This is a genomic window from Aestuariibaculum scopimerae, from assembly GCF_059428085.1.
In genome coordinates, this window is the sequence record NZ_CM182089.1 from 2,566,227 (window position 1) to 2,796,912 (window position 230,686).

Genomic DNA, 230,686 nt, shown 5'->3' on the forward strand with positions numbered 1-230,686 from the left:
AGCACCAATAATGGCATGCGCCGAATTGGAAATATCAAAACCATAAGTAGCGGAACAATCGGCTCGTAAATAATCATCTAAATTAGAGCTATTTGCAGCCTCATAGGTTATTACATCGTCATCGGGGTCGTCATTGGCGCTACGTAGGGTCGTAGGTTTTCCAGAATGCCAATTAAGCCCCAAAGCAAATTTTATTTTATTAAAAGTATAAGTACCCGCAAAAGTAACGGCATGTGTTATATCGGCATTATTAGGAAATGGGTTGCCGTTATTTAAAGTATTAAATGTATAATTATTAGTGCTATAGGAATACGAAACCCAGGTACTAACAATATTACTGAATTGTTTATTAAGCAAGAGGTCCAGTCCCTTAATTTCATAACTTCCAATAGCGTTTGTAAATTGGTATTGGTTTTGAAATCCTTGGCTTCGTGTGGTAATACCATTTACCTTTTTGATATAGGTTTCGGCACTGATTAAAAGTCTGTTTTTGTTGTAATGAACACCTGCCGATAATTGTTTGCTTTTTAAAATGGGCACTGGGTAAATGTTTTTATTGTTATTTACAATAACTTCGGTATTATTATTAGTTAGTACCCATCGGCGCTTTTCTATACCTAAAAAATCATTTTGTAAATCGATAATCTGCGAAGCGGTCTGGCTTTTAAATTCGCCCAGGATTTCAAACCTGAAATTATTAAGAAACCGCTGACTAAAGCTTAGCCTGGGTTCGGCAAACAGCATGTTAAACTTTTTAATATAGTTTAAGCGGGTGCCAAACTTTAAATGGGTTTTGGCAGCGTAAGATAACAGGTCGGTTTCGGCATAAATGGCATGGCTTCTAATAACTTCCTTAATATAACTCCTAAAATTAGGATTGTTAACGTCCTCTAAATTACTAATGCCCACTTCGGTAAACTGATAGCCACCGTTTATTTTAAACTGATTGTTGGGGGCGTAATTGATATCCATTTTAGCAGAGCCATCGTATACTTCATTTTCTTGAATTAAACGTTGGTCATTAAATATATCGTAGTTGGTGGCATCTAAATCGTAATTTGAAATATAAATTTGCGAGGTGGTTGATAGGTTTTTGCTCCAAGCTCTGGTATAGGTAATGCCTGTTGCTAGGTTTTGTTGCAGTAGCTTGCTGTTTAAAGCTTCACTTCTATCATTGCTGGTAGATTTTTCGTCGTAGTTCAAACTGTTGTTAACATTTAAAAAATGAAATCGCACCTTGTCTTTTTTAGTGATATCGTAGAGGAACTTTAGAGTGAAATCATAAAAGTAAAACTGTTCGTTTTGCGAAATAGAATAGGTATTGTCTTTGTTATTGGATAAATCGGAATCCTGAAAAATACGTTTAAAGTATTGGTCGTATGTTGGGGTTAGTATTAAATCGGTTACCGATCGGCGCGTAGATAACTGCAGTTCGGTTTTCTTAGAGAGAGGTATTTTGGCATAGCCATCGGCATTGATGAGGTTAAAACCTAAGCCAGCCTTAAATTCATTGTCAATTTCATTGGGCAATTGCATGTCAATTACACTAGAAATACCATCGCCGTACTTAGCACTGGTACCATTTTTATAAATATTGATACGCTTAGTGGTATAGGGGTTAAATGCAGAAATTAAACCAAAAAAATGTCCAGATTGGTACATTTTAATACCATCCCATAGCAATAGGTTTTGGTCGTGTGTACCACCACGTACGTTAATGTTGGATACCGTTTCATCGGTGCTTAAAACCCCCGGAAGTGCTTGTATGGTTTGCAATACATCAGGTTCTATAAGTCCCGGTAAAATACCAAAGGTTTCCGGTTTTAAGGTTACGGTTCCATCATTAAACTTGGTAATACCCGTGGTTAGGTAGTTGCTTACAATTACTTCGTCTAAATGTTGGGTGGTAACAATGGTTTTATTGGTTTTAACAACATCCTTGATTACGACAAAGCGGTCGTTTAATACCTCAAAATCCAGCTCAGTTTCCAATTTTAAAAAGGCAATGGCTTCCGTTAGGCTTAAATCTGGGCTGGGCACATAGGCTTCTTTTTCTTTTATGGTAGCATCTACATACGAAAAACTAACTTGGTAACGTTCCTCTAGCAGCTTTAAAATGGACAAAAGTGGTTGCTTGTCTCTTTGAATGGTTTGTGCATATAGATTTGTAACATTCAAAAAAAACAATAAAAATAAAATAACAAGCGTGCCTTTTCTATTCACGTTTTAAAGTTATAGTATTATTTGTTTTACTATATGTTACATGCAAAGGTAGGGTAATAGATTTTAAAGCAACCTCTATATTGTTATGTGCAAAACTACCTGTAAACAATTGGTTGGAGTCTATATTTATTAAGGTAAAATCTACCCCATATTGCCTTTCAAATTCTGCAATAACTTCTTTATATGGCAAGCTTTTAAAAGAGCTTTCGTTATTTAGCCACGAAGGTGTTGTACTGTTTTCTTTTTCTTTAGCAATAATTTCCCCATCTATCATTAAAAAACTGTCGCCAGGTTTTAATTTGGTTTCTTGGGAATTGAAAGTAACGCCAACCAACCCTTCGTAGCATATAACTTCAAAATAACGATCTCTTTGTTTTACATTAAACTGTGTACCATAAACTGTTACCGTTCCAGCTTTTGTTTTTACTTGAAAAGAAGACCCTTTGGCAACTTTAAAAAAGGCTTCGCCTACTAGTTCTACTTCGCGGTCTTGCTTCCAATCCCGTTTGTTAAATGCCAAAAACGACTTGGCGTTTAAGCTTACACTAGAGTTATCGGGCAACTCTACAAATGTTTTTTGGGCAACATCTGTGATTATGGTAGTATCTATAGTTGTTGTATAATAGTATAGACCAAAACAAATGGCAAGAATGGCCGCAACACGCATTAAAGGTTTAAACCAATGCATAGCAGGTTTGTTGGTGCTTTTTATGGTTTTTAAAACACTTTCCAATTCGGTATCAGTATTGTACTCACTAGCCTTAAAGGACTGTAAACCATTGTTTAGCTTAACCAAATCATCATAGTCTTCAAGCTTTTTAAAGGCCTCAAGTTCTTGATCATTTAGATTGTTATCTAACCATTTCGATATTAAAGTTTCTCTTTTCATGATTTCTTATACAACTATATAACAGGTTACTTTTATTTTTTCCTACCCTTACAATTATTTTTTTCTTTTTTTATAACTGCGTAGCGGCCTAATCTATAATCAAAGCCCCTCAATATCCTTCCGCAACTTCTCCAATGCTCCATAAATACGTTTCTCCACCGCTTTGGTAGATATGTCTAAAAGCGCAGCAATTTCCTTAAAGCGTTTGCCCTCTACACGGTTCATCATAAACGCTTCACGCTGGGCATCGGTTAAATTGCTAAGGGCCTTTTGTATTTTATCATGGTATTCGGTTTCCTGCATAATAAACTCAGGATTCTCGTTGGTGTACATTTTGGGTTTGGTTTGCTGGTGTTTTAAAACCACTTTTTGGTGGGCGGCTTCATTCAGCATTAAATTATTGGCTGTGGTAAACACAAAACTTTTGGCTTTATCTGGGCTAATCTTTGCACAATTTTCCCATAGCTTAATAAAGGCTTCCTGTACTTTATCTTTTGGGTTAAGCAGTTCGCCAAACTTATAATATAAAAAGTTGTGTAAATCTTTTGAGTATTTATTGAATATAGAAGAAAATAAACGCTCTTCACAAATATTTTCTTGTAGTTGTTTCTCCATATATACAGGTAGTTGGTAGCACTAAAATAAAAAAAAAGGAAACACAGGGTAGGAATTTTTAAAGTTATCCTGTTTTATAACCAAAAAGCTATGTTGAACCCAAATTTTAAAATCATGAAAACTAAAATGAGAACATTATTACTATTACCTTTTTTTGCTCTTTTATTATTGACGTCTTGTCAAGATGAAGTCCTAGACATTACACCACCAGAAGAAGCCGAAGCCCTTACTGCAAGTTCTGAGCTTACCGCTTTAATGGGCGCCACTTCTACCATGGATGGATCTGCCGATAATATTATAGACCAAGCCAATTGCTTATCTGTAGAATTACCGGTAGTTGTAGTGGTTAATGGTTTGGAAGTTACTGTAGATTCTAAAGAAGATTTTCAAGTAATTGAAGCCATTTTTAAAGAATTTGATGATGATGAAGACCATCTGGAAATTGTTTTTCCTATTACTATTATTCTGACAGACTACACCGAGATTGTTATTAACAACCGTGAAGAGTTAACGGTATTAATACAAGATTGTAAAGGTGAGAATGAAGCAGATGACGATATAGAATGTATCGATTTTCAATATCCAATATCATTTTCTGTGTACAGTACAGATTTTCAAGTAATTGATGTGGTTACCATTGAAAACGACAGACAATTGTACCATTTTATACACCGTGTTAAAGAAGGTGATGTGTTTGCTAGTATTAACTTCCCTATAACTATGGTGTTAGCCGATGGATCTACTGTTGTGGTAAATAACAATTCAGAACTACAAAACACCATTAAAGAAGCTAAAGATGCTTGTGATGAAGATGATGATAATGATTATGGTGATGATGATTTTACTAAGGAACGTTTAGACGAACTGTTAAAAACCTGTCCATGGGTAGTGTACGAGTTTGAAAGGAATGATGATAATTTAATTGAACAATATAGAGAATACGTTATCGTTTTTAAAGCAGATAATGTTGTAAAAGTTAGAAAGCGTGGAGGCGATATGCTTACTGGAACTTGGACAACCCGAGTAACAGATAACGGTGCGTTAATAAAATTAGAATTTGATACGCTGGTAGACTTTACCTTAGAATGGTTTGTTTATGATCTAGAACCTGGTAAAATAAAACTATATCAAGCTGGTGGAAATCGAATTATCTTAAAGAAAAACTGTGATATTGTTATAGATTATACCAAAGAAAGAATTGAAAACTATTTGCAAGAATGTTATTGGAGAATAACGCGTTTAAGCATTGATGGTAGCGATAATGAAAAAGATTATATAGGTACACCATTAAAATTCTTTGCCAATAATGTTGTGAAAATTAGAGTTAATGGTGAGTTTGTTACGGGCACTTATAATATCCTTCCTTATAATACAGGCTTTGTGTTGCAAATACAATTAGAAGGCCGTCCAAATTTACAGTTAGAGTGGTTAATTACCTTCTTAGAGCCTGGCTTAATTAAGTTAGAATCGCTTGGAAATAGAGATAACAAAATGGTGTTAGAAAGACATTGTTTTGAGGTTGATGACGATTTAGTTTACATAGATACTTTAATAGCCAATGGTACTTGGGAAATAGCTTTATACCAAGAAGGTGATGTAAATAAAACCGAGCATTATGCTATGTACACACTGGATTTCTTTTTAACAGGCCGTGTACAGGTTACCGATCCTAATAATGGTACTATTAATGGCTCGTGGTTAGCTTACAGAAAAGATGCTTTGTTTCTTGGCATGCGTTTTGAAGATGTAGAACCGTTTGTAGTACTAAACCATAGATGGCGTATTAAAGAAGTAACTACAACCAGAATAGAGTTGAAAGATTATAGTGCCACTGGTACAATAGAACGCATTTTAGTGTTGGAAAAGAAAGGTTAATTTGTTATGGTTAAAAGTGAAACTTATCTTTTTGATTGGTTAGGTTAGTTATTAAGTTTCCTTTTATAAGGGCTGTTAAATGAAACATTTTAGCAGCCCTTTTTTTGTTTTTACTTTTTGTATGGCTATACTTCTATAATACACATCAAATCACTAAATTTGCAGTTCTTAAAATTTTAATAACAATTATGTTTAATAATTTAAGCGATAAGCTAGATAAAGCCTTACATGTTCTTAAAGGACACGGAAGTATTTCTGAAGTTAATGTGGCCGAAACTTTAAAAGAAGTTAGACGTGCCTTATTGGATGCCGATGTTAACTTTAAAATAGCTAAAGAATTTACCAACAAAGTTAAAGAGAAAGCCCTAGGGCAAAATGTATTGACCACTTTACAACCAGGCCAGTTAATGGTTAAGATTGTAAAAGATGAGTTAACAGAACTTATGGGGGGCGATGCTGAAGGGATTAACCTGTCGGGTACCCCAAGCGTTATTTTAATGTCTGGTTTACAAGGTTCTGGTAAAACTACATTTTCTGGTAAGCTTGCTAATTATCTTAAAAATAAAAAATCTAAAAAACCACTATTGGTAGCCTGTGATGTGTACCGCCCTGCTGCGATTGACCAATTGCATGTTGTTGGCGACCAAATAGGTGTTGAAGTTTTTAGCGATAGAGGTAACACCGATCCTGTGGCAATATCTAAAGCAGGTATAGCCCATGCAAAAGCCCATGGTTATAATGTGGTTATTATAGATACCGCAGGACGTTTGGCAGTAGATGAGGTGATGATGAATGAGATATCTAACATCCATAAAGCCATCCAGCCACAAGAAACCTTATTTGTGGTCGATTCCATGACCGGACAAGATGCCGTTAATACGGCGAAGACCTTTAATGATGTCTTAAATTTTGATGGGGTTATCTTAACCAAATTAGATGGTGATACACGAGGTGGTGCTGCCATTTCCATTAAATCGGTCGTTAATAAACCTATTAAGTTTATTGGTACTGGTGAGAAAATGGAAGCCATAGACGTGTTCTACCCGTCTCGTATGGCCGACCGAATTCTTGGTATGGGAGACGTAGTGTCTTTAGTAGAACGTGCCCAAGAACAATTTGATGAAGCCGAAGCACGCAAGCTGCAAAAGAAAATCGCTAAAAATCAATTTGGGTTTGACGATTTCTTGAACCAAATTCAACAAATCAAGAAAATGGGAAACATGAAAGACCTTATGGGCATGATTCCCGGTGCTGGAAAAATGTTAAAGGATGTCGATATTGATGATGATGCCTTTAAGGGTATAGAAGCCATAATTCATTCTATGACCCCAAAAGAACGAAGCAATCCATCGATTATCAATGCCAGTAGAAAGCAACGTATTGGTAAAGGCTCTGGTACATCGGTACAACAAGTTAACCAACTGCTAAAACAATTTAACCAAATGAGCAAAATGATGAAGATGATGCAAGGCGGTGGCGGAAAGAAGATGATGCAGATGATGAAGAATATGAGGTGATTTAGTCTCGGTCGCGCTTTTCGGTCGCAGACCCAGTCCTAGCTTAACCAATGCTTATTTTTTTATGGATTTTAAAGATCTTTTAGCATACAAAAAAGCATTTGATTTGTCAATGGAAGTTTTTATGATAACAAAAACATTTCCAAAAGAGGAAACATATTCGTTGATTGATCAAATAAGAAGGAGTTCTAGGTCTGTCTGTGCTAATGTGGCTGAAGCTTATAGAAAAAGAAATTATTTAAAGCATTATGCAAGTAAGCTTACAGATGCTGATGCTGAAAATTCAGAAACAAGTACATGGTTAGATTTTGCCTTAGCTTGTGATTACATAAACAAAGAGCAGCACCCAAAATTAATAAAAGAAGGACAAGCAATTGGCAAACTGATAAATTATATGATTAACAATCCATATAAATTTGGAGTAAAAGAAAATATTATACAAAAACACTAGATCGCAAGAGCAACAGAGAAAAACTGAGACTAATACCAATGCCACGTCTGAGTAAAAACTGAGACAGTGACTGCGACTGAGACTAAAACTAAAACCAACAATATGACCATTTTAGACGGAAAGAAGATAAGCAGTGATATTAAAGATGAAATTGCTGCTGAGGTAAAAAAGATGCGAGATAAAGGCGAAAAGGTGCCACACTTGGCTGCGATTATCGTGGGGAACGATGGGGCTAGTTTAACCTATGTAGGTAGTAAAGTAAAGGCTTGTGAGCGTGTTGGTTTCGAATCAACCTTAGTTAAAATGTCTAATACAACAAGTGAAATAGAATTGTTGGATAAAATAAAAGAGCTAAATGAAAACCCCGAAATAGATGGGTTTATTGTACAGCTACCTTTGCCACCTCAAATTAACGAACAAAAAGTTTTATTGGCTGTTAACCCCGATAAAGATGTTGATGGATTTCATCCTACCAATTTTGGAAAAATGGCTTTGGATATGTCTACGTTTATTCCAGCAACGCCGTTTGGTATTTTAGAATTGTTAGATCGTTATAATGTTGAAACTAAAGGAAAACATACGGTTGTAATTGGGCGTTCGCACATAGTTGGCAGACCCATGAGTATCTTAATGGGACGCAAAGGATTTCCTGGAAATTCTACAGTAACCCTAACACACAGTCACACCAAAAACATTACGCAAATTACATCTCAGGCAGATATTATAATATCCGCTTTGGGTGTTCCTAACTTCCTCAAGGCTGAAATGGTAAAGGACGATGCTGTTATTATTGATGTGGGTATTACACGAGTTGCTGATGAATCTTTGCCTAAAGGATATAAAATTGTTGGTGATGTAGATTTTGATAATGTTTCAAAAAAAGCAAGTTATATAACGCCAGTTCCAGGAGGAGTTGGGCCTATGACAATTGCTATGTTGCTTAAAAACACCTTGTTAGCAAGAGAACAACATAAAACGTCTTAGTGCTCTTATCTGGTGCAGGAAATTTTCCAGGTTGGATATACAATGCTTTCGTCTTTGTTTACCCATTCGCCAACCCATTTATAACCAGAATCACTAATATCATAAAACGTTAAACGATAAAAACCATCCATGCCATTGGGTGCTTTTTGGTCCCGATATAAAACAATATCGTTTCCTTTCTTGCCGCCCTCCCAAGCGGGTAATGTTGGTGAAGCTTTTTTAGTAGTATAATAATGAACATACCACTTACTGCTGTCAGCGTCAAACAGTCTAATACTGCCTGAATGTACGCCATCAGCTTTTAAAGTTTCATCCTGTACAGCCATACCGTTCATAATATATTTAAAGCGCCAAGTCATATCTATAGCATTTGCCCAACTACCATCCTGATTTCTGGTAGTGGATTTACAATCACATTCCCCTATCATTGGTCCAAAATCCTTGATCTGTTCAGGAGCCTTTGGGTTTACCTTTCCATAAGGCCTTGCATTAGAAGGTTCATATTCATACTGTGCTAATGCAGTTTGGGTTATAAAAAAGCTTATAAAAATAAAGTGTCCGATAAAAATAATATTTGTTTTTTTCATAATGCTGATTTTTGTTTTACCAAATCAATGAAAAAATGTGTCACAAAATTTTTAATTGCAGAGAGTGGAAGGCTATTTGCAGTAAGCTTTGTTAATAATATTGTAATATACTTTAAGAAATGAAGTCTTTTACACTTTTAAGATTGCTTTTAGAAATAGGAATTTCAATACCATTACCAAGAATAAGTTTTGGTGAACTGGATAGGTTTAATTCTTTTACCAAGTCCATGTTGGCAATAGCGGTTCTATGAACCCTTAAAAAGTTATTGCTTAATTTATTTTCAAGCGCTTTTAATGAACTTCGCATGGTGTACGATTGGTTGTTGATGGTATGAACTTTTACACAATAATCATCAGACTCAATCCAACAGATATCTTTAACAGGGATGATTTTTCTTTTATTGCCAATCTTGATGTTAAGTATGGAGGCTTTATCATCAAAGTTCTTGCTAAGTTTTTTGTAAAGGGCTGTATTGGTTTTTTTTAACTCCGAAAGGGCTTCAATTTTAATGTGCAACTGTAAGTTTGTAAAATAAAAGTGTGTAATGATGGCTACGGCAATATACCCTAGGGTGTATATGGGGGCTTTTTGAAAGGTAAAGAACGTGATGTATTCATTAAACAAAAGGTGAAACGAAAAAGAGTCGTTATTGATTAAAAGCTGGATACCCGAAATAATGATAACACATAAAAACACTAAGCTGAAAATAATAAATGCATATTTTATGTAATTAATGGCAAATAGCTTTTTGTAAGATTGTTTTTTTGTATACCAGATTAAAATTATTGATAAAAATACCCAAACAAGCCATTTATAAAGTTGTGTTTTTAGCAATTCAATAAACCGTACATTGTCGGTTAGGTTAAATCGTTTTACATAATATAATTGTTGTGATGTCTCAAATAATACAGCCATGATAAAAACACACAAAATAATAACGATGTGTTTTTTTGATAACGTTATTTTATTCAGGATTTCAAGCACGTTATTTAGTTCTTTTTCTTTTAATAGTTGGCGGCTTATACGTTTTGGTTGAAGTGCTAATTAATCTATTGAGTTCTTTAAACTCTGCGTTGGTCAATTCTCTATAGCTTCCAACAGGCATGTCCAGTTCAATGTTCATAATTCTAACACGCTTAAGGGTTTCAACATCATAGTTTAAGTATTCGCACATGCGACGAATTTGCCGATTGAGTCCTTGGGTTAAAATGATTTTAAACTCGTATGTATTTAATTTTTCAACATAGCACTTATTGGTTACTTTGTTTAATTCGGCTAATGGAACACCACCCGCCATACGCTCTATAAATGTTTGGGAAATGGGTTTATTAACTTTAACAATATATTCTTTTTCATGATTATTACTGGCACGGAGAATTTTGTTTACAATATCGCCATCATCCGTTAAAAGAATTAAGCCTTCACTGGGTTTGTCTAACCTTCCAATTGGAAAAATGCGTTTAGGGTAGTTTATATAATCAATAATGTTATCCTTTTCAACGCTGGTATCAGTCGTGCAAACAATGCCCACAGGCTTATTAAAGGCCAAGTACACAAAATGGTCTTTGGTGTTTTTTATTTCTTTACCATCTACATGTACCACATCATTTGGTGCTATTTTAGTCCCCATGTCTGGTACAGCACCGTTTATTGTAACACGCCCCGCTTCAATAAGTTTGTCTGCTTCCCTACGCGAGCAGTAGCCCACTTCGCTTAAATACTTGTTAATCCGTTTTAACTCTTGTTCCATGGCTTAAAAGTACGACAAATCTAGGCGTTTAAAAAGTCGGTAATATGTGTATATACTTTTTCAGATTTAAGTCCGTGGCCCAATCCCTTAGTCTTAATAAGTTTGGCAGACTTATAATGCTTAACAATATCCAATGCATCTCTAAAGCTAATAATTCTATCCTTTTTGTCATGAATAATAAGGCCTTCGGCATTAATGTTATTGGAAAAATTTTCAACAGAATAATATTCGGGTAAATTACCAAAGTGTTTAAGGTAATAACGGTTCATAGCTTTAACCACCCTTTTGTTATATCCCATTATAGTAATATAATTATTAACCAAACTTAAAAAGTTTGAAGGAGCACCCAAAGCTACCAATTTCTCAACGGAGCTGTGCTTGTATTTGTTTAAAGCGATTACGGAAGCCGTTGCCCCAATAGAATGTCCAATGATGATGTTGACATTAAATTGCTTAACTACTTTGTCTATGCATTCTGAATATAACAAGGCGTTAAAAATTTTGCTGCCAGAGTTTCCGTGTGCTGGGGCATCCAATGCGATAACATGATAGTCTAGGGGGATTAAGATTTCAATCAAATCTTTCCAACGGCAAGCATTACTTTCCCAGCCATGTACCAGTAGGATGGTTTCTTTGTTTCCAGGCCAAGAATAGGTTGCTATGGCAATGTCTCTATGTAAAACTTGCTCTTGATTGGCAGATTCTAAATAATTCACATCAACCATGTTTAGTTTTCCTTTTTTCGGACTTGAAAATATTTTAATGGCTAGCTTAGCTGCATAACCAGGGTAGAAGTACCCAACTAAATTGATGAGTTTTCCAAAGCTTTTAACAATAAACGTATGCATGCTTAATCCTCTCTGTTTGCTAGATCTATAGAAAAGGCAGGGGTGCAAATGGCAATGTATTCACAAACCTCGGTAAACGGATTGGAATATTGCACTCTGGTATTTTTTTCAATTTTAATAGACTGCCCAGCTTCTAGAACAACAGTTTCGTTTTCTATGATGAACTGTTTTTTACCTTTTATTATAAAGGTGTATTCATCAAATTTAGGAGTTTGAAATGGTTCGCTCCAACCTGCAGGTGCTTTCATGTGGGCTATACTAATAGTGGTGTTACCATCAGTTGCTTTGCCAAAATGTTCTTTAATTATTTTTCCATCTGTGGTAGGAACTACAAATGGTGCGTTTTGTAAAATGTATTTTTTCATTTCAAGGGTTTTCGTTTTATCATGCCACCTTTTAAATCTTTCACAATACCCATTATAATAAAAGCATGCCTATCAATCTTATCAATTTCGGTTTGTAATTTTGCCAGTTCAAGTCGTGTTACTACTGTATAAATGATATCCTTGTCATAATGCTCGTTAGAATTAAATCCACCCTTACCGGCATAAATGGTACAGGCTCTTCTTAACTTTTCAGTAATCATAATGCGCAGTTCTTCGTGTTTGTTTGAAACGATGGTAACACCAACATATTCCTCTACACCATCCACAACAAAATCTACAGTTTTAGCTGCTGCTAAATAGGTTAATATGGCATATAGAGCAGTTTCAATAGATAAAATATAAGCTCCAACAGAAAATATGATAATATTAATTAATAATAAGACATCTCCAATGGTTAATGATAGTTTTCTACTTAAAAATATGGCCAAAACTTCGGTGCCATCTATAACACTACCACCACGCATAGACATGCCAATACCCAAGCCTAAAAAGAAACCTCCAAATACAGATATCAATAATTTATCGTCTGTAACTGTTGGGTAATCTACAAAATGGACCACAAAGGCCAAAAATGATATGGCAACAATACTGCGAATGGCAAATTTTAAGTTAATGGTTCTAGAGGCCAAGATTAAAAAAGGTAGGTTTACTAAAACTAAAAAAATACTTAAGTCTACTGAGGTAACATTCTTAAGTAGTAATGAAATACCTGTTGCACCACCATCTATAAAGTTGTTGGGAAGCAAGAAGCCTTTCAGTCCAAAACCAGCAGAAAACACACCTACTATAATAAAAATGTACTCTTTAATGGCATGAGATAATTCTACCTGTAGATTCCTTACTAAGGGAACAATTTGTCTTTTGCTTACAGGCTTATTAGCTTGTTTAGATTCAAGCTTTTTTCTAGCAACGTCAACTAATAGTTTAGATAAGAATGGGTTCATTAATTATTCCAATTTATAAAGAAGTATTTCAATTTGGCACCATCAGGGATGTGTGTTGCTTCAAGTTTAACATTCATATTAAACCTAAGATTTGCTGGGAGTTCTTTTTTGTCTATGGTAAAACTGGCATTGATTTCATTAACAGTCACAACCACCGAGTTTATTAAGTTGTCAATCCTTGAAATCTTATAATTATTAGCTATATCATTAAAAGTACTAAGTGTTGAAATGTTTTTGTTGGTTTTGTAGCGTGGATCAATAATTTGGACACTTTCAATTGTCGATGTAGAGTCTAACTCATGTTCAGGCGTTAGGGTTAATAGTTTGGCACCATTTTTATCAAATACTTCAATGTTGTTTTTACTTTCGGCAAATTCATCACCACTAATAAATTTAGTAATAGAATCATTAATAAAAATAGTTTTTAGGTCTTTAACCTGTGTGGAATCGGTTAATAAACCAATGTGTTGTTTTGATATTTCGAACGGATCTTGCTCTTTTTTACAATTTGTAAAAAGGATGCAGACTATTATAAGGCTTAGGTATATATATTTCATATTTTTATTGTTTTAGAGGTCATACCTGCCTTGCAGGCAGGCAGGTGGAACACCTAGATAATCATACTCGTGTGTGTGAATATAATTCTCATGGGTGTTTCATCTGTTTGTTTTTATTTTTTCATCACCTTTGTTAAAATGCCAAATACACTACGAATAAAAGTAGCACTGGTTAGCACTTTTACAATGGGGTTCATAGCTGTACTTCGCCGTCTTGAACTTACAGTACGTTTTTTTGACGCTGCTTTTTTAAGAGCTTCTTGTTCTTTCTTGGCTTTTTCTTTGGCTTCTTCAGCTTCGGCTTGTTCTATTTTTTCATTTAAAAGTTCGTAGGCACTCTCTCTATCTATAGTTTCATTGTATTTTTTTACCAGTTTGGATGTTGCCAATAATGCACTTAATTCATTTTCGGTAAGTACATCCATTCTGCTCATTGGAGCACGCATCATGGTTGCAGCCAATGGGGTAGGGCGTCCTTTTTCGTCTAAGGCAGAAACCAAAGCCTCTCCAATGCCCAATGAAGTTAATACTTCAACTGTATCATAATACTCAGAATTTGGATAGTTTTGCGCGGTTAATTTTATAGCTTTTCTGTCGTTTGCAGTAAACGCTCTAAGGGCATGTTGGATTTTTAATCCCAATTGTCCTAAGACTTCTTCAGGAACATCAGTTGGGTTTTGGGTAACAAAATAGAGGCCAACCCCTTTACTGCGGATTAATTTTACAATACTTTCAATTTGATTGAGTAAGGCCTTTGATGCTTCGTTGAAAATTAAATGGGCTTCATCAATAAACAGTACCAATTCTGGGCGATCACTATCTCCTTGCTCAGGGAATGTGGAATATATTTCGGCCAACAAACTAAGCATAAATGTTGAAAATAGTTTGGGTCTGTCTTGAATATCGGTAAGCCTTATAATATTGATATACCCCCTTCCGTCATCGTCAATCCTAAGTAAATCTTGAACATCAAATGATGTTTCACCAAAAAACAAATCGGCACCTTGTTGCTCCAGCTCAATAATTTTGCGTAAAATGGCACCTGTAGAGGCCGTTGAGATACGCCCGTAAGCTTGGGTAAACTCATCTTTACCTTCCTGGGTAGCATATTGTAATATTTTTTTAAAGTCTTTTAAATCCAGAATAGGAAGCTTATGGTCATCACAATATTGAAATATAACGGCAACAATACCAGATTGTACATCAGACAAATCTAAGATTCTAGAAAGTAAAACTGGTCCAAATTCACTAACGGTTGCTCTAAGGCGAACACCATCTTGCTCTGAAAGTGTTAATATTTCAACGGGAAATTTCTTGGCTTGAAAAGGTAGGCCTATTTTAGCATGGCGTTCATCAATCTTAGGATGTCCAGGACTTGGTTGTGCCAACCCACTTAAATCACCTTTAATATCCATTAACAAGACTGGGATGCCTCGATCACTTAAATTTTCAGCCAATACTTGTAAAGACTTTGTTTTTCCTGTACCAGTAGCACCAGCAATGAGTCCGTGGCGATTTAAGGTTTTTAAAGGAATTTTTACATGTGCCCCCGTTACCGTTTCGCCATCTAGCATGGCGGCACCAACAGGAATGAAATCACCTTTAGTTGCATTTCCTTCCGTTATATAGTTTATAAAAGCTTCCTTTCTATCCATAGAAAATAATTTCGTATAAAAATACACGAAACTAGCGGAAGAAAAAAATGGTTTTGGGAACGCTGTAAACATAGCATATCATATTAACGGATAGATTGCCCCTAGGAATTAATAGCTTTAGAGCTAAGGGCTGTTTATGAATTATTGTTCTATAGATGTAAAAAGGTACGTAGCTGCACCTAAAAGGTTGGCGGGCCTAGTTAATAACTACGCTGGCCGACCTTTTAGGTAGGCTAACGTACTTCAGAACTAATTAAGCGTAGTAAAAAGGTAAGCCAGCCTACCAAAAAGGTTCGCCAATGTACCTTAGAGGTAGGACGACGTAGTAAAAAGGTACGTCAACGTACCTTTAAGGTAAGGCGGGGCACTTTAGAAGTAGGTAGGGGAGCTTCGCAAGCACCCCTAGTGATATATCCTGTAATAGAAAATCAAAACACATTAAAATAATCAAACGAATACGTATCTTTGCAAACTATGAATAAGCAGGTACAAGAATTAGTAGATAAAGGCGAAATGTTACCTTTAATGGAGGAGTTTTACACCATACAGGGCGAAGGCTACCACAAAGGTACTGCAGCGTATTTTATAAGGATTGGGGGTTGTGATGTTGGCTGCCATTGGTGTGATGTTAAGGAGAGTTGGAACGCTAAGTTACATCCGCCAACAGAAACATCTAAAATTGTAGCGAATGCTAAGGCGTATAGCGATACGATTGTTGTAACTGGAGGTGAACCTTTAACTTGGGACATGACGCTACTTACCTCAAGGCTTAAAGCAGAAGGGTTGCAAATACATATTGAAACCTCAGGGGCTTATAAACTAACGGGTATTTGGGATTGGATTTGTTTATCGCCCAAGAAAATGAAATTGCCAACCCATGAGGTTTATGAAAAAGCCAATGAGCTTAAAATGATTATTTATAATAAAGACGATTTTCGTTTTGCAGAGGAACAAGCAGCTAAGGTAAACAAAAACTGTATTTTATATTTACAGCCCGAATGGAGTAAGCGAGATAAGATGATTCCTGAAATTGTGGATTATGTTATGAAAAACCCCAAGTGGAAAGTGTCATTGCAAACCCATAAATATTTAAATATACCCTAAAAAAACGTCTTGAGCTAACCGTGCATCAAGACGTTTTAATAATGAACAATAAATAATAAAAAATATTACGAGCCAATAGGTACTGCAACTCTAACAGTGTCCCAAGCAAGATGCATGGCACCATCGGCAAAAGCAATTGAAAAGGCCTCAACGGCTTCGCCAGAACTAACAGGTGCTTTAATTCTTAGTGCATCATTACTTTCATTATAACTATATGCACCCCAAACATCGGTGTCTTTACTTAAGATAATGGTCCATTCAGAATCGCCAGGAATGGTAAACATAGAATAAGTGCCAGCCTTAACCATTTTGCCACCAAAATTAGTATCTTGATAGAACCTGATTTCTGTGGCTTCATTAGCGCCAGTTCTCCAAACTTTATCGTTGGGCGCTAGTTTGCTTAAGGACCTTCCTTTAAGTTGCGGACGGCTATAAATAACCTTTACCATGGGAGTTGCATTCCTACTTGTTCTGTAATAAGCAATGTCTAGTGGACTTTTATCTAAACCAGAAAATTTTTGTGCATTTATGTTTACAGATACTAGCATCATTAAAGCGAAAGCAACGGTTGTTAGAAATGTCGATTTTTTCATAGAAAATAGTTTTAATTGAATTAGTTAATAATTAAGGTGTTTAAAGATACCTTAAAAAGGTCTTAAAATTTTTGTAAAATATCTCTAAGGATGTTAAAGTTTAAACGCAATTATCCTATTTCTTAATGAATCTTAAGGATTCACGACCTGTATTGTTATGGAAATTGATAAAATAGATGCCCGAAGAAAGGGATTCAACTGAAAAGGTATAATTTTTAGTGGTTTTTTCTTTAATAGAATCTAAAGCCAGTTGTTTTAGGAATTTCCCGCTGGAATCGTACAGTTCTATAAGTAAGTTGTCATCTGTATTAAAAGCAACACTGAATTTTAAAACAGCACCTACAGGATTATTTTGGAACCTGATATTTAAAGGTGTTCTACCACTTATTACACGAGACCCAACTCCTAGGGTCTCCTCAGTGAATTTATAAATTGTTGTGCCACTGGCATAGGCCAATGTTGGACTTAAGATAAAAATTCTGTTTAATACACCGCCGGTATTTATATCTGTCCAGGTTTGTCCGCCATCAGTAGTTTCATGAAAGCCTGTTGTATCGCCACCCATCCAGCCTTGGTTTTCATTTATAAACCCTACAGCTTGAATGTCAGTTTCAGGAGCGTCAAGGCTATTCCATGTTAAACCACCATCAACAGATTTAACCAACTTACCAATATTAGGTGTTACTGCAGTAATGGATCCAAAAATAATATTGGGATTACTTTCCAAAATTTGCATTTTCCAGAAATATTCGCCTGTAAGGTTTGTGTTGTAAAGTTCTGTCCATGTTGTACCGCCATCGGTAGTTTTTAAAATGGTTGCGCCATTATCATTTCTTCCAGAAACAAAGCCAACGGTTTCTGTTAAAAAGAAGATTTCTACAAGGGCATTGGCGTAAGCAGACATGTCAATGTATTGCCATGTTGCTCCGCTATCAACAGATTTAATAATGTAAGCGGGTGTAAAATAAGCGCCACAACCATATATGGTTGAAGTACCAACGGCATCTAGACCACAGATTGCTGACGGGTTGGGTGACAGGTTTGTTACTTCTGTCCATGTATCGCCTCCATCTGTGGTTTTAAAAAAAGCGCCATTTAAAGTGCCAAGAAAACCAACACTTTCATTTAAGAATTCTATGTTTCTAAAATAAAAGCTACTGCCAAGCATGGCTTCATTTAATTTTAAGGACCAATTTTTTCCACCATCGGTTGTTTTGTAAACGGCTGCATTGTATCCATTGGCAGCCCAGCCTATATCATCATTTATAAAAAACACGTCATCAAAACGTGTTCCATTGGTGTTGGCAGGAATATCAGATAGCGTTTGCCAAGTGGCTTGCGCTGGGAGATGCAAATAAAAGAGTGAACATAATAGTATTAAAACTCTCATAAATTCAGAATGTTATTAGCGACTGGTTATAGCATAAGCCTCTGTAAATATATTTATTTTTTAATAGCCTTCACGTTCATTTCTTCAATCTTTTTATCTGATAATAGGGAAGGAGCCCCAAACAATAAATCTTCACTGGTGCCAGTTTTTGGGAAAGCCATCACTTCTCTAATGGATGCTTTCTTCTCCAAAATCATCATCAAACGGTCTACACCCCAAGCAATACCACCATGTGGTGGAGCACCATAGTGGAACGATTTATACATGGTGCCAACACTTTTAAGCATGGCTTCTTTATCATACCCCATGTTTCTGTAGGTAGCTTCTAAAATTTCAGGTTTGTGGGCACGCACAGAGCCACCACCAATTTCGTAGCCATTTAGAATTAAATCATACTGTTGTGCAATAATGCTACCAATGGCATCATCATCTCCTTTCATGTGTTTGTCAATATCATAAACGGCAGGCATAGAGAATGGGTTGTGGGTAAAAGTCCAACGTCCTTCATCTGTCTTTTCAAACATAGGAAAATCGACTACCCAAGCTGGTCTTAACTCTTTTGGATTAATTAACTTTAACATACTGCCCAATTCTTGGCGCACCGCATCTAGAGCTTTGTTGGCCGTTGTGTAATCGGCAGCTGAGAAAAATACAATATCCCCCACTTGGGCATCGGTTGCTTTAATAATACCAGCGGCAATGTCTTCACCCAAAAATTTAATAATAGGGGATTGTAAGTCTTGTTCATTAACAATAATATAGGCCAATCCACCTAAACCATGCTGTTGTGCAATGGATGTTAATTTTTCTATTTGTCCTTTTGACAGACGTTTTTTGCCCTGTTCTTTAGCCGAAACTTTAATGCATTTAACAATGCCACCTTCATCAATCGGCTTACTAAATACTTGAAAAGTGGTGTCTTTTACTATGTCTGTAATATCTTGAAGTTGTAGGCCGAAACGCAAATCTGGGCGGTCACAACCGTATTTGTCCATAGCCTCTTTATAGGTAATGATTTCAAACGGACGTAATGTCCATTTGTTACCATATATCTTGGTAACAACCTCATTAAACATTTTGGTGTTTAAATCCATAATTTGCTGCATACTGGAATATGCCATTTCTAAATCCAGTTGCGTAAATTCTGGTTGTCGGTCGCCACGAGAATCTTCATCCCTAAAGCAACGTGCAATTTGAAAGTATTTTTCATAGCCACTTACCATAAGCATTTGCTTAAATTGCTGAGGTGCTTGTGGCAGCGTGTAAAAGAAACCGGCTTGTTTGCGTGTTGGTACAATAAATTCACGAGCACCTTCGTCGGTTCCAGCACTTAAAATAGGTGTTTCTATCTCTAGGAAGTTTTGCTCATCCAAAATATCGCGGATGAGTTTAATGACTTTATGTCTGTTTACAATCACACGACGCACATCATCATTTCTGTGGTCTAAGAATTTGTATTGAAATCGGGTGTTTTCATTTGTTTTTGTGGCACGCTTAATTTCGAAAGGCAAAGTTCTGGAGAGGTTTAAGATATCCAATGTTTTGGCTTCCAGCTCTATGGTACCAGTTCGTAAAGCAGCGTTGTAATCATCTTCTTTACGTTGTACTATGGTTCCAGTAACGGTGATAACCGATTCTGGTTTCAGTCTTACAAGCTCATCTAAGTTGGGGAAGGATTCTCTGCTTAAACGTACTTGGAATTTTTCGGCACTGGAATCGCGTAAATCAATAAAAATTAATTCGCCGTGGTCCCTTACACTAGCTACCCAACCTGCAAACGTAACATTTTCTGAAATGTTTTTTTCTGAAATATCGGTAATGACATGTGTTCTATAGGAATCTTTAATTACCAAAGGAATTTCAGGTAGTGCTTCTTCTTGTGCTTTGTTGGTTGTTGGTTTAGAGATAATGGAATCATTCTCCACTCTGAATTCTGAACCCTGCCTGCCGGTAGGCAGGTCCGAACTCGTAACTTGTTCAAGAATCCCTTCACGAATTACTTTGCCAGAAGCTCCTTTTCCAATAATAGCAATAACTTTTCCAACCAAAATACCAGATTTACCTTGGTTTCCAGCTTTTATGTCGTTAACTATCCCCTCATTTTCTGAAATGACTTTTTGTATGGCATCCTGAATTTGAGTATCTGAAATGGCATGTTCTTTAAAATAGGATTTGTAATCAAAATTGGGATTGGCCAATAACGATTTTATGGCATTTTGCGCCAGTACGGGCGTTACCTTTTCATCTTTAAACAAACTAAATATTTCAATGAAGTCTGAAATATTTTCAATGCTTATATAGTCTTCTGGTTTTATATTGTTTGTTAATGTTTTGGCAACGAATGAAGGCTCCTTAATAGCATCATTAATAGCAACAAATGTTTCAGAACGTAAGGAGTCGGCAGTAAAAAACTTGGCATCTTGGGGCAATACACCACCTTTAATTAAAATAGATTCTACTGCAAACGGTAGGGTGCTAATATCAACATCAATTGACGAAACGGCTTCTTTAATACTTACAAACGGTAAATCGGGTTCAGATATAAACCGATAATCAGCTTCAAACTCTTTTTTACGCATGGTTTTGGTCTGCTTTAAATCGGCATCCCATAATACGGTAGTTTGTTCGGGCCTAAATGCTTTGTGCTCTATGTAATAGTTAAATTGTTTTTCAACTTCTTCTTTCAAGGCATCGACCATAAACTTAAAGGAGTTCAAGTTTTTAATTTCGGTTCGTGGGTTTAAATTGTAACTGTGCTTTTTGCGTAGTGATACAGACACATCCGATTTAAACTCTCCTTTTTCTAAGTTAGCTTCCGATATTTTTAAGTTTTGAACGATACGCTGTATGTATTGTGCATATGTAGAGGCATCTTCAATATGTCGAATACAGGGTTCGGTAACAATTTCTATTAAAGGGACCCCAGCTTTGTTAAAGTCTACCAACGATATGTTTTTCTCGTGCATTAACTTAGCAGCGTCTTCTTCAATGTGTACTTGCGTTAAATTAACAGTGAATTGTGATCCATCATTACGAAAACACGATACTTGCCCATCTGGAATAATAGGGTTGTGAAATTGAGTGATTTGAATGTTCTTTGGGTTGTCTGGGTACTCGTAATGTTTTCTGTCCCAAGAAATCACATCATTCTCAAAGGTTGATTTTACTGCTTTTCCAAAGTAAATAGCCTTAAGAATGGCTTCTTTGTTTATAGCAGGTAAAACGCCCATTTGGCCTGTACATACCGAACAGATATTTTTGTTTGGGGTTTCTATTTCTTGGTTAGGACAAGAACAGAATAATTTGGTTTTTGTATTTAACCGAACATGTGTTTCAAGTCCGATAACCAATTCTAACTCATGGGCTTTTAAAGCAGCATCTAATTGTTCCAGTTCCATTATAGTATGTCTTTTAAGAAGTTAGCAAACTTCAAAACAAGTTCGTCATTTTTTTTAGCGGCTGTAACCTGTAAACCAGTTTCAGTCCCTTTAGGAATAGTTAGCGTAGGCAATTGTCCTAAGCTAAATCCAACGGTATAGGCATCCGATAGGTACATGGCTAGTGGGTCTTTTAAGCTATTGCCAATTTTGGGAGGTGTATTTGGTGTTACGGGCGATAGAATAATATCAACCTCCTTAAAATCGTCTTCAAAATTCTCTGAAATGGCATCACGTAAGGCTAAGCTTTTTAAATAAATTTCATCAGAAAAGCCTTGTGAAAGTACTTGGTTGCCACCAACAATCCTGCGCTTGGTCTCTTCAGAGAAATTTTCAGAGCGTGTAATGGCGTAAGATTCCTTAAGGTTTTTATCCTCAATTCTATTGCCGTAATTAGAGCCATCTAGGCGAGATAGGTTAGAGGCTGTTTCAGCCATAGCCAAGGTATAATAAGTTGAAACAAGAATATCAGATTTAAAGAAATCCAGTTCCTTGATAAGGATTCCTTTGGCCTTTATCTTTTCAATGGTATTTAAAAAATCTGTTTTAATTTTTGGGTCTATGGCATCGTTTTCAATAAAGTCCTTAAAATACCCAACACTTTTAATACCCGAACCATTCAAAATGCTTTCTGCTTTAATGGCTTCAGAAGTGTAAGTGGTTTGGTCTTTGGCATCTTTGCCACTCATGGTATTTAATACAATACGGATGTCTTCAACCGATTTAGCAATTGGGCCAACACAATCAGTAGATGATGCATATGCCATTAATCCGTAGCGAGAAATGCGTCCGTAAGTTGGTTTTAAGCCATATACATGGTTGTAACCGGCAGGTTGCCGTACAGAACCTCCTGTATCACCTCCAATAGAGAATACAGTATAATCTTTAGCAACATTCACGGCAGAACCACCACTAGATCCGCCCCCAACCAATTCTGGATTTAAGGCATTCTTAACGGCGCCGAAAATGGTATTTTCACTAGAGGAACCATGACCAAAGCTATCGCAGTTTTCTTTTACAATGGGGATTGCCCCGGCGTCTAATAATTTTTGAATAGCTGTGGCAGTATAAGCCGATTTGTAATTTTTCAACAAATTGGAACTGGCCGTTGTATAAGTACCTTGAAGCATAAATACATCTTTAATACCAAAAGGGATGCCTTCCAACAATCCAATAGGCTCACCCTGGGCTATTTTAGCATCTACTTTACTAGCTAACTCTAACGCAAAATCTTCCAAAAGGGAATTAACGGTACGGTTGGTGTTAGCTTTTAAAGCCTCTAATTTTTCTTGAATAAGCGATACACAAGAAATTTGTTTAGTTGCTAATTGTTGGTGTATGTTTTGTATCTGCGATTCCATAATTATTCTTCTATAATTTTAGAAACCACTAAAAAGCCTTTCTTTTCTTTAGGGAAGTTTTCAATAATGAGCTGTTTTTCTATGGCAGTACTTTCTATAACCACATCGTCCCTTAAGTCTTCCAAAGACACACAATTATTGTTAGTAGTATTAAAAGCGTTATTATTAGTTGCTTGTGCATTTTTTATCACATCAAATAACTTGTTCACAGCTTCGCTGGGCTGGGCTCCTTTAATACTCGACAAGATGTCGACTGTCATAATTTTACTCATGGCTTTACTATTATAGATTAAAAAAAGCCTTCCAAATTCGGAAGGCTTCATATAATTTTAAACAATAACCTTCCTATCCTAAAGCTTAGGATTATTGAAATTATTATTGTTATTAATTGTCATAAATTCTTTTTTCGACACCAAATATATACAGAATTAATGTATTAAGCATAATTTTTTGTAACATCCTCTACTGTATTATCAAATTAATAAAAAAATGAAAGTTAATTTATTACTTCTTCAAATTATTGGCACTATTACTTATTTTGGTTGCTTATAGCATTAAAATTTGTAGCTGTAAATTGAATTTTTATTCATAAAATTCAAAAGAAAAACACCCATAAGTAAGTTTTAAGCCATTTTGTATTTTTCCCAATTAAAATCTTAAATAAAAAACTCTAAAATCGATTTTAAGGCACTTTTTAGACGATTTAAGGCACTTTTAAGTAATTAACAATTGTTGATAATTATTATTCAAACTCGTTAAAAAGCTTTTTGAAAGCCTTATCATTTCGTATATTTGTTAGTGCTAAAAAATGATGCTTGCGCGTCATTTTTTTATGATATATAAAAACGAAACTAAATTTAATAGATAAAAAATAAATATGAGCGAAGCAAGGGAAGAATTTAACAAACACGGTTATTCGGCTGATAGTATTCAGGCCTTAGAAGGCATGGAGCATGTACGTATGCGTCCTTCTATGTATATAGGTGATGTTGGCGTACGTGGTTTACACCATTTGGTATATGAAGTTGTAGACAACTCTATTGACGAAGCATTGGCTGGGCATTGCAATAACATTACTGTTACTATTAATGAGGATAATTCCATTACAACGGAAGATGATGGACGTGGAATTCCTGTAGATTTACATAAAAAGGAAGGGGTGTCTGCCCTAGAAGTGGTAATGACCAAAATTGGTGCCGGCGGTAAGTTTGATAAAGATTCCTATAAGGTATCTGGTGGTTTGCATGGGGTTGGTGTAAGTTGTGTAAATGCCCTATCAGAGCACTTAAAAGCGACGGTTTATAGAAATGGACAAATTTGGGAACAAGAATATGAAAGAGGAAAGACATTATATCCTGTAAAGCAAATAGGAGAAACAGACAAGCGTGGTACGGTAGTAACGTTTAAGCCAGATTCAACCATTTTTACGCAAACTTTAGAATATAGTTATGACACGTTGGCAAGTAGGTTACGTGAGCTGGCATTCTTAAATAAGGGTATAACCATTCATATTGTAGATAAAAGAAACAAAAAAGAAGATGGTTCTTTTGAAGGGGAGACGTTTTATTCTGAAGAAGGACTTAAGGAGTTTATCCAGTATCTAGATGCTACCAGAGAGCCCTTAATGAACGATGTGATTGCTTTTGAAGGTGAAAAAAATGGCGTACCTGTTGAGGTGGCTATGGTTTATAACACATCATATGCTGAAAACCTACACTCTTATGTAAATAACATCAACACACATGAAGGGGGTACCCACCTATCTGGGTTTCGTCGTGGTTTAACACATACACTGAAAAAATATGCAGACGAATCTGGTTTGCTCAAAAATTTAAAGTTTGAAATTGCAGGAGACGATTTCCGTGAGGGATTAACTGCGATTATATCTGTAAAAGTGGCCGAGCCACAATTTGAAGGGCAAACAAAAACCAAATTAGGAAATAGGGAAGTTTCAGCCTCAGTAAGTCAGGCCGTTTCTGAGATGTTGACCGATTATCTTGAAGAGCATCCTGATGATGCTAAAATAATTGTTCAAAAAGTAATATTAGCGGCTCAAGCACGCCACGCTGCACAAAAAGCACGTGAAATGGTGCAGCGAAAAACGGTTATGAGCATTGGGGGGCTACCTGGTAAATTAAGTGATTGCTCAGAACAAGACCCTGCAAAATGTGAGGTGTTCTTAGTAGAGGGTGATTCTGCAGGTGGAACTGCAAAACAAGGGCGTGATAGAGCCTTTCAAGCTATTTTGCCATTACGCGGTAAAATATTGAATGTTGAAAAAGCCATGACCCATAAAGTTTTTGAAAATGAAGAGATAAAAAACATTTTTACAGCTTTAGGTGTTACCATTGGAACTGAAGAAGACAGCAAGGCATTGAATTTGTCGAAGTTGCGTTATCATAAAATTGTTATCATGTGTGATGCCGATATTGATGGCAGCCACATAGCGACATTAATTTTAACGTTCTTCTTCCGTTATATGAAAGAGCTTATTGAAGAAGGCCACGTTTATATTGCAACACCACCTTTATACTTAGTTAAAAAAGGAAACAAAAAGTCTTATGCTTGGTCAGATAAGGAACGTGATGCCATATCGGAAGAATTTGGAGGTAGTGTAAGTATTCAACGTTACAAAGGTCTTGGGGAAATGAATGCAGAACAACTTTGGGACACCACTATGAATCCTGAATTTAGAACCTTGCGCTTGGTACAAATAGATAATGGTACCGAAGCTGATAGAATATTCTCTATGCTAATGGGGGACGAAGTACCACCTCGTAGAGATTTTATTGAAAAAAATGCCGTTTATGCTAATATTGATGCGTAAATTTTAATAAAATTATACCATTCTTATAACCCTGATATAAAGCTGTCAGGGTTATTTTTTGTATTGTTTCATCGTTTAAATGCAAATTTTTACGATTAAATGTTGTTTGGTGTGGTTTTTTTCATATTTTTGTTCTAACCAAATTAAAAAAAATGAAAAGAATTGCCCTAGTAATGCTGTTGCTTGCAGCAACCATGACTTCAACAGCTCAAAATGACTTAGATGCGCTTTTAGCTGCGGGTGTTGAAGATGCCCAACGTTTTGCCAACGATTATTTAGCACCAGGTACCGATGGCCTCATCTATAGTATGAACGCCAACTGGTTTAATTCAGGTGATGCAAAATCCATTGGAGGTTTTGAGGTTTCTGTTATTATTAATGCAGCTACAGTAAAAGATAAAAACAAATCATTTTTAATGAATACAGACTTGTACAATAATGTACAGTTTGTTCAAGGATCCAGCTCACAAATGGTTGCAACTGCTTTAGGAGAAAACAATCCAGATGTGGTTGTAGAGGTTACTTATGACGATCCTATTTTTGGGAACCAAACCGAGCAAATAACCCTACCAACAGGTTTGGCTTCAGAAAACATCAATATATTGCCAACCGCTTTTATTCAAGGTGCCATTGGTCTTGTTAAGGGTACAGAATTAAAGGCACGCTTTGTTCCTAAAATTAAAACAGATGATGTAACATTTAATATGTATGGTGTGGCATTGCAGCACGAGTTTACCAAATGGTTACCTTCAAATAAATTGTTACCAGTTTCTATATCGGGCTTAGTAGCCTATACACATTTAGATGCTTCTTATGATTTGACAGATTCCTCTATTATTGATGGTGAGGACCAACGTATGGAAAATGCTACCAATACATGGTTAATACAATTAATTGCCTCTACCAAATTGCCAGTTATTAATTTTTATGGTGGTTTTGGATATATTAAAGGGAAGTCAGAATCTGATATGCTAGGTACCTATCGTGTTTCTAATGGTGTTATAACCTCAGAGGAAATTGTAGACCCTTTTTCAGTAAAAAGTAATGTATCTGGAGTAAGAGGAACCATTGGAACAAAATTAAAATTAGGGTTTTTTAGATTGAATGCTGAATACCACCTAGCAGAATTTGATGCTTTTTCTTTAGGTGTTAATTTTGGATTTAGATAATAAAAAGTTTAAAAAAATATAGTTGTTTAGTTTTAGTTAGTTTTTTAGTAATTAGTAATTAAAAAGTGTAAGATTTAATCTTGCACTTTTTTTATTTAGAGTATATAAATTTGTATTTTTGCGTGATTAAAATTATATAGTCCAATCATTTATACCATTTAAATGTAATTCCACTATATAAAACCAAAAAGTATATTTCATAAATACATTCATATAACCAATAAATTTATTAAAAACTAAGACATGAAAGTAACAGTAGTAGGTGCAGGAGCAGTAGGTGCAAGTTGTGCGGAGTATATTGCCATTAAGGATTTCGCTTCAGAAGTTGTTTTATTAGACATTAAGGAAGGCTATGCAGAAGGGAAAGCCATGGATTTAATGCAAACAGCGTCTTTAAATGGTTTTGATACTAAAATTACAGGTGTAACAAGTGATTATAGTAAGACAGCAGATAGTGATATTTGTGTAATTACTTCAGGAATTCCTCGTAAACCAGGAATGACCCGTGAAGAATTGATAGGTATTAATGCCGGTATTGTAAAATCAGTATCTTCCAGTTTAATTGAGCACTCTCCCAATACTATTATTATTGTAGTGAGTAATCCTATGGATACCATGACTTACTTAGTCCATAAATCTACAGATCTGCCTCAAAACAGAATTATAGGTATGGGTGGTGCTTTAGATTCAGCACGTTTTAAATACAGATTAGCAGAAGCTATTGGTGGTCCTATTAGCGATGTTGATGGTATGGTGATTGGAGGCCATAGCGATACAGGTATGATTCCTTTAACACGTCTAGCAACCAGAAATGGTGTGCCAGTTGCCGAATTTTTAAGTGAAGACCGCCTAAATCAAGTAAAAGAAGATACTAAAGTTGGTGGGGCTACGCTTACTAAATTGTTAGGTACTTCTGCTTGGTATGCACCAGGAGCTGCGGTAAGTGGTTTGGTTCAGGCAATTGCATGCGATCAAAAGAAAGTATATCCTTGTTCGGTGTTTTTAAATGGTGAATACGGTCTAAATGATATCTGCTTGGGCGTGCCAGTTATTTTAGGAAAAAACGGCATTGAGGAGATTATAGATATCCCACTAAACGATGCTGAAAAAGCCAACATGCAAGAAAGTGCAGCAGCTGTTAGAAAAGTTAACGAGATGCTATAAAGGCATAATCAACAATTTAAATTAGATATTTATTGTAAAGACTGTAGAAATACAGTCTTTATTTTTATATTTGGCGCATGAAAGCAAAATGGTACTTTGGTGCTTTATTAATTGTATTTACACTCTTAGGGTTATATCAGAATCAAATTTCTGTACCTAACCAAGAGATTGTATTAAAGTTCACAGATACTAGTATTAGTACTGATGAAGCTAAAAGCGCCATTGTAGTTGTTAAAAAACAATTGCAGGCCATTGGTGCTAACTCATTTCATGTAAAGGAACTACAGGACGGCCAATACAAAATCACCTATTACAGTACTACTGATGTTGAAAGCATAAAGGGCATACTTTCTAAGAAGAGAAACCTTGAAATAGGATATTCTGATAATGATACGCACGGAAACACTTCAAATGTCCCTGCTAATAAAAAGCCAAAAAACTATAAACTTGATGTTTTTGAAATCCATAAAGCCAATGACCTAGACTCAGGTTTTGGAGGGAAATGTGTTACCAACATCAAGCAGGATTACGACCGATTTTACAATCCCAATGTCTATTTTATAAATAATGGCATTGATACTAGGGAAACTAATAATATTGAAAAAGTTGCATTTAAACTTTTTAAGAATATTGCGTTTGCTATAAACAATACTTCACGAAGCATACCAGAGGTTAGGGCAGGGCCTATTGCCTAGGTTTTTGTCGTTTTGACCAAAAGGAAAAATCTCATTAGTTGTAATAGAGCAGTTAGTGAAATTTTAAAAGTACCGGGTTAAGCCCCCAGTATATTACAATGATTTAAATAACCAAAAAACAATACGTCAGACTGAAACAGTTCATACCTGTTGTCTAACAACATAAAAACAATAAACATGCAAAACAAAGGACTAGTAAGACTATTTGCTGTATTATTCGGATTAGTTAGTATTTATCAACTCTCTTTTACGTTTAAAGCAAATCAAATTGAGCGAAATGCCGAGGAGATGGCAATTAATAAAATCCCTGATACTGAAGACGATTATCGTGCTAAACGAAGTGCAGAAGAGACCAATTATTTAGAATCGATAGCTACCGATACCGTGTTTAATATCGGTATTGCAAAATTCACCTATAATGATGTGAAAGCCAAAGCCATGAATTTAGGTCTTGACCTAAAAGGTGGTATTAATGTAATTTTGCAGGTATCTGTAAAGGACATCTTAAAAGGCTTGGCCAACCACACAAAAAACCCTGTGTTCAACAAAGCATTGGATGATGCTTCTGAAATGCAGAAAAATAGCCAAAATACTTATTTAGAAGATTTCTTTATTGCTTTTGATGCTATTAAAGGAGATACTAAATTAGCATCTCCAGATATTTTCTACACCAAAGCATTGGATGGAGAAATTGATGGTAGCATGACAGATGATCAAGTTAAGAGCGTAATTGCAACAAAGATTGATGAATCTATTGTTTCTGCGTTCGAGGTATTGCGCAAGCGTATTGACGAATTTGGTGTTACTTCGCCAAACATACAGCGTTTAGGAACCTCTGGTCGTATTCTAGTAGAGTTACCAGGTGTTAAAGATGTAGAAAGAGCAACTACGTTGTTACAAAGTACAGCCCAGCTTGAGTTTTGGGATGCTTACAAAGGTGAGCAGTTTTTTAACTTTTTAGGTCAAGCCAATGAAGTTTTAAAGGATGTAGTAGATACTAAAGTTGATGAAACGACTGAACCTGAAAGTCAAGATGAAGAGGATGCAACAGACTCTCAAATTGATGATTTATTGGGAGATGCCACTACCGATTCTACAGCAGTTGAAACGGTAAACCCTATTTTTGATTTGATTCGTGGACAAGGCTATCAAGGAGGTCCTATTATCGCTAAGTTTGAAATTAAAGATAAAGAGAAGGTGCTTGAGTATTTAAACATGCCACAGGTAAGAGCTTTATTGCCGGCAGAAATGCGTTACACCAAATTTGCATTTGGTAAGCCCGAAAAAGATAGTGAGCTTGTTGATTTGTATGCATTAGTAGGTAATAGAGATAATACACCAGAGTTAAGTGGTGCGGTAGTAACCGATGCCCGTAATGCTTTTGGACCTACAGGTAAACCAACGGTATCTATGCAAATGAATGCCAAGGGCGCTAAGATTTGGGAACAAATGACAGGTAAGGCTTATTCGCAAGGAAGTCAAATAGCCATTGTTCTAGATGATATTGTGTATTCTGCACCGGGTGTAACAACAGGGCCTATCTCTGGAGGAAGTTCAGAAATTTCAGGAAACTTTACCTTAAATGAAGCAGTCGATTTAGCAAATGTTTTAAGAGCAGGTAAATTACCGGCATCGGCCGATATTATTGCCAGCGAGGTGGTAGGGCCATCTTTAGGTCAAGAAGCTATTGATAGTGGTACCATGTCTTTTATCATAGCATTGGTATTGGTATTGGTATGGATGGTTGTTTATTACGGAAAAGCTGGAGGCTTTGCCGATATTGCTATGGCATTCAACATTCTTTTAATATTTGGTATTTTATCAGGATTGGGAGCAGTGCTAACCTTACCGGGTATAGCAGGTATCGTTTTAACCATTGGTATGTCGGTGGATGCTAACGTACTTATTTTTGAACGTATTCGAGAAGAAATAACCAAGGGTAAAGGCCAAAAAGAAGCTATACAGGACGGTTTCAGTAATGCGTTGTCTTCTATTTTAGATGCCAATATTACAACCGGTTTAACCGCATTAATCTTATTTGTGTTTGGAACAGGGCCAATTAAAGGTTTTGCTACAACTTTACTTATAGGTATAGGAACTTCTTTATTTACGGCCATTTTTATTACCAGATTAACTGTAGATTGGTATATAAACAAGGGTGGTAAATTAGACTTTGCTACTGTTGCAACTAAGAACTTATTTAGAAACATTAATATTGAGTTTTTAAGAAAACGCAAAGTAGCCTATATTGTTTCTGGATTGGTTATAGTATTAGGTTTAGGATCTTTAGTTAGCGTTGGTTTAGACCAAGGTGTCGATTTTGTTGGAGGTAGAACCTACCAAGTACGATTTGCACAAGATGTAAGTGCTACCGAGATTACAGGTAAATTAGTAGATGCCTTTGGTAGTGCCGATGCTAAAACTGTAGGGGCCGATAACCAATTGAAAATCACAACTAAATATAAGGTGAACGAAGCAGGGGCTGAGGTTGATGAAGAAATCAGATCTATGCTATACAATGCCTTACAGCCTTACTTAACAGGGATTACCTACGAAGAGTTTATAGATAACTCTAATGTAAATAAACAGGTTGGTATTATGGAGCAGTTTAAGGTTAGCCCAACCATTGCCGATGATATTAAGCAAGCCTCTTTCTGGGCTATCTTAGGATCGTTAATTGTGGTATTCTTATACATCTTATTCCGCTTTAAAAAATGGCAATACTCCCTTGGTGCTGTTGCAGCGGTATTCCATGATGTATTGATTGTATTAGGGGTATTCTCTTTAACTTATAAGTTTATGCCGTTTAGTATGGAAATAGATCAGGCTTTTATTGCTGCTATTTTAACGGTAATAGGTTACTCGTTAAATGATACCGTGGTTGTGTTTGATAGAATTCGTGAGTATTTTAATGAGCATACATCATGGGAGTTTAATCGTGTTGTAAATGAATCTTTAAGCAGTACATTAAGTAGAACATTAAATACCTCGTTAACTACGTTGGTGGTGTTATTGGCCATCTTTATTTTTGGTGGTGATTCTATTAGAGGATTTATGTTTGCTCTTATTATTGGTGTAATTGTTGGTACGTATTCATCGTTGTTTATAGCAACACCTGTAATGTACGATAGTGTAAAACGATTAGAGGGTAATAAGAAAGAAAAAGAGCGCTAAATTTATTTCAGCTTCTCTAATAAAAAAAGGTGCCATATGGCACCTTTTTTTATTATCAACAGCTTGATACAACAAATCGTTTTATTATATACATTTGCCTAAAACAAAACCACACATGTTTTATAACTTAACCTTTATATTTTTCACTTGAAAACAAAACAGCAGGGGTACAAAAAATTCCTTTTTGTATCACGTTGGGGCGAATCATTGGATATTGTATACGCCATTAAACTAGAGGGACACCACGTTAAATTATTTATTGAAGACAAGGCTTCGAAAGAGATTGGTTATGGCTTTGTAGACAAGGTTAACCATTGGGAAAAGCACATTGACTGGGCCGATATTATTGTATTCGATTATACGGGGTATGGAGAAAAAGCTACTCAATTACGTAATGCGGGTAAATTGGTAATAGGTGGTACAGTATATACCGATAATCTGGAACTTGATAGAAATTTTGGTCAGGCCGAACTTCAAAAGCACAAAATAAAGGTATTGCCCTCTAAAGAGTTTACCTCTTTTAAAGAGGCTATAAACTATATAGAATTAAACCCCAATTCGTATGTGTTGAAGCCTTGTGGTGAGACCCAAGAACTAAAACAATTGCTGTTTGTTGGTAGTGATGACGAGGGACAGGATGTAATTAGAATCCTAAAAGCCTATGAAAAATCTTGGGGCGACGATTTTGGAAATTTTCAGTTGCAACGCAAGGTAAAGGGTGTAGAAATATCTGTTTCTGCTTTTTTTAATGGTCATGATTTTATTTATCCTATCAATATCACATTTGAGCATAAAAAGTTGTTTCCTAAGGAGTTGGGGGTTTCAACAGGTGAAATGGGGACGAGTATGTTTTGGACCAAGGATTCTCCCATTTTTGATGCAACACTGTTAAAGTTTAAGGATACCTTTGCCAAACATCAATTTGTTGGGCACATAGATATTAACTGTATTGTAAATGGCAATGGTATTTATCCTTTGGAGTTTACTTCCAGGTTTGGGTATCCGCAAGTATTCATCCAACGGGCCGGTATTAATGAGCCCTTGGGAGATTTATTCTATAAACTTGCATCTAAACAGAAGTTTAAGATACATGTTAAAAAAGGATTTCAAGTGGGAGCGTTTATTGTAGTGCCACCGTTTCCTTATGAGGATAAAAAAACATTTAATCTCTTTTCTAAGGATGCCGTGGTGGTATTTAAAAAAAATAACAAGGAAGGTGTGCACCCCATGCATTTAAAGCTGGTAAATGATGAGTGGCTTATTACTGGTAATACAGGTATTGCCGTTTTGGTTACGGGTATTGGTAATACCATGAAAGATGCCCAAAAAATGATGTATAACCGGATTGGTAATGTTATTATTAATAACGCTTATTATAGAACGGACATTGGTGATCGTTGGACTGAGGATTCTGATAAACTTTGGTCCTGGGGTTTGTTGTAACTAATTACAATGCAGCATGACTTTTAAGTGCACGACAGATTATCAATCATTTTTCAATATCCTGCCTAAAGATTGGCAAGAGAGTATTTTGCCTATATGGGAAATGTATAAGAAAACGACCTCATGCTATTTGCTTAAAGATGGCGAAGCCATTGTTGCAGGAGGCTTAATGTTTACCACTTGTCCGCCCGATATGCTATATGCAAAAGAGGAGTCCAATAGCTGGCTAAAGAAAGGCTATAAGTATTTGGGGTTTATATATGTTATTGAAACCCGCAGAAACCAAAACCTGGGTTCTATATGGCTAAACCATATAAAAGAAACCCTCCCAAATACAAAATTCTGGCTAACCATTGAAGATCCCCATTTGGACGCATTTTATGTAAAAAATGGATTTACCCGAATCAAATCATTGTATAATGAAGGGGTGGAAGAGGGGTTGTATATTTTTCCGTGTTAAATCTTACAACAAATGTTTATTTCCTATCAAAAGCTAACACGATCCCCAACAGATAACCCCCAAGCATCAGACATTCCAGCATTCACCTCTAAAACATATTTTGCTGGTGCATTGGATGGTAATGAACTTTCGTTAAATGGTTGGGCCTTTTTTTGAAAACTTACAATGTTTTTTTTATCATCAATATAAATGATGTCTAAGGGTATTCGGGTGTTTTTCATATAGAAGTAACGTTCTCTAGTATCATCAAAAACAAATAACATCCCCTGATTTTTTGCCATGGAATCGCGGTACATTAATCCTGTTTGAATATCAAAATCGGTGTCGGCAATTTCAATATCTATTATTACCGTAGTAGAATCAGATTTATGAATGGTTAAGGTGCCTTCCTTTTTAAATTCAACTTTGGTTTGTGTAACTACTTTTTTATCGTTTTTGCACGAGCTGCTACTTAGGGCTACAATAGCCATTAAGCCAAGGGTTGTTATCTTTAATTGCTTTAAAGACATGTTATTTAACGGGCGATTTGGGTTTATATACAAACATAAAATACAGACCGATTAAAATAAACGGGATACTAAGCCATTGCCCAGTATTAAGGCCAAACCAATTGATGTATTCTTCACCTTGTGGTTCTTTAACAAATTCTATGAAGAAGCGAATGGTCCATAACAGAATTAAAAACAAGCCAAATAAGAAACCTGTTTGGTCTTTTTTTATTGTTTTTGAATAGAAATACCAAAGTATTAAAAACACAAATATGTAGCAGAATGATTCGTATAATTGCGCAGGGTGCCTATAAGGTACGGCTTCCAATAGGTTTTGGAACTGCGGATTATTAGTTACTGCGTTGTAGGCTTCTTGAACATCTTTTATGCCCGTTAGCTGTACAATTTGATTTTTATAATATTCATCTTGAATAAACCGAACCCCTAGCGAGGAATCGGTTACTTTACCAACTATTTCTGAATTGATAAAGTTTCCTATTCTTATAAAAACAGCTCCAGAGGCTACCGAAATCACCACGCGGTCTAAAATCCATAGCAATGATTTGTACTTATATTTTCTTCTGTACAAGTACATACCTATAATGATGCCTATGGCTGCGCCATGACTGGCCAGTCCTTGAAAACCTGTAAACTGTATACCGCCTTTAAAACTAAAAGGTAAAAAGATGCTAAAAAAATCTTCTGAGATCAATTCAGATTGGTAAAATAGTACATGCCCCAAACGCGCCCCAATCATGGTTGCTAAAACCGTATAAATAAATAAGGGGTCTAAATACTCCAAAGACACTTTTTCTTTTGTAAAAATGCGTTTCATGATGTACCAGCCCAGAATAAATGCGATTACCCACATAAGGCTATAAAAATGCAATTTAAAGTCGCCAACGATGTTAATGCCAGATATTGGGTTCCAATCAAATTTTAATAGATGCATGGTTTTTAGTTGTTAGTGGTTAGTTGCTGGTTGTCGATTGTTTTCATATCTTATTCTTGAGTCTAATCTACAATAATTCAATAATTTCAATTTCAAATATCAAGTTGGTTTTTGGAGGTATATTTCTGTTGCCTGTTTCGCCATAAGCTAAATGGTAGGGCACAAATAGGGTAGCTTTATCACCTACATGCAATTGTTTTATACCTTCTTTAAGTCCTGAGATCATGCGTGCATTCGGACTAATATCTGCTTTAATGGGCTGGTATTGGTCGGTTGCTTTTCTACGCTCGTTGACCGCATCTTGGGCTTCGGCAATTTCCAATTTACTGGTTTCTAAAAAGGTACCGTTGTCATAATACACGGCATAGTGAACCAATACTTTTGAAATTTCGGTAAGCTTTTTACCGGTTCCTTTTGCTGTTACAGTATATTTTAAGCCCGAGGGCAATGTTAGGGTTTGGGCTTCCTGGCCATTAAATTTTTCTAGATTGGCTTTTCTAAGGGCCTCAGCTTTAGCCACTTTTTCTTTTTCTTTTCTTTCTACCTCGGCAAAATGCTTGCTAAATGTATCTGCCGCCTCAAAGGCATTGGCATCTTTACCTTTTCTTATAATATTCAATTCCTCTAAAACCACATCTTTTAAAGGTTTATCATTGCCATCGGTTTTTACATTTGAAATGCTGTCCAATACGTCTAAACCAATTACCAACTCACCAAATACAGTATGGCGCTGATCTAGATGGGGCGACGGGACTTCTACAATAAAAAATTGGCTTCCGTTAGTATTGGGGCCAGAGTTTGCCATAGATAAAATACCAGGTTTGTCATGCTTTAATCCAGGAACAAATTCATCTATAAATTTATAACCAGGGTTTCCCGAACCTACACCTGTTGGATCGCCTCCTTGAATCATAAAACTATCAATAACCCGATGAAAAATGGTGCCGTTATAGAATTTTTTATCTCTGTATATACTATCTACCATCTTGTTGGTGCCTTCGGCCAACGATGTAAAGTTGGCTACGGTTACAGGCGTTTTATCGTAGGCTAATTTGGCTACCATAACACCTTTAGAGGTAATAAATTCGGCATACAAACCATCTTCTAGGTCTGGATACTGTGCTTTGCAAGACGTTAATGCCAACAAAGCTACCGCAAAAAAGATTTTAAAGGAATTCATTAGTGAACACATCACAAAATTGGTTTAATCTATTTGACCTTGACTAATTGAATTTAAAGTTACTTTACAAATTAAAGGCGTATTGCTACCTATTTTATTTTCATCACCATAATAGCCATAAGCTTTTTGCGAAGGAAACAAAAATGTTACAGTTTCACCTGTTTTCATAAGTTTTAAACCTTCACGCAGCCCTGTAAACAATTCTTCTTTGTCTATGGTATAGGTTTGTGTTTTAATATCTTCTATCGAGTATATTAATTTACCGCTAAAGGTTTTTACATCGTAGTTGTAGGTAACAATATCACCAAAATTAGGGGTCTTTAAGGTGTCTATATCTGTTTTTATGTTATAATAGTACCAAAAACCACTTTCGGAGGCAATGTATTCATTATCTTTTTGTTGGGCCATGTACTTATCTATAAGTGCCTGTTCTTTAGCATTTAGCTTTTTATTGCGCTCTACAGAGGCATCTATAAACGAGCCGGTTTTTACAGATACAGGCCTGCGTGCTTCGGGAGATTTACACCCTAAAGCAAGAAGTAAAAGGGTTAATATGAGTAATCTATTCATCATTTAGGGCTTTTTTATAGCTAGGCAATATACTAATAAATTTTTCAACAGTGTCTTTTAAAGATAAATGACTTTTACCGCCTGCAGCATTTATATGGCCCCCGCCATCAAAATAGTTTCGCGATAGCTCGTTAACAGAGAAGGCACCTTTAGAGCGCAATGATATTTTAATAATCCCCTCCTGTTTGTCTTCTATAAAAATAGCTGCTAGTATAATATTTTCTATAGATAGCCCATAATTCACCACGCCTTCGGTATCGCCTTTTTTATAATCGTATTTGTTTAACTCTTCCTGGGTAAGTGTTATGTAGGCCGTTCTATATTCTGGGATAACTTTTAAATTGGTTAATGCACAGCCCAACAACTGTAAGCTTTGGTAGCTGTTTGTATCATAAATATTATTGTGTATTTGTGCATTATTGGCGCCTTTTTCTATCAGGGCGGCTATAATTTTATGGGTATTGCTGGTAGTGGAAGGGAATCTAAAGGACCCCGTATCAGTCATAATACCAGTATATAGGCATGTTGCTATATCGTCATCTATCAATTGGTTGTCGCCAAGCATGTTTATAAAGTGGTATACCATTTCACAGGTAGAACTCTTTGTTACATCACTATATGTATAATCGGCATAGCCATTGGGCTCTTGGTGGTGGTCTATCATAATCTTAACGGCCTTGCTCTCCGTTAGTATAGCTTCCATATTTCCCGTTCTGTGCAAGGCATTAAAATCTAATGTAAAAATAATTTCGGCAGCCTGTATAAGTGCTTGGCAGGTTTCGGTTTGCGCGTCGTATTTTAATATGTTTTTTTCACCTGGAATCCACTTTAAAAAAACAGGATAATCGTTGGGGGATATTACCTGTACATCATGGTTTAACTTTAAAAGATAAAGGTATAACCCTAGTGTGGAGCCTATGGCATCACCATCGGGATTTTTATGGGGCACTATAACTATCTTTTTTTTAGTTGATAACAGCTGTTTTATGCTATTCGTATCATGTTTGTTCATAGAAGACGAATATACAATTTTTTTAAAATTAGAAGGGCTTGTTTTTAATGATAAATACCTTACTTTTGCAGCGCAATTATAAGGAGGTTTGTTAATCTGTTTTTCCAACCATATGGTATTGGTTTTTTAAGAAAGCAAGTTTGCAAATCATTTAAACGATACATATTTAAAAAATATAGAATGGCAACAAATAGAACTTTTACAATGATAAAGCCAGATGCTGTAGAGAATGGGCACATTGGCGCAATACTAGAAAAAATTTCAGCTTCAGGGTTTAGAATTGTAGCAATGAAATTAACCCAAATGACCAAAACAGATGCTGAAACTTTTTATGCAATACATAATGAGCGACCATTTTTTGGTGAGTTGGTTGAATATATGACCCGTGGCCCCATTGTAGCTGCTATTTTAGAGAAAGAAAATGCGGTTGAAGATTTTAGAACCTTAATTGGTGCGACCAATCCTGCTGATGCTGCCGAAGGCACCATTAGAAAGCTGTATGCAATTTCCATTGGCGAAAATGCAGTACATGGTAGTGATAGTGATGACAATGCTGCTATTGAAGGCGCATTTCATTTTGCTGGTAGAGATATGTTTTAAGAGAGATTCTTCGCTTCCTGAATGACAAAGAACTGTTTTGAATGAAAAAATAAACCCCTGCCAATAGCAGGGGTTTTGTGTTTTAAAAAAATTAAATAGTATATATTAAATTACTTTTACATTTACTGCGTTTAATCCTTTTTTACCTTCTTTCAGTTCAAATTCAACGGTGTCGCCTTCACGAATTTCGTCAATTAATCCTGAAATGTGAACAAAATGTTCCTTTTGTGAACCTTCTTCAATAATAAAACCAAAGCCTTTGGCATCGTTGAAGAATTTTACTGTTCCTGTACTCATTTTACTTAAATTATTAATTATTAATACTATAAATGTAATGTAAAATATTTTTAAAAAACGAGTATTTATTGAAATATTTTTTAGAATTTTTTAAATAGTTTGAAATAATTATAAGGGCAAGTGGTTTTAGTGCTAAGAAAAAAAGACCGTCTAAAACTAGACGATCTTCTTTTTTTGTAATTGTTAAAGTATATGTATTAGATTACTTTTACGTTTACGGCGTTTAATCCTTTTCTACCTTCTTGTAGATCGAATTCCACGGCATCACCTTCACGAATTTCATCGATTAGTCCTGAAATGTGTACGAAATGTTCTTTGTTGTTGTCATCTTCAACTATGAATCCAAAACCTTTAGAATCGTTGAAGAATTTTACGGTACCTTTACTCATTGTATTTATTTATAAAAATTTAAGCAACAAATGTAATATAAATAATAATAGCTTGTTGCTTTTTATTGGTTTTTATTTTTTAAATTTTATTTTGTAATTATCTTAAAACCAGTTTTTTAATAATTTCTTTACCTAAAGATTCGTTAAGCATGTTAATTATTTTTTGTTTTCCATAGCTTAACTCTTCCCGCAATACACTAGAACTTAACTGCACATAAAGGGTGTCGCGCTCTAAATTTACCGAAGTTGTATAATTATTAACACCGTTGCCCATAAGACTTTTCCAAGCATCGGCAACATTAACCTTGTTTAAACCTTTTTCTAAATTATTGGTTTCTACAAATTCCTTGAGCGCATCTGCTATACTAATATGTTCGTTATTGCGTTTTGCCATGGGGGCTTTCATTCATTATAACAAAGGTAGGGTATTTTAAGTGCCTATGCTTGATAACTTTTTAACATATTGCCGCTATAACCTAAATATTTCATAAGATTGATGGGCTTGTTTTACGGCATTTTCGGTACGGTCTGCATGGGTATCACTTATAAATAGTTGTCCGAAATTCTCATCGTCGACCAATTTTATGATTTGAGCTACGCGGTTTTCATCCAGTTTATCAAAAATATCATCCAGTAATAAAATAGGGTTTACGCCGCTTTGGGCTTTTATAAAATCGAACTGTGCTAGTTTTAATGCTATTAAAAAGGATTTTTGTTGCCCTTGACTACCAAATTTTTTAATGGGATGGTTTTCAATATTAAATAATAGATCGTCTTTGTGTATGCCTACGCTGGTGTATTGCAGTGCCTTATCTCTATTGATGTTTTTTTGCAAGAGGGTGTTTAAACCGCCTTCAAATAAATCGCTATTATAAATTAGGTCTACAATTTCTTTACCATTGCTTATGGCTTGATAACGCTGCTTAAAAATGGGGATAAATGTTTTTAAAAAGGCTTCGCGCTTTTCAAAAATCAAAACCCCAAAATCATCTAACTGCTTATTGTACACTTCTAAGGTGTCTTTATTGAAGGTATGGTTTAGGGCAAAATATTTCAGTAAGGCATTGCGCTGTGCCAAAACTTTGTTGTAATTGATAAGGTGGTTTAAATAGGTTTTATCGCTTTGCGAAATAACACTATCTATAAACTTTCTACGGGTATCACTACCTTCTATGATGAGGTCTCTATCGGCTGGCGAAATAATCACTAAAGGTAAAAAACCAATGTGCTCGCTAAATTTATCATAAGCTTTACCGTTGCGCTTAATTACTTTTTTTTGCCCTCTTTTTAAACTAACAATAACTTTTTCATCTTTGTCATCCTTAACATAATTACCGTTAATAACAAAAAAATCGGTGTCGTGTTTAATGTTTTGGCTTGCAATGGGGTTAAAGTAGCTTTTGCCAAACGACAGGTGGTAAATGGCGTCCAGTACATTTGTTTTTCCAATACCGTTGTTGCCAACAATGCAGTTTATTTTTTTGTTGAACCTAAAGTCCCTGCTTTCGAAATTTTTGTAATTTAGTAATGAAAGTGATTTTAAAATCATAAAAAAAGTAACTTAATGTGTATTAAGAGGGTACAATCCCTTGTAAGGAAGTGCAAATTATTGAAAAATATCAAATAAATAACCCTTTAGTTATGAAGAAAAATTATATTTTTGCGGCGCATTAATTTTTAGACAAAATACATGGCAACTTATAATAAAAGAGGTTATAAACCAAAAACCAAAGTAGAGAAGGAGCAAGATTTAGAAACGGGATCAACAACTGCTGAAGTTTTTAATACATTGGATGAAACGGCATCTAAAACAGAGGCTTTTGTTGAAAAGAACCAAAAATATATTATAATTTTAATTACTGCGATTGTTGTGGTAGTTTTAGGATATTTGGGTTACAATGAATTTATAGCCAAGCCTAAGCAAGTAAATGCTATGAACGATATGTTCCAGGCCCAAAAGTATTTTAACCAGGCGGTTAATGGTGTTGAAAAAGATTCCTTGTTTAATTTAGCATTGCACGGTGGTGAGGGTAAATATGGTATGTTGGACATTATCTCTGAATACAGTGGTACACCTTCTGCCAATTTAGCAAATTATTATGCAGGTACAGCATACTTAAATTTAAAGGACTATAAAAATGCTGTAAAGTATTTAAGTGATTTTGAAAGTGATGATGAGATATTGGCGCCTTTGGCCAAAGGAAATATTGGAGATGCATTTGTTCAATTAAATCAGCCAGAAGATGCTTTAAGTTATTATGAGGAAGCTGCTGAGATGCGTGACAATGCTTATACAACACCTATGTATTTATATAAAGCAGGCGCTATTGCGTTAGATTTGGGGAATGCAGATAAAGCCCTTAAGTATTTTAACAGCATTAAGGAAAACTATCCTAATTCTACAGAGGCAAGTACTATAGATGTGTTTATAGGAAAAGCTCAAGTATTGGCAAATAAATAATATGGCTACGGCAAATAAAAACTTATCGGTTTATGATAAAGCAACAATCCCAAACGCGAGTAAATTTCGGTTTGGGATTGTTGTTTCTGAATGGAATGACACTATTACCGAAGGCTTGTTCCAAGGGGCGTATGATACGCTTATAGAAAATGGGGTATTGCCCAAAAATATTGTACGATGGAATGTTCCTGGAAGTTTTGAGCTTATTTATGGAAGCAAAAAAATGCAAGAACAAATGGTAAATGCCGTTATTGCCATTGGTAGTGTTATTAAGGGAGAAACCAAGCATTTTGATTTTGTTTGCGAGGGCGTAACCCAAGGTATAAAAGACTTAAATGTGTTACACGAAACGCCCGTAATTTTTTGTGTACTAACTGATGACACCATGCAGCAAGCCAAAGCACGTTCGGGCGGAAAACATGGCAACAAAGGCACAGAAGCTGCTATAGCTGCCATAAAAATGGCAGCACTTAGAGAAAATAGCTAGTACACTTTATTTTTTTAAGCTCTACTTCCCAGAATTTAGTATTTGTATTAAGGGTTTTGTTAACAATTTTTGGCATTTCAAAGCCCCGCCTTTGCCTATTTTTAAGTATTTTTGAGGTATAAGAAATTGTTAGATTTGTTTAATCAGCGCAAAAATAAAACCTTTAATTACCGCTCTAGATTTTCTAAAGAAGATCATGAAGAAATGCCTGATGAATCTTCAGAAACACATAATTTTATTTCTAAATGGCAGGCTGAAAGGAATAAAAACCGTAAAACTAGAGGCATCATATCTTTGCGAACCTTATTAATAATTTTGGTATTGTTATTGATTTGCATGTACCTATTGGATTCTAAATTCAAATTAACTTAAAGCTTGGATACTATGGGGATTTTAAAATTGCGGAAAAATAAAAAATTTAGCTATAAGCCACGTTATTATGATAATAAAGGGGATGAAGGCAGCCCATTTGAAATTAAACATAAGTTTGATGATTATAGGAAAACTGTAGGAAGTAATACGGGATTAAAAACAAAATTTAACAATGCTTTAGATGATTTTAAAAACAATAGAGATAAAGCAGCAAACAGACGAACTTTAATTATTGTCTTGATTCTTGTTTTACTATTTCTTTTCATCATCGATTTTGACTTATCTATATTCTTTAAATAATATATGGCAGACATTATACAGCTTTTACCCGATCATGTTGCAAACCAAATAGCGGCAGGCGAGGTAGTACAACGTCCTGCGTCGGTAGTAAAGGAGTTGCTGGAAAACGCCATTGATGCAGATGCAACTACTATAAAGCTTGTTATTAAGGATGCTGGAAAAACACTTGTGCAGGTAATAGACAATGGTAAAGGTATGAGTGCCACCGATGCACGATTGAGCTTTGAAAGACACGCGACCTCTAAAATACGTCATGCTGATGATTTATTTAAGTTGCATACCAAAGGGTTTCGTGGAGAGGCTTTAGCCAGTATTGCGGCCATTGCCCATGTAGAACTAAAAACCAAGCAAGCACATGACGATGTTGGTCATGCTATTGTTATTGAAGGCAGTGCGGTAACCTCCCAAGAGGTTGTGGTAACCCCAAACGGGACATCCGTTTCTGTAAAGAACTTATTTTTTAATATTCCTGCGCGCCGTAATTTTTTAAAATCGAATGCCGTGGAATTACGCCATGTTATTGATGAATTCCACCGTGTGGCATTGGCACATCCCAATATATGTTTTGCTATGTATAACAATGGTAGTGAAATATTTAACTTGCCTGTTAGTAATTACAGGCAACGCATTGTTAATATTTTTGGAAACAAAACTAATGAGAAATTAGTACCCGTTGAAGAAGATACCGAAGTGCTTACCATTTCTGGTTTTGTTGGAAAACCTGAGTTTGCCAAAAAAACAAGGGGCGAACAATACTTTTTTGTAAACAATCGTTTTATTAAAAGTGCTTATTTAAATCATGCCATTGTGTCTGCTTTTGATGGGTTATTGAAAAATGGGACCCACCCTAGTTATTTTTTAAACCTAACTGTAAACCCACAAACGATTGATATTAACATCCATCCTACTAAAACAGAGATTAAGTTTGATGACGAGCATACATTATATGCACTATTACGATCGGCGGTTAAGCACAGTCTTGGTCAGTTTAATATAGCACCTGTTTTGGATTTTGACCGAGATGCGAGCTTAGATACACCTTATAGTTTAAATAAAAAGGAAACCAATTCGCCAACCATAGAGGTAGATAGAAGTTTTAATCCGTTTATTGATGAGACATCTAAGCCTAAGTCCAATAAATCCAGTGGATATAAAAAAGAAGCTGCAACCGATTGGGAAAGCTTGTACGTTGGCTTGGAGTCTAAGAGCACCAAGACCCAACAAGAAGATTTTAGTGAGTTGCATTTTGAAAGTGAAGAAACAACCCTATCGGCCTTTAACGATACCCATAAGGTGACGCAGGCTCAAACCACCTATCAGCTTCATAACAAATACATTGTTAGTACTATAAAATCGGGCATGTTGATTATTGACCAACACCAAGCGCACCAACGTATTTTGTATGAGGATTATCTTCAAAATATGACTGTAAAAGAAGGTGTTAGTCAACAATTATTGTTTCCACTTCAATTGCATTTTTCCACTCAGGAAATTGAAATTATCAAGCAGTTAAAAGATGATTTGGAACATACTGGTTTTGTGTTTTCAAATGTTCTTAAAGATGCTATTGAGATTACCGGAGTACCTATTAATATTCCTGAAAGTGAAGTGTCTATTATTTTAGAACAGCTTATTAGTGATGTTGAAAATGAAGTGCCCGATAGTAATTTTAGTGCTACCGATTTACTGGCTAAATCTATGGCGAAAAGTTTAGCCATTAAAACAGGACAGGCCCTGTTAAAAGATGAACAGGACCATTTGGTAAATAAATTATTTGCCTGTAAAGAACCCAATATATCACCAACAAATAAAACGACGTTCGTTACTATGAGTGTTGATGAATTGGATAAAAAATTTATATAGATTATGTTAAGGATTTCTGATACTGTAAAACATATAATAATTATAAACGTGCTCATGTTTATAGGTACTGTAACCATAGGTAACGGTATTTTTTATGACTGGTTTGCATTGTATTTTCCAAAAAACAATGATTTTCAACCGTGGCAAATTATTACCCATATGTTTATGCATGGTGGTATTGCCCATATCTTTTTTAATATGTTTGCCCTATGGATGTTTGGTACTCCCGTTGAGCAGGTTTTAGGAAGAAATCGCTTTTTGTTTATTTATTTTTCTGCTGGATTAGGAGCCGTGGCGTTACAATTTGGTTATTATTATTATGAATTCATTCCTAATTTTAATGATTTGATTGCCTCTGGGTTATCGTCTGATCAAATTACCCAAATGCTTTCAGCAAACAAGGTTTTTGATGGTATATCCAATACACAATTATTGCAATTACAAAATATTTTTCCAGTGTTTAATGCCACTATGGTTGGAGCTTCGGGTTGTATTATGGGCATTTTAGTGGCCTTTGGTATGATGAATCCCAATGCAGAATTAATGATGCTGTTTTTGCCTATTCCTATTAAGGCTAAGTACTTTATTCCTGGTATAATTATTTTAGATTTAATATCTGGGATAACAGGACAATCCTTTTTTAGTCCAAGTAACACCGCGTATATGGCACATGTTGGTGGGGCTTTGGTTGGTTTTATTATTATGTGGTATTGGAAAAGAAATCAGTTTAACCAAAACAGGTGGTATTGATGGGTAGTTTGTGGGATGACATAAGGAATAAATTGAAGCACCTTAACGCTTTAGAAAAAATAATAATTGTAAATGTTATTATTTATGTTTTTAGTTTCTTGTTGAAACCTTACATGCATTGGTTGGAGTTGCCCAGTGGATTTTCTGAACTTATTTCTAAACCGTGGGCCATCATTACCTATGCTTTTTTGCATTACGACTTTTTGCACATTCTTTTTAATATGCTTTGGCTTTATATTATAGCCCAAATGTTCCTGAACTTGTTCAGTCCTAAAATGGCATTGAATATTTATTTTCTAGGCGCTATGAGTGGGGGCATGTTATTTATGCTGTGCTATTCATTGTTTCCAAGTGTTTTTAATGCTAATTCAACGTTAGTGGGGGCCTCGGCAGCTGTTCGTGCATTATTAATTTTTATATGTGCCTATTTACCCAATAAGGATGTGCGTTTTTTTACGTTTAATATAAGGCTTTGGTATATTGGTTTGGCAATAGTTATTTTTGATGTACTGGGTGTTTTTGCAGGAATAAATAATCCTGCAGGTAATGCTGGTGGTAATTTGGCGCATTTGGGAGGTGCTATACTAGGGTATTTTTATGCCAAGCAATTACTAAAGGGGCAGGATATTGGTAGAGGTTTTGAAATGATTGTTGATGCTGTAACGAACATGTTTAAATCTTTTAAAAGAACGCCTTTAAAGACGGTTCATAAAAACAAGGGTAAAGTAGGGGGGTATACTAAAGCTGATTTTAGTGAGTTTAATGACCAAAAGAAAATTGATATTATTTTGGATAAGATTAGTAAAAGTGGCTATGATAGCTTAACGGCTGAAGAAAAAGATTATTTATTTAGAGCAGGGAAGTAAGAACACGCTGATTGATAGATGAAACTCATGAAAAATTTAAGCACTATAAACAAAGTTATCTATGTTCTTAATGTATTGGTCGTGGTTGTGCTTTTGTTTTCGTATGCATTGCCTTTTTTTCCTCCTAAAACATTTTTAGTACTATCGGTACTTAATTTGGGTGTGCCGTTTTTGGTTTTAAGCAATGTCTTGTTTTTTTTATACTGGCTTATCAGGCTAAAAAAGTATATGATACTCTCATTGTTCGCTCTTTTTATAGGCTATGTTCTATTTGGGTCTATCTATAGATTTTCGTCTTCTAAAAAAGTAGAAAGCCCGAATAACATAAAGGTTATGAATTATAATGTTAGGTTGTTTAATCTTTATGAGTGGATTCCTGAAGACCATATTGAAACTAAAATCGTGGATTTTATTAAGAATGAAGATCCTGATATTTTAAGTATTCAAGAATACCACCCCACTCCAGAAGTTGATTTAACTGCATTTAAATATAAGTTTGAAAACATTTCGGGTAATAAAGTAAGGCATGGACAAGCTATTTTTTCGAAGTTCCCAATCATTAATTCGGGATCTGTAGAATTTCCAAATACTCCTAATAATGCTGTTTTTGTTGATGTTGTAAAGGGCAATGATACCGTAAGGGTTTACAATGTTCATTTAGAATCACTTCGTATTGATACTAAAATAGAAAGTTTAAGACATGAAGATTCTGAGCGGCTTTTTAATAGGGTGGGGTCTACATTTAAAATGCAACAACTGCAAACGGAATTGTTTTTAAAACACAAACAAACGTGTAAGTATAAAATGATTATTTGTGGCGATTTTAATAATACGGCCTTTTCTTATGTTTATAGAAAAATTAAGGGCGATTTGAATGACACCTTTAAAAAAGCGGGTAATGGTTTTGGGCGGACTTACGATTTCAAATTTTTTCCAGTTCGCATTGATTTTATTTTCTCAGATCAAGCATTTTCGGTAAATGGCTTTAAGGCTTACAATAAGCATTTTTCTGACCACTATCCTATAATGGCAACGATAGCATTAGATGAATAAATTACATTAGTGCGCAATCTACAGTATCTGCAATGATATGTATTACCAACCCTAAGGCTATTAATCGTATTTTTTTGGGGATTAAAAGCAAAATATAAAGTACGATGGCATAATAGGAATGCAGGGGGTGAAAATTGATACTGCACCTATTGGGGTTAAAAACTGGAGTGGCTAAAAGATGATCTAGGTCAATCCACATACCGGACAGCATGATTAGGAATGCTATCTTCCAATGTACTTTGTAAAAAACAAGAGCAATTACCAGAGGGATAAAAACATGACAACCATAATGGGCTACTGTTTGGAACATTATTGAATTGTTACGGTTTGATTTTCTAGGTAATTTATTGCATTAGGGCCTTCATTAAATAACAAATCCAGTATACTTAAGTTGGGGATAAAGCCATGCTTGTCATTAAATACTTGGGTATAACTATCAAATACCTGTGGTTGTTCTTTTTTAGCATGTACCAGGGGTCTATAATCGGCCATGATTTCAACTGTTTTTTGGTAGTGTGTGGTTTTTGATATTTTTAAGTTGTATTGCAAACAATTGCAAATAACTTCTAAGCACTTTAAATTGTAATCTAAAATATAATCTACTTTTATATTGAATAAAGGGGAAAGGTCATCTTCATAATATTCAAAAAAGGGAGATGTTCTATATGCTGAAAGCAACGATTTCCAATGGAGTGCTTGCCACTTTGTTTCATTAAAGACTTTAACGTCTCTGTATTTTTGCCTATTTTTCTGTGAATGAACCACAGGAATATTTAAAGCAAGTTTTCCATTGGCTCCATATATATATGCTCTATTCCTATAGGTCTGCTTTAAAAAATTATCCTCAGTTTCAAAAACAACATTTTCAGCTTGTACCATGGCAGCAAAGTGTGCTATGTTAGGAAAATATGTTGGATGCATTAAAACAGTCATTTGCAACAGGCTAAATAGTTTAACAATGTTACTTAGCTATTTTTTTTACGATGACGGTATTTGCTATAACCAATCCAACCTAATAATAAAACAAGGAATGGAATTAAGTATGATGTAGGTTGCCCACTACCACCTACTGTCGTAAAGAAACGTTCCCAACGTGGACTCTTGCCATCCCAGCTCATCCAAATAAAGACGGGTTTACCAACCACATGATCAAAAGGCACAAAGCCCCAAGCTCTGGCATCTACCGAGTTGTGACGGTTGTCACCCATCATCCAATAGTAATCTTGTTTAAATGTGTATGTGCTTGTTACTTTGCCATTTATTAAAATTTGATTGCCTTTTACCTGTAGAGTGTTGCCTTCATATTCGGTTATAATACGTTTGTAAAGTGGTAAGACTTCTAAATTGATATCTATGGTTTTTTCTGCTTCTGGAATGTACAGGGGACCAAAAAAATCTATGTTCCAGTTATAATTTGGATTGTGGGGGAAAATATTGGGGTCTCTAACTCCCTTTTCTTGTATATTACGTGTTGCACTAACTACATTGGGGTGGTTTTTAAATTTTGCTAGGGCTTCATCCGAAATAGCAGAGAAATAATAGGTGTTTTGTTGGTTTATAATACCAAATCCATCTGTTATATCATAGCGTTCTTTTAAATACTGTGGATTGAACTGATTTGCTTTGGGCTGTACATAGTAACTGAATTGCAAATGTGCCCTATCTGGCAATACGTTTTGTTTTCCGTTAATGTAAACATAGCCATTTCTAATTTCTAATGAATCACCTGGAATAGCTACACAGCGTTTTACTAAATTAGTTTTTTTGTCTATGGGTTTGTAGTAGTTTCTGTCTGGATGAAAATCATTCATATTCAATAGCGTATCTGCTGGTTGATTGAATACCACAATATCATTTCGTTCTATAGATTCAAACCCCGGAATTCTTAAATAGGGGAGTTGCAATTTATTTTTCCAAGAGTTACTACCCTTATGGTCATCAAATAAATATGATTTTGTTTTTAAAACTGGTATGGTGTCATGTACCATTGGCGCTGCTACTGTGGTCATAGGCACACGTGCTCCGTAGTGAAACTTACTAACAAAAAGAAAGTCACCAACTAATAAAGATTTCTCCAGAGATGATGAAGGAATTGTAAATGGTTGAATAAAATAGGTGTGAACTATGGTGGCTGCTACAATAGCAAATAAAATAGAACTGGTCCATTCGCCAGAACTTGATTTAGGATTAAGGTTTCTGTCTTTTACATATTTTACATTGGTAGCATAGTTTAAGTAATAATTATAAAACCCTAGTGTTATAACGGCTAAGAATGTGTCAGTTTTGGTGTTTTTACCAAAGCTTCTGGCGGTTTCAACCCAAACGACAATAAGCATAATAAGGTTTACTATGGGCAAAAACAATAAGATAACCCACCACCAGGGGCGGTTTATAATCTTCATTAGTACAATACCATTGTAAATAGGCACAAAGGCTTCCCATGCCTGTCTACCTGCTTTAATGTATAGTTTCCAGGTACCTAAACCATGAATTATTTGAATTATTAAAATAAATATAAACCATTGCATGAGTGTCATAACCGAAACGTTTTAAATTTTTAGTTTGATGCTAAATTTAGCAGCTTGTTACAGATTCTTTTATTATTAACCAATATTTAACACATCATTCATGGTAAAAACTCCTATTTTATTTGTGGCTATCCACTCTGCTGCTATTACAGCTCCCAAAGCAAAACCTTGTCTATTATGTGCTATGTGTTCTATAGTTATGGTATCTACTTCACTTTCGTAGGTAATGGTATGTGTGCCAGGAACATCTTCAATACGCTTAGCTACAATTGGAATGCTGTTATCACTAGTTTTGTCTAATTTCCAACTGTTATAACCGCTATGCTTTTCTATAATACCGTTTGCCAATGAAATTGCTGTACCACTTGGTGCATCTAGTTTTTGGGTATGGTGAATTTCTTCCATACTCACATGATACTGGTTGAGAGTGCTCATCATTTTTGCTAGTGTTTTGTTAAGTTCAAAAAAGATGTTAACACCCAAGCTATAATTTGAGGCATAAATAAAAGCACCTTTTTTTTCTTCACATAGTGCCACGGCCTTGTCATAATCTTCCAGCCATCCCGTTGTTCCCGAAATTACAGGAACACCATTATTTAGGCAATTGGATATGTTACTAAACGCTACTGATGGAATACTAAAATCTATGGCTACATCGGCTTTTGTAATATCGTAATCTTTATCATCTTTGTCTATCTTTAAAACAATGTTATGGCCACGCTTAATGGCTATTTGTTCTATGGTTTTGCCCATTTTACCGTATCCTAGTAAAGCAATATTCATAATTAAAATTTAAAATTTAATGTTAATCCAAGATTACTTATTGCGTCAATCTCATCGATTTTAAAATGTGGCGCAAATGATAAATTTTCATCTACATTATATTGTAGTAAATGAGCATCAACATTAGCGTCAATAATGTTCAAGGCATAAATGCCAAGAGTTACTAAAAGCGAGATTTCTTTGTTTTTTCTATAAAATTTTTGACCTCGCTCTAAACCCTCTGTTGTTACTCTTGGGGTTGTAAGTTGGTTTCCTTGTGAATCAAAATAAAATTCATCAGTTTTAAAACCAGCAAGCCTACTTTTATAGGCATCTCTATATCTGTTATATTCTTTATTATTGTTTAAATAGAAATATACCCCTGTCCCTAAAGCAGCATAAACAATAGGTATTTTCCAATATTTCTTGTTGTAAGCCTGTCCAAGTCCTGGTAAAATGGCCGAATAGAAAGCAGCTTTTGCTGGGGCGAGTGGATTTATAACTTCTTTTACTTCAATAATGGAATCTATAATAACTTCTTCTGGTAGCTCTTCTTTTTTGTTTTTTTTATCTTGTGCTGATAAAAACATGCAAAATAAAAGTGCGAGTACACTTGTTATTAAAAGTTTATTTGGCACCTTCAACTAATTTTTTAATTCGGTTAAAATCTTCTTTTGAATGGAAGGGAATGGTAATCTTCCCTTTTCCATTTTTAGAAACTTTAACGTCAATTTTATGTCCAAAGTATTCAGAAAATGCACCAATACCATCTTTAACGTATTCTGGCACCTCGCTTGTTTCTTTTTTTGGTGTTACTTTAACTTCTTGATTCGTATTATAATTGCGAACTAGGTTTTCTGTATCTCTTACCGATAGTTGGTTGGAAAGAATTTTTTCGTAAATATCCAATTGTATTGTTTGGTCTTCGATGGCAATTAATGCGCGACCATGTCCCATAGAAATAAAACCATCACGCATACCAGTTTGGATGATAGGGTCTAACTTTAACAATCGTAAGTAGTTAGTAATGGTTGAACGTTTTTTTCCAACACGCTCACTCATTTGTTCTTGGGTTAAATTAATTTCATCAATTAAACGTTGGTAGGATAAGGCAATTTCTATAGGGTCTAGATCTTGGCGTTGGATATTTTCCACTAAAGCCATTTCTAATGATTCCTGATCGTTTGCTATTCTTATATAGGCTGGAATGGTTTCTAGGCCTATTAGTTTTGAAGCTCTAAAACGACGTTCACCAGATACTAGTTGATAGCTGTTAAAACCTAACTTTCTTACTGTTATAGGTTGAATAATGCCAAGCTCTTTAATGGAAGAAGCGAGTTCTTGTAAGGATTCTTCACTAAAGTTTGTTCTAGGTTGAAACGGATTTACCTCAATAAAATCGATATCTAATTCAATAATACTGCCAATAACTTTATCTGCATTCTTGTCTTGAACAGACTTAATGTCATTACTTGGGTCTTTTAAAAGTGCCGATAAACCTCTACCTAAAGCTTGTTTTTTTGTTGCCTTAGCCATAATTAAGCATTTTTATTGATGATTTCTTTTGCCAAACTTAAGTAATTATTAGCGCCTTTGCTAGCGGCATCATAATTAATTATACTTTCTCCATAACTTGGTGCTTCACTTAAACGTACATTACGCTGTATGATGGTTTGAAATACCATATCATTAAAGTGTTTTTGTACTTCCTCTACCACTTGGTTGGAAAGTCTTAAACGCGAATCGTACATAGTTAACAATAACCCTTCAATGTCCAGTTCTGGATTATGGATTTTTTGAACACTTTTTATAGTGTTTAGCAGTTTTCCCAAGCCTTCTAAAGCAAAATACTCGCACTGTATTGGTATTATAATAGCATTGGCGGCTGTTAGGGCGTTAAGCGTTAGCAATCCCAATGATGGCGCACAATCAATGATAATATAATCGTAATTGTCCTTAACGTCCTTTAAGGCATTTTTTAGCATGTATTCTCTCTCATCTTTATCAACTAGTTCTATTTCAATAGCAACTAAGTCTATATGTGCTGGAATAATATCTAAATTCGGCGTTTCGGTTTTTATTATAGCTTCTTTTGCTATGCTGGAATGCTCAAGAAGTTGGTAGGTTCCAATTTCTACAGATTCTACATCTATTCCTATTCCAGAAGTTGCATTTGCTTGAGGGTCAGCATCAATAAGTAATACTTTTTTTTCTAGAACGCCAAGAGAAGCTGCTAAATTTATAGATGTTGTTGTTTTACCAACACCTCCTTTTTGGTTAGCAATTGCAATGATCTTACCCATTAAATGATTTGGTTTTAGTAACGGTAAAAATACAATTATTTATCATTAATAAAAACGTAACTTGTTAACAGTTGTCGATAATTGATTTGATGTGCTATTTAAGCGTTTTTATTGAAAATAAATAAAAGAAATGGGTTAAAATATGATGATATGTTATCAATCAATTAGAATCTCCAAGATCTTTATGGCCGTATCACTAATTTTAGTTCCTGGCCCAAAAACGGCTACAGCACCAGCATCAAACAAATATTGGTAATCTTGCCTGGGTATAACCCCGCCAACAATAACCATGATATCATCGCGACCGTACTTTTTTAATTCGTCTATAACTTGTGGAACCAAGGTTTTATGGCCAGCAGCCAGTGATGATATTCCTAAAACGTGCACATCGTTTTCTACTGCTTGTTTAGCCACTTCATTTGGTGTTTGAAATAGCGGACCAATGTCTACATCAAAGCCTAGATCGGCATAACCGGTAGCTACTACTTTGGCACCACGATCATGACCATCTTGTCCCATTTTTGCAATCATAATACGGGGCCTTCTGCCATCTTTTATTGCAAATGAATCGGCAAGTTCTCTAGCTTTTTTAAAGCTTTCGTTATCTTTTATTTCTTTACTGTACACTCCTGAAAATGATTTTATTTGCGCTTTGTAACGTCCAAATTCGGCTTCTAGAGCATAGCTTATTTCTCCAAGTGTAGCCCTTTCTCTAGCAGCTTCGATAGCTAAAGCTAATAAATTTTCTTGTCCTGTACGTGCTGCATTGGTTAATTTTGATAGGGCTATTTTTACTTTATCAGGATTTCTGGATGACTTTATTTGGTCTAAGCGTTTTATTTGTGCATTTCTTACGGTTTGATTGTCTACTTCAAGTGTAGAAATGGGATCTTCGTAATCTAATTGATATTTGTTAACTCCTACAATTATATCTTGATTGGAATCTATACGAGCTTGTTTTTTTGCAGCTGCTTCCTCTATTCTAAGTTTTGGAATACCAGCTTCTATAGCTTTGGTCATGCCTCCAAGACTTTCAATTTCTTCAATTAGTGTCCATGCTTTTTCAGCAATATTGTGTGTTAAAGTTTCAACATAGTAACTACCAGCCCAGGGGTCGACAGTTTTTGTGATTTTCGTTTCTTCTTGTAAAAATATCTGAGTGTTTCTTGCTATACGTGCAGAAAAATCTGTGGGTAGTGCAATGGCCTCGTCCAATGCATTGGTATGTAAACTTTGAGTCCCCCCAAAGGCAGCTGCAGCGGCTTCTATGGTAGTCCGTGCTACATTATTAAAGGGGTCTTGCTCAGTTAAACTCCACCCGCTAGTTTGGCAATGAGTTCTTAATGCCAGGGATTTTTCGTTTTTGGGATTGAATTGTTTTACTAGTTTGGCCCAAAGCATACGCGCGGCACGCATTTTGGCAATTTCCATAAAATGGTTCATACCTATGGCCCAGAAAAAAGACAGTCTGGGAGCAAATGCATCTATATCCATGCCAACCTCCAAACCTTTTCTAATATACTCTAAACCATCTGCAAGTGTATAGGCCAGTTCTATGTCACAAGTGGCTCCAGCTTCTTGCATGTGGTATCCGGAAATACTAATGCTATTGAACTTAGGCATATGCTTGCTGGTAAATTCAAAAATATCTGATATAATTTTCATAGAAGGCGTAGGTGGATAGATATAGGTATTACGCACCATAAATTCTTTTAAAATATCATTTTGTATGGTACCTGATAACTGTTTTGTTTCAACACCTTGTTCTTGTGCGGCTACAATATAAAAGGCCATAATGGGTAATACGGCACCGTTCATGGTCATGGAAACCGACATTTTATCCAGAGGAATTTGATCAAAAAGAATCTTCATATCCTCAACTGAGTCGATGGCAACCCCTGCTTTTCCAACATCACCAACAACGCGTTCGTGATCGGAATCATATCCTCGGTGAGTAGCTAAATCGAATGCTATAGAAAGGCCTTTTTGCCCCGCGGCCAAATTACGCCTGTAAAAGGCGTTACTTTCTTCGGCATTTGAAAAACCGGCATACTGCCTAATAGTCCAGGGCCTAATAGTGTACATGGTACTGTAAGGACCTCGAAGGTTTGGCGCTATACCTGCTGCAAAATTAAGATGCTTAAAAGTTGCTATGTCTTTTTTTGTATAAACAGATTTTACATCAATACCTTCGGCAGTTTTGAAATTTTCCAAGGTATTTGTAGTAGGCACTTGGCCCTTTGAATTTAATGTGATATGCTGAATGTTTTTTCTTGGCATTTATTACTGCGGAATTTTATTGAAATCTACTTTAGAATCAGGTTTTCTAAATTTATTTTAGAAAAATCGATATCAAATAAACTGGCATAATATAAATCGAAAGCCACGTACGAAGCTAGATACTTATCAGAAAGGGTGTTACGGTATTTGTTAGATAAAGGAGCCCCGAACAATCTTGGACTCATACTATTTGTTGATATTAAAGCATTTAGTGTGGTTTTTAGACTTTCGTCCTTAATATTAGTTGCTATGCAATCCAAAAGTGGCCCATTATAATTAAGATGGCTTTGCGGATTGTTGGCATCCCATAAACTATCTTCTTTTTTTAAGGCTTGGAATACTTTAACAGTATGTGCCGATACCATATCTTGCAATTTTGCTCTTTTGTATATGGCTGCTCTAATAAATTGATTGTAGGCTTGTAATAGTGTCGTGTTGGATTTGTCTTTCCCGTAGAAGTTTACAATATCATCTTCAAAAGCATAAACCGCTTCTTGGTACAAGGCAGAATTTAAATTATCACAGAATTGTATTGTGGGTTTATCGGCATATTTAAAATCATTAAATACATTTTCTTTTTTACAACTAAGTATTGTAATGGTCAAGAGAACTGCAATAAGTTTACAATTGGTTTTGATATTAGTTTTCATTTTTTAATCGTTTTTGTTCTAATGCTTCTGCTAATCGTTTTTCTATTATAGGTTCTATTAAGGTTTTTCTTTGGTTTGTTTTCACAAAGGGGTAAAGCTCTAACTCTTGTTTCATTGCATCATTGGTATTAATATACTTATTGGTGCCTAATAATACGGTTTGCCCCGTATTGAATTGTAACTGTTCTTTTTGGGCGCTTTCTTTTATTTTCCTTTGAACGGTGCCTGTTTTTAATTGTTTTAAAAAGCCTCCTTGTATTTCTATATTCTTGAATAGTTCTAAAGCTTTTTCGGCTAATTGCTGCGTTAATGTTTCAATATAATATGTTCCATCAGCAGGGTTATCGACTTTGTTGAAATAGCTTTCATGTTTTAAAATTAAAAGTTGATTGCGGGCTATACGTTCACTAAAATCATTGGTTTTGTTATAAATGGCATCATACGGTAGATTATTAATAATATTAGCCCCACCAAGAATGGCGCTCATACATTCTGTAGTTGTACGCAGCATATTAGTATTATAATCGTATATGGTTTTATTGCGTTTAGTAGGTGAGGCTACAATATGTATTTGTGTGTTTATCTGGTATGTTACTGCCAAGGTTTCCCAAAGTACTCTTAAAGCCCTTAATTTTGCAATTTCAAAAAAATAGTTGGAGCCTAGGGCTACTTTAAAAGTAATTTGAAGCACTTGTTTGGTTTTTGCATTCCATTCAGTTTCAAGAAAGTTTAAATATTCATTGGCATGAGCCAAAGCATAGGCCAGTTGTTGTACCACATTAGCCCCAGCATTTTGGTATAAAGAGGTATCTATGCTAAAGGCATGGGTTTTTGCAACAATGTTTTTAAAGTTGCCAAAGTCACTTTTTAAATTAGCAAACCAATTACCTGTTTTGGCTAAGTTGCCAATAATATCAGTTTCAACGTGTATAGTTGCTTTGGTAGAAACAGTTAAAACTTGTTTAATGTATTCAAAATCTAAAAACTGTAATTCAAGGGTAATACCAATAGTATCAATATCCTTTATTAAGTCTTTTACTGCTATATCCTGTGTTGGAACAATAAACTTAATATGGTCTGCTCCACGGGTTATAGCTTCAATGGCATGTTTATTGGATTTATCAACATCTGCAACAAATATTGTTTGACAAATATTCCATGAAGTGGCTTTGGTATTTGAAATTTCTGGTAAACCTTTAAGGTCATCGGTATTGTAAAAAGGTTTTACCGAAATGTCATTATTTGTTTGCCAAATTAGGGTTTCATTATAATCAGCACCTTTTAAATCAAACTGAATTTTTTGTTTCCATTGTTTGGTAGAAACAGGATTAAATTCACTAAATAAATCATTAGTCATCATTTTTGGTTTTTAGGCTATCTTCATATTCGATGATGTAAATTTCTTCATTGTCACGTTTCATATAATATTCTTCTCGTGCAAACTTTTCCAATCCTTCACCGGTACTTAGTTTCTTTATGGCTTTATTGTCTTTTTCAATTTCTTTTTTATAGTATTCTTTTTCATCTTCAAGGGCTTCAATGTCATTATTTAATTCGTGATGTATAAGCCAAGAGTTTGTATCAAAAAAAAGCATCCATATTAGAAACAATACTAAGATGAGTACAAAAATATTTTTTAATGGTTTAAAAATTTTATGCTTAAATAATGCCATGTTATAATCGATTGTTTATAATAGTACGAACAATATCTATGGCTACGGTGTTGTACTTGTTGTTTGGTATAATAATATCCGCATATTCTTTCATAGGTTCAATAAATTGGTCATGCATGGGTTTTAACGTGGTTTTATAACGTGTTAAAACCTCTTCTAAATCTCTACCTCGCTCAGTTATATCTCTTTTTAATCGGCGTATTAAACGCTCATCGGTATCGGCATGTACAAACACTTTAATATCAAACATATCTCTTAATTCTGGATTAGTTAGAATTAGAATGCCTTCAACAATCATCACTTTCCTTGGGTGCGTTAAAATAGTATCGCCCGTTCTGTTATGCTTAACAAAAGAATAAACAGGTTGAGGTATGGGTATATTGTTTTTTAGATCCTTTAAATGGCTTTCCAATAAACCGAAGTCAATAGACCTTGGATGGTCAAAATTTATTTTTACGCGCTCCTCGTAGGTTAAATGCGAAGTGTCCTTATAATAAGAGTCTTGAGAAATAATGCCAACTTCCCCTTCAGGAAGTTCATTAAGTATCTGATTTACGACTGTAGTTTTGCCACAACCTGTACCGCCAGCAATTCCTATTATAAGCATAAATAAATTATTTAATTAGCTTATTGCAAATATATCATTTAATAGTTAATATTATTGTTTTTTGATTTTTGAGACTTCTTATTCGGAAACCTAGATAGCATTTTATTTGCTTAAATTTTGTTAATTTTTGGATGAGTAATTATGTTTCTGGAATTATTTTAAGTATACCTTTACCTTCTACACTTATATAAATATAGCCATCGGGACCTTGACGTACATTTCTAACCCGGCCTATATTTTCAAATAATTTTTCACGCTTGATAACCTTGTCGTTTTCAATGACCAGATGTTCTAAATATTGAAATTTTAATGAGCCTACCAATAGATTGCCTTTCCAGTCTGGATAAATATCAGATGTAACAAAGGTCATACCGCTAGGTGCAATGGAAGGTACCCAATAAAACAGAGGCTGTTCCATACCTTCTTTTTCTGTAATGTCGGTAAACGAGGTTCCACTATAATTGATTCCGTAAGATATAACAGGCCAACCATAATTTTTGCCTTTACCTATTATATTTATTTCATCACCACCTCTTGGTCCATGTTCATGAGTCCAAATAGCTCCAGTTTCAGGATGTTTGGTCATGCCTTGGGGGTTTCTATGACCATAGCTGTAAATAGCCTTTTTAGCACTAGCGTAATCCGTAAATGGATTGTCTGAGGGAATGCTGCCATCCTCATGAAGTCTGTAGATTTTTCCACCATCTCTGGTAATGTCTTGAGGATTAATGTCGCGTTCGCCACGTTCACCAATAGAAAAGTATAAATAGCCATTGTTATCAAACTCTATACGAGCGCCAAAGTGTTGTCCATTAGTTGTATTTGGTGTTGCTTTATAAAGTATTTGTTTATCTACTAAAGCATTGTTTTCCATTTTTGCTCGCATAATAGCTGTATTGCCACCACTACCTTCACCCTCAGGTGAAGCATAAGTCATGTAAATCCAACCGTTGGTTTCATAATTAGGATGGCATTCCAAGTCTAATAACCCACCCTGCCCTCGTACATAAATTTCAGGTAGACCAGAAATAGACGTTCTAGTTCCATCCTTAAAATGAATAAGTGTTCCAGCCTTTTCAGATATTAGCATGCTACCGTCTGGTAAAAATACCATACCCCAAGGAATATCCATATCAGGAACAACTACTTGTGTTGTGTAATTTATGTGAGATGGGGTTTCTACTTTAATTTCAGATTCTGTTTGTTGGGCACAGGAAATGCATGTTACCATTAGAACCACTAAAAAGGAATAAATTAATCGCATATGTTTAATTTTTTAAGTAAAATATTGTAGTGGTTAGTTGCTTAAAGTTATGAAAAAAAATATTTTTACTATTAGCAATTGCTAAATGAATAAAAAAAGTATATTTGCAACCCAATACAAAATAACTTTTTCGGGGTGTAGCGTAGCCCGGTCATCGCGCCTGCTTTGGGAGCAGGAGGTCGCAGGTTCGAATCCTGCCACCCCGACATCAATCTAGTAACAACTAGAATTAAAACACTGTTAATCTATGATTTTCAGTGTTTTTAGTTTTTATGCATTTTATTTGATATCAAATAAAAGCATCTGTTCGCAGTAAAAAAAGGTGCCCAATTCCTAGGTCTATATTAATAGATATTAATAGGAAAGTCATTAATTCCGATTCGTCAAGACCTTCTTATCCTAAACTAACAGAAATATTGGACAATTTGGTTGGTAAGTCCGTTTCTTCAGGTTAAATAAAAATCAAAAACATCTTAACAGAGTTTAATATTCTCTGTCTCTTTATTGCAATTTTATTATTGCCTACTTATATACTTTTAGAGTTTAATTATTTATTCTAAAAGTTTTGAATAGAATCATATCTTTTCTTGCCTTAAACATGTTATTAACAAAGTTGTTTATCACATGAATAAAGGGTTATTAAATTGTTTTATGAAATTTCAAAACAAACCGATTGATGGAGGGGGACGGACTTGTGTGTTACTAAATTAAACCTTAATAAACTTAAAAAAATAAAGATGAAATTTTTAAACAGAACTAAGACTCTATGTGCATTATTCCTTTTTTCAATCACATTTATTAATTGTCAATAACATAATGAAAGGAAAGAAGAAACAACTTTTTCAAAGCAAGCATTGTTGGATGATTTTAAAGTGTACAGAGGGGTTTAGAAAAGTAATCCTGCCGTAGCTTTAAAAACAAGGAAATTAGTATAATCCTCCAAAAATAAATTTTAAACACTACATTTGTAATAATTGTTTAAATGACAATTTTTATCATATTAATATTAATTAAATATTTTTAAATAATTATGGCAAGTTTTGGAGCAAGTAAGGTTTTTTTATTAGATGATGAAATCGAGTGGGAAGACCTTGGAGGCGGAATCAAGAGAAAAATTATGGGGTATGATGATAATATCATGCTTGTAAATGTTAAGTTTGAAGCCGGTGGTGTGGGTGCAATGCATAAGCACCATCATGTACAGGTAACCTATGTAGCAAGTGGTGAGTTTGAATTTACAGTAGGAGATGAAGTTAAAATTGTAAAAGAAGGTGATGGTCTATACATACCACCAAACACTATGCATGGTACAGTTTGTAAAAAAGCAGGTGTTTTAATAGATGTATTTAATCCAATTCGTGAAGATTTTATGGGATAACATCTTGTAAACTATATAAAAAAAGGGTTTCATTAGAAACCCTTTTTTTATTGTATTTGTTCACTATTTATAACTTCAGCATTTGCATTAGCGTTAGAAGAAGTTCTAACAATCAATTCAGCATTTAATATTATTTTATTCAACGTTTGTTTAACAAAAGGTTCTTTTGCTCGCTTTAAAAATGTTAGGGCCGCTTGTTTTCCAATTTCAGCGCTATGTTGGTTCACACTTGTAATAGTAGGCGTAACCATTGCAGTAAATGGTTCATTTCCAAAGCCAACCAAAGCAATATCCTCAGGCACTTTAATATTGTTTTCTTTTAGGACCTGTAAAGCTCCTAAAGCAGCATAATCGGCCGATACGTAAACGGCATCTGGTCTATTTTCCAAAGCCAACAACTGTGTCATTTTTTCTCGGCCATCTTCAATAGTTAGACTACTCTCAATTAGTAATGTATCATCTAAGGGTAGCTTGTGTTTTTTTACAGCATCAACATAGCCTCTAATCCGGTTGTTAAAAATGCGAGTATGCCTATAACCACCAATGTGGGCAATACGTTTGCAACCTTGTTGTATTAGGTGTTCTACAATCATGTGGCTACTGTCATAATCGTTAATACCTATATAATCAACATTTAAGTCGTTCTCGCCACGGTCAAACAAAATTAAGGGAATGCCTTTAGATTTAACTTTTTCATAGTAGTCCAAACTCACTGTTTCGTTAGCCATAGAGGCAATAATACCATCTACTTGGGTAAATAGGAGGGTATCTATGTTGCTACATTCTTTTTTAAATGATTCATTAGATTGGGTAATAATAATATTGTAGCCTTTTTTGTTTAATACCTCTTCAATGTTTTGTATGACTGAAGAAAAAAAGTTACTGTTTGTTCTGGGTACAATAACACCCACCAAATTACTTTTCCCTCTACGTAATGCACTGGCTAGGTGGTTAGGTTGATAATTTAACTCCTTAGCCACTTTTCTAACTGCAGCTTTTGTTTTATCACTAATACGGGAATCGTCATGTAAAGCCTTAGATACTGCAGCGGGTGAAATATTTAAAACATTTGCAATGTCTTTTATGGTGGTTTTTTTTTTGTTAGTCAATTTTTTATATATTTGCTTAATCGTTTAAGCAAAAATACTGTAATAGTTTTTATAATCAAAATGACTTAATGGTTTTATAAGCGTTAATAAGTATCTGAAATACTTGCTTAAACGATTAACTAACTTAAGAATAACTAAAATTAACAATTAAAAAAATGAGTAAAGTAGTAACATTTGGTGAGATTATGCTACGATTGGCACCTGAAGGATTTTTAAGATTTTCGCAAGCAAGTAGCTTTGATGTTGTTTATGGTGGTGGCGAATCTAACGTAGCTGTATCACTGGCTAATTATGGCGTTTCAGTAGATTTTGTAACACGTTTGCCTAAAAACGATATAGGAGAATGTGCCATGATGGAAATGCGCAAGCGTGGCGTTAATGTAGATAAAATTGTTTGGGGTGGAGATCGCTTAGGAATTTATTTTTTAGAAACAGGAGCAGTATCTAGGGGAAGTAAAGTTGTTTATGATAGAGCACACTCAGCAATAGCCGAGATAAAGTCGGGAATGATTGATTGGGATGCTGTTTTTGAAGGTGTAGAATGGTTCCATTGGACGGGGATTACACCAGCCATTTCTCAAGGAGCAGCAGATGTTTGTTTAGAAGCGGTTAAAGTAGCGAGCGCTAAAGGTATTACAATATCTACAGATTTAAATTACCGAGCAAAACTATGGAAGTATTGTGACGATGCACATAGAGAAGCTGTTATGACAGAATTAACTTCTTACTGTGATATTGTTTTAGGAAATGAAGAAGATGCCGAAATGCATTTTGGTATAAAACCAGAGGGTATTACAGTTCAAACGCAGGGGCATGATGTAAAGGCAGAGGCTTTCTTATCTGTTTGTAAACAAATGATGGAAAAATTCCCAAGAGCCAAAAAAGTAATTACTACTTTAAGAGGTTCTATTTCAGCTTCACACAACACATGGGCAGGCGTATTATATGATGGTAAAAAAATGTATGAAACCCGTCAGTACCAAATTACCGATATTGTTGATAGAGTAGGTGGTGGAGATAGTTTTATGGGAGGTTTGATCTATGGATTATTAACTTATCCTGATGATGACCAAAATGCACTGGATTTTGCAGTAGCAGCATCTTGTTTAAAACACACAATTAAAGGTGATGCCAACTTAGTAACTGTAGACGAGGTTAAAAAATTAATGGGTGGCGACGCTTCAGGTAGGGTTGCACGATAAAACAAAGAATAATGGCACAATATACAAGATTAGAAGTTGCTCAAGCTATGAAAGATACAGGGATGATTCCTTTATTCTTTAATAGTGATATAGAGTTAAGTAAAAAAGTATTAAAAGCTTGCTATGATGGCGGAGCTAGACTTATGGAGTTTACAGCCCGTGGTGATTTTGCTCATGAGGTATTTGGCGAGTTAACCAAATATGCTATTAAAGAACTTCCAGGAATGATTATGGGAGTAGGCTCGGTTACCGATGGTGCCGCAGCATCCTTATACATGGCATTGGGGGCTAACTTTATAGTAACTCCAGTACTAAGAGAAGATATAGCCATAGCTTGTAACCGTAAAAAAGTACTTTGGTCTCCAGGATGTGGAAGTTTAACTGAAATAGCTAGGGCTGAAGAGTTAGGCTGTGAGATTGTTAAATTATTTCCAGGAGATTTATACGGTCCAAAATTTGTAAAAGGAATAAAGGGACCACAGCCTTGGACCAGCATTATGCCCACTGGAGGTGTATCGCCAACAGAAGAAAACCTTAAAGGTTGGTTTGATGCAGGAGTTACCTGTGTTGGAATGGGGTCTCAATTGATTTCAAAGGACATTATAGCCAATAAAGATTATATTAAGTTAGAACAAGACGTTAAGGCGGCAATGGCAATTATAAAATCCATTAGAAAATAGTACTAAAATTTCAATTAACAAAAAAGGCTGAACTTTATATGTTCAGCCTTTTTTATTCATAGGATGTATCTCATTCAACTCGTACATAATTTTCGGCATATATAGGGTGCCCTAAACTATCCAATTCTATTTGGGTAAACTTATCTTCACTAATTATAATATTAAAATCAAATGTCTTTTTAGCTTTAATACGTTTTATCATAGCTTTAGAACCATATTCAAGATCTTCCGTCAATATACCATCTTTAAAAGTATAATCACCTACCCCAAACCAATCCAAGGAGTCCCATGTACGCAATCGGCTCCACATAATTTTGCTTTCAGAAAACATTTTCATTTGTTTATAAGATTCAGAAGGCTTAATCGTGTCAACCGAGCCATCCTCCCTGTAGTTTAAAAAACTTACTAATTCCCAAGCGCCTTTTAAAGAAGGTGCCTCTGGTGTCATTTCAACTTTATTTTTGTTGTTACAAGACAAAAAAAGTGTGGTGCAAAAAATAAATAAAATGGGTTTCATAGTTGGCATATTAATTAACAATTAAATTACTACAATTTACAAAAAAAAGAGAAGAAAAGGAATTAGATAATCACTAATTATAACATAATAATATCTTTTGATAATTTTAATGTAAGATTTGTTTCAAAAATTCTACTTTTGTTATTGATTAAATTAATAGCAATTATGTCAGATACAATAGAAAGAGTAAAATGCCTGATAATAGGCTCTGGTCCTGCTGGATATACGGCAGCAATTTATGCTGCTAGGGCTAATATGAAACCTGTATTATATCAGGGAACACAACCTGGAGGCCAATTAACCACCACCAATGAAGTTGAAAACTTCCCAGGCTACCCAGATGGCATTACAGGTCCAGAAATGATGATAGAATTACAAAAACAGGCCGAGCGTTTTGAAACCGATGTACGCAACGGTTGGGTAACAAAAGTTGATTTTTCAGGAAGTATACACAAAGTATGGGTTAACGATACCAAAGAAATTCATTGTGATACTGTAATTATCTCAACAGGGGCTTCGGCAAAATATTTAGGATTAGAATCCGAGCAAAAGTATTTAAAGCTGGGTGGCGGAGTTTCTGCATGTGCCGTTTGTGATGGATTCTTTTACCGTAATCAAGAAGTTGTAATTGTGGGAGCGGGCGATTCTGCTTGTGAAGAAGCACATTACCTTTCAAAACTATGTAAAAAAGTAACCATGTTGGTACGACGCGATGAATTTAGAGCCTCTAAAATCATGGCAGCAAGAGTACAAAATACAGAAAATATTGAAATACTGTTTAACACAGAAACCGATGAGGTTTTAGGAGACGGACAAGTAGTAACTGGGGTTCGTGTTTTTAACAATAAAACAAACAAAAAGCACGAAATACCAGCTACAGGCTTTTTTGTAGCTATTGGGCATAAACCTAATACGGATATCTTTAAAGACTTTTTAAAGCTAGATGAAACGGGTTATATTATAAACGTACCAGGCACCTCAAAAACAAACATTGAAGGTGTTTTTGTATCTGGTGATGCAGCAGATCATGTTTATAGACAAGCGGTTACAGCAGCAGGAACAGGTTGCATGGCTGCTTTAGATGCCGAGCGTTATTTAGCAGCAAAAGACGCTACGTTTGAAGTGTCGACGTCTACTTACAATTAAAATAGTATTATAGGGCTTATAAAAAAGCCGGAGAATTATATTCTTCGGCTTTTATGTTTTTAAAAGTCTAAAAAATGTGTTTTCTTTGCGGGCAGTAAAAAATATCGGGATGTGGCGCAGTCCGGTTAGCGTACACGGCTGGGGGCCGTGTGGTCGCAGGTTCAAATCCTGTCATCCCGACGAAACGGATATTAAAAGAAAATTTTTAATATGTAATTAATTGAAAACCAGTAAAATATATTTTTACTGGTTTTTTTTGTAGTCATTTGATTGCATATTTGTTAGTGTCCTATTTAGTGTCCTATTTTTTTAGAAAATAAATTTCTAAATTTATAGTCTTACCCGTATTTATATTTCGGGGCGATTTAGCTTTCGTTCAAGGTAATGTTTAACCCAAACGAAAGTAATGACAAACACTCACACACTAAATGTCCATTTTTGGTTGAAAAAAGCATCAATCAAGAAGGATGGATCAACTCCTATTTATGCCCGAATCTGGATAGATAGCTCACCAATTGATGTCAGCACAAAAGAAAGTGTTCTTGAAGATTGTTGGTGTACCAAAAGCAATCGGGCAAAACCAAGAACCAAAAACGCAAAATACATCAACGATGTTCTTGATGATGTATATTCCAAAATTAAGAATGCTTATAGGCAGTTAAGGGTAGAAGGAAGACCAATTTCGGCAAGAGCCGTAAAATTGCGTTATCTGGGTAAAGATACTGTGGTTACAACAATAAAGGATCTTGTAAAATACCACAAGGACAACGAGCTTAAAAAACTCGAATCAGGAACTAGTAAAAACTACAATGCTACAGAAAAATACCTTGACCGTTTTCTCATAAAAGAATTCAAGTCGACTGATATCCATTTGTCACAAATAGGATATACTTTTGTAGTGAAGTTTGAAGACTACCTGCGTAACTGCCCACCACTTTTAAAATCAAAACCTCTTGGCAATAACGGTATCATGAAGCACATGGAACGTTTGCAAAAATTTACAACTTTAGCGTTAAAGCATGGTTGGATCAAAACCAACCCATTTGCCCTGTATCAGTTGAAATTTGAGGAATTTGATTGTCACTTTTTGGAACAGTTTGAAGTTGATAAAATTGCTAAACAATCACTAGTAAATGAGAGCATTTGCTTGGTCAGAGATTTATTTGTTTTCTCATGCTATACGGGACTTTGTTACATTGAAATCAAGAATTTGAAAGAATGTGATATTGTTAATGGAATTGACAATGAAAAGTGGATTATGGTCAGACGCCAGAAATCTAATACGCCGGTAAAACTTCCTTTATTGGATGAAGCTCTGGAGATTTTGGGAAAATATTCGAATTATCCCACAGAATTAAATAATTATTCACTTTTACCAGTGATGAGTAACCAAAAAATAAATCAATACCTAAAGGAAATAGCCAAGTTATGCGGTATTGGCAAAAACCTTACCTTTCATGTGGCCAGACATACGTTTGCCACTACGATTACTCTTTTGAATGAAGTACCTATTGAAACTGTATCAAAGATGCTGGGGCATAAAAAACTGTCAACCACGCAAAAATATGCTCGGGTCATTGAAAAAAAGATTAGTAAGGACATGGTGCAATTGAAAAAGAAATTAAAAAGTCCAAAAGGTGAGGTAGAATATAGGAAAACAGGATATGATCATTTAAAGATTGTATAAATATGGTATCTGTATATACAACTATGCCGAAAAATGTCTATAATTTTTCATTAATTATGGAAATCCACAAGTTTTCACTAGTTAACAATTATTAACTTTATAGCTTAACCAAAGAATAAAAAATATGCCTAATATAGATATAATCAATGAACTAAAAAGGCTCTTTGATTTAGCAAAACGAGTAGATGAATTTGAATTTGTAAATGTCCTTATTGGTTATAATGGAATGGGTGACCAAAGATTCCTGTCACATTTATATGAGAGTGAAAGGTTAATTAATGAAATTAAAACCCTTATGGATAAAACATCTGATAAATATACAAAGACTCGTTTAGGGCTGTTGTTATATGGACATATATTTGAGATGGATGAACTCTATAATGTTCTTGGCAATTTATTAAGAATTTCCAGTGCTCAAAATTTACGCTATATTCCTAATTTATATAATAGATTTGACCAAGACGATATAACACCTACCAAAAAACTTAAACGCTTATTAGATCACAGTATTCAGTGCCGATTTGATGATTTTATAATACAATTGCAATCATTATATTATAATAGAATACGTAATGCTTTTGCACATTCATCATATTCTTTGATTGATGACGAGTTTATTATAATTAAAGGGAAACAAGTTGAAATTGACGGAACATTTAAAAGATCTATCAGTTTAGATAATTTTTTACTTCCAACAATAGAAAATGCATTATTATTCATCAAAGAGTTTTTCTCCTTACTAAAGGAGCACAAAATGTCATATAAATCCAATAAAATAATTCAAGGTAGTTTAGGAAACATTGAACCTATAATGGTTTTAGGTAATCCTGAAGATGGATTAATAGGTTTTGAAAGTTTTTCAGGGAGTTCTATAAAAATAAAAAATGCCTATGGCACAGACCGATTTATTGAGGCAATGAATATTCGATTAACAAGCACAAGTGACGCAAACAAATTATTGCTTGAAGAAATAGAATCCTATAATGAAAAAAAACGTCCTTCTGGATCAGATTTTGAGAATTTAAAGGTTAGAGTTCTTGCAACAGGAGAAAAAGAACTTATTAGAAATTTGTCCGTTGTTGTTTATAATTATGCCAATAATACCTTTAAAGCCGGAGAAGCTAAACCTGTGGCTCAAAGGGAATATATTATGAAAGCGGCATTGCCTTACTATGACACTGCAATTTCACTGGATCCGACTTTTGGAAGACCTTATCTCAATAGGGCTTTATCAAATTTAAAATTAGCCAATTTTAATGAAACAATAAATAATCAATTGAGAAGGCAATTATTAGAAGATTTAAAAGAAGCTTTAAAATACGAACCCACCATGTTCGAAGTTTTCAGTAATTCAGGTATGTTACAAATGGAAATAGCATTTGAAGAAAAAGAAATTGACAAAAAGAAAACAGAACTTCATAATGCTATAGAAAATTTTAAAAAAGCACTTGAGCTTTATCCTAATGATGATATTGTTTACGAAAGGTTAGCTACCTCTCATTGGGAGTTGGCAAATATTAGTGATGACAACAATAAAGAGCATTTTGAAAATTCCATTGAGAATATTGAAACAGCTATACAAAAAAATGACAAGTTATCTTATAACTTACTATTTGCTTCCATTCTAGGTGAATATGGAGATTTTGATGAAAAAAATTTAGAAACGCATTATCGTAAAGCTATAGGAATTTTAAAAAAATTAGAGGATAAATATGGCGTAAATACAGAAATAAAGTTTCGTTTAGGTAATAAGTATATGTCTTTGTCAATGCATTTGGAAAGCATTGAATATTGTGAAAAAGCATTTGTTGAATATAATGAAGCCAAAAAAATAACTGAATCTGATATTAAAGTATTAAATAACATAGGTTTTTGTTTACTACATAAATTTCGCTTGCTTAATGGTGAAGAAGCACAAAATGCTTTAGATAACTCGATTTCAATTTTAGAAGAGGTCATCGAAAAAGATAGTAGCCATACTAATGCATACATTAATTTAGGTATAGCCTACATTGAGAAGTATAAACTTGCTTCTAAAACAAACGAACACTTTTTAGAAAAAGCAATAGTCTTTTTAGAAAGAGCAGAAACATTCGAAAAAGGATGTTCTATTCAACTTTCAAGAGCTTATTCCTTAAAAGGAGATGTGAAAAATTCAATATTATGGTTACAAAAATCTCTGGATAATGGTGAGATTTTAGAAAAAGATGATATTATTGATAATGAAGATTTTGATAACATTAAAGAGGATAAATCTTTAAAGAATATTTTTAAGAAAGGCTCAAAAAAATAATGTCAAAATCTAAAGGAAGAAAACAAAAAACTAAAAAGCAAAAGTCTGCTGCCAAGATTACCTATTCCTTAAACAAGGATTTAAATATAGCACTAAATGACTTAGCTATTAAGAGAACAGGAGGAACTGTTAATTTTAGAGGAATAGGATTTCAATTACTCTATTCTTGTTTTACTCTTTTAAATGAATTAGATAACTCAAGCCCAGGCAAAGTTGTTCGATTGGAGGGTATTGAAGACCTGGATATTATTGAGATCGATAATAATCAATATATTCAACTCAAATCTTCAATTAATACAATAGATGCAGGTAGTTTCTGGGAAATGGGAGTTTTGCAAAACTTTTTAGAAGCATTTAAAATCAATCCAAACTGCAAATTAAAACTTGTATATAATTTTAAACTCTCTAAAGGAAACTTAAATGATTTAGCAATTAAAAAAATATCAGATAAAACTTCTACTTTTTGGAAACAAAAATTTGAAGACTCATCATTAAATATTTCTAATATTAATTTTGACTTTTTTATAAAAAATATTGATTTCATAAAAGTTTCCGAATCTTTTTTAATAGAGCATTGTAACAAGCATTTACTTGAAAGATTTAATATCAATATAGGTGTAGAGAACCAATATCTAAAAGCTCTTTTTTATAGTTCATTTAATTGGTCTAGAGAACGTACTCCAGTAAAATTTTTAGATTTAAAAAATGTATTTCAGTCGGTAACGGATTCTTTTTCGAAAAGTCCTACTAATCCAGCAATTGAAAATAATTGGATACAAAAAATAGATTTTGATGATTTAACACACTCAATAATAAGAGATGACTATTACGCAGGTAAAGCAGCAAGGCCAATTCATATCGCTCAAAATTTACCAGTAAAAAGGAGTGAATGGCATAATCAAATTTTAAGGGAAATAAGTGAGAACAGTATCGTAATTGTTAAATCTTCAAGTGGTCAAGGAAAATCTACTTTGGCTTGGCAAACCAGTTTTGATTTAAAAATAAGTGGGTATTCCATTTACGAATTAAAATATTGTAGTGATAATAGCAATGTTGCTGGTTTATTTGATTTTATAAAATCACGTGTACAGATTGGCGAATTGCCTATTATTGTAATAGACGGACTAAATAATACTTTATCTAAATATTATGAATTAATTGACAGAACACATCTTCTACCTGTAAAATTTATAATAACTACTCGCCATGTAGATTGGTATAAATATGGGTTGGATTTATCTAAGACAAGTATTAAAATTATAGATATAAGCTTATCGCTCAATGAGGCAAAAACAATTTTTTTAGAACTAAAAAAGCGAAATAAAATACATTCAGGAATTTCGAACTGGCAATCGGCATGGGAGAGCATTGAATCTAAAGGATTACTAATTGAATTTGTGTACCTATTGACTAAAGGGGAAATGCTATCTAATCGTTTGAGATCCCAAATAAAAGAGATTAATACAGAGAAAGATGCTAATTCAAAAGTAGAAATACTCCGTCTTATTTCAATTGCAGATGTTTTAGGTTTAAAAATTAAGTCAATAAATCTTATAAATTATATCGAAGAGAATATTGGTTTTACAACAGATAGAGGAGAGGCTTTAAAACAACTTGAAAAGGAATTTTATTTAAGGTTTGACGAAGAATTTATTGAAGGACTGCATCCAGTAAGATCACAACATTTAGTAGATATATTAAACGATTTTATACCTATTACGGAAACCCTTTTGTCCCTCTATAAGATAATCACTGAAGATTTTATCTATGATTATTTTATTAGTATTTCCCCATTTATAAAATCGAATTCGAAAGATTCATTTTATAATGAATTAGCCAAACTAGTTTCAAAGCAAAAGTTTTCTGAAATGGTTTACGCAATAGACGGTTTAATGCATAGTGAACCTTTACAGTATTGGACAGAAAACAAGACGGTTTTTAATGAAGTCTTTAATCACGGTGGTATCGAGCTATTTATTACTGAAACACTGCCTTTTACTAAACTGGACACAATTAAAAACCTGAATGAAACTCTAGGGAAAAAACTTTCTGGTCTAAATTTCTTTTCACAGAAGTCCGAAGAACTAACTCTATATGATATAAAAGAGTCTGATATAGTAAAATTCACTAATTATTTATCAAACCATATTGACTCTAATTTAAATAATATTGAAAGCTATCAAGGTTTAGGTTTTCTTATTAAATGGTTTAATCAATTATCGGTTTCGGTACCGTTGAGAATTGAATTAAGTGAAAATAAATTATTGGAGGTATTAAAAAATGAAAGTATCGATGAAGCCTCTGAACTTTTTAGCTATTATAATATTACAAGTCCCAAAAGGTACTCGCACTTTGTGAAAAAGCAGAAAGACTTAATTATTGGCATATTGAAAAGAAAAACCAATTCTTTATCTATAAAAGAAAAAGGTAAAGATATCCATATAGAATATTTATTGGATAAAGATGCTGATAAGACAAATGAGTTTAGCGTTTACAGGATTCAAACTGTTTATAGACTATTACCAATTTATGATAGGTATTGTACTAAAGCGATAATTCTTCCTTTTCCAAATGAAGAAATTTATGAAGTTGTTTTGCAGAACTCAATAAAAGCTATGCCTAAAGGAAATATTATAGATACCTTCGATATACACATTAACCAAATATGGAATAATACAATACTTGATAAGTATCGTTGTTCTTCAAATTATGAGTGGCAAAGTCAATACATAGAAATACGAGAGGAGTCATTGAAATTTGCAAAAATATGCATTCGGTACTTTGAATTTTCAATGGAAGGAAATCAATCTAGGTTTAAATCTTCATTAAATCAATTAATAGCACAGATAAAAGCTTTATCTAATTTATTGAGTAAGACAAAAGGATATACTCGTTTATCAAGGAAATACTATGATAAAGGCCAATTTTCCGAATATGAAAAACAAATAAACAATTGGTGTTCATCCTTAAGAAATACTCTTAATCAATTAGCTAATATAGTTGAGCCGAAGCAAGATAATGAAAGAAATGTGGCTTTTATAAACTTGAAAGCAGTGTTTTATAAATTATCAGAAATGCAACAATCATTCGATACAATAGTAGAGAATTCTTTTATGTATTATGATACTGTTAGGTTAAAAGAAGAAGAGCAATTATGGTATAATAGATTACTCGTTACGGTTTCATTTTATATATTATTCTTTATTAATTCCAATCGTAGTAGAATATTTAATTCTAAACAAACAATAAAGAGATGGTGGGAAGTAAATAATGCAAGAAAGCTAACGCAAATACATCAAATAATTTCAGAATTTGAAAACGAATCTTATTTTTCATTTCATCTGCCAAATAAAATTATAGAAACCGAAACTTTAAGTGAGGTTGCTATTGGCATAACAGGATTGACGCCCGAAAATTTTGAAGAGGAATCCCTTTATCTAATTCAAGGTTTAGTGGGCTTGGCTTCTACGGAAATAGATTTTTTTAATTTTATAAATATCCAGGACTCACAAGCAATAAGTAATGGTTTTAGGGTTCAGAAAGTGTTTTTTGAGAGATTTAGAAATTTTTTAGAGACAGGTGAATTTCAAGAAAGTAATTATGGAAATCCATTACCTATAATCGTTGATAAATCAATGCTGGATTCTCTAAATGGTATAAGATTAAAGGAAATACCAATAAATGAATATGCAGAATCATTTACAAAAATGATGTTTACAATATGGAAATTATCGGAATATAGAAATAGACTGGACAAAGGAAATAAAGTAGAACATGATTGGTTAAATGAAATTGAAAAAGAATACTGTACAGAGATAAAAAGCTATCTTGATAAGTTTGAAGTTACTGACAAATTTAAAAGTAATATTGAAGAATTCTTAATAGATAATTTTACGATATCAAAAGATGAGATAATAGATACATTAACGGATCATCTTGTTAAAATGAATGGTGAATAGAAGAAAGAACAAGATTTCATTTGGATTTTGTAAATCCGTTCAATTACCTACAACATACCTTTCAAATACTTTTCTTAAAAAAACCTGCATTAAACAATGTAATGCAATAATATATTCATATACAGACTAAATAAGCACATTTCCCTTCATTTCATTTCGAGAAAAAAGCTTCTTTAAAAAGTCTTGGACACAAGCCTAAAAGTGAATTCACCATTTTATTAGGGAATTGACTTTTAGGCTTAAGTCCGCTTGATAGGAATTCCATATCTGCATGGATGCCACTTCCTGTCTATTTGAATTTCACAATCTATTTCACTCACTTCCCAAACCCTCACAGGTACACTTTTTTTGCCAGTAAAACAACAACATTCATTCTTAGCTGACAGCACTTTAATCCCTATTTTTTATCTAAAAGGTAGCAATCAAATTGAACGTCACCGAAAACTCCCAGTTCAAAGACTTGTTCGCAAATAGACAATTTTGTTTCTGAGTCAAATCTCGTTTGATTCATTCTTTCTGCATCAGCAATGTAAACTATCCACATTCGCAAATCAATTATATCTTGATTTTCGTATAGAATTTTTGCAATTTTCAAATCAGGCTCTGACGCCTTTATTAAAAACGTCCATTTTACAAATCCAGCCATTTGAGCTATGACATGTTGAGCCTTCATTAGAGTAAAATTTTCTTCATCAAGGTTGAAATCGTAAATAACTAATTCGATATCGAAATGTTTTGGCTCAAATTCATATGACAATTCACCAAGTTCATTGTTAAAGACAAGTTTTCTAGTTTTAAAATCTCTGTGTAAGTTTTTAGATTGAAGTTTAAAGAAATCAATAGTTTTCATAATATAATCCGTTGTTCAAAGATTATTATCCAAGAGATTGTGCGTTCGTATACTGTGTCGGATAATAAGCCTTGAGGGTTTATATTATCTATTATGGTCGATGAAATCTTTGCACGAACGAGCAGGCATACCATAAACACCTTTTCAAATTTAAACATTTTGTTCTAATTTATTTCCAGACAGAAATTTTTTTTCACAATATTGGCCATTTAGCATTTTCCCACTCCATTCCGTTTCCCTGCATTCCGGGAAAAGAGCTTCACTAAAACAGTCTTGGACACAAGCCTAAAAGTGAATTTATCCTTTTAGTAGGGAATTAACTTTTAGGCTTAAGTCCGCTTGATAGGAATTCCATATCTGCATGGATGCCATTTCCTGTCGGGTTGAAATTTCACAACCCATTTAATCTACTCTCCGAGTGCTCACTGGGACACTTTTTTTGCCAGCAAAACAACAACATTCATTCTTGGCTGACGGCATAAAGCCAGAGCTCGTGCCTCGCTCTTTTTTATACGTCCTGCCAAGCCTGAATATTGAACTCCATCAAGCATCAAAAAAAGGTAACAGCTCACAGCTCTATGGGAAGTAAATCAAATCATCGGATCATGAAATCATATCAAACCATACAAAAAGGAAGCAGCATCCAAAAAATCAAAAAAGGAAAACGCTTCAGATATAATAAGTAAATCAATTATTAATTTTTAAATATTTTATTATGAGTACACTAAAAAACAAAGTACAGTTAATCGGACACGTTGGACAAGACCCAACCATTACACAACTTGACAACAAAAAAGTAGTCGCCCAATTCTCTTTGGCTACAAACGACAACTTCAAGAACGCCAGAGGCGAGAAAAAGGAAGAAACCGATTGGCACAGTATCGTGGCATGGGGCAAGGTTGCCACCATCATAGAAAAGTATGTTGGCAAGGGCACAAAGATAGGCATCGAGGGCAAACTTAAACAACGCTCCTATGAGACCGAAGCAGGTGAAAAACGCCATTATACGGAAGTCGTAGCAAATGAAATATTGCTTTTGGATGCTAAAACTACAAATTCCAAAACTGAATAACATTTAAAAATAAAGAGGGCAGTCTCGTCGAAAAGTATTGCCCTCTTTTCATTATTAATCCTAAACAGAAAAACAATGAACAGCAAAGTTAACGAAATAAGAATTAGTTACCGAGAAAAATTAAGTGTGGCATTAGCCCCTGTCATTAAAAGTTCAGAGGATGCAGCAAGTATCATCTATAAGAATTGGGATATAGACACCATTGGATTGCACGAATCTTTTAAAGTCTTGTTATTGAACAACTCCAATAAAATTAAGGGTATTTATCAATTGTCCTTTGGGGGTATTACAGGTACATTGGTAGATATCCGTATCCTGTTTGCCATTATCCTAAAGACACTTTCTGTTGGTGTTATTTTGGTACACAACCACCCAAGTGGTAAACTAAAACCCAGTGAACAGGATAGACAACTCACGGAAAAAATAAAGAACGCTTCCAAGCTGTTTGACGTGAAGGTACTTGACCATTTAATATTGGCTCCTGATGGAAGTTATTATAGTTTTGCCGATGAAGGTATTTTATAATTTAAAACGAGAACCATGATTTATTTGAATTATAACAACCTCGATGCATACACCCAAGACCTTTTGCTTTCGGTATCAAAGGAAGATGTCGAAAGTAAAATTGGGGATGATTTGAAACAATACGCCAAAGAGCACCATGTGGATTATGATACACTATTGGACGAAGAAGCTATCAAAAATTTGTACACCTATCAATACGTGTTCAATATTTAATTAATGCTAAAATAAAATGCAAATTGACCTTTTGACTTTCAAAGGGTCTTTTTGTTTGCAGATTTCCCAAGCCTATTTTGAAAATCTGACGTCCAAATTGGCAACATCTCCAAAAATCATTTTCTATGATACCAAAACGAGCCATTTGTGACCATTCCATGTTTGAATATTTAACCCCAAACAGATAACTTTAAAATAGCTGAAATGCCCAAAAAAGCAACTGACCTTTCGACTGTCGCTCAAGACAGGCTTTTAGTCAGGTTGTTTGGAATTTCGTCACGCTTTTGCGTGACGAAATGGAAGAGCAAGAGGGTAACACGTTTCACGATGTTACTTTGTTTGTTTTTGGTGCAATCCCTTTTGAATAAAGGGATTGTAAGGATTTTGGATTTTGGCACAAAATGTGTCATTGGGTCAAAACCCTTGTGACCGACCATAAACACTGAAAAAAAATGACCCAATTGAATTCATATCCAAAAAATGGACAACTTTTATACCATACGATTTAAACGAACCACAGCCAAACGGTTCAAACGGTTTTCAAGGACGGTTTCCAAATCCTATTCGGAATCTATGGAACTCATGATCCATTTTTTTGAGTGGCACGGGTTTCTGCCATCGGATCAATTTGGAAAAAGCATCATCCAGGAAATCACCAAAAACAGAAAACGTACAGAAGCCAGCATTGCCATCATCAAGGACATTGAAAAGCACCAGACCAAACCTACCAATATCATGTTGCAATCTTTATTGGAAGAAACGGACGCTATTGAAAAAGAGGAAGAGGGCATCCACGATTTTGGCACACCAACACTCATCACTGAAAATGAAGAACTCATTTATTACAGAAACAAATATGCCGACAACAAAAAGCATTACAATGATCTGAAAACCCAAATGGAAATGCTAATCCAAAAGACCAGCTATATCAAAGGCAGTTTTGGAAAAGGATATTATCGCTTGGACATCACCAAAGCCGAATTTGAAAATTTAAAACAACAATTAAACCATGTACATCACCATAACACCACAAAAACTAGGAGCTAGTTACATGCAAAGTGTTTCTGATTTTGTGGCCTATCTGGAAAAGGAAAACGACGGAAAATCCATGGAGGAGATGGAACACTTTTTTAACCAGTACGGTGAGGAAATATCCAATACCGAGGTCATTCGTGACATTGATAAAAACACGTCCAAACTTAAAAAGACCGAGCCTAGGTTTTACTCCATAACCGTCAACCCAAGTACCTATGAGCTCAAGCGATTACAAAATAGCAGGGAAGATTTGAAACGCTACACCCGAGCACTCATGACCGAATATGCCAAAGCCTTTAATCGAGAGATCGATGGCAAGCCTGTGACGGTAAATGATATAAAATACTATGCCAAGATTGAACATGAGCGCACCTATAAAGGTACGGACAAGGCCATTAAGGAAAATGCGCCCTATCATGGTAAAATCTTAAGCTTAAAGAATGACATCCAGCAAATTAAAAGTGGCAAGCTGACAGGAAATATTAAAGCGAAACTAAACCAGATCAAGCAACTTGAAAAAGACGCACCCCATAAAATAAATGGACAATATATAAAACAGGGCATGGCCAAGGAAGGATCACAATCCCATATCCATATCATCGTCAGTCGAAAGGATGCATCCAACAGGTTCAGTTTGTCCCCTGGAAGCAAATACAAAGCCTCTGAAGTAGAGATGAACGGAAAAATAGTCAAACGGGGATTTGATAGGGATTCATTTTTTTCAGCTTCAGAAAAAACCTTTGACAAACTGTTTACCTACAGACGCAATTATGTCGAGACCTACCAAGCCAGGAAACTACTCATTAAAGACCCTAAAACCTATTATGCCAGTATTATGGGCCTACCGACCAATGAGCGTGCCATAGCTTTTAAACTTATCAGCAAAACAGGCATAAACACGACACTGATGAACATCCCAACAAACAAAGTGCAATTGGTGCTTAAAGGCATCAAGCAATTAAAACGAGGCACAGAACGTGCGATTCAATCGGGATCTATAGGGATATGATAGCAAACATTTTACATATTATAAGTATAGATATAGGTTTTGCACTTGTGTTTTTAGTGATCTTTAAATGCTTGAAAAAGGCATTTTTTATTAATCTTATAGTGCTGGTACTAATAAGCTGTATTTTTTGGAAGTTGAATCCGAATGCTATCATCATATACACACTAACTATTGGGATTCCAATATTATTTATAAACACGGTCTTATATGTATATATGGATAATGACGGGAATCCTAAAACCAATAAAAAATACCAAGTCCATTTTAAGTTAAAACGCAACACGTTTAAGATTGACAATGTAAGACGAGGAGTGTCCATCATTGGATCGGCTGGAAGTGGAAAGACAGAAAGCGTCATTTATAATTTCTTGCAACATTTCAGCAAGCATGCCTTTAGTGGTATTATACATGACTATAAGGATTTTGAACTCACGGAAATTGCTTACCCACTTTTTAAGGACAGGAACATAGATTTTTATATCATTGCATTTGATGAGATTCATTATTGCGTGAATCCCATTGCCCCAAGATACATTCCCAATGAAGAAAGTGTCAATGCTCTATCTAAAGTCCTTATTGAAAATCTATTGGAGCAAAACTTATCCGATGTTTCAGGTAGCTCCAAGTTTTTTACCGATGCCGTAGAAGGCCTTTTGAGTGGGCTTATTTGGAAGCTAAAGACAAGCCACCCCAACTACTGTACCCTGCCCCATGTTATTGCCTTGTTTCAATATATTAACACTAAAAACCTGGTTGCCTTTTTGAGTTCTGATTTAACTTCCAGGTCCATGGCAAGTGCCTTTATCAATGGTATAGAATCCGAAAAGCAAACGGCAGGTGTTAAAAGTACCCTAGCCAATGCCTTTAAAAAAATAAGTTCCCAAAAAATATTTATGGCTTTATCCAAAGATGAAGTGCCCCTGGATATCAATAACAAATCCAATCGAGCGGTTATTTCAATAGTCAATAACCCGAAATATGACGATGTGTATTCCCCTATTATAGCAACTATCATGCACACCATGATCAAGCAAATGAGTGTACGCCATCAAGAGTCGTCATTTATTTTAATGGAAGAAGCCCCAACTATTAAACTTCTCAATATGCACCGCATTCCGGCAACCTTAAGAAGCTATGATATAGCCACCATTTATGTGATGCAGGATAAAATTCAAAATGACATGCTGTATGGGGACAAGGCCAGTAAAGCCATTTTAAGCAATCTGTCCTATCAATTTTTTGGTAAGGTGAATGATCCAGATACCGCCAAATATTATGAACGATTTTTTGAGATCGTAAAGGCACAAACCACAAGTGTCAATCAAGGGCATAATCTCAATTTTGATACCAGAATTACCAAAGGCGAGAAAGAAGTTTCAAAACGTCGTGCTGATGTATTTTTTAGATTAAAACTGGGTGAGTTTATTACATTTTCCGATGGGAAGGACCAAAAAGTACAGTTTAAATTACAGCATATTCAAAAGCAAATTCCTAAACCCACAACCCCTTTTTCGAATGATGATATTCAAATAAACTTCAAGCGGATACATCGGGAGGCGCAATCTATATTTGGAAATTAAGTCTTTATTTACAATACCTAAGGAATTATCATAACCAATTAAAATTCAGTTATATAATATCTCTTTAAGCAGTGCTAATTTTAGCATCTTTTGGAAGTTTCAATTTTTTTATTATACCTTTAAGCCACATTCAACTCCATTTTACGAATTTCAACAGTGGAAAAAAAGACGGTATATAAGCACTTTAATTTTCAGGGAAATGAACAACATCATAAAGCTTCAGTTCCTGACGAAAAAAACATGCTTATGACCGATTTGCAGTTATGGCAAGAATTCCAATCCGGTAGTGAATCGGCGTTTGCCAACATGTATAAATCACATGTATCATTGTTGTACAGCTATGGGCTTAAACTTGTTTACGATAAGGAGCTGGTTAAGGATTCGATACAAGACCTTTTTATAGAAATATGGGATGCCAAAGAAAAGTTGGCAAAAGTAAAATCGATCAAGGCTTATCTTTATAAAGCATTACGCCGTAAATTAATTTCCAAAGCTTCAAAGGAAAGAAAGAAATTTGATAAAAATCAAGACTTGAACAGTCTGAATACAGAAATACCTTCCACAGAAATTAGTCTTATCGAGAAACAGCAATTTGATGCCAAGAGAAAAGCTTTGGAAAAAGCAATATCTTCACTTTCCAATAAGCAACGGGAAATCATCCATTTAAAGTTTTATGGGCGATTAAGCTATTCAGAGATTTCCGAGATTATGTCCTTGGATAAAAAAGGCACCTATAATTTAATGGCACGGACCATTCAGATTTTAAAAGACCTTTTGGTTTCAATCGTTCTGTTAATCTTATTGTTCTCTGTTCTTTAAGCTATTTTTTTTTAATTAAATTGCTTTCCCTTCATTATTTTCAATAAATCCACCATTTTTCAAAATATTTTTTCAACTGTTAAGGCCTTAAAACTCAGTGCTTTTTAATTTTCATTAAAAAAAGTTAAGTTTTTATGAAGTAAAAATGAAATTTTCTTCTCTTAACTATAAAGAGCCTGATTTCAATATTAGATTCTGAATTGAAAAGCAATTAAAAACAGCAGATGAAATACGTTCATTATACGGTTGAAGATTTTGTAAAGGATGAATACTTTCAAAAATGGATTTTGGATACAGACAGCATGACTTCTAATTTTTGGAATAATTGGATGGCGAAACATCCTGAAAAGAAAGCAACCATAGAGGAAGCTAAAAAACTCATTCTTTTGTTGGGTTTTGATAGCGACAAACTTTCTAGTACTGATTTTGATACGATGTGGCAACACATTATTGAAAAAAGAAATATTAAACCAGTTGCACCGCAAATACTACCAAACAGAAAAACTAGAAGCTTGTATTGGAAATATGCAGCTGCCGCTTCTGTACTTTTAATAGTAGCACTTACAGTATTTCTTAATAAAGAAAACGATTCACCTCAATTTATAGAACCCATTATTGTTAATAACCAAATTACAACGGGTATAGATAAGGCGACCCTAACATTAGAGAATGGAGAGGAAGTAACTTTAGTAAAAGGAACGTCCTTTCAAACTCCAAACGCGGCGAGTAATGGTGAAGAGATTATATATAAAGCAGGAGAGCATTATACAGGTGAAATTGCCTATAATTACTTGACCATCCCAAGAGGTGGACAGCATAAAATCACTTTAGCTGATGGCACCCAAGTATGGTTAAATTCAGAATCTCAATTAAAATACCCAATAGCATTTGTTAAAGGCGAGACGAGACAAGTAGAGCTCGTTTACGGTGAAGCTTATTTTGATGTCTCACCAAGTACAGAACATAGAGGTTCAAAATTTAAGGTGTTTAATAGTGGTCAGGAAGTAGAAGTATTGGGTACAGAATTCAACATTAAAGCTTATAAGGATGAAGCTAATATATACACCACACTTGTCGAAGGTAAAGTTGAAGTTACAGCAGGCAATACGAGCAAAATATTAGCACCTTCTCAACAATCTAATTTAAATACAGTTTCCAATAATATGAGTATTCAAGAGGTAAGTGTACGTTCTCATATATCTTGGAAAGAGGGATTATTCATGTTCAAGGACAGATCATTAAAAGACATTATGTCTACATTATCTCGTTGGTACGATATGGATGTGGTTTTCGCAGACCAAACTTTAGAAGCTATACCATTCAACGGAGCATTATATAAAGACCAAAGCATTATAGATATCCTAAACGATATCAAAAACTTCGGAGTCATCAAAAACTACGAAATCAATAATAAAACCATAACACTTAAGTAATGAAACGAAAAACATAAAAGTAAAGTAATACGGCCTACATTTTAATTCTGTAGAAAAAAAAGCCAACAGGTAGCGATGGCTGCGGAGCATTGCCAAGTGTAACGGTTGCAATGCGCACGATAAACTGTTGGAGCCGATTTTTCAAGAATTAAAATTAAGCCTAGATTTTTTGAATACTTTTTCATCAATGGAAAAAGTATTGAATAAAAAGAAAGTATAAAAAAAAGAGAGCGAAGTTCAAACATTTCGACCCGTTAAAACTTCAACTCCCTAAAAAGTGAAAACTAAACTAATGTCTAATTAGGACCGAACGTTAAGAAAACATCCAGTGGATGTTTTTAGTGAAGGAGACAGATGGCGCGCTGGGGTATTATTTTAGTTAATCAAAGAACACGATCAAATATAAATTAATTAAAACCAGAACAATAATATGAAATAACAAAATACTAAAGAAAAAGGAGGACACAGTCTATACCTGGAAAGTTCAAACTGTTAATCCCCCCTATAGCATTATTAACTAATTAAATGATTAACTAACTAATAATACACAAATTTATGGAAATTAAATCAATTAAAATCCATGCAATCCCTATAAAAATAGGAATCAGCAAACGGATACTATTAATGATTATGAGAACATTCATTTTCTTACTCTGCACAACGGTCTTCAGTTTAAATACTGATATCACTAATGCACAAGAAAAAGTTAAAATCGACCAAGACAAAGTCATGACTGTCGATGAGGTGTTCGATATGATTATCGACCAAACTAAATACAGTTTTTTGTATCCTACAAACTTATTCAAGGACGCACCAAAAGTAGATGTAAGAAAAGGAGTGGTAACGGTTAGTAAGTTACTGCAACAAACATTGCCGAAAGGCAAATTTAATGTCATATTAGGTGCCGATAACCGCATTACTATAAAGGAGAGAAGTAAACTCCAACAACGCCAAGTCTCTGGTAAAGTAACTGACGAAGCAGGTATGCCACTAGCAGGAGTAACAGTACAGGTAAAAGGCACTACCAGAGGTGTAGCTTCAAATTTTGATGGCACATATAACATTACAGTAGCCGATGCAGCTAATGTATTAATGTTCTCATCTATAGGCTATACAACACAAGAAATAGTGGTTGGAGCGCAAACAACTATAAATGTTGTTATGAAAGAAGAGATTAGCCAGTTAGATGCCGTAACCATTAACGCCGGGTATTATAATGTTACCGAACGAGAGCGTACAGGAAGTATTGCTAAAATAACTGCCAAAACCATAGAAAAGCAACCTGTAAACAATCCTTTGGCTGCAATGCAAGGCCAACTACCAGGTGTAAATATTACCCAAACCACAGGAGTTCCTGGTGCGGGTTTTAATATCGAAATCCGCGGACGTAACAGTATAAACTTGGGTTCAGACCCTCTATTTCTTGTAGATGGGGTGCCTTATGGTTCTGAATCATTGGGATCATTGTCTGTGGATCAAGGACTAGGAATTATTCCTGGAGGGAACATAAGCCCTTTAAATGCTATTAGTTCAGGAGATATTGAGAGTATTGAGGTCTTAAAGGATGCAGATGCTACAGCCATTTATGGATCTCGTGGTGCCAACGGAGTAGTACTGATCACCACCAAAAAGGGCAAGGCTGGAAAAACAAAGATTAGTGTTAATTTGAGTAATAGTTTTGGACAGGTAACTCGCATGTTGGATTTAATGAACACCGAGCAGTATTTAGAAATGCGTTTCGAAGCCTATGCCAATGATGGTAGAACACCTAGTTCAAGAAATTATGATGTCAATGGTACTTGGGATCAGACCCGCTATACTGATTGGCAAGAAGAACTTATTGGAGGTACAGCCTACCGTAACAATGCTCAATTGTCATTTTCTGGAGGCTCTTCCCAAACACAATTTTTAGTGAGTGGTACCTATCATGATGAAACCACAGTTTTTCCAGGAGATTCAAAATATAATAAAGTATCCATACACAGTAATATTGGTCACCAATCAGTTGATAACCGTCTAAAATTAAATACATCAATTAATTATACAGCTGAAGATAACCAGCTTCCTACTTCTGATTTAACTAGAATAGCCACTACATTAGAACCTAATGCGCCTGCACTCTACGATGAAGAGGGAAACTTAAATTGGGAGAATGGAACGTTTAACAATCCTTTGGCCGATTTAGAAAGCGATTTGCGGGCACAAACTTATAGCTTAAATGCAAATACAATGCTATCTTATCGATTACTGCCTAATCTAGATTTGAAAACAAACCTAGGTTATAATGATGTTCGTTTGGAATCTTTTAACACACTTCCAAGTACCCGAAATTCTCCTTTCACTGCCAATGGTCTACTTCTCGATCCGAGTTTCTCAATCATTACTGTAAATAACACAACCCGTCGATCTTGGATCATAGAACCACAAATTAATTGGCAGCAGCATTGGGGAGATGTTAGCTTAAACATATTATTGGGCTCTACTTTTCAACAGCAAACCTCTCAACAGTTAGTTCAGCGAGGAATAGGTTTTTCAAGCAATATTTTAATACATGATTTGAAATCGGCTACTACTACGTCAATTGTTACGGATGAAGAAAGCCAATATAACTATCAAGCAGTTTTTGGAAGAGTAAATTTTAACTGGAAGGACAAATATATCCTAAATTTAACGGGGCGTAGGGATGGCTCCTCTCGTTTTGGGCCTGGGAGACAATTTGGAAACTTTGGAGCTATAGGTGGAGCTTGGATTTTTTCAGGCGAAAACTTTTTAAAGGATAATTCGTATTTAAGTTTTGGAAAACTTCGAGCCAGCTATGGCATAACTGGTAGTGATAATGTTCCTGATTATGCATTTTTAGATACGTATAGTACAACTACGAATAATTATGATGGAGTTTCAGGACTCAACCCTACAAGACTATTCAATCCCATTTTTGGGTGGGAAGAAAACAAAAAGTTGGAAGCTGCTTTAGAATTAGGATTTTTAAAAGATCGAATCTTTCTTTCGGCATCCTGGTATCGTAACCGATCTTCTAACCAGCTGGTTGGTATTCCCTTACCCACAACCACAGGCTTCAACACTTTAACAGCGAATTTTGATGCAACGGTAGAAAATAAAGGCTTTGAGATTGATGTACGTACTACAAATATTAAGAAGGACAAGTTTAAATGGAGTACAACCTTTAATATCTCGGCAAATAGAAACAAATTATTAAGATTTGATGGGCTGGAAAATTCAACCTTTGCCAACACTCTAGAGGTTGGTCAACCATTGGACATTAGAAAGTTGTACCGCCTTACTGGCGTAGATCCAGATACGGGTGTGTACCAGTTTGAAGATTTTAATGATGACGGAATTATCAATGCATCTGATGACCGTCAAGTGATTAAAGACCTTACTCCAAAGTTTTTTGGTGGTTTGGGGAACACTTTAACTTATAAAAATTTACGATTGAATTTTTTCTTCCAGTTCAAAAAACAAGAAGGAACAAATTATATTTTAGGTTCACAAAAACCTGGAACGAGATCCAATCAGTATGTAGGCGTATTGGATCGTTGGCAGCAACCAGGAGATATGGGGCCAACTCAAATATATAGCCAAAGTTCAAGTGCCAATCGACCAGCCAATACGGCTTTTAGTAATTATACAAGTAGTGATGCCATAATTACCAATGCCTCTTTTATTCGTTTGCGTAATGTATCCTTGACCTATACAATTCCAAAAAATATAATTTCTAACATAGACGCCAGTGTTTACTTGCAAGGGCAAAACCTGATTACAATTACCAATTATAAAGGCTATGATCCAGAACAACTCTTTAGTGTAAGTTTGCCTCCCCTTCGGCAATTTACTTTAGGATTAAATTTAAGCTTTTAACCTTAACATGTATTATGATGAAACTTAAAAAAATAATAATAGATATTAAAGAGCTTCAAATCTCTTACTCAACGTATAGATCAAAAGCAATGAAGTTATTTTGCTTACCATTAATACTAATCTTTTTAAACGCTTGTACAGATTTTGTAGAAGTAGATCTTCCAAAAAACCAATTAACAGCAAAGGCATTATTTGAAGATGTATCAACGGCAACGGCTGCTCTTGCAAATATCTATGCCCAAATGCGCGATGCTGGATTAGTGTCTGGTGGTATATTAGATGAGAATATGGGTTTATATGCAGATGAACTAGATTATATTTCTACTGCAGATGAACAACATTTTTATAACCATAGTATTTTACCCGCCAACGGAACTGTAACTGGTTGGTGGGACCGTACCTATAGTCTTATCTATGCAGCTAATGCGGTTGTGGAAGGGGTAGAGAATTCCGTTTCTTTACCTTTGAAGGATAAAAATCAGTTGATGGGTGAAGGCTTATTTATTAGAGCTTATCTTCATAGCTTACTGGTCGAACTTTATGGTCCTATTCCCTACATCTCCACTACAGATTATATAACCAATACGACGGTGGAGCGTATGTCAATTGATCTGGTATATGAACAAGTTATTGCAGATTTAATCCTAGCTAAAAGTTTATTAGATGAAGATATCACTGGTGAACGGGTACGTCCATATAATATGACAGCAACTGCCTTATTGGCACGTATTTATTTATATACCCAGCAATGGGAGGCTGCAGAAATTACTGCCAGTGAGGTTATTAATGCTACGACATGGGAACCAGATCTAGACAAAGTGTTTTTAAAGAATTCCTCTGGGAGTATCTGGCAATTTAAACCCGATCCAAACGGTGCTATTAAGAATACTTACGAGGGAAATGTTTTTGTTGTTTTACCAACATCAGGTACTGATTTTTCAGCCTTGACCAATGCCTTATTAGGGGCATTTGAAACAGATGATCAACGTTTATCTCAATGGACAAATAGTGTAATAGTCGACTCTAACACTTGGTATTACCCCTATAAATACAAAGAAAGATTAGACAACACTAGTTCGTTGGAATATTCTGTGTTATTCCGTTTGGCAGAACAATATTTAATCCGTGCAGAGGCAAGAGCGCAATTAGGAGATACCTCTGGAGCACAGTCAGATTTGAATATGATTAGAACCAGAGCAGGATTACCCAATACAACGGCATCAACTACAAACGATTTGTTGGATGCCGTTCTCCAAGAAAGACGAGTAGAGTTATTTACAGAAAAGGGTCACCGTTGGTTTGATTTAAAACGACTAGGAAAGGCTAATGAGGTTATAAGTGCTATTAAACCAGGTTGGCAAGCAGGCGATATTTTACTACCCATTCCTGAATCCGCAATTTTAATCAATCCTAATTTGCTGCCACAAAACGATGGGTACTAGCATGACGAATGCTCTTCCTGTCTTTCATTGCTAAATAATTCATTTAAAAATTTTAGCCAGAGCATGGAAGTAACGTGTTAGAGATGAATAACTTAAAATTAAACAAACAGATCAAAGAAAGAAAAGGGTTTGATGTTAATAATGATTAAAAAAAATATGATAAAAATGAATAGAGTAAAACTAAACGATCTTAAATTAAGCATGTTAATAATGCTTATGTTGTCTTGTTTTATCAACAACATACATGCACAAAAACCTTCAGACAGCTCTAAAGCAACAAAAATACAAGCAGATATAGATTGGAAGAAATTCAATAGTGCAAAAGATAATTTACTATATGGTAGAGAAGAAATGGATGCTTATTATAATGGCACTTTCCTTATTAGGAAAAAAATTGAAGATAAAAATCGCAAAAAACATGTACAGATGGCAGAAGCGTTTTTGGATAGATATCCACGACATAAACATTATGACGATGTTATGACTTGGCTCATTGGTGCCGAAAGTTCTTACCCTTATTTCCTCCCTGAAAAAATATCAGATAGTTTAACACAGTATTTAAATGTGAAATTGGATACATTGCCAAAATCTGAAAGGCAATCCAAATTATATAGCCTAATACGTGCCCTACCTGTGGATGAGCTGGCTAGAGCAAAACATTCAAAAAAAGGGTTTGATTTAGTTACAAACATACTTACCTCCAATGCATCGATAGAGCGTAAATACAAAGCAGAATTTATGCTATTTTGTCGTGACCTTGTAACAGCTAGTAGAATATATAACGTTTTACCAAAAAACAATGAAAAACTAGAGGTAGAGTATTGGAAGCAATTTGAAATCCAATTCTGGGACTCATTTCGATTGCGTATGGAAGCACTTATGAATAAATACGGAACCTTGGAAGTAATGGCTAATGATATCAAAAGATGTTTGGAGTATATAGAAAAAAAATCATCGGCAGCAGGAGGTGTCCTTTGGGGCTACTTCTTTGAGAAAACGGGGTATAACAACCCAAATACCAGCCAATTAGGTATTAAAACGTTACATAAGTTTATAGCTGATAATATATCGGCTAGAGAGGCATTAAAACAAGCTGATGCTACCAAGCCATTTGACATGGCGTTTACAGCTATGGATGGTACAAGAGTAGACCTCGCCAAAATGCGAGGTAAAGTGGTGTTGATTGATTTTTGGACAACTTGGTGTGCTCCCTGCATTAAAGAAATGCCTCATGTAAAGGCAATGTATGATAAATACCGTAAACAAGGTTTTGAAGTTATTGGGATAGTAGCAGATGGTGCTGGTAACCAAAGCAGAGTATCAGAGATCCTTATAAAAACGGGAGCCAATTGGCCACTACATTTGGAAGGGGGAACGAATACATCTATAAGTTTTATCTCATTATATAAAATCAGATCATACCCTACTGTATGGCTATTAAATAAAGAAGGAATCATAGTCGATAAAGAAGCAAGAGGTGAAAAATTAGAGCCTTTGATCCGTAAGCATTTGGGGTTAGATTAAATAGTAAAACACTAAAATATGCTAATCCAAGAAAAGAACATAATCACGATTCCACCTAAAGTTAGAAATTGCAAACTTATTATTGGTTTGCCAATCAATAATAAGTTTAATCCAATAATATGAAAAATAATAAAATAATAAAAAATAAACTGTTTTTTTTAACGCTGGCTATAGCAATTATTGCTTGCAAGGAAGAACCAAAAAATTACGTCACGCTTTCTGGTAAGATTACAGATAAAATTAGTGATTCATTAGTTATTAAAAAGTCTTCATATTTTAAAACTATTAAAATAAATGAAGATGGGACTTTTAGCGATACATTAAAAGTTAAAGACGGAAATAATATTTTATTTATTGATGGAAAATCATACGATATTATTCTTAAAAATGGCTATGATTTGAATCTATCATTTAATGCAAAAGAGGTTGAAAAAACCCTAAAATATTTTGGATTTGGTGCTAAAATAAATAATTATTATTTAGAAAAATTGGCTATAATAAAAGAAGATAGGAGTATGTATCCTCCTATTTTCATGAAGGAAGATGCTAAAATTGAAATAAGAGAACTTCAAACTAAACTATTTGAATTAACGGAGAATATTAAAAATGTAGATTCAATATTTTACGTAAGTGAAAAAAGCAAAAATGAAAAAATAATTGAAAACAAGTTAAAAAACTATTATGAATATAAAGAAAGAGTCAAACATATAAATGCACAATTTACTGACCGTATTGGCAAACCATCCCCAACTTTTAAAAACTATGAAAACTATAAAGGAGGAACAGCCTCTCTGATTGATTTAAAAGGTAAATATCTTTATATAGATATTTGGAGTACTCAATGTCCCCCTTGTATAAAAGAATTTCCTTTCCTTAAAGAGATCGAAGGTAAATATCATGGTAATAAACAGATTGAATTTGTAAGCATTTCTGTCGATAAAGCAGATAGAAAAGAAGCTTGGAAAAAAATGATTGCAGAGAAAGGACTGGTAGGTATTCAATTATTATCAGATAAGGGATTTAAATCAGAATTTATTCAAGCATATGCAATCAAAAGTATTCCCCGCTTTATATTAATTGACCCTAATGGCAATATGGTTAGTGCTAACGCTCCAGCGCCTTCAAATCCTAAACTTATTGAGTTATTCAATGAGTTGGGAATATAATTTCATGCTACGCTATTGTTGCTGTTAAATTATAAAATAAGCATTCAGATTGTTTTGAAACAGGCGATTTTCTAAAAAAATATACATCATTAGATACTGTAGGCGAGTACTAATGGTCAATGAGTAGAAATTAAAAAGAATATTAATGAACATAAATAAAACCTATTTTAAGTTACTGATAATCACCCTTTTGTTATCAAGCTGTGGTAGTACAAAAGCCGTAATACCGTATAGTATAAACACAAATACATCTACAATTGTAGCCAAAAAAGAGATTCTAACAGAATTAGAATTTCAAGATTGGCCTTATGCCGATATATTTACAGATTCTATTCCAGGAATAAGCCTTGATAAAGCTAGTACGTTTCTTAAAGGTAAAAAAGTAACTCCAATCACTGTAGGAGTTATTGATTCTGGAGTTGATATTGAGCATAAAGACCTAACCCAATTTATTTGGCAAAATGATGATGAAATTCCAAACAATAAAAGGGATGATGACAACAATGGTTTTGTAGACGATGTAAATGGTTGGAATTTTTTAGGCAGTACCATTGGTAATAATATATATCCTGTGCAACTGGAACTCACCAGAATGGTTAAAAAGTACGAGTCAAAAACTTTAGATGAGATTATGGAAACTAATCAAAAGGATTATGACCTCTATCAGCAACAAAGAGAACTATTCAATCAAAAATCAACTAGGGTCAATGAGATCCATAACACCCTCATTCAGAAACTTGAAAAGACTCCCAACGATGAGAAACTAAAAAAAGCCCTGACTCATTTTGAATCTCAAAAGAAGTTTCATTATAATCTAGATTTTTCACCCCGAGAAATTATAGGAGATAATCCCGATGATTTATTTGACTCCAATTACGGTAACCCCAATGTTATTGGATTTAAAGACAAAGAATCACATGGCACACATGTAGCCGGTATCATAACTAGTGTGATAAGTAAAAGTGTAAAATCAGCAAATAAGAGTTTCAAGATAATGCCTATTCGTACGATTCCTAATGGCGATGAGTACGATAAGGATGTTGCCTTGGCCATTCGTTATGCGGTAGATAATGGTGCCAAGGTCATCAATATGAGCTTTGGCAAAGAGTATTCAGCACATCCAGATTGGGTGTATGACGCTATTGATTATGCCAAAAAACATGATGTGTTGTTAATTATGGGAGCAGGTAATAGGAGTAAAAATATGGATAATTCTACAAACTATCCAAATGACACCAAGAACAGTGACATTGAATTTGTGGATAATGTGCTCACAGTAGGTGCTATTACCCATGATTTTAATAAACAATTAGTGTCACAGTTTTCAAATTATGGCAAAAACAATGTGGATATTTTCGCACCAGGATCAAAGATATATTCCACAATTCCAGGTAATAAATACGATTTTATGGATGGGACGTCCATGGCAGCACCTATGGTAAGCGGCGTGGCTGCTTTGATACGTTCGTATTACCCAAAACTTACGGCAGGTCAAGTAAAACAGATCATCATGGATTCAGGAGTTAATGTTGATTTTAAAGTCAATGTTCCAGGGTGGGCCAATAAAGAACAATTGCTTAATGAACTATCAGTATCCGGTAACATTCTAAATGCGTATAACTCTTTATTACTAGCAGAAAATCGATCCAATGGCATTAAATAAATTAAATGCACCCATGAGAAAAACAATCATACTAGTTTTTAGTCTTTTTATAGGCCTGTCCATGTCCGCCCAAATTCTAGCCCCTGCAAAATGGCAGTGCAGCATATCAAAACAGGACATAAAGCAAGGAGAAGTTATAGAGCTTATTTTTAAAATCGAACTAGATGACACTTGGCATCTATATAGCAACATCCAAAATTACGAATTGGGTCCACTACCAGCGGTATTCAAGTTCCAACCCAAAGAAAGCTATCAACTTATAGGAGAGGTAAAACCCATAGGTTTTAAAGCAAAGTACGATGAGATTTTTGAGGTCAACGTTAACTATTTCGAACATACCGCAGAGTTTCGCCAAAAGGTAAAAATCCTATCCAAAAAGGCTGTCATTAAAGGGTATTACGAATATCAAGTATGCACTATGGTAGATGGCAAGTGCATCATGGGCGATGACGAGTTTCAGTTCACAATAAATACCATAGAATAATATGGCAGAACTATGGTCTTTTTTGATACTGGCTTTCACTTCAGGCCTTGCAGCATTGCTAACGCCTTGTGTATTCCCTATGATACCCTTAACTGTTAGCTTCTTTGGTTCAAAAAACTCTCCCCCTTTGGGGGGAGTACGCGAAGCGGGAGGGGGGTTAAAAAAAGCCCTATTATATGGCTTTTTCATCATCCTCATCTACGTAGTAGCTGGAACAATTGTAGCACGTATCAATGGCCCAGAATTTGCTAATTGGTTAAGCACCCATTGGCTTCCAAATGTTCTTTTCTTTGTCATTTTCCTACTGTTTGCACTGTCCTTTTTCGGCATGTTCGAACTGACATTACCCAACTCATGGGTTTCCAAAATGGATAGGTTAAGTGGTAAAAGTGGAGTGACCGGAATATTCTTCATGGCATTTACATTGGTACTGATATCATTTTCATGTACAGGTCCAATAGTGGGAAGTATACTGGTATTATCAGCAGGTGGAGAAATCATTAAGCCCATTGCAGGAATGTTTGCTTTTTCCTTGGCACTGGCATTGCCCTTTACATTGTTTGCGGCCTTCCCAAAATGGCTGGAAAAACTCCCAAGATCAGGCGGCTGGTTACAGGAGGTAAAAGTAGTGCTGGGCTTTTTGGAATTGGCTTTAGCCTTTAAATTCTTAAGTATCGCTGATCAGGTCTATCATTGGGGTATATTAAATAGAGAAGTCTATCTGGCATTGTGGATAGTTATTTTCACATTAATGGGCTTTTACCTTTTGGGCAAGATCAAACTACCTCACGACAGTGATAAAAAAACAACCAGCGTCCCAAAACTCATCATGGCCATCATAACCTTTGGGTTTGTGGTGTATTTGATACCCGGAATGATCGGCGCACCCTTAAAACCTTTATCTGGTTACCTACCACCACTCACATCACAAGACTTCAACTTGTCATTGCGAGAAGCTTCGACAGATGGAGAAGCGACGTGGCAATCTTCCAATAATGAGGATGTCACTTTGAGTAAGACAGCATCGAGCGGAGTCGAGATGAGGCAATCTCATAACTCCAATACCTCTAATCAAATCTCCTCCTCGGAGGAGTACCCGAAGGGGGAGGTGGGTAAATGTGAAGAACCAAAATATACCGACATGCTCCACTTACCTCACGGACTCACAGGCTACTTCGATCTGGAACAGGCCAAACTATGCGCCAAGGCCCAGAACAAACCCATTTTCATAGACTTCACAGGCCACGGCTGTGTCAACTGTAGGGCGATGGAAGCAAGGGTATGGAGCGATCCAAACGTATTAAGGATATTAAAAGAAGAGTATGTGGTAGTGGCATTGTACGTAGATGAAAAAACGGAACTCCCTGAAAAGGATTGGTATATATCAACCTATGATGGCAAAACAAAAAAGACGATCGGTAAACAAAACGCCGATTATCAGATAGTGGCATACAATAACAATGCCCAACCCTTCTATGTCCTCATGACACCGGAGGGAGAGCCATTGGTAAAACCAAAAGCCTACGATTTGGACATTGACAATTTTGTCAAGTTCCTAAAATCTGGCTTAAAGGAATATAATCGTTTAAATAAAAAAATAAAATAATGCAATGTCAAAAAAGGGAATGAACAATTATTCAAATTGATTTAGAAAAATAAAGTTGATTAATCTTAATTCTAGTTAAAAAATCATTCCCTTTAAGACTTTAAAATATAAAGATCAAAATAGTCATGTGTAAAAATAACATTAAACAGTAAAATTTTTCATAGTTATTTTTTTTGAATTAGTCATTCTCAAGCAGAATTATTTTGAGTTAGTCGCACGGCATCCTTTTAGTGGATTGGGTGCCGTGCTTTTAAATATTAATTGATAAAAGAGTAGTTTGTTTTTCATAGCAATTTCCCAGGCAGGTAACAGCGTTTGAGCAGTTGCAGCATGGGCGCTTTACAGTATAAAGTTGCCCATGTTTTTATTAAAGTTTATAAAGATTGTAAAAGGAAGTTCTAGAATATGCAATTATTACAACCAAAATATATTAAAATTGTTAAACACCAAGGAGTTAGGCTAGATTTGGAGCATTATTTTCAACAGTTTAGAAAAAATGTGGTGGGTGTTAACCAAACCTTCCAATCGCCTTATGGCTTGCAAAAAATCTTATATGCAGATTGGACAGCCAGTGGTAGGCTGTACACTCCAATAGAGGAATCTTTGTTGCATCAAATAGGGCCATTCGTGGCAAATACACATACAGAAACGTCCACAACAGGAGCAGCAATGACATTGGCTTACCATAAAGCCAGAAACATCATCAAACGTCATGTCAATGCACACGACGATTATGTATTAATGCTAGTAGGCACAGGTATGACTGGGGCAATCAATAAACTACAGCGCATATTGGGTTTAAAAGTCAACGAACATTTAAAGAAATACACACACATCCCAGAAGATAAACGCCCAATGGTATTTATTTCTCACATGGAACACCATTCCAATCATACATCATGGCTAGAGACTATTGCAGAGGTTAAGGTCATTCCCCATACAACAGAAGGCTTTATCAGTACCGATGCACTAGATAGACTTTTAAAATTAAGTCGCGACCGAAGGAATATAGTGGCCATAACCGCCTGTTCCAATGTAACTGGTATAAAAACACCTGTTCATGAAATAGCAGCAATTGCACACCTTAATGGAGCGATCTGTATAGCAGACTACGCCTGTAGTGCGCCTTATGTAGAGGTAAACATGCATCATAACCACTTGGCCAATTTAGATGCCATTGTGTTTTCGCCTCACAAGTTTTTGGGTGGACCCGGAACTCCAGGAATACTAATTTTTAATAAAAGCCTATATCAAAATCAAGTACCAGACCAACCAGGAGGAGGCACAGTCACATATACCAATCCTTGGGGCGATCGTGATTATTATAAAGACATCGAAGTTCGTGAAGATGGAGGCACACCAGGGTATCTTCAAACCATTAAGGCAGCTATGGCAATCCAGCTTAAAGAGAAAATGGGTGTGGAAAATATGTTGGATAGAGAACAAGAATTAAACAATATTGTTTTCAGAAGACTTTCCAACATCAATAATTTACACATACTTGCTGGAGAGCATAAAGATCGCTTGGGCATTTTTTCATTTTATATAGATGATGCCCATTACAATCTTGTTGTAAGATTATTAAATGATCGTTTTGGTATTCAAACTAGAGGTGGCTGTTCTTGTGCAGGTACGTATGGTCATTACTTATTGAATGTCGATAAGGACACTTCAAAATCAATCGAACAAAAAATATTAAAAGGCTGCCTGTCAGACAGACCAGGATGGGTACGTATGTCCATTCACCCAACAATGACTAATCTGGAAGTAGAATTCATTTGTGATGCTATTGAAGAAGTTGCTATATATCACAGGAGATGGAGTTATGATTATAAATATGATGCCGTTAAAAATGAATATCAACACAAACGATTTAAAAACCCGGAACTTGAAATAGTAAAACCATGGTTTAATTAAGAAGTAATCAGATACAATGAAAAAGCTATTGTCCGCTATATTAAGTCTACTGTTTGGCTTTACCACATCTGCACAAAATCAAGATAACGATCATACCGAATGGCGCTTTGCGGTCAAGAAAACAAGCTCCAATACATACAATGTTCATATAACAGCCTTAATAGAACAACCATGGCGTATATATACCAAACTCTTAAACATTCCTGATAGTGAACTTTGTACCATAACATTCGACCATAACGCATTCATCATATTATCAGATGCAATAAAAGAAGTAGGTGTCCCCATTGAAAAGTTTGACAATGCTATAAAGGAAGAGGCAAGATATTATAAAACTGCGGTCAATTTTATACAAAAAGTAACACTTATTGTAGATGAACCCGTAACATTACATGGTACTATCGAGTATATTATTGGTGACGGTATAGACAAAGTAGAAACACATAAAAAAGAATTTAAAATTACAATCAATGAGTAAGCACATTTACAGTAGATATAATTCTGTAAAAGTTAAGAACAATAAAGATTGTAGATGACACTAAATGATTGATATGCAATATATTTATTAAGAAAGCACGGATATAAAAATAAACTATAATTTTTTGAGGGATTGAATTATTAATAGCAAGTAGACCATAGCAGCCCCTAATGCCCTGGTTGCTCTCACGGGACATATACTAATCTAAAAACAGTAGCTATTGAAAACCTACAGCACCCTTATAAAAAACCTTGAAGCGCAACTCAAGGAACTAGAAACGGTCCAAGATGATAGCTTGGACAACTTGAAAGAAGGCATCAAACTAACGGAAACGGTATTAGCACAATTAAAAAACGACGTTTTGGAAAATGGATTCAAGACAAAGGGCGATGAAATCACATTTTTCAAGACCATAAAACCAAAGGTGCATGGAAAGCTGATTTATTTCATTAAACGGTTTCAGATTGAGACCAAATGTCCAATAGGGAGCAGAAAACTACAGATAAAATATTTTGAGAGAGCCATAGAGCATCTGCAAAAGTATTTCCATGACCATTTGGAATTTTACCAATATCATTGCTGTGGTGCCACACATCTGGATACACATTATTATGTGCGTACCTACAATAACTACCTGCATACACAAGCGCCCTATTGTTTCTTTGACCATCGTTTTTCAACGAGCCATGACAGCATCCTGGCAACGATCATGTCCAATGATGAACTTATAAATTATTTGTTGACCAAAATATCAATATTAAAAAGCAAAAGGACGATGGCTGAAATCTATAGGACAATGAAAAGAAAGCATAAACTTAAATGGACGGGCTCGAAGACCTCACTGGTGGAGCTGGGTATCTCCCTATGGCAAAGTGGCGACATTGACCATGGTAATACGCCCAAAAACGAAATCATGTCATTTCTTGGGGAGGTATTCGATATAGACTTGAGCGACCATGAGAACATGGCTTCCCGAATGAAAAACCGAGATGAGCCTACCAAATATTTAAACTATTTGTTGAAATGTTTTAACCGATGGATTCGGAGAAATGACGAGTAGAGAAATGTATATATAGTGCCTAGTAGGCATTTTGCTTATACGGGATAAATTATGTTCATTGACATCTATTTTTAATTCTAGTTGGGCTTATTTGATTCCCTTTGTTGGTATGGGGCCAACAAAAAATAATTTAGCCTAGTAGGCATTATATAGGCGATTTATCCCAGAATAATGCTTCAGATTTGTAAAACGAAAGCTAAATCAGTACAAGCCGTCATTTAAAAAATAAAACCTTGGCGGCTTTTACCTTAAATCGTTTTATATGGCAGCAACAATTATTACAACGGAAGACCTCTATGAGTTCAAAATGGAACTTTTGGAGGAGATCAAGCAACTACTCCAATACCAATCAGGCCATGTTCAAAAGAAGTGGCTCAAGACCCATGAAGTCAGGGATATGCTAGGTGTTTCAATAGGGACATTACAAAACTTAAGAATTAAGGGAGTCTTGCCATATACCAAGGTCGGGAAAATATTATACTACGACTACCATGAGATCATGCAACTCTTGGAGAACAATAAGGTCAACAAAAACTATTAAAGCCCTTGGAGGACATCAACTACATTAAGCACCTTAACGGTGTTTTTCTTCGGTTTTCAAAGGACAGTCGTTTAAACCCGACCCATATCAGCTTGTATGTGGCCTTGTTCCAGTTATGGAACACTAATTTCTTTAAGGAGGAATTCTATATCAACCGAGAGGAAGTGATGGCCTTTTCCAAGATAGGTTCAAAATCCACGTACCATAGATGCATCAAGGAATTGGATCATTGGAAATATATCCTTTATACCCCATCCCATAATCCATTTCGAGGGAGCAGGATCAAGATGTTCGATTTTGGGACAAGCTCTGGACAAGTACTGGACCAAAGCTGTGGTCAAAATGGGACAAGCAATGGACAAGCAGTGGTACCTATATATAAACATATACAAACTATAGCAAAAAATAAAAACTTAAACAAACCACAAATTTTTGAAAATTCAGAAAATGAATCTAGACAAAACGGACACAAACAAAAAGCCAGTGTACCATATCAGGACAACTTAAAAACGAGTAACGATAAAGATTACAATGAGCCCCTATGACTTTGCAAACACCACATATCATCCAAGAGGGAAATGAGCAATTTCAATTGGGCGCACGGAACGGCCAGAATATCCTTTATGATTTTGATAAGATATTGATTTATTTGGATGCTAAAGGCAAATTATTATTTGGCAGGGATTTTAAAATCTATAAAAAAGACCATGAGATACTCTACAAACTTTGCAACTACCAAATCAGGGATTGGGCAGCATGCAAAAAAATGGGAATCGATTTAAAAAATGGGATTTTACTTTCCGGTCCCGTGGGCTGTGGTAAAACAAGTATCATGAAGCTCTTGAGGTATATTACACCCCATTATCCAAGTTATGATGTAATCCCTTCACGCAATATTACTTTTGCGTTTAACCACATAGGCTACAGAATCATTGAGCAATATGGAGACCATCGTTTTTATTGCTTTGATGATCTGGGTATAGAACCTACGGGACGGTATTTTGGCAAGGATTGCAATGTCATGGGTGAGGTATTGCTTTCCAGACACGACCTCCATTTAAAATATAGGACTAAAACCCATTGTACCACAAACCTAAACGCTGAAGAAATTGAGGAACGTTATGGTAACCGTGTAAGGAGCAGGATGCGGGAGTTGTTTAATTTGGTTGCGTTTGATGGTGGTAGTGGGGATAAAAGGAAATGAAGTCAAAAATAATTAGATTAAATAAGGGAAACAGTAAGAATTTATGCTAAAAGTTATTAAATTTAATGTCGAATTAAATTGAATAATAGAAATGGGCTAATGGTAATTCATTGGCTTTTTTATTAGACCTAAATAATTACAAGCCAATAAATTATGCATATAAGTTCACTATCCATAAGAAATTTTAGAAATTTTCACAAATCAAAATTTATCTTTAAAAAAGGTATAAATACTATTCTAGGAGAAAACGGTTCAGGTAAAACAAATCTATTTTTTGCTTTACGTGTATTAATTGATGACAAACTTCCAAGATATATAAGATTTAATGAGTATGACTTTAACCGAGGTCTTGGAGAATGGGCTGGACATTGGATAATTCTATCAGTTACTTTTGATGAACTGGACGCAAGTGAGGAAGCTCAAGTACTGGCAGTACAATCTTCGGGAGATATGGAAGGTAGTAAAAAGACTGGAAGCTACTCGGTTTACTTTAGACCAAAATATCAGTTTAGAAAAGAACTTTATGATTATTCACAGACCGAAGATAAGAGCGTTGTAGGGCTTCAGCTTCTTCTTGATAAACTTACGATTGATGACTATGAAACTTCTTACTTGTGTAGAGGTTCTGGAGATTTTAGCGATGATAATACTTATAGAAAGTATGTTGGCAACTTTGATGCAGTTGAATTCCCCAATCCAGATGATAAAGAAGAATTGATTTTTGGAACGTTTTTGCCAAGAGAAATAAGCGTACATAACGAAGTCTCTTGTACGTTTATCAAAGCACTTCGAGATGTTGAAAGCGACTTACGTTCCTATTCCTCTAACCCACTGATAAACTTGCTGCGAGGAAAAGAAAAAACTGTTGAAATTTCTAAACAAACAGAAATAATTGATAGTATCGATAAACTCAACAACCAAATCAGTTCTCTTAAGGAGGTTAAAGAAGTGAAAGATGGAATTGACAAAAGCATAAAGGAAGCAGTTGGCACTACCTATGGTCCAAACATTGATGTAAAATCAGAGCTTCCAAACGATATGGAAAAACTTTTACAATCTCTCAAATTGTGGGTTGGTGATCCAGATGAAGAAGGCTATATGGGCAAAATATGGGAGTTGAGTTTAGGCGGTGCTAATATGATTTATCTATCTTTAAAGCTATTGGAGTACGAAAAAGTTAGGACGGATAGAATCGCAAATTTTCTCTTGATTGAAGAACCGGAAGCACATATTCACACGCATATACAAAAAACACTATTTGATAATGTTCAAACCAATAAAACGCAGGTTATTATTTCAACCCACTCCACTCATATTTCATCTGTAAGCCGTATAAGTTCAGTAAATATCTTAAGTCGGGCAAATAAACAAACTATGGTGTATCAGCCAGCTAACCAACTTGATGCCGAATATATAACGAGAGCCGAAAGATATTTAGATGCCATAAGGAGCAACTTACTTTTTGCAAAGGGTGTTGTCTTGGTTGAAGGGGATGCAGAACAAATTCTCATTCCTCAAATGTTCAAAAAGGTCTTTGGAATTTCGCTTGATGAAATTGGTGTCAGTCTTGTAAACATTGGAAGTACTGGTTTTAAAAATGTTGCACGGCTTTTCCATAAGGATAGAATTCAAAAAAACTGTGCTATATTAACCGATTTGGATGCTAGCATAGTTGATTTACCTGTGGATGAAGCTCATGATTCTGCTTATGAAAAACATTGCAGGGCTTCGCAGGTTAGTGGTGCAGAAAGAAAGGTGAAACTTGATAAATTCTGCAATAAAAACAACTTTTTATCCTCTTTTTATTCTGGGTATACTTTTGAGGTCGATTTACTAATGAATGGGAATAGCTACGAATACGTGCAATCTCTTGATGAAATTTTTAAACAACAAGCAGCTATTGAGGCTTCAAAGAAAAAATTAGAAGACAAATCTGTCGCAATTGCTGGTGTAGAAGTTTTACGATTGGCAGATAAAAAAGGTAAAGGTTGGCTTGCTTTAGTTGTTGCAGATAATTTAGTTTACAACACATATATTCCAGAATACATTTTGAAAGCCGTTGCTTTTGCATCTTCCCATCTAAATAATGCATCTAAAGCTAAAACCGCTAAATACAGGTTACGAAGAATTAGCCGCAATAAAAATGATAGTTATTTTAAAGCAGCATCAAAAGTTAGTTTTAAGGGTAAAGAAGACCAACAGGTTATCGATGAATATATTGCCAATTTTCCCAATGACCAATTCACCAAATTCTTGTCGTATTTATGATTTTAGATACTTTAAGCGACCAACAAAAAGATGCCGTCGTCAAAGAAGGGAACGTACTTCTAACTGCTTGCCCCGGTAGTGGAAAAACTCGGACCATAATACACAAACTCGCTTATGCTCTAGAAAACATTGATGCAGACAGCAAACAAAGAATAGTGGCACTTACTTTTACTGTAAGAGCTTCCGAAGAAATATATCGCAGATTAAATGCGATGGGCATCAATAGCAAAAGGGTTTGGTCCGGCACTTTGCATTCGTTTTGTCTTGAATGGATCATTAAACCTTATTCCTGTTATTTGCAAGAACTTGAAAATGGATTTTTAATTGCAGACGAAACTTATGCTTCCGACATTATAAATGAGCTTAAGGAAAAACATAAATTAAAGCCTATTGACCCAATTAATTTCAGATTCAATAGGGATGGCACATTTGCCGAACCAAAAACAATTCAAAAAAGGGTTCTTAAAGAATATCACGAAAGACTGCAAGCAGAGAAGTTAATTGATTTTGAACTTCTACTTTATTACTCTTATAAGCTTTTAACCAAACATCCAAAGATAAAGAAAACACTATCCAATATCTTCAGCCTTATATGTGTTGACGAATACCAAGACACACAGGATTTGCTTTATGCAATTATTTCTTCCATAATAACAACTGGGGAAGGCAATTCAAGCCTTTTTTTAGTAGGAGATACAGACCAAGCAATTTATGCCTCTTTAGGAGGTGTTGCCAAAAGCTTGGAAGAAATACAAGTTGAGTTAAATACTTTACCCATTGAGCAACTTACACTTTCAGGAAATTATAGGTCAACCCAAAGAATTATTGATTTTTACTCCTTGTTTCAGACTAATCCAATTAAAATTGAAGCTATTGGTACTAACAAAGATGCTGATAGTATAATAACCTATAATAATACCATTAACAAAGGACATTTGGTAGATGAAATTGCGAGACTAATAGAGTATAGCTTGAATAATGGAATTCCAGAAGATGAAATTTGCGTATTGGTTCCACAATGGTGGTTAATAACTACGATCACAAAACAGTTGAGAGCTAAACTACCAGATGTAAATTTTGATGCATCAGGTTTAGCACCAATGTCAAAAAATCGAAATAATATTTGGTATAAATTATCGAGATTGTTCTTGACACAGCCTAAACCAAAAATATATTCATTGCGGTACAAATGGTGTTCAGAAGTAATTGAAAATTTTAAAGAGCACACGAATACTGAATTCAACGAACAATATCAAACAGAGCGAAATGTATTGAGATTAATTAACTCGATAACTTCAGATGAAACTGAAGGCATCGATTATCTTAATGACTGTTTTGATCAGTTTTTAGATGCCGTTGGGATTGACCAAACTATTTACGCACAACTTCTTATAAATAGGAAGACTTTTTTTGATGTTATAAAAAGCCGCCTTGAAGATCCAGATTTTCAAGTCCCAAGCGACATAGCATCCTTTATGAGTTTTTATAGAGAAATGTCAGGTGTTGTCATTAATACTTGCGTTGGTGTTAAAGGAGAAGAATTTGAAACCGTTATTGCCTATGGTTTACTAAATGGATATATCCCACATTGGAATGATATTTTCAATGCAGACCCTGTTGCTGCTTCAAAAAAACTACTTTATGTTATTTGCTCAAGAGCGAAAACAAATTTGCACTTGATTTCAGAGACTGGCAGACAAACTGCAAAAGGCAATCCATTGGTAATTACCGCAGAGTTGCAAAACCTTGATTTTGAATTTGATGAAATATAAAAAGGGTTATAATTCATTTGTATGGATTTAGAATAAAATGAAGAAAATAAATTTAGAGCAAAAATCATTAAAAATTCAAAAAATAATCTCTCGGTTCACAAAGGAGAGCTTTGTATGTTTTTTTGCTGATTTTATTAGACACCACCCAGAAAGAGATAATATAGGGTTTTCAGAAAAATTCAAGTCGAAATTAAAAGACTCTTTTTACCTAATAATGTTAAGGCTTTCTACACCATTGGAAGGCAAGGAAGAGCTTCATTACTCAAAAGAAAATGATTTAATACTTCAGGGAGTTGCCGATATTCTTTTGGAGATAGTTAGTTTCTATTTATCAGAAAATTATAGTGGCAATGAATTTGATGAGATATCCGACAAAAGACAAAAATTACTTGTTCACGAATTGGCTTTCAAAAATTACTTTCAGAACGGAATATTAAATTACAGAGAGCAAGAGGTAAATAAAGTTATTAGGATGTTTAAACCTTATCAAGATAAAATACAGGAAAGATTAGGAATTGATTTAAAGACCTTAATTGATTTATGTGAACATTCTGAATTGATTTATCGTGCAAAGTCAATTAACTCAAAGTCCTTTATTCTTGATGAAAACTTTGATGAATTAGCCAGATTATCTGCAAATGGACTATTGGCAGAGAATGAATTTTCAGAAAAATTTTTAGACCTTTCGGATGAGACACAAGAAAGAGTTTTAAGTTTTTTTGAGAAACCCTATCAATGTTTACTTTTTACAAAACAAGATTTTCACCCTTCTTTTAAAGAAAAACACATCGACATTTTCTGTGACCTATTCTCGGTTGACATTAATGATACCCACAGTAATCTATTTTATTCCCAACAAAATCCTCTTGAAAATAGACCCATTATAAAAATAACTAATAATCAATATTTAAATGTTTATCAAAAACAATTGCCTTCAGCTCTTTATGATTTACTTTATGCTACTCTCACTTATACTCAAAAAGAAAAAGAACAACTGAATCTTCGTAGAGGAAAAATTGTTTTGGAAAGCCACACTTTAGATATATTCAAAAGATTCTTCAAAAAATCAAAAAGGCTTAAAATTTTCACCAACTATTATATAAATAATCAGCCCGAAGAAAAAGACATATTAATAATTGTGGATAAAAATGCCTATATCATTGAATGTAAAGCGTCAAGATATAGAGAGCCGAGAAGAGTTACAGAACAAGCTTACCAAAGAATTAAATCGGACTTTAACGAATGTATTCAAAAAGGTTATGACCAATGTTATCTGGTTGAACAAGAATTATTAAACAATGAAAAAGTAGTTATCAGCTTTAAAGGTAAATCGGAAGCAATTACCACAAATGATATTTACGAAATTTTTTCAATTGTAGTTACTTCAGAAAGATTTGCTTCCATACAGACTGATTTAGGCTTGTTACTTAAAAAAGATAATATTGAAGACCCTTATCCTTGGTCAATTTATGTTGATGATTTAGATACTTTTTTGAAAACACTCTATAACAAATTTGGTAATCCTGTTAGAAAGTTTTTTGATTTTTTGGAACATAGAGAATTGCTACACGAAAGACTGATATCTAATGACGAATTGGATGTTTGTGCTATGTTCTTGAAAAACCCAAAACATTTCAAAGAACTAAGCAAAAGTGAATATGCTGTCTTTACTGACCCTACTTTACAAAATTATTTTGACAAATTATATTTTAATAAAAAATTGAAATTTAAAATTGAGGATTTTTAGTTTTAAATATCTCTTTGAATACAGTAATAACAATCTTTCTCAAACTCTTTACTATCTCAATTAACAACTCTTTCATAATCCAATGTTTAAATAATAATACAACCCCATTAAAATCGCCAAAGCCACTGCCCTAATGTTTTTGCTCTTTAAAAAATAATCCGCTTCATCAGAATGTGTTACAAATCCTGTTTCGACAAGGACGCCTGGACAAAAATCAATGCCCTCACGTAAAACCTGAAAATTAGCAAACATTATCCCTCGCTTTTTAAACCCTATTTTTTGAGTGCTTACATTTATTAGAGATTCTGCAAGAGCAATGGATGATCTCATATAACCTTTATCGGAAGGGTGAACATAAACCTCAATTCCCTTTGAACTCGTTTGGGATGCATTGCAATGCAGCGAAACAAATACATCTGCTTTTAAAACATTGGCCAATTGGCTTCGATTTGAAAGAGAAACCAAAGTATCCTTGTAACGTGTCAAATAAATATCCAATTCATTATTGAAAAGTGTTTTATTAAGCAATAAAATTTCTTTGGCAATACGTAACGCTACATTTTTTTCTTGAATATGGTTCATGCCTATTGCACCGGAATCGGTTCCACCATGTCCAGGATCGATCACAATGATCTTTTTCTGGGCAAAAGCCAAACATATTTTTAAGGTTAAAATCACTAAACTGACGTTTTTGAGCTTCAGCATCTCTTAATTTTTTTGGGTTATCAACAGGGCACTTCGATTTTTACTTGCATTTTGATTCCAAATAATATCAAATAAAAACATTCAAAATCAAATAATATTTTATTAACAAATAACTGATTATCAGTTATTTGAAGTGTAATATACACTATTTTTCACTTATCTAAATCAATTAAATTTTTAAACCTTATTTGATATGAAAAAATTACTTTATGTGACTGTTTTTTTACTATTCATTTCCAACAGCCTACATGCCCAGATCGGGGGCATCGAGGATTCTGTAAACGATGTTTCCGATACCATCCGAACCATTTTCCCCATCATTCTGGGTGTCATCTTTTTAATTGGCTTTCTCTTCAACGCAGGACACTTCTTTGGTGAAAACGCTGATCTTAAAAAGGGGATTACCCGTGTGCTTGTATTTGTTCTGATTGCAGGAGCGGTTGTTGGCATCTTTACTTATTTGATAGGTATTGTCGTATAGATCGGCCGTTAAACGGCATTTGATTTATACATCAAAAAGAAATAATTAATCATATATCTGGATTGTGAAGAAATTTGAAGTCTATAAAAACATTAGAGAGCGAGCCGTGATTATGGGTCTGCCCATATCACTGTTTGCCCTGATGATGACTGCCGTAATCGGTTCATTACTGTTCATCATTTTTTCGTTCAGTTTTTCCGTTATCATAGGTGTATTTGTATTCAATGCATGTCTATACATAGCCTTAACACATATCACCAAAAATCCTCACCTGTTCCACTTTAAAAAGGAGTTTCCCAAAACCATCAGCAACAAAAAAATAAGCCACTTGAATTATTAGGCATTACACAATGAATTTGAACAAAATAAATTTAGCGGATTACCATCCCATATTGGATATCCAAGGACATATGGTTTTTGCCAGCAATGGCAATGTCGTTTTATGCTATAAGGTCAACCTTCCTGAAATCTACTCCCTGTCCGAAACAGATTTTGAGGACCTGCACGGGTCATGGTTTCAGGCGTTTAAATCGCTTCCCGTAAGTACCGTTATCCATAAGCAGGACATTTATAAAAAGTGTTGCTATACCGCAGATACGTTGCCCAACCAAACCTTTTTGGAAAGAGCAACCCATAACTATTTTAAGGGGCGTGAATATTTAGAGCATCAATCCTATTTATTTTTTGTCCTGCCCTACAGCAAGGCTTTGAACACTTCAAAATTTACTAACCCTTTTAGGAAACAGGAAAAGGGCATCCACAAACAAATGGATCATCAAGTCAAGGAATTCATGAATTCTGTAAATGATGCCATTTCTTTTATTAATAACAGTCGAAAAGTGACAATGATGCCAATGGCACCATCTGAAATCATTGCACTTACGGAGCATTACTTTAATGGTTTTAATGAAGGCTTTGATACCGATATCCAATTGAAGCCTGCCCGACGTGGTGGGAAATCAGACATTGAAATCGGCGAAAACCATTTTGATGTCCTGGCCATTAACAATGAAGGCTGTTTCGGGGATGTGGTACAGAGCAGCAAGACCAATGATAAATTTACTTCAGATGATTTTGTCTTCCATCAGGGGTTTTTGGACGGTCTGGGTTTGAACCTCAATGAAAACCATATCATCAACCAAATCATTTATTTGGATGACAAACACAAATGGCGAAAGTTGCTCGATAAAAAAATTGAGGAGCTTAACAAGAGTTCCAATTTTGGAACACAGAACAAGGTCATTTTAAAGAAGATCGAGGACATTGTTGCCAAGATTAATGCCGATGACAGCTCCAAGATAATACGTGGGCATCTCAATATCCTGTTTTGGAGTCCGGAAGCCGGACAGCTAGGCACTATAGCTTCCAAAATTAAAACGGAGTTTAAGGAGCTGGACATAGTGGCTTACTATCCCAAAGGCGAGGAACGGAAACATTATTTTTTGAATTCCTACCCCTGTTTTGCATCCAATTTCTCCAATGAAGATTTATATGTGACTGATCTAAAACATGCCCTCTGTCTATACATAAACAATTCCAATTACAAGTCCGATGCAACAGGCATCATTTTCAATGATAGGCAACATAACATCCCTGTGCTCAAGGATGTATGGGACGAACAAAAGAAACGCATAAAAGCCAGAAACTTTGCCATTTTTGCACCTACTGGTGAAGGCAAGTCCTTTTTGGCAAACAACATCCTACGTCAATACTTCGAGGCCGACGTTCGGCTGGTCGTCATCGATTTGGGAGGATCCTATTCCAAGTTTGCCAAACTCTATCCCGATGACCATATCATACTACGCTATGAACAGGGAAAGAACCTCGGTATCAATCCCTTTTATATATCAAATATAGAGGATCTGACACCTGAACGATTGGAGGATTTAGGTATTTTCCTTTTGGAACTATTGGCTTCTGAATCGGAAACTACCAAAGCTCGACAAGTAGCCATGAAAAAGGTAATACGCCATTATTATAATCAAGGCATCAATGATGCTTCCTTGGCCAATCTATATCGTTTTGTGGACAGCAAAAAAGATACGCTTTTAAAAGACCTTAAAATATCCGAAGCCCATTTTAGTGTTTATGATTTTCTGCATATCCTTTCGGAGTATGTCGATGATGGACTTTACAGTTTTCTCTTTAATGTCAGCGAAGACCAGACCTATAAGATAGAGGACAAAAGGCTCATCGTTTTTGAACTTGATGAAGTTAAGGATAACAAGGAAATCCTCTCGGTGATGCTAAAACTGATTAAATCCGCTATCCAGCGTACCATTTGGCGCAATCGTTCAGAAAGGGGCATTATCCTTTTTGATGAGTTTGCCAAACAGCTCAAGTTCAAAAATGTACTGGAGAGCGTGGAATTCTATTATCAGGCCATTAGGAAACAGAACGGTGCAATCGGCATCATCTTACAATCCATCAATCAATTGCCGAACAATTCCACATCGGCCAGTATTCTGGAGAACACGCAGGTCATTTACAGTTTACGCAACGAAAAGGGCTATGACGAGCTTCAAAAAAGACTCAACCTGTCCAGCCATGATCTAAACCAACTCAAATCTATCAGGAACAATTTAAACGGTGAACGAAAGTACACGGAGATGTTCATTAAGATCGGCAGGGAGAGCAACATTTTTAGATTGGAAGTACCAAAAGAAGTCTATGCCGCTTACTTGACCGACGGCAGGGAAAACCAGGCCATCATGGCGCTTTATGAAAGGATCAAGGATATGGAGACAGCCATCAAGGAATTTATCAGGCAGGAGTCATTAACAATTGAATTACCAATATACATTTAAACCAGATGGGGACAAAACCCTTAATCATTAAAAAACAACACACATGAAGAACACAATCAAATCATTAGCAGTGGCACTGATCTTAATCATCTTATTGCCCGCACGTGCTACGTGCCAGGGGATGCCGGTGTATGATAACACCAACTTTATCAGTCTAGCCAAGTCCTTGGTGGAATCGGCGAAGCAGACCTCACAATTATTAAAGACCGTTGAATTCCTAAAACAGCAGAAGGAGAACATTGAAACGGTCAATAATGTCATCAAGCAGTTAAAGGCCGTCAGGGAACTTTACAACAATAACCAAAGACTGTATAATATAGTTCAGAACGATTTAAGGGACATTTTAAATTCCCCATACATCAAAGCGGATGAAGTTAAACGGGTTTCTGAATCCTTTAACGCCATTATCGAGAATTCCTTGGAGAGCCTCAATTACATAGAACAGATCCTCTCCAGTGGCAATTTAAAAATGACCGATGCAGAGCGGGCTGAAATCCTAAAGGGCATGGAACAGCAGTCCAAGGAAATGGTGGCAGAGATTGAGTCCAAGACCAGGCGCTACCATGAGATCATCGCCTTCAGGGAAATGCAGGACAAGATTAATAACCGTGAAGCTAAATATTAAGAATAACAGATGCCGGGAATAGTCTTAAGCATAGGATTGGAGTATGTAGATGCTGTCTTTCAGACCATCAAAAACAGTGATTTCTCCCAATATACCATTGCGGGAATGAAGACCCTGGCCGTATTATTCTTTTTGGTCAATATATTGAAGAAGTACAATGAAGGTGTCGCCAGTACCGATGGACATACCTGGGGGTTAACGCCAACGGAACTGGCCAAAAACTTTGTGGTGGTCATTTTGGTCATTTTCTCAACCCAGGTACTAGGGGTGTTTGACAGTATTTTGGTGGCCATTGAAACACAGTACCGGGATACGGCTCCGGCACTCCTCCCACTTCAGATGCAGGATGTTGATCTGGAACAGGATGTGGGTGCTTTGGAAGCCGCCAAAAAAGCCATGGCGATGTTATACGAGGCCTTGGTAACGCCTTTGTATGGGTTAAAGGTTATAGCTTTCATAATAGGCATATTCCTTTGGTTATTGGATTTGTTTATTTACCCTTTGTTCTTGGCGGAACGCTATTTTCTGTTAGGGATCATGCAGGCCTTTTTTCCATTGGTTATCAGTTTGGCCGTCTTTGAAAAATTCAGACCCTTGGCGTATAATTTCTTTAAGCTTTATGCTGGGGTATATATGCTTGTTCCGGCCTTTTTTCTGGTCAACGTCTTTGTGAACAATCTTTATACGGAAGTCAATGATAATTTTTGGTCAACCTTGTTTGGAACGGACTGGGGCAGTCAGTTTTTTGCGCCAATCATCCAATTTGGATCAATAGGGTTTATTGTGCTCCTTAAATTCAAACTTTATAGACGAGCTATAGCGTTCACCTTCAGACTTTTTTCAAACTAACCCTTAATCCAATAGAAAGATGAAAACACCCTATAAAAATATTTACGACATCCTGAAACTGAATCGTTTTATTGTACTGGCAGTGGTCATTGGAGCAACGTTGACCTGTATTGTTTCGATTCTACTTGTGGTCAAGCTTCATAAAGACACGGTGGGCAATGCCTTCGTTGTCAATTCAGATGGCAGTGCCATACCCATAAAATTAGTTTCCCAACGGGAAAACCTGGAAGTGGAAGCTTTGGCACATCTGGAGCTCTTCCACAGGTATTTCTATCACATCGATGCCAGTAATTATGAAAAGCATCTGGAAAAGGCCCTGTGGTTGGGCAACAGTTCCGTAGATGCCCTATACAGACAGAAGAAAGCGGATGGGGTCTATAACCGCTTGTTACAGTATTCCTTGGTGCAAAAAGTAATAAGCATTGAATCAAGGGTTGATATACAAAGTAAGCCCTATACGTTTGAGACCACCACCATCTTTGAAATCAACAGGGGATCGATTATCGATACATACGAACTCACCACGACTGGTAACCTGATCCATGTGGACAGGAACTTTCCAAATAATACACACGGGTTACTGATTACCAATTTTTTTGAGAACACCTTAAGGAAAATAGAAAACAGGGAATAAATTTTAAAATCAATATCAATGAAATTAGAAAAGAACAAGATTGTATTCGCCATCGTCATTTTATGTATCGTACTTTTTATAGGCGGGTATGCTATGATGGTTATGGAGGACGAGGAAGAGCCACTAATAGAAAACAACCAAATACCAGTGCCTAAACTGGAAGATGAACAAAAGGAATATGAATCCAAACTGGATGCCCTCAATGACCTGAAGGAAGTACGCCAGACCAATGCACCGAGCATCTATGATGAGCGTCTATTGGATTCCATGGGGGTTTATGACCCTGATTTGTTGAACAAGGAAAAAATGCGGATTGTGGACAGTATCTATAAGGAAGGGCAAATCACTTATACGGATAGAGGTTTTAATAAACTGCCTTCTAATATCAAACCCAAAGAAACACAAAAGGATTCCACACCACCAATTAAAAATATTGAAGCCTCTATTGAACCAAAAGCATTGGGACTGGAGCATCAACTGTTTTTTGCTTCCGATCCACAGGGTAATCCTGATTTAATAAATAACAAAACCGATGAATTTATTTATGTAAGGGTCGATGGCACACAAACCGTAAGGACTAATTATCGCTTAAGATTACGGCTAGAAAGGGAAGCTCTCATTAATAATGTGCCAATGCCTAAAAATTCACTCATATATGGTTTTATCAGCTTTAAGCCCAACAGGACCATGATCCATATTAAAAATGTCAACCACCAATCTGTCAAACTAAAAGCATTTGATTTGCAGGATGGAAGGGAGGGTATTTATACGGAGAATAGTTTTAGGGCGGAGGCCAGACAGGAGGTCGTTGGAGATGTTGTCGATGATATCAACATTGCAGGTGTGCCACAAGTAGGAGGTATCAAAAAAATATTTCAGAGGAACAACCGGACAGTAAAGGTTACGGTAATGGACAATTATAAACTCATTCTCAAAGCCGATAATCGGCAATAACTCAAAAACAAAATATTATGAAAATCTATACTATAATATTAATTTCTATATGCTCAAACTATTTAGTGGGACAACAAGCTCTAGATACCATTTACGTGAACGATCAAAAAAGTGTTGCGCTGTTCTTTCCAAAACCGATCCGCCAGGGGATAACCGGGAAGGATAACTTTGTGTTTTCCTACAACCGGGAGAAAACACAGTATTTTGGACTCTTACAGGCAACACCTGGAACAGAAAGTAACCTTTTGGCCATCACAAACGATGGCATGGTCTATTCCTATATTTTGAAATATAAGGAGCATTTGACAACACTAAATTATTTTATTACTGAAGAAAAAAGTATTGGCAATGAAAAGGCGGAGGTCTTTGAAATTCAACAAAAAACTAAACCTATTAATCTCGTCGTCGATAAAATACTTTACTATAAAAAATTCAGTGAATATTTATTAAAACGGACTTATACTCCAGTTAAAACCAAAAGAAAAAAGGGGATTAAATTACAATTAGAAAAGGCCTTTTATAATGCATCTGAAGTGTACCTGTTTATTGAAGTTAAAAATACATCCGGAATAAATTTCGAAATAGATTACTTAAATATCTACAGAACCAACGGTAATAAGAAACGGAAAGCCTCTTACCAAAGGCTTCAGCAAGATGTTATTTATAAATATCAAATGCCTGACACTATTAAAGACAAACAGTCCAAGCGATTCGTATTTGTTTTGCCAAAATTTGTGTTGAGCGATAATGAAAAGTTGGTTCTGGAGCTGAAGGAACTAAAAGGAAGTCGAAAGGTTGTTTTAGAGACTGGAATTTAAGAGGTGTTTATCACCTCTTTTTTTTGTGATTAAAAGTATCTTTGTTATAGATATTGAATGGGACGTTCCGTCAGAATCCTTGACCAAATAAAAGTGAACATAGCAAGAATTATAAGGAAAATCAAAACTCTATTTCGGATAGAAAAACAACCTGAACAAAAAATAACTCAATATGTAATTTCAGATAGACAACGTATTGATGGTTCATCAAAAATTTCATTTTTTGTGAACAATGCTATACCTGATGTTAGTGTGACCAGAACGTTTGAGACCGAAGATGAAATCGTTAATTGGCTTATGGCAAGCAACGATTTCCGAAAGATGTTATTTGACAAATTGTTGCCTGAATCTAATTCGGTTAAATATTATTGTGGAGTTAAAGAGCCTATCACAATACCCAATAAAATGCCCGGTGATATTGACATACTTCTTTATGAAGAAGAAATACCAGAAAATGCAATTGGAATTGAATGTAAAATTGTTAAATCTGAATCTTTGGAGAATCAACCACCAAAAATAAACAAGGTAGCTAGCGTACAGAAAAAGGGAACTCAACAAGCTAATGAATACTGTGAACTTGGATTTAGTAAGGTTTATCTTTTGATTATACTATTGGACGACGGACGCAATTATAAAAATCCAAATGTATTGTTCAGAATGACACCTTCGGAATTGTTAAACGAACTTTATGGATTTGATTGGGACACCCGAATGAACAATGATATCGGAATTATTTATGCACACGTCAATCAATTTACTTCAAATCATATTAATCAAACCAAGGGGTTAGGTTTAAGAGTTGAACGACAGGCAAAACAAAATAAACAAAACAATATCTTAACTGAAAAAATTAAGAGTATAAAGGATTAGCACAATTTGAAGCGGGAAGGAATTTGTAGAATATGTGGGAAACACAAAAGACTAACGTTCGAACACGTTCCACCACAAAGTGCTTTCAATTCAAATCCTGTATTTTTTCAAAAATCAGTTCATCTTCACGATAAAAAAAGTCCATTGTTCGGAAAGCAAATTAGAAGTAATCAAGGTGCAGGGGGATATTATCTGTGCAAAACTTGCAATAATCTCACGGATAGTTACTACGGTGAAAGCTATAAAAAATTTGCGTATTTAGGTATGATGGCTTTAAGCAATAGAATTTGGGCATCAAAAAACATAACTTTCGAATATGCTATACAGCCTTTGAATATTTTGAAGCAAGTACTTTCAATGTTTATGTCTATAGACACAAGCGACCAATTATTGAATGTTAATGGTCTTTCGGATTTTATTTTAAGCAAAGAGTCCAATGAACTTCCACAAGGCTTAAGGGTCTTCATTTATTATACCGCAACAAAACAAGTAAGGAATGGATGGGGATTAGCTAGAACAGAAAAAGGATACCACACGCTTGGAGAAATTACTTTTCCTCCTTTTGGATTAGTCTATACCTTAAATTCTGAACCTACCTGTAACGATTTTTTTGAAATTACGGACTTCAAAAATTGTAATTTTAATCAAACTGTTCAAACCAGATTGGAAATGCCCTTTTTGACACCAAGAACCTATATTCCTGGACTATATCTTTAACTTTATTTTTTACAATTGATTTCATTTGATTAATTTTGATATATAGAAAGCATAAATAGCTCTTATTGATGTCTTAATTAGTGTCCTATTTGGAAAATTAAGACATAATATACTGGTAGATAACGGGTTGTGTGAGTCATGTGAACTCTGTCATCCCGACGAACCCAATTTATGTAAAAACAAAGCACTGTTAATTATGTGATTTTCAGCGCTTTGGATTTTTATTGATATCAATTGAAATCAATTAAAACCACTTGACTGGTGAACGATTCGGTGAACTGTTCTTAATCAATAATGTCGTAATTTTAAGGAGCCAATGGGAACAATTTGATGTTTGTACAAACTGATTATTGTTTAACCAAAACCATTCAAAATGCAGACAGACACTACGTTTTCAGTAATTTTCTTCACGAGGAACACCAAAAAGTTTTCCGAAAATCTATCCATTTATGCACGGATCACGGTTCGTGGAAAACGTTCCGAAATTAGTCTAAAAAGGAACGTTCCGGTGAACGATTGGGACAAAAACAAGGGTAGGTGTAGGGGAAATACTATAAATATCAAACTTTTGAACAAATACCTTGACCGCGAGTACGGCCAATTGTTGGACTGTCACAAACAACTTTTGGAGGAGAACAAGGTAGTCACGGCAAGGGCTGTCAAATTACGTTATCTAGGTCAGGATGATGTCCGCAAGACGTTAAGGGAGCTCATAACCTACCACAACACCAATATGGTCACAGTCCTTAGGGCTGGGACGATGAAAAACTATTATACCACGGAAAAGTACCTGCACAAGTTCCTTAACGACAAATTTAAGGTTGACGACATCTATCTAAAACAATTGAACTACCGTTTCATTTGTGACTTTGAACAGTTCTTAAGGAACCACAAAAACATAAAGAAAGAGCTTACCCTAACCAACAACGGTGTTATGAAACACTTGGAAAGACTCAAGAAAATGGTCAACCTTGCAGTGAAATTAGAATGGATAAACAGGAACCCGTTCCAGAACTTCCAGTTGAAGTTCAACAAATACAACAGGCAGTTTCTCTCCGAAAGGGAGCTTAAGCTCATAGAGGACACCAGTTTCACACAGGAACGCTTGGAAAGGGTCAAGGACATCTTCTTGTTTTCATGCTATACAGGGTTATGCTACATCGATATCAGGGGACTTACGGCTGAACAGATATCAAAGGGCATTGACAACAAGGAGTGGATATTCACCAGACGGGAAAAAACGGACGAGGTGGTCAAGGTTCCCATCCTGCCCAAGGCACAGGAGATACTCAATAAATATAAAGATTGTCCAGAATCAGCCATCACCAAAAAGCTGTTGCCCATCTGTTCCAACCAGAAAATGAACAAGTACCTAAAGGAAATAGCCACAGACTGTAAGATACACAAGCACATCACCTTCCACGTTGCCAGACATACTTTTGCCACCACGGTAATGCTCTCCAATGGTGTTCCTATAGAAACCGTTTCCAAACTATTGGGACATACCAAGCTGTCCACTACCCAATTATATGCTAGGGTCGTGGAGACAAAGATTAGTGAGGACATAGAGAACCTGTTGGAACGCATAAGGACAAAGGAAAAGAAACGACCACCAATGATGGCTCAATAGGGGGTATAGCAACGTTTTTAAGGCTGTTGGTTCAGGGGTTGGCAAGATAAATGGCTGATGAAAGAAAAAAGATTTGAGAAAGGAGAACCAATAGGTTTAAAAATGAAGCAAATCCGCATAGCGGATGCGGTAGTTTTCACAATACATAAACCTCCCCATTGCTTAAGGGGCAAGCAGTCTTATCCTTAAAAGCCAACCCCGAATTTTAGCGAAAAAATTTTTCACTTTACAAGGGATGACAGGCCTTTTCAAGGAAAAGTAACCTATTGGGTCATTTTTTTTCAGTGTTTATGGTCGGTTTCAGGACTTTTGACCCAATGGCGCGTTTTGTTTCAAAATTCAAAAACCTTTCAATCCCTTTTAAATAAAGGGATTGCGCCAAAATAAAATCAAGTAACATTGTGAAACGTGTTACCCTCTTGCTCTTCCTTTAGATTCGCACTAGTCATTTACATAGAGCTTTCCTGTAGGATAATTACCAATTAAATGATAGTTGTCCTTAATTCGGGAAAACCTCCACATTTATAGAATGTGATACTTATTCATAACTACAGTAACATTATCCAATGGAGTACCAATAGAAACTGTTTTCAAATTATTATGTCATTTAAAACTACCATCAACTCAAGTCTATGCAAAAGTAATTGAGTGAAAGGTAAGTGAGAATATGCAATTATTGAGAACTAGAAAAGAGGTTAAATTTACACAAGTAAATTCTAGTACAATTATAAGGTTTTAAAGGGTATTCAGTCCAAATTCCCTAGTGATTTCAATGCTGTTTTAGGTGTTAAAAATGCAATAAGCAGAAAATTAATTTGGTAATCGTTTAATAAATTTTACTTAATATTGTTGTAAATTGTAATTGCTATTCAATCAATTTCGAGCACTTTTTTACTAATTACAACCAAAGTTTAATATGTAATTCAATTCCAAAATCGTGAGTAGTTCGGGACATAATGAAATAGATCCAAAAGTTGTAAAAGCACTTAAAGAAGGAAGCAGACTTGCTTTCAATACGATCTTTCATGCTTACGAAAAAAAGTTGTATTACTTTGTTTTTTCCTATACCAAATCAGAGTTCATTACAGAAGAGATTATCCAGGAGGTTTTCATCAAACTTTGGGATAAACGGGATAAGTTGAACCCATCAAAATCGTTAAACGCATTTCTATATATGGTGGCCAGAAATCACACTTTCAATTATTTGAAATCTGTGTCTCGTCGTCAAAATTTAAAAAATGAACTTTGGGGTAGAATAACCAATCAATACGAGAATGTCGAAAGGGATTTGTTATTCTCAAAGTATAAGGAAATTGTGGCAGAAATTGTTGAGCAACTACCCGAAACAAAACGCTCTGTGTATATCCTTTCAAAAGAGGAGGGTAAATCCAATAAGGAAATAGCCTCTCTTCTTGATATTAAAGAGCAAACTGTAAAAAGTTATGTTTCAGAAGTCATGGAAATGATTAAGATTCAATTACGACCTCATGTTGAATCAGCACTTTTACTTGCAATTTTTTTAAGTTATCTATAAAATTTCATTAAAGTAATCCATTTTATTTAATGTTCTAATAATCAATAGATTAATTAGTGTATTTTACTTGGTTATTCAATTGAAATCAATTTTATTTAATATTATTCCACTTTTTTTAAAGAACTTTTAACATTATGAGGTGTATTACTATAAAGACCTTATTAAATTGGCATAAAATATAGCATAAAATCATTTTTGAAATTAATGAAACGAAACAACCTACACATCAAAGAGTTATTGAAGAGATTTCGGGAAAACACCATGACTAAAATGGAGTTTGACCAGCTCATGGAATATATAAGCAAAAAACAAAACGATACTGAAATTAAAGCTTTGTTAGAAGAACATTGGTCAGAAATAAGTGTTAGTAATCTGGATGAAATGAATGCAAACTATTCATCCAAAGAGTTATTGGCCAGTATCATTGATAAAATGGAAGAAAAGGAGGTTGAAATTAGACCCGCATCAAGAAGATCATATTACAAATGGTATGGTATTGCGGCCTCTATTGTTCTCATTGTTTCTGTAACATTCTTTATGAATAAAAGGAATAAAACACCACAATTTGCTGAGCCTATTATAGTAAATAATAACATTGTTCCTGGTTCCGACAAAGCAACCTTAACACTAGGAACAGGAGAAATAGTTGCATTAGAAAAAGGCACCCAATACCAAACACAAAATGCCACCAGTAACGGTGAAGAAATCACCTATATTAATAGTTCTTCCCACGAATTAGTCTATAACTATTTAACGATTCCAAGAGGAGGGCAATTTAAAATGACCCTTTCAGATGGTACTAGGGTATGGTTGAATTCAGAAACCCAACTAAAATACCCTGTAAGTTTTACTGATGGCGAAAGCCGTCAGGTAGAACTTGTATATGGTGAGGCCTATTTTGATGTATCGCCAAGTACGGAACATAATGGGGCGGACTTCAAAGTGTATAATAACAATCAGGAAGTTCAGGTGTTGGGAACCGAGTTCAATATCAAGGCATACAAAGACGAAACCCATATTTACACCACCTTGGTAGAAGGTAAGGTTTCAATAACTACTCATGATCAAAATCAAATCCTAGCTCCAGGAGAACAAGCAACATTAAATACGACATATAACACGTTGCAGATTGCCAATGTTGAGATTTTCGATGAGATTTCGTGGAAGAACGGTTTATTCAGCTTCAAGAGAAAGTCTCTTAAAGAAATCATGCGGGTGCTGTCAAGATGGTATGATATGGATGTAACCTTTGAGAGCAAAGAACTTGAAACTATGGGCTTTAATGGGGCAATACATAAATCAAAAAATATTCAGAGCATTTTGGAAACAATCAAAAATTTCGAAGCAATTAAAAACTACGAAATCAATAACAAGACCATAATCTTAAAGTGATAATTAAGTATGAAAACAATCGACCTATCTTTTAATTCAGTAGTAAAATCAAGCCTTTGGGTCGTGTTGGGCGGTGGAGAATTGCCGAAGCGTAGCGGTTGCAATGCACACGATAAACCAATGGCGCCAGATTTTCAATGTATTAAAAGTAAGTCTTGACTTTTTGAATACTTTTTGGTCAAGCAAAAAGTATTGAAAGAAAGAAGGAAATATAAAATTAAAGCATATCACTCAAGTTCAACTTAAAATAAAAGCTTATGACTTAAACAAATACACTGAAATAAAAAGGAGGAATCAGTAACAACTCGGAAAAGTATCAAACTGAAATCCCCCTAATATCATTATTAATCAATTAAATGTTTAACTAACTAATAACACACAAATTTATGGAAATTAAATTAACTAAAGCCCTTCTTTTCCCAATGAAAATTGGGATTATAAAAAGGCTACTATTAATGATGATGCGAACATTTATTCTATTACTCTGCACAACGGTTTTCAGTTTCAATACAGAAATTGGTATGTCGCAAACAACGGTAAAAATAGATGCAGATAAAGAAGTATCTGTTGACGAAGTGTTCGATATCATTAAATCACAAACCAATTACAGTTTTATTTATCCACAGGACCTTTTTAAGGATATGCCCAAGGTACACCTTAAAAAAGGTGCAATGCGTATGGATAAGTTAATCAATTTGAGTATTGCTTCTGGTAATTACAATGTTGTATTAACCGCAGATAATACAATTATGATTAAAGAAGCCAAAACCATACAACAAATCCAGGTATCTGGTAAAGTAACCGACGAAAACGGCGCACCCATACCAGGCGCAACCGTGCTGATAAAAGGCACAATAAAAGGTACTGCAACCAACTTTGATGGTTCTTATACTCTTACAGTACCCAACCCAGAAAATGTATTGGTGTTCTCGGCTTTAGGTTTTGCGACACAGGAAGTCACGGTAGGTAGCCAAAGTATAATAAATGTTACACTAAAAGAAGAACTCGGGCAGTTGGATGAAGTGATTTTAAACGCAGGGTATTACACTACCACTGAAAAAACAAAAACGGGTAGTATATCAAAAGTAATTGCAAAAGATATAGAATTACAACCAGTTACCACCCCTTTAATGGCACTGCAAGGGCGTGTTCCGGGTTTAGATATTACACCCTATAATGGAACACCAGGTGCTGCTGTACAAATTGAGATAAGAGGAAAGAATAGTATTAGGTCAGATGGTAATTATCCTCTTTATATAATAGATGGATTGCCCGTAGATTCAAGTCCATTGATTGGAAATTCAGATCTTCTGCAAAGAGGTATTGATCCTTTAGCAGCAATGGACCCTTCTAATATTGAAAGTATAGAAGTTTTGAAGGATTCAGATGCAACAGCAATATATGGGTCTAGAGGGGCAAATGGTGTTATATTGATTACTACCAAAAAGTCAAAATCAGGTAAAGCAGAAATTGATTTAAATATTTACAGTGGTTTTGGACAAATAACAAGTACCATAGATCTTTTAAACACACAACAATATTTAACAATTAGAGAGGAGGCATTTGCAAATGCGGGACGTACTCCAGGATCTAGTGATTATGACCTAAACGGAGTTTGGGATGCTTCTAGATATACAGATTGGCAAAAGGAGTTGTTTAAAAGTTCAAGCATTTCAAATGTACAAGCTAGCATTTCAGGAGGTACGGCAAATACATCATTTAGGTTAGGAGGTAGCCATCATAAAGAAACAATGGTTTTTCCCGGTGATTTTGGATATAATAGAACCAATGCCTATTACAGTATGAATCATATATCAAATGATCAAAAATTAAATGCCAAACTGTCTATAAGTTATGGAATTAATAAAAGTAAATTATTTAATAGTAACCAAATTGTGAGTAGTGTATTTACACTGCCTCCAAATGCACCGCCGCTTTATGATGAGAATGGAGATTTAAATTGGGCTCCAAACCCCAGTAATGGACGTGCAACTTTTAATAATCCTTTGGCAGAAAGCCTTAATACAGCAGAAATTTCTAATAATAGTTTAGTTGTAAATAGTTCTGTACTTTATAAATTATTACCTGATTTAAATTTGAATGTGAATTTTGGTTATACTGATTTAAATGGAGAAGAATTCAGAAAAAATCCTTTAAGCGCCATAGATCCGAGTAGAGTATCATCAAGAACAGCAAGCAATTCACTCTCTCAAACCAGAAGATCTTCTTGGATAGTAGAGCCCCAATTAAATTATGTTAAGAGTTTTAATTCACATTCATTAAATATTTTATTGGGTACAACTTTTCAAGAAAGTAAAAGCAATTATTTTGTAACCGAAGGTTCGGGGTATACATCTGATGTTTTTCTGGGGTCTTTATCAGCAGCACCTACGTCCTATATAGGTGGCGATATAGATAGAAATTATAGATATGCGGCGTTATTTTTTCGTTTAGGTTATGATTGGAAAAATAAATATCTAATAAATCTAACAGCTAGAAGAGATGGTTCATCTCGTTTTGGCCCGGGATATCAGTTCGGTAATTTTGGTTCAGTAGGTGCTGCATGGATATTTTCTGAAGAAAAATTTATAAAAAATCTTTCTCTTTTTAGTTTTGGTAAAATAAGAGCCAGTTATGGGATAACAGGGAATGATCAAATTGGTGATTACAAATATTATGATACATATAGTATAGGAGGCTTTTATGATGGTTCTATAAGTTTAACTCCTACACAACTGTTTAATCCAGATTATGCATGGGAAAAGACAAGAAAATTTGATATAGCATTAGAAATTGGTTTTTGGGATGACCGAATATATGCATCAGTGAACAGGTATGAGAATAGATCCTCTAATCAATTGATAGAATACAAATTACCCGTTACAACAGGATTTAGTTCTGTCCTTGCAAATTTTGATGCTACTATAGAGAATACTGGTTGGGAATTTGAATTGCGTACAGTTAATATTCATAAACAAGATTTTAAATGGACTACAGGGTTAAATTTTTCCATACCCAAAAATAAGCTTGTTAAATTTGATGATATTGAGAATTCTTCTTATGCCAATTTTTACAAAGTTGGTGAGCCTTTGAATATTGAACGTTTATATACTTACACGGGGCTTGACTCAACTACTGGTTTTTACACTTTTGAAGATATTAACGATGATGGCACCATTAATGATAATGATAGACAATTTAAAAAACCCTTTGTAAAAAAATATGGAGGAATTAGTAATACTATAAGCTACAAAGGAATTGAGTTATCATTTTTATTTCAGTGGGTCAAACAAAATAAAGCTAAAGCAGAATATCAAACAAATCCTCCTGGATACGGAAGGGTAAATCAATTTGTAGATATTGTAGATAATTATTGGCAAGAAGAAGGAGACCAAACTCCATTTCAGGCAATTACTAGAAGTTTTTCTAGCTTTTCTCCACTTAGTCGTTTAAGACAAAGTGATTTTGTAATAGATGACGCCTCCTTTATTAGGTTGAAGACAATTACACTTTCTTATCAATCAGACATAATTGCCGAAAAGTTAGGCCTTCAAAATTTTCGATTGTATCTACAGGGGCAGAATTTATTTACCATCACCAATTATAAGGGATGGGATCCAGAGACTGGAATGGGATTACCGCCTTTAAGAATTCTTACATTCGGATGTCAATTTAAATTTTAATCTTAAAGAAAAAATTATGAAAATTAATAGAATAATATGTTTTTATTACACCATAAGTTTAATGTTTTTGTCTTGTGAGGATTTTATTCAAGTTGAATTAACTGAATCTCAAGTTACAAAGACTAATGTATTTAGCCGTGATCTTACAGCTACTTCAGCAGTATTAGGTATTTATAACGATATGATTGATGGTAGTTTTATGAGTGGAGATTTTAGAAGTACAATTATGTTGTGTGGCTTATCGTCCGATGAATTGATTAACTACACAGAACAACTGGATTTTATTGCATTAGAATCAAATGAGTTACTCTCTGATAATCCTTATATTTTTCAACAATGGACTTCAATTTACAAAACTATTTATGAAGCAAATGCCGTAATAGAGGGCATAGAGAGTTCTAATGCTATTTCAGAAGGAGTAAGAAATCAGTTACTAGGGGAGGCGAGGTTTATTCGAGCGTTTAGCCATTTTTATCTTGTGAATTTTTTTGGAAAAGTTCCTTTAATTACAACTTCCAATTATACTACTAATTCACAAGTATCAAGAACATCTATCAGTGAAGTCTATGAACAAATTATTACAGATTTAGAATTTTCAAATGAATTTTTAGGTGAGGATTATATTTCGGATGAAAGAACACGTCCTAATCGTGCAACTTCTTACGCATTGATGTCTAGGGTATATTTATATCTTCAAGATTGGGAAAAAGCCTCTCAATTTGCAACTTTGGTCATTGATGATTCGAATTATGAATTAACACTTGATCTTAACAGTGTGTTTTTAAGAGATAGTAGAGAAGCTATTTGGCAATTTGGAAGCATCTATACAACTTCTACAGGAATAAATACAAAAGAAGGACTTTTTTTCCTTGGAGGAGCATCTACAATTAAACATATATTAAGGGATAATTTTGTAGAGGAGTTCAACTTAGAAGATAAACGGTTAATTAATTGGATAACTAGTTCTGTATCAAGTAATGATACATTGTATTACCCTAACAAGTATAAGGTATACGAAAGTGATCAACCAATAACTGAGTATTCTACACTTTTTAGATTAGCTGAAGTTTATTTGATTCGAGCAGAAGCTAGAGCTCAATCAAATAATATTTCAGGTGCCATTGCTGATATTGACCAAATACGTTTAAGGGCGAGCCTTCCTCTTATAGCTGATTCACAGCCTAATATCAGCAAAGCTGATTTACTATTGCTTATCGAAAAAGAGAGACAATTAGAGTTATTTACGGAGGGACACCGGTGGTTTGATTTAAAGAGAACCGATAGAGCCATAGAAGTTTTAGGAGTAATAAAAGAAAATCTCTCTGAATCTGACATGTTGTACCCAATACCACAGGATGAACTTAATGTGAATCCAAATCTTGATCAAAATATGGGATATTAAACCCTAAAAGTTATGCTCCAGAACTTTATTAACAAAGGTATTCTGGGGCATATTCTTTAACTAAGAAAATTATATTAGAAAAAATGAAAAAATGCTTATTATATGCTGTATTGCTTTTACAGTCTTTAACAATATCTTGCCAAAACATATCACAACCTAAATTAAACGATCAAATACCATTAGACCCAGAAGTAAAATATGGAAAGCTTAAAAACGGTTTTACTTATTACTTAAGAAACAATTCAAATTCTGGAGAAGATACATATATTAAATTTCTTATTGGAGCAGGTAGAAAGCAAGAAAGCGAAGATCAACGTGAGTTAGCCCACCTATTAGAGCACATGGCTTTTGAGGGCACAAAAAACTTCCCTCCAGCTTCTGATTATTTTAGAGAAAAGGCGGGTCTAATCTTTGGAAAACAAATAAGTGCGATTACTGCAGGAGACTATACCGCGTATTACATTAAACTAAACAAAAAAAACCTTAACTTAATAGAAGATGTGTTAAAGGTTTGTAGAGATTGGGCAAATCAAATATCATTGGATTCTGTTAAAGTTGATGCGCAAAGAGGAGTTGTGGCAGAAGAACTACGATTTAGAAGACCAACATTTGTTTTAATGGACGAATATGTTAAAAGAGTTGTTAAAAAACCCTCTTTATTATTTAACTACAATGCTTCAATTAAAAACCTGAAGAATTTCAAGTTGTCTTCGCTACAAAAGTTCTATAAAGATTGGTATCGTCCAGATTTGCAAGCAATAATTATTGTTGGAGATATAAATGTCGACAAAGTTGAATCTAAGATTAAACTCTTGTTGTCTGATTTAAAAATGCCAGAGCACTTCCCTGAAAAAGAAATATACTTTGAACCATTAACAGGAAAGAATAACTTTTTTAAAATCGAGGAAGAATCTTTAAAAACAAATATAGTTGGTATTTATGTTAAAGAAAAATATTCTGTACGCAAAAACAAATCTGATTATCAAGAACTATTAATTTCTGGATTATACAATAAAATGATTGCTAAACGTATACTTAATTCAAACAATAGTCCTATTGGGTATAAGTTTAACTGTAAAAAACATGCAATGATTAATATGTATGATTTAATACAAACTGAAATTGCAGTAGACAACAATAAAAATTTAAAGTATGAATTTCAAAGTTTCATTAAAAAAATAGAACAAGTGGTTCATTATGGTTTTACAAATGAAGAATTGATTTTGGCAAAAAAAGACCTGTTAGATGAAAAACAGAATGTAGCAAAAGATTATTTAATTTCCAATGCTCAAATGGTAGACAGTTATCAAAGTCACTACCTTTATGGTAAGTCAGCTCCAGCACCATTGTTTGAATATGAAATGATAAAAGAACTAATTAACAATATTTCTTTGGAAGAAGTTAATAGTTTGTCAAAAGATTGGTTCAAACCCCATAACAGAGATATTATTGTTGCGGGAAATAATAGCAAAATATTACCTAGTGAAGAAACCATAAATAAATGGGTAGCAGAAATAAAAAATTCAGAATTGCCTCCTTATGTTAGTGAGCTATCAACAAAACTTCAAGATGTAAAACCAACTATTAAAATAGATGAAATAATTAATCTTCCTATTACATCACTGAAAAAAAAGTTTAAAATAGAAAAAATTTCTGCCACTGAAGTTGTTTTGGATAATGGAATAAAGATCATTTTAAAACCGTCTTTAAAAGATTTTAATAAAATTGAAAAGGAGAGAATTAATCTAAATGGATTTATACCAGGTGGCACTGAATTGCTTTCTAAAGAAATGTTTTGGGCAGAAAATTATTTATCATCCGTAATTAAAAATCAAGGATTTAAGAATATGTCTGCATCGGAATTAGAACACTTTATGGAGTATTATGATATAAGCTTAGTACCATATATTAAAAAGAATGTAAGAGGTTTTAAAGGCTCTGTTGATAAAGAAAATATAGAACAAATACTTCAACTGTTACATATATTTATAGCGGGGTTAAAGGAAGACAAGTTTGCGTTTAAGAATTGGAAGTCTAAAACTAGGGACGAATTTTTATATAGAGAAAATAATAGAAGATCAAAAAAAAATAGTTCAGAATTCAATAAGTTCAGTAATAAGCTCAATGGAGAAAGCACTCCATCTATAGAAGACCTTGACAAAATTCTTTTGAAGGATGTTTTCAAAGTATATGATTTATACTTTAGAGACTTTAAGAACTATACTTTCATTATAACAGGTAACTTCAAGGAAAAAGAAATTATACCATACCTGTTAAAATATATAGGAAATCTTCCAAAAAAAGAACATAAATATTTTAATCCTGTTGTTAAAAAAAGTAAAATTTCAAATACAGAGTTAATCAAAAATGGCTATGGTAAAACACGAAAAATCATTTATGATGAAGTTTATGAAGGTAAGATAGTATTAAGATTTCATGGTGAGTATAATAATTTGAGTGATAAAAAAATCGTTGAACTTAAGTTTTTAAAAAGATTATTAAGACTACTTCTATTGGAAAGACTCCGTACACAAGAAGGGGTTGTTTTTAGTGTTGCTCCAGCTCTTAATATTCAGTTTAGTAATCCTGATGAGTATGATTTAACCATAAACTATATAAGTATCAACCCAGAAAACATTAATGCTATTATTAAATATACCCATGAAGAAATAGCAAAATTACAAGTGGGAAACATTAGTAAATCATATATTGATAGAAGTAAATCAATTGTTAGAGTAAATGAAATTTATCCAAACGACAGTTATGGATGGAATGACTATCTAAGCAATCAATATTTATATAACAGAGACCCTGAAGCTATAGCATCATATGAAGACATACTGGATAATATAAATATCGAAGATGTAAAAAACATGGCTAATGAATATTTAAGTAAAAACAAATTGATTGAGATAATAGTTATTCCAAATGATTATAAGCTTGAGGTTAATGAGAAAGAAGGAAAATAATATTTTAATAATAATATAATATAGCGCGAAGTCATAAAAAGCTACTTTATAATACTTAATCAAACTAAACATATTTCCTTTTATCTTTAATCTTCGTCTAGTAGGTTTAAGGTTTTTTAAATGATTTGAAGGTAGGAAATTATAAAAAAAGCAGTGTAATAAAGATAAATTTGTGCTTCATTATTATAATACTTATTTGTGAAAAATTTATAATGTGAGCAAACTTATTACAATAGATAAAACATCAGCATCCAGAGCTTTGTATCGTAAAAGAGTCAATACTGGAATATTAAAAAATTTTTCCAAAAGAATATTAATCATTCTATGCCTTTTACTTATTTCCCAAACCTTTGGTCAAACCTTTGAGCTGCCTTTGGATAGTGTATATCTACGTCCCCATCTTGTCAGAGGTAGTTACACCACATTGAACGGTCCCTGGCAATATGCCATCACCGACACGATCACTAACAGTAAACCGACAACCTACAAAGGCACTATCCAAGTACCATATCCAGTGGAATCACAGCTATCAGGTGTCCAAAAGCCACTGTTACCAAGCCAATATCTTTGGTACAAACGAAGTTTCACAATAGATACCAATAAAAGCAAAAGACTACTCCTGCATTTCAATGCCGTGGATTATGAAGCTACCGTTTGGATTAATGGTCACAAATTAGGAACCCATACAGGGGGCTACGACGCCTTCAGTTTTGACATCACACCCTATATAAAAAAAGGGAACAACGAAATTGAGCTACGTGTCTGGGATCCTACCGATACAGGTAGCATCGCTATGGGCAAGCAGACCCTAAAGCCAAGAACCTCGTTCTTTACAGCCTGTAGCGGGATATGGCAGGACGTGTGGTTAGAGGAAGTACCACAGACCTATATACAGGACATCAAGATCACCCCAAACCTGGACAATAGTTCGGTAACCGTGGAAGCCACCGTGGATGGCAATTCCAAAAGCCATGACATCCTCATAGAGGTCGGGAATTTCCAGATACTAGGAAGGGCAGACAGACCATTGACCCTAAAGCTTACTGAAGGAAATAGTCAAAAGGGTATTAGACCCTGGTCACCAGACGATCCCTATCTCTATGATGTGGACATCACGTTAAAGCACAAAGGCAAAACAATCGATAAGGTCCGCAGTTACTTCGGCATACGCAAGGTAGAGATCAAAAAGGATGAGAACGGTCACGAGCGTATCTTTTTGAACAACAAGTACATCTACAATCTCGGCGTACTTGATCAAGACTACTGGAAGGAAGGAGGCTACACAGCACCCAATGACGAAGCCTTAAGATTTGATATAGGCACGATCAAGGCCATGGGCTTTAATACCATCAGAAAACACCTTAAGGTAGAACCGGCACGGTGGTACTACTGGTGTGACAAATTGGGGATACTGGTATGGCAAGACATGCCATGTCGATATCCTATACTCAAAGAAGATAAAGATACCAAAGCATCACGCCAACAGTTCGAAAAGGAACTACAGACCATGATACAACAAAATTACAACCATCCTTCCATCATCACATGGGTACCATTCAATGAGGACTGGGCAGCCTATGATACACTACGTATTGAGCAAATGGTAAGAAAGTTGGATACCATACGATTGGTCAACACCAATTCAGGAAGTAAAACATATAAAGGCCCTTCAGGAGACTTTTCAGTTACCCATCATTATTCCTATCCTGTACTACCTATAAAACATAAAGGCAAGGCGATGGTGCTTGGAGAGTTCGGAGGTGTTGTTGCCAAGGTAAAAGATCATGGATGGCCATTCTCATGGGGACATGGTGAGGTGATCAGTACAGAGGATTTCCAATATCTGTACGAAGATTGGATGACCCGTATCAAGACCATGGAACAACAAGGACTAGCAGCATCGATCTTCACACAACCCTATGATGTCGAACAGGAACAATGTGGATTGATGACTTTTGACAGACAGGTATTTAAGATTCCCATCCATACAATCAAAGCCATCAACGAAAGCTTGTTAAAGCAAACAGCCACAAATACCAAAGCAAAAAACAATGAACAGTACCATAAGAAATAAAGTATCACAAACCCCGATTATTGTTTTGCTTATGGTACTACACGGCTACGCTCAACAAACAGACCATAGAGTATCAACAGATGGGCCTTATATATTCCACACGGATTCTTCAATGATAGCTTACTCCATAAACAACAATGAACTAACAGTCCAAAGGAAAACATACACGCAAAGCTTCAATAAGGCCAAACCAAGCATCAAAGTCAATACAGATATACCAGAGAAAACCTTTAGGGCACAACTCAAAGGACCACTAAACAACGAACCGTCAGAATACCCAAGACCTAAAAAACTGTTAGCACTGTCAGACATCGAGGGTAATTTCGATGCCTTACGGTTACTATTACAAAAAAATAAAGTGATTGATGAATATTTTAACTGGATCTTTGGTAAGGGACATCTAGTATTGTCTGGAGATATGTTTGACAGAGGTAATCAGGTAACCGAATGTCTTTGGCTGTTTTATGCATTAGAAGAACAGGCTAAACAGGCAGGAGGCTATGTACATCTTATTTTAGGCAACCATGAGACAATGAACCTATCAGGAGACCTGCGCTATGTCAATGACAAGTACAGAAAAAGTGCAGAGCTTATGGGGATCCCACTAGAAGACCTTTATAGCGAAAATACTGAATTAGGTCAATGGTTACGTACAAAGAACGTTATTGAGAAAATAGTAGATTTACTTTTCGTTCATGGAGGTATCTCACATGAGATAAATGAACTGCCCATGTCCATTTCAGAAATAAACAAAACCGTACGTCCACATTATGCCAATTACAGGGCAACAGAAAATGATACCGTAAAGCTCATTATGGGCAATAACGGCCCATTATGGTACAGAGGCTATTACTACAAAACAGAAGCAAAGGAAATGATTGAGCAGATAATAGACCAAACCCTAAAGAAGTACAATGTAAAACATATAATTACAGGCCATACCATTGTAGCCGATACCATCACGGCTTGGTACGACAATAAAGTAATAAATCTGGACATACCTCATGCAGAGGGAAAATCAGAAGCGTTGCTCATTAAAAGAAATAAATTTTACAGAGTCGATAAAACAGGATTGAAAACAATTTTATTTAAATAATAAATCAAAATGATCAGAAACATAAAAATAATCACGAACCGTAATTTTTTTCATAGTTAATTTTTTGAATTAGTCGCACGACATCCGGACCAAGCGTCAAGAAAATGTGCAGTGTACATTTTTAGCGCAGGAGCCCAGCCTGTCGCAAAGGCAGATTGGGTGTCGTGTTTTCAAATATGAAGGAACAGAAATAGAGAATTTGTTACAGTGTGATTATTTTCACGACCCGACTTAATAGATAACAATATTAAGTCATAGCAACATGGACGCTATGCAAATTGAGGTTGCCCATGTTTTATTTTGGATACTAAATAAGTATGAGCCGAAAAATGAAAGTATTTGAAAAAGATTTTTTAAACAACATTAAGTAATTGACATGTAGATAATTAAAATAAAGCTATATAGATAAGCTATAATTTACGAGGGAATGAACAATTAATAGCAGGTAGACCAAAGCAGCCCCTTAATGCCTTGGTTGCTCTCACGGGACATATACTAATCTAAAAACACTAGCTATTGAAAACCTACAACACCCTTATAAAAAACCTTGAGGCCCAGCTCAAGGAACTGGAAACAGTCCAAGACGATACCCTGGGCAACTTGAAAGAAGGCATCAAACTAACCGAAATGGTATTGGGACAACTAAAAAACGACGTTTTGGAAAATGGGTTCAAGACAAAGGACGACGAAATCACATTTTTTAAGGCTATAAAACCAAAGGTGCACGGCAAACTGATTTATTTCATTAAACGGTTTCAGATAGAGACCAAATGTCCCATAGGGAGCAAAAAATTACAGATAAAATATTTTGAGAGGGCCATAGAACATCTGCAAAAGTATTTCCATGACCATTTGGAATTTTACCAATACCATTGCAGTGGTGCCACACATCTGGATTCACATTACTACGTACGTACCAACAATAACCACTACCTACATACACAAGCACCCTATTGTTTCTTTGACCATCGTTTTTCAACAAACCATGACAGCATCCTGGCAACGATCATGGCCAATGATGAGCTTATAAATTATCTATTGACCAAAATAGCACTATTAAAGAACAAAAAGGCGATGGCTGGAATCCGTAGGACATTGCAAAAAAAGTATAAATTCAAATGGACCGGCTCCAAGGCCGCACTCGTGGAGTTGGGGGTCTCCCTGTGGCAAAGTGGCGACATTAATCATGGTAATACACCCAAAAACGACATCATGTCATTTCTCGGAGAAGCATTCGATATCGACTTGAGCGACCATGAGAACATAGCTTCCCGAATGAAAAACCGTGATAAACCCACGCGATATTTAGACCATTTAAAGACATGTTTTATAAGATGGATTGGAAGAAATGATGCGTGAATTATATTCGACTAAACTAATTATTAAAAAACAAATTGAATTAGTACTATTACATCATAAAATTGTATATTTACCATCTACAAACAAATAAAATTTGTTTTAAAATAGTTCTTTTTGACATTATTGAATAATTCGGTGAATACCTTTGATTTATTAGTTTTAAATCATTGTTTATCAGTGTATTATGTAAATTTAGATAGTCCTGTCATCCCGACTAACCAAAAAAAAGGGATACTTCGGTATCCCTTTTTTGTTTTATGGTATTGAAGTAGCTAAATGGTTAAATGACTTGGGAATATCGGCTTTTTGTTTTGTATTATCGTTTACCAGATGATGCCATTATGAAAAATAAATCTATTGCTCCTATGCAAGATGGACAAGAAGTCATCCGTATGGTACGTCGTCATGCTAAAAAATGGGGTATCAATCCACATAAAATTGATATAATGGGATTTTCAGTTGGTGAATATTTGGCGTCTACGTTTCTACTCATTTCAACGAAAAGGTTTATGAATCGGTTGATACAATTAGTGCTCGACCTGATTTTTCAGTATTAATTTATCCAGTGATTTCTATGGACTTAAGTATCACTCACCAAGGTTCACGCGAAAACTTACTTGGGAAATACCCTTCACCAGAAACGGTAAAATATTTTTCGAATGATTTGCAACAGACAAGATACCTCCTACGTTTATAGTGCATTCCATAGATAATGGTACTGTTCCTGTAGAAAACAGTATTGAATATACATTAGCACTGAAAAAAAAATGAAATTCCTTGTGAACGTCATGTTTATGAATATGGCGGCCATGGTTATGGCCTATGTAATTTTGGAGGTACGGTATCCTCATGGCCAGAGGTGTGTAGAAAATGGTTGAAAGCAAGAGGACTATTACAGGAATAGATGTTTATGCTTGCCTAAAGTTTGGGGTAATGTAAGGCTATTAAATTTTATGGTTTTAGGTCTATGTGATATATTTGTTTTTTTTAAAGTAGAACACCAGTTTTTTAAATGACTTAAAGAAAGGAGCTATGTTTAATGTTAATTTAAAGTTTCAATTTGAGTTCAATGAAAAAAGTAGTTGAATTTAGTGAGTTTAAGTCGAAACTACAAGATGAAATATTTTCATTTTTTTTTGCCATAAAAATTTAAAGACATTTATAAAGATACAAGTAAAAATGTAATGGTTACCTTAATGGGGTTAGGAGTGCCAGTGGACTTTTTAACTTGTTTGCTAAATAATCAGATTGGCGAACACGATAAAGTGTTTTCAACCAAATATATGGTTGTGGACAAATTAAGTGCAGTTGATGTAAAAATGTTACGTCGGGGTGGATTTGTTGTGTATCTAAAACTATTAGAATAAAGAAAATTGAACCTTAAAAATAAATTTAATAAAAATGAATAAAGTAATACTTCTATGTTTTTTAATGATTTCATCATCTGTTATTTCGCAGAATGCTGAAGTACTAAGCCCTAATGGCAAACTTAAGATAAATGTTTTTGTTGAAAACGGTAAACCTATCTATTCAGTGGTCTATAACAATAAGATTATTCTTGAAAATTCACCTTTGGGACTTAAAACCAATGAAGGTACTTTTGATGAAAACGTGAGTTTTGTTGAATCAAGTAAAGGAGAGGTCAATAAGCAATTTAAAGAAGAAAAGATCAAGCAATCGGAAATACTATATGAAGCCAATAGCCTCAGATTCACTATTGCAAATGCTGATAAAAAACAATTATCTATTGTGTTCCAGGTAAGCAATAATGATATCGCCATAAGGTATGAATTACCTGCCTGGGGAGAAACATTATCTTGTGTGATAATAGAAGAAGCCACAGGTTATAAATTTCCATCATTTACCACCTCTTTCTTATCACCAATGATGGAACCAATGACTGGTTTTGCTCGTACTGCTCCAAGTTATGAAAGCGGTTATACAGTGGATGCAGCAATGGAATCTAACACGGCTGAGTTCGGTTATGTGTTTCCCGGATTATTTCATGTAGGAGATAGCGGCTGGGTATTAGTATCGGAAACAGGAGTATCAAGCCATTATTGTGCTTCCCATTTGAGTAACTATCACGATGGTGTTTACACAGTAGCTTATCCCGATATGAAAAACAACAATGGTTTTGGTAGTACAGGTGCCCAAATTGGACTTCCAGGAATTACGCCTTGGCGTACTATTACCGTTGGTGAAACCTTAAAACCCATTGTAGAAACTACCATTCCTTACAGTGTAGTGGACCCTCTTTATGATGCTTCTCAAGATTATAAATTTGGACGTGGTACTTGGAGCTGGATTGTTTGGCAAGATGAAAGTATGAATTATGAAGACCAAGTAAAGTATATAGATTTAGCAGCGGCTATGCATTTTGAGTATATTTTGATTGATGCCTGGTGGGATAGGAATATTGGTTATGAAAGAATGAAGGATCTTATAGAATATGCAAGGTCTAAGGGCGTAGAAGTTTTTCTTTGGTACAATTCCAATGGAAGTGTTAACGATGCTCCTCAAACACCAAAGGATAAAATGAATACGGCAATAGCCAGAAAGAAGGAAATGAAATGGCTAAAAGAAGTTGGCGTAAAAGGTTTGAAAGTTGACTTTTTTGGTGGCGATAAACAAGAGACCATGCGTTTGTATGAAGACATTCTTTCTGATGCCAATGATTATGGTCTCATGGTTATTTTTCATGGCGCTACATTGCCCCGTGGTTGGGAACGCATGTATCCAAACTTTGTAGGTAGTGAAGCTGTAATGGCTTCAGAGATGCTTGTTTTTTTGCAAGACGTTCGAAACAAAGAATCTTTTTATGCTGCTTTACATCCTTTTATGCGTAATTCTGTAGCCAGTATGGAGTTTGGCGGTGTACTATTGAACAATTATTTAAACAAAGGAAATGCCAAAGGGCAAGAACGTTTAACAAGCAATGTCTTTCAATTGGCTACTAGTGTTCTTTTTCAAAACCCTATTCAAATGATGGGTTTAACACCAAACAATCTCAAAGATATACCAGAATATCAATTGGATTATTTAAGAGATGTACCAACCACTTGGGATGAAACTGTTTTTATTGATGGCTACCCAGGTAAGTATGTGGTTTTAGCCCGTCGACATGGAGATAGATGGTATGTTGCTGGAGTTAATGCCCAAAAAGAAGAGTTAAAAATTAAAATAAAGCTTCCCATGCTTGCTGCAGGTGAGACATTAAAAATATATGCAGATGGAAAACAATCTAAAGAAGGGGTGATAAATTTAAAACATAAAAAAAATCAAGAGGTTGAGTTAAAGATTCCTAGTAATGGAGGTGTTGTGATAATAAATTAAAAGAAGATTATAATATTAATAGACACATTAGAAGTACAGTCTAAAAGAATAAGTAAGGAAACACTTGTCAATTTTTTATGCTTCATTAACATGTTGTCTGCTTTCAAGTACAATGCTTCATGCTCAACTTAATTAAGATTGGGAGGATCCGGAAGTTCTTAAATGTATTTAGATATCATTAGTATATCAAATGTAGTGAGTGCGTTTAAATATCTTTCGTAAAAAAAATGAGGAATCACTATAACTGCATTTATTTTTAAATAATCAATTAAAAACAAGCAATGTTTTTGTAAAATTCGTATTCTTGTGTAAGAAGACAATAATTGTTTAAAATGTTATTTTTTCTTTGTTTTCCTAAGTTTTTAATCAATTAAATTTAGATTTGAAGTCCAGCCAGTTACTAATAGCAATTATTTTTTTATCAATTTTAGGTTGTAGTAAAAAAGATGGGCAAACGGCATTAAATAGTCCACCTAAAAATAAAATGGTGATGCCTTCTTTTAATGATACCCCTATTGATAAATCAAATGCTGTTGATGCTAAATATTCTACCGAACAATTAGATAATACAAATGGACTTTCTAACAGTTCTGTAAATACTATTTTTCAAGATTCTGAAAATTTGTTGTGGATTGGTACTTGGGATGGTTTAAATAGATATGATGGTAATAGTTTTAAGGTATTTAGACCGGAATTAAATAATGAAAACAGTCTTACCAACCAAGTAATTCTTAAAATTGATGAAGATAATACTGGACATATTTGGGTGTTGACTGTCCATGGCATAAATAGATATGACAAAAAATCGAATACGTTTAAAAGATATTATTTTTCCAGAAAAGACAAACCTACTTTTTCCGAATCAGAATTCAATATGGCTCTTGATGCTTCAAAAATAGTCTTTTGTGCAGTTAAAGATTGGGGAATTGGATACTTTAATGGAGATATTTTTAAATTACTGGAAATTAAAAATCTACCCAGTAATGCTATTAATAAGATGGTATTCACGCAAAACGGTGAATTACTTTTACTGTTAGATAACAATGAACTTTATTCCTTGAAAATAAAAACCGATGAAGAAGGAGTAAAAACAGTTTCTCAAGTCGAGAAGATTTTAACCGATATAAGAGATTTTGGAATTCTGTCCCAAAACAAAATGTGTTTGATTACGCTTACCGGAGACTCTGTATTATATTCCTTTAATGAAAAAACTGAACATAAAATTAATGAATATGGCATCCATAATATTATATCAAGAACTAAAGAAGGCCATTTGTTATATAATGATTCAGGATACTTTATTATTGATAGTTTAGGAAGAATATTAAATAATACCTGGGCTAAGAAACTAAAGAACCAAAAAATAACAACTTTATTACAAGGAACTGAAAATGTTATCTGGACTGGGACTGATGGGGATGGGCTTTTCAAAATGTACCCACAAAAAAAAGTATTCAATTTAGTTTCCAGTGCTCAAGTACCTGAAATAGATGGAGGTATTGTGAGAGCCTTTTTAGAGGTAAAAGAAAATTCATTTTGGGTTGCAACAAAAGGAAAAGGGCTGTTTCGCTTTTCAAATAAATTTTATTTAAACAAAAACGAACCATTAGTATATCAAAACTTTAATGAAAATAATAGCCCTATAAACAATTCAATATTTTCACTTTGTAAAGGACAGGATGATCTTATTTTTGTTGGAACAGATGGGCCTGGAATTAATGTCTTTGATTTAAAAAAATCAAAACTTATTGGTTGGACAGATATTATTGGGAATGAATATTATTCATATTTTAAGTCTACTTATGCAATTTACCAAGATGATAATGGATTTATTTGGTTGGGGACTAATGGATATGGCATGGTTCGGTTTAAAATCTCACGTTATGGTGAAGCATTAAAAATAACTGATTTTAAACAATATTTGGCTTCGAATGGGGAAAAGGAATCTTTAAGCAGCAACATTATTTTTTCTATTATTCCAAAAAACAATAAAGAACTTTGGATAGGAACCAGATTGGGTGGATTGAATCTTTTTAATAAGGAAACTAGTGTTTTTAAAACATTCAAAAACAAAAAAGATGATTCGCAAAGTTTATCAAACAACGATATTTTATGTCTTCATTCAGATCAAGCAAAAAGACTTTGGATTGGAACAAGTTTTGGCTTGAATTTGCTAGAAGAATTTAATACAGGTGAAGAACCTAGATTTAAAAATTTTACGGTAAAAGAAGGCCTTCCAAACAACACGGTTCATGGGATTGTTTCAGATTCAGAATCTAATCTTTGGATAAGTACAAATTTTGGATTATCTAATTTTGTGGTTAAAGAATCAAAATTCATTAATTATACTAAAAATGAAGGTTTGCAAAACAATGAATTTGCAGACGGTGCTTTTTATCAAAATGATAACACAGATTTTATTTTTATGGGAGGGATTAAAGGGTTTAATTATTTTTTACCATCAAAAGTAGAAGAATCTCAAGTTATACCAGATATTCTTATTGATAAAATTAGTGGCCAAAATCAAGAAATTCCATATTACCAAGGGCTTGTCGTATCTCCAAATTCAAAAACATTTCCGTCTATAACTTTAGAACACAATCAAAACTTTTTTGATGTAGAATTGGCAGCTTTAACATATATAAACAGTGAAAAATGTCAATATTCATATAAATTAAATAATTTTGATCAAGATTGGAATTCTATTAATAATAGAAGAATCATTTCTTTTACAAATGTTCCAAAAGGGTCCTATTCTTTGTGGATTAAATGGTCCAACAGTGATGGTATCTGGAGTAAGCCTGTTCATGTTATTGATATTAAAATCAAGCCTATCTTTTGGCAATCAAATGTCGCCATATTGGTTTATATTATCTTATTACTCCTTTTTACACTATTTGTATGGAGCTATTTTAACAAACAGTATAAATTAAGGCAAAACATTATTATTCAAAAGAGAGAAGAAGAAGTTCATCAAAATAGACTGACGTTTTTTACAAACATTGCTCATGAATTTCAAACACCTTTAACTTTAATAGTAGGACCTGTACAAAAGCTTGCTGAGTCTGAAAATTTGGGAGAGCGAAGTAAAAAGTTCATAAATATGATCCAGAGAAACTCTTCTAGGCTTCTTTTTTTAACACAACAATTACTTGAGTTCAGAAAAGCCGAATATGATTATTTGGAGGTTTCTGCAAAGCAGTTTGATTTGGTACATTTGATTGAGCAAATAGCTGAGCTATTTGATGAATGGGCCTTAGATAAAAATATTGAATATGAGTTAGAATTACCCACTGAATTAACAGGTTGGTTTGACAAAGATAAAATAGAAAAAATAATTTTCAACCTTTTATCCAATGCATTTAAATACACCCCTAAAAATGGAAGTATCAAATTAGAGTCATATATTCTGGGTGATGAAACAAAAACACTTTATATTAAAGTGTCCAATACTGGTAAAGGAATTTCAAAAGAAAAACTGGATTCTTTGTTTGATAGATTTTTTTTAACTGACAAATCAGATACAGACTTGTTTAGGACAGGGATTGGATTGGCATATATTAAAAAATTGGTAACAGTATTGAGAGGGGACATTGATGTGTCGAGCAAGCCAAATAAATCAACTGTTTTTTCAATTACGATTCCCTGCAGTAAGGTATCCTTTAAAATTAACGAAATTGACACAGAAGGAAGTCAAATTTTGATTTCAAATTACCTTAAAAACATACTAGACGAAAGTCCAAATGACACAGAAAGTGTGTTAAATAAAATGTCATCACTTGAAGCATTTTTAGAAAAACGCAAAGTGATTTTGATCGTTGAAGACGAAAGGGAAATACAATTATTTTTAAATGAATTATTAAAGGAAAAGTATAAAATCGTTATTGCAAACAATGGTTTTGAGGCTTTAGAGATACTGAGAAAGAAACTCCCTGATATTATTATTACTGATGTTATGATGCCTGTAATGGATGGGATTGAGCTTTGTAAAAAAGTTAAAAGTGAGGACAGGACATGCCATATACCTGTAATAATGCTTACAGCAAAAAATTCAATTATCCATCGAATTGAAGGATTGGAGAGTGGTGCGAACTCTTACATTCCAAAGCCATTTCATCCAGACCATATTCTTGTTAGGGTTCAAAAACTCCTTGAAGAAAGAGCGCTTATAATAAAACAATTATCACAGGATACATTTTTAGAAAACATAAAAAATCTGCAAGTTAAAAATGATGACAAAGAATTAATACGAAACGTTATTAAATTAATTCGTGATAATATAGAGAATGATAATTTACAAAGCCTGTTTATTGAAGAGAGGTTAGGAATTAGTAACTCTCAACTATACAGAAAAATTAAACAAAATTTTGGTTTTTCTCCTGCCGACCTAATCCGGACTATTAGGTTGAAATTTGCTGCAGAATTATTGAGAAAAAGCAATTTTACAGTTTCGGAGGTGTGTTATCAATCAGGTTTTAATAACCGATCTTATTTCTATAGGGAGTTTAAAAAAATGTACAGTATTACTCCTAAAAATTATCAAATTAAAAATAATTCAAATATAAATCAAGAATAACTCATTTTAATTGTCTTAAAAAGAGGTTATTATCAGTTAGTGTACACTTTTGACGATATAGTGTACACTATTTGTTGTACTCTCAATCTATATTTATCATCAGGTTTTCAAATTAAGATTTGATAATATATTAACTCACTAAACTAATTAATATCATGAAAAAAAGTACTCAAATTATTAATCAATCTAATTCATCATTATTATGAAAAAGCATTTAATGTATAACCTATATTTAATAGGAGCCCTATTATTTGGAAGTGCTTTGAATGCACAAACCATAACAGGAATTGTAACTGATAAGGATGGTCCAATACCAGGTGTAAACATTATTATAAAAGGAACATCGTCAGGAACAGCAACAGATTTTGATGGAAATTATACTTTAGACAATGTTGCTACTAATTCGGTTCTCGTTTTTAGTATGGTAGGCTATACAACTCAGGAAGTCAATTTTAATGGGCAATCCCAAATTAATATCACGTTATTAGAAGATATGCAGGCATTAGATGAGGTGGTTCTTGTAGGATATTCATCAAGAAAAAAGTCAACCTTAACAGGTGCTGTTTCTGTTGTGGATATGGGAAATCTTGAAAAAACAAGGGTCGTAAATGTTACTCAAGCCCTACAGGGCCAAATTGCAGGTGTACAAGTAACATCAAGTACAGGTGCTCCAGGTGACCCTATAGAAGTTCGTATTCGTGGATTAGGAACTATAGGAGACAATAACCCATTATATGTAATAGATGGTATTCCAACAAGAGATATTGGGTTTTTAAATCAAGCTGACATAAAATCCATGACCGTTTTAAAAGATGCTTCTGCAGCAGCTATATATGGTTCAAGAGCTTCTGGTGGTGTGGTGTTAATCACAACAAAAAGCGGAAAAGAGGGGAAAATAAGTTTTGATGTAAACTATTTTACAGGATTACATTATGCCTCTAACTTACCCAATATGCTGAATGCAGAACAATACATGAATACCGTTGAAAAGGCCTGGAATAATTCTGATAGAACTGGAACTAATCCTTATACAGCAGATAAAGGAAGAGCCGATTTTTCAGATACTGATTGGCTGGATGAATTATTTGAAACTGGAAAATCTCAAAACTTACAATTTACTGCAAGTGGAGGAAGTGATAAAGTTCAATTTTTAATGTCATTGGGTTATTATGGTCAAGATGGTATTGTAATATTTGATAATGATAAATACAAAAGGTTAAGTTATAGAACCAACCTTAATGTTGACTTAACAGATCGCTTGAAAATTGGAACCAACCTCCAGTTAACATATGCCACACAAGACAAATTATCATCAAAAGGTGATGCACCAGGAATTATTAGACATGCATTATTGAGGCCACCTGTTATTGGGGTATATAAGGATGTTAATGATCCTACCTATTCTCAAAGAGATCCTTTTACAGATTTGCCTTTTTATTTGCATAATGATAGAGATAATGGCGGATGGGAAAGTGATAAGTACGAATGGTCACAAAACCCTATTGCACTGGCTTATTTCACAGATGATGTAAGAAAAGATTTTAGAACATTTGGAAACATATATGCCGAGTATTCTTTTTTAAAGGATAAAGAATTAACTTTTAGAACCAACGTTGGAGTCGATTTATCATTTATTCATAATAAAACATTTAATGAGAATTTTGGAGATGATGACGGCGGTGGAAATGCTACTGATCAAGGGTTAGGAAGACAAAATCGCCCCAATAATTTAAGTGAAGAACGAGGTGAAGCACGTACTATTACATTTAATAATACATTAAATTATGCAAAAACCTTTAATGATATACACGATATCAGTGCATTAATAGGAATGGAATACATTAATAATTATAGTTCTTCAATTGGAGCTAGCAGAGCACGTTTTGATAATACAGATAACACCTTTAGATATATTGATTATGGTGCAACAGAAGCAGATCTATGGAATGGAGGAAGCGCTTCAGAATGGGCATTATTCTCTTATTTTGGATCAGCGTCGTATGTATTTGATAGCAAATATATGGTTACTGCTAATATGAGAGCAGATGCATCTTCAAGATTTTCAGAAAAAAATCGATGGGGTTATTTCCCTTCAATTTCTGCTGGATGGAAAATTTCAGATGAAGACTTTTTAAAAGATGTCAAATGGTTATCAAATTTGAAGTTAAGAGCTGGTTGGGGTAAATTAGGAAACCAAGAGATAGACAACTATGCCTTTTTAACTTTAATTAGTCAAATAGATGGGAAAGTTGTTGTTAACCGCTATGGAAATGAAGATTTAAAATGGGAAAGTTCAGAATCAACCAACATAGGTGTTGATGTAGGCTTCTTAAATAATAAATTGACTTTTTCTGCAGAATATTATGTGAAAAATACATCAGATATTTTATTGCCAATAGGTTTGCCAAGTATTGTTGGAGATGTTGCTCCTACCATTGTAAATGCTGGTGAGGTTAGTAATAAAGGATTTGAGTTTTCATTAAACTATAGAGAGTCCAGTAGTGAATTTAAATACAGTTTAAATGCAAACATAGGAACAGTTGTAAATAGAGTTGAAAAATTACATCCTAACGTGCCAAATCTTGTTGGACAAGTTACAAGAACACAAGTAGGACAACCACTAAATGCATATTATGGTTATAAAATGGTTGGAATTTATCAAAATCAGGCAGAAATAGACACTCATTTAAGTGGAACCTTAAACCCAAGTGTAAAACCAGGAGATATTAAATTTGAGGATATTAATGGTGATGGAGTTATCAATTCTGATGATAGGAAATTCCTTGGAAGCTCAATACCAGATTTAACATATGGTATTTCGTTTTCTTCATCATATAAAAACTTTGATTTTTCATTCCTTTTTCAAGGTGTCGAAGGTGTTGATAGATACAATGACTCTAAGAAAATATTAGATTATGATACACGTCCATTTAATTATACAACTAACATTTTAGGTGCATGGGATGGAGAAGGTACTAGTAATACAATTCCAAGAGTTGCATTTGAAGATAATGGAAGTAGTAGAGTATCAAGCATTTTTGTTGAAGATGCATCTTACTTACGTCTTAAAAATGTTGAGTTGGGATATACCATAAATGGTATAGAAGGAGTTCAAGATATCCGCCTTTACGTATCTGGTCAAAATTTATTTACAACAACCAAATATACTGGTATGGATCCTGAATCAACAGATTTAATGGATAGAGGAACGTATCCATCATCATCATCCGTTCTGTTTGGATTAAATGTTAAATTTTAAAAGCAATAATTATGAAAAATATATATAATAGTTTAATAGCTATATGCATCATTACAACTTTTGTGAGTTGTAATGATGAACTAACAAAAGAGCCAATAGGACTTCTTACTTTGGATCAAATCGATACAACGCCTACAATAACAACGTTGGAGTCTTCTGTAAGCTCTTCATATCAACTTCTTGCAAGCACCTTGAATCTTATCGGTGAATGGGGTTGGGATGATGGAACTGTACTTAGAAATGATTTTATTTTACAAGACATTGCATCCAATGACATGAATAAAAAATGGAATCCAGATGGTGATCAAGCTTGGATGGATGAGTTTAGTGCTTTTAGTTTTACTGCAGATAATGGTGGATTTAATGGATTATGGCTTTATGATTATGAAGGCATCAATAGAATAAATCTTGCGATAAGTTATTTAACAAATCCTGAAGTAACTCAAGAGGTTGGTATTGCTGATGCCCGCAAGAATCAACTATTAGGAGAGGCTTATTTTTTAAGAGCTTTTTATTATTTTGATTTAGTAAATAATTTTGGTGATGTGCCACTTTTAATAGTTCCATTAAAATCGTTTGAGGAAGCTTTTGATGTAGCAGTAAGAGTGCCTTCTACAGAAATTTGGGGGCAGATAAATTCAGATTTATCAGAGGCAAAATCATTATTACCAAGTTCGAAATATCCCTCTCCCTCTGAACCATGGAGAGCTTCAAAAGGAGCCGTCATTGCATTGCAAGCTAAAGCGGCATTATTTAATGAGGATTGGACAGCTGTAATTAGCCTTGTAGATGAATTGGATGCACTTGGTTTTTACAGTTTAAACGCTAATTATTTTGATAGTTTTGATGTAACAAAAGAATTTTCTGAAAACGAGGTTATTTTTGCATATGACCATGTGTCTGATCAAAACCCAAGAAAAGGCAACGGTTTGTGTGCTTTAGTGGGGTGGGGTTTTATAGCACCAAGTACTGACTTTATAAATGCTTTTGAGCCCAACGACCCAAGATTGTTATATACCGTAGATGTAGCTAATCAAAATGTTTCAAAATTATTAGGCAATACAACTGGTGATTTTAAAGGAAATGATGATGCCCCTAGTAACAAAATTTATATACGTTATGCTGATGTACTACTTTGGAAAGCAGAAGCATTGAATGAAACAGGAGATTACCCTGGAGCTATTACAATTATAAATCAAGTAAGAACAAGGGCAAGAACTACTGCCACTGCAGATGGTTCTATTGTACCAATAGGAACTTTGGCAGATAGACCAAGTTCAACTGATCCAGCTCAAATAAGAGGCTGGTTGATGTCTGAAAGAAGAGTTGAATTAGGTTTTGAGTCTCAAAGATTTAATGATCTAAAAAGATGGGGAACTGCTAAAGCTGTTTTAACAGGTCTAGGAAAGAATTTTCAAGACAAAAATTACTTATATCCAATACCTCAAGGAGAAGTTGATAAGTCAGGAGGAACTATAACCCAAAATCCTGGTTATTAATTAGCCTTTCAAAATAGTTAATTCTTGAGTTTAGTTTAATATAATTTGTTTAAGAGAAGTAGTTGTTAGTTTGCTACTTCTCTTTTAATAACAAGTTAATGTGCTTTGTCATTAACAAACAGACCACACATAAAGCCATACACTATTTGATTTAGTTACAACTAGAATAAATAGGCACTGGAAATATAACTCATGCTATTAGAAAAGGAAAAATAAATTCCAAATTTATATGAAAGATATATCACAAAGACACAGTCAAAACCCTCTTTTGTCTCCTAAAGATTTAAACCCTAGTAATAAAAACATGATTATTGAATGTTTACTTAATCCAGGCGTGTTTGAATTTAAAGGAAAAATAGGGCTTCTAGTGCGTGTGGCGGAACGTACTGTCCAAAAAGAAGGATTATTATCTGTGCCCGTATATAATTCTGTAGGTAAAGTAGAAATTTTAAAGTTTAATCTTGACGATCCAAAATTAGATGCCTCAGATGCTAGAGTTGTTAATTATAATGGGAAGGATTATTTAACAACAATATCTCATTTAAGATTACTTTTTAGTAATGATGGAGTAATTTTTAAAGAAGACAAGGCGTATCCGTCACTTTTTGGTGAAGGAGACTATGAATCTTATGGCATAGAAGATTGTCGAGTAGCAAAAATAGAGGGCACTTATTATTTAACCTATACTATGGTTTCTGATAATGGCGTAGGGGTAGGATTAAGAACAACTAAGGACTGGAAAACTTTCGAAAAGAAAGGCATGATTTTTAGCCCTCACAATAAAGACTGTGCCATTTTTGAGGAGAAAGTAAATGGTAAATATTTCGCTCTCCACAGACCAAGTAGTCCGCAATTAGGAGGTAACTATATATGGTTGGCAGAGTCGCCCGATGGTATCCATTGGGGAGATCATAAATGTATAGCAAAAAGTCGTGAAGGAAAATTTGATAGTAAACGTCTTGGTGCTGGAGCTGCACCTATAAAAACAGATAAAGGCTGGTTGGCAATTTATCATGGTGCTACAGAAGAACACCGGTATTGTTTAGGAGCATTGCTTTTGGATTTAAAAGACCCTTCTAAAGTCATTGCACGTTCTGAAGAACCCATCATGGAGCCAATAGCGACTTATGAACAAACCGGATTTTTTGGGAATGTAGTTTTTACAAATGGCCATATAGTTGAAGGAGATACTATTAAAATGTATTACGGAGCATCAGATGAACATGTTTGTTTAGCAAGCTTTTCAATTAACCAAATATTAAAAACACTAGAACAATCATGATAGATTTAGCAAAAGTAGGGTGGAAAGATTTTACAAGGAGCGCAAAAATATTAATTATTACCAATGTTATTTACGCCTTTGTTTTACCAGTAATAGACATTTTTGTAGCGTCTTATATCATGCGAAATTCCAATGACCCTTCAAAAGTAATTTTTTATCAAATGGCCATTTATACAGGGATACCTATTACCTTTTTTATTAATGGCTATTTACTAAATAGAATTAATATTAAGCGATTGTTCTCTTTAGGTATGTTATTAAGTGGCATTTCTATGGTTTTTATGATGTCCTTAAAAGAAATAAATTATTTTGGACTAGTAGGAGCGGGTTTAATTATGGGAATGTCTTTTGGGTTGTATTGGGCTAATAGAGATTACCTTGTGTTGGCAACAACCAAAGATAGGACCAGGAATTTTTACTATGGGTTGGAAACGTTTTTCTATACCATCATAGCAGCTGTGGTACCAGTCATGATTGGATGGTATTTAATGAATGGAAATGGTACTACTAATGCGGGTGTGAACTCGGGATATAAAGTTGTTACTACCATAGTTTTTATTATAACAATTATTGCCTCAGTAGTTTTTCATTTTGGAGAATATGAAAAACCAAAAAGCGAGAAGTTCCTTTATTTTAAGTTTCATAAACTTTGGAAAAAAATGCTTCAATTAGCATTGCTAAAAGGATTGGCACAAGGTTTTATTGTAACCGCACCTGCTATGTTAATGATGAAGTTTTTTCATTCAGAAGGCGCATTGGGTACAGCTATATCAATTGGAGCTGTAATTGCGGCTGTAATTATGCTCTTTCTGGGAAAATATTCAAAACCTAAACATCGCTTAATAATTTTTAGTACTGGATTAATATGCTTTTTTATGGCTTCTTTTTTTAACGGATTACTATTTAATTCCGTTGGCGTTATTGTCTTTATGTTTCTATTATTAATAGCAAGACCTGTTCTTGATATTGCTTATTTCCCCATTCAACTTAAAGTTATTGATGTTTTGTCTAAAATTGAAAACAGAAATGAATTTTCTTATATATTGAACCACGAATTTGGACTATTTGTTGGTAGATTAATAGGGGCTAGTACGTTTCTAGTGATTGCGTTTTTTATAAATGCAGATATTGCACTAAGATATGCCTTATTGATTATTGGAGTACTTCAATTACTTTCTATAATTATTGCTAAACAACTTTTAAAACAACAAGAAAAATTAGAAAATGAAAATGCGTAGAATTAATTATGTAATGGTTTTGTTGGTTTATATAGGTTTTAATTCCTGTACTACCAAACATGCTAAATTTGTTATAGAGAACCCAATTGATCAGATTCAACTAAGCCGTATCGATTCTATGCCCAATCTACCTAAACCATTTAAAATAATAGATTTTAAAGGTTTAGCCAAAGGATTTGATTCGTTAGTCTTTGATGATACTCAAACAGGTGATTATTGGCCTTTAATATGGAAGGATAATTCACGTAAAAATTTCAATCAGGAGACTTTTGGAATTTACACCGCAATGGGAGATTTACGGCAAGGTGCAGAACATAATAACGGGATTTTTCATGAGTCACTTGCAACTATAGGCTCTGTTTTCGGAGCTACTCTTGTAGGTATTGATAAGTCAAATCAAAACGGAAAAAATTATGTTTCCATGTTAAAAAATTATTTTAATTCTGATACCAATTGGAATATTGTTATGAATAACACATGCCCTGAAGTAGCATTGCTTGGAGGTGGCTATGCAAGAGATTGGTGGTACGATGTATACCCAAATGTGTTATTTTATGGATTAGCAAATTTTTATCCAGAAGAAAAGGACTATTCAAAAATTATGCGTTCAGTAGCAGATAAATTTTATGAAGCAGATTCTGTAATGACTGGTAACTATGCGCATTCCTATTTTGATTATGCAAAACTAGAGCCTCAAGATAATTGGATTTGTAAGCAACAAGATGCAGCAGCTGGGCATGCTTATGTTTTGTATTCTGCCTATCAAAAATTTCAAGATCCAAAATATTTAAAAGGGGCAAAATCTTCTTTAGAAGCGCTTTTGGCACAAAAGGACAATAAGTTTTATGAAATATTAATGCCCTTTGGAGCTTATGTGGCAGCACGGTTAAATGCTGAAGAAGGGGCTAATTATGATTACAGTAAAATTCTTGATTGGACGTTTAATGGAACACCAGAATGTAGAGAAGGATGGGGTGTTTTAGTTGGTAATTGGAATGGATATGATGTATCTGGAATCGTAGGGAGTACTGTAGATCATGGTGGTTTTGGGTTTTTAATGAATACATACGATTCTATGTGGCCTTTAGTACCCATGGTTAGGTATGATCAAAGATACGCCAGTACTATTGGGAAATGGATGCTAAATGCGAGTAACGCTTTGAAATTTTTCTATCCTTATGAAATGCCAGATGAACACCAAACCATTCCAGAGCAAAAACAATATACCAAAGGTGTGATTGCTTATGAGGGATTGATAAAAAACGCGCATTTTGAAAAATATGAACATATAGAAGCACCTGTAGCCATTGGCGATGGCCCACATTGGGTTAAAGGAAATCCAGATGTGTCTCAATTTAGCATTTATGGAAGTGGCCATGTCGGTATAGCAGGTTCTATTATTTCAAAAACAAATGTAGATAACATCCTTCAATTAAATTTATTGGCAACCGATTTCTATCGGGATGATGCGTTTCCTTCTTTTTTATATTATAATCCTAATCCAGAAGCAAAAGAAGTCGCAATTTCTTTGGGTGAAAACAGCTTAAAAATTTATGATGCCATAAAAAGAGCATTTATTGTTCAAAATGTAAAAAATAATTTCACATTTACTATAGCTAAAGAACAAGCTTCGTTATTAGTGTTGGTTCCCCAAGATGCTGTTATATCTGAAAAGGACGGCAAATTATATGCAGATGATGTTATAATAGATTATAGATATGCTTCTGCAAAGTAATACATTAAAAAATGGCTGAATTATATAAAAAAATTAGAACAATACTTTTAATTCAATTGTTCTGTTGCATTGGAATTAGTGCATGGGGTCAAAACATCAATCTTAAAGTAGTTGGAACTGCAGAAGCAGGTTTTTATGTAGATATTTATTATGGAACACAATTATTAATTCATAATACGGAAGAATTTAAACTTAAAGTTGCCAATTTAGATGTAAGTGAAACAACCGAAATTAATGATTGGAAAGGTTCAGAATGGACAGGAGATGAAACCATTGTAAAGCTATCAAAAGAGACTTATTTATCGGATTTTGATTTGAATTTATCAATTACCGTAACCTATGAAGTTGTAAACGCCAATGTGGTTAAAAAGAGTATTGATTTATTTCAATCAGGTATGCCGTCATTATATTATACTATTGAAGAAAATTTTAAGCCTTCAGAAACACCTTCCAAATATGTCACTTTTGAGCATGATAATTTTCCAGGAGGTTTTGCTCATGAAATGTTTCCATCTGCTGGTTTTGTGACTCCAAACAATCAATTGGTTGGTTTTTTAATGGATGCTGGCTATAAAAATCATTATACGCGTTCAACACGCCGCAGGTTCAACGGACATGGTGGTGGTTTTGTGGGCATGAGACAATTGCCTGATCCTGAATTGGTTTCAGTTCCTTCTTTAAAAGAAAGAGCAAAAGGACAACAGTATATCCAACAAAGATTTGGAGAAATGCATAACCTTGATGCCGGAAAAGAATTAGTATTAAAAATTAGTCATGACTTTCAAAAAGTTGGAGCTGTTAAAATTAAAAAACAACCTGGACTAATTTCACTTAATTGTAAACCATCAAGCCGTGCAGGATTTGAAATAATAACACCTTTTAAAGACCAAAAGACATATACCATCTCGTTTCTTTCCAAAGGGAATTCGCCCATAGCTCTTAAGCTTTTCAGAATTAAAAACGGAAAAAAAACCATTGAGTTGGAGCATGGCATTAAATATATTGACCAATTTCCCATAAAAGAAAATGAGTGGACACTTTTTAAAGGAAGCATTTTAGTGCCTTATATAGAAAATGACAGTGTTTCTATGTTTATTGGAACACAGTCAGGACAAGCAGCTACCATACAAATTAAAGATTTAAAAATTGCAGAAAACCAACCTCTAAAACAGCCTTACAATAGAATGGATATGGGTAAAAAGGACACCAAAACAAGCTATATATTTGTGGAGCCTTGGACCAATCATCATGATTTTGTGGTGTCTTCTCAATCACGTTTTGCCGAAGGAAAAGGATTTAAAGGGTCTTTGATAGAAAAAATGCTATATGCAAACTTCAACATGCTAACATGGATAACTTCTGTTAATGATTTTACACCTTTAAATGTTCCCAACATGAATTATGCGCCTGATATGTATAATAGGGACTCATTTTTTTCCGTAATTTCTAGTTATAATGAAGCATTAAATTTAAAAATATGGAAGCAATGGGCTAAAACCCAAAATGCTAATGGAGCTGTAGCAACTATTATAACACCTTATATGGGAACTATAGAATGTAAGGATAATGAGGCTACTATCCATTTTTTAATATGGGCTATGCTGAATAAAAGACGCTATGGTGTTACATTGCCTAAAGATAAAATTGATAAAGCCGTAAATTATGTTTTAAATGAATTTGATGAGGATAGAAATGGTATATGTGAATCGCATTTTACACTAAGCCAAGTTGATATAAATAAATATGAACCCAAAACTGATAAACTGGCTGTAAATCAAGGCATGTTTGCTATTGCACTAAAAACCATTAAGGAATTGGGGTATGCGATATCAGATGCATATATTGAAAAAGCCGAAACTGCCTATCTTAACTTTTATGATGTAGAAAGAAAGCATTTGTTGTTTGACAGGGATTTTCCAGATGTGATTACAATGACCGATTTAGAACCAGAATTTTTCTCTTTATGGTTATTCAATAAACCGATGCTAACCGATGAAATGGTGGTTAATCATCTAGAGCAAATACCAATACTAAATAAAGTTCCAAATTCACCACACCCAGAGTATGGTACAACCGCTCCTGTTTGTGTTCGATTAACTGATAACGAAAAGGGATATTCATACTTAACCCCAGATTATCAGCCTTTCCGAGAGTTTGGAGAAGCCAACTATAAAGATGGAGCAAGAGATGGGTTTTATTACAATGGGGGTAGTTGGATGCGACCAGAATACTGTGGGTATGTGGTTGGGCTTCGGCATGGATGGAAAAAAGCAAAAGCACTCATGGAGAATAGGGCATGGGCAGAAATTAATCTCAACCCAAAATGGTCCTACAGTAAAGAGTTTATTCCAACAAAATGGACAACAACAGATACTTGGTGGGAATCAACCAGAGGCTTGTGTTGGAATGTGTTTATACTTATAGCAAATGAAGTTGCAGGACTTCGCACTCCAGAAATGAATCCTGACTTCAAAAAATAGAAGACTGTTTTTGTTGCTGTAGTCTTGATTGAAGTTCAAAATAATCTAAAAAATGAAACTCATAAAACCAGTAGTATTAATTTTTATTGTTTGTTGCATGGTTTCTTGTAAAACTAAAAAGAACAAAAAAGAAGGGACTTGGTGGAAAGAAACGGTATTCTATGAAGTATATATGCCCAGTTACAAAGACAGCAATGGAGATGGTTACAGTGATTTTAAAGGGCTAACCTCAAAGCTGGGTTATATTCAAAACTTAGGAGTAAAAGGTATTTGGTTAACACCCTTTTTACAATCGCCAAAAGTAGATAATGGATATGATGTTTCAGATTATTATAAAATTGATTCCACGTATGGAACTTTGGAAGATTTTAAAGTTTTTTTGAATGAAGCACATAAAAGAAACATAAAAATAATTATGGATTTGGTAGTAAACCATACATCCACAGAATCGATATGGTTTCAAGAGGCCAAAAAATCCAAAGACAATCCTTATAGAGATTATTATATATGGAAAGACAAACCCAACAACTGGGAATCTTTTTTTGGAGGTTCTGCTTGGGAGTTTAATAGCATAACCAGTCAATATTATTACCATAAGTTTGATGTAAAAATGGCCGATCTTAATTGGCAAAATCCAAAGGTAGTTGATGAGATTAAAGACGTTTTAAGGTTTTGGTTGAATTTGGGTGTTGATGGATTCCGACTGGATGTTATCAATTTTTTGACTACTAACGGTATCACTCTTGATAATCCAATTGATGAAAACGGAGATCAAAAACACCTGAATGATATTAACCAAAAAGGTGTTAAGGAAGCCATGAAAACTATTAGAAAAACTGTTAATGAATTTGATAACCGTTTTATAGTTGGAGAAATAGGAAGTGATAAAATAGAAGTATTAAAGCAATACCAGGACACAGAATTACTGGATGTAGTATTCAATTTTAATTTTGGAAGTATAAAAGAATTTTCAGCACAACGACTGTTTGATGAGTTGCAAAGCATGGAGCACAATATGAGCAATTATCCAACCTTGTTTTTTGGAAGCCATGATATGCCCCGCCTAGTAAGTCGTTTAGCAAAAAATAATCCTGAAAGAGCTGAAGCCTTAGCAGCTTTAATGCTAACAGCAAAAGGAATCCCTTTTATATATTATGGAGAAGAAATTGGGATGGAAAACATTGAAGCCAATTCTTTAGATGAAATAAAAGATGTTCAAGGGCGCACACATTATAATTTGGCTTTAAAAAGCGATAAATCTAAAAAAGAAGCACTTAAAAATGGAAATAAGTATAACCGTGACAAATCTAGAAGCCCGATGCAATGGGATGATACTCAATTTGCAGGGTTTTCAAATATAACTCCTTGGATTAAGGTTAATAAAAATTACTCATATTTAAATGTAGCAACCTTAGAGAAAGATAAAAATTCGTTGTTAAATACATACAGAAAACTCATCGCTTTTAGAAATTCGGAGCCAGTTTTGCAATATGGAACATATACTGATTTAAATTTTTCAGAAGATTTAATTTCATTTTCAAGAACATATAAAGGGGAGTTTATTACTTGCTACTTTAATTTCAGCAATTCATCACATGACATAATTTTAAACGGAAAAGAAAAAGTTTTAATGGGAAAATTAAAATTGAGTCCTAATAAATTTTTAATTATTAGGGGTGTTGATTAATATCACAAAAGTTTTATAAAACATTAATGGTCTCTAATCCTACCGTAAAAGGTTCAATATTTATTCTGTTTGCAATCCTATCTAGGAAGTATTTATATAAGTAGTTAATTGTGTTTAGTAGAATCTCTTTTTATTAATTCGGTTTCTAAGGTTATAGTTTTAGGGGTAATTGTTTTTTTGTTTTTAGTAGCCTTGATCTCTTTGTATAATTGCTTAAACGCTGTTTTTCCCATTTTATAACCAGGTTGATTAATTGTGGTTAGACTTGGTGATATAACAGAAGACATAAACCAATTGCTAAAACCAACAATATTAATATCATCAGGAATTTTAACGCCCTGTGAGTTAAATTCAGTCATAGCTCCAATAGCAACTAAATCTGTATTTATAAATATACCATCTACATCTTTATGATCAATTAATAATTGTTTCGCATTCTTTTTGCCTTCTTCAAAACTCATTTCTCCGCATTCACATATATAGACTAATGAAGGGTCGTATGGCAGTCCATTATCCAAAAGGGCTTTTTTATATCCTAGAAAGCGATCAATTGAGTTTTGCGGTAAAAGTGCTCCTCTAAAATGAGCTATGCGTTTACACCCAATGTTTATTAAATGCTGAGTGGCATTATAAGCAGCTTTTCTATCATCTATAATAACTTTGGAACAGTTAACAATTTTAGCAATTTTATCAAACATCACTAAAGGTTTTTCTTGTGCAATTACGTGATTGATATGATTAAAATTAGCGGTGCCATTGGCAAGTGAAATTAAGATTCCATCAACTCGCTGACTTAAAAGTAAATCGATTTGCTTTTTTTCAAGTTCATAAGATTCATTAGATTGTAAGATAATTACTAGGTAGCCTTTTTTTTCGGCTTGAGAAACGATACCTTTAATAACGTTAGAAAAAAAATGATGTACAATTACGGGAATAATTAATCCAATAGTTTTAGATTCTTTTGTTCTTAAATTAACAGCAAACGTATTGGGTTTATAATTAAGTGTTTTGGCGAGTTCTTTAACTAATCCTTTCGTTTTTTTACTAACATCGGGATAGTCTTTTAAAGCTTTTGAAACGGTTGTTACAGATATATTTAACTCTTCTGCTATTTGTTTTAGGGTTACAGGTTTCATGTTACAGGTTTAAATGCTGTTTTAAAAATACAAAAATATTAATCGAAAACGTTTTCGGTTAAATCGAAAACGTTTTCGATTAATAAATGTTTAATATCTTATACTAATAAATATAGATTTGATAAAATTATTAATGGATTTTTATTAAACAACTAAATTAACAAAAGATGAAATTTATTAAATCAAATGGCATTTTAATGATTCTACTGCTCTTATCGGTTAAAACTATAATGGCACAATCAATTTCAGGAAATGTAAAAGACGAGGCAGGAATACCTTTACCAGGTGTTAATGTCATTCTGGACGGAACTACTAAAGGGTCTGTTACAGATTTTGATGGTAACTATGCTATTGACAGTGTAGAAAATGGAACTTATACTTTAATAGCTACTTTTTTAGGATATTCAAAATTCTCGCAAAGTGTTGTTGTTCAGGGAACCAATTTAACAATAGATATCATTATGCATGAAGATGCACAATCTTTAGAGCAAGTGGTAGTAACAGGTGTTGTAAACCCAAAGTCTAAAATTGAATCCAGTGTATCTGTTTCTACGATGGATGCGAAACTTATCGAACAAGCAGCACCAAGAAGTTCAGGAGAACTTTTTAGAAATATCCCGGGTATTCGTGCAGAGTCTTCAGGTGGAGAAGGAAATGCAAACTTTAATGTGCGTGGTGTTCCTATTTCTTCTGGGGGATCTAGGTATTTTCAAATTCAAGAAGATGGTTTGCCATTAAATTTATTTGGAGATACATCGTTTGGAAATGCCGACAATTTTTTAAGGATAGATTCAAATATAGGAAGAGTTGAGGCTATAAGAGGAGGTTCTGCATCTACACAAACGTCTAATGGTCCGGCGGGTATTATTAATATGATTAGTAAAACCGGTTCTAATGAAGGAGGTTCTATAGGAACAACCTTTGGTTTAGACTATCAAACAAGTCGATTGGATTTTGATTATGGAACGCCATTAGGTAATGGTTTGTCTTACCATATAGGAGGATTTATGAGAACAGGAGAAGGACCTAGAGAAATAGGGTATCAAGGTAATAAAGGAGGACAGTTTAAAGTTAATCTTACAAAAAGATTTAATGCTGGCTATGTGCGTGTTTATGGAAAATTTTTAAATGATAAATCGGTGATGTATTTACCAATGCCTATGTTATTGAAAGGAGGCAATTCAAATCCTACTTTTGCTAACTTGCCTGGTTTTGATATTACTAATGATGCTGTGCAATCTGCTTATTTACAACAAAGTGCTGGTACATCGCCATTTACAGGAGAAAGACATGTAAACGACGTGAGAAATGGTAATAACCCAAAGTCTAAGTCAATTGGGGCTGAGTTTTCGTTTAGTTTGCCAAAAGACTGGAAAATATCAGGTAAAGGTAGGTATTCTAATAATAGTGGAGAATGGGTAGCCCCGTTCACTGCAGCGGTTGGAACCATTTCTGAAATTGAAACAACAGCAAGAAACGCATCAAATGCTACAGGAGCTTTAGTATATACAGATGGAGATAGAGCGCCTTTTGCACCTTCTAACGGGTTGGCACAAATAGTTCATATGTTCGATGTTTCTATAGAAGATTTAAGTAACTTTTTTGGTGATATTAAAGTAAGTAAAAAAATTACTGATAATGTAGGTTTTACTGCCGGACTCTTTACGGCTACCCAAAACACTAAAATTGGATGGCAGTGGAGTTCATTTTTATCTGAAGTAAAAGGAGGTGGAGAAGCCCGGTTAGCAGATTTTGATGGATTTTCAAGAAACGGTCAATATTCATACGGAACACCTGTATGGGGTAATTGTTGTCAACGCAAATACAATACAGTACATAATGTAAACGCTCCATATGTAGGGGTAGATGCAGATATTACTGAAAAATTAAATTTTGATGGTAGTGTACGTTTTGAAAATGTTCGTGTAAATGGAAATATTCAAGCTGGTCCAACAAGCCAGGGTAATTTTGATTATGATGGTAATGGAATTATAGAAGGTATAGAGGAAAGCGTTCCAATTATAACAGGAAATGCAGGTCAAATTGTAAACGATAAATACAATTTTGTATCCTATTCCGCAGGACTAAATTATAAGCTAAATGATGTGTCTGCAGTTTTTGCACGCTATAGTTTAGGTGCATCAGGTAGAGCTCCAGATAGGAATAATTATGGATTAGATGGTAAGGCAGATGTGCAATATGATGAAGTTTCCCAAATTGAGGTGGGTTACAAAAAAAGATTTAATATCGGTGTGTTGAATTTAACAGGTTTTATGAGTAACACCGATGAAGGGTTAAGTAATGAATTGAATAGAGAAGTAGGTAATCCTTTTAAAGCATTAGGGTTAGAAGCAGAAACAGCCTTGACCTTTGGAGAACACATCACTTTTAATGGTTCGTTTACCTGGACTAAAGCTGAAATTGATGGTGGTGATAATAAAGGAAATACACCAAGAAGACAAGCTGATTTAGTATATAATTTATCACCTTCATTTAATTTTGGTGAAAACCGTCAGCATAGTTTAGCATTAAGTGTTTTAGGAACGTCTAAATCATACGCACAAGATGATAATGATTTAGTAATGCCAGCATACGCATATTTTAATTTTATTGGTAGAGCTGGTTTAACTAAAGGACTTTCTTTAGTCTTAAGTTTAAATAATATTTTTGATACTATAGGCATTACAGAAGTTGAAGGTAATGGCGATGGTGCCTTTGGAAGTGATCGACTTGTTAGAGCAAGGTCTATTAGTGGTCGTTCATCAACAGTTTCATTACAGTACAAGTTTTAAGAGTTTAGTTAATTGCTTAATTTGAGGTTGATTTTAAAGGGCTGATTTTAACTAAAAGTCTCAGCCCTTTTTTTAAAAAATAAAACATGAGAAATTTTATACTAATGTTGGCATTTGCCTTTATCATAACTAATGTTTGTTTTTCCCAAATAAAGCAGTCCCAAAGTGAGTTGCCAATTATTAAAAAAGAAATTAAAAAAATGATTGTCTATGGGAGCGATACATGTCATTATTGCCTTGAAACCAAATCATTTTTAAAAGAAAATAAAAAGGCTTTTGTGTATTATGATGTAGATGTAAATATGGGTAAACAAAAAGAAATGATATTAAAGCTTCAAAAATCAGGAATATCCTTAGATAATATATCATTACCCATTGTAGAAGTAAATGGAATTTTAATAATGAATGATGTCGATAATTTTCAAGGCTTTTTAAATAAATTAATTTCAAAGAAATAGAATCATGAAATTATCTAAGGTAAAATTATCTTTTTGGCAAATTTTCAATATGAATGTAGGGTTTCTTGGAATTCAATATAGTTTTGGTTTGCAACAAACAGCAGTTAATCCTATATTTTCTTTTTTAGGAGCCGAACATGACCAGTTACCTTTACTAAATTTAGCAGGCCCGGTAACAGGGTTAATTATTCAGCCTATAATAGGCGCCATTTCAGATAAAACTTGGTCTCCACGTTGGGGTAGACGTAAACCCTTCTTTTTAATAGGGGCACTATTAGGTAGTATATGTTTGTTTTTGTTTCCTTTTAGCCCAGCTCTATGGTTTGCAGTAGGGTTATTATGGATTTTAGATGTTGGTAATAATATGGCCATGGAGCCTTATCGAGCCTTTGTAGGAGATAAATTACCCAATAGCCAGTTGAGTTTTGGTTACCAAATGCAAAGCTTATTTGTAGGGGCAGGTATTGTATTGGCTAATGCTTCAATATTTCTGTTTCAAGATTGGTTTGGTGGAGCAGAAACAGTGACAGAGGCAGCAGATAGAATTCCTAAATGGTTGTATTATTCATTTTTTATTGGTGCTGTATTGTCTATATCAACAATACTTTGGTCGGTTTTAAAAACGCCCGAAATTCCTCCATCCGAAGAAGAGTTGAAAGCTATTAAAAGGCATAATGCTATGTCATTGCTAGACCGTATTAAAATGCCTTTCTTAGAAATTATGGAGGCAATAAAGGACATGCCAAATTTAATGTGGAAACTTTCTGGAGTATATTTATTTCAGTGGTATGCCTTATTTGTTTATTGGCAATTTATAGCGCCTTTGTTTGAAGAAACACTGGGGTTCAATAAATCTATGGCGTTAAGTCAGGCAGCCAAAATGAATACGACGTACAACGTTTCTACCATTGTTTTTGCTTTAGTATTAGTGCCATTAGCGGTAAAATTTGGAAGTAAAAAAGTATATGTATTGAGTCTTTTTTTTACCGGTATGGCCATGCTAAGTATTCCATATATTCAAGACCCTTTAATAGCTGTTTTACCTATGATTTTATTTGGGATAGGTTGGGCGGCTATGATGGGTATACCTTATTCCATGGTTTCCAAAGTGGTACCTCAAGAAAGAAGGGGCGTGTATATGGGAATTCTAAACATGATGATTGTAATTCCAATGGGAATCCAAACATTAACTTTTGGGCCTATAGTTAAAAACTTATTAAACAATAGTGCAGTAAATGCTATAATATGGGGAGGTGTGTTTTTTGTTATAGCTGGAATTCTGGCTTTACGATTAAAAGAACCGAAACAGGCAGAGCGTGAGGATATAGAAGTGGTTATATAGAGTAGAGATCAGTAAAATTAATTAAGTAATATAGGTTTGGAAAAAAATAGCAGACATATAGATATACTTTGTATAGGTGAAGTTCTTGTAGATTTTATAGGTCATCAAAAAGGTGTGCTTATAGACGAAACAAGAGATTATCATAGATATTTGGGAGGTTCACCAACAAATGTGGCTATGAACATGGCACGTTTAGGTTTGCATTCGGTGTTGGTAGCAACCATTGGTAAAGATGGTTTTGGTGAATATATTTTAAAAAGGTTGTCAGAGGTTGGAGTAGACACCAATTATATTCAAAAACGAGACAAAGAAACAACCAGTGTTATTTTTGTGTCAAGATCTGAAGGAACACCCGATTTTATATCTTTTAGAGAGGCAGATAAGTATATATTGGAAAGTCAAATTCCCAAAACATTGCTTATGAATACCAAGGTGTTTCATACAACCTGTTTTGCTTTAAGCAAAAAACCTGCACAAGCAACTATTATAAACAAAGCTAAGGAAGCGAGTGCTTTAGGTTGTACTCTTAGTATTGATGTTAATTACTCAGAAAAACTATGGAGTAGCAGGGAAGAAGCTTTACAAGTAATAAAAACTTATTGTAGCTTCAATCCACTTGTTAAAGTTAGTGAGGATGATATGTTTCGATTTTTCGAAAAGGAAATGAAGCATGAAGATATTTTTAACTTTTTTCACGAAATAGGAGTAGATGTCGTTTGTTTAACGCTTGGTAGTAAAGGCGTTAAGTTGTCTCAAAAAAAGGCAAAAACTATTAGTCTTCCAGCAGTAAAAGTAGAACAGGTAATTGATTCTACTGGAGCGGGAGATGCGTTTTGGTCGGGGTTTTTATTTGCTTATGTAAAGCAAAAATCTACTAAAAAATGTTTAGAAGTAGCATTGCAATTGGCAGCATTAAAACTTCAAAATGTTGGTAGACTGCCAGATAATATTAACATACTTTCAAAATTACTTTAAAAAATATAAAATAATGTTGGCTAATAATAAAACATTAAATGGCGTAATGCTTAATGCTTATCCAGATAGTATTGGAAATAATTTAAGTGATCTTATTACCATGTTAAAAAGGCCTGAGTTTAGAGATGTTTTTTCTTTATTCTATGTGCTTCCAACTTTTTTTAATAGTGATTTAGATAGAGGGTTTTCAATAATAGATTATAATTTAAATACCGAATTAGTCTCAAAATCAGATTTAAAAGAATTAGAGCAATTAAACATTCAATTAAAATTCGATATTGTTCTAAATCATTTATCAGTTGCGTCACCACAGTTTAAAGATTTGCTTAAAAACGGAGACCGTTCAAAGTATAAAGATTTTTTTATTGATTGGAATGCTTTTTGGCAAGGACACGGAGCACTAAATGCTGAAGGCATTATAATTCCTAAAACTGAGTTGCTTGATAAATTGTTTATGAGAAAATCAGGATTACCAATTTTAAAGGTGCCATTTCCCGACGGAACAAAAAGACCTTATTGGAATACATTTTATCAAAAAGTAAATGACGATCATAGCTTTTTAGGGCAAATGGATGTAAATGCAAAATCTAAACTAGTATGGGAGTTTTATGAAGAAACCTTAGCTAAGCTAAAAGGTTATGGCTGTAAGATATTAAGGTTAGATGCTTTCGCTTATTTGCACAAAGAGGTGGGCGAATCAAATTTTTTTAATAAGCCAGGAACGTGGAACTATTTAGAAAAGATTAAAAAAATTGCAGATAAAAATAATTTACAGTTGTTACCAGAAATACATGCCGAGTATGGACTTAATCTTCATGATGAGGTAGCTAAACAAGGGTATCAAATTTACGATTTTTTTCTACCAGGGTTAATGATCCATACGCTTGAAACAGGGAATAATCAAGCCTTAATGGCATGGGTTAATGAAATTATTAACAAAGGCTATAAAACAGTAAATATGTTAGGCTGTCATGATGGTATTCCAGTTTTAGATTTAAAAGGAAAAGAAATTGATGGTGTATTTCATAAAGGATTGTTGGATGATAATGAGATTGAAGATATTATGAATATCATTTTAGAACGTGGCGGACGCGTAAAAAACTTATATAATGCCGAAGGTAAAAAGATTTCTTATTATCAAGTAAATGCTACCTTTTATAGTGCTTTGGGCGAGAATGACAAGAAATTATTGTTAGCCCGAGCTATTCAAATGTTTATGCCAGGAATTCCACAAATTTGGTATTTAGATTTGTTTGCAGGTAAAAATGATTATAAAGCTGCTGATAGTGCGGGTAGTGGAGGTCATAAAGAAATTAATAGAACAACACTATCAATGGACGCTATTGAATTAGGATTGAAAAAAGCAGTTGTATTAAATCAACTAGAGCTACTCAAATTAAGAAATACCTCAATGGCCTTTTCCGGCAGTATTAAGATAAACGACAGCGATCCAAAAAAGATTGATATTTTATGGGAAAACAAAAATGAAAGGGCCCATTTAAAGGCAAATCTCGAAACTTTTCATTTTATCATAAATTATACCCAACAGGGGGAAAATAAGATCATAAATTATAATTAATAGGTTTACCAAAATAATTATAACACCATCTATTATATCAAAACTAAAACACCCCTTAAGCCTAAGCCTCTACCTGCAAATCCTTCATACAGTCCTTTAAAAAAGCGTAGGCGCGTCTTACGTGGCCTTCAACCGTTTTAATAGAAATACGCATGTTATCAGAAATTTGCTTGTACTTTAAGCCCGATAGTTTCGTCTCCATAAACACGTCCTTACAGCGTTTAGGGAGTTTGTCCATACAAGCGTGCAGTTTCTTTAAAAGGTCGTTTTTATACGAGGCATCATCCTCTAGGGTAGAAACAAAATCATTTAACGGCGACTCATAAAACGAAGCATAAAGCGCCTCCTTGCGGGCATTGCGCTTAAAAGCATCCATAAGCTTATTGTGCACAATACGGTACAAATAGCTTTTAAGCGAAGCCTTAATATCAATCCGTTTCCTGTGCGTCCATAAATCAATAAAAGCTTCCTGTACCACATCCTCAATCAAGCTTCGGTCTGGCGTATATCTAAGCCCATAACAACACAGGTCGTTATAAAAGTGGTTATAAATATGCTCAAAAGCCTTTAAGTCACCTTGGATTAACGATCTCACCACAAGACCAAAATCTGTGTCTTTCGTATCCATTTAAATTATTAATATATTTATGTAAACATAAGCCAATTATGCTAATTAAAAAAAAATTAAAAAAAATTGGAGGGTTTTTAGCAATTAAAAAGACATAGTAATAAAGGCATTATTATGGACCAAAAACAAATAGACGCTTTAATCATGAAATTTATTGGAAACACCCTCTCCAATAAAGAAGCAGCATGGTTAGAAACCTGGTTGCAAGACCCCGGGCATAAAGCCTACCTAAACACATTTATAAAAACCCATTACCTTATAAATATAAGCACGCCATTTAACCGCGATGCCTCCCTAAAAATTATAAAACAACAAATACTATTAAAAACCCGTCGTAAAAAACGCCGTTTACAATATATGGCCGCTGCCGTACTAGTTGGCTTTCTGGCAATAGGGTATTTATTAATCCAACAATTGCCCACCACCACCCAGCAACCCATTATAGTTAACAACCAAATAACACCTGGCACCAACCAAGCTACCCTAACCCTAGAGGACGGTACCACAGTACCTTTGGAAAAAGGTACCTCATACCAAACAACATACGCCAATAGCAATGGCGAGCAAATCGTTTACAGTTCGGCCGAAAGTAGCGTACCGCCTAAAGCCTATAGCGTAGAGCGAGCAGTCAACACCTTGACTGTCCCCAGAGGCGGCCAATACCAATTAGCATTGGCCGATGGCACCCAAGTATGGCTAAACTCCGAAACCCAAATACAATACCCCGTTAACTTTATAAAAGGCCAACCCCGCGAAGTCACCCTCGTTTACGGCGAAGCCTATTTTGACGTCACTAGCTCTGCGAAGTTTGCAACTTTGCAGCCCGACAGCAGTCCTTTTAGAGTCCTATCCCCCAACATAGCGTCATTGCGAGAAGTTCCGACTATAGTCGGAGGGAAGCAATCTCATCCTGAAACAGACGATTTCAACCAAATCGTCGAAGTCCTAGGCACCGAGTTCAACATCAAAGCTTACAAAGACGAAACCAATATATACACCACCCTAGTAGAAGGAAAAGTATCTGTCACCCCAAGTACAGTTGAGAAGTCTCAATACGCAATACCCAATACTCAAATCTTAAAACCTAACCAACAATCCACCCTAAACCTAAAAACCGGCCAAATAGCCCTAGCCAAAAACGTAGACATATACCGCGAAATTGCTTGGAAAGAAGGCGTATTTAGCTTTAGGCACAAACCCTTAAAAGAGATCATGACCGTTTTATCGCGCTGGTACGATATAGACGTGGTTTTTGAAAACAAAGCATTAGAAAACGAGCGCTTTATGGGAACACTCGATAGGTTTCAAGATATAGAAGACATCCTATCGGCCATTCAAAGCACCAAAATCATAAAAACCTATCAAATAAATAATAAAACAGTAACCATAAAATAAACTAACAACCAAAACACATAAGCATATGACGTAAACCAGCCTAAACACAACAAAAAAAGAAAAGGAGGATATTAGTTTATACCGCGACAGTACCCAACTACTTTCCCCCTTTAAAGACGTATTAATTAATTACCAGCCTGCCAGTAGGCAGGAAAAAATAACTAACTAATAACACACAAATTTATGGAAATAATATTAACTAATGTGCTTTTCCAAAAAGGAAAAGGACTCTTAATGCTCATCATGCGAACATTTATCTTCTTGTTTTGTGCCACCGTGTTCAGTATCACTCCAGATAGTGTATTGTCTCAAAATGCAAAAATTGTAATAAAAGAAGATATAACCGTAACCGCCGATGAGGTTTTCGATCTCATAGACACCCAAACCAATTACAGGTTTATATACCACGAGGCCCTTTTTAAAAACCTTCCAAAAATAGCACTAAAAAAGGGCAAAGTAAGCGCCAGTAAGCTGTTACAGCAAATTATGGCCCACGGTAACTTTAATGTAGTGCTTACCCAAAACAACACCATACTTATTAAACCGGCCAATACCATACAGCAAATACAGGTAACAGGTACGGTAACCGACGCCCAGGGCCTGGGCATACCCGGCGCCACCGTACTTATTAAAGGCACCACCAAGGGCACAGCTACCAATATAGAGGGTTATTACACCATTACCGTACCCAACCCTGAGAATGTTTTGGTGTTCTCGGCACTGGGGTTTGCAACACAGGAAATTACGGTGGGCGCTCAAAAAAGTATTAACATAACGCTTAGGGAAGAAATTAGTGAGTTGGGGGTGGTTGTTTTAAATGCGGGGTATTATAAAACATACAAACGTATAGCAACTGGAAATATAGGTAAAGTAGATTCTAAAGATATAGAGAAGCAACCTATTTCAAATCCTCTTGAAGCATTACAAGGTAGAATACCGGGAGTGTTTGTTGAACAACAAAATGGACTCCCAGGTGGAGCATTTGATTTGAAGATTAGAGGCAGAAATAGTATTGATAGTAGTAATAACCCTTTATATGTAATAGATGGAGTGCCTTTTTCTTCAGAAGCACTATCATCTCCAACTACATCCTTATCAATCTTATCTGGTTTGGGCGCAAGTCCATTAAATAGTATAAACCCAAAAGATATTGAAAGTATCGAAGTTCTAATAGATGCTGATGCTACTGCAATCTATGGCTCTAGAGGCGCTAATGGAGTAGTATTGATAACAACAAAAAAAGGGAGAGAAGGAAAAACATCTTTTAATTTAAGCTTATACTCAGGGATAAGTTCTTTATCTAATAAAATGGACTTGCTAAATACAGAACAATATTTAGAAATGAGAAATGAAGCAGTGGCTAACGATGGGGCTGAGGCCTTTGTAGATAGGATACCTAGATTATTTTATGATATCGCAACTTGGGATACTACAAGGTACACTGATTGGCAAGAAGAGTTATTAGGAAACAATGCAGAAATATTTAATATTCAAAGCTCTATATCTGGTGGTAACAATGACTTCAAATATTTATTTAGTGGTGGTTTTCAATCAAGGGGAAATGTTTTTCCTGGAGATAAAATGTATACCAAAGGATCAGGTTTATTGTCAATTAATCACACTGCTTTGAATAAAAAATTAAGCTTAAACTTCTCTATTAATTATGTTTTTGATGAAAATAACTTAATTGGTCAAGATCTTACAAGATCAGCTTTAACGTTGTCCCCAACCTCTCCGGCTTTGTATGATGATCAGGGTAATTTGAATTGGGAAAACTCTACTTGGCAAAACCCTCTTCAAAATCTACAGAAAGGTTTTGAAGCTCATTCAAATAATTTAATTACTAACGCAGTAATAGGTTATCAAATAGTTAAAAACTTAGAATTAAAAACATCTTTAGGATTTAATGACATAAGAGTAAAGGATGCATACCTAACGCCATCAACATATTATGATCCAGCACTTGGTATAACTCCACAAGAGGGAGCTGAATCAAGTTTTAATAATGCCGACAGTCAATCATGGACTATAGAACCTCAATTAAACTGGAAATTTGATTTTGGTAAGAGTACTATTTCTGCATTAATTGGGGGAGCTCTACAAGTAGAAAAACGTGAACAGAAAGTTATTACTGCTGCTGGCTTTGCTTCAGATGATTTAATTCAAGACCCATCAGCTGCTTCAACTAATTCAATAATTAGTTACAGTAATTCTGAATATCGATATAATGCTATTTTTGGAAGACTTAATTACAACTTTGATCAAAAATATATTGTAAATATTACAGGACGTAGAGATGGTTCAAGTCGCTTTGGTCCAGGTAAACAATTTGCAAATTTTGGGGCAATAGGTTTAGCTTGGGTTTTCTCAAATGAAAAATTCATCAAAAAAGCAAAACCCTTTTTCAGTTATGGAAAATTACGAACAAGTTATGGTATAACTGGAAACGATCAAATAGGGAATTATGAATTTTTGGATTCATATAAATCTGGCGGCATATACGCGGGTAATCCTGGTTTATATCCAGTAAGATTGTTTAATCCTGATTTTTCATGGGAAGAAAACAAAAAATTTGAATTAGGAATAGAATTAGGACTTTTAGATGATCATATTTTGCTAAATATGAATTTTTATAGAAATCGTTCTTCAAATCAGTTAGTAAATTACCCATTATCAAATGTAACGGGATTTGAAGGCGTTAGATCAAATTTAAATGCAACAATACAGAATACAGGCTTTGAAGTTGATTTTCATACAATAAATATTAAATCGGATAATTTTACTTGGACTACAGATTTTAATTTTTCTCTACCAGAAAACAAATTAGTTTCATTTCCAGGAATTGAAGGGTCTCCATATAATAGCATTTATGAGGTTGGTAGGCCATTAAATATTAGCAAAGTATATAAATTAATCGGGGTCAATCCTGATACTGGCATTTATGATTTTGAAGATTTAAATATGGATGGTACAATTACTACTGCTGATCAAACAGAAATAGTAGAAGTAGGTCAGAACTATTATGGGGGCTTCAATAATAGTTTTTCTTATAAAGGTTTAAAATTAGATGTATTTTTTCAGTTCGTAGATCAAACTGGCCCTAGTTCTTTTCGCCTATTTACTACATGGCCTGGAAATAATTCAAATCAACCTTATTATATTATGAAAGATAGATGGCAACAAGTGGGTGATATGGCAAAAACACAAAGGTTTACAACATTTTTAAATTCGGGTGCTAGAAATGCATATACTAGATATAGATCAAGCGATGCCGGAGTTACAGATGCTTCATATATAAGATTGAAAAATGTGTCATTATCTTATCAATTACCAGATAATTGGTTTAAAACAATAAAAAGTAAAATATATTTTCAGGGACAGAACCTTTTAACAATTACTAATTATGATGGTTTAGACCCAGAAGGCTTTCTAGGTTCTTTGCCTCCATTAAAAACCATTTCTTTTGGTTTAGATTTAACATTTTAATATTAAATATCATGAGAAATAACATAAAAAAGATATCATTATTATCTAAAATAAATTACAAATACAACTCTATTTTTATAATACTATTAATGTTAATGTCATGTGAGAGCCTTATAGAAATAGACCCACCAAAATCAGAATTAATTACAGAAACAGTTTTTAATTCAGATGCTACTGCAGATGCAGCAATGTCTTCTATTTATTCTCAGTTTAGAAGTGGTTTTGCATCAGCTGGAACTAACGTTTCAATGATGGGTAGCTTTTCCGCAGATGAATTGGAGTATTTGTCTAGTGTACAAGAAATTCAGGAAATTTATACAAACTCAATTGTTGCAACTAATTCATTAATTTCAAGCTTTTGGAATACTGGTTATAATTTAGTTTATCAATGTAATGCCGTAATTGAAGGCATTGATAATTCAGAAAACCTTACACCTCAATTAAAAACTCAATTAAAAGGAGAGGCTTTATTCATAAGAACAATCTGTCACTTTTATTTAACAAGTTTTTTTGGAGACATACCTTATGTAACTACTACAGATTACAGGTTAAATACTAAAGCGTCTAAAAATACAACTGCAGAAATATTCCAATTTATGATTGACGATTTGATGTCAGCTAAAGATTTATTACCTAATGATTATTCATTTATTGATAATGATGAAAGAATTAGAGTGAACAAAGGAGCTGCATCTGCACTATTATCAAGAGTTTATTTATATAATCGTAATTGGCAACAAGCAGAAGATGAAGCGACCATAGTGATAAATAACACACTATATGATTTAGAAGATATAAATGATGTGTTTTTAAAGAACAGCAAAGAATCGATTTTTCAAGTAGCATCAACAGTAGGAAGCACATATGATGGTTTAGTTTATATTCCTTCTTCCAATGCAACAAGTTTAACATTTGCTGCTCTTACACCTAGTTTAGTTAATGAATTTGAATCAAATGATTTGCGTAAAAACAATTGGATTGGAGTTTTTAGCAGTAGTTCCGGCACTTCGTACTACCCATACAAATACAAAGAGTCTTCTTCTACAACTGAAAGTCCTTTGGAGTATACAACTGTTATTAGGTTGGCTGAAATAGTATTAATAAGAGCTGAAGCTAGGGCCAATATGAATAATATAAATGAAGCACTTGCTGATTTAAATCTAGTCAAAAATAGAGCGGGCCTAACAGATTCTATTGCAAATAATCAAAATGATTTACTAGATGAGATTCAGAAAGAAAGACAATTAGAATTTTTCACAGAGTGGGGGCATCGATGGTTAGACTTAAAAAGGACAGACAATGCCACTCAAATTCTTTCTATTTCAAAACCAGCATGGGACACTTTTGATGTTTTATTTCCAATTCCAGAATCTGAAATTCTGATTAATCCAAATTTAACCCAAAACATAGGCTATTAAATCTAAAAAAATGAAAATCAATAATTATTTAATAGTATTAATTAGTTGTTTAGCACTTAATCTTTTTGGTCAAAACTCATCAAAAGAAGGTATTATAATAGGGGAAAAAATTCCAGAATTTTCTTTGAACAATATAAACTACACCAATAAAACAGTTATAGATAATAATGATTTTAGAGGAAAATGGCTAATTCTTGACTTTTGGTCTTTAGGGTGCGTGTCTTGTGTAAAAAGCTTTCCTAAAATCAATAAAATACAGCAAGATTTTAAAGATAGCGCACAGTTTGTATTAATTGGTAAAACCAGTAAAGAAAGACCAGAGGATATAGAGAAAGCTTATGAGCGATTTAGAAAATTTTATGATTTAAACTTAACTGTAGCATATGACTCAATAATTTTTAAAAATTTTGAAATTCATTATACTCCACACATTATCATAGTTGACCCAGAGGGTGTAGTCAGAGCTAGAACAGTTTCAATTAATGAAGATCAAATAAATTACTTAATTAGGTATAATGATGCATCTAAAATTATACCTGCTAGTTTAGAATATAATGTAGATTTAACCTCTCCTTTATTTGTAAATGGTAATGGCGGAGAGTATGATGATTTTTTATTTAGGTCGGTGCTTGCTAGGTATAAAATAAGTGGAAAACGTTCAATAAATCCCAATATAGACTTTCAAATAGAACAAGGGTGTTTTCAAGGAGCAGGGTTGTCAATTAGGGAAATGTATGCAATTGCATATTTTGGACAAGGAGAAAATTGGAATTCTCATTCTATCAATAAAAATGATTCATTTTTTAACAATCTATACCCAAAGATAACATTAGAAGTTTCTGATACAACGCCATTTATTCCAGACTTTGGCACTGGTAAAAACCTATATAGTTATGCTCTTAAAGCTCCTAAAGAAAACCTGTCAAAAGACAAGTTGAAAAAAATGATGCAGAATGATTTAAATAGATATTTTGGATATGAAGCAAACATAGAGTTCTGTGATAAGCCATTTTTTATTTTAAGAGCAACAGATGAGGCAAAAAGCAAATTAAAGACATCAGGAAGAACTACAGCTATTAAAGGAGACCATTCCGGTAGACAATTAATAAATACTCCTATTAAAACTTTATTAATACTCATAGGTTATTATAATAAGTCTATTCCTCCAGTTATTGATGAAACTGGTATAGTAGGTAATATTGATATAAATTTAGATGTAATACTGACAGATTTCAATGCTTTAAAAGATTGCTTAAGTTCTAATGGACTATCTCTTAGATTAGAGAATAGAAAAACTAGGGCTTTAATAATCAGAGATCCCAAACCAGAACCCCAGAACAATAACTAAAAATGGTAATCAATAAAGTACAAAATATGTAAAAACACACTGCCCCCAGCCCGCCAACCAATAAAAACAATGTTTAACAAGTATTTGTTCAAGTTGGAGAAAAACAAGCTCAAAAAAAAAAGCGGGCCGGGCGGTATGTAACCACCCCCTGTACGGTACCCGAGGAAACCGTACCCTTCACCAAACCCTGCCTTTCTAGGGCCAGCCTATCTGGAAAAGAAAGGAATTGCTAAAAAAACAGGTCTCTCTCACAAAAAATAATGTTAACAGGGCCCGCCCCTGCCGCAACGGCAGGGCCATGCCCAAAAAAATTAAAAAAAACATGAGACAGATAACAGCACTCCTGTTACTGGCGGCCATGGCGCCAAGCCACGGCCAGGCCAACACAAACAAACAGCCCGATACCGCCCAGGTACCGCGGCCCCTGCACAACAAGCTGGTGGACAGCATCATTAACTACAACCTGCGCATGCTGGACCAGCTCGAGCCCCTGCTGCAGGCCAAGAGCACCAATACCGAGCAGCTGCTCGACCTGGTGCGCAACAACATGATATGGACCCGCAGCCATATGCTGCTCACCGACATCAAGCTATCCGAGACCCAGCAGCAACTGTTCCTCACCCAAGAGGCCCTAAAGGAAGAGCACAAGATAAACAACATGCAGACCATAGGCTTTACCGCCGGGGGCGTGGCCCTGGGCATGGTGATTGGGTTTCTTATTCATTAAGTGAAAAGTGAACAGTGAAAAACTAAAAACTAAAAACTAAAAGTGAAAAGTTAAAAGTGTTAAGTCTGTCATTCAGAGACATAATTTTTGGTACCCAAACAGACAAAATGAGATGACGAACAACTGTAATCATAGTGTCAGTTCGAGCGCAGTCGAGAACCTTAAAACAGTTAAAAATGAACACGTTGCAAAATACGTCATCGGTAGGGAGGCAACGACCGAAGAATCTCAACTTGAACGAAACAGTGAAAAACTAAAAGTTTTAACAAGTTCAGAGTTATGAGTTCAGAGTTCAGAGTTGGCTCACTGTTGCGAGGGGCAACTCTGGATTCAGAATTCAGGATTATGAATGGCTCACGGTTGCGGGCATTAAACCATACGCAGGACCGCGCTATAGGTTGATCGCACAGCTAAACAACATGGAGCCAGAACGGACCATGACTGACGGGGAATTCCTTTCCTTGAGGAAAGGTGGCAGTGGTTTTTTCGAAAAAACCGCTGTCGGAAAGGTGACCAATGACCAGGCACCCCCTTTTGGTTGAAAACGAGCAAATGAGCACACAACAGTAAGAAACAACTAAACAACTAAACAACAACCGACTCTACGACAGTCGACTCAACGACAGTCGACTCAACAACACACAACATATATGACCACCAGACCACCACCACCATACCAACAGTAAAAGAACCCTCACTTTTATCAGCCGGTTCTCAACATCTATATTTTTTCTCTAAGAAAGAACACGTTTGATTAATAGCACCGATTAAACTATAACTTAAAAAATAAGATATTGAAATCAAACTTAAACCAATCCGTGGGCAAGCTATCGCTTTGGCCCAAGTTGGGCCGCGCCCTATGGCGGGCCCTGGGCTGGGTCGTTTCCCTGCTCATGTTATTGTTAAACTTTTTACAGTTCCAGAGCGCCCAGAGCATGGCCACCAAGCTGGAGGACACCCAACAGCACATAAGGAACGCCCGCGCAACCCTGGACAGTGCCCAGCGCTACATTATGGAGATGGAGCTGGACCTCAAGGCCTTCGAGGCCCGCGAGGCCAGCATAGACTCCGAGATAGCCTCCCTGCTGGAGCAGTGGCGAAACGATTTGTTGCACATTAAAAGCCAATTGAACGACCATGAGCAGCAATAAGCACACCCCCGACTTTAAGATGACCATTACCGCCACCCGTATCGAGGACATACTCCCCTCGGCACTGGGCATTATAGAGCGGCGCACCAATATTACCCTTAAGAGCATCGTCTTTAAAAAGCGCTGCATGATCCTAAGCCTGTCCGGTGGCTGGGCCCAGGTGTTCAACATGGCCCAGTGCATGGAGACCCTGGATGGGCTTACGGGGTATTTGATTGAACGGAACAGTGAAAAGTGAAAAACTAAAAGTGAAAAGTGAACAGTGAAAAACTAAAAACTAAAAACTAAAAGTGAAAAGTAATAAGTCTGTCATTCAGAGACATAATTTTTGGTACCCAAACAGACAAAATGAGATGACGAACAACTGTAATCATAGTGTCAGTTCGAGCGCAGTCGAGAACCTTAAAACAGTTAAAAATGAACACGTTGCAAAATACGTCATCGGTAGGGAGGCAACGACCGAAGAATCTCAACTTGAAAAGGACAGTTAAAAACTAAAAACTAAAACTAAAAGGGATAAGTAAAACCCCGAGGGTTAAGAAGCTTAGGAAAAAGTAAGTAAGCAAAGGCCAAACCTAATAACGAAGTGGTCTAGCATCTAAATAAGAAAAAATCCCAACAAAATGTTTAATATAAAAAAGTTTATAAAAATGATTAAATTTTGTTTGCAACCAAATCCGGTAACTCCGGATCCGAACGATCAATCCGCAAGGGTAAAGCCTGCGGCTATTTATGATCTGGAAGCCATTGTAAAAAAAGCCGCAAAGCGCGGTACCAGTTTTACCGAAACCGATATAAACGGTGTTATTAACCTGGTGTTTGATGTAATTAGCGATGAGGTAGCCAATGGCAACTACGTAAACCTGCCCTTGGTAAACATACGCCCCAGTATAAAAGGGGTGTTTGCCAATGCTACGGACAGCTTTGATGCATCGCGCCACATTAAGCGGGCCACCGTTACGGCGGGCCTACTGCTTAATGCTAAAATGCAGGCAGCCAAAGTAGAAAAGATTACGGCCGAGCTGCCGGCGCCCGTACTAATAGAGTTTACCGATGTAACATCGGCCACCACAAACAGCTTGCTTACCCCTGGGGGTATTGGGGTGATTGTAGGTGAAGAGCTAAAGTTTGACCCTGCCAATGTGGCCGAAGGCATCTTTTTTGTGCCCGAGGCCGGTGGTGCGGCCATCAAGGCCAGCATTTTGGCATTGCGCACAGAGGGGAAGCTTATGTTTAGCATACCCGAAGCCATAGAGCTGCCCGCAGGCAACTACAGCCTAGAGGTAAGAAAGGGCTATGGCAACAATGCCAACCTTCGTAGCGGCGGTCTAAACGACAGCCTGGAGGTTAGTTAGAGCCTTAAGGCCCAAAAAGAAAAAGCCAGAAACTTTCAGGAATGTTGGGTTGGAAGTTTCTGGTTTGTCTTTCTTCTCCCTATTCTATTCAAACAGTAACATAAGCCAGGCCAACAGCCAACAGCTAGAGGCTAGAAGCTAGAGGCTAGAAGCTAGAAGCCAGAAGCTAGAGGCTAGAAGCCAGAGGCTAGATGCTAGAAGCCAGAAGCCAGAGGCTAGAAGCTAGAAGCCAACAGATTAAGTTAAAGTCTTGAACTGATTAAGTTAATCTGGGTAACTGATTAGGTTAAAGTCTTGGATTGATTAAGTTAAAGATTTTTTGTTTTTAAACTGTTCCATTTTTTTTCAACAAAAAATCAAAAAAAATCAAACATGACAAAAATCATAGTTTAGATTCTACTTTGCCCTGAAATTTGTACCATAATTAATAAACAAAAAAAAACAGAAATGAACACACTAAAGAACATAAATGCGAAAATTTTGGGAGCAGCCATTTTATTTATGGCAACCTTTCAAATAACACAAGCGCAGGAGTTAAAATTAGAAAATCAAGAATCTACATTAAAAGTTTTAGGAACCTCTAGCTTACACGATTGGCATATAGAAGCAGAAGAGCAAAGCGGTACACTAAAATTAAAAAATGCCGAAGCAGGTGAAATAGAAACTTGTACCATTAAAGTAGTGGCAGAAAGTTTAAAAAGTGGCAAATCGGCTATGGACAAAAACACATACAAAGCCCTTAACACCAAAGAATTTAAAACCATTCAATTTAAATTAACCCAGGTAAATGGCATAACAAGTAAAGGCAATGGTGTATTCGCAGTAAAAACAAAAGGCGATTTAACCATAGCAGGCACAAAAAAGCCCATAGCACTAGACTTTACCATACATATTACCAGTACCAAAACAACACTAGAGGGCGAAACAACATTTAAAATGACCCATTTTAATATAGACCCCCCAAAAGCATTATTTGGTACCATAACAACAGGCGATGAAATAACCGTAAAATTTACAACCGTATTTAAATAGAATAAACAATAATCAATAACAAACAAATAATAGAAAACAATAAACACTAACACTTAAATTATAAAAATCATGAAATCAAATTTAAAACATGTAATATTTGTAGTAGCCATATTAGCTGGATTTAGTTTATATGCGCAGAACAGGAGCCTAGACAACTTTAGAGATCCTGATAAAAATGGAGTAAACGTATTTGAAGCACCAAAAGATACCGTTTCAACATTTCAAGACGTAAAACTTAGAATAGGAGGTGCATCAACCTTACAATTACAAGCCTTATCACAAGAAAACAATGGGTCTGCAGAGTTAATAGACATGGGTAGTAACTTTAACTTAGCAACAGCCAACTTAGATTTAGATTTAGCACTAGCAGATGGTGTGAGAATGCACTTAAGAACATACCTATCATCTCAACACCATACCGAAACCTATGTAAAAGGTGGGTATATCCAAATAGATAAGTTAGACTTTATTAGCGAAGGCTTTTTAGGCGACTTTATGAAACATGCCAGAATAAAAATAGGGCATATGGAAAACAACTATGGCGATACACACTTTAGAAGAAGTGACAACGCTATGGCACTGTACAACCCATTTGTAGGTAACTATATAATGGACTCTTTTACCACCGAAGTAGGAGCAGAGTTTTACTATTTCTGCAATAACTGGATGGGAATGGTAGGTATAACCAATGGTAAATTAAACCAAAACGTAACCGATAAAGACCAAACAAGCCCATCATTCTTGGCCAAAATTGGATACGATAGCCAAGTAAGCGAGGACTTTAGATTCCGTTTAACAGGATCTTTATTCCACAGTGCACACAACAATGCTAGAGGTATATACCTATATAGTGGTGACAGAGCAGGATCTCGTTACTACTCAGTAATGACCGATGTAGATGGTAATGGCGATGGCTTTAGAGGTGGTAGAATAAACCCAGACCTAAAAAATGAAATGACAGCCTTTATGATTAACCCATTCATAAAATATGGCGGCCTAGAGTTCTTTGGAGTTATTGAAACAGCATCTGGTAAAAGAGTAACCGAAACAGATAACAGAAGCTGGACTCAAATTGCTGGTGAGTTATTGTACAGATTTGGAGCAAATGAAAACCTTTACCTAGGTACACGTTACAATACAGTAAGTGGTGAACTTACTAGTGGAGATGATGTAACCATCAACAGATTCCAATTAGGTGCTGGTTGGTTTATGACCAAAAACATCTTAATGAAATTAGAATACGTTAACCAACAATACAAAGATTACCCAACTGCAGATTTACACGCAGAAGGTAAATTTGATGGACTCGTACTAGAGGCAGCAATTAGCTTCTAAACCTTGAATTAGTAACCAAAACAAGTCTCTTAAGCATTTGCTAAAAAAACAACATGCTAAACCTGCCAATACTTTTGAGACTTGTTTTATATCTTTAAGGAGAATAGAGAATAGAGAATAGAGAGAAGAGAGAAGAGAATAGAGAGACGATTCAAATTAAGTACCTATCTGCCCAACAGGCAGGTTTAAAACACTTATAAAAACACAATAGTCATGAAAAAGTTTGTTTATTTAGTTAGTACACTTATAGCATTTGCCTTTACAACTAAAGACACCATTGTAAAAAGTACAACCGTTACCATAGCGCCAGAAAGCTCACTAATGGTAACAGGTACCACTAACGTAAACAGCTTTGAATGTGTGTACAATATTGATAGGTTTAAAAACCCCATACCTGTGTATTACCACAACCAAAGCGGTAAGATACTGTTTAGTAAAACAGCATTGGTTTTAGATAATTATGCATTTGATTGTGGGGGCAGAGCCATAAATAATGATTTTCAAAAAATATTAAAATCTGATAAATACCCGCACATTAGCTTAATTTTAAAAGAAATCAATGCCATAGACATCGAAACAAAAAACCATATAGAGGTCTTGGTAGATTTAGAAATAGCAGGTGTTAAAAAGCCATATAGCATTCCAATAGCCATAGAAAAAAACGAGGATATAATAATAAGTGGGGGATTGCGCATATGCTTAACAGATTTTGATATAGAAACGCCTAAAAAGTTTTTTGGTCTCATATCCATAGACAAAGAAATAGAAATCGATTTTAGGTTAGTGGTAGAAGCGTTTGGCGGACAGTAGAATGTGAGAGTTAATAGCAAAGTAAATTCCAAACACCGAAACCAGAAAAGACTTCAAATAATAAATTTGAAGTCTTTTTTTTTATTGTATCTTACCCATAGTATAGACACTATGTTGCCGTATCGTGCTTCTGGTTCTAGCCTTTTATATATAAACGAAATGGTAAAATATCTAAAACTAATAATTATGCGAAATCTTTTTTTTCTAGTACTGGGTATCAGTATTAATTTAGTAAGTGCCCAAGCCCAAGTAAAACCAGAAGTACTGTTGCCAAAAGTAGTAACCGATACTTACCATGGTGTAACATTAGAAGACCCATATCGCTATATAGAAGATTTAAGCAATCCAGAGGTCATTACCTGGATGAAAGCCAATGCCAATTACGCCAATTCCATACTAAACAGCATATCTGGAAAAGAAAAAATATTCAATAAAACCATGGAGCTTATAGATAGGCGCTCAGTACAAGTAGGGCAATTAACAATTACCAAAAAAGACACTTATTACTATCTTAAGCGAGTGCCCGGCGAAGACATATTAAAAATGTACAAGCGCCAAGGCTTTAATGGAGCAGAAAGCCTTTTTTTTAATCCCGAAACCTATTCAACAGATAGTACAAAAACCTATACTATATCTTCAATAAAGCCCAACATACAAGGCGATAAAATTGCGGTTACGGTAGCAGCCAATGGTTCAGAAAACCCAGAGACCTTAATTTTTAAAGCCAATGGCGAGCTGTATCCAGAAACCGTACATTTAGGAACAGGACTATCTTGGCTAAAATCTGGAACCGCTTTTTACTATTCCAAATTAAACTCTCCAGACGTTACCGATATGGATAGACAACTGTTTAATAAAGTGTATGTGCACGAGGTAGGGACAGAGCAAGACAAGGATACCGTAGTGTTTTCTAAAGATATGTGCCCAGAAGTAAACATCAAGGGGCCAGAAATGCCAGTTGTAGTTTATCAAAAAGATTTAGATATAAACCTATTAGCTAAATATACAGTAGATAACCGTTTGCAGTACTATTACAGTAAAGCTACCAAAGACAAGCATACCTGGCAAGTGCTTACAGAACAAGATGATAACGTAACAAGTATAGCGGCAAATAGTAACTTTATGTATTACTTAACCTTTAAAGGAGCGCCCAACTATAAAATACTAAGAGCACCTGCAGCAGCGCCTTCCTTTTTAAATGCTACCACGCTTGTAGAAACCTCTGATACCGAGATAATCACCGAATTTACACTAACAAAAGAAGGGCTGTATTATGCCACCATGAAAAATGGGGTAGAGGCAAGCCTGTACTTTTTGGCAAACCAGGCCACCACTCCCAAAAAAATACCCTTGCCTTTTACAGCTGGGCAATTGGGACTGAGCAATAAAGATAGCAGCTCCAGTGAATTGTGGATCTCTATTTCGGGGTGGACCTCGCCCGGAAAGCGCTTTTTATACAATCCAGTAACCGAAACCTTTACGCACCAGCAGCTCTCTACAAGCGTAGAATATCCAGAATTGGACAACCTAGTGGTTAAAGAAGTTATGGTGGCATCGCATGATGGGGTGATGGTACCCGTTTCTATTATTCATAATAAAGATTTAAAGCTAGACGGACAAAACCCTACCACGCTATACAGTTATGGTGCTTATGGTATTTCCACCAGTCCATTTTTTAGCCCCATAACCCTAGCTTACACCATTTACGGTGGCGTATTGGTAATACCCCATGTGCGCGGTGGTGGAGAGTTAGGGCAAGCCTGGCATAAAGCCGGACAAAAAGAAACCAAACCCAATACCTGGAAAGATGCCATAGCCGCAGCAGAATATGTAATAAAAGAAGGCTATACCAACCCCAGTAAAGTATCTATTTTTGGGGGAAGCGCTGGAGGCATTATGGTAGGACGTGCCATTACCGAACGCCCAGATTTGTTTGTGGCAGGCGCGCCTATGGTTGGTGCTATGAATACCGTTAGGAGTGAAGAAACGCCCAACGGCCCAGTTAATATTCCAGAATTTGGAACGGTAAAAGATCCTGAAGAGTTTAAAGCTTTGTTAGAAATGGATTCATACCACCATTTAAAAGCAGGAACCAAATATCCGGCCATGCTAATAACGGCAGGAATTAACGACCCCCGTGTAATTGCTTGGGAACCAGCAAAATTTGCAGCAAAAATGCAAGCAAATAATGCGGCCGATACCCCTATTTTATTTTTAACCGATTTTTCAGGAGGCCACGGTGGTGGTACCAAAATAACAGATATAATAAATGAATATAGCAATATTTGGGCATTCTTTTATTGGCAATCTGGTCACCCAGAATTTCAACTAAAAAAAGACATGCCCAAAGATTGATTTTAAAACATTTGGTTGGTTATTTTTTGGTAATACTACCAGAAACCGCATCGTTTTTCTCTACCGAAGCGGGGTTGCCATAGTATTTAATGTTGCCACCACTGCTGGCGTTAGCAGTTAGTTCTTTGGCTGTATTAATAGTAATATCGGCACCACTGCTAGCCTTTACCTGGCTAGATTGTGCCATTAGGTTTGCAGCAGAAATATCACTGCCACTGGTGGCTTCAACAATAAGCTGGTTGGTTGTACCAGAAAGGTGTAAATCACTACCACTGGTAGCTTTGCAATTTAAAACCGTAGTAGTAACATCTAAATCCACATCGCTACCACTCGTGGTTTCTATAGATAAATGGTTTGCTGTTATCATATTAGTACCATGCACATCGCTACCGCTAGTGGCTATAATGTTTTCAATACTTTTAAAACGTACGGTTACTTTTTTAGCAGTACAGCTTCCAATGTTTTCTTTGGTGTGTATTTTTAAAGTATTATCAATAACTTCAGTAACAATAAGGTCTTGCAAGTTTTCATCAGCCTCAACAGTAATGCCTTCAGCATCCCCTTGGGTTAAGTAAACATCCAACCCCTCGGTAGCTTTAATGGTAGAAAATGGTTGGTCTATAGGGCGGTCTTCAACAAGTACATGGCCATTGCCACTTACGCCATAATTAAACCCAAAGTTACAAGAGCACAGGCAAAAGCTTAATATAGTTGTTACAATAATTTTAGCTAGAGTTGTCATAATGATTTGTTTTATTTTTTTGATTGTTGTTTAATGTGTCGTTCAAAAGTAATACGTATAATTAGTGATGCGTAATCCATATTACCGAACGGTTTATTTTTAATACTGAATTGTTTATTTATTCGGAGTCTATTTTAATACCATCAGAGTCAATCTTAACCTTAACAGATTCAGATTCCCCTTTAATGCCATCTTTGTCAATACGCAAGGTCGTGCTGTCGTCCTTTTTTATTTCAACACCATGCTCGTCTATTTTTAAATTGTGTGTGTTTACCTTAACTTCAAAATCGCTATCCTCACAGTCTGCACAAGTAAAACCATCCTCGGTAACCGTAATGTAATGGTTAACATACCTGGGGGACATCTCATTGCGGTAACTTAAAAACTTTCTAGAGTTGGTATGGAAGTAAGCCACAGTACCTTCTGGTAAATACAGCGTAACCCTAATTTTTTGATCACTAAATTTATTATCGGCACTGGTAGACAGATAAGGGTCTAGCACCAGTTCATTTCGGTCATTAAACACATGGTTGTAATCTATGTTTTTAGCACGCGCCAGGGCCTTTTCGTAATTTCTGCCATCGGCACTTTTTTCAATGCTTAACGAAGCCAAAGAATCTGTAGTGGATTTAACATAAACAGTAATATTCGATCTATAAATGGTTTTTTCGCCTTCCTCATTATTGGCCAGTTTAAAAGGGCTTTTAATATAATACGATGAACTGTAAATAGTGTTCTCGGCCATTTTAATCTTTAAAGTATCGTTGGCAGTAATATTTAAGGTTTCTTTTTCTATAAACCGTTCGTTATTGGCATGCTCACTGGCTTCGCGAATACCAATAACGGCCAAACATATAATAGATAGCAGCCATAGCCCCAGCAACGTAAATTTAGCAACGTTACCAATAGATTTTAGGTTGTTGATAAGAATACGTAAACCAATATAAAATAAGAAGAAGAACGGAATACCAACCGCCAAAAAGCTCAATAAAGAAACAAGCCAAAGGGGCGTGTTACCTGCATTAACAATATGTACCAAATCAATGCCCGGAATGTGCACAATATCGGCCACACCCAAAGAGAACAAGCCAATAATCAATGATATAAGTGCCAAAGCCCCTGTAAGGATTAAGATAATGCCTATAAACTTGGCAAATACCTTAAAGAAAAACATAATAACCTCGCCAAGCGTATCAAAAAAAGTTTTAGAAGACGATTTAATATTACTACTGGGCTTTTTTACATGAACGTTCTTGGCAGCGTCTGATACATTTTTGGCAGCGCCCGAAAGCGAATCGCCTACGTTTTTTGCTACATCGCTAACCGTATCTGATACCGTATCAAACCCATCTTTTATTTTTTTTTCAATATTACTGATGTTCACCGGTTCTCCCGTCATCATAATCTTTTCAGCAGTAGTTTTGGCCTCTGGTACCAAAACCCAGAAAAGAATATATATTAATATAAAAGTACCACCAGACCCTATGGTAAGAACAATCCAAAGTAAGCGCATCCATACAGCATCTACACCCAAGTAATGCCCCAAACCAGAAGATACCCCACCAATATAGGAGTTATCGGTATCTCTAAATAGTTTTTTAGAAGGCGCCTGTTTTCTTTGGTAATGCGTACGTGGCTCGTCTTCAAAAATTTCGTCATCCACCAGGTAATCCTCGGGTTGTCCCATAATGGAAATCACTTCGTCCACTTCCTTTAAACGAATTACCTGTTTATCATTTTGTACACGCTCGTTAAAAAGTTCAGCAATGCGTGCTTCAATATCTGCTATAATTTCAGACCGCCCTTGTGAATCTGTAAATGAACGTTTTATAGCCTCAAGATAGCGCTGTAGTTTTAAGTATGCATCCTCATCAATGTGAAAGAATACACCTGCTAAATTTATATTGACTGTTTTATTCATTTTAATGTTTTTTTTGTTTGGTTACTATATTTACTGCATTTTGTAATTCACTCCAAGTAGTGTTTAATTCTTTTAAAAACAATTTACCGGTTTCAGTTAACCCGTAATATTTTCTTGGTGGTCCTGAGGTCGACTCTTCCCATCTATAATTAAGAAGCCCCGCATTTTTTAGTCTTGTAAGTAGAGGATATATTGTTCCTTCTACCACAAGCAATTTTGCGTCTTTAAGAGTGTCAAGAATTTCTGCCACATAGGCATCGTCGTCTTTTAAGACCGATAGTATGCAGAATTCCAAGACGCCTTTACGCATTTGTGCTTTTGTGTTTTCTATCTTCATGTTCTAAAGCGTTTAAATGTTGTGAAACTGTTCATTTTTTGATTGATTTATTGATGAATATTTTATTGATGGTTCTATTTTAAAAAATTGATGGTTAAAGGGTATTTATATTCATGGCCATCCCGTGCCTTTAAACTGGCCAGTATAATTAAAACCATTTCTATAATAAACCCTATAAAGGCTAAAATACCCAAGCCACCACCTATATATAAAAGTGGGGAAGGCTTACCAATATTAATATGAAAATCATGAAGCCCATGAAAATCTATAAAATCGATACCACTAAAGAATTTAAATATAAAAAGGGGAATAGTAAAGGTGCCAATAATTATGGCATATAATAAAATACTTATTTGAAAGTTAATGGCCTGTTTACCGTGGGCATCTATAAATTCTGATTTGTCCTTATTGGAAACCCATAATACAATAGGGCCTATAAAATTTCCAAACGGAATGATAAATCTGCTAAAGGTAGATAAGTGTATAAATGTAGCGATGTTTTTTTGGTGGTTGTCTAACATGATCTTAAACATATAATAGTTTCTTATGCAAATATATATCTTAAAACAGGTATTATGTTACGCATAGTACTATAATTAACATAAATTTAACATTTAATCCTAACAATAATTTTTATAACTTAGTGAAAATTTAATCCATATATAATGGAGATAACACCTCGAAAACTAAACACCTTTGCACTGTTTAATTTACCATCGGCTTATATTTGTGGGGTACGCGCAAAGTATATTGATACCCGTAAATGCATGGTAAGTGTACGGCACCGATGGATTAATCAAAACCCATTTAAATCTATGTTTTGGGCCGTACAGGGCATGGCTGCAGAGTTTGCAACAGGCGCCTTAATGATGACCAAAACTAGGGGCACGGGCCATAAGTTATCTATGTTGGTAACCTCAAACAAGGCAGTGTTTACCAAAAAAGCTACCGGAAAAATTGTGTTTACCTGCAATGATGGTGCTTTAATGGAAGCTACCGTTAAAAAAGCAATTGAAACCAAAGAAGGGCAAACGGTATGGGCTACATCTACAGGGGTAAACAGTGAGGGGGTTGTAGTTTCCACCTTTGAGTTTGAATGGAGTGTAAAAGTGAAACAATAAAGACTAAGCGTGTAACAATTTAATGAAAACAGAAACAAATGGATGTACAGTATAATAACCCATAACAATAAAAAACAATTTAGATGACAGCACACGAAATAGATTATAACATATATGGCGAAGAAATGCAATATGTTGAGGTAGAACTCGATCCGCAAGAAGGTGTTATTGCCGAAGCGGGTAGTTTTATGATGATGGACGATGGCATTAAAATGGAAACCATATTTGGTGACGGCTCGAAAAACGATTCCGGATTTTTGGGCAAGATATTAGGGGCAGGTAAGCGCATACTAACAGGCGAGAGCTTGTTTATGACAGCCTTTTACAATACCCTTTCAGGAAAGAAAAAGGTATCTTTTGCTTCACCGTATCCAGGTAAAATCATTCCTATAGACCTAACAGCGTTTAGGGGCAAGTTTATTTGTCAAAAAGATGCCTTTTTATGTGCCGCTAAAGGCGTAAGCATTGGCATAGAATTTAGCAAGCGTTTAGGCAGGGGCTTTTTTGGAGGCGAAGGCTTTATTATGCAAAAATTAGAAGGCGATGGGCTGGCCTTTGTACATGCCGGTGGTACCATGGCCATGAAAGTATTGCAACCTGGAGAGGTTATGCGAGTGGATACCGGTTGTATTGTAGGCTTTACCCAAGATGTGGATTATGACATAGAGTTTATTGGTGGTATTAAAAACACCATTTTTGGAGGCGAAGGCCTATTTTATGCTAAGTTAAGAGGGCCAGGAACAGTTTACATACAATCCTTGCCATTTAGTAGATTGGCGGGCCGTGTATTGGCATCGGCTCCAAAAGGCGGTGGAAAAGATAAGGGCGAAGGCAGTCTTTTAGGGGGATTGGGCGATCTTTTAGATGGAGACAATCGTTTTTAATGTTATTTTTAGATTTTTATAACAAAAAACATTAAATATTTTTGTATTTTTAGACGTTCTAATAAAAAAATTTTTATTGCCTATAAAACACCTCTACGTTTATTCAACCACAAAAACCTAAATAAGATTATGGCAAGAGCGATGCTTGAGTATACTAAAACTGTACTTAACAAAGTCAGTTTTGACACAACGTTGTTTTGCAGAGAAGTACAAAAGGCTGTGCAGCGATTGCTGCCGTCTGAGATCGAAGAGCTTAAAATATTTATTTTATCTCTTATACAGCAAAACCCAGAATTAAATCAATGTTTAATTTATTTAAAACCATAAAAAAAGGCGGCTAAAAAGTCGCCTTTTTTAATGTCTTAAATGAAGCATTGTTAACAGCTGAATTGTATATTTGCAAAAAAATAAATCAGCTGAAAAAACATATTGCCATACTGCTTCTTATAGCTTTTTCAATACGCCCAGCGTACTACATTGGGCAATTGGTTTATTTTGAATTGCACATAGACACCATTATTCAAAAATACTGTGTTAATAAAGACAAACCTGAGCTGCAATGTAATGGAAAGTGCCATTTAGCTAAGCAGTTGCAAATGCTGCCCCAAGACGACAATTCTGGTAAAGATAATTCCACAGCTTTATTGGTTGAGGCGTTTTACCCCTTGTATTTTCAACATATAAACCACCACGTTAACACAGGGTTTGTAGCAGAAAGTGTAACAAACAATTGGATATGGAAACGCACGGTAAGCACTAAGGCTTGCGTAGATTGTTTTCACCCTCCCGAAATATATCTCAATATAGTTTAAAAGTGTGTACAAGGATACCCCTTATGGTACACAAAAACAGTATTAACTAATAACATACATTATGGTATATAATGGCCTGCCCAAACGCGTTATGTTTTGGGTGTGCTATATATGTGCTATTATAAATTAAATTAAAAGATGAGATATTTTTTATATGCCTGTTTTTTACTGGCACCCCTTGCTGTATTGGCACAAGACCTTACTAATGAACAACCCTCTAATAAGCAACCCTGGAATGGCAACAGACCAGATGGGCATGCCCCAATTTCTGTGATGGGCGACCACACCCACGGTAAAGGAGAATTTATGTTCTCGTACCGCTATATGTTTATGGCTATGGAAGACATAAAAACGGGCCATGATGATACAGACTACCAAGATTTATTAATGCCCAATGGTACTTATATGGTAGCTCCTTACAACATGCCCATGCAAATGCACATGTTGGGAGCCATGTATGCCCCTTTAAATAACATAACATTGGTTGCCATGATGCCTTATGTATCCATGAAAATGGATCATGAAATGGCTAATGGCAATACATTTACAACCCAATCTGATGGATTTGGTGATGTTAAGTTGGGGCTTTTGTACAAGTTCTTTAATAAAAACCATCAGCAATTGCATGGCCAGTTTGCCGTATCATTACCAACAGGAGCTATTGATAATAAGGATGTTACCCCAGCCTCTATGGGTAATGCGGTTATTTTACCTTACCCTATGCAAATAGGAAGCGGTACGGTAGATACAGAATGGGGGCTAACATACTTGGCACAATGCCATGCCCTATCGTTTGGGTCGCAGCTAAAGGGCATTTTTAGGTTTGGAGAGAACAGTAAAGGGTATAGGTTGGGCAACCGGTACAGCTTAAACAATTGGTTGGCTATAAAGGCAACGCCTTGGTTAAGTTTTTCAGGACGTTTGGAAGGCTTGGTTGTAGATAAGATTCATGGACAAAACAGTGCACTAAACCCCATGATGGTTATTACTGCAGATACTAACAACTCTGGAGGGACTTACTTAAACTCTGGCTTCGGGTTTAACTTATATGTCCCCGAGGGCGCATTAAAAAACCTGCGTTTTGGATTTGAAATGGCAACACCCGTTTTACAAGATGTTAAAGGAACTCAATTAAAACAAAAAGAAACACTTACGTTTGGTATGCAGTATGCATTTTAATTGAGCTGTTCATTAAAGTATTGTAGAAAAAACATGGACCACCCGTTAAAATTCTACGTAGCGCCTTGAATGTTAAACACCTAAGGTGTATAGATGGGCTAGGGAAATCATTTTTTCTACAATACTTGATGCTTACGGGCAAAGTTTACTTAGGTAGCGGACTTATAATCTGAACATCCTGAAAGGCAATCGCCCCACGAACCACGCCGGAAATCACATCCTGAAGGGCTTCTATTATTTGCATTTTCAATTCACTTTTATGGTAAATAATGCTCACCTCTCTAGCTGGTGAAGGTTCGGTAAAAAAGTGCAGGTTTTCCTTTTCTCTATCATGTATCTCTAGCGTATGCAAATAAGGTAAAAGTGTCATCCCCAAGCCCTCATTGGATAGCTTTATAAGCGTTTCAATACTACCGCTTTCCAATTGAAAATGCTCATCCGATTGGTTTTTAAAAGCCTTGCACAGGTTTATTACACCATCTCTAAAACAATGGCCATCTTCTAAAAGTAGCATATCACTAATATCCAAATCGGCAACATCTATTTTTTTATTGCTGTGTAGTCTGTGGCTTTTAGGAATGTAGCTTACAAAAGGCTCATAATACAGCACACGTTCTTTAATGTTTTCGTCCTCTAATGGCGTAGCGGCAATGGCTGCATCTAAATGGCCGTCTTTAATGCGTGTTATAATTTCATCGGTTGTTAGCTCTTCAATTTTTAGTTTTACTTTAGGATGCCTTTTTATAAAGTTTTTTAAGAACATAGGTAACAGCGTAGGCATAACCGTTGGGATAATGCCCAGTTTAAATTCCCCTCCAATAAATCCTTTTTGTTGATCTACTATATCTTGGATTCTATACGATTCGTTAACAATGTTCCTGGCTTGGTTTACAATTTTTCTGCCTACATCAGTCAGTTCAATAGGTTTTTTGCTTCTATCAAAAATTTGTATGTCCAATTCGTCCTCTAACTTTTGTATTTGCATACTTAGGGTGGGTTGCGTTACAAAGCATTTCTCGGCAGCCTTGGTAAAGTTTTGGTTTTCTGCAACCGCTAAAACATAATATAATTGTGTTATGGTCATTAGTATCAATTTAGGCTATAAAAATATAAAAACTATCAATAAAACTTATCGTTTTATCTGTTAATTATAAATTAAATTTGTAGTAAATAAAAAAACAAAAAGATAATTATGACATTAAACAGTATAGGTTTAGATACCGTAAAAACGAAAGATTTAGCAAACGATTTAAACAACTTGTTGGCAAATTTTCAAATTTATTATCAAAACTTAAGAGGTATTCATTGGAATATAAAAGGAAAGCGTTTTTTTGATTTACATGTGAAGTTTGAAGAGTTGTATACCGATGCCAACGTGAAAGTAGATGAAATAGCAGAACGTATTTTAACTTTGGGCGAAACACCACTACACACGTTTGATGATTATACAAAAAATGCTCAGGTACCTGTTGGTAAAAATATATCGCAAGATGAAAAAGCCGTGACTTTAATTGTAGATTCTTTAGTAGAGCTATTAAAGATTGAACGTGCTATTTTAAACAAATCGGACGAACTTAATGATGAAGGTACCAATTCTATGATGAGTGATTTTATTACAGAGCAAGAAAAAACAGTTTGGATGATGAAAGCTTGGTTGAGCGAGACCGTTTAAATTGATTGAGTTGATTGATAGTGAAAAAGGCCTTATTTAGATAAGGTCTTTTTTATTTATAAGAGGCCTCTGGATTTAATTTCCAGATATTTATTAATAGTATCAATGGTAAGCTTTTCTGGTGTGGTTAGTATTGAATAGATACCAAACTTTTTTAACTCGTTTACAATAAGGCGTTTTTCAAAATCAAATTTTTCAGCAATAACTTTGTCATATACTTGCTGTACGGTTTCGGCCTTGGTTTTTATTAAGGTATCCAGTTCGGTATTTTTAAAAAAGATAACTACAAGCAAGTGGCTCTTGGCAATGGCTTTTAAGTAAGGGAGTTGGCGGTTTAGGCCATCAAGTGTCTCAAAGTTAGTGTACATTAATATAAGGCTCCTGTTGGTAATATGACGTTTTATATTGGCATATAAGCGACTGAAGTCACTTTCAAAAAAATCGGTCTTAACATTATACAGGGCCTCTAAAATAAGTTGCATTTGCGAACTGCGCCGCTCTGCAATAACCACGTTTTCAATACGCTTAGAGAACGAAAGTATACCAGCCTTATCGTGCTTTTTTAAAACAACATTACTAATTACCAAACTGGAATTAATAGCGTAATCTAAAAGGCTTAAACCATTAAATGGCATTTTCATGGCACGGCCTTTATCTATAATGGCATAGACCGGTTGCGATTTTTCATCTTGAAACTGGTTTACCATAAGTTGGTTGCGCTTGGCCGTAGCCTTCCAATTTATGGTACGAAGATCGTCGCCAAGCACATAGTCTTTTATTTGCTCAAACTCCATGGTATGCCCCAAACGGCGCACTTTTTTTAGGCCGTATTCCAATGAATTTTGGTTAATATTTAACAGTTCAAATGTTTTTAACTGTTTAAAACTAGGGTAGGTGGGTACCATAGTGCCACTATTGAAAGTAAAGCGCTTAGCAACCAGATTTAAAATGGAAGAGGCATACACATTTAAACTCCCAAAATGATATTCTCCCCTTTCTGTAGGTCTTAAAGTATAAGTAATGGTTTTAGATTTTCTGGAAGTTACGGTATCCTTTAAAATAAAATCCCGTTTTTGAAACTGTACGGGAATTTCATCAATAATACTTAAATGGATAAGAAAGGGGTAGTTATTTGTAACGGTAATGGTTACTAGGTTTTTGTCGCCATTCGAAAATTTATCAGGCAACTCCCTGTTGGCTTCAATTTTATGTTTACCGGTAAAGATAATCAGGAAATCTAAAATAAATAATAGTGCCAGCACCCAAATAATCAATTGCGCTATATTAAACAATAGTGGTATAAAATAGCTTAAACCAAATAGTACTACCAAACCAATGCCAGCATAAAAAAAACGGGGTTGTATATAAAAGGGTTTAAGGAATTTCAATTTTGCAATTTAAATGTTATTCTGTTTCTATGGGTTTTCCAATATCGTCTATTTCTGTGTGGTTTCCAATGCCCTTTGGATTGTCACCATATACATTAGGACCTTTTTCACTATCGGCAAAGAGCATCCATAAACTATAAAAGGGAATAATTTGGTACCATCCACTATTGCCTCTATCATGACAACGTTTAGCACCTTGTGCCAATAAGAACCATAGTAGTGGTACCCATGCAATGAAATATATAATTAAGAAATTATCTCCTAAGGCATCTAAAATAAATGCCATTAAAAAATATAGCAATAAATAGACCAAGTAACTTAATCCGTATTCGGTTCTTCTAATCCTGCCTTCAAATGAAAATGGTTTTTTAAACATAAGTAATTAATTTAAATATGAGTTATTTGTAAAAAACTGTAATTGCGACTGCGACTGTGACTGTGACTGTCCACTGCGACTGCATACTAATTAACGCGGTATCTCAACCGTTTCAATAATTTGTTTAATAATTTGTTTACTGGTAACACCTTCCATTTCACGCTCTGGGGTTACAATTACACGATGGTGCAATACGGGTATGGCCGCTCGTTTAATATCCTCGGGTGTTACAAAATCCCTACCAGACATAGCCGCAAATGCTTTACTGGCCTTTAATATGGCAATAGACGCTCTAGGAGATGCCCCTAAATATAAAAACTGATTGTTACGGGTAGCCACAATCAATTCGGCAATGTATTTAAGCAAATGTGATTCTATTAACACCCGACTTACCAACGTTTGGTAATTAACAACTTGGTCGGCTGTTAAAAACGACGCAATGGTATCGGTCTTTAGCTGTTCTTTAAGCTCATGCTCCCTTACCAAAATTTCTATTTCTTCCTCCAAATTAGGGTATTCTACATCAATTTTGAATAAGAAACGGTCTAATTGGGCTTCGGGCAATCGGTAAGTACCTTCTTGTTCAATAGGGTTTTGGGTAGCCAAAACTAAAAACGGTGCATCGAGTTTGTATTTAGTACCATCCATGGTTATTTGCTGCTCTTCCATAACCTCAAATAATGCAGCCTGGGTTTTAGCAGGTGCCCGGTTAATCTCGTCAATCAGGATCATATTAGAGAAAATAGGGCCTTTTTTAAATTCAAACTCCGATTGTTTAAGATTGAATACAGAAGTCCCTAATATATCACTGGGCATTAAGTCTGGTGTGAATTGAATACGGCTAAACCCAACACTTAAAGATCTGGCCAACAGTTTTGCGGTAACGGTTTTAGCAACACCCGGAACCCCCTCAATAAGGGCATGCCCTTTGGCCAAAAGTGCCGCAATAAGCATATCTATCATATCTTTTTGCCCAACAATTACTTTACCGACTTCCTGTTTAATTTGTTGGACACTATTTTGGAGCTCTGATAAATCCAACCGGTTTTTAAACTGTAAATCGTTTTCGGTTTCCTCAGTATTGGTATCTATGCTGGGGGCATTGGTGGTTTCATCCTTTGGTAAGTAGCTACTGTGGTCTTGTTGTTCTGTATTGTCTTCCATAATTAGTTTGTGTAAAAGGCTTCAATGTACCTGTTTAACTTGATTAGGTTTTCTTCAAAAAATTCATTCTTGGTTCTTAACCAATTTATATAATCGATTAGTTTTTTTATCTCGTTTTTTTTCTTTCCGGTTTTAGCAGCCAACTTTATTATAAAGTCATCGTTTAACTCAGATGTATTTAAATTATAATCGCTTCTAATTTTTTCTAAAAAGTACGTTATTTTTTTGTCAATTAAGTTTTTATGGTCTTGCGTTTCAAAATATAAATTAGAGATGGTTTTTACAAAAGCAATGGTGGTATTCTGCAAAGGTTTTATAATTTTTATTATGCGTTGCCGGCGTTTGGCATTGAAAATAATGAATAAAATGGTAAAAATGAGTGCGGTGTACCAAGCCCATCTAAAGGATAATTGTTCTAAAAACCAACTAAGGTTGGATGTTTTCTCAACATCGGCAGTATAACCGGATTGCACTTTTGTGAACGAATCAAAATAAACATTGGTTTCTGGTAAATAGGATATTAGGCCCTCTACATACTCGTGCCTGTTATTTTTTAAGATGTTGTAGTTTGTAAAGGCTTTGGGCTCTAAATGCAAATAAATTTGTCCTTTACCAAAAGGTACTTCAATAAAATTAACGCGTAAAGAGTCTATTTTGGAGTAACCCAGAACACGGTAGTTAGTAGAATCTAAACGCGAAAAATAGTTGTCGCCTTTATTTCTATCGATAACAGAAGGTTTTAATTGTTTGCTTTTAAAGGATACTTGCGACACACTATCTTTTGTATTGGGTACATAGAGCACATCCAATTGCAGGGTGTCGTGAATTTTTTGTGAAAAGTAGTAATCGGAAATAAAAAGGGTGTTGCCGTTATGGACGAAATTTAAAAGAGCATCTACCGATTCATCTTCTAGATAATTGGAGTTTCCTATAATAATATAGTTTCCTGCTGCTATGTGGTCACCATAGCTATCTTGGGCATTGGCTCTTAAATAACTGGCCGGATCGTGGTAAACGGTTCTTATTTTTTGGTCTTTGAACAGCTTGGGCAGTTCTTTGTAAAAGATACTTACACCATAGGGTTTGTTGCTTTTTTCGTTAAAAGATTCTTCCCAATCTACTGTTCTGGTGTTTTTTATGCCTAAAGCTATGGCCCCAAGTATAATTAAGGCTATAATAACAAAAAGGATAACGAGTGGCTTTTTCATTATTTAACTAGACTTAAAAGGGTTGTAAAATTGTTTTTGGCTTTGGTGTATTGCTCAGCATTTAAAGGAAACTCGCCATACCAAATATAGTTGTATAAATAGGAGGTATATGCAAATTTGTGGCTAAACGGTTTATTGCCAATATCGTTTAAATAGTCAGCATTGGTTTTGTCATCTTCAACTTTAATATGGTTTTTTAAACTTAATGTTTTTAAAACCAATAAATAGTAATACCGAATGGCCAGCCTGTAATCGTTCTCACTTTCGGCTTTGATAATTAATGAATCTATATCGGTGCTTTCAATATTATTGGCTGTAATCGTTTCATAGCCTTTTATGGTTTTATTTTGCTTTGTAGTGAACAAACCAGAACCACCTTGGTTAAGCAAGATGTACACTAAATAAACCACGGCAATGGTAATGGCAATATAAAAGACCCAGTTTATGGGTTTTAGGTCTATAAAAAAGGCATCGGTGTTATTTTGTTCTTTAATGGTTGGGTCTTCATTATTATAATCTTCATAATTGCCAGACCCGCTTGGGGTGGAATTTACAATTACGTTGCCTTCATAATTGTACTTGTTACCTGTATAGCGGTCTTTAAAGTTGTTATCAAACTTTCTAATTTGTTGGGGCTCTTGCAAACGGTCAATACAAAAACCAATATGGTGACCAGTAAGCATTAATACTAAAAAGCAGAGTATATGTAATTGGGTTATTTTCAAATGCTAGAGGTAATTAAAGTGGGGTTTTGTGTTATATGCTTTTGAATTTTAAAAGGATATATTAGGTAATAATAACTTATAGCACTAAGTGTAATGAGTATAATACCTACCGATAACCAATGTGGCATAACATTGGAGTACCGGGTAATAAACCCTTCTAAAAATCCTGCAGAAAATGTAAAAGGAAAGGTGCTGATTAAAATTTTTATTCCAGTTTTGGCGCCATGTTTAAAAGAGGTGTATCTGGAATGTGTGGCAGGAAATAAAATACTGGCCCCTAACACCAAACCTGCTGCAGCTTCAATAACGATGGCAAATATTTCCATAGAACCATGAATCCAAATACCGCGAACACTTTCCCAAAACACATCTTTTTCGTAAAAAAAATATTGAAATGAGCCCAGCATGATACAGTTTTTAAATAAGATATAAATAGTACCTATGCCCCCAAAAACACCTAGGATAAAAGACATAATCCCTACCCGTAGGTTGTTTACCGTAATGCCAATAAAGCTGCCCCAATTACTGCCACTTTTGTAAACGGCCACAGGATCGCCCGCTTCAATATTTTCAATGGACATGTTTACATATGCATCCCCTAGAATGGAACGCACAAATTCACCATCGTTGGCTGCAGATATAGCACCAATAAAGGTAAATGCAAAAAAAACAATAAACGCTACATAAATAAACTTACGGTATTGGTAGCAAATTAACGGGACTTCTGTTTTCCAAAACGCCACCAATCGGTTTGTATCCTCACGCTTTGTTTTATAGATTTTTTGAAAAGCTTTAGCCGCTAACTGATTGAGATACACTATAACCTTACTTTTAGGGTAGTAGGTTTGTGCGTATGCCAAATCGTTAATTAAATGGATGTATTGTGAGGCAAGTTCGTCAGGATCTTTAAAGTCATTGTTAAAGATTGCTTTTTCAAAACTCAACCATTTTTCCTTATTTTGCTTGATGAATGAAACTTCCCTCATATATTTGCTAAATTAAAATATAAAATGTCAGAGTTACAAATTAACACGACCCAAAATGTAAAAATAAACTTTAATGCAGCAGGCGCTGGGGAACGTCTATTGGCATTTATTATAGATTCTGCCATTAAAATAGGCTATCTTTTGGTAATGAATATGGTATTTGGAGCCTTTGAGGATATGGACCAATGGTCTCAAATAGGTATTGATACGCTGCTTAGTTTGCCCGTTATGTTTTACACCCTTACGTTAGAGGCTTTATTGGAAGGGCAAACATTGGGTAAAAAGGCACTTAATATTCGGGTTGTTAAGATAGATGGATATCAAGCATCTTTATCAGATTATGTGGTGCGCTGGTTTTTTAGGGTTGTAGATGTTTATGTATTGGGACTTGGTTTTTTTGTAATGCTGTTTAATAGTAAAACCCAACGTTTGGGTGATATGGCGGCAGGTACTGCGGTAATTAACTTAAAGGATAGTGTAAATATTAACCACACGATCTTAGAAGATTTGAGAAGTGATTACCAGCCTACATATCCAAATGTTATAAAATTGTCTGATAACGATGCACGTATTATTAAGGATACTTTTACCAATGCCAGAGCTACAAAAGATTACCAGACCTTAATAAAGCTTAGAAAAAAACTAATTGAGGTGATTGGAATAAAAGAAGTAAAACAAAAAACCGATATGGAGTTTATAGATACCATTTTAAAGGATTATAATTTTTATACCCAAGATATGTAAACAAAAGTTTTTACCCGATACCCAATACTAACTACTAACTACTAACTACTCAATACTAACTACTAATTACTCAATACTCAATACTAAACACCAATACCCATGTTCTACACCATAGATATTTTAGGAACCATAGCTTTTGCCATTTCGGGCGTGCTTGTGGCTATAGACAAAAAAATGGATTTGTTTGGTATCCTCATTATTGCATTTGTAACAGCTGTAGGGGGTGGCACACTTCGGGATTTATTAATAGGGAACACACCTGTTGGTTGGATGAAAGATATCACGTTTACTTATGTAATTATGGCTTCAGCTATTTTTGCAATTATTTTTAGAAGCAAAATCAATTATTTAAGAACCTCTCTGTTTTTGTTCGATACCATAGGTATTGGTCTGTACACATTAATAGGAATAGAAAAAGGTGTTAATGCCGAATTACATCCAATAATCTGTATTGCTCTAGGGACTATGACGGCAAGTTTTGGTGGCGTAATTAGGGATATTTTATGTAATGAAATCCCTGTTATTTTTAGAAAAGAGATTTATGCTACGGCATGTATACTTGGTGGAATTACCTATTTTTTATTAATTAAATTGCCCATACAAAATAATATTGTGTTTATTATTGCTGGTATTGTAGTAATTGCAACTAGGTTATTGGCAGTGAAATTTAAAATTGCTTTGCCCAATATTTATAATAAGCAATGATTTTTAATCAAGAATCAAAACATCCCGAATGTATACATTCTTAACAGGCCAATCCATATCATCGGTTTCAACAGCAGCAATTTTATCTACTACATCCATGCCATTAATAACTTTTCCAAAAATAGTATAGTCGCCATCCAGAAAATGGGCACCACCTTTTTGCTGTACAATGAAAAACTCGTAGGGCGAAGCTAGTTTATGCGGATTGTCTATTTCGCTACTGGGCATTGATATTACCCCTCTATTGTGTTTAAAACCACGCTTGGTATCTGGTGGTAATAAGTACTTACCAATGTTAAACCGCTTTAAACCCGTTTCGCGGTCATCACCACTACCAGCTTGTATAACAAAGTTATTGATGACTCTGTAAAACTGGGTGCCATTAAAATAGTTTTGTTCTGCTAGAAAAATAAAGTTGGCCCGGTGGTATTTTGTCTCGTTAAACAATAAAATGTCAATATCACCAAAGTCTGTTTTAATACGCACGTTATTTTCTTTGTGCTTTTTCTCGTACTCAAGAAAAAATAGCATGGCATTGTCAGAATCCAGTTTAGGATACTTTCTCTCTGTAATGTTTTTGGTGTTTTCTGTAGTATCTTTTTTTTCCAATTTGGTTTCGGTAACCTTGGTGTTCTTTTTTTTATTAGATTGCTTATCTTCACAATTTAGAAACAAAAAGGAAATACATACAAAAAAGATAACGCGCATAAGAGATGGATTTTGATGAGTTTTTAATATCAATTTCAAAAATAAAAAATATACCGCTACCTGCCGAAGCATCTCAGTTTAAAATGGTGCCTCCGTTTCGGCAAGAGCTTTTAAAACAGCAAACAGAGGCTATTAAGAAAGCTAAAAAAGCTGGTGTTTTAGCATTATTTTACCCAGACACCAATAATCAAACCCATTTTGTTTTGATTTTAAGAAAAACTTACAAAGGAGTACATTCTGCCCAAATAGGGTTTCCTGGTGGAAGATTTGAGAAACAAGATACATCCCTTAAAGCAGCAGCCGTTAGGGAAACCTATGAGGAAGTTGGAGTGCCAGTTGAGTACATAGAAGTGTTATGTGCTTTGACAGAAGTGTATATTCCACCAAGTGATTTTTACGTGTACCCTTTTTTAGGGATTAGTAAGGATACCCCAAAGTTTAAAAAACAAGACGAAGAGGTGGAAGCCGTTATAGAGGTGCCCCTCACTCATTTTTTGGATGATAGCAACATTGTTACTAAGCGATTAAAAACATCTTATAGTGTTGAGGTAGAGGTGCCTGCCTTTAAACTCAACAACCATATTGTTTGGGGGGCAACAGCCATGATGCTTAGCGAGATAAAAGACCTGTTAAAAATGACAATTGATAATGGATAATTGACAATTTGCGTTTTCAATTATCCATTATCAATTTTCAATTGCTACATTTGTAGCTGCTAACCAATTTTTTGATGCGTGATTTATGGGATTGTTTAAAAAAAACCCGTTTGGGCATATACTGTTTATAAAAAAGTGGCTGATTCGAATTCTAGGAACATTAACCCATAGACGCTTTCGAGGATTTAATGAGCTACAGATAGACGGCTCAGAAATTATAAAGAACCTTCCCGATACCAATGTACTTTTTATATCAAACCACCAAACGTACTTTGCAGATGTTGTAGCTATGTTCCATGTGTTCAATGCCAGTTTAAGCGGACGCGTAGATTCTATAAAAAATGTAGGCTATCTATGGAATCCCAAACTGAATATTTACTATGTAGCTGCCAAAGAAACCATGAAGGCGGGATTGCTGCCAAAAATATTGGCTTACGTAGGCTCTATTAGCATTGAACGTACTTGGCGATCTGAAGGTAAAGATGTTAACCGACAAGTTAAAATGAGTGATATCTCTAATATAGGTAAAGCTTTGGATGATGGCTGGGTAATTACTTTCCCCCAAGGCACAACCACTCCTTTTAAGCCAATTAGAAAAGGAACTGCGCATATAATTAAGCGTTACAAACCTGTTGTGGTGCCCATTGTTATAGATGGATTTAGGCGTTCGTTTGATAAAAAAGGCATTCGCATAAAAAAGAAAAACATCTTACAGTCTATGGAAATCAAAGCGCCTTTGGACATAGATTATGATAATGAAACTACCGAAGATATTGTTAAGAAAATAGAGTATGCCATCGAACAGCATCCATCTTTCTTGAAAGTGATTTCACAAAAAGAGCTAGAAGTACAGGAGGAATTGAACAAACTCCGGGAGTGGTAATTTTAAGTATTAAATCCGTTAATAACTCCTAATAACTCCCCTTTAAAAATTAGAGCTAAATGTCTATTTTGCACCTCTTAAAATCTAAGAGATAATTAATCTGTGAAAGTCTGTATAGCCGAAAAACCCAGTGTAGCACGTGAAATAGCTGCCGTTTTAGGAGCGAATACCAAGCATGATGGGTATTACGAAGGCAATGGTTATGCAGTAACCTATACGTTTGGGCATTTATGTACTTTAAAAGAACCTAGAGATTACAAACCCCACTGGAAAAGCTGGGATTTGAACAACTTGCCCATGTTGCCCGAAAAATTTGAAACCAAAGTCGTTTCCAATACCGGAATTCAAAAACAATTTAAAATAGTAAAAGGATTGTTTGATAAAGCAGAGCTTGTTATAAACTGTGGCGATGCTGGCCAAGAGGGAGAACTCATACAACGTTGGGTTATGAAAGAAGCCAATTATCATGGAGAGGTAAAGCGATTGTGGATTTCGTCCTTAACAACAGAAGCCATTAAAGAAGGCTTTGAAAACCTAAGACCTGCAGCTAATTACGATAATTTATTTTACGCAGGGTTTTCAAGAGCTATTGGTGATTGGCTTTTGGGTATGAACGCTACACGGTTATATACGTTAAAACATGGTGCTAATAAACAAGTCCTTTCCGTAGGAAGGGTTCAAACACCTACTTTGGCCATGGTGGTTAACCGGTTTAAAGAGATTGAAAATTTTAAACCACAACCGTATTGGGAATTACAAACCTTGTACAGGGATACGCTGTTTAGTTATGAAGAGGGGCGTTTTTTTGAAAAAGAAGCAGGTGAAGTTCTAGCTAATAAGGTTAGGGAAAGTGATTTTAAAATTGATTCTATTACTAAGAAAAAAGGAAAAGAATACGCTCCAAAATTGTTTGATTTAACGGGATTACAAGTCTATTGTAACACCAAGTTTGGGTTTTCGGCAGATGAAACCCTAAAGATTGTACAAAACCTCTATGAACAAAAAGTTGTAACCTACCCCAGAGTAGATACCACATTTTTACCCAATGATATTTATCCTAAAGTATCAGGTATTCTACAAAAACTAACCAACTATGCCAGCTTAACGCAGCCGCTATTGGGAAAGAAGATTAAGAAATCGCCTAAAGTTTTTAATGATAAAAAAGTTACCGATCACCATGCCATTATTCCAACGGGCATGCAGTCCAATTTACATCATAACCATCAGCTTGTATACGATATCATAGTAAAACGCTTTATAGCTGTGTTTTATGAAGATTGTTCCGTTGCCAATACAACCGTAATGGGCAAAGCGGCAGAGGTGTTATTTAAAACCACGGGAAAAGAGATATTAAAAAAAGGCTGGCGCGTTGTTTTTGAAGACCCAAATGGTAAAGAAAAAGAATCTGGTGTGTTGCCAACTTTTGAAAAAGGCGAGAAAGGCCCACATGAACCTTCATTTTTACAGAAAGAAACCAAACCACCCAACCAATTTACAGAAGCTTCTTTGTTAAGGGCTATGGAAACTGCAGGGAAACAAGTGGATGATGAAGACCTTAGGGAGCTTATGAAAGAAAATGGAATTGGACGGCCATCTACCCGGGCAAATATAATAGAGACCCTTTTTAAGCGTAAGTACATTGAGCGAAATAAAAAGCAGGTATTGCCAACCCTTACAGGAATTCAATTAATTGAGACCATTCAAAATGATTTGCTAAAATCGGCAGAATTGACAGGGAGTTGGGAAAAGCACTTAAAAGATATTGAGAAAGGTAAATTTAGTGCTGGGGCTTTTATAAATAATATGAAGCGTATGGTAGACGCTCTGGTTTACGAAGTGCGCAGTGAGACAAAACGTGCTAATATATCGCATGTAGCAACCGAAAAAAAACAAGCTCTAAAAACCAACAAAAGCAAAACCAATGTTACAGCCCATAAATGCCCTAAATGTACGAAAGGGCAGCTTTTAAAGGGAAAAACCGCTTATGGTTGTAGTGCTTACAAGGAGGGGTGTGATTTTATGATGCCTTTTAGTTTTAAGGGAAAGAAAATTTCAGATAAACAATTTATACGCTTGCTCAAAAAAGGATCAACAGTCAACCTAAAAGGTTTTAAGGTTAATGCTACTACAATTGAGGGCTTGGTACGCTTTGATGAAGATTTTAAATTAAAGCTAGAACCCAAACAGGTTAAAGAAATGGAAAAATCGGATTCGCTAACCTGTCCCAAATGTAAAAAAGGAACTGTTGTTAAAGGAAAAACGGCTTATGGTTGCAGTGCATATAAACTAGGTTGCGACTTTAAAGTGTCTTTTGAGACTGTTAGAGCTAAAATAAACGGACAAAAACCAACAAGGGCACTTGTGTACCAAATTTTAAATGAAAGTGCTTAAAACGAACCATAAACATTTTATAATTTACAAACCTTACGGTGTTTTAAGTCAGTTTGCCAGTAATGATAGTAAGCAGCAATCCAAAACTTTTTTGGGTGAGTTGCATGATTTTCCGGAAGGCATTATGCCTATCGGCCGTCTGGATGAAAAATCGGAAGGCTTGTTGTTGCTTACAACAGATGGTAAAATGAGTGATTTTATAAACAGCAAAAAAGTAGAAAAAGAGTACTATGCCTTGTTGGATGGTGTTATTTCAGATACAGCGATCCATCAATTAAAATCGGGAGTTGAAATAGGTTTTAATGGTAAAAAATACCAAACCAAACCATGCCAAGCCTTTAAATTAGAAACGACCCCCAACTTGCCTATGCGTTCTAAAAAAATACGCGATGCCAGGCATGGCCCAACATCTTGGGTATCTATAACCCTGAAGGAAGGTAAGTTTAGGCAAGTGCGTAAAATGACATCAGCAGTAGGCTACCCCACCTTACGATTGGTACGTGTAAGGGTAGGGAGTATCCATTTAAACAATATGCAGGTTGGGGATGTTGTAGAGGTGAAGTGTTTACAGGTTTAATGCTTTTTAAGACTCCAATTGTTTAAGCTCTTTGTAGTTTTTGTTTAATCGCTTTAACAAAATACCATAAACCAGCCAATAAAATACCAGTAAAAGACCAATGGCAGCAGCTAATAGCAATACTACAGTAATGATAAAAACAGCATAAAACTTAAATGTTTCGCCATTAGCAGCGGCACTTTGAACTTTGTTTATGACAATTTGATCTCTGTCAAACTCCAAAAATAAAACAACAATGGTTGAAATCACCGAGTAAATTAAATTAAAGCCCACGTAGTATTTAACCGTTTTACGGGTTTTCAGGATGTTCTCCATAAGCACCTTGGCATTGTCTGTTGCAGAAATGGTTCTGTAGTTCTTGAAAAACAAGTAAAAGAAGTAGGCCAATGTAATGTAACCAATAATAATAAGTGGGGTTAAATAGGCATCTACATCAAGTTCTTCAAAGCGTTTCATACTTTCAGTGTCCTTTAGTAAAAACGATATCAGCGTCCAGAAAGCAAATTCTAGAAGGCTTATGATAAATATCCATTTTACAATGGAAGAGGACTTTCTTAAAATCATCTTATAAATTTCATTATAAGTTAATTTAGGAAACTTGCTATCTTCGTTCTTCCAGTCCTTTTTTAATAAATCTAATTCATCCATAATCTTACGGATTTAAAATGGTTCTTAGCTTGGTTTTAATCCGGTTCATTTTTACACGTGCATTAACCTCGCTAATTCCTAATGTTTCACTAATTTCTCTATAGTCTTTGTCTTCTAAATATAAAAACACCAATGCTTTTTCAATATCATTTAATTGGTGTATAGCTCTGTAAAGAACTTTTAATTGTTGCTCTTCTGTGTCGTCATAAGCTTCAGCTTTTATCTTAAATGATACTCCATCAAAATCTTGGGTGTTTATAGAGCGTTTGGATTTTCTGTAAAGTGTAATGGCGGTATTTAACCCTACCCGATACATCCATGTGCTAAATTTGGCCTCCCCTCTAAATTTTGGATATGCCTTCCATAACTGTATGGTTATCTCTTGAAATAAATCGTTATGTGCATCATAATTATTGGTATACAATCGGCATACTTTGTGTATAATATTTTGATGCTTTTCTAGCAATTCAACAAAACTATGTTCTAGTTCTTTATTCAATTTGATGGTTTAGTTACAAGTAAGTGTCTTTAGTTTGTAAAACGTTACAGATGCACGAAAATAATGTTTTAAAGTATGGATATCAAATAGGGTAGTGGGCTGTTTTTTTCAGGAGCTTATATATGTTTTTTATAGATTAATATTAGAAAAACATATATAAAAACCAGTAAAATGTGGTTATTTAAACTAAAGATTTGGTTTTTTATTATTAATATCTGATTATTAGTGTTTTAAATGTTAACTATAAATAAAATCTATGATGGGTTTTTATACTAAAATCAAGATTTTTTATGACTTAGATATAGCTAATATATAAAAAAAATAATTAGTGAAATAGCCTTGGAAAAACTTGAGATTTACGGGTTGAATTAAGCTTCTTTTTTTAATATAAATTTTTTTATTTAGCGCTTAAAAAAACAAAGTCGGTTGTATGATGTATATTGTAGAAAATAAAATTATGGCATGTTTATTGTTTTTCAAGCTGAACAAACTAAATCTATTTATTATGAAAAAAATCTACTTTTTAAGTTTTATAATAATTGCATTAACACTTTCTTCATGTGGAAGCTCGGGTTATGTATATTTAAATTACCCCCAAGAGCCTGAAGTTTTTTTACCCGAGGGCGCCAACAATATTGTTGTTGTAAATCGTTCTTTGACCAGAGAGGAAGACAAGCAAGCTGAAACCATGGAGGCAATAACTACAGGAGAAATTGCTGGGTCTGATAAAATAGCATCTGACGAAGCCATAAAGGGGGTTTTCGATGGCATACAAAATAAAAGTCATATTAGAATTGTTATGCCCGATACACTTCGTATTTATGGAACAGGTACGCGCCAAACACCCGATAGATTAAATTGGGATAAGGTTATGGCTATATGTAAAGCTGCAGATGCTGATGTACTATTGGTTTTGGAAACATTTGATTCTAATTCTGATTTAATCCGTTCGGCAGTTGTAGAACAAGTGTCCTCAGTTATTACTACAGGTAAGCCAAGTAACCGTCTGCCAATGCAAGCACGTGTTAATGTTAAGAGTTATTGGAGATTATATGATCCATATACTAAAACCATTACCGATCAATATCAGCAAACCTATTTCATGAATTTTGATTTGGTTAATAGCTTACCACCTTTAAATGCACTTCCTGAAACTGCTTATGCAGCTGGATTGGATTATATCAATCGTTTTTTACCAAGTTACTATAGGGTAAAACGCGACATGTACAAAAAAGGAAAAGGGAGTGATAAGCATAGGTTTGCTGCTGGATGGCGTTCTGCCGAAGTGGCTAAATGGCAAGATGCCATAAGTGTATGGAAAGGCATAGTAGAAAATGGCAATCGCAAATCTGCAGGTAGGGCAGCTTTAAACATTGCAGTAAGTTATGAGGTTTTGGGTGATACTGAACTGGCATTACAGTGGGCTCAACGTGCTTACAGAGACTATGGTGACAAACTTAGTCGCGACTATGCTAAGATTTTGCTTAGAAGAAAGCGGTTTGAAATATAAGTTTTTATAAATCAATTTTTAATTATAGTCATTAAAAAACAGTTCATCATTTAAATTATACAGTTCGGTTATTTATAATTTTCCCAATGGTATATCCATTGCAAATTTGTCTCATCAATTAACGGAAAAATTAAATAAAAACCGAGCATGAACAAATTTTTAGCCGCTATTATCTTATTAGTCAGCGTAAAACTATTAGCACAACAAACCGTAAATGGTATTGTGGTTAATGAAAAAAACGTCCCCATAGTAGGAGCCAATATTTATTTAGAGGGGACTTATGATGGAGGAACAAGTGATGAAGAGGGTTTTTTCTCATTTAAAACCAATGAAGTTGGAACAAAAACATTGGTTGTATCATATTTATCCTTTGAAACATTTACCATGTTGGGCGATATCTCATACATGACGGATTTAACTATAAAGCTTCGGGAAGACGTAAGTGCTTTAGATGCAGTGGTTTTATCAGCAGGTACATTTTCAGCAGGAGATAACAGCAAAGTAAATGCATTAAAGCCCCTAGATGTGGTTACTACAGCTAGTGCTTTAGGAGATTTTATTGGTGCACTACAAACCTTGCCAGGAACGACAACAGTTGCTGAAGATGGACGTTTGTTTGTAAGAGGTGGTGATGCAGATGAAACAAAAATATTTATTGATGGCATTCGAGTTTTCACACCCTATACACCAACAACAAATAATACACCAACAAGAGGGCGCTATTCACCATTTTTGTTTGATGATATAACCTTTTCTACAGGTGGATATTCTGCCGAGTTCGGTCAAGCACTATCCAGTGTTCTGTTACTCAATACTATAGATGAACCCGATCAAGAAAAAACAGATATTGGTATTATGAGTTTAGGGGCAACTTTAGGCAATACTCAAAAATGGGAACGTACTTCTTTGAGTTTTAATGCTTCTTATATTAATTTGGAGCCCTACAATGCCATATTTCCTAATAGAAATGACTGGATAAAACCCTATGAAACGTTTTCAGGTGAAACGGTATTTCGAAAAAAAACAGACTCTGGGCTATTTAAGTTATATGGAGCTTTTGATGCCACGCGTTTTGAATTGAATCAAGAAGACATAAATTACAGTGACGATATATATTTTAAGCTCAACAATAAAAACCTATATGTTAATGGTTCCTATAGTGGTGTTTTAAATGATACTTGGACATTTTTTGGAGGTACCAGCTTTACGCATAACGACAATCGTTCCAGAATTATTGATATTGCTAAAGATGAAATTGAAAACGCATGGCATGCTAAATTGAAGTTTAAGAATAGGATAAGCAATCGTTTTAAGCTTTATTTTGGGGCAGAGTGTTTTGCAACACACTTTAAAGAAAACAGCTCAAACATTAATGATGTTGTGTATGATTTTGACGATAATATTTTGGCAGCTTATGCAGAAGCAGATGCATTCATTTCCAACAAAATAGCTTTTAAAACTGGGGTTCGAGCAGAATATAGTGAAATATTCAACGATTATACAATAGCGCCCAGAGTGTCCTTAGCCTATAAAACCTCAGATAAAAGCCAATTATCAATAGCCTATGGTGATTTTTACCAAAACCCATCAAAAATGATTTTGAAATTTGATAATCATCTAAAACCACAAAACACATCACATTATATATTAAACTATCAATATAATGGCGATAGAACATTGTTTAGGATTGAAGGCTATTATAAAGAATACAATGATTTGGTAAAGTATGATGATGCCTATCCAAATGCTAATAGTCGTTTTGATAATGAGGGCTACGGATTTGCAAAAGGAATTGATCTTTTTTGGCGGGATAACAAGACCATTAAAAATTTAGATTACTGGATAAGTTATTCGTTATTGGATAGCCAGAGAGACTATAAAAACTATCCAAACCAAGCACAACCAAATTTTGCCAATACGCATAACCTTTCTATAGTAGGCAAGTATTGGATTGACGATTGGCGCAGCCAAGTCGGTTTTAGTTATGCCTTAGCATCGGGTAGAACATACACCAACCCAAATGTTCAAGGGTTTTTAAATCAAAAAACAAGAGCATATAATAACTTGAGTTTAAACTGGGCATATTTAATTAGTCCACAAAAAATACTTTACGCATCTGTAAACAATGTATTGGGAATTAGGAATATAAATGGTTATCAATACGCTAATAGCCCTGATAATAATGGATATTTTAATAGGAGGGCTTTGTGTCCATCAGCCGATCAATTCTTTTTTATTGGATTCTTCTGGACCATAAGTGATGATAAAAAAACTAATCAATTAGATAATTTATAATAGCAAATATTCCTTATTAAGTTTTTGAATAGTTGGAATATAAGGAAGCGATATCCAAAGTATCTCCAGTTCCTGTGTGTACAACTAAACGATAGCGTAAAACAGTAGGCTGGGAGTTAGATAATGGTACAGGATTAGCACCAGGGTGGGGGTATACAGCGTTTTGCATACTGCCCTTAGATCGTAAAATCCATGGATTTGGAAATCCAGGATTGTTTGGGTGGCAAAGTACACTTATCCCAGCAGGAGCACCATCCTTTCCCAAAGAACCAGAAAAATCCAACCATCCATTGGCTTTTACAGGTAGGTTGTCTGGAGTTACTTCTCCATTGGCTCCAGTAAATGTTATATCATTCACTAGGCGGATTCTTGGTGAAAAACCACCATAGCCTTTAGCATCTTCCGATCCGCCAATACGCATGTTAGGTTCTAAAGCCAACATCGAAATCTCAATATCAATAATTCTATATTGTTTTTTAGACGGGTACACCTTTATTTTGGTCACTTCTTTAACAACTGCTTTTTCGTTTCCATTAGCATCAACCCATTGATGGCTTTTCCATAATACTTCTGCTTGAATGGCCTTAGAGTCATCCAGTGTTTTTAGTTCTTTTACTGCTGTTACGTCCCATTTAAAATCTTTTGTTTCCCATCCGTCACCCAAACGCTTGTTGCCAATATACAACTGGTGCCATGCCCAAAAAATGCCTCTATGGTGCAAATGGTCTTCAGGAAAATCTTCAGTAAGTATTTGGCCGTCTAAACCATAAAGTGGATGAATGTAATTGGCCCGTTTATAGGCCCCATTAAAAGAAGTCTCAGCAATTTGATAGTTAAGTATACTGTCCCGCCCTTCAACAAAAGACGCTATATCATCTTGAATAACAACATTTACATGTTGGGCACATGATATATTGAATAAGCTAAAAATACTGATAAAAGAGAAAAATCGAAGCATAGTTTAGAAAAGTTAAAAGTGAGTATAATATATATAAAAAATACAACTTTAGGCAATGATAAAGAATATTATTAAGGTATAATTTGACGAAATAAAATAAGTTACAGGATTAAAGCGCCTGCTTAAAGACCGCCTAGCAAAAATAATTTTCGAAATTTTGTCATATTTTAAAGTTAAAAACCTGAATACATGTCAGTTATGTGTTAAAAAATATTAAAAAAGATGTCATTTTTACTTAGTGATGGTTTTGGTGCTTTTTTTGAATTATATAAGATGATTATATATAAAAATGAATGTTTAACTTAAATTTTTTAATTATGAACAATGTAGTAACAGTTCCAAAAAATGGAAGTTTAACAACCAATAAAAACAGATTGTCAGGCTTCCCCAATTTATCAACTTGGTTTGAAGATTTTCCACTAGGTGAATTTCCGTCATTATTTTCTTCTAATTTTAACACAGGAATATCGCTTCCAAAAGTAAATATCAAAGAAAATGCCGATGCCTATGAAGTTGAAATGGCTGTGCCCGGATTAAAAAAATCAGATTTTGATATAAATTTAGAGAATAATACACTTTCTATTTCAGCAGAACTTAAAGAAGACAAAGAGGAAAACGATAGTGGTTATACAAGAAGAGAGTTTGGGTATTCATCATTCAAGCGTGCATTTACCTTACCTGAAACTGTTAATGGCGAAAAAATTAGCGCTGCTTATAATGAGGGTATTTTGCATGTGCATATTCCAAAAAAAGAAGAAGCCAAGCAAAAACCACCTAGATCTATTAAAATATCATAGATTTATTAAGATTTCTTGAAAAAGGTAGCTAAATGCTACCTTTTTTTATGGCTTAACATGACAAAAGTCATAGTTGCTTTTTGATGAAAACCATAATTTTAGATATAAAATTTAATTGTCATGTTACTAAAGAAGAACCCAGATATGGAAATTGGCCGAAATAGCAGTATATATTTTGCTATTGGGCTCAATTTAATGTTGTTTTTTTCTTGGCAGGCTTTAGAGTACAAAACGTATGAAAGAGATGAAATAGATATAGGTGTTTTGAATATTGAGGCCGAAGCCGAGGAAGAAATCCCGATAGTTAACATAAACACCCCACCACCACCCCCACCGCCAGTAGCAATTCAAGAATCCATACAAATTGTTGAAGATGTTGAAGAGATTGAAGAAACCGTTATAGAAAGTACAGAGACTGGTCAAGATGATGCTATAGAAGAGCCACAAGTAATAGGTGTGGGAGATGTTAATGTAGAAGAAGTAGAAGAAGAAGTTGAGGTTGCGTTTGCAGTTATAGAAGAGGTGCCTGTGTTTCCAGGCTGTGAAGGTAAATCTAGAGAAGCTACCAAAGCTTGTTTTCAAAGAAAGGTACAGGAACATGTAATAAATAATTTCCATTACCCAGTAGCAGCTTTAGAGCTAGGTATACAAGGACGTGTGTCTGTTGTATTTGTTATAGATTCTAAAGGTGTTACAACCAATGTACGTTCTAGGGGACCTGACAGAATTCTAGAAAAAGAAGCGGAGCGCATTATTAGCTTATTGCCAAAAATGCAACCAGGCAAACAACGGGGGCGCCCCGTTAAGGTTGCCTATGCAGTTCCCATATTCTTTAAGTTTCAAGAAGGATAATGTTTTGAGTTTAGTTATTTATATCGATGAGAAAACCAATGGGCACAATGTTCATTGGTTTTTTTTTATGATTAAAAACTAAAAATAGAATTGCTTCAACATTTCATCCCTAAAAAATAACAATTGGGAACATTGCTTTTTCAAAACTATAGCTTGTAATAGATATTTGTTTTATAATTTAAAAATATAAATACAATGAAACATTTAATCATTATTGCAACCTATTTAGTGTCAGTGGTCGTATCGGCCCAAACAAGCTATGAAACAGGTATGCAGAAAGCTTTTCAGCTTTGGGGAGAAAACAAACCAACAGAAGCATCAAATCTTTTTGAGCGCATTGCGAGTGCCGAACCCGATAATTGGCTTCCTGCTTACTATGCGGCGCAAATAAACATAGTTAAAAGTTTTGGTGAGAAAGATGAAGAAAAGCTTATGGCTCAGCTAAAGAAAGCACAAGACTTAATTAATGATGCCACAGCAATTTCTAAAAACAACCCAGAGATTTTAGTATTACAAGCCCTGTTGCATACAGCATGGGTGGCTTACGATGGGTCAACATATGGAGCGCTTTTGTCTGGTAAAGTCATGGCATTATATGCACAAGCTGAAAGGTTGGCCCCCAACAACCCTCGAGTGGTATATTGTAAAGCAGAATGGAATATGGGAGGGGCTCGCTATTTTGGTCAGGATACCACACCATTTTGTAAAGATTTAGAAACGGCATTAGAACTTTTTGCTAACTTTAAACCAGAAACACCATTTCACCCAAAGTGGGGTAAAGAACGAGCAGAAATGCTATTGCAATCTTGCGGAAAATAAAAAAGAAGCTATCATAAATTATGGCAATGAGAACGTTTAGGAAAAAATTAATAACAACTTTTATACTAGGTGTGATTGTTTTTGCAGTAGGTAATGCACTTGGTGGAGGTTTTAATTTCAATAATCTTAACGAGTTAATACTAAACTTTGCATTGTATCAATTGTATACGTTTGTTTTAAGCTTTTCCAATATGTTTTTCTTCAATTATATGGAACGCATACCATGGAAAAAAGGAAACCAAATAAAACGTATAGTCTTAGGCGTCATAGGTTCAACCATTGTAACATTGGTAGGCCTGTTTATTCTAAGGGCTATAACATCCATTATCTTTAAGGGGCACACACTTTTAGAATTTATAACTAACGAGAAGTTGCAATATTATAAATTCGGACTCTGGATTACATTAGCAATTGTTGCAGTTTTTCATGCCATATACTTTTACAACCGGTATCAACAAAACAGAATAAAAGAGCAAAAAGTTATTGCAGGTACTGCCAGTGCAAAGTTTGATGCTTTAAAAAATCAATTAGATCCGCACTTTTTGTTCAATAGCTTAAATGTGTTGACAAGTTTAATAGAAGAAAACCCAGACAATGCTCAAAAGTTTACTACAGCATTATCTAAAGTGTACCGTTACGTTTTAGAACAAAAAAACAAGGAATTAGTATCGGTAGATGAAGAATTGAGCTTTGCCAAAACATACATGTCGCTTTTAAAAATGCGTTTTGAAGACAGCATTATTTTTAATATTCCAGAAAGAGCAGCAAATCCAGAAAGCAAGGTTGTGCCATTATCTTTACAATTGCTTTTAGAAAATGCCGTCAAACATAATATGGTAACTTCCAATAAACCATTGCATATTAAAATTTATGAATCTGATAATAACTTAGTGGTAGAAAATAATCTACAACCTAAACAAATAGTAAAAAAAAGTAGTGGGGTAGGACTTAGCAATATCATGCAACGTTATGATTTACTAACTAGTAGAAAAATAAATATCCAAAAAGAAGCAAACAGTTTTGCAGTAGCAATACCAATGCTTACAAAACAAATATCAATTATGACAACAGCATCACAATCAAGAATAGATGATAGTTATGTGCGAGCACGTAACCATGTAGAAGAACTTAAAGGGTTTTATTACAGCTTAGTTTCCTATGTGTTGGTTATGCCTTTTCTAATTTTTATCAATTATAAAAGCTTCTGGGATTTTCAATGGTTTTGGTTTCCCTTGTTTGGTTGGGGCTTAGGACTATGTATCCAAGCCTTTAGGGTTTTTGCGGGACACAAATTTCTTGGAAGCAGCTGGGAGAAGCGTAAAATGGAAGAATTTATGAAAGAAGAAGAACAAAAATATTGGAACTAAAAAGATTAGATTATGGAACGTTTACAAACAGATAACCAAAACAAAAGCGCAAATGAATCTTATGATAGAGCAGAGGCCTACCTAAGAGCAGAAAAAAGATTGCAGCAGGTAAAAGGGTTTTATAGGCATGTGTTCTGGTACGTAGTAGTTAATGTCTTTTTAATTGTAATCATGACTGTAAATAAAGAAGCAGGTGACTTCTGGAACTTTGGTACATTTGCTACAGCATTCTTTTGGGGGATTGGTCTAGCTTTTCATGCGCTAAGTGTGTTTGGCAAGAGTTTATTTTTCTCTAAAAAATGGGAAGCTCGTAAAATCAAGGAGTTTATTGAAAAGGAAGAAAACAAAAAACAATGGGAATAGTAGGTCGTTTTTTTTAAAGTTTATCATAGTACCATTATAAGGCAATACAATGAATGTTATTATTATAGAAGATGAAAAACCGTCGGCACGCCGCTTACAGCGTATGTTGCAAAAACGGGATATACAAGTTACAACATTATTGCACTCTGTTGAAGCATCTTTGGAATGGTTTCAAAATAATGAGCATCCAGATTTAATATTTTTAGACATTCAGCTGAGTGATGGTTTATCATTTGAAGTTTTCGAATCTATAGAAATTAAAAGTGCTGTAATTTTCACTACAGCTTTTGATGAGTATGCTCTGCAAGCATTTAAACTAAATAGTGTTGACTATTTACTAAAACCAATAGATGAAGAGGAGCTGTTTACAGCTGTAAAAAAATATCAGGAACGGATAACGAAGCATCCAGCAGTAACCTTGAATTTCAATGATATAAAAAAGCTGCTAGTTAACCCCATAGACCGTATTTATAAAAAACGTTTTTCGGTAAAAGTAGGACAGCATTTAAAGCTAATCAGCGTAGAGGAAGTAGAATGCTTTTACAGTGAAAATAAAGGCACCTATCTGCACACAACAGATGGTAGAAATTATTTATTGGATACAACACTAGAACAATTGGAAAACGAACTAGAGCCCCAAGCCTTTTTTCGTGTAAATCGTAAGTTTTTTGTGAACATAGATGCCATTAGGGATATGTTAAGCTATACTAACTCACGCTTACAGATAAAATTAAATTCTTATAGCGAAGAAGAAGTTATTGTAGCACGCGAACGTGTTAGAGATTTTAAAACTTGGCTTGAGGCGTAAGCTATAATTGCACTTATGGGTATAATGCAATTGAAAAACCAAACAATTAAAGTAATTTTCATAACTTTATTGAATTAGCTTTTAAACTATTAACAACTAGAACCTATACCAGCAATGAAAAAAGCAAACACCACACTCTTCTTTATACTACTAAGTTTAATTGGGGTTTCCCAACAAGCAAAATGGTATACACAAGGAAATTTTGAGCCAGAGCTTCGCATAGCATATACTGTTGAAAACACATTAGATATAGCTAGAGCGCATTGTCCGGTTATCATTAAAAGAACAGATTTCCCTATGCCAGATGTCCATGAATTATGGATTACAGTTGTAGACCCACAATTAACACCTTCACCCGAACCATCAGCAGAATTACTTGAAAGACAGGGTGGGCATCAACTAAGAGGAGAAGCGAATGGGCATGCCTTATTTCACCAACTTGATGATTTAGACAAAGATGGCATATGGGATGAATTGTTTTTTCAGGTTAATTTAAAAGCTAAAGAAAAAAGAATCATTTATATTTATTTGGGAGAAAACACCAGAGGTTGGAATCCACACCGTACACATGCGAACATTGGGAGTTATTGCAGACACCAAATGCCATTTTGGGAGAGTGAAAATGTTGGTTGGAAAATTTGGTTTGCCAATTGTGTAGACGTTTATGGGAAACGAAAACCCTTGCTTATGTCTAACGACCTTTACATGAAAAATTTGGACGGTTACGGGGTTACCTATGAAAATGAAGATTATGGAAGCGACATACAGGGGGTTGATGCAAGTTTTGGAGGAGGTGCTGTATGCCTGTTTGAGTTTAAAGACCATCCAGAAATAGCCAGTCGTCCACGATTTACCCCAACACAGGATAAAATTGTACCGGGAACCAAGTTTAATGCTGGGCAAATTTCAGATACACGCTATGCCTATGAAGTTGTTACAAATGGCCCCATTAGGTCTACAATAAAAATAAAAACCATGAATTGGGATACAGGTAATGGGTATTACGAATACTATCAATATTATACAGCTTATGCAGGACAAAGCTATTGTACCTCTAAGGTTGTTTACACCAAGTTCTTACCTAAACAAATAGGTGTTTTAATGGGGTGCGGTATTAAAAAGAAACCAGAAGAAAATAACTTTATTCAAAAAGGTGGTATCATTATTACATCTGGCCCAGAGAATGTAAAAGACCCAGAAAACATAGATGATCGTGATGCTTGGTACTTACCGTTCATTGGTACAGGTCTGGTTGTTAAAGATGAGTACCATCCAAAGTATCAGTTTATAAAAGAGCATGATGGTAACCATACTTTTCAAGTACAGTCAGATCAAAATAACACCTATGAGTATATGTTGGTTGCAGGATGGTCTGAAGGCGTTGTGTACAATACAAAAGAAAGTTTCAACGAATATGTTGAAAAATGTGCATTAGAATATAACAATCCTGTAGTTACAAACCTAATCAAAACTGAAAGCAAATAATGTGAATTTCGGGTTGATTTATTTTTGGGCAAGCTTGCGCATTATTACCCATTGTTTAAGCATCATCCTAGCATCTTGAGCTGGATAGCCCAACACGGTTTTTCCAGCCTCAACATCGCCCACAACACCAGAACCAGCACCAACAGTGGCTCCAGAATGAATGGTAGTATGATCTTTAATGGAGGCACTTCCACCTATAATAACGCCGTCACCAAGAGTGACTGAGCCAGCAAGGCCACTATGTCCGGCCATGATACAAAAACGTCCCATAATACTATTATGGGCTATTTGTACAAGGTTATCAATTTTACAGCCGTCTCCAATAATTGTAGCACTAAATTTAGCACGATCTACACAAGAATTAGCACCAATTTCAACATAATGTCCAATAACAACATTTCCTATTTGTGGTATTTTTGTAAGACCTCTGCCATCATCACTAGGTCTGTAACCAAAACCATCGGCACCAATACTTACATTGGTGTGAAAAATACAGTAACTACCAATAATGCAGCGTTCTCTAATAACAGAGCCAGACCAAATAACTGTGTTGTTGCCAATAGAGGTTTCATCAAACACACATACGTTGGGGTATAGAATAACATTGTCACCCAAAATAACATTCTTGCCCACATAACAGTGGGCGCCAATTTTACAGCCATTGCCTATGGTTGCTGTTTTATGAATAACCGCTGTTGGATGGATGTCAATATCGAATTCCGGTAAAGGAGGACTAAACATTTCAAGAATTTTTGCCATAGCTAAATCAGCATTCTTTACTTTTATAAGAGCACGGTTTTTCCCTGGTTCTACATCTAGATTATCATTTATAATTGCTGCACAGGCATTTGAATGCTCCCAATATTTTACATATTTGGTACTACCAATAAAGGTAATATGGTTGTTCTTTGCCTGTTGTAATTGTTCAGGACCTTCTATTCGTTCTGTGGTATGACCAATCAATTCACCCTGTAAAACATGGTTAATCTCGTCAATAGTATATAATGTCTTCAAAATTTATAGGGTGTTAGCTGGTTTTAATGAAGTGTTTTGTAAAGCTAGGGAAAAAAAGAGGAAATATAGGGAGAAAGGCAATTATTCTTCTTTAATTCTATTTTCATCAAAAGCAGAAGGCAATAATTTTGGAATAAATTTAACTACCAAAGGCAGTAATATGGCGCCTCCTGGTAACAAAAAGATAGCAAGGCTTGGTATGGATTTAAAAATGTCTAATAATTGTTCCTGCACTTTTTTTTGTTCCTCACTATTTAAGTCCCTTATTGTAGATTGACTGAGCAACACCATAAGCTCTTTACTGTCTTTTAACTCTTGGTATAGGCGCTTGCTGTTTCTGGAGATTAACTTTTTTACCATTTTGCTAGAGTTATTGTAAAAACTCTGGACAATGTTTTTTGAGCTTAAAAGCGCAATCTTTTCCTTGTTTACGTTATAAAAATCATTTACAGCAAGAATGCTTTTAGTAATATAATTTGGGTCAATATCCAAATCGGTGCCCAATTGTATTAAAAAGCGTTCTTCGTTTTCATCAATGGTTCTATCACTCCATGTAGCCATACAGGCCAAATCTAGGATGTAATATTTTTCTAGAGTGCTTTTTATATTTAAAACAGCTTTTTCATAAGAAATATGTTTGTGGCTATGATATCGCAACGAAGCATCTAAAAGTTTAATTAAGCTCTCGTCATATTGATTTTTAATTTCCTTAGAGTTTAAAACGTCTAATGTTATAGTTTCAATAGAGGCCTCTAATTTTTTAATATAATCAATAGAAATAGATTTTCGCCTTAGGTATTCTTGATAAGCTAAGGTATCAACATATAACAAGGCATTAATAATGAAGTAATTAAAGTTCTTGGTTAAAATGTTATCATCAATTTGAATGCGCTTATGGATTATCTTTTCAAGCTGTTCGTTAGATTTTTTACCGCCCATTAAGTCTTGAAAAAAGTTAGTTTTAAGCTCATTGATGTCAGTATAAAAATTAATAACACTTTCTACAAAAGGGGTGTCTGTACTATTGTTATTAGTATAGGTATAGAGAAGTGCTAAGCATAAATTTATTTTGCAAAGTTCACCTTCAGTTAGGTCGTCATTAATTATAATGTTGTAAACAACATTTAAATTACTGCCATAAATAAAGCCACTGGTTCTTAGTGCCTGATAAAAATCTTCTTTTTCATTTTTTAAAAAAGCATCATTCTTAGCGACTTCCAGTAACAATTTTTTTATCCAACCATTAGCCGATGGATTCATATCATGTTCATTTGGTAGGTGTAAATGTAATGCATTCAATATTTATAATGCAAATATTTTCTTTAACAAAACTTTAACAAAACCACTATTTGTGTTTTTCCGTAGGTATGCGTGTAAGTGAAACAAATAATTAACATAAACTTTAAAATTATGAAAAATTACAAGCAAATTTTAGGAATCAGTGCGTTACTAGTAGCTGGTTTAATTTACATCGCTGCAGATCATATTGATGCTCCTGCTGTACAAGGTGGTACAAGCGATATTACAGATTTTTATGCCTTTCAAGGTGAGAACACAAACAACCTGGTTTTTGTTGCTAATGTACAAGGGCTGTTAAGTCCATCAAGTACTGCAGATGCCATGTTTGATGAAAGTGTAATGATTGAATTCAATATTGATAACACTGGAGACAATGTTGAAGATTTAGTAATTCAAGCAATACCAAGAGATGGTAAAATGTTTGTAATAGGGCCTAAAAACCCGGGACAAACAGGACTTAACAGTGTTTTAAATGCCAATGGAGCAAAAGATGCTCTATATGTAGATATTACGCCTTATGGTTCTGAGGCTATTGTAGCTTCTGAAGGTGGCATAAGCATTTTTGCAGGGCCAAGAGACGACCCGTTCTTCATGGATTTTGCTCGATATACTCAAATAATTACTCCAGGAGATAATGATGGTGATGGTATGGAAGAAGGTGCCTTTTTACCAGCAGGAGAAGCCTCAGATACATTTGCGGGTTCTAATGTCATGTCGGTTGTTGTAGAAGTGCCAAAGTCTATGATAGGTGGTACAGGAACAATTAATACCTGGGTAGAATCAAAAAGAAAGCAATAAAAATTTAAAAATTAAATAATCACAATTATGAAAAATATAAAAATAGTATTAAGACTCATTTTAACCTCTGCGTTGCTTTTTAACTGTAACCCAGACGATACCCCAGGAGGGAAAGGTAAATACGAAATCCCAAATTTAGCAGGAACCTATGTTCAAGAAGACCAAATGGGTAGACCTGCAGTAAACACTGTATTTGTTTCATCGGCTAGTAAGGATATGTTTAATGTAACAATTCCTTCAGAACAAGGAGCGGCTTTTCAATCTATGTTTCAAACAAACCTTGAAGCTATAAGTCCAGCTTATGCAAATGAAGGAGATATGAATGCTCTAGGATTAGATGCTGAAACTTTTACAAGTGTTTTAGCAACAGATGTTTTAAATGTATCGTTAGATGCCCCAACAACATTTTATGATGGCACAAACCTTTTAACAGGTAGAGCTTTATCTGATGATGTTATTACTGTAGAGTTGATATTGATCTTTGGTGGTGAAACTGGATTGACAGATCCAGAATATCCAGGATTATCAAATGATAATGTAGATGCAAATGACAAACCTTTTTTAGCCTCATTCCCATATCTGGCTTCTCCTTGGTAGAAGCTCTCTCCTTAACCTTGAAACAAGCAAATTGCTTGCTTGTTTCAAGGTTATTTAAACAAAAGCAAAAAAAACTAAAAAACAAAAACAATGAACCTACGATTATTAACCTTGATATTTTGCATGCTTATAACTTTTATAAGCTGTACAACATCCACAAGAAAAATAACTGATAGCAGCCAATATAATGGTTACTTGGAGTTAACAGACAACAAAGCCTTAAAAGGGACTTTAAAAGATAACGTCTTTTGGAAACAAAAGTTAGAGAAGCACCCAAATCAATTTCCTTATTTAGCAAAAATTGCAGCATCTTATGGGCGTTTGTTTAGCATAACTGGCAGCATAACATACTTAAAAAATGCAGAAAGTGCCTATGTGAAATTGAATGTAGTAACAAATTACGGTAATAGTTCTTATTTAAAGGGATTGGCCGCCAATTACATTTCGCAGCATAAATTTAAAGAGGCCTTAGCGATTTTAACCAAAGCAGAAGCAATAGGTGATAAGCTAGAAGGAACACAAAAAATGTTATTTGATGTACATTTAGAATTAGGGAATTTTGATCTTGCCAAAAATTACCTAGACAAGTTTAGTGACGATGCTGACTTTGATTATTTAATACGTGTCGCAAAATGGTCCGACCACAGGGGCAATTTAGAAGCTGCCATAAAGTATTTAGAAAAGGCCAAAACCAAAGCCGAATTATCTAATACCCCCAACATAAAACAATGGGCTTACACCAATTTAGCTGATTTTTATGGACATAAAGGCGATATAAAAGCATCATACAACTACTATTTAAAAGCATTAGAGCTAAACCCCAATGATGCATATGCCAAAAAAGGGATTGCTTGGATTGTATATTCATATGAAAAAAATCCAGAAGAAGCACTTCGCATATTAAATACAGTTACAAAAACTTACCAGGCTCCAGATTATTATTTGCTTAAGGCTGAAATAGCAGAGTTTAATGGAAATATAGCCATGCATGAAGACCAAATGAAACGCTATGAAAAAGCCGTAAAAAACAAAACCTATGGCGATATGTACAATAAATACAATGCGCTTATTTATGCCGAAGACAAAAAGCAAACAGCATCTGCTTTAAAAATTGCTTATACCGAAATAAAGAACCGTCCAACACCACAGTCGTATGATTTATTGGCATGGACATACTACAACCATGGTGATGTTAAAGAGGCGTTGAAAATTATGGAAAAGCATGTAGTAGGTAAGACCTATGAACCCGATGTGCTTTTTCACTTAGCGCAAATTTATAAAGCCAACGGAAAACTGGAAGAAGCTAAAGATTTGAAGAAAGAATTAAAGGCAAGCCTATTTGAACTAGGTCCTTTAATGGCTCAAAAAGTCGATAATATTTAATTCAAATACAGATGAAACGCTTAAAACAAGCTCTTGTTGCCATGATGGTTATAAATACTGCATACGCACAGCAAATAACAGGTGTGATAGTTAACGAGGCAAATCAGCCTTTGGAAGCTGCCTATATTTATAATTTAAATTCCAAAAGTCATTCGCATTCCTCAGAAAACGGCCTGTTTACATTAAATAATAATGCTGTAGGCGATTCTATAAAAATAGGGCTACTTGGTTTCAAGAACAAGCAAATGGTTTTGAGCGCTTCTAATTTTGATAGCAAGCTAATAATTGTTTTAAAAGAAAAATCATTTCAATTAAAGGAGTTGGTCATTACAGAAACATTAAACCCAGTAAGTACTATCTCAAGGTTAGATTTAAAAACCAATCCAGTGAATTCTTCACAAGAGATTTTACAAAAAATACCCGGGTTGATTATTGGTCAGCATGCTGGAGGAGGAAAAGCAGAACAACTGTTCTTAAGGGGTTTTGATGTAGACCATGGAACCGATGTTGCTATTTCGGTTGATGGTATGCCCGTAAACATGGTATCGCATGCACATGGTCAAGGTTATAGCGATTTGCACTTTGTAATTCCCGAAACCATCAGTAAAATAGACTTTGGTAAAGGTTCCTATTATGCCAGTCATGGCGATTTCACAACTGCAGGCTATGTAGATTTTTCAACTAAAGATTATTTAAAAGAAAGTTCCATAACTGCTTCAGTAGGGCAGTTTAATGCTATGCGAACATTAGGCCTGTTCAATTTGTTGGAAAACACAAAAAAACAGAACGCCTATTTAGCAACTGAATACATAGCAAATGATGGTCCATTTGAGTCGCTCCAAAATTTTAATAGGCTAAATATATTTGGAAAGTATATGGCATTTTCACCACAAAATGATAAAGTGTCCATAACCCTTTCGCATTTTACAAGTAGATGGGACGCTTCGGGGCAAATTCCTGAACGGGAAGTAAACAATGGAAACATCTCACGTTTTGACGCTATAGATAATACTGAAGGCGGTAATACACAGCGTACTAACTTTAATGTGGAGTTTAATAAATACATATCGAACAATACCATTTTAAAAACCAATGCCTTCTATTCACATTATAATTTTGAATTGTATTCTAATTTCACATTCTTTTTAGAGGATCCTGAAAATGGCGATCAAATAAAGCAAAAAGAAGATAGACAGATTTTAGGATTTAATACAGTGGTTACTAAAGAGATTAATATAGGTAGTACAGCTTTAACCTTAAATTCTGGTTTAAGTTTAAGGCATGATATTGTTAGCGATATAGAACTATCCAAAACATTGAACAGAAAAACCATATTACTAAATGTACAATTAGGAGATTTAAACCAAACAACTGTAAGTGCATTTGCGAATGCCTATTTTGACTTTGGAAAATTAAAAATTTCACCTGCTTTGCGGTTAGACTATTTTAAGTTTTTATATAATGACAAACTCCAAACAAATTACCAAACCCAATCTGAAACAAAGACCATTGTTAGTCCAAAGCTCAACTTTTATTACAATGCTTTGTCCAATTGGCAATTGTATTTAAAATCGGGTATTGGGTTTCACTCAAACGACACACGGGTGGTTGTTAGCAGGCAAGGTAAAGATATATTGCCAAGATCTTATGGCTTAGATTTGGGAAGTATGTGGAAACCCGTGCCCGATTTAATTGTTAACACAGCATTATGGTATTTGTTTTTAGAACAGGAATTTGTGTATGTAGGCGATGCTGGTATTGTGGAGCCCAGTGGAAAAACTAAACGATATGGCATAGATTTAGGTTTACGTTATCAATTAAATAAGTGGTTATTTGTAGATAGTGATGCCACATTAACACATGCTAGAAGCACAGAAAATGAAGAAGGAGAAAATTATATTCCACTAGCTCCAGATTTTACAATAGCCGGTGGACTTTCGGTAAATGATTTGCATGGGTTTTCAGGAGGATTTCGTTATCGATATATAGATGACAGGCCAGCTAATGAAACCAATAGTATTGTTGCAGATGGTTATTTTGTAACCGATTTTAATATCAATTATAGTTTTAATGATATAACATTAGGTATTGCCATAGAAAATGTATTTGATGTGGACTGGAATGAAACCCAATTTGCCACAGAATCCAGATTAGACAATGAAGTGCAGCCAGTTGAAGAAATTCATTTTACACCTGGTACGCCGTTTAATATACGAGGTACCATTTCATATAGGTTTTAAAAGCATGCACGAAAGAGAAATATATAAAGGAATAAATGGATTATACCTAGGAATAGAGAACTTATTCCTAGGACTGGATTGCTCATCCCTAAGACTGGGACAGTTATTCTCAGGACAGAGCTACTTATTCCTGGGACTGGATAGCTTATTCCTAGGACTGAATAACTTATTCCCAAGACGTAGTGACTTATTCCCAGGAATAGAAAGCGCATTCCCAGGACTTGATAATTTATACCCAGGAATAGATGTACAAAACTTTGGAATATTATTGTGGTTAAGAAGCACAATCATTAGCAAAAACTAAAACATGTGGAAAAGAAAAATTGTTTTTAACAATTTGGTTTTTGGTTTTTTTGTTAGGAAAGCTGCCTAGTTACAGAAATGTAATTGGGCACTTTTATTTACATATTATATAGTTTAATTGTTTTCTATATCACTAATATGATGCTCTAAAGCTTTAACCGAAATTTGGATTTCCATAATCAATAAGGCCAAGGATATAATAAGTAAAATAAGCGCTAAGCCAAAAACCCAAACCGCCGCTGTATGTTGCTTAATGTAAATTAAAAACATGGTAAGTACACAAAGAAGTAAGCTGGTAATTCCAAATATTTGCATAGAGCGAGTTAGGTATAAACGCTTTTTAATATTCTTAATTTGCTTTATTAGCAATTGATCTTTTTTTTCTAGATAACTATCATGTAAATTTCTAACCACAGCAGCATATGCTAGAAACCTATTAGTGTATGCTAGCATGATAAGTGATATTGCTGAAAATAATAGTGCTGGGGTTGTAAGTGTTAATTGTTCCATTATTAAGTAGTTTGTTCAAATTTATGCAACTTTAAGCATGTAGTATTATTTTTAGAAAATATTTTTACATTCGCTTTATGCAAGAAGATTTTTTACACTACATCTGGAAATATAAAAAAATAAATGTAAACCATTTAAAGACAACTAAAAACGAGGCTGTGATTGTATCCTCGGTCGGTCAGCATAATTTAAATGCCGGCCCCGATTTCTTTAATGCCAAGCTAAAAATAGGCAACCAACTATGGGCTGGCAATGTAGAAGTCCATATAAAATCATCCGATTGGTTTTTGCATAATCATGAGCAGGATAAAGCCTATGATAATGTTATATTACATGTGGTTTGGGAACATGATACAGAAGTGTTTAGAAAAGACAATTCAGTTATTCCAACATTAGAATTAAAAGGCGGTATTAGCACAGAACTTTTTGATAAATACCATCAGTTACTAACAAAAAAAGATAAATGGATTAATTGTGAGAACGATTTTCATTCGGTTGACACTTTTGTTTTAAACAACTGGCTAGAGCGCTTGTATCTTGAGCGTTTGGAGCGAAAATCTAAAATTATCAACGAACTATTAAGCAAAACCAAAAATAATTGGGAGGCCGTGTTTTTTATAATGTTGGCAAAAAACTTCGGACTTAAGGTAAATGGCGAGTCATTTTTTAGCATAGCACAATCCTTGGATTTTTCAGTAGTACGCAAAGCACAAGCCAATCAAAAAACATTGGAAGCATTGTTGTTTGGGCAAGCAGGATTGTTAGAAGAAGACATAGAAAATGCTTATTACCAAGACCTGTTTAAAGAATATCAATTTTTAAAGCAAAAGTTTGGACTGGAAAATAATATGGTATTACCGTTGCAGTTTTTTAGATTGCGTCCGCCAAATTTCCCTACAATACGGCTTTCGCAATTAGCAAGTTTGTATTTTAACCACAAAAACCTTTTTTCGAAAATTATAGAATCTCATGATATAAATACATTCTATGAAATTTTTAACGTATCCACAACATCATTCTGGAACTCGCACTATACTTTCCATAAGACTTCTAAGGTATCAATAAAAAAACTTACCAAGCCGTTTATAGATTTATTGCTAATCAATACTATTTTACCAATTAAGTTTTGTTATGCCCACCAGAGAGGAGAAGTGGCCGACCAAATTATAGTAAGAATTGCATCGGAAATAGCCTCAGAAAAAAACAGTGTTATCGGGGCATTTAACAGTTTAAAAGAAGTATCTAAAACAGGCATGCAATCGCAAGCCCTTATTCAGCTTAAAACCGAGTATTGTGATAACAATAAATGTTTGCAATGTGCTATTGGTAATAGTTTAATAACAAGAAATATTTAAAATTGCTATTAAAAAATTATAAAAGTGATAGAAATTATACCATTTGTAGTAGACTATAAACAAAACACTAACGTTTGTCAAAGTTTATTTTTAAATTGCGTTATACAAAATGAAATGAATGAATCGTATATATAAACCGTTACTCTTTTTTCAAAAACATGGTTACTATGTATGCCAGCGTATAGCAGAGCGTTTGGGTATTAGGGCAAAAGTTGTTAGAACAACCTTTATGTACTTAACGTTTGTAACTTTAGGGTTTGGCTTTGCGTTATACTTGTTTTTGGCTTTTTGGATGCGTATTAAAGATTTAATATATACTAAGCGAACATCTGTGTTTGATTTATAATTTATGAACCCGATTATTAAATTTTTTAAAACAAAAGTTTATACCGCTTTTTTTTTGCTAACCTTTATATTAATAATAGGTGTTGCAGGTTATAAAATAATTTCCGATTACTCCTGGGTAGATGCTGTTTACATGACAGTTATAACAATGACTACTGTTGGTTTTGGAGAAGTTGTGCCTTTAGATGAGCAATCTAAAATTTTTACCATATTTTTAATTTTGGCCAGTGTGCTTATAATGGGATATGCACTTTCTATCATTACAGAATATATTCTAAGTAAAAATAATATTGAAGAGTTAAAACGTAAAAAGATGCAAAAAGAAATTGATAGTTTCAAGAACCATGTGGTAATATGTGGTTACGGAAGAAATGGTAAGCAAGCTGTTAGAAAGCTATTAGCGCATAATAAGTCGTTTGTAGTTATTGAAAAGAACAGAGATATGGAAGAACGCTTGCAATTAGATAATGTACCTTATGTAATAGGTAATGCCAATGAAGATGAAGTTTTAATACAAGCTGGCATAGATCGCGCATCAAGTTTTATTTCGGCACTGCCTAACGATGCTGATAATTTATTTGTAGTACTCTCAACAAGGCAAATAAATAAAAACATTAATATTATCAGTAGAGCATCACAAGAGTCCTCTTACGACAAGTTAAAATTTGCAGGAGCCAACAATGTTATATTGCCCGACAAAATAGGAGGTGATCACATGGCATCTTTAGTGGTTGTTCCTGGTTTAATGGAGTTTATAGACAACCTTTCCATAGTTGGTAAATCCAATATTAACATTGAAGAGGTTGGGGTAGAGAAGTTATATAATAAAAAATCTTCAATAAAAACAATAAAGGATTTAGACCTTAGAAGGAAAACGGGCTGTACTGTAATTGGTTACAAAGACCAAAACGGCGAATATATTGTAAATCCAGAAGCTGATATGGAATTATTGCCAAATTCTAGAATTATTGTTTTAGGCAGGCCAGAACAGATTGAAGCACTCAATAGTGCCTACAATATCAGCTAGTTATTTTACTATTTTAACAATAGAAGTTTTAGAAAATGATTTTTTTTTAGCATCTTGCCAACTTTTAGTAAGAATCTTTCAATAAAACTAATTAAACCAATTTTCTATGAAGAAATATCTTCTATTTACATTTACTTCAATCTTACCTTTTTTAACATTTGCTCAAGAATCAACTTCCGAAAAAATTGATAGAGTTTTCAAGGACTACACAGGTTGGTTTGTAGATGGTATTTTTTATGAAATTCCATTTTCAGAAGACTATCAAATTCCGTGGGTGCTGATCGTTTTAATAGGTGGGGCATTGTTTTTTACCATATATTTTAAATTTATAAATTTTACAGGCTTTAGAACAGCATTGCGTGTGGTTCAGGGGAAATATGAAGATATTGAAAAGCATGGAGCCGATACATTATATGGTGACCAAACACCCAATGAAGACCATAACATCATTGAAACATTAAGGGATGATAGCGCGCATGGTGAAGTATCGCATTTTCAGGCATTAACCGCTGCATTGTCAGCAACCGTAGGCTTAGGCAACATAGCGGGAGTAGCAGTGGCACTTTCAATTGGAGGGCCAGGAGCCACATTTTGGATGATAGTGGCCGGATTATTGGGAATGGCATCAAAATTTGCAGAATGTACATTAGGTGTTAAATATAGAGATGTTGGTAAAGATGGTACTATTTATGGAGGGCCTATGTATTATCTAACTAAAGGCTTTAAAGAAAAAGGATTTGGTGGAATAGGTAAAGTTTTAGCCGTAATATTTGCCATTTTTGTTATTGGTGGTTCCTTTGGAGGAGGTAACATGTTTCAGGCCAATCAGGCTGCTGCCCAATTCATAAAATTGTTTGATTTTGAAAGTTCCAATGCAGGCATGTATTTTGGTATGGTAATGGCCGTAATTGTGGCTATAGTCATCATTGGCGGTATTAAAAGAATTGCTTCGGTAACTGAGAAAATTGTGCCTTTTATGGCTGGAATATACGTATTGGCGGCACTTATTATATTAGGAGCTAATTGGCATTTAATAGATGATGCCTTTAGTTTGATATATGAAGGTGCTTTTTCTGGATTGGGAATTGCTGGAGGACTTGTGGGTGTTATGATTCAAGGTATTAGAAGAGGTGCGTTTTCAAACGAAGCAGGTGTAGGTAGTGCGGCCATTGCTCACTCGGCAGTACGTACCAAATATCCTGCAAGTGAGGGTATAGTAGCCTTACTAGAGCCATTTGTAGATACCGTAGTTATTTGTACCATGACAGCCTTGGTAATCGTGATAACTAATTTTGATGGTAGCTTTATGGAATATGGCGTACCAATTAAAGAAGGGGTAGAGTTAACAGCTACAGCTTTTGATAGTGTGATACCACACTTCTCTATTGTATTGACTATTGCTGTAATACTATTTGCGTTTTCAACCATGATTTCTTGGTCTTACTATGGCATGCAAGGTTGGGTGTTTTTATTTGGAAAAGGGAAAATAAGCGATTTGGTTTATAAAATATTATTCTTGTTTTTCGTTGTTGTAGGATCGTCTATTAGTCTTGGGGCAGTTATAGATTTTTCCGATGCCATGATCTTTGCTATGGTAGTACCCAATATTATAGGTGTAGTAATTTTGTCTCCAGTAATAAATAGAGAGTTAAGAAAGTATTTAAAAGCCATTAATGTAAAGCATGATGCTTTAGACGAAGGCGCTGAAGACCTTACCAAGCATATGTAAAATAGTTGAGTTGTTGGTTGTTAGTTTGTCATGTCTCTAACAACTAAAGTCTATCCACTAACAACTAAATAATTAAAAACTAACAACTAGAACATGAGATCCCATTTTAAGCTTTCAAAAGAACAGCGAAATGGGATTTTTATATTACTACTATTAATAGTTGTTTTGCAGAGTGTTTATTTCTTAATAGGTGTGCCCAGTCAAGAAATTCAAGTTGATAATAAAGCCTTGTTGAAATTTAATGAGGAAATAGATTCTCTTAGGAAAGAGAAGATTAAAGCAAGCCAACCCAAAATATATCCGTTCAATCCAAATTTTATAACAGATTATAAAGGGTATGTCTTGGGTATGAGCAATGAAGAAATTGATAGGTTGTTAACTTATAGAAGGCGTAATAAGTGGATTAATTCTGCAAAACAATTTCAAGAAGTCACCAAAGTATCCGATTCTCTTTTAAATAAAATAGCACCTTTATTTAAATTTCCAGAATGGGTAACAAAGCCAAAATCTAAAAACTTTCAAGACTTTACCAAGAGCAATCTGCCTAAAACTTTTTCCCAAAAGCAAGATTTAAATCAAGCAACAGCCCAAGAACTACAAAAAATAAATGGTGTAGGTAAAGTACTTTCCAATAGAATAATACGGTTTAGAAATAAATTTGCAGGAGGCTTTATAGATGACGTGCAGCTTCAGGACGTTTATGGATTAACACCAGAGGTTATAGAACGAATAAAAAATGATTTTACTGTAAAAACACCACGGGATATTGAAAAAATTAATTTAAATACGGCCACGGTAGCACAGTTAGTTACTGTACAACATATTGACTATGACCTAGCACATAGTATTGTAGAACAGCGCCAATTAAGAGAAGGATATAAGTCTATAGATGAATTAACAAAAGTTAAGGGCTTTCCTGTAAATAAAATCGATATAATTAAATTATATTTGTCGCTCGATTGAAAAAGAAAGGATAAATGAATAGTATGTACTTCACCGAAGAGCACCATCTTTTTAGAAAAAGCCTGCAAGATTTTTTGAAGAAAGAAGTAGTTCCATATATTGAAACTTGGGAACAAACAGGTGATATTGATAGGTTTATTTGGAAGAAATTTGGCGATATGGGGTACTTTGGTATTAATTATCCTGAAGCTTATGGAGGCCTAAATCTAGATTTGTTCTATACAGTAATTCTTTTAGAAGAATTGCAAAAAATAAACTCAGGTGGTTTTGCCGCCGCTATATGGGCACATGCTTATTTAGCAATGACGCACCTAAACAAAGAAGGAAGTAAGGCTATTAAGAAAAACTATTTAGCCCCGAGTATATCTGGTGATAAGATAGGTTGTTTGTGCATTACTGAGCCTTTTGGTGGAAGTGATGTAGCTGGTATGCGAACTACAGCAGTTAAGGACGGTGACTACTATATAATAAATGGTTCTAAAACATTCATAACAAATGGGGTTAACAGTGATTATATGGTAATTGCTGCTAAAACAAATCCAGAATCAGGAAATAAGGGCATCAGTATTTTTGTTATAGATAGAGATACTCCAGGTGTATCAGCAACCAAATTAAATAAATTGGGATGGCGAGCCTCTGATACGGGTGAGATTGCTTTCGACAATGTAAAAATACCCACAGCCAATTTAATGGGTGAAGAAAACAAGGGCTTTTCATATATCATGCAGCACTTTTCATTGGAGCGTTTAATTATGGGAATCAATGCCCATGCAAGAGCAGAATTTGCATTGGATTATGCCTTGCAATATATGTCAGACCGTAAAGCTTTTGGGAAATCGATAGATAAATTCCAGGCATTAAGGCACACCATAGCAGATTTGTATTCGGATATGGAAATATGTAAAGAGTTCAATTATTCCGTAGCTTACAGATTAAATAAAGGCGAATACGTTGTAAAGCATGCTACCATGTCTAAATTAAAATCTACAAAAATGGCAGATGAGGTTGTTTACCAATGTTTGCAATTTTTAGGGGGTTATGGTTATATGGAAGATTACCCCATGGCTAGATTATTTCGTGATAGTAGGTTGGGTCCCATAGGAGGAGGCACATCAGAGATTCTCAGGGAAATATTGGCAAAGATTATTATTGATAAAAAGGAGTATAAACCGGCTACATAAAATAATTCAGAATTCAGAATTAGGAATTCAGAATTATTTTTATATTTGCAAACTCAAAATCTAAAAGAGAGGAGGTTAAGACACTATGTTAATAATACCAATTAAAGAAGGAGAAAATATAGATAGAGCGCTAAAGCGTTTTAAAAGAAAGTTTGATAAAACAGGCGTTAAGCGTCAGTTGCAAGTTCGTAAGCAATTTACAAAGCCTTCAGTAGAACGTAGGGCCCAAATACAAAAAGCACAATACATTCAAGGATTAAGAGATGCAGAAGATATCTAGTATATTTTAATCACAAAAATAACAATCCCACTTTTAAGTGGGATTTTTTTTTGTATATTTCAATGTATACTTTTTAACCAAAAGAAATGCCTTTTAAATCCTTTATAGATTACTTGTTGCTTGAGAAAAATTATTCAGTACTAACAGTGAATGCCTATAAAAATGATTTGGGTACCTTTTTGGAGTTTGTAAAAAGTGAATATGATATGGGTTCCATAAATCAAGTTAATTATTCGCAAATACGAACATGGATTGTCGCATTGGTAGAAAACGGGTTGTCTAATAGGAGCATAAACAGAAAAGTTTCCGCATTAAATACGTACTACAAATTTCTTTTAAAGACAGAAACAATAAAGTCCAATCCTTTATCAAAACACAAAGCATTAAAAACCAGTAAAAAAGTTCAAATTCCTTTTTCAGAAACCGAGATAAAAACTGTTTTGGAAGATTGGCACTTTCAAAATGATTTTGAGGGTGTTCGGGATAAATTGATAATAGAGATGTTCTATTCTACAGGTATTCGAAGAATAGAATTGGTGCAGTTAAAGCTAAGTGATATAGATATTAATAACAAAACGTTAAAAGTACTTGGGAAAAGAAATAAAGAACGTATTATTCCGTTAATAGAATCGGTAGCAAAAACCATAAACTCATATTTAGAAGTCCGAGATTCGTTAAGTCATATTGTAGATCACGATTACCTTTTTTTAACAAAAAAGGGTGCAAAAATATATGAAACACTTGTGTACAGAATTATAAATGATTATTTTAGTATTGCATCAACAAAGGTAAAAAAGAGCCCTCATATATTACGGCATTCTTTTGCAACACATTTGCTTAACCAAGGTGCAAATTTAAACGCTGTTAAAGAACTTCTTGGTCATTCCAGTTTAGCAGCAACTCAAGTTTATACTCACAATAGTATAGCAGAGTTAAAAAAGGTACATATAAATACCCACCCAAGAAGTAAAAAATGATTATTAAAATTATTGTCTAACCAAAACAAGTATTATGAAAGTAAACACGCAATCAGTTAATTTTAATGCAGACAAAAAATTAATAGCTTTTATCCAAAAACGTATGGATAAACTGGATTTGTTTTATGACAAGATCATCAAGTCGGATGTGTTTTTAAAAGTAGAAAACACAAAAGATAAAGAGAATAAAATATTCGAAGCAAGAGTGAGTGTTCCAGGAGACAGTTTAATGGTAAAAAAGCAGTGTAAAAGTTTCGAAGAAGGTACCGATATAGCAGTAGCTTCATTGGAAAGACAACTAAAAAAGAGAAAAGAAAAATTAAGAGCACATTTATAATAAAATTTCTTCAAAAATGTTTTGAATAAAAAAATAAATATATACATTTGCAGTCCGTTAGAAATAACGGGCTTTTTTTGTGTGTAAATAACAGAAAAAGCCGATGTAGCTCAGCTGGCTAGAGCAGCTGATTTGTAATCAGCAGGTCGTGGGTTCGAGTCCCTCCATCGGCTCAAGTTCTTTAAAAAGAGTGAATAAATAAAAATTGGGGGAGATACTCAAGCGGCCAACGAGGACAGACTGTAAATCTGTTGGTTTTCACCTTCGCAGGTTCGAATCCTGCTCTCCCCACATTTTATTAAAAGGATTATAAATCATTGCGGGAGTAGCTCAGTTGGTAGAGCGTCAGCCTTCCAAGCTGAATGTCGCCGGTTCGAACCCGGTCTCCCGCTCTAATTTATTTAAGCCGGTGTAGCTCAGGGGTAGAGCGTTTCCTTGGTAAGGAAGAGGTCACGGGTTCAATTCCCGTCATTGGCTCTATAATTAAAGAATGTAAATTAGAACACACTAATAAATATTATATAACTAAGATTAAATTATTTAAAAAACATGGCAAAGGCAACTTTCGATCGTTCAAAACCACACTTAAACATTGGTACAATTGGACACGTAGATCACGGTAAAACAACTTTAACTGCTGCTATTACTAAAGTATTAGCTGATGCAGGTTTATCAGAAGCGAAATCATTTGATCAAATTGATAACGCACCAGAAGAAAAAGAAAGAGGTATTACAATCAATACATCTCACGTAGAATATTCAACTGCAAAACGTCACTATGCACACGTTGACTGTCCAGGTCACGCGGATTACGTTAAGAACATGGTAACTGGTGCAGCTCAAATGGATGGTGCTATCTTAGTAGTAGCTGCTACAGATGGTCCTATGCCACAAACTCGTGAGCATATCTTATTAGGTCGTCAAGTAGGTATTCCTCGTATCGTTGTTTTCTTAAACAAAGTAGATATGGTTGACGATGAAGAATTATTAGAGTTAGTAGATATGGAAGTTAGAGATTTATTGAACTTCTATGAGTACGATGGTGATAATGGCCCTGTAATTTCTGGTTCTGCACTTGGAGCACTTAACGGTGAGCAAAAATGGGTAGATACAGTAATGGAATTAATGAATGCTTGTGATGAGTGGATTGAAGAGCCAGTACGTGATATGGATAAGCCTTTCTTAATGCCTATCGAAGACGTATTCTCTATTACTGGTCGTGGTACTGTAGCAACTGGTCGTATTGAAACTGGTGTTGCTTCAACTGGTGATCCTGTAGAGATTATTGGTATGGGTGCTCAAAAATTGACATCTACTATTACTGGTATTGAAATGTTCCGTCAAATACTTGACAGAGGTGAAGCTGGAGATAACGCAGGTATCCTATTAAGAGGTATTGAGAAAACTCAAATCTCTAGAGGTATGGTAATTACTAAGCCAGGTTCTGTAACGCCACATAAAAAATTCAAAGCTGAGGTTTATATCCTTAAAAAAGAAGAAGGTGGACGTCACACACCATTCCATAATAACTATCGCCCACAATTTTACGTTCGTACAACAGACGTAACAGGTAACATTGCTTTGCCTGATGGTGTAGAGATGGTTATGCCAGGAGATAACTTAACTATCACTGTTGAATTAATTCAACCAATTGCAATGAACGTAGGTTTACGTTTTGCAATTCGTGAAGGTGGTAGAACTGTAGGAGCTGGTCAAGTTACTGAGATTTTAGACTAATACAGTAAATTAAATAGTAAGCTAAGGTATTCCGTAAAAACGGAATACCTTGACTTATGTTTACGGGTTTAGCTCAGTTGGTAGAGCACTGGTCTCCAAAACCAGGTGTCGGGAGTTCGAGTCTCTCAACCCGTGCAGAATAAAGTAAAAGGTAAAATTTCGCTCAGGTCGATTTTGAAAATTGTAGCATCGGAATTTTAATCTATTGAAAAAAATATATAAATGGCTGGAATTGTAAATTATATAAAGGAATCATTTAGCGAACTTAAAAATAATGTAAGTTGGCCAACATGGGCAGAGGCACAAAGTTTAACTGTTTTAGTTGCTGTATTTTCGATAATTTTTTCCTTAGCAATATGGGGGGTCGATACTGTATTCAGTAAGGTCATAGCGTTTTACTTTCAATGGATTAACAGCTAAAAATAGATTATGTCTGAAGTAAGCGAAAAAAAATGGTACGTCGTTAGGGCTGTAAGTGGTCAGGAAAACAAAATCAAAACCTATATCGAGAATGAAATAGCTCGATTAGGCATGCAAGACTATGTAGACCAAGTATTAGTACCTACCGAAAGAGTGATTCAAATACGCAATGGAAAAAAAATACACAAAGAAAAAGTGTTTTTCCCAGGATATATTATGATTCAAGCCAATTTAACAGGTGAGGTGCCTCATATTATAAGATCAGTTACCAATGTTATTGGTTTTTTAGGAGAAACTAAAGGAGGCGATCCCGTACCGTTAAGACAATCTGAAGTCAATAGAATGTTAGGTAAGGTTGACGAATTGGCAGTAGAGGAAAATGCTAATGTAGCGATTCCTTTTACTAAAGGCGAAACAGTTAAAGTAATTGACGGACCATTTAATGGATTTGATGGTACTATTGAGAAGATAAATGAAGAAAAGCGTAAGCTTGAAGTAATGGTTAAGATTTTTGGTAGAAAAACACCGTTGGAA

Annotated in this window: 194 protein-coding genes, 7 tRNA genes and 2 pseudogenes (2 of these 203 only partly in view); 141 read left to right on the forward strand and 62 right to left on the reverse strand. The window is 34.9% G+C overall.

From position 1 onward, the window contains the following. The 3 genes from AC5SR4_RS11110 to AC5SR4_RS11120 all read right to left on the reverse strand — a co-directional run. Positions 1 to 2,223, reverse strand: the 5' portion of a protein-coding gene (locus AC5SR4_RS11110) for a TonB-dependent receptor plug domain-containing protein (RefSeq protein WP_495356316.1). Its footprint begins 135 nt before the window's first position; only the first 2,223 of its 2,358 coding nucleotides appear in the window; the start codon lies at positions 2,221 to 2,223; its stop codon lies off the left edge, out of view. Next, positions 2,216 to 3,112 (reverse strand): FecR family protein, encoded by an 897-nt coding sequence (locus AC5SR4_RS11115; protein WP_495356317.1) that lies wholly within the window; start codon positions 3,110 to 3,112, stop codon positions 2,216 to 2,218. The genes AC5SR4_RS11110 and AC5SR4_RS11115 overlap by 8 nt, the downstream gene beginning before the upstream one ends. 99 nt (positions 3,113 to 3,211) lie before the next feature. After that, on the reverse strand, positions 3,212 to 3,727 hold the full coding sequence (locus AC5SR4_RS11120; RefSeq protein WP_495356318.1) for an RNA polymerase sigma factor: 516 nt from the start codon (positions 3,725 to 3,727) through the stop codon (positions 3,212 to 3,214). Positions 3,728 to 3,853: 126 nt separating this feature from the next. Between AC5SR4_RS11120 and AC5SR4_RS11125 the strand changes: the two genes are divergently transcribed. The 4 genes from AC5SR4_RS11125 (at position 3,854) to AC5SR4_RS11140 (ending at position 8,554) form a co-directional block, all read left to right on the forward strand. Beyond that, entirely contained in the window at positions 3,854 to 5,602 is a 1,749-nt protein-coding gene (locus tag AC5SR4_RS11125; RefSeq protein ID WP_495356319.1) for a hypothetical protein, read from the forward strand. A 188-nt stretch (positions 5,603 to 5,790) separates the two neighbouring features. Continuing rightward, positions 5,791 to 7,119, forward strand: a complete 1,329-nt coding sequence (gene ffh, locus AC5SR4_RS11130; protein WP_495356320.1) for a signal recognition particle protein — start codon at positions 5,791 to 5,793, stop codon at positions 7,117 to 7,119. 64 nt (positions 7,120 to 7,183) lie between these two features. Further along, positions 7,184 to 7,570: a four helix bundle protein gene (locus tag AC5SR4_RS11135; protein ID WP_495356321.1), complete on the forward strand. Its 387-nt coding sequence runs from the start codon at positions 7,184 to 7,186 to the stop codon at positions 7,568 to 7,570. Positions 7,571 to 7,672: 102 nt separating this feature from the next. Beyond that, entirely contained in the window at positions 7,673 to 8,554 is an 882-nt protein-coding gene (locus AC5SR4_RS11140) for a bifunctional 5,10-methylenetetrahydrofolate dehydrogenase/5,10-methenyltetrahydrofolate cyclohydrolase (RefSeq protein WP_495356322.1), read from the forward strand. A gap of 5 nt (positions 8,555 to 8,559) precedes the next feature. Here the strand turns inward: AC5SR4_RS11140 and AC5SR4_RS11145 are convergent, their stop codons facing one another. The 8 genes from AC5SR4_RS11145 to AC5SR4_RS11180 form a co-directional block, all read right to left on the reverse strand. Next, positions 8,560 to 9,141 carry a hypothetical protein gene (locus AC5SR4_RS11145; RefSeq protein ID WP_495356323.1) on the reverse strand — a complete coding sequence of 194 codons (582 nt, stop codon included), beginning with the start codon at positions 9,139 to 9,141 and terminating at the stop codon, positions 8,560 to 8,562. A gap of 112 nt (positions 9,142 to 9,253) precedes the next feature. Beyond that, the gene (locus tag AC5SR4_RS11150) at positions 9,254 to 10,057 is read right to left on the reverse strand and encodes a LytR/AlgR family response regulator transcription factor (protein WP_495356324.1); all 804 of its coding nucleotides are present in this window, start codon (positions 10,055 to 10,057) and stop codon (positions 9,254 to 9,256) included. Positions 10,058 to 10,127: 70 nt separating this feature from the next. Further along, entirely contained in the window at positions 10,128 to 10,892 is a 765-nt protein-coding gene (gene rluF, locus AC5SR4_RS11155; protein WP_495356325.1) for a 23S rRNA pseudouridine(2604) synthase RluF, read from the reverse strand. 20 nt (positions 10,893 to 10,912) lie between these two features. Continuing rightward, on the reverse strand, positions 10,913 to 11,740 hold the full coding sequence (locus AC5SR4_RS11160; protein WP_495356326.1) for an alpha/beta fold hydrolase: 828 nt from the start codon (positions 11,738 to 11,740) through the stop codon (positions 10,913 to 10,915). Positions 11,741 to 11,742: 2 nt separating this feature from the next. Beyond that, on the reverse strand, positions 11,743 to 12,105 hold the full coding sequence (locus AC5SR4_RS11165) for a cupin domain-containing protein (protein WP_495356327.1): 363 nt from the start codon (positions 12,103 to 12,105) through the stop codon (positions 11,743 to 11,745). Continuing rightward, complete coding sequence (locus AC5SR4_RS11170; RefSeq protein ID WP_495356328.1) at positions 12,102 to 13,070, reverse strand: YitT family protein; 969 nt, start codon at positions 13,068 to 13,070, stop codon at positions 12,102 to 12,104. Before AC5SR4_RS11170 ends, AC5SR4_RS11165 begins: the two co-directional genes overlap by 4 nt. Beyond that, positions 13,070 to 13,627 carry a hypothetical protein gene (locus tag AC5SR4_RS11175; RefSeq protein ID WP_495356329.1) on the reverse strand — a complete coding sequence of 186 codons (558 nt, stop codon included), beginning with the start codon at positions 13,625 to 13,627 and terminating at the stop codon, positions 13,070 to 13,072. The genes AC5SR4_RS11170 and AC5SR4_RS11175 overlap by 1 nt, the downstream gene beginning before the upstream one ends. A gap of 113 nt (positions 13,628 to 13,740) precedes the next feature. Continuing rightward, a complete protein-coding gene (locus AC5SR4_RS11180; RefSeq protein ID WP_495356330.1) occupies positions 13,741 to 15,282 on the reverse strand; it encodes a helicase HerA-like domain-containing protein in 1,542 nt (513 codons plus the stop codon). A 474-nt stretch (positions 15,283 to 15,756) separates the two neighbouring features. On the opposite strand from AC5SR4_RS11180, the gene AC5SR4_RS11185 reads away from it, so the two are divergent. Beyond that, positions 15,757 to 16,386, forward strand: a complete 630-nt coding sequence (locus AC5SR4_RS11185; RefSeq protein ID WP_495356331.1) for a 7-carboxy-7-deazaguanine synthase QueE — start codon at positions 15,757 to 15,759, stop codon at positions 16,384 to 16,386. A 65-nt stretch (positions 16,387 to 16,451) separates the two neighbouring features. Here AC5SR4_RS11185 and AC5SR4_RS11190 read toward each other — a convergent pair whose 3' ends face one another. The 5 genes from AC5SR4_RS11190 to AC5SR4_RS11210 form a co-directional block, all read right to left on the reverse strand. Next, on the reverse strand, positions 16,452 to 16,979 hold the full coding sequence (locus tag AC5SR4_RS11190; protein WP_495356332.1) for a DUF2911 domain-containing protein: 528 nt from the start codon (positions 16,977 to 16,979) through the stop codon (positions 16,452 to 16,454). Between the two features lie 115 nt (positions 16,980 to 17,094). Continuing rightward, the gene (locus AC5SR4_RS11195; protein WP_495356333.1) at positions 17,095 to 18,369 is read right to left on the reverse strand and encodes a YCF48-related protein; all 1,275 of its coding nucleotides are present in this window, start codon (positions 18,367 to 18,369) and stop codon (positions 17,095 to 17,097) included. A 53-nt stretch (positions 18,370 to 18,422) separates the two neighbouring features. Further along, the gene (gene gatB/aspS / locus AC5SR4_RS11200) at positions 18,423 to 21,767 is read right to left on the reverse strand and encodes a bifunctional amidotransferase subunit GatB/aspartate--tRNA ligase AspS (RefSeq protein ID WP_495356334.1); all 3,345 of its coding nucleotides are present in this window, start codon (positions 21,765 to 21,767) and stop codon (positions 18,423 to 18,425) included. Then, positions 21,767 to 23,167, reverse strand: coding sequence for an amidase family protein (locus AC5SR4_RS11205; RefSeq protein ID WP_495356335.1), 1,401 nt, complete (start codon positions 23,165 to 23,167; stop codon positions 21,767 to 21,769). Before AC5SR4_RS11205 ends, gatB/aspS begins: the two co-directional genes overlap by 1 nt. Positions 23,168 to 23,169: 2 nt before the next feature. Then, positions 23,170 to 23,439, reverse strand: a complete 270-nt coding sequence (locus AC5SR4_RS11210) for a hypothetical protein (RefSeq protein WP_495356336.1) — start codon at positions 23,437 to 23,439, stop codon at positions 23,170 to 23,172. Positions 23,440 to 24,044: 605 nt separating this feature from the next. Here AC5SR4_RS11210 and gyrB point away from each other — a divergent pair. From gyrB to AC5SR4_RS11245, 7 genes are all read left to right on the forward strand, one after another. Then, a complete protein-coding gene (gene gyrB, locus AC5SR4_RS11215) occupies positions 24,045 to 25,994 on the forward strand; it encodes a DNA topoisomerase (ATP-hydrolyzing) subunit B (protein WP_495356337.1) in 1,950 nt (649 codons plus the stop codon). Positions 25,995 to 26,146: 152 nt separating this feature from the next. Further along, the gene (locus AC5SR4_RS11220) at positions 26,147 to 27,163 is read left to right on the forward strand and encodes a DUF6588 family protein (RefSeq protein WP_495356338.1); all 1,017 of its coding nucleotides are present in this window, start codon (positions 26,147 to 26,149) and stop codon (positions 27,161 to 27,163) included. A gap of 243 nt (positions 27,164 to 27,406) precedes the next feature. After that, complete coding sequence (mdh, locus tag AC5SR4_RS11225) at positions 27,407 to 28,327, forward strand: malate dehydrogenase (protein WP_495356339.1); 921 nt, start codon at positions 27,407 to 27,409, stop codon at positions 28,325 to 28,327. A gap of 77 nt (positions 28,328 to 28,404) precedes the next feature. Next, complete coding sequence (locus tag AC5SR4_RS11230) at positions 28,405 to 29,022, forward strand: hypothetical protein (RefSeq protein ID WP_495356340.1); 618 nt, start codon at positions 28,405 to 28,407, stop codon at positions 29,020 to 29,022. 177 nt (positions 29,023 to 29,199) lie between these two features. Next, positions 29,200 to 32,196 (forward strand): protein translocase subunit SecDF, encoded by a 2,997-nt coding sequence (secDF, locus tag AC5SR4_RS11235; protein ID WP_495356341.1) that lies wholly within the window; start codon positions 29,200 to 29,202, stop codon positions 32,194 to 32,196. 147 nt (positions 32,197 to 32,343) lie between these two features. Then, positions 32,344 to 33,639 (forward strand): phosphoribosylamine--glycine ligase, encoded by a 1,296-nt coding sequence (locus AC5SR4_RS11240; RefSeq protein WP_495356342.1) that lies wholly within the window; start codon positions 32,344 to 32,346, stop codon positions 33,637 to 33,639. Between the two features lie 16 nt (positions 33,640 to 33,655). Continuing rightward, on the forward strand, positions 33,656 to 34,099 hold the full coding sequence (locus AC5SR4_RS11245) for a GNAT family N-acetyltransferase (protein ID WP_495356343.1): 444 nt from the start codon (positions 33,656 to 33,658) through the stop codon (positions 34,097 to 34,099). A 26-nt stretch (positions 34,100 to 34,125) separates the two neighbouring features. Here AC5SR4_RS11245 and AC5SR4_RS11250 read toward each other — a convergent pair whose 3' ends face one another. The 5 genes from AC5SR4_RS11250 to AC5SR4_RS11270 form a co-directional block, all read right to left on the reverse strand. After that, positions 34,126 to 34,608: a DUF192 domain-containing protein gene (locus AC5SR4_RS11250; protein WP_495356344.1), complete on the reverse strand. Its 483-nt coding sequence runs from the start codon at positions 34,606 to 34,608 to the stop codon at positions 34,126 to 34,128. 1 nt (position 34,609) lies between these two features. Next, positions 34,610 to 35,539, reverse strand: a complete 930-nt coding sequence (lgt, locus tag AC5SR4_RS11255) for a prolipoprotein diacylglyceryl transferase (RefSeq protein WP_495356345.1) — start codon at positions 35,537 to 35,539, stop codon at positions 34,610 to 34,612. Between the two features lie 67 nt (positions 35,540 to 35,606). Continuing rightward, on the reverse strand, positions 35,607 to 36,719 hold the full coding sequence (locus tag AC5SR4_RS11260) for a peptidylprolyl isomerase (protein WP_495356346.1): 1,113 nt from the start codon (positions 36,717 to 36,719) through the stop codon (positions 35,607 to 35,609). Positions 36,720 to 36,743: 24 nt separating this feature from the next. After that, entirely contained in the window at positions 36,744 to 37,289 is a 546-nt protein-coding gene (gene gldI, locus AC5SR4_RS11265) for a gliding motility-associated peptidyl-prolyl isomerase GldI (RefSeq protein WP_495359179.1), read from the reverse strand. Beyond that, the gene (locus AC5SR4_RS11270) at positions 37,282 to 38,301 is read right to left on the reverse strand and encodes a DHH family phosphoesterase (RefSeq protein ID WP_495356347.1); all 1,020 of its coding nucleotides are present in this window, start codon (positions 38,299 to 38,301) and stop codon (positions 37,282 to 37,284) included. The genes gldI and AC5SR4_RS11270 overlap by 8 nt, the downstream gene beginning before the upstream one ends. Before the next feature lie 180 nt (positions 38,302 to 38,481). Here AC5SR4_RS11270 and AC5SR4_RS11275 point away from each other — a divergent pair, with 180 nt between their 5' ends. Next, positions 38,482 to 38,901 carry a nucleoside-diphosphate kinase gene (locus AC5SR4_RS11275; protein WP_495356348.1) on the forward strand — a complete coding sequence of 140 codons (420 nt, stop codon included), beginning with the start codon at positions 38,482 to 38,484 and terminating at the stop codon, positions 38,899 to 38,901. Positions 38,902 to 39,006: 105 nt separating this feature from the next. Here the strand turns inward: AC5SR4_RS11275 and AC5SR4_RS11280 are convergent, their stop codons facing one another. From AC5SR4_RS11280 to recF, 4 genes are all read right to left on the reverse strand, one after another. Beyond that, positions 39,007 to 39,198, reverse strand: coding sequence for a cold-shock protein (locus AC5SR4_RS11280; RefSeq protein WP_495356349.1), 192 nt, complete (start codon positions 39,196 to 39,198; stop codon positions 39,007 to 39,009). A 197-nt stretch (positions 39,199 to 39,395) separates the two neighbouring features. After that, positions 39,396 to 39,587 (reverse strand): cold-shock protein, encoded by a 192-nt coding sequence (locus AC5SR4_RS11285; RefSeq protein ID WP_042242688.1) that lies wholly within the window; start codon positions 39,585 to 39,587, stop codon positions 39,396 to 39,398. Between the two features lie 97 nt (positions 39,588 to 39,684). Beyond that, the gene (locus AC5SR4_RS11290; protein WP_495359180.1) at positions 39,685 to 39,981 is read right to left on the reverse strand and encodes a DciA family protein; all 297 of its coding nucleotides are present in this window, start codon (positions 39,979 to 39,981) and stop codon (positions 39,685 to 39,687) included. Between the two features lie 75 nt (positions 39,982 to 40,056). Next, positions 40,057 to 41,136 carry a DNA replication/repair protein RecF gene (gene recF / locus AC5SR4_RS11295; RefSeq protein ID WP_495356350.1) on the reverse strand — a complete coding sequence of 360 codons (1,080 nt, stop codon included), beginning with the start codon at positions 41,134 to 41,136 and terminating at the stop codon, positions 40,057 to 40,059. Between the two features lie 141 nt (positions 41,137 to 41,277). Here recF and AC5SR4_RS11300 point away from each other — a divergent pair, with 141 nt between their 5' ends. From AC5SR4_RS11300 to AC5SR4_RS11335, 8 genes are all read left to right on the forward strand, one after another. Further along, positions 41,278 to 42,048, forward strand: coding sequence for a tetratricopeptide repeat protein (locus AC5SR4_RS11300; RefSeq protein ID WP_495356351.1), 771 nt, complete (start codon positions 41,278 to 41,280; stop codon positions 42,046 to 42,048). A 1-nt stretch (position 42,049) separates the two neighbouring features. Next, on the forward strand, positions 42,050 to 42,535 hold the full coding sequence (gene ribH, locus AC5SR4_RS11305) for a 6,7-dimethyl-8-ribityllumazine synthase (RefSeq protein WP_495356352.1): 486 nt from the start codon (positions 42,050 to 42,052) through the stop codon (positions 42,533 to 42,535). A gap of 111 nt (positions 42,536 to 42,646) precedes the next feature. Further along, the gene (locus tag AC5SR4_RS11310; RefSeq protein ID WP_495356353.1) at positions 42,647 to 42,907 is read left to right on the forward strand and encodes a hypothetical protein; all 261 of its coding nucleotides are present in this window, start codon (positions 42,647 to 42,649) and stop codon (positions 42,905 to 42,907) included. Between the two features lie 12 nt (positions 42,908 to 42,919). Continuing rightward, complete coding sequence (locus AC5SR4_RS11315; RefSeq protein ID WP_495356354.1) at positions 42,920 to 43,207, forward strand: riboflavin synthase subunit beta; 288 nt, start codon at positions 42,920 to 42,922, stop codon at positions 43,205 to 43,207. Positions 43,208 to 43,210: 3 nt separating this feature from the next. Then, complete coding sequence (mutL, locus tag AC5SR4_RS11320) at positions 43,211 to 45,070, forward strand: DNA mismatch repair endonuclease MutL (protein WP_495356355.1); 1,860 nt, start codon at positions 43,211 to 43,213, stop codon at positions 45,068 to 45,070. A 3-nt stretch (positions 45,071 to 45,073) separates the two neighbouring features. After that, a complete protein-coding gene (locus tag AC5SR4_RS11325) occupies positions 45,074 to 45,820 on the forward strand; it encodes a rhomboid family intramembrane serine protease (protein ID WP_495356356.1) in 747 nt (248 codons plus the stop codon). Positions 45,821 to 45,852: 32 nt separating this feature from the next. After that, the gene (locus AC5SR4_RS11330; RefSeq protein WP_495356357.1) at positions 45,853 to 46,686 is read left to right on the forward strand and encodes a rhomboid family intramembrane serine protease; all 834 of its coding nucleotides are present in this window, start codon (positions 45,853 to 45,855) and stop codon (positions 46,684 to 46,686) included. A gap of 27 nt (positions 46,687 to 46,713) precedes the next feature. Continuing rightward, positions 46,714 to 47,739: an endonuclease/exonuclease/phosphatase family protein gene (locus AC5SR4_RS11335; protein WP_495356358.1), complete on the forward strand. Its 1,026-nt coding sequence runs from the start codon at positions 46,714 to 46,716 to the stop codon at positions 47,737 to 47,739. Between the two features lies 1 nt (position 47,740). Here AC5SR4_RS11335 and AC5SR4_RS11340 read toward each other — a convergent pair whose 3' ends face one another. The 13 genes from AC5SR4_RS11340 to AC5SR4_RS11400 form a co-directional block, all read right to left on the reverse strand. Next, the gene (locus AC5SR4_RS11340; RefSeq protein ID WP_495356359.1) at positions 47,741 to 48,049 is read right to left on the reverse strand and encodes a DUF6122 family protein; all 309 of its coding nucleotides are present in this window, start codon (positions 48,047 to 48,049) and stop codon (positions 47,741 to 47,743) included. Further along, positions 48,049 to 48,672 carry a WbqC family protein gene (locus tag AC5SR4_RS11345; protein ID WP_495356360.1) on the reverse strand — a complete coding sequence of 208 codons (624 nt, stop codon included), beginning with the start codon at positions 48,670 to 48,672 and terminating at the stop codon, positions 48,049 to 48,051. The genes AC5SR4_RS11340 and AC5SR4_RS11345 overlap by 1 nt, the downstream gene beginning before the upstream one ends. Before the next feature lie 32 nt (positions 48,673 to 48,704). After that, positions 48,705 to 50,276 (reverse strand): signal peptidase I, encoded by a 1,572-nt coding sequence (gene lepB, locus AC5SR4_RS11350; protein ID WP_495356361.1) that lies wholly within the window; start codon positions 50,274 to 50,276, stop codon positions 48,705 to 48,707. Between the two features lie 66 nt (positions 50,277 to 50,342). Next, entirely contained in the window at positions 50,343 to 51,050 is a 708-nt protein-coding gene (gene dapB / locus AC5SR4_RS11355; RefSeq protein ID WP_495356362.1) for a 4-hydroxy-tetrahydrodipicolinate reductase, read from the reverse strand. Between the two features lie 2 nt (positions 51,051 to 51,052). Continuing rightward, positions 51,053 to 51,667: a DUF5683 domain-containing protein gene (locus AC5SR4_RS11360; protein ID WP_495356363.1), complete on the reverse strand. Its 615-nt coding sequence runs from the start codon at positions 51,665 to 51,667 to the stop codon at positions 51,053 to 51,055. Next, a complete protein-coding gene (locus AC5SR4_RS11365; RefSeq protein WP_495356364.1) occupies positions 51,657 to 52,565 on the reverse strand; it encodes a ParB/RepB/Spo0J family partition protein in 909 nt (302 codons plus the stop codon). Before AC5SR4_RS11365 ends, AC5SR4_RS11360 begins: the two co-directional genes overlap by 11 nt. Before the next feature lie 2 nt (positions 52,566 to 52,567). Continuing rightward, positions 52,568 to 53,332, reverse strand: coding sequence for a ParA family protein (locus AC5SR4_RS11370; protein WP_495356365.1), 765 nt, complete (start codon positions 53,330 to 53,332; stop codon positions 52,568 to 52,570). A gap of 156 nt (positions 53,333 to 53,488) precedes the next feature. Beyond that, complete coding sequence (gene scpA, locus AC5SR4_RS11375; protein ID WP_495356366.1) at positions 53,489 to 55,612, reverse strand: methylmalonyl-CoA mutase; 2,124 nt, start codon at positions 55,610 to 55,612, stop codon at positions 53,489 to 53,491. A 26-nt stretch (positions 55,613 to 55,638) separates the two neighbouring features. Beyond that, the gene (locus AC5SR4_RS11380; RefSeq protein WP_495356367.1) at positions 55,639 to 56,262 is read right to left on the reverse strand and encodes a hypothetical protein; all 624 of its coding nucleotides are present in this window, start codon (positions 56,260 to 56,262) and stop codon (positions 55,639 to 55,641) included. Next, a complete protein-coding gene (locus tag AC5SR4_RS11385) occupies positions 56,252 to 57,619 on the reverse strand; it encodes a methylmalonyl-CoA mutase subunit beta (protein ID WP_495359181.1) in 1,368 nt (455 codons plus the stop codon). Before AC5SR4_RS11385 ends, AC5SR4_RS11380 begins: the two co-directional genes overlap by 11 nt. Continuing rightward, positions 57,612 to 57,935 (reverse strand): FtsB family cell division protein, encoded by a 324-nt coding sequence (locus tag AC5SR4_RS11390; RefSeq protein ID WP_495356368.1) that lies wholly within the window; start codon positions 57,933 to 57,935, stop codon positions 57,612 to 57,614. The genes AC5SR4_RS11385 and AC5SR4_RS11390 overlap by 8 nt, the downstream gene beginning before the upstream one ends. 1 nt (position 57,936) lies before the next feature. After that, on the reverse strand, positions 57,937 to 58,542 hold the full coding sequence (gene udk, locus AC5SR4_RS11395; RefSeq protein WP_495356369.1) for a uridine kinase: 606 nt from the start codon (positions 58,540 to 58,542) through the stop codon (positions 57,937 to 57,939). Between the two features lie 139 nt (positions 58,543 to 58,681). Further along, complete coding sequence (locus AC5SR4_RS11400; protein WP_495356370.1) at positions 58,682 to 59,806, reverse strand: PQQ-dependent sugar dehydrogenase; 1,125 nt, start codon at positions 59,804 to 59,806, stop codon at positions 58,682 to 58,684. Between the two features lie 131 nt (positions 59,807 to 59,937). Here AC5SR4_RS11400 and AC5SR4_RS11405 point away from each other — a divergent pair. Then, positions 59,938 to 60,012, forward strand: a tRNA-Pro gene (locus AC5SR4_RS11405). An 824-nt stretch (positions 60,013 to 60,836) separates the two neighbouring features. Next, the gene (locus tag AC5SR4_RS11410; protein ID WP_495356371.1) at positions 60,837 to 61,184 is read left to right on the forward strand and encodes a cupin domain-containing protein; all 348 of its coding nucleotides are present in this window, start codon (positions 60,837 to 60,839) and stop codon (positions 61,182 to 61,184) included. A 47-nt stretch (positions 61,185 to 61,231) separates the two neighbouring features. Here the strand turns inward: AC5SR4_RS11410 and AC5SR4_RS11415 are convergent, their stop codons facing one another. Continuing rightward, positions 61,232 to 62,293 (reverse strand): LacI family DNA-binding transcriptional regulator, encoded by a 1,062-nt coding sequence (locus AC5SR4_RS11415; RefSeq protein WP_495356372.1) that lies wholly within the window; start codon positions 62,291 to 62,293, stop codon positions 61,232 to 61,234. Positions 62,294 to 62,448: 155 nt separating this feature from the next. On the opposite strand from AC5SR4_RS11415, the gene AC5SR4_RS11420 reads away from it, so the two are divergent. Together AC5SR4_RS11420 and AC5SR4_RS11425 are read left to right on the forward strand one after the other, a co-directional pair. Continuing rightward, positions 62,449 to 63,495, forward strand: coding sequence for a PfkB family carbohydrate kinase (locus AC5SR4_RS11420; RefSeq protein ID WP_495356373.1), 1,047 nt, complete (start codon positions 62,449 to 62,451; stop codon positions 63,493 to 63,495). A gap of 11 nt (positions 63,496 to 63,506) precedes the next feature. Then, positions 63,507 to 64,175: a bifunctional 4-hydroxy-2-oxoglutarate aldolase/2-dehydro-3-deoxy-phosphogluconate aldolase gene (locus AC5SR4_RS11425; protein ID WP_495356374.1), complete on the forward strand. Its 669-nt coding sequence runs from the start codon at positions 63,507 to 63,509 to the stop codon at positions 64,173 to 64,175. A gap of 70 nt (positions 64,176 to 64,245) precedes the next feature. On the opposite strand, the gene AC5SR4_RS11430 is transcribed toward AC5SR4_RS11425, so the two are convergent. Then, complete coding sequence (locus AC5SR4_RS11430) at positions 64,246 to 64,623, reverse strand: hypothetical protein (protein ID WP_495356375.1); 378 nt, start codon at positions 64,621 to 64,623, stop codon at positions 64,246 to 64,248. A 234-nt stretch (positions 64,624 to 64,857) separates the two neighbouring features. On the opposite strand from AC5SR4_RS11430, the gene trxB reads away from it, so the two are divergent. The 5 genes from trxB to AC5SR4_RS11455 all read left to right on the forward strand — a co-directional run bounded on the left by trxB (position 64,858) and on the right by AC5SR4_RS11455 (position 73,777). After that, on the forward strand, positions 64,858 to 65,838 hold the full coding sequence (gene trxB, locus AC5SR4_RS11435; protein WP_495356376.1) for a thioredoxin-disulfide reductase: 981 nt from the start codon (positions 64,858 to 64,860) through the stop codon (positions 65,836 to 65,838). Positions 65,839 to 65,943: 105 nt separating this feature from the next. Beyond that, positions 65,944 to 66,018 (forward strand) — tRNA-Pro (locus AC5SR4_RS11440). A 226-nt stretch (positions 66,019 to 66,244) separates the two neighbouring features. Next, positions 66,245 to 67,525 carry a site-specific integrase gene (locus tag AC5SR4_RS11445; RefSeq protein WP_495356377.1) on the forward strand — a complete coding sequence of 427 codons (1,281 nt, stop codon included), beginning with the start codon at positions 66,245 to 66,247 and terminating at the stop codon, positions 67,523 to 67,525. Positions 67,526 to 67,649: 124 nt separating this feature from the next. Further along, positions 67,650 to 69,818 carry a tetratricopeptide repeat protein gene (locus AC5SR4_RS11450; RefSeq protein ID WP_495356378.1) on the forward strand — a complete coding sequence of 723 codons (2,169 nt, stop codon included), beginning with the start codon at positions 67,650 to 67,652 and terminating at the stop codon, positions 69,816 to 69,818. After that, the gene (locus AC5SR4_RS11455) at positions 69,818 to 73,777 is read left to right on the forward strand and encodes a hypothetical protein (protein ID WP_495356379.1); all 3,960 of its coding nucleotides are present in this window, start codon (positions 69,818 to 69,820) and stop codon (positions 73,775 to 73,777) included. Before AC5SR4_RS11450 ends, AC5SR4_RS11455 begins: the two co-directional genes overlap by 1 nt. Positions 73,778 to 74,174: 397 nt before the next feature. Here the strand turns inward: AC5SR4_RS11455 and AC5SR4_RS11460 are convergent, their stop codons facing one another. Then, positions 74,175 to 74,627, reverse strand: coding sequence for a hypothetical protein (locus AC5SR4_RS11460; protein ID WP_495356380.1), 453 nt, complete (start codon positions 74,625 to 74,627; stop codon positions 74,175 to 74,177). A 715-nt stretch (positions 74,628 to 75,342) separates the two neighbouring features. Here AC5SR4_RS11460 and AC5SR4_RS11465 point away from each other — a divergent pair. From AC5SR4_RS11465 to AC5SR4_RS11580, 24 genes are all read left to right on the forward strand, one after another. After that, a complete protein-coding gene (locus AC5SR4_RS11465) occupies positions 75,343 to 75,699 on the forward strand; it encodes a single-stranded DNA-binding protein (protein WP_495356381.1) in 357 nt (118 codons plus the stop codon). A gap of 75 nt (positions 75,700 to 75,774) precedes the next feature. Continuing rightward, the gene (locus AC5SR4_RS11470) at positions 75,775 to 76,224 is read left to right on the forward strand and encodes a JAB domain-containing protein (RefSeq protein ID WP_495356382.1); all 450 of its coding nucleotides are present in this window, start codon (positions 75,775 to 75,777) and stop codon (positions 76,222 to 76,224) included. A 15-nt stretch (positions 76,225 to 76,239) separates the two neighbouring features. Further along, positions 76,240 to 76,437 (forward strand): hypothetical protein, encoded by a 198-nt coding sequence (locus tag AC5SR4_RS11475; protein WP_495356383.1) that lies wholly within the window; start codon positions 76,240 to 76,242, stop codon positions 76,435 to 76,437. Positions 76,438 to 76,917: 480 nt separating this feature from the next. Continuing rightward, positions 76,918 to 77,484 (forward strand): BfmA/BtgA family mobilization protein, encoded by a 567-nt coding sequence (locus AC5SR4_RS11480; protein ID WP_495356384.1) that lies wholly within the window; start codon positions 76,918 to 76,920, stop codon positions 77,482 to 77,484. Then, positions 77,447 to 78,481 carry a MobB family relaxase gene (mobB, locus tag AC5SR4_RS11485; RefSeq protein ID WP_495356385.1) on the forward strand — a complete coding sequence of 345 codons (1,035 nt, stop codon included), beginning with the start codon at positions 77,447 to 77,449 and terminating at the stop codon, positions 78,479 to 78,481. The genes AC5SR4_RS11480 and mobB overlap by 38 nt, the downstream gene beginning before the upstream one ends. After that, positions 78,478 to 80,061, forward strand: coding sequence for a type IV secretory system conjugative DNA transfer family protein (locus tag AC5SR4_RS11490; RefSeq protein ID WP_495356386.1), 1,584 nt, complete (start codon positions 78,478 to 78,480; stop codon positions 80,059 to 80,061). Before mobB ends, AC5SR4_RS11490 begins: the two co-directional genes overlap by 4 nt. 156 nt (positions 80,062 to 80,217) lie before the next feature. After that, the gene (locus tag AC5SR4_RS11495) at positions 80,218 to 80,880 is read left to right on the forward strand and encodes an RNA polymerase sigma factor (RefSeq protein WP_495356387.1); all 663 of its coding nucleotides are present in this window, start codon (positions 80,218 to 80,220) and stop codon (positions 80,878 to 80,880) included. A gap of 224 nt (positions 80,881 to 81,104) precedes the next feature. Further along, a complete protein-coding gene (locus AC5SR4_RS11500; protein ID WP_495356388.1) occupies positions 81,105 to 82,313 on the forward strand; it encodes a FecR family protein in 1,209 nt (402 codons plus the stop codon). Positions 82,314 to 82,943: 630 nt separating this feature from the next. Then, entirely contained in the window at positions 82,944 to 86,192 is a 3,249-nt protein-coding gene (locus AC5SR4_RS11505; RefSeq protein ID WP_495356389.1) for a SusC/RagA family TonB-linked outer membrane protein, read from the forward strand. Positions 86,193 to 86,206: 14 nt separating this feature from the next. Then, on the forward strand, positions 86,207 to 87,634 hold the full coding sequence (locus tag AC5SR4_RS11510; protein ID WP_495356390.1) for a RagB/SusD family nutrient uptake outer membrane protein: 1,428 nt from the start codon (positions 86,207 to 86,209) through the stop codon (positions 87,632 to 87,634). 165 nt (positions 87,635 to 87,799) lie between these two features. Further along, positions 87,800 to 89,158, forward strand: coding sequence for a TlpA family protein disulfide reductase (locus AC5SR4_RS11515; protein WP_495356391.1), 1,359 nt, complete (start codon positions 87,800 to 87,802; stop codon positions 89,156 to 89,158). A gap of 119 nt (positions 89,159 to 89,277) precedes the next feature. After that, the gene (locus AC5SR4_RS11520) at positions 89,278 to 90,324 is read left to right on the forward strand and encodes a TlpA family protein disulfide reductase (protein ID WP_495356392.1); all 1,047 of its coding nucleotides are present in this window, start codon (positions 89,278 to 89,280) and stop codon (positions 90,322 to 90,324) included. Between the two features lie 145 nt (positions 90,325 to 90,469). After that, positions 90,470 to 91,987, forward strand: coding sequence for a S8 family peptidase (locus AC5SR4_RS11525; protein ID WP_495356393.1), 1,518 nt, complete (start codon positions 90,470 to 90,472; stop codon positions 91,985 to 91,987). A 13-nt stretch (positions 91,988 to 92,000) separates the two neighbouring features. Then, on the forward strand, positions 92,001 to 92,471 hold the full coding sequence (locus tag AC5SR4_RS11530) for a protein-disulfide reductase DsbD domain-containing protein (RefSeq protein ID WP_495356394.1): 471 nt from the start codon (positions 92,001 to 92,003) through the stop codon (positions 92,469 to 92,471). Position 92,472: 1 nt separating this feature from the next. Further along, positions 92,473 to 94,077, forward strand: a complete 1,605-nt coding sequence (locus AC5SR4_RS11535) for a protein-disulfide reductase DsbD family protein (protein WP_495356395.1) — start codon at positions 92,473 to 92,475, stop codon at positions 94,075 to 94,077. A 405-nt stretch (positions 94,078 to 94,482) separates the two neighbouring features. Beyond that, complete coding sequence (locus AC5SR4_RS11540) at positions 94,483 to 95,994, forward strand: aminotransferase class V-fold PLP-dependent enzyme (RefSeq protein ID WP_495356396.1); 1,512 nt, start codon at positions 94,483 to 94,485, stop codon at positions 95,992 to 95,994. Positions 95,995 to 96,010: 16 nt separating this feature from the next. Beyond that, the gene (locus AC5SR4_RS11545) at positions 96,011 to 96,472 is read left to right on the forward strand and encodes a hypothetical protein (RefSeq protein WP_495356397.1); all 462 of its coding nucleotides are present in this window, start codon (positions 96,011 to 96,013) and stop codon (positions 96,470 to 96,472) included. A gap of 220 nt (positions 96,473 to 96,692) precedes the next feature. Beyond that, a complete protein-coding gene (locus AC5SR4_RS11550) occupies positions 96,693 to 97,532 on the forward strand; it encodes an RteC domain-containing protein (protein ID WP_495356398.1) in 840 nt (279 codons plus the stop codon). A 262-nt stretch (positions 97,533 to 97,794) separates the two neighbouring features. After that, positions 97,795 to 98,073: a helix-turn-helix domain-containing protein gene (locus AC5SR4_RS11555; protein WP_495356399.1), complete on the forward strand. Its 279-nt coding sequence runs from the start codon at positions 97,795 to 97,797 to the stop codon at positions 98,071 to 98,073. 5 nt (positions 98,074 to 98,078) lie between these two features. Beyond that, positions 98,079 to 98,618 (forward strand): hypothetical protein, encoded by a 540-nt coding sequence (locus AC5SR4_RS11560; RefSeq protein ID WP_495356400.1) that lies wholly within the window; start codon positions 98,079 to 98,081, stop codon positions 98,616 to 98,618. Further along, positions 98,615 to 99,277, forward strand: a complete 663-nt coding sequence (locus AC5SR4_RS11565) for a P-loop NTPase family protein (protein WP_495356401.1) — start codon at positions 98,615 to 98,617, stop codon at positions 99,275 to 99,277. Before AC5SR4_RS11560 ends, AC5SR4_RS11565 begins: the two co-directional genes overlap by 4 nt. A 153-nt stretch (positions 99,278 to 99,430) precedes the next feature. After that, entirely contained in the window at positions 99,431 to 101,545 is a 2,115-nt protein-coding gene (locus AC5SR4_RS11570) for an ATP-dependent nuclease (RefSeq protein ID WP_495356402.1), read from the forward strand. Further along, complete coding sequence (locus tag AC5SR4_RS11575; protein WP_495356403.1) at positions 101,542 to 103,317, forward strand: UvrD-helicase domain-containing protein; 1,776 nt, start codon at positions 101,542 to 101,544, stop codon at positions 103,315 to 103,317. The genes AC5SR4_RS11570 and AC5SR4_RS11575 overlap by 4 nt, the downstream gene beginning before the upstream one ends. Positions 103,318 to 103,354: 37 nt before the next feature. After that, complete coding sequence (locus tag AC5SR4_RS11580) at positions 103,355 to 105,064, forward strand: hypothetical protein (RefSeq protein WP_495356404.1); 1,710 nt, start codon at positions 103,355 to 103,357, stop codon at positions 105,062 to 105,064. A gap of 72 nt (positions 105,065 to 105,136) precedes the next feature. Here AC5SR4_RS11580 and AC5SR4_RS11585 read toward each other — a convergent pair whose 3' ends face one another. Beyond that, the gene (locus tag AC5SR4_RS11585) at positions 105,137 to 105,769 is read right to left on the reverse strand and encodes an N-acetylmuramoyl-L-alanine amidase family protein (RefSeq protein ID WP_495356405.1); all 633 of its coding nucleotides are present in this window, start codon (positions 105,767 to 105,769) and stop codon (positions 105,137 to 105,139) included. A 193-nt stretch (positions 105,770 to 105,962) separates the two neighbouring features. Between AC5SR4_RS11585 and AC5SR4_RS11590 the strand changes: the two genes are divergently transcribed. From AC5SR4_RS11590 to AC5SR4_RS11725, 28 genes are all read left to right on the forward strand, one after another. After that, positions 105,963 to 106,250, forward strand: a complete 288-nt coding sequence (locus tag AC5SR4_RS11590; RefSeq protein WP_495356406.1) for a hypothetical protein — start codon at positions 105,963 to 105,965, stop codon at positions 106,248 to 106,250. Between the two features lie 356 nt (positions 106,251 to 106,606). Next, complete coding sequence (locus AC5SR4_RS11595) at positions 106,607 to 109,057, forward strand: TraG family conjugative transposon ATPase (RefSeq protein WP_495359182.1); 2,451 nt, start codon at positions 106,607 to 106,609, stop codon at positions 109,055 to 109,057. A gap of 43 nt (positions 109,058 to 109,100) precedes the next feature. After that, the gene (locus AC5SR4_RS11600; protein ID WP_495356407.1) at positions 109,101 to 109,682 is read left to right on the forward strand and encodes a TrbJ/VirB5 family protein; all 582 of its coding nucleotides are present in this window, start codon (positions 109,101 to 109,103) and stop codon (positions 109,680 to 109,682) included. A 9-nt stretch (positions 109,683 to 109,691) separates the two neighbouring features. Next, positions 109,692 to 110,531, forward strand: a complete 840-nt coding sequence (locus tag AC5SR4_RS11605; protein WP_495356408.1) for a hypothetical protein — start codon at positions 109,692 to 109,694, stop codon at positions 110,529 to 110,531. Positions 110,532 to 110,550: 19 nt separating this feature from the next. Further along, positions 110,551 to 111,165, forward strand: a complete 615-nt coding sequence (locus AC5SR4_RS11610) for a conjugal transfer protein TraK (RefSeq protein ID WP_495356409.1) — start codon at positions 110,551 to 110,553, stop codon at positions 111,163 to 111,165. 18 nt (positions 111,166 to 111,183) lie between these two features. Next, positions 111,184 to 112,119 carry a conjugative transposon protein TraM gene (traM, locus tag AC5SR4_RS11615; RefSeq protein WP_495356410.1) on the forward strand — a complete coding sequence of 312 codons (936 nt, stop codon included), beginning with the start codon at positions 111,184 to 111,186 and terminating at the stop codon, positions 112,117 to 112,119. Positions 112,120 to 112,136: 17 nt separating this feature from the next. Beyond that, complete coding sequence (locus AC5SR4_RS11620) at positions 112,137 to 112,937, forward strand: DUF4138 domain-containing protein (RefSeq protein ID WP_495356411.1); 801 nt, start codon at positions 112,137 to 112,139, stop codon at positions 112,935 to 112,937. A 57-nt stretch (positions 112,938 to 112,994) separates the two neighbouring features. Further along, entirely contained in the window at positions 112,995 to 113,807 is an 813-nt protein-coding gene (locus AC5SR4_RS11625) for a hypothetical protein (RefSeq protein WP_495356412.1), read from the forward strand. Positions 113,808 to 113,813: 6 nt separating this feature from the next. After that, positions 113,814 to 114,524: a hypothetical protein gene (locus tag AC5SR4_RS11630; protein WP_495356413.1), complete on the forward strand. Its 711-nt coding sequence runs from the start codon at positions 113,814 to 113,816 to the stop codon at positions 114,522 to 114,524. A gap of 373 nt (positions 114,525 to 114,897) precedes the next feature. Further along, positions 114,898 to 116,154 carry a site-specific integrase gene (locus AC5SR4_RS11635; protein ID WP_495356414.1) on the forward strand — a complete coding sequence of 419 codons (1,257 nt, stop codon included), beginning with the start codon at positions 114,898 to 114,900 and terminating at the stop codon, positions 116,152 to 116,154. A gap of 937 nt (positions 116,155 to 117,091) precedes the next feature. Further along, entirely contained in the window at positions 117,092 to 117,688 is a 597-nt protein-coding gene (locus tag AC5SR4_RS11640) for an RNA polymerase sigma factor (RefSeq protein WP_495356415.1), read from the forward strand. 204 nt (positions 117,689 to 117,892) lie between these two features. Next, complete coding sequence (locus AC5SR4_RS11645) at positions 117,893 to 119,080, forward strand: FecR family protein (protein ID WP_495356416.1); 1,188 nt, start codon at positions 117,893 to 117,895, stop codon at positions 119,078 to 119,080. A 386-nt stretch (positions 119,081 to 119,466) separates the two neighbouring features. Continuing rightward, complete coding sequence (locus tag AC5SR4_RS11650) at positions 119,467 to 122,763, forward strand: SusC/RagA family TonB-linked outer membrane protein (protein ID WP_495356417.1); 3,297 nt, start codon at positions 119,467 to 119,469, stop codon at positions 122,761 to 122,763. A gap of 16 nt (positions 122,764 to 122,779) precedes the next feature. Beyond that, positions 122,780 to 124,165 carry a RagB/SusD family nutrient uptake outer membrane protein gene (locus AC5SR4_RS11655; protein WP_495356418.1) on the forward strand — a complete coding sequence of 462 codons (1,386 nt, stop codon included), beginning with the start codon at positions 122,780 to 122,782 and terminating at the stop codon, positions 124,163 to 124,165. Between the two features lie 83 nt (positions 124,166 to 124,248). Then, complete coding sequence (locus tag AC5SR4_RS11660) at positions 124,249 to 127,134, forward strand: M16 family metallopeptidase (protein WP_495356419.1); 2,886 nt, start codon at positions 124,249 to 124,251, stop codon at positions 127,132 to 127,134. A 514-nt stretch (positions 127,135 to 127,648) separates the two neighbouring features. Then, the gene (locus AC5SR4_RS11665) at positions 127,649 to 129,208 is read left to right on the forward strand and encodes a glycoside hydrolase family 2 protein (protein ID WP_495356420.1); all 1,560 of its coding nucleotides are present in this window, start codon (positions 127,649 to 127,651) and stop codon (positions 129,206 to 129,208) included. Further along, on the forward strand, positions 129,186 to 130,304 hold the full coding sequence (locus tag AC5SR4_RS11670) for a metallophosphoesterase (RefSeq protein ID WP_495356421.1): 1,119 nt from the start codon (positions 129,186 to 129,188) through the stop codon (positions 130,302 to 130,304). Before AC5SR4_RS11665 ends, AC5SR4_RS11670 begins: the two co-directional genes overlap by 23 nt. Positions 130,305 to 130,820: 516 nt before the next feature. After that, a complete protein-coding gene (locus AC5SR4_RS11675) occupies positions 130,821 to 131,663 on the forward strand; it encodes an RteC domain-containing protein (protein ID WP_495356422.1) in 843 nt (280 codons plus the stop codon). 284 nt (positions 131,664 to 131,947) lie between these two features. Further along, the gene (locus AC5SR4_RS11680) at positions 131,948 to 132,220 is read left to right on the forward strand and encodes an alpha/beta hydrolase (RefSeq protein WP_495356423.1); all 273 of its coding nucleotides are present in this window, start codon (positions 131,948 to 131,950) and stop codon (positions 132,218 to 132,220) included. An 844-nt stretch (positions 132,221 to 133,064) separates the two neighbouring features. Next, positions 133,065 to 134,999, forward strand: a complete 1,935-nt coding sequence (locus tag AC5SR4_RS11685) for a glycoside hydrolase family 97 protein (protein WP_495356424.1) — start codon at positions 133,065 to 133,067, stop codon at positions 134,997 to 134,999. A 382-nt stretch (positions 135,000 to 135,381) separates the two neighbouring features. Then, positions 135,382 to 139,575, forward strand: coding sequence for a hybrid sensor histidine kinase/response regulator transcription factor (locus tag AC5SR4_RS11690; RefSeq protein ID WP_495356425.1), 4,194 nt, complete (start codon positions 135,382 to 135,384; stop codon positions 139,573 to 139,575). Between the two features lie 202 nt (positions 139,576 to 139,777). Beyond that, the gene (locus tag AC5SR4_RS11695) at positions 139,778 to 142,834 is read left to right on the forward strand and encodes a SusC/RagA family TonB-linked outer membrane protein (RefSeq protein WP_495356426.1); all 3,057 of its coding nucleotides are present in this window, start codon (positions 139,778 to 139,780) and stop codon (positions 142,832 to 142,834) included. 11 nt (positions 142,835 to 142,845) lie between these two features. Next, positions 142,846 to 144,333, forward strand: a complete 1,488-nt coding sequence (locus AC5SR4_RS11700) for a RagB/SusD family nutrient uptake outer membrane protein (protein WP_495356427.1) — start codon at positions 142,846 to 142,848, stop codon at positions 144,331 to 144,333. Positions 144,334 to 144,562: 229 nt separating this feature from the next. Then, a complete protein-coding gene (locus AC5SR4_RS11705) occupies positions 144,563 to 145,615 on the forward strand; it encodes a glycoside hydrolase family 130 protein (protein ID WP_495356428.1) in 1,053 nt (350 codons plus the stop codon). Beyond that, positions 145,612 to 146,853: an MFS transporter gene (locus tag AC5SR4_RS11710; protein ID WP_495356429.1), complete on the forward strand. Its 1,242-nt coding sequence runs from the start codon at positions 145,612 to 145,614 to the stop codon at positions 146,851 to 146,853. Before AC5SR4_RS11705 ends, AC5SR4_RS11710 begins: the two co-directional genes overlap by 4 nt. Continuing rightward, positions 146,846 to 148,588 carry a hypothetical protein gene (locus AC5SR4_RS11715; RefSeq protein ID WP_495356430.1) on the forward strand — a complete coding sequence of 581 codons (1,743 nt, stop codon included), beginning with the start codon at positions 146,846 to 146,848 and terminating at the stop codon, positions 148,586 to 148,588. The genes AC5SR4_RS11710 and AC5SR4_RS11715 overlap by 8 nt, the downstream gene beginning before the upstream one ends. An 11-nt stretch (positions 148,589 to 148,599) precedes the next feature. Further along, positions 148,600 to 151,068, forward strand: a complete 2,469-nt coding sequence (locus AC5SR4_RS11720; protein ID WP_495356431.1) for a hypothetical protein — start codon at positions 148,600 to 148,602, stop codon at positions 151,066 to 151,068. A 52-nt stretch (positions 151,069 to 151,120) separates the two neighbouring features. After that, positions 151,121 to 152,755 (forward strand): alpha-glucosidase, encoded by a 1,635-nt coding sequence (locus tag AC5SR4_RS11725; protein ID WP_495356432.1) that lies wholly within the window; start codon positions 151,121 to 151,123, stop codon positions 152,753 to 152,755. 104 nt (positions 152,756 to 152,859) lie between these two features. On the opposite strand, the gene AC5SR4_RS11730 is transcribed toward AC5SR4_RS11725, so the two are convergent. Beyond that, on the reverse strand, positions 152,860 to 153,891 hold the full coding sequence (locus AC5SR4_RS11730) for a LacI family DNA-binding transcriptional regulator (RefSeq protein ID WP_495356433.1): 1,032 nt from the start codon (positions 153,889 to 153,891) through the stop codon (positions 152,860 to 152,862). A gap of 167 nt (positions 153,892 to 154,058) precedes the next feature. On the opposite strand from AC5SR4_RS11730, the gene AC5SR4_RS11735 reads away from it, so the two are divergent. The 5 genes from AC5SR4_RS11735 to gtfA all read left to right on the forward strand — a co-directional run bounded on the left by AC5SR4_RS11735 (position 154,059) and on the right by gtfA (position 161,037). Beyond that, positions 154,059 to 156,683 (forward strand): TonB-dependent receptor, encoded by a 2,625-nt coding sequence (locus tag AC5SR4_RS11735; protein ID WP_495356434.1) that lies wholly within the window; start codon positions 154,059 to 154,061, stop codon positions 156,681 to 156,683. 86 nt (positions 156,684 to 156,769) lie between these two features. Further along, complete coding sequence (locus AC5SR4_RS11740; protein ID WP_495356435.1) at positions 156,770 to 157,141, forward strand: glutaredoxin family protein; 372 nt, start codon at positions 156,770 to 156,772, stop codon at positions 157,139 to 157,141. Positions 157,142 to 157,145: 4 nt separating this feature from the next. After that, positions 157,146 to 158,483 (forward strand): MFS transporter, encoded by a 1,338-nt coding sequence (locus tag AC5SR4_RS11745; protein ID WP_495356436.1) that lies wholly within the window; start codon positions 157,146 to 157,148, stop codon positions 158,481 to 158,483. Positions 158,484 to 158,519: 36 nt separating this feature from the next. Next, positions 158,520 to 159,458: a carbohydrate kinase family protein gene (locus tag AC5SR4_RS11750; protein WP_495356437.1), complete on the forward strand. Its 939-nt coding sequence runs from the start codon at positions 158,520 to 158,522 to the stop codon at positions 159,456 to 159,458. A 13-nt stretch (positions 159,459 to 159,471) separates the two neighbouring features. Further along, positions 159,472 to 161,037: a sucrose phosphorylase gene (gene gtfA / locus AC5SR4_RS11755; RefSeq protein WP_495356438.1), complete on the forward strand. Its 1,566-nt coding sequence runs from the start codon at positions 159,472 to 159,474 to the stop codon at positions 161,035 to 161,037. Between the two features lie 61 nt (positions 161,038 to 161,098). Here gtfA and AC5SR4_RS11760 read toward each other — a convergent pair whose 3' ends face one another. After that, on the reverse strand, positions 161,099 to 161,665 hold the full coding sequence (locus AC5SR4_RS11760; RefSeq protein ID WP_495356439.1) for an RNA polymerase sigma-70 factor: 567 nt from the start codon (positions 161,663 to 161,665) through the stop codon (positions 161,099 to 161,101). A gap of 114 nt (positions 161,666 to 161,779) precedes the next feature. Here AC5SR4_RS11760 and AC5SR4_RS11765 point away from each other — a divergent pair, with 114 nt between their 5' ends. The 12 genes from AC5SR4_RS11765 to AC5SR4_RS11820 all read left to right on the forward strand — a co-directional run bounded on the left by AC5SR4_RS11765 (position 161,780) and on the right by AC5SR4_RS11820 (position 178,077). Beyond that, positions 161,780 to 163,060: a FecR family protein gene (locus tag AC5SR4_RS11765; protein WP_495356440.1), complete on the forward strand. Its 1,281-nt coding sequence runs from the start codon at positions 161,780 to 161,782 to the stop codon at positions 163,058 to 163,060. 183 nt (positions 163,061 to 163,243) lie between these two features. Further along, positions 163,244 to 166,546, forward strand: coding sequence for a SusC/RagA family TonB-linked outer membrane protein (locus tag AC5SR4_RS11770; protein ID WP_495356441.1), 3,303 nt, complete (start codon positions 163,244 to 163,246; stop codon positions 166,544 to 166,546). A gap of 11 nt (positions 166,547 to 166,557) precedes the next feature. After that, complete coding sequence (locus AC5SR4_RS11775; RefSeq protein WP_495356442.1) at positions 166,558 to 167,964, forward strand: RagB/SusD family nutrient uptake outer membrane protein; 1,407 nt, start codon at positions 166,558 to 166,560, stop codon at positions 167,962 to 167,964. Between the two features lie 10 nt (positions 167,965 to 167,974). After that, on the forward strand, positions 167,975 to 169,312 hold the full coding sequence (locus AC5SR4_RS11780) for a TlpA family protein disulfide reductase (RefSeq protein WP_495356443.1): 1,338 nt from the start codon (positions 167,975 to 167,977) through the stop codon (positions 169,310 to 169,312). Positions 169,313 to 169,634: 322 nt separating this feature from the next. After that, entirely contained in the window at positions 169,635 to 170,039 is a 405-nt protein-coding gene (locus tag AC5SR4_RS11785) for a hypothetical protein (protein ID WP_495356444.1), read from the forward strand. A 794-nt stretch (positions 170,040 to 170,833) separates the two neighbouring features. Next, positions 170,834 to 171,190 (forward strand): hypothetical protein, encoded by a 357-nt coding sequence (locus AC5SR4_RS11790; protein ID WP_495356445.1) that lies wholly within the window; start codon positions 170,834 to 170,836, stop codon positions 171,188 to 171,190. Beyond that, positions 171,177 to 171,428: a hypothetical protein gene (locus tag AC5SR4_RS11795; protein ID WP_495356446.1), complete on the forward strand. Its 252-nt coding sequence runs from the start codon at positions 171,177 to 171,179 to the stop codon at positions 171,426 to 171,428. The genes AC5SR4_RS11790 and AC5SR4_RS11795 overlap by 14 nt, the downstream gene beginning before the upstream one ends. Positions 171,429 to 171,840: 412 nt before the next feature. Beyond that, positions 171,841 to 172,545, forward strand: coding sequence for a DNA-binding domain-containing protein (locus tag AC5SR4_RS11800; protein ID WP_495356447.1), 705 nt, complete (start codon positions 171,841 to 171,843; stop codon positions 172,543 to 172,545). Between the two features lie 447 nt (positions 172,546 to 172,992). Further along, positions 172,993 to 173,577 (forward strand): YceI family protein, encoded by a 585-nt coding sequence (locus tag AC5SR4_RS11805; protein WP_495356448.1) that lies wholly within the window; start codon positions 172,993 to 172,995, stop codon positions 173,575 to 173,577. A gap of 69 nt (positions 173,578 to 173,646) precedes the next feature. Continuing rightward, positions 173,647 to 174,912 (forward strand): hypothetical protein, encoded by a 1,266-nt coding sequence (locus AC5SR4_RS11810; protein ID WP_495356449.1) that lies wholly within the window; start codon positions 173,647 to 173,649, stop codon positions 174,910 to 174,912. Between the two features lie 213 nt (positions 174,913 to 175,125). Further along, positions 175,126 to 175,722, forward strand: coding sequence for a YceI family protein (locus AC5SR4_RS11815; protein ID WP_495356450.1), 597 nt, complete (start codon positions 175,126 to 175,128; stop codon positions 175,720 to 175,722). A gap of 186 nt (positions 175,723 to 175,908) precedes the next feature. Beyond that, positions 175,909 to 178,077, forward strand: a complete 2,169-nt coding sequence (locus AC5SR4_RS11820; RefSeq protein ID WP_495356451.1) for a prolyl oligopeptidase family serine peptidase — start codon at positions 175,909 to 175,911, stop codon at positions 178,075 to 178,077. Between the two features lie 19 nt (positions 178,078 to 178,096). On the opposite strand, the gene AC5SR4_RS11825 is transcribed toward AC5SR4_RS11820, so the two are convergent. The 4 genes from AC5SR4_RS11825 to AC5SR4_RS11840 all read right to left on the reverse strand — a co-directional run bounded on the left by AC5SR4_RS11825 (position 178,097) and on the right by AC5SR4_RS11840 (position 181,610). Continuing rightward, positions 178,097 to 178,819, reverse strand: coding sequence for a head GIN domain-containing protein (locus AC5SR4_RS11825; RefSeq protein WP_495356452.1), 723 nt, complete (start codon positions 178,817 to 178,819; stop codon positions 178,097 to 178,099). 118 nt (positions 178,820 to 178,937) lie between these two features. Next, positions 178,938 to 180,740 carry a PspC domain-containing protein gene (locus tag AC5SR4_RS11830; protein ID WP_495356453.1) on the reverse strand — a complete coding sequence of 601 codons (1,803 nt, stop codon included), beginning with the start codon at positions 180,738 to 180,740 and terminating at the stop codon, positions 178,938 to 178,940. Between the two features lies 1 nt (position 180,741). Next, positions 180,742 to 181,077, reverse strand: coding sequence for a PadR family transcriptional regulator (locus AC5SR4_RS11835; RefSeq protein ID WP_495356454.1), 336 nt, complete (start codon positions 181,075 to 181,077; stop codon positions 180,742 to 180,744). Positions 181,078 to 181,151: 74 nt separating this feature from the next. Beyond that, positions 181,152 to 181,610 carry a DUF4870 domain-containing protein gene (locus tag AC5SR4_RS11840; RefSeq protein ID WP_495356455.1) on the reverse strand — a complete coding sequence of 153 codons (459 nt, stop codon included), beginning with the start codon at positions 181,608 to 181,610 and terminating at the stop codon, positions 181,152 to 181,154. A 132-nt stretch (positions 181,611 to 181,742) separates the two neighbouring features. Here AC5SR4_RS11840 and AC5SR4_RS11845 point away from each other — a divergent pair, with 132 nt between their 5' ends. The 5 genes from AC5SR4_RS11845 to AC5SR4_RS11865 all read left to right on the forward strand — a co-directional run bounded on the left by AC5SR4_RS11845 (position 181,743) and on the right by AC5SR4_RS11865 (position 185,073). Then, on the forward strand, positions 181,743 to 182,198 hold the full coding sequence (locus tag AC5SR4_RS11845; RefSeq protein WP_495356456.1) for a DUF4442 domain-containing protein: 456 nt from the start codon (positions 181,743 to 181,745) through the stop codon (positions 182,196 to 182,198). Positions 182,199 to 182,281: 83 nt separating this feature from the next. Continuing rightward, positions 182,282 to 183,082 (forward strand): TIGR00266 family protein, encoded by an 801-nt coding sequence (locus tag AC5SR4_RS11850; RefSeq protein ID WP_495356457.1) that lies wholly within the window; start codon positions 182,282 to 182,284, stop codon positions 183,080 to 183,082. Positions 183,083 to 183,211: 129 nt separating this feature from the next. Continuing rightward, positions 183,212 to 183,409 (forward strand): hypothetical protein, encoded by a 198-nt coding sequence (locus tag AC5SR4_RS11855; protein WP_495356458.1) that lies wholly within the window; start codon positions 183,212 to 183,214, stop codon positions 183,407 to 183,409. Between the two features lie 47 nt (positions 183,410 to 183,456). After that, positions 183,457 to 183,894 carry a hypothetical protein gene (locus AC5SR4_RS11860; protein ID WP_495356459.1) on the forward strand — a complete coding sequence of 146 codons (438 nt, stop codon included), beginning with the start codon at positions 183,457 to 183,459 and terminating at the stop codon, positions 183,892 to 183,894. A gap of 138 nt (positions 183,895 to 184,032) precedes the next feature. Further along, positions 184,033 to 185,073, forward strand: a complete 1,041-nt coding sequence (locus AC5SR4_RS11865) for a transporter (RefSeq protein WP_495356460.1) — start codon at positions 184,033 to 184,035, stop codon at positions 185,071 to 185,073. Between the two features lie 145 nt (positions 185,074 to 185,218). On the opposite strand, the gene AC5SR4_RS11870 is transcribed toward AC5SR4_RS11865, so the two are convergent. Then, complete coding sequence (locus AC5SR4_RS11870) at positions 185,219 to 186,157, reverse strand: hydrogen peroxide-inducible genes activator (RefSeq protein ID WP_495356461.1); 939 nt, start codon at positions 186,155 to 186,157, stop codon at positions 185,219 to 185,221. A gap of 108 nt (positions 186,158 to 186,265) precedes the next feature. On the opposite strand from AC5SR4_RS11870, the gene AC5SR4_RS11875 reads away from it, so the two are divergent. Further along, positions 186,266 to 186,745, forward strand: a complete 480-nt coding sequence (locus AC5SR4_RS11875) for a Dps family protein (RefSeq protein WP_495356462.1) — start codon at positions 186,266 to 186,268, stop codon at positions 186,743 to 186,745. Positions 186,746 to 186,801: 56 nt separating this feature from the next. Here AC5SR4_RS11875 and AC5SR4_RS11880 read toward each other — a convergent pair whose 3' ends face one another. The 6 genes from AC5SR4_RS11880 to AC5SR4_RS11905 all read right to left on the reverse strand — a co-directional run bounded on the left by AC5SR4_RS11880 (position 186,802) and on the right by AC5SR4_RS11905 (position 192,592). Beyond that, positions 186,802 to 188,133: a DUF58 domain-containing protein gene (locus tag AC5SR4_RS11880; RefSeq protein ID WP_495356463.1), complete on the reverse strand. Its 1,332-nt coding sequence runs from the start codon at positions 188,131 to 188,133 to the stop codon at positions 186,802 to 186,804. Between the two features lie 16 nt (positions 188,134 to 188,149). Continuing rightward, a complete protein-coding gene (locus tag AC5SR4_RS11885; RefSeq protein ID WP_495356464.1) occupies positions 188,150 to 188,509 on the reverse strand; it encodes a DUF805 domain-containing protein in 360 nt (119 codons plus the stop codon). 90 nt (positions 188,510 to 188,599) lie between these two features. Then, positions 188,600 to 189,673 carry an AAA family ATPase gene (locus AC5SR4_RS11890; protein ID WP_495356465.1) on the reverse strand — a complete coding sequence of 358 codons (1,074 nt, stop codon included), beginning with the start codon at positions 189,671 to 189,673 and terminating at the stop codon, positions 188,600 to 188,602. Positions 189,674 to 189,675: 2 nt separating this feature from the next. Continuing rightward, positions 189,676 to 190,881, reverse strand: coding sequence for a DUF4350 domain-containing protein (locus tag AC5SR4_RS11895; protein WP_495356466.1), 1,206 nt, complete (start codon positions 190,879 to 190,881; stop codon positions 189,676 to 189,678). Then, on the reverse strand, positions 190,881 to 191,606 hold the full coding sequence (locus tag AC5SR4_RS11900) for a hypothetical protein (protein WP_495356467.1): 726 nt from the start codon (positions 191,604 to 191,606) through the stop codon (positions 190,881 to 190,883). Before AC5SR4_RS11900 ends, AC5SR4_RS11895 begins: the two co-directional genes overlap by 1 nt. Then, positions 191,603 to 192,592, reverse strand: coding sequence for a stage II sporulation protein M (locus tag AC5SR4_RS11905; RefSeq protein ID WP_495356468.1), 990 nt, complete (start codon positions 192,590 to 192,592; stop codon positions 191,603 to 191,605). Before AC5SR4_RS11905 ends, AC5SR4_RS11900 begins: the two co-directional genes overlap by 4 nt. Before the next feature lie 24 nt (positions 192,593 to 192,616). Here AC5SR4_RS11905 and AC5SR4_RS11910 point away from each other — a divergent pair, with 24 nt between their 5' ends. Together AC5SR4_RS11910 and AC5SR4_RS11915 are read left to right on the forward strand one after the other, a co-directional pair. Next, entirely contained in the window at positions 192,617 to 193,336 is a 720-nt protein-coding gene (locus tag AC5SR4_RS11910; RefSeq protein ID WP_495356469.1) for an RDD family protein, read from the forward strand. Between the two features lie 99 nt (positions 193,337 to 193,435). Continuing rightward, the gene (locus tag AC5SR4_RS11915) at positions 193,436 to 194,041 is read left to right on the forward strand and encodes a trimeric intracellular cation channel family protein (RefSeq protein WP_495356470.1); all 606 of its coding nucleotides are present in this window, start codon (positions 193,436 to 193,438) and stop codon (positions 194,039 to 194,041) included. 3 nt (positions 194,042 to 194,044) lie between these two features. On the opposite strand, the gene AC5SR4_RS11920 is transcribed toward AC5SR4_RS11915, so the two are convergent. After that, entirely contained in the window at positions 194,045 to 194,749 is a 705-nt protein-coding gene (locus AC5SR4_RS11920; RefSeq protein WP_495356471.1) for a peptidylprolyl isomerase, read from the reverse strand. A 5-nt stretch (positions 194,750 to 194,754) separates the two neighbouring features. Here AC5SR4_RS11920 and AC5SR4_RS11925 point away from each other — a divergent pair, with 5 nt between their 5' ends. From AC5SR4_RS11925 to AC5SR4_RS11940, 4 genes are all read left to right on the forward strand, one after another. Further along, a complete protein-coding gene (locus tag AC5SR4_RS11925) occupies positions 194,755 to 195,405 on the forward strand; it encodes an NUDIX hydrolase (RefSeq protein WP_495356472.1) in 651 nt (216 codons plus the stop codon). 85 nt (positions 195,406 to 195,490) lie between these two features. Then, positions 195,491 to 196,288, forward strand: a complete 798-nt coding sequence (locus AC5SR4_RS11930; protein WP_495356473.1) for a lysophospholipid acyltransferase family protein — start codon at positions 195,491 to 195,493, stop codon at positions 196,286 to 196,288. A gap of 102 nt (positions 196,289 to 196,390) precedes the next feature. Continuing rightward, positions 196,391 to 198,679, forward strand: coding sequence for a type IA DNA topoisomerase (locus AC5SR4_RS11935; protein WP_495356474.1), 2,289 nt, complete (start codon positions 196,391 to 196,393; stop codon positions 198,677 to 198,679). Continuing rightward, a complete protein-coding gene (locus AC5SR4_RS11940) occupies positions 198,666 to 199,256 on the forward strand; it encodes a pseudouridine synthase (RefSeq protein WP_495356475.1) in 591 nt (196 codons plus the stop codon). Before AC5SR4_RS11935 ends, AC5SR4_RS11940 begins: the two co-directional genes overlap by 14 nt. Positions 199,257 to 199,262: 6 nt before the next feature. Here AC5SR4_RS11940 and AC5SR4_RS11945 read toward each other — a convergent pair whose 3' ends face one another. Continuing rightward, positions 199,263 to 199,904: a DUF8845 family protein gene (locus AC5SR4_RS11945; RefSeq protein WP_495356476.1), complete on the reverse strand. Its 642-nt coding sequence runs from the start codon at positions 199,902 to 199,904 to the stop codon at positions 199,263 to 199,265. Between the two features lie 4 nt (positions 199,905 to 199,908). Continuing rightward, on the reverse strand, positions 199,909 to 200,403 hold the full coding sequence (locus AC5SR4_RS11950; RefSeq protein ID WP_495356477.1) for an RNA polymerase sigma factor: 495 nt from the start codon (positions 200,401 to 200,403) through the stop codon (positions 199,909 to 199,911). A gap of 505 nt (positions 200,404 to 200,908) precedes the next feature. Here AC5SR4_RS11950 and AC5SR4_RS11955 point away from each other — a divergent pair. Together AC5SR4_RS11955 and AC5SR4_RS11960 are read left to right on the forward strand one after the other, a co-directional pair. Next, positions 200,909 to 201,913 (forward strand): DUF6340 family protein, encoded by a 1,005-nt coding sequence (locus AC5SR4_RS11955; protein WP_495356478.1) that lies wholly within the window; start codon positions 200,909 to 200,911, stop codon positions 201,911 to 201,913. Between the two features lie 147 nt (positions 201,914 to 202,060). Further along, a complete protein-coding gene (locus tag AC5SR4_RS11960; protein WP_495356479.1) occupies positions 202,061 to 204,208 on the forward strand; it encodes a TonB-dependent receptor in 2,148 nt (715 codons plus the stop codon). A gap of 16 nt (positions 204,209 to 204,224) precedes the next feature. Here AC5SR4_RS11960 and AC5SR4_RS11965 read toward each other — a convergent pair whose 3' ends face one another. Next, positions 204,225 to 205,166, reverse strand: a complete 942-nt coding sequence (locus AC5SR4_RS11965; protein WP_495356480.1) for a DUF6807 family protein — start codon at positions 205,164 to 205,166, stop codon at positions 204,225 to 204,227. 317 nt (positions 205,167 to 205,483) lie between these two features. Here AC5SR4_RS11965 and AC5SR4_RS11970 point away from each other — a divergent pair, with 317 nt between their 5' ends. From AC5SR4_RS11970 to AC5SR4_RS12000, 7 genes are all read left to right on the forward strand, one after another. Further along, complete coding sequence (locus tag AC5SR4_RS11970; protein WP_495356481.1) at positions 205,484 to 205,963, forward strand: Hsp20/alpha crystallin family protein; 480 nt, start codon at positions 205,484 to 205,486, stop codon at positions 205,961 to 205,963. Between the two features lie 120 nt (positions 205,964 to 206,083). Beyond that, the gene (locus AC5SR4_RS11975; RefSeq protein WP_495356482.1) at positions 206,084 to 206,815 is read left to right on the forward strand and encodes an energy transducer TonB; all 732 of its coding nucleotides are present in this window, start codon (positions 206,084 to 206,086) and stop codon (positions 206,813 to 206,815) included. A gap of 195 nt (positions 206,816 to 207,010) precedes the next feature. After that, entirely contained in the window at positions 207,011 to 207,634 is a 624-nt protein-coding gene (locus tag AC5SR4_RS11980) for a hypothetical protein (RefSeq protein WP_495356483.1), read from the forward strand. A 26-nt stretch (positions 207,635 to 207,660) separates the two neighbouring features. Then, positions 207,661 to 209,001 (forward strand): histidine kinase, encoded by a 1,341-nt coding sequence (locus tag AC5SR4_RS11985; RefSeq protein WP_495356484.1) that lies wholly within the window; start codon positions 207,661 to 207,663, stop codon positions 208,999 to 209,001. Between the two features lie 12 nt (positions 209,002 to 209,013). Then, the gene (locus AC5SR4_RS11990) at positions 209,014 to 209,364 is read left to right on the forward strand and encodes a 2TM domain-containing protein (RefSeq protein WP_495356485.1); all 351 of its coding nucleotides are present in this window, start codon (positions 209,014 to 209,016) and stop codon (positions 209,362 to 209,364) included. A 49-nt stretch (positions 209,365 to 209,413) separates the two neighbouring features. Beyond that, positions 209,414 to 210,172: a LytR/AlgR family response regulator transcription factor gene (locus AC5SR4_RS11995; RefSeq protein ID WP_495356486.1), complete on the forward strand. Its 759-nt coding sequence runs from the start codon at positions 209,414 to 209,416 to the stop codon at positions 210,170 to 210,172. 114 nt (positions 210,173 to 210,286) lie between these two features. Further along, entirely contained in the window at positions 210,287 to 211,657 is a 1,371-nt protein-coding gene (locus AC5SR4_RS12000; RefSeq protein WP_495356487.1) for a DUF4861 family protein, read from the forward strand. 18 nt (positions 211,658 to 211,675) lie between these two features. Here AC5SR4_RS12000 and lpxD read toward each other — a convergent pair whose 3' ends face one another. Both lpxD and AC5SR4_RS12010 read right to left on the reverse strand, forming a co-directional pair. Continuing rightward, on the reverse strand, positions 211,676 to 212,671 hold the full coding sequence (lpxD, locus tag AC5SR4_RS12005; protein WP_495356488.1) for a UDP-3-O-(3-hydroxymyristoyl)glucosamine N-acyltransferase: 996 nt from the start codon (positions 212,669 to 212,671) through the stop codon (positions 211,676 to 211,678). Positions 212,672 to 212,752: 81 nt separating this feature from the next. Beyond that, positions 212,753 to 213,931 (reverse strand): LETM1-related biofilm-associated protein, encoded by a 1,179-nt coding sequence (locus AC5SR4_RS12010; protein ID WP_495356489.1) that lies wholly within the window; start codon positions 213,929 to 213,931, stop codon positions 212,753 to 212,755. 150 nt (positions 213,932 to 214,081) lie between these two features. Between AC5SR4_RS12010 and AC5SR4_RS12015 the strand changes: the two are divergent. The 4 genes and pseudogenes from AC5SR4_RS12015 to AC5SR4_RS12030 all read left to right on the forward strand — a co-directional run. After that, positions 214,082 to 214,354 (forward strand): annotated as a pseudogene (locus AC5SR4_RS12015) (DUF4331 family protein); the annotation flags it as partial. Positions 214,355 to 214,387: 33 nt separating this feature from the next. Continuing rightward, positions 214,388 to 215,365, forward strand: a pseudogene (locus tag AC5SR4_RS12020) (DUF4331 family protein). Positions 215,366 to 215,455: 90 nt separating this feature from the next. After that, positions 215,456 to 216,748 carry a tetratricopeptide repeat protein gene (locus tag AC5SR4_RS12025; RefSeq protein ID WP_495356490.1) on the forward strand — a complete coding sequence of 431 codons (1,293 nt, stop codon included), beginning with the start codon at positions 215,456 to 215,458 and terminating at the stop codon, positions 216,746 to 216,748. Between the two features lie 11 nt (positions 216,749 to 216,759). Then, entirely contained in the window at positions 216,760 to 218,988 is a 2,229-nt protein-coding gene (locus AC5SR4_RS12030; protein WP_495356491.1) for a TonB-dependent receptor, read from the forward strand. 417 nt (positions 218,989 to 219,405) lie between these two features. Here AC5SR4_RS12030 and AC5SR4_RS12035 read toward each other — a convergent pair whose 3' ends face one another. Next, a complete protein-coding gene (locus AC5SR4_RS12035) occupies positions 219,406 to 219,801 on the reverse strand; it encodes a DUF2721 domain-containing protein (RefSeq protein ID WP_495356492.1) in 396 nt (131 codons plus the stop codon). Positions 219,802 to 219,878: 77 nt separating this feature from the next. Between AC5SR4_RS12035 and AC5SR4_RS12040 the strand changes: the two genes are divergently transcribed. The 17 genes from AC5SR4_RS12040 to nusG all read left to right on the forward strand — a co-directional run. Then, positions 219,879 to 221,156 carry a DUF2851 family protein gene (locus AC5SR4_RS12040; RefSeq protein ID WP_495356493.1) on the forward strand — a complete coding sequence of 426 codons (1,278 nt, stop codon included), beginning with the start codon at positions 219,879 to 219,881 and terminating at the stop codon, positions 221,154 to 221,156. A 118-nt stretch (positions 221,157 to 221,274) separates the two neighbouring features. Beyond that, the gene (locus tag AC5SR4_RS12045) at positions 221,275 to 221,502 is read left to right on the forward strand and encodes a PspC domain-containing protein (RefSeq protein ID WP_495356494.1); all 228 of its coding nucleotides are present in this window, start codon (positions 221,275 to 221,277) and stop codon (positions 221,500 to 221,502) included. A gap of 3 nt (positions 221,503 to 221,505) precedes the next feature. Continuing rightward, complete coding sequence (locus AC5SR4_RS12050) at positions 221,506 to 222,528, forward strand: potassium channel family protein (protein WP_495356495.1); 1,023 nt, start codon at positions 221,506 to 221,508, stop codon at positions 222,526 to 222,528. 106 nt (positions 222,529 to 222,634) lie between these two features. Continuing rightward, a complete protein-coding gene (locus AC5SR4_RS12055; RefSeq protein ID WP_495356496.1) occupies positions 222,635 to 224,257 on the forward strand; it encodes an alanine/glycine:cation symporter family protein in 1,623 nt (540 codons plus the stop codon). A gap of 93 nt (positions 224,258 to 224,350) precedes the next feature. Beyond that, entirely contained in the window at positions 224,351 to 225,220 is an 870-nt protein-coding gene (locus AC5SR4_RS12060; protein ID WP_495356497.1) for a ComEA family DNA-binding protein, read from the forward strand. Positions 225,221 to 225,234: 14 nt separating this feature from the next. Then, on the forward strand, positions 225,235 to 226,401 hold the full coding sequence (locus AC5SR4_RS12065) for an acyl-CoA dehydrogenase family protein (RefSeq protein ID WP_495356498.1): 1,167 nt from the start codon (positions 225,235 to 225,237) through the stop codon (positions 226,399 to 226,401). 85 nt (positions 226,402 to 226,486) lie between these two features. Then, entirely contained in the window at positions 226,487 to 226,681 is a 195-nt protein-coding gene (rpsU, locus tag AC5SR4_RS12070; RefSeq protein WP_495356499.1) for a 30S ribosomal protein S21, read from the forward strand. 86 nt (positions 226,682 to 226,767) lie between these two features. Next, a complete protein-coding gene (locus AC5SR4_RS12075) occupies positions 226,768 to 227,658 on the forward strand; it encodes a tyrosine-type recombinase/integrase (RefSeq protein ID WP_495356500.1) in 891 nt (296 codons plus the stop codon). A 34-nt stretch (positions 227,659 to 227,692) separates the two neighbouring features. Next, positions 227,693 to 227,995, forward strand: a complete 303-nt coding sequence (gene hpf / locus AC5SR4_RS12080) for a ribosome hibernation-promoting factor, HPF/YfiA family (RefSeq protein WP_495356501.1) — start codon at positions 227,693 to 227,695, stop codon at positions 227,993 to 227,995. 99 nt (positions 227,996 to 228,094) lie between these two features. Then, positions 228,095 to 228,168: transfer RNA gene (locus tag AC5SR4_RS12085), tRNA-Thr, on the forward strand. A gap of 35 nt (positions 228,169 to 228,203) precedes the next feature. Then, positions 228,204 to 228,286, forward strand: a tRNA-Tyr gene (locus AC5SR4_RS12090). 28 nt (positions 228,287 to 228,314) lie between these two features. After that, positions 228,315 to 228,387 (forward strand) — tRNA-Gly (locus AC5SR4_RS12095). Between the two features lie 13 nt (positions 228,388 to 228,400). After that, positions 228,401 to 228,472 (forward strand) — tRNA-Thr (locus AC5SR4_RS12100). Between the two features lie 72 nt (positions 228,473 to 228,544). Next, positions 228,545 to 229,732, forward strand: coding sequence for an elongation factor Tu (gene tuf, locus AC5SR4_RS12105; protein ID WP_495356502.1), 1,188 nt, complete (start codon positions 228,545 to 228,547; stop codon positions 229,730 to 229,732). Positions 229,733 to 229,794: 62 nt separating this feature from the next. Continuing rightward, a tRNA-Trp gene (locus AC5SR4_RS12110) sits at positions 229,795 to 229,867 on the forward strand. An 87-nt stretch (positions 229,868 to 229,954) separates the two neighbouring features. Next, positions 229,955 to 230,152, forward strand: coding sequence for a preprotein translocase subunit SecE (gene secE / locus AC5SR4_RS12115; RefSeq protein ID WP_495356503.1), 198 nt, complete (start codon positions 229,955 to 229,957; stop codon positions 230,150 to 230,152). A 9-nt stretch (positions 230,153 to 230,161) separates the two neighbouring features. Then, positions 230,162 to 230,686, forward strand: partial view of a transcription termination/antitermination protein NusG gene (gene nusG / locus AC5SR4_RS12120; RefSeq protein ID WP_495356504.1) — the 5' portion only. Its footprint extends 30 nt past the window's final position; the window shows 525 of its 555 coding nt (coding positions 1-525); it begins with the start codon at positions 230,162 to 230,164; its stop codon lies off the right edge, out of view.

Excerpts from the sequence above, each read along its gene's own strand:
- AC5SR4_RS11115 (WP_495356317.1), bottom strand. The coding sequence starts at position 3,112 with ATGAAAAGAGAAACTTTAATATCGAAATGGTTAGATAACAATCTAAAT.
- AC5SR4_RS11120 (WP_495356318.1), bottom strand. The coding sequence starts at position 3,727 with ATGGAGAAACAACTACAAGAAAATATTTGTGAAGAGCGTTTATTTTCT.
- AC5SR4_RS11125 (WP_495356319.1), top strand. The coding sequence starts at position 3,854 with ATGAGAACATTATTACTATTACCTTTTTTTGCTCTTTTATTATTGACG.
- ffh (WP_495356320.1), top strand. The coding sequence starts at position 5,791 with ATGTTTAATAATTTAAGCGATAAGCTAGATAAAGCCTTACATGTTCTT.
- AC5SR4_RS11135 (WP_495356321.1), top strand. The coding sequence starts at position 7,184 with ATGGATTTTAAAGATCTTTTAGCATACAAAAAAGCATTTGATTTGTCA.
- AC5SR4_RS11140 (WP_495356322.1), top strand. The coding sequence starts at position 7,673 with ATGACCATTTTAGACGGAAAGAAGATAAGCAGTGATATTAAAGATGAA.
- AC5SR4_RS11145 (WP_495356323.1), bottom strand. The coding sequence starts at position 9,141 with ATGAAAAAAACAAATATTATTTTTATCGGACACTTTATTTTTATAAGC.
- AC5SR4_RS11150 (WP_495356324.1), bottom strand. The coding sequence starts at position 10,057 with ATGGCTGTATTATTTGAGACATCACAACAATTATATTATGTAAAACGA.
- rluF (WP_495356325.1), bottom strand. The coding sequence starts at position 10,892 with ATGGAACAAGAGTTAAAACGGATTAACAAGTATTTAAGCGAAGTGGGC.
- AC5SR4_RS11160 (WP_495356326.1), bottom strand. The coding sequence starts at position 11,740 with ATGCATACGTTTATTGTTAAAAGCTTTGGAAAACTCATCAATTTAGTT.
- AC5SR4_RS11165 (WP_495356327.1), bottom strand. The coding sequence starts at position 12,105 with ATGAAAAAATACATTTTACAAAACGCACCATTTGTAGTTCCTACCACA.
- AC5SR4_RS11170 (WP_495356328.1), bottom strand. The coding sequence starts at position 13,070 with ATGAACCCATTCTTATCTAAACTATTAGTTGACGTTGCTAGAAAAAAG.
- AC5SR4_RS11175 (WP_495356329.1), bottom strand. The coding sequence starts at position 13,627 with ATGAAATATATATACCTAAGCCTTATAATAGTCTGCATCCTTTTTACA.
- AC5SR4_RS11180 (WP_495356330.1), bottom strand. The coding sequence starts at position 15,282 with ATGGATAGAAAGGAAGCTTTTATAAACTATATAACGGAAGGAAATGCA.
- AC5SR4_RS11185 (WP_495356331.1), top strand. The coding sequence starts at position 15,757 with ATGAATAAGCAGGTACAAGAATTAGTAGATAAAGGCGAAATGTTACCT.
- AC5SR4_RS11190 (WP_495356332.1), bottom strand. The coding sequence starts at position 16,979 with ATGAAAAAATCGACATTTCTAACAACCGTTGCTTTCGCTTTAATGATG.
- AC5SR4_RS11195 (WP_495356333.1), bottom strand. The coding sequence starts at position 18,369 with ATGAGAGTTTTAATACTATTATGTTCACTCTTTTATTTGCATCTCCCA.
- gatB/aspS (WP_495356334.1), bottom strand. The coding sequence starts at position 21,767 with ATGGAACTGGAACAATTAGATGCTGCTTTAAAAGCCCATGAGTTAGAA.
- AC5SR4_RS11205 (WP_495356335.1), bottom strand. The coding sequence starts at position 23,167 with ATGGAATCGCAGATACAAAACATACACCAACAATTAGCAACTAAACAA.
- AC5SR4_RS11210 (WP_495356336.1), bottom strand. The coding sequence starts at position 23,439 with ATGAGTAAAATTATGACAGTCGACATCTTGTCGAGTATTAAAGGAGCC.
- gyrB (WP_495356337.1), top strand. The coding sequence starts at position 24,045 with ATGAGCGAAGCAAGGGAAGAATTTAACAAACACGGTTATTCGGCTGAT.
- AC5SR4_RS11220 (WP_495356338.1), top strand. The coding sequence starts at position 26,147 with ATGAAAAGAATTGCCCTAGTAATGCTGTTGCTTGCAGCAACCATGACT.
- mdh (WP_495356339.1), top strand. The coding sequence starts at position 27,407 with ATGAAAGTAACAGTAGTAGGTGCAGGAGCAGTAGGTGCAAGTTGTGCG.
- AC5SR4_RS11230 (WP_495356340.1), top strand. The coding sequence starts at position 28,405 with ATGAAAGCAAAATGGTACTTTGGTGCTTTATTAATTGTATTTACACTC.
- secDF (WP_495356341.1), top strand. The coding sequence starts at position 29,200 with ATGCAAAACAAAGGACTAGTAAGACTATTTGCTGTATTATTCGGATTA.
- AC5SR4_RS11245 (WP_495356343.1), top strand. The coding sequence starts at position 33,656 with ATGACTTTTAAGTGCACGACAGATTATCAATCATTTTTCAATATCCTG.
- AC5SR4_RS11250 (WP_495356344.1), bottom strand. The coding sequence starts at position 34,608 with ATGTCTTTAAAGCAATTAAAGATAACAACCCTTGGCTTAATGGCTATT.
- lgt (WP_495356345.1), bottom strand. The coding sequence starts at position 35,539 with ATGCATCTATTAAAATTTGATTGGAACCCAATATCTGGCATTAACATC.
- AC5SR4_RS11260 (WP_495356346.1), bottom strand. The coding sequence starts at position 36,719 with ATGAATTCCTTTAAAATCTTTTTTGCGGTAGCTTTGTTGGCATTAACG.
- gldI (WP_495359179.1), bottom strand. The coding sequence starts at position 37,289 with ATGAATAGATTACTCATATTAACCCTTTTACTTCTTGCTTTAGGGTGT.
- AC5SR4_RS11270 (WP_495356347.1), bottom strand. The coding sequence starts at position 38,301 with ATGAACAAACATGATACGAATAGCATAAAACAGCTGTTATCAACTAAA.
- AC5SR4_RS11275 (WP_495356348.1), top strand. The coding sequence starts at position 38,482 with ATGGCAACAAATAGAACTTTTACAATGATAAAGCCAGATGCTGTAGAG.
- AC5SR4_RS11280 (WP_495356349.1), bottom strand. The coding sequence starts at position 39,198 with ATGAGTACAGGAACAGTAAAATTCTTCAACGATGCCAAAGGCTTTGGT.
- AC5SR4_RS11285 (WP_042242688.1), bottom strand. The coding sequence starts at position 39,587 with ATGAGTAAAGGTACCGTAAAATTCTTCAACGATTCTAAAGGTTTTGGA.
- AC5SR4_RS11290 (WP_495359180.1), bottom strand. The coding sequence starts at position 39,981 with ATGGCAAAACGCAATAACGAACATATTAGTATAGCAGATGCGCTCAAG.
- recF (WP_495356350.1), bottom strand. The coding sequence starts at position 41,136 with ATGATTTTAAAATCACTTTCATTACTAAATTACAAAAATTTCGAAAGC.
- AC5SR4_RS11300 (WP_495356351.1), top strand. The coding sequence starts at position 41,278 with ATGGCAACTTATAATAAAAGAGGTTATAAACCAAAAACCAAAGTAGAG.
- ribH (WP_495356352.1), top strand. The coding sequence starts at position 42,050 with ATGGCTACGGCAAATAAAAACTTATCGGTTTATGATAAAGCAACAATC.
- AC5SR4_RS11315 (WP_495356354.1), top strand. The coding sequence starts at position 42,920 with ATGGGGATTTTAAAATTGCGGAAAAATAAAAAATTTAGCTATAAGCCA.
- mutL (WP_495356355.1), top strand. The coding sequence starts at position 43,211 with ATGGCAGACATTATACAGCTTTTACCCGATCATGTTGCAAACCAAATA.
- AC5SR4_RS11325 (WP_495356356.1), top strand. The coding sequence starts at position 45,074 with ATGTTAAGGATTTCTGATACTGTAAAACATATAATAATTATAAACGTG.
- AC5SR4_RS11335 (WP_495356358.1), top strand. The coding sequence starts at position 46,714 with ATGAAAAATTTAAGCACTATAAACAAAGTTATCTATGTTCTTAATGTA.
- AC5SR4_RS11340 (WP_495356359.1), bottom strand. The coding sequence starts at position 48,049 with ATGTTCCAAACAGTAGCCCATTATGGTTGTCATGTTTTTATCCCTCTG.
- AC5SR4_RS11345 (WP_495356360.1), bottom strand. The coding sequence starts at position 48,672 with ATGACTGTTTTAATGCATCCAACATATTTTCCTAACATAGCACACTTT.
- lepB (WP_495356361.1), bottom strand. The coding sequence starts at position 50,276 with ATGACACTCATGCAATGGTTTATATTTATTTTAATAATTCAAATAATT.
- dapB (WP_495356362.1), bottom strand. The coding sequence starts at position 51,050 with ATGAATATTGCTTTACTAGGATACGGTAAAATGGGCAAAACCATAGAA.
- AC5SR4_RS11365 (WP_495356364.1), bottom strand. The coding sequence starts at position 52,565 with ATGGCTAAGGCAACAAAAAAACAAGCTTTAGGTAGAGGTTTATCGGCA.
- AC5SR4_RS11370 (WP_495356365.1), bottom strand. The coding sequence starts at position 53,332 with ATGGGTAAGATCATTGCAATTGCTAACCAAAAAGGAGGTGTTGGTAAA.
- scpA (WP_495356366.1), bottom strand. The coding sequence starts at position 55,612 with ATGCCAAGAAAAAACATTCAGCATATCACATTAAATTCAAAGGGCCAA.
- AC5SR4_RS11380 (WP_495356367.1), bottom strand. The coding sequence starts at position 56,262 with ATGAAAACTAATATCAAAACCAATTGTAAACTTATTGCAGTTCTCTTG.
- AC5SR4_RS11385 (WP_495359181.1), bottom strand. The coding sequence starts at position 57,619 with ATGACTAATGATTTATTTAGTGAATTTAATCCTGTTTCTACCAAACAA.
- AC5SR4_RS11390 (WP_495356368.1), bottom strand. The coding sequence starts at position 57,935 with ATGGCATTATTTAAGCATAAAATTTTTAAACCATTAAAAAATATTTTT.
- udk (WP_495356369.1), bottom strand. The coding sequence starts at position 58,542 with ATGCTTATAATAGGAATTGCTGGCGGTACAGGTTGTGGCAAAACTACA.
- AC5SR4_RS11400 (WP_495356370.1), bottom strand. The coding sequence starts at position 59,806 with ATGCGATTAATTTATTCCTTTTTAGTGGTTCTAATGGTAACATGCATT.
- AC5SR4_RS11410 (WP_495356371.1), top strand. The coding sequence starts at position 60,837 with ATGGCAAGTTTTGGAGCAAGTAAGGTTTTTTTATTAGATGATGAAATC.
- AC5SR4_RS11420 (WP_495356373.1), top strand. The coding sequence starts at position 62,449 with ATGAGTAAAGTAGTAACATTTGGTGAGATTATGCTACGATTGGCACCT.
- AC5SR4_RS11425 (WP_495356374.1), top strand. The coding sequence starts at position 63,507 with ATGGCACAATATACAAGATTAGAAGTTGCTCAAGCTATGAAAGATACA.
- AC5SR4_RS11430 (WP_495356375.1), bottom strand. The coding sequence starts at position 64,623 with ATGACACCAGAGGCACCTTCTTTAAAAGGCGCTTGGGAATTAGTAAGT.
- trxB (WP_495356376.1), top strand. The coding sequence starts at position 64,858 with ATGTCAGATACAATAGAAAGAGTAAAATGCCTGATAATAGGCTCTGGT.
- AC5SR4_RS11445 (WP_495356377.1), top strand. The coding sequence starts at position 66,245 with ATGACAAACACTCACACACTAAATGTCCATTTTTGGTTGAAAAAAGCA.
- AC5SR4_RS11450 (WP_495356378.1), top strand. The coding sequence starts at position 67,650 with ATGCCTAATATAGATATAATCAATGAACTAAAAAGGCTCTTTGATTTA.
- AC5SR4_RS11455 (WP_495356379.1), top strand. The coding sequence starts at position 69,818 with ATGTCAAAATCTAAAGGAAGAAAACAAAAAACTAAAAAGCAAAAGTCT.
- AC5SR4_RS11460 (WP_495356380.1), bottom strand. The coding sequence starts at position 74,627 with ATGAAAACTATTGATTTCTTTAAACTTCAATCTAAAAACTTACACAGA.
- AC5SR4_RS11465 (WP_495356381.1), top strand. The coding sequence starts at position 75,343 with ATGAGTACACTAAAAAACAAAGTACAGTTAATCGGACACGTTGGACAA.
- AC5SR4_RS11470 (WP_495356382.1), top strand. The coding sequence starts at position 75,775 with ATGAACAGCAAAGTTAACGAAATAAGAATTAGTTACCGAGAAAAATTA.
- AC5SR4_RS11475 (WP_495356383.1), top strand. The coding sequence starts at position 76,240 with ATGATTTATTTGAATTATAACAACCTCGATGCATACACCCAAGACCTT.
- AC5SR4_RS11480 (WP_495356384.1), top strand. The coding sequence starts at position 76,918 with ATGGACAACTTTTATACCATACGATTTAAACGAACCACAGCCAAACGG.
- mobB (WP_495356385.1), top strand. The coding sequence starts at position 77,447 with ATGTACATCACCATAACACCACAAAAACTAGGAGCTAGTTACATGCAA.
- AC5SR4_RS11490 (WP_495356386.1), top strand. The coding sequence starts at position 78,478 with ATGATAGCAAACATTTTACATATTATAAGTATAGATATAGGTTTTGCA.
- AC5SR4_RS11500 (WP_495356388.1), top strand. The coding sequence starts at position 81,105 with ATGAAATACGTTCATTATACGGTTGAAGATTTTGTAAAGGATGAATAC.
- AC5SR4_RS11505 (WP_495356389.1), top strand. The coding sequence starts at position 82,944 with ATGAGAACATTCATTTTCTTACTCTGCACAACGGTCTTCAGTTTAAAT.
- AC5SR4_RS11510 (WP_495356390.1), top strand. The coding sequence starts at position 86,207 with ATGATGAAACTTAAAAAAATAATAATAGATATTAAAGAGCTTCAAATC.
- AC5SR4_RS11515 (WP_495356391.1), top strand. The coding sequence starts at position 87,800 with ATGAATAGAGTAAAACTAAACGATCTTAAATTAAGCATGTTAATAATG.
- AC5SR4_RS11520 (WP_495356392.1), top strand. The coding sequence starts at position 89,278 with ATGAAAAATAATAAAATAATAAAAAATAAACTGTTTTTTTTAACGCTG.
- AC5SR4_RS11525 (WP_495356393.1), top strand. The coding sequence starts at position 90,470 with ATGAACATAAATAAAACCTATTTTAAGTTACTGATAATCACCCTTTTG.
- AC5SR4_RS11530 (WP_495356394.1), top strand. The coding sequence starts at position 92,001 with ATGAGAAAAACAATCATACTAGTTTTTAGTCTTTTTATAGGCCTGTCC.
- AC5SR4_RS11535 (WP_495356395.1), top strand. The coding sequence starts at position 92,473 with ATGGCAGAACTATGGTCTTTTTTGATACTGGCTTTCACTTCAGGCCTT.
- AC5SR4_RS11540 (WP_495356396.1), top strand. The coding sequence starts at position 94,483 with ATGCAATTATTACAACCAAAATATATTAAAATTGTTAAACACCAAGGA.
- AC5SR4_RS11545 (WP_495356397.1), top strand. The coding sequence starts at position 96,011 with ATGAAAAAGCTATTGTCCGCTATATTAAGTCTACTGTTTGGCTTTACC.
- AC5SR4_RS11555 (WP_495356399.1), top strand. The coding sequence starts at position 97,795 with ATGGCAGCAACAATTATTACAACGGAAGACCTCTATGAGTTCAAAATG.
- AC5SR4_RS11565 (WP_495356401.1), top strand. The coding sequence starts at position 98,615 with ATGACTTTGCAAACACCACATATCATCCAAGAGGGAAATGAGCAATTT.
- AC5SR4_RS11570 (WP_495356402.1), top strand. The coding sequence starts at position 99,431 with ATGCATATAAGTTCACTATCCATAAGAAATTTTAGAAATTTTCACAAA.
- AC5SR4_RS11575 (WP_495356403.1), top strand. The coding sequence starts at position 101,542 with ATGATTTTAGATACTTTAAGCGACCAACAAAAAGATGCCGTCGTCAAA.
- AC5SR4_RS11580 (WP_495356404.1), top strand. The coding sequence starts at position 103,355 with ATGAAGAAAATAAATTTAGAGCAAAAATCATTAAAAATTCAAAAAATA.
- AC5SR4_RS11585 (WP_495356405.1), bottom strand. The coding sequence starts at position 105,769 with ATGCTGAAGCTCAAAAACGTCAGTTTAGTGATTTTAACCTTAAAAATA.
- AC5SR4_RS11590 (WP_495356406.1), top strand. The coding sequence starts at position 105,963 with ATGAAAAAATTACTTTATGTGACTGTTTTTTTACTATTCATTTCCAAC.
- AC5SR4_RS11600 (WP_495356407.1), top strand. The coding sequence starts at position 109,101 with ATGAAGAACACAATCAAATCATTAGCAGTGGCACTGATCTTAATCATC.
- AC5SR4_RS11605 (WP_495356408.1), top strand. The coding sequence starts at position 109,692 with ATGCCGGGAATAGTCTTAAGCATAGGATTGGAGTATGTAGATGCTGTC.
- AC5SR4_RS11610 (WP_495356409.1), top strand. The coding sequence starts at position 110,551 with ATGAAAACACCCTATAAAAATATTTACGACATCCTGAAACTGAATCGT.
- traM (WP_495356410.1), top strand. The coding sequence starts at position 111,184 with ATGAAATTAGAAAAGAACAAGATTGTATTCGCCATCGTCATTTTATGT.
- AC5SR4_RS11620 (WP_495356411.1), top strand. The coding sequence starts at position 112,137 with ATGAAAATCTATACTATAATATTAATTTCTATATGCTCAAACTATTTA.
- AC5SR4_RS11625 (WP_495356412.1), top strand. The coding sequence starts at position 112,995 with ATGGGACGTTCCGTCAGAATCCTTGACCAAATAAAAGTGAACATAGCA.
- AC5SR4_RS11635 (WP_495356414.1), top strand. The coding sequence starts at position 114,898 with ATGCAGACAGACACTACGTTTTCAGTAATTTTCTTCACGAGGAACACC.
- AC5SR4_RS11645 (WP_495356416.1), top strand. The coding sequence starts at position 117,893 with ATGAAACGAAACAACCTACACATCAAAGAGTTATTGAAGAGATTTCGG.
- AC5SR4_RS11650 (WP_495356417.1), top strand. The coding sequence starts at position 119,467 with ATGGAAATTAAATTAACTAAAGCCCTTCTTTTCCCAATGAAAATTGGG.
- AC5SR4_RS11655 (WP_495356418.1), top strand. The coding sequence starts at position 122,780 with ATGAAAATTAATAGAATAATATGTTTTTATTACACCATAAGTTTAATG.
- AC5SR4_RS11660 (WP_495356419.1), top strand. The coding sequence starts at position 124,249 with ATGAAAAAATGCTTATTATATGCTGTATTGCTTTTACAGTCTTTAACA.
- AC5SR4_RS11670 (WP_495356421.1), top strand. The coding sequence starts at position 129,186 with ATGAACAGTACCATAAGAAATAAAGTATCACAAACCCCGATTATTGTT.
- AC5SR4_RS11680 (WP_495356423.1), top strand. The coding sequence starts at position 131,948 with ATGACTTGGGAATATCGGCTTTTTGTTTTGTATTATCGTTTACCAGAT.
- AC5SR4_RS11685 (WP_495356424.1), top strand. The coding sequence starts at position 133,065 with ATGAATAAAGTAATACTTCTATGTTTTTTAATGATTTCATCATCTGTT.
- AC5SR4_RS11695 (WP_495356426.1), top strand. The coding sequence starts at position 139,778 with ATGAAAAAGCATTTAATGTATAACCTATATTTAATAGGAGCCCTATTA.
- AC5SR4_RS11700 (WP_495356427.1), top strand. The coding sequence starts at position 142,846 with ATGAAAAATATATATAATAGTTTAATAGCTATATGCATCATTACAACT.
- AC5SR4_RS11705 (WP_495356428.1), top strand. The coding sequence starts at position 144,563 with ATGAAAGATATATCACAAAGACACAGTCAAAACCCTCTTTTGTCTCCT.
- AC5SR4_RS11710 (WP_495356429.1), top strand. The coding sequence starts at position 145,612 with ATGATAGATTTAGCAAAAGTAGGGTGGAAAGATTTTACAAGGAGCGCA.
- AC5SR4_RS11715 (WP_495356430.1), top strand. The coding sequence starts at position 146,846 with ATGCGTAGAATTAATTATGTAATGGTTTTGTTGGTTTATATAGGTTTT.
- AC5SR4_RS11720 (WP_495356431.1), top strand. The coding sequence starts at position 148,600 with ATGGCTGAATTATATAAAAAAATTAGAACAATACTTTTAATTCAATTG.
- AC5SR4_RS11725 (WP_495356432.1), top strand. The coding sequence starts at position 151,121 with ATGAAACTCATAAAACCAGTAGTATTAATTTTTATTGTTTGTTGCATG.
- AC5SR4_RS11730 (WP_495356433.1), bottom strand. The coding sequence starts at position 153,891 with ATGAAACCTGTAACCCTAAAACAAATAGCAGAAGAGTTAAATATATCT.
- AC5SR4_RS11735 (WP_495356434.1), top strand. The coding sequence starts at position 154,059 with ATGAAATTTATTAAATCAAATGGCATTTTAATGATTCTACTGCTCTTA.
- AC5SR4_RS11740 (WP_495356435.1), top strand. The coding sequence starts at position 156,770 with ATGAGAAATTTTATACTAATGTTGGCATTTGCCTTTATCATAACTAAT.
- AC5SR4_RS11745 (WP_495356436.1), top strand. The coding sequence starts at position 157,146 with ATGAAATTATCTAAGGTAAAATTATCTTTTTGGCAAATTTTCAATATG.
- gtfA (WP_495356438.1), top strand. The coding sequence starts at position 159,472 with ATGTTGGCTAATAATAAAACATTAAATGGCGTAATGCTTAATGCTTAT.
- AC5SR4_RS11760 (WP_495356439.1), bottom strand. The coding sequence starts at position 161,665 with ATGGATACGAAAGACACAGATTTTGGTCTTGTGGTGAGATCGTTAATC.
- AC5SR4_RS11765 (WP_495356440.1), top strand. The coding sequence starts at position 161,780 with ATGGACCAAAAACAAATAGACGCTTTAATCATGAAATTTATTGGAAAC.
- AC5SR4_RS11770 (WP_495356441.1), top strand. The coding sequence starts at position 163,244 with ATGGAAATAATATTAACTAATGTGCTTTTCCAAAAAGGAAAAGGACTC.
- AC5SR4_RS11775 (WP_495356442.1), top strand. The coding sequence starts at position 166,558 with ATGAGAAATAACATAAAAAAGATATCATTATTATCTAAAATAAATTAC.
- AC5SR4_RS11780 (WP_495356443.1), top strand. The coding sequence starts at position 167,975 with ATGAAAATCAATAATTATTTAATAGTATTAATTAGTTGTTTAGCACTT.
- AC5SR4_RS11785 (WP_495356444.1), top strand. The coding sequence starts at position 169,635 with ATGAGACAGATAACAGCACTCCTGTTACTGGCGGCCATGGCGCCAAGC.
- AC5SR4_RS11795 (WP_495356446.1), top strand. The coding sequence starts at position 171,177 with ATGAGCAGCAATAAGCACACCCCCGACTTTAAGATGACCATTACCGCC.
- AC5SR4_RS11800 (WP_495356447.1), top strand. The coding sequence starts at position 171,841 with ATGATTAAATTTTGTTTGCAACCAAATCCGGTAACTCCGGATCCGAAC.
- AC5SR4_RS11805 (WP_495356448.1), top strand. The coding sequence starts at position 172,993 with ATGAACACACTAAAGAACATAAATGCGAAAATTTTGGGAGCAGCCATT.
- AC5SR4_RS11810 (WP_495356449.1), top strand. The coding sequence starts at position 173,647 with ATGAAATCAAATTTAAAACATGTAATATTTGTAGTAGCCATATTAGCT.
- AC5SR4_RS11815 (WP_495356450.1), top strand. The coding sequence starts at position 175,126 with ATGAAAAAGTTTGTTTATTTAGTTAGTACACTTATAGCATTTGCCTTT.
- AC5SR4_RS11820 (WP_495356451.1), top strand. The coding sequence starts at position 175,909 with ATGCGAAATCTTTTTTTTCTAGTACTGGGTATCAGTATTAATTTAGTA.
- AC5SR4_RS11825 (WP_495356452.1), bottom strand. The coding sequence starts at position 178,819 with ATGACAACTCTAGCTAAAATTATTGTAACAACTATATTAAGCTTTTGC.
- AC5SR4_RS11830 (WP_495356453.1), bottom strand. The coding sequence starts at position 180,740 with ATGAATAAAACAGTCAATATAAATTTAGCAGGTGTATTCTTTCACATT.
- AC5SR4_RS11835 (WP_495356454.1), bottom strand. The coding sequence starts at position 181,077 with ATGAAGATAGAAAACACAAAAGCACAAATGCGTAAAGGCGTCTTGGAA.
- AC5SR4_RS11840 (WP_495356455.1), bottom strand. The coding sequence starts at position 181,610 with ATGTTTAAGATCATGTTAGACAACCACCAAAAAAACATCGCTACATTT.
- AC5SR4_RS11845 (WP_495356456.1), top strand. The coding sequence starts at position 181,743 with ATGGAGATAACACCTCGAAAACTAAACACCTTTGCACTGTTTAATTTA.
- AC5SR4_RS11850 (WP_495356457.1), top strand. The coding sequence starts at position 182,282 with ATGACAGCACACGAAATAGATTATAACATATATGGCGAAGAAATGCAA.
- AC5SR4_RS11855 (WP_495356458.1), top strand. The coding sequence starts at position 183,212 with ATGGCAAGAGCGATGCTTGAGTATACTAAAACTGTACTTAACAAAGTC.
- AC5SR4_RS11865 (WP_495356460.1), top strand. The coding sequence starts at position 184,033 with ATGAGATATTTTTTATATGCCTGTTTTTTACTGGCACCCCTTGCTGTA.
- AC5SR4_RS11870 (WP_495356461.1), bottom strand. The coding sequence starts at position 186,157 with ATGACCATAACACAATTATATTATGTTTTAGCGGTTGCAGAAAACCAA.
- AC5SR4_RS11875 (WP_495356462.1), top strand. The coding sequence starts at position 186,266 with ATGACATTAAACAGTATAGGTTTAGATACCGTAAAAACGAAAGATTTA.
- AC5SR4_RS11885 (WP_495356464.1), bottom strand. The coding sequence starts at position 188,509 with ATGTTTAAAAAACCATTTTCATTTGAAGGCAGGATTAGAAGAACCGAA.
- AC5SR4_RS11890 (WP_495356465.1), bottom strand. The coding sequence starts at position 189,673 with ATGGAAGACAATACAGAACAACAAGACCACAGTAGCTACTTACCAAAG.
- AC5SR4_RS11895 (WP_495356466.1), bottom strand. The coding sequence starts at position 190,881 with ATGAAAAAGCCACTCGTTATCCTTTTTGTTATTATAGCCTTAATTATA.
- AC5SR4_RS11905 (WP_495356468.1), bottom strand. The coding sequence starts at position 192,592 with ATGAGGGAAGTTTCATTCATCAAGCAAAATAAGGAAAAATGGTTGAGT.
- AC5SR4_RS11910 (WP_495356469.1), top strand. The coding sequence starts at position 192,617 with ATGTCAGAGTTACAAATTAACACGACCCAAAATGTAAAAATAAACTTT.
- AC5SR4_RS11915 (WP_495356470.1), top strand. The coding sequence starts at position 193,436 with ATGTTCTACACCATAGATATTTTAGGAACCATAGCTTTTGCCATTTCG.
- AC5SR4_RS11920 (WP_495356471.1), bottom strand. The coding sequence starts at position 194,749 with ATGCGCGTTATCTTTTTTGTATGTATTTCCTTTTTGTTTCTAAATTGT.
- AC5SR4_RS11925 (WP_495356472.1), top strand. The coding sequence starts at position 194,755 with ATGGATTTTGATGAGTTTTTAATATCAATTTCAAAAATAAAAAATATA.
- AC5SR4_RS11930 (WP_495356473.1), top strand. The coding sequence starts at position 195,491 with ATGGGATTGTTTAAAAAAAACCCGTTTGGGCATATACTGTTTATAAAA.
- AC5SR4_RS11940 (WP_495356475.1), top strand. The coding sequence starts at position 198,666 with ATGAAAGTGCTTAAAACGAACCATAAACATTTTATAATTTACAAACCT.
- AC5SR4_RS11945 (WP_495356476.1), bottom strand. The coding sequence starts at position 199,904 with ATGGATGAATTAGATTTATTAAAAAAGGACTGGAAGAACGAAGATAGC.
- AC5SR4_RS11955 (WP_495356478.1), top strand. The coding sequence starts at position 200,909 with ATGAAAAAAATCTACTTTTTAAGTTTTATAATAATTGCATTAACACTT.
- AC5SR4_RS11960 (WP_495356479.1), top strand. The coding sequence starts at position 202,061 with ATGAACAAATTTTTAGCCGCTATTATCTTATTAGTCAGCGTAAAACTA.
- AC5SR4_RS11965 (WP_495356480.1), bottom strand. The coding sequence starts at position 205,166 with ATGCTTCGATTTTTCTCTTTTATCAGTATTTTTAGCTTATTCAATATA.
- AC5SR4_RS11970 (WP_495356481.1), top strand. The coding sequence starts at position 205,484 with ATGAACAATGTAGTAACAGTTCCAAAAAATGGAAGTTTAACAACCAAT.
- AC5SR4_RS11975 (WP_495356482.1), top strand. The coding sequence starts at position 206,084 with ATGTTACTAAAGAAGAACCCAGATATGGAAATTGGCCGAAATAGCAGT.
- AC5SR4_RS11980 (WP_495356483.1), top strand. The coding sequence starts at position 207,011 with ATGAAACATTTAATCATTATTGCAACCTATTTAGTGTCAGTGGTCGTA.
- AC5SR4_RS11985 (WP_495356484.1), top strand. The coding sequence starts at position 207,661 with ATGAGAACGTTTAGGAAAAAATTAATAACAACTTTTATACTAGGTGTG.
- AC5SR4_RS11990 (WP_495356485.1), top strand. The coding sequence starts at position 209,014 with ATGGAACGTTTACAAACAGATAACCAAAACAAAAGCGCAAATGAATCT.
- AC5SR4_RS11995 (WP_495356486.1), top strand. The coding sequence starts at position 209,414 with ATGAATGTTATTATTATAGAAGATGAAAAACCGTCGGCACGCCGCTTA.
- AC5SR4_RS12000 (WP_495356487.1), top strand. The coding sequence starts at position 210,287 with ATGAAAAAAGCAAACACCACACTCTTCTTTATACTACTAAGTTTAATT.
- AC5SR4_RS12010 (WP_495356489.1), bottom strand. The coding sequence starts at position 213,931 with ATGAATCCATCGGCTAATGGTTGGATAAAAAAATTGTTACTGGAAGTC.
- AC5SR4_RS12025 (WP_495356490.1), top strand. The coding sequence starts at position 215,456 with ATGAACCTACGATTATTAACCTTGATATTTTGCATGCTTATAACTTTT.
- AC5SR4_RS12030 (WP_495356491.1), top strand. The coding sequence starts at position 216,760 with ATGAAACGCTTAAAACAAGCTCTTGTTGCCATGATGGTTATAAATACT.
- AC5SR4_RS12035 (WP_495356492.1), bottom strand. The coding sequence starts at position 219,801 with ATGGAACAATTAACACTTACAACCCCAGCACTATTATTTTCAGCAATA.
- AC5SR4_RS12040 (WP_495356493.1), top strand. The coding sequence starts at position 219,879 with ATGCAAGAAGATTTTTTACACTACATCTGGAAATATAAAAAAATAAAT.
- AC5SR4_RS12045 (WP_495356494.1), top strand. The coding sequence starts at position 221,275 with ATGAATCGTATATATAAACCGTTACTCTTTTTTCAAAAACATGGTTAC.
- AC5SR4_RS12050 (WP_495356495.1), top strand. The coding sequence starts at position 221,506 with ATGAACCCGATTATTAAATTTTTTAAAACAAAAGTTTATACCGCTTTT.
- AC5SR4_RS12055 (WP_495356496.1), top strand. The coding sequence starts at position 222,635 with ATGAAGAAATATCTTCTATTTACATTTACTTCAATCTTACCTTTTTTA.
- AC5SR4_RS12060 (WP_495356497.1), top strand. The coding sequence starts at position 224,351 with ATGAGATCCCATTTTAAGCTTTCAAAAGAACAGCGAAATGGGATTTTT.
- AC5SR4_RS12065 (WP_495356498.1), top strand. The coding sequence starts at position 225,235 with ATGAATAGTATGTACTTCACCGAAGAGCACCATCTTTTTAGAAAAAGC.
- rpsU (WP_495356499.1), top strand. The coding sequence starts at position 226,487 with ATGTTAATAATACCAATTAAAGAAGGAGAAAATATAGATAGAGCGCTA.
- AC5SR4_RS12075 (WP_495356500.1), top strand. The coding sequence starts at position 226,768 with ATGCCTTTTAAATCCTTTATAGATTACTTGTTGCTTGAGAAAAATTAT.
- hpf (WP_495356501.1), top strand. The coding sequence starts at position 227,693 with ATGAAAGTAAACACGCAATCAGTTAATTTTAATGCAGACAAAAAATTA.
- tuf (WP_495356502.1), top strand. The coding sequence starts at position 228,545 with ATGGCAAAGGCAACTTTCGATCGTTCAAAACCACACTTAAACATTGGT.
- secE (WP_495356503.1), top strand. The coding sequence starts at position 229,955 with ATGGCTGGAATTGTAAATTATATAAAGGAATCATTTAGCGAACTTAAA.